Genomic DNA, 183,412 nt, shown 5'->3' with positions numbered 1-183,412 from the left:
TTCCGAACCCGGAAGCTAAGCCTCATAGCGCCGATGGTACTGCAGGGGGGACCCTGTGGGAGAGTAGGACGCCGCCGAACTCCTTTTAGTCGGGAGACCCCCGCACCTTATGGTGCGGGGGTTTTCTGCGTTCCGGGGGTGTGCGGCGACCGATTAGGGTCGGTATATGCGCTACGACCTGGTCATCTTCGACAATGACGGCGTCCTCGTGGACAGTGAGCCGATCTCCAACACCATCCTCTCGGGTTATTTGACCGAACTGGGTCATCCCACCACGTACGAGGAGTCCCTGCGCGATTACATGGGGGCCGCTGTCCACCGCGTACACGACCTCGTTCTCGAGCGGAGTGGGCGGCGGTTGCCGGCGGACTTCGACGACGTACTGCACGGGCGGGTGTTCGCCGCCTTCGAGCGGGAGCTGCAGCCCGTGCGCGGAGCCGTGGACGTGCTGGAGCGGCTGACCAAGGAAGGTGTGGCCTACTGCCTCGCCTCCTCCGGGAGCCATGAGCGGATCCGCGTCGGGCATCGGAAGGCCGGGCTCGACCCGTGGTTCGAGGAGGAGTGGATCTTCAGCTCCGAGGATGTCGGGCGGGGAAAGCCGGCGCCCGACCTCTTCCTCCACGCCGCCGCGAGCATGGGGGTCGCGCCCGAAAAGTGTGTCGTCGTGGAGGACAGCCCGCTGGGCGTGCAGGCCGCGGTCGCCGCCGGGATGGACGTCTACGGGTTCACCGGCATGACGCCCGCGGAGCGTCTCGCGGGGGCCACTGAACTCTTCGGGGACATGGGGGAGTTGGCTGACCTGCTCGTATGACGACGGCCTGGCCCAGGCCCTGACATTTGTCACCGCCAGGTGCGGACGATCGTTTCTGTCGGCCGGCGGGTGCCGGGAGCGAAGCTGAGGGTGTCGCGAAGGAACCGGACGCACGCCGCAGCCCGACGGAGGAACCTGATCATGAGCCAGCTCGCCACCGAGGTCAGCACCAAGGCCAGCACCGAGGTCCGCACCGAGATCAAGCCCTCTGCCGTCACCCCCGCCCCTGCCGTCGCCGGTGCCGGTGACGACGCGCGCACGGCCCGTATCGAGTCGCTGAAGCCGCTGGTGCTCGACGCGCTGGTGCCGACCGCCTCGTACTACCTGCTCAGCAAGGGGTTCGGGATGAGCACGCTGGCCGCGCTGGGCTGGAGCAGTGTGGTGCCGGCTGGGCGGACGGCGTGGGGGCTGGTCAAGGAGCGGCGGGTCAACGGGCTCGCGGCGCTGATCCTGACCGCCAACATCGTCGGGCTGCTGATGAGCCTGATCGCCGGTGATCCGCGGCTGATGCTCGCCAAGGACAGCGGGATCACCGCCACCGTGGGCATCGCCGTGCTGCTGTCGGTCGTGGCCGGGCGACCGCTGATGACCACCGCCCTCAAGCCCTGGGTGACCAAGGGGGATGCGGCCCGGAACGCGGCCTGGGAGCGGTTGACCGCGGTGCGGGGCCCGTTCGCACGGCTGGAGCGGACGTTCTCCGTGGTGTGGGGAGCGGCTCTCTTCGGCGAGGCGCTGCTGCGGGTCGTGGGGGCCTACACGCTGCCCGTCGACACCATGGTGTGGCTGGGCGGGGTGCTCGCGGCCGGGGTGATCACGGTGACGGCCGTCGCCGGTGGCCGCCTGGTCGTCGTGCCGATGGAGAAGCTGGTCGAGGAAGCCGTAGCCGGCCGCTGAAATTGGTTGAGTGATCCACCTACCCACGGGTAGTCCGGGGCCCTACGCTCTGCAGCCATGACCGATGAGCTGCGGCGCGGCAGGGCCTCGCTGGCGTTCGCCTTCCTGGTGCAGGGCGTGGCCTTCGCCCTGCTGGTGACGCGGATACCGGCGATCCAGGATCGCTACGGGATATCCGACGGGCTGCTGCCCGTCTTTCTCGCGGCGGTGCCGATCCTGGCCGGGGCCGGGAGCGTGGGCACCGAGCAGCTGGTGAAGCGGGTGCCGCCGAGTGCGGTGCTGCGGTGGTCCCAGCCGGTGGTGCTGCTCGCGCTCCTGGGCGTGGGCGCGGGGGACGCGCTGTGGCAGGCCGCCGTCGCGCTCGGGGCGTTCGGGCTCGCGGTGGGGGCGCTGGACGCGTCCATGAACATGCTCGGGGTGAGTCTTCAACAGGCCTACGGGCGCAGCATCATGCTCGGGTTTCACGCCGCGTACAGTCTCGGCGGGATCGTGGGCGCCTCGCTCGCCTGGGCGGGGGCGCACTGGGACCTCTCGCTCTTCGTCTCGTATCTGCCGGTCGTGGTGGTGCTCCTGCCGGCCGTGCTGGCCGGGAGCCGGTGGTACGCCGACGCGGTGGAGGAGCAGGGCGGGGCCGGGGCGCGGGGCGACGGCGGGGGTGTCGTCTTCACGGTGCTGTTGCCGCTCTGCCTGGTGATGACGTTCGCGTACATCGGTGACTCGACCGTCTCCAACTGGAGTGCCAAGTACCTTCAGGACGTGCTGGGGAGCTCCGAGGAGGTCTCGACGGTTCCGTACAACGTCTACATGGTGATGACGTTGGTGGGGCGCGGGCTCGGGGATCTGGGGGTGCGACGGTTCGGGGCCGCCGCGGTGGTGCGGGCCGGGTCGGTGGTGGCGGCGCTGGGGTTCGCGGTGGTGGCGGTGGCGCCCGGGGCCTGGGTGGGAATCGCGGGATTCACGGTGCTCGGTCTCGGATTGTGCGTGATTGTTCCGCAGACGTTCGCCGCGGCGGGAAGGCTGTTCCCCGGAGCTTCGGACGCGGCCGTCGCGCGGCTGAATGTCTTCAACTATGTGGGCTTCCTGATCGGTTCGCCGTTGGTGGGCGGGCTCGGGGACGCCTGGAACTACCGGGGTGCCATGGTCGTTCCTCTGGTGCTGGTCCTTCTGACCTTGCTGTACGCCCGTTCCTTCGCCCCGGGGGCGGACGGGTACGGTGACGGGCATGAGCGGCCGCGCACAGCTGATGTGGGACGAGGCAGTAACGGGCTATGACTTCGGCCCGGGTCACCCGATGGACCCGGTCCGGCTCGGGCTGACCCGAAGTCTGGTCGGCGCCTTCGGGCTCGACAGGGAGCTCGACGTGGTCGCGGCCAAGCGCGCCGGTGACTCGACGCTGCGCCTCGTGCACCGCGGGGACTACGTGGACGCGGTCAAGGCCGCCTCCGCCGACCCCGAGTCCGCCCGCGGGGAGTACGGGCTCGGCACGGAGGACGACCCGGCCTTCGCCGGGATGCACGACGTGTCGGCGCTGATCGCCGGGCAGTCCGTCGGCGCGGCCGAGGCGGTGTGGCGCGGGGACGCGCTGCACGCGGTGAACTTCGCGGGCGGGCTGCACCACGCCATGCCGGGGTCCGCCTCCGGGTTCTGCATCTACAACGACGCGGCGCTGGCCGTCGCGCGCCTGCTGGAGCTGGGCGCCGAGCGGGTCGCGTACGTCGACGTGGACGTGCACCACGGGGACGGGGTGCAGGCCGCCTTCTGGGAGGACCCCCGGGTCCTGACCGTCTCGCTCCACGAACATCCGCGCACGCTCTTCCCGCAGACCGGCTGGCCGGAGGAGACGGGGGCGGACGGCGCGGCCGAGGGGTCCGCCGTGAACGTCGCGCTGCCGGCCGGCACCGGAGACGCGGGGTGGGTGCGGGCCTTCCACGCCGTGGTGCCCGAGCTGCTCGCCGAGTTCCGGCCGCAGGTCCTGGTGACGCAGCACGGCGCCGACACGCACTTCGAGGACCCCCTCGCGCACCTCGCCGTCTCCCTCGACGCGCAGCGGGCCGTGCAGGTCGCCTGCCACGAGCTGGCCCACGAGCACGCGGACGGGCGGTGGGTGGCGCTGGGCGGCGGGGGATACGCGGTGGTGGACGTGGTGCCGCGGTCGTGGACGCACCTCGTGGGGATCGCCGCGGGGCGGCCCGTCGAGCCCACGGCGGCGGTGCCGGAGGCCTGGCGGCAGGAAGTCTTCGCGCGGACCCGGCAGTTGGCGCCCGGCCGCATGACGGACGGGCGGTGGCCGGTGGAGTGGCGGGGCTGGGAGTCGGGGTACGACCCCGCCGACCGGCTCGACCAGGCGGTGCGGGCCGCCCGGCGCGCGGCGTTCCCGCTGCGGGGGCTGTTGCCGTAGGGCGGCGGTGGGGCCGGTGCGCCGAACCCCCGGCCCGTGCCGCCGGATTATGGGCGCGTTAGCCCAACTGTGGGTGGTTTCCGTGCTTTTGAGGACGGGCGGCCCTCGATGCGCCAGCATCGGCTGCGTGTTGAGCACCGGCGCCCTGCGCGCGCATCTGTTGGCGGCCCGGCTGGCCGGGCCCGTGGCCACCTCCCGGGAGCAGAGCCTGCGCAGTTACCGGCTCTTCGCGGCCCGGGACCCGCGGCTCACCCTCGGGCTCGACCCCGAGCGGAGCTGGGGCGCCGGCGACCTGCTGCGCCTGATGGCGGACAAGTGCGGGGTCTGCCCCGACCCCCGGCTCACCACGGGGACCGACGTCATCGATCCGGAGCGGACGCTGGCGGCGCTCGACGCGTTCGCGGAACGGCTCGCGGCCGCGGCCCGGCGTAAGCTGCCGGTGCTCCTCGGGACCGGTCATCCGCACCGTTTGCTCGGGTTCTACGCCACGTTGGCGGACGCTTTGTCGGCGGCCGGATGCACTGTCCTCACCCCCGCGCAGGGCAGCAGTGTCGACATAACGACCCGGTTCGGCCTACGCACGTACAACCTTGACTACGTACAAGGAGTCGCGCTGGTGCGCGAACCCGGCGTGCGTCCCACCGGGTGTGAGCCCGGCGCACACACCCACTCACCCCTGCCGGTTCGGGCCGCTCTGGATGCCGCCGCGGAGGCCGGCGGACCGCTTCCCGGGTTGGTCGTCGGGGACCACGGATGGGTCTGCGGAGCAGGTCAGCTGGGGTTCGAGGCCATCGGTCTGGCGGATACGGATGATCCCGCGCTGTTCGTCGGAGAGGCCGAGGGGCAGGTGTCCGTCGTCGTTCCGCTTGATGACGCTGTGCGGTCTGATTACTACCGACCGCTTACTCGCTATGTACTCAATCGAGCGTGTCTGTCACAGTAGGCGGCCGATGGCTGCTCCTCTTCCCCACTCGCATCATCCGCCCCTAGTCTGGGGAGTGAGCGCATAGCGACGAAGAGTCACCGGAAGGGGAAGCCGGTGCCCGTCATATGCGGAAGGTTCAGGTGGGGTGTCATGGGTGCAGACCAGAGGCCGCTGAACGAGGTTCAGTTTCTGACCGTGGCGGAAGTCGCTTCGGTGATGCGAGTGTCCAAGATGACCGTGTACCGGCTGGTGCACAGCGGTCATCTGCCCGCCATCCGGGTCGGAAGGTCCTTCCGGGTCCCGGAGCAGGCGGTTCACGAGTACCTCCGCGAGTCCTACGTGGGGGTCGAAGCAGGCTGAGCGAGGGGCTCGCGGGCCCCTCGCGCAGGGGCCATGGCCCCTCGATTACGTCCCTCACGCCGGGACGGGTAGGCTAGGCCGACGTAGGTCGTGTGGGCCCAGTCTGCTGCCCCGCACCGAGTGAAGAGAAGTGAGCGAGGGTAGTCGTGGGCTCTGTTATCAAGAAGCGGCGTAAGCGGATGGCCAAGAAGAAGCACCGCAAGCTGCTGAAGCGCACTCGCGTTCAGCGTCGCAACAAGAAGTAAGCGCCGCTGTACCAGCGTGGACCGAAGCCCTCCCGTCATCCGGCGGGAGGGCTTCGGCGTTTTCGGGCCTTCTCCGGACGCACGGACATCACAGCGCAACGTCCACCCGCTAGCGTGGGCCGGGACGCAGCCGACGGTGGCGCGGCGAGGGTTGGGGAAAGGCAGGCGCTGATCTTGGGCAAGGTCGTGCTCGTGACCGGAGTGGCCCGGCAGCTGGGCGGACGGTTCGTCCGGCGCGTCCAGCGTGACCCCGACGTCGACCGGGTGATCGCCGTCGACGCGAGCCCGCCCGAACACCATCTCGGCGGCGCCTCCTTCGTCCGGGCCGACATCCGCCAGCCGACCATCGCCCGGGTGCTCGCCGAGCACGCCGTCGACACGGTCGTCCACATGGACGTCACGGCCACCGCCCTCGGCCGCGGCGGCCGGGGCAGCCGGGGCTCGGTCAAGGAGACCAACGTCATCGGCACCATGCAGCTCCTCGGCGCCTGCCAGAAGTCGCCGACGGTGCAGCGGCTCGTGGTGAAGTCGAGCACCAGCGTGTACGGCTCCGCGCCCAAGGACCCCGCGGTGTTCACCGAGACCACCCCGCCCAAGTCGCTGCCGAGCGGCGGCTTCGCCAAGGACGCCGTCGAGGTCGAGGGCTATGTGCGCGGCTTCGCGCGGCGCCGCCCCGACGTCGCGGTGTGCGTGCTGCGGTTCGCGAACATCCTCGGGCCCGCCGCGGACTCCCCGCTCGCCGAGTACTTCTCGCTGCCGGTCCTGCCGACCGTGTTCGGCTACGACCCCCGCCTGCAGTTCGTCCACGAGGACGACGCGGTCGAGGTGCTCCGCCTCGCCGCGCACGAGCCGGCGCGCGGCACCCTCAACAGCGGCACCTTCAACATCGCCGGCGACGGACAGCTGCTGCTCTCGCAGTGCTCGCGCCGGCTCGGCCGCCCCACCGTCCCCGTCCTCCTGCCGGCCGTCACCTGGGTCGGCTCGGCGCTGCGCACGGTCGGCATGACGGACTTCTCGCCCGAGCAGATCCGGCTGCTCACCCACGGCCGGGTCGTGGCGACCCGGCAGATGCGCGAGACACTGGGGTTCAGGCCGAAGTACACGACGGCGGAGGCCTTCGCGGACTTCGTACGCAGCCGGGGCCCAGGGCTGCTGCCGCCCAGTGCCCTTGCGGGGGCAGTCGACCGGATCGCCGCGCTGCCCCTCGCGGGCGGCCACCCGAGCGCCAACTGAGGAGAGCGTCAACGATGGCGGACGCCAAGGTCATTCCGTTCGACGACGACCGTTCGCGCGGGAGCGCGCAGCGCGCGGCGCGCCGCAGGTCCGCGCCCCGGCGCCCGGGCGATCCGGTAGCCGGGGTCAAGGCGCTGCCCGGTCAGCAGGACGGGCAGCAGGAGGGACCGCGGGCCGAGGAGGCGCGGCCGGCCGGCCCCGGGCCGGCCGGGGCCCCGGAGCCGCGCGGCGGCGGCTGGGACCGGCGCATCGCGGGCGGCCTGGCCTTCCTGCGGCGCCGGCTGACCGGTGAGTACGAGGTCGACGACTTCGGGTACGACGAGGAGCTCACCGACCAGGTCCTGATGTCGCTGCTCCGCCCCTTCTACGAGAAGTACTTCCGGGTGGAGGTGAAGGGCATCGAGAACATCCCCGCCGACGGCGGGGCGCTGATCGTCGCCAACCACTCCGGGACGCTGCCGCTGGACGGCCTGATGATGCAGGTCGCGGTGCACGACAACCATCCGCAGGGCCGGCATCTGCGCCTCCTCGCCGCCGACCTGGTCTTCATGCTGCCGGTGATCAACGAACTGGCCCGCAAGGCCGGGCACACCCTGGCCTGCGCCGAGGATGCCGAGCGGCTCCTGGAGCGGGGTGAGCTGGTCGGGGTGATGCCGGAGGGCTTCAAGGGCATCGGCAAGCCGTTCAGCGAGCGCTACAAGCTCCAGCGGTTCGGCCGCGGCGGCTTCGTCTCGACGGCGCTGCGGACCGGCTCCCCGATCGTGCCCTGCTCGATCGTCGGGGCGGAGGAGATCTACCCGATGATCGGCAACGCCAGGACGGTGGCGCGGGTGCTCGGCATCCCGTACTTCCCGATCACGCCGACGTTCCCGTGGCTGGGGCCGCTGGGCGCGGTGCCGCTGCCGACGAAGTGGACGATCCAGTTCGGCGAGCCCATCCCGACGGACGGCTACCCGCCGGAGGCGGCGGAGGACCCGATGCTGATGTTCAACCTGACGGACCAGGTGCGGGAGCAGATCCAGCACTCGCTGTACAAGCTGCTGGTGCAGCGGCGGTCGGTGTTCTTCTAGGTCTTCCCGGCACACGTGATCGGGGCGCCCTCCCCGCCAGGAGGGCGCCCCGATCACGTACGGACGAGGACTACGGGACGTCCTCGCTGTCCACGCCCAACTCCGGGAGCAGGTCGGGCAGGAGCGGGGGCAGGGTGACGTCCGGCTTGGCCGGGGAGTCGTCCTGACCGGGCTTGCTCTTGCCGTCCGCCGGGGCCGGGGTCGGCTTCTTCTCGGTGGGCGGGTCGAGGAGGCCGCCCGTGGTGCCGCCGAGGAGACCGTCGTCCTTGCTGTGCGAGGTGCTCGGCCGGGGCTTGCTGTCGTCGCTCGGGCCGCTGCCGTGCGAACTGCCGCCGCCCGAGGGGTGGGAGGTGCGCCCCTCGGATCTCTCGGTGCCGCTGGGGTGCTGCGGCGCCCGGCCGGTCTCGCCGCCCTTCTGCGGGGTGCGGGGCAGCAGGGAGCGCAGCGGGTCGACCTCTTCGTCTATGGCGTCGAAGACGTCGTTCACCTGCGCGCCCACGTCGCCCAGCTGGACGGGGAGGCGGCCCTGGAGGTCGCTCCACGCCTCGCGGTGCGACCGGGAGAACGCGGAGAGCGCCTGGATGGGGCCGAGGGAGCCGTCGCGTTCGTACGCCTCCAGGAGCAGGCGGTGGCCCTCCGTGGCGTCGTGCCGCATGCCGGAGAGGGCACGCCTGACCTCTCCGAGCGACTCGTGGTCCAGAGCGCCGGAGCGGCCCCGCTCCATGAGCCTGCGGGCCTCGTTCAGCCGGGTCGATGCGTGGTCGAGGTAGATCCGACCGCGGTCGGTGTCGTCGTCGGCCAGGCCCAGCTTGAAGTCCTCCATGCCGCGTTTGAGGCCGTAGAGCGAGTCGCCCGGCAGGGCGTCGCCGCTGGCCGCCGCGACCCCGCCGAAGGCGCCCGCGGCGACTCCGACGGTGAGGCCGCCCGCCGCGATGCCCTTGGACAGACGGGAGCGCGGCCGCAACTTCCGCAGGCTGCCCGCTCGGTGGGCACCCTTGCGGGATCGCTGTTCGGGGACCGACGGACTGGTGCCCTCCAGGATCATGGCTTCCATCGCGGCCACGAGCTGGGCGCGCTGGACGACCTTGACCTCGGGATCGAGGGCTGGCTTGGGCAGCGCGTCGAGACCGTCCGCCAGGGCCAGCATGCGGCCCTGTTCGGTCGGTTCACAACGGGCCGCGGTGGTTTCGGGGGACTCCACGGGTGCGGCCGCGGTCGCGGACGTGGGCGCGGAGTCCTCGGACTTCTCGGCCGCCGGGCCCTGGTCGGAATGCTCGTCCAGGGCCTGGGCGAAGGCGTTCGCCCGCCGGTGGGCCGATACGTTCGCGATCACTGGCGGCACCTCCTCTCGTCAAGACGGTCGACTCCCCAGGGGGTCCTGAGGGTTGCATGTACTGACCAATTCCACACGATCGAGTGAGCGGAGCCAGCCAGAGAGCGACCACAGGGAGCCTGCATCCCGCACAACGAGCGTCGCGGCACTTGGGTTACGGACGACAGATGATCGGACCGCGACAAGTCCGTGGCGACCATCTGGCCGCCACGGAAGGTGAGTTGGGGATCACGGAGCATGACGAGGGCTGTCTTCGGGGCTCGGGCGCCGTCGGTGCGGGCGGGGCGGGACTAACGGACGTCGTCGGGCAGGAGGCGCGCGAGGGTGCGCACCGCCCGGTACTGGAGGGTCTTGATCGCACCCTCGTTCTTGCCCATGACCCGCGCGGTCTCGGCGACGGAGAGGCCCTGCAGGAAGCGCAGGGTCACGCATTCCTGCTGCTGGGGGTTGAGGCGGCGGACGGCTTCGAGCAGTGCCGCGTTCGAGAGGGACTCCAGGACGGAGTCCTCCGGGCTGCGCTCGACCTCGTTGGCGTCGAGCATCTCGCCGGTGGTCACCTCGAGGCGGAAACGGCTCGATTTGAAGTGGTCGGCGACCAGGTTGCGGGCGATGGTGACCAGCCAGGCGCCGAAGTCGCGGCCCTGCCAGGTGAAGGTGCCGATGCGGCGCAGCGCGCGCAGAAAGGTCTCACTGGTGAGGTCCTCGGCGGTCGCCTTGCCGCCCACGCGGTAGTAGATGTAGCGGTAGACCGTGTCGCTGTACTGGTCGTAGAGGCGGCCGAAGGCGTCGGACTCGCCGGCCTGGGCGCGTTCGACGAGGTCCATCATGCGCGCGCTGTCGCTGTCCGCGGCGGGACGGCGGGGGGTGGGGGCAGAGGTGGCGGCGGCGGCGCCGGAACGGGCCCGTCTGCTGACTGCCGCACCGCCGTTCGCCAGGGCATAGCACGGCCCGGCGGGTGCGGGGACGGCGAGGGCGGGGACGGCGGGGACGGCGTACGCGGTGGGGACGAAGCCGCGCAAGCGGTCGATGACCGTTGCGCGCAGCGTAGCCAGGCCCGAGGCGTCAACCCCGACGTGTGGGTACACGGGACTCCCAGAGGCAGAGCTTCCATCACGTGCAGTGCGGGACCGTTCACCCGTCGTAGCGACGTGTGGGGTCCCTAATGCGTCTGAGGAGAATAACGCTTCGTACAGGCAGCGCTACACCCAGTTGCTCAAATCATCGATTACGTCGCTTCTGTTACCGATTGACGCCCGGTCAAGTGCCGGAGAGTGACCGAATGGTGATCGATTGGGTTCACATTCCGTGTCGGCGTGAGGCGTGTTGTGGCCGAGTGCTACCGGCGTGACTGGCGGGAGGCGGCGCGGGGTAGGACCGACGGAATGCTCGGCCCGTGGGGCGCGGGACGAGTGGGGGCGAGGGGCCTGGGGGCGCGCGGGGGGCCGGTGGGCCGGCCGGTCAGTGGCGGCGGCGGTGCAGGGCGATGGCCGCGGCGGCGCCGCCCGCGAGCGCGCCGACACCGGCGGCGGCCGGGATGCCGACCTTGGCGGCCTTGCGGCCCGTGCGGTAGTCGCGCAGCCGCCAGTCCCGCTCCCGCGCGTGCTTGCGCAGTTTGGCGTCGGGGTTGATCGCGTACGGGTGCCCGACGAGCGAGAGCATCGGGATGTCGTTGTGCGAGTCGCTGTACGCGGCGCAGCGGCCGAGGTCCAGGCCCTCGGCGGCGGCCAGCGCGCGGACGGCCTCGGCCTTCGCGGGGCCGTGCAGGGGCTCGCCGACGAGCCTGCCGGTGTAGACGCCGCCGACGGACTCGGCGACGGTGCCGAGCGCGCCGGTCAGGCCGAGGCGGCGGGCGATGACCGTGGCGATCTCCACGGGGGCGGCGGTGACCAGCCAGACCTTCTGGCCCGCGTCCAGGTGGGCCTGGGCCAGGGCGCGGGTGCCGGGCCAGATGCGCTCGGCCATGTACTCGTCGTAGATCTCCTCGCCGATGGACATCAGCTCGGCGACGCGGTGGCCCTTGACGATGGACAGCGCGCTGTCGCGGGCGTCCTGCATGTGCTCGGGGTCCTCGACGCCGGCCAGCCTGAACCACGCCTGCTGCCAGGCGAACCGGACCAGTTCCTGGCGCTCGAAGAACTTCCGCTTGTACAGGCCGCGGCCGAAGTGGAAGATCGCGGCGCCCTGCATCACGGTGTTGTCGAGGTCGAAGAAGGCGGCGGCCTTGTCGTCGCCGACGACGGGGAACTCCGGTTCCGTCGGCTCCTCGTCGGCCGCGGTCCGTGCCGCCAGGCCTTCGAGCTCCTCCAGCTCCTGGGAGGACTTGCGCGCGGCCTCGGCCGAGGCCTCGCCTGCCAACACGCTCCGCGCCGTGGCGGAGCGCCTACGGGGGGTGAGCCATCCGAGAGCGGCCATGTCGTGAGCATAGCCAGTCTGTTGGGCGGTTCCGGAGTCGGGAGGATTCGGGCCGGTGAACTCTCCGCGTCCCGCGCGTCGAAGCGCGCGACAATGGGGGCCATGAGCCCGATTTTCCGCCGTGGCGGCGGTCGTACGGAGAAGAAGAGGCCGCAGGAGCGGCTGGTCACCCTGATCGGGAAGCCGGGGTGCCATCTGTGCGATGACGCACAGTCGGTGATCGAGAAGGTCTGCGGGGAGGTGGGTGCGCCCTGGGAGAAGAAGGACATCACGCAGGACGAGGAGCTGCACCGGGCCTACTGGGAGCAGATCCCGGTGGTGCTCGTGGACGGGGAGCAGCACACCTTCTGGCGCGTGGACGAGGGCCGGCTGCGGCGCGAGCTGGCCGGGTGAGCTCGCCCCCGTCCGTCGTACGGGAGGCGTCACCCGCCGCGCGTGAGGGCCGTCACCTACTGACCGACCAGTCCAAAGTGCCCGCGAAGTCGATTACGCTTTGGGGCGGTTTTGGTCTCGGGGGCGATGATCGTGAGGAGTGTGTACGGTTTTGCCCCCCACAAAAAGGCAACGAACCCTCCCGCGCGCCGGTTCCGTGAACGTGCGCCGGGGGCGCGTGACCCCGGTCACGTTGGCCGGGCAAATCGGACACCATCTTTGTGCACGCGTTCACAAAGACATAGCCTGCATTCGACGGGGCGGTCTGGGGACGAGTGACCGCCTGCAGCCCCGCTCTACCCGCAGGAGCACCGTGGCAACTGGCCGAACTCACCGACCGGCGACCCGCAGCCGAGGAATTCCCGAGGCCACCGTCGCCAGGCTTCCGCTGTACCTCCGAGCCCTCACCGCTCTGTCGGAGCGCTCGGTGCCCACGGTCTCCTCCGAGGAGCTCGCGGCCGCCGCGGGGGTCAACTCCGCGAAGCTGCGCAAGGACTTCTCCTACCTCGGCTCCTACGGGACCCGCGGTGTCGGCTACGACGTCGAGTACCTCGTCTACCAGATCTCCCGCGAGCTCGGGCTCACCCAGGACTGGCCGGTCGTCATCGTCGGCATCGGCAACCTCGGCGCCGCGCTCGCCAATTACGGCGGCTTCGCCTCCCGCGGCTTCCGGGTCGCCGCGCTGATCGACGCCGACCCGGCGATGGCGGGCACGCCCGTCGCGGGCATGCCGGTGCAGCACACCGACGACCTCGAGAAGATCATCGAGGACAACGGCGTCTCGATCGGCGTCATCTCGACCCCGGCCGGCGCCGCCCAGCAGGTCTGCGAGCGGCTCGTCGCCGCCGGTGTGACCTCCATCCTGAACTTCGCGCCGACCGTCCTGTCCGTGCCGGACGGTGTCGACGTACGCAAGGTCGATCTCTCCATCGAGCTGCAGATCCTCGCCTTCCACGAGCAGCGCAAGGCCGGTGAGGACGCGTCCCCCGAGGGGCCCGTCCCGCCCGTGTCCGCCAAGCAGCAGCGGAAGGGACCCGACGGGGACGTCCCCGCCGTGATGCCGGCATGAGTCTCCTCGTCGTGGGGCTGAGTCACCGCAGCGCCCCGGTGAGCGTCCTGGAGCGGGCCGCGCTGTCCGCCGACGCGCAGGCCAAGCTGCTGCAGGACACCCTCGCCGCCGAGCCCGCCGCCGAGGCGGCCGTGCTCGCCACCTGCAACCGCATCGAGCTCTACGCCGACGTGGACAAGTTCCACGCGGGCGTCGCCGAGCTGTCCACGCTGCTCGCGCAGCACAGCGGCGTCGGCCTGGAGGAACTCACCCCTTATCTGTACGTCCACTACGAGGACCGCGCCGTCCACCACCTCTTCTCGGTGGCGTGCGGCCTTGACTCGATGGTGGTCGGCGAGGGGCAGATCCTCGGGCAGATCAAGGACGCCCTGGCGCGCTCGCAGGAGCTGCACACCGCGGGAAAGCTCCTCAACGACCTCTTCCAGCAGGCCCTGCGGGTCGGCAAGCGGGCGCACTCCGAGACCGGCATCGACCGGGCCGGGCAGTCGCTCGTGACCTTCGGCCTCGAACAGCTCGCCGCGCGCGAGCCGGTCGACGCCTGGGCCGCGGGCAGGCGTGCCGTGGTCATCGGCGCGGGCTCCATGTCCTCGCTGGCCGCGGCGACGCTCGCGCGCGCCGGCGTGGCCGAGATCGTGATCGCCAACCGCACGCAGGAGCGCGCGGAGCGACTCGCGGAGATCCTGGGCGAGACCGGCGTACGCGCCCGTGCCGTCCCCATGGACGACGTGGCGGACGAACTGACACGTGCCGACGTGGCCGTCTCCTGCACCGGCGCGACCGGCCTCGTGCTGACCGCGGACTCCGTCGCCGACGCCGTCGCGGGCCGGGTGCCCGCCGACGACCAGCTCGGCGAGGTGCCCGCGCAGGCCAGGAGCGGCTCGGCCGGCCAGAGCGCGCGGACCGCCACCGTCGCCGACGAGGGCTGCCCGGTCGACCTGTCCGCGCCGCGCGGCTTCTCCGTCGCCGGCGAGGAGGCCGTCGCCGGGATGGACGCGACGGCCCTGGAGCAGCACGCGGCCTGGGTGGACAACGCCCCGGCCGAGCGGCGCGAGGAGCAGGCCGCGGACCCGCGGGCCGAGGCCGAGGCGATCGCCGCGCTGGCGGCCGCCGCGCGCGTCACCGGCCGGCTCCCGGAGCGGCGCGTGCCCGCCCCGTCGCCGTCGGCGGGAGCGGCCCGCCCGGCCGTGCTCGCCCTGCTCGACCTGGCCATGCCCCGCGACATCGACGCCGCCGCGCACCGCATCCCCGGGGTGCGGCTGGTGGACATCGAGTCGCTGGCGGAGGCCTCCGCGGACGCGCCGATGGCGGGCGACGTGGAGCAGGTGCGCTCCATCGTCTCCGACGAGGTCGCCGCCTTCGGCGCCGCGCAGCGCGCCGCGCACATCACGCCGACCGTGGTCGCCCTGCGCACCATGGCCGCCGACGTGGTGGCCGGTGAGATGGCGCGCCTGGAGGGGCGGCTGCCCGGCCTGGCGGACAAGCAGCGCGCGGAGATCACACAGACCGTGCGCCGTGTCGTGGACAAGCTGCTGCACGCGCCGACGGTGCGGGTCAAGCAGCTGGCGAGCGAGCCCGGCGGCGCCGGGTACGCGGACGCACTGCGCACGCTCTTCGACCTCGACCCGCAGACGGTCGCGGCGGTCAGCAGGGCTGACCACTTGAACAACGAGAACGACGACCCGAATCGAGGCCGGGCATGACCGAGAAGGCCCTCAGGCTCGGGACCAGGCGCAGCAGGCTGGCCATGGCCCAGTCCGGGCAAGTGGCCGAGGCAGTCAGGGAGTTGACGGGGCGTCCCGTCGACCTCGTGGAGATCACCACGTACGGCGACACCTCGCGCGAGCACCTCGCGCAGATCGGTGGCACCGGCGTCTTCGTCGCCGCGCTGCGCGAGGCCCTGGTCCGCGACGAGGTGGACTTCGCGGTCCACTCGCTCAAGGACCTGCCCACCGCGCAGCCCGCCGAGCTCACCCTCGCCGCCGTGCCGCTGCGCGAGGACCCGCGGGACGCGCTGGTCGCCCGCGACGGGCTGACCTTCGCGGAGCTCGCAGCGGGCTCCCCGACGGGGGTTCCCCGCATCGGCACCGGCTCGCCGCGCCGCATGGCGCAGCTGAACGCCTACGCGCGCAGCCACGGCATGACCGTCGAGATCGTGCCGATCCGCGGGAACGTCGACACCCGCATCGGGTACGTGCACAAGGGGGAGCTCGACGCCGTCGTGCTCGCCGCCGCCGGACTCAACCGCGTCGGCAGGGCCGACGAGGTGACCGACTTCCTGTCGGTCGACACCGTTCTGCCCGCCCCCGGCCAGGGGGCACTGGCGATCGAGTGTGCCGCGCACAACGCGTCACTCGCCGCCGCGCTCGCCGAGCTCGACGACCCGTACACCCGGGCCGCCGTGACCGCCGAGCGGTCCCTGCTCGCCGCCCTGGAAGCCGGTTGCAGCGCGCCCGTGGGCGCGCTGGCCGACTTGCTGGCCGACGGGCAGATTGTCAAGGAAATGCGCCTGCGCGGCGTCGTCGGCACGACCGACGGCTCGACGCTGGTGCAGCTGTCCACCACCGGTCCCGTGCCCGAGACGGAGACCCAGGCCATGGCGCTGGGCCGCGAACTCGCTGCCGAGATGCTCGCCAAGGGCGCGGCCGGTCTGATGGGGGAGCGAGCACTTTGAGCCCCACCTCGAACCTTCCCGGCCTTCCCGCACACGGGCACGTCACCTTTCTCGGTGCCGGTCCCGGAGATCCGGGACTGCTGACCCTGCGCGCCGTCGAGGCGCTGGCCCGAGCGGATGTGCTGATCGCCGAGCCGGATGTGCTCGACGTCGTCCGCGTGCATGCCAGGGGAGGTGTGGACACACCCCAGCCGACAGCTGACGACACGTCAATGACCGCCGACGCGACGCCGTTCCGAGCTGCCGCCAATCTTGTCATGGAGGCCGCGCGGGGCGGCAGGCGGGTCGTGCGTGCGGTGAGCGGCGACCCGGGCCTCGACACGTACGCGGCCGAGGAGATGCTCGCCTGCGCCGCCCAGGGCATCCCCTTCGAGGTCGTGCCCGGCATCGCGGCCGCCGTCGGTGTGCCCGCGTACGCGGGTGTGCCGCTGCGGGACGCGCAGGGCACGGACGTCCGCTTCGTCGACGCCCGGACCGCCCCGGACCGCTGCTGGAGCGAGGTCGGCGCCTCCGACGGGACCGTCGTGGTCTCCGCGGCGCTGGACTCCGTGGCGGCGGCCGCCGGCGAGCTGGTGGCCGCGGGCCGCAAGCCGGACACCCCGATGACCGTGACGGTCGCCGGTACGACGACGCGCCAGCGCACCTGGACGGCGACGCTCGGCACCATCGCGCAGGTCCTCAAGCAGGCCAAGGTGCTGCCGTCGCCGGACGGCGGGCAGCCCGTCATAGCCGTGGTCGGCGAGCGTTCCTCCGCCGCCCAGCGCGACCAGTTGTCGTGGTTCGAGTCGAAGCCGCTCTTCGGGTGGCGGGTGCTCGTGCCGCGCACCAAGGAGCAGGCGGCCTCGCTTTCCGACCAGCTGCGGTCCTACGGCGCGGTGCCGCACGAGGTGCCGACGATCGCGGTCGAGCCGCCGCGCACGCCCCAGCAGATGGAGCGCGCGGTCAAGGGCCTGGTGACGGGCCGCTACGAGTGGATCGCGTTCACCTCCGTCAACGCCGTCAAGGCGGTGCGGGAGAAGTTCGAGGAGTACGGGCTCGACGCGCGGGCCTTCGCCGGGATCAAGGTCGCGGCCGTCGGCGAGCAGACCGCCGCCGCGCTGATCGCCTTCGGCGTGAAGCCGGACCTGGTGCCGAGCGGCGAGCAGTCGGCCGCCGGGCTCCTGGAGGACTGGCCGCCGTACGACCCGGTCTTCGACCCGATCGACCGGGTGTTCCTGCCGCGGGCCGACATCGCCACGGAGACGCTGGTCGCCGGGCTCATCGATCTCGGGTGGGAGGTCGACGACGTCACGGCCTACCGGACCGTGCGCGCCTCGCCGCCGCCGGCGGAGACGCGTGAGGCGATCAAGGGCGGTGGCTTCGACGCGGTCCTGTTCACGTCGTCGTCCACGGTGCGCAACCTCGTCGGCATCGCGGGCAAGCCGCACAACGTGACGGTCATCGCCTGCATCGGTCCGGCCACCGCGAAGACCGCGGAGGAGCACGGGCTGCGGGTGGACGTGATGGCGCCCGAGCCGTCGGTCCACAAGCTGGCCGAGGCACTGGCGCAGTTCGGTACGGCCCGTCGTGCGGCGGCGCTGGAGGCGGGCGACCCCGTCACCCGGCCCAGTGAGCGCCGGCCGGGGTCCCGTAGGCGGCGTACGGCGCCCTGACGCGCAGGCGTACCGTAAAAATCACCGGCTTCGCCGAGTTCGTCCTCAAGCGCCGGACGGGCTGAATTTCCCTGGTCCCGGCTGAGAACCTTCGGTCGGGACCAGAACCTTTCGTGAGGTGAGAGAGACAGTGACCAAGTACGGATCGTTTCCCGGCGCCCGGCCCCGGCGGCTTCGGACCACGCCCGCCATGCGGCGCATGGTGGCCGAGACGCGGCTGCACCCCGCCGACCTGATCCTGCCCGCGTTCGTGCGCGAGGGGATCGGCGCCCCGGTGGAGATCGGCGCCATGCCCGGTGTCCTCCAGCACACCCGCGACAGCCTGAAGAAGGCGGCCGTCGAGGCGATGGAGGCCGGGGTCGCCGGGATCATGCTGTTCGGTGTGCCGGAGGAGTCCAAGAAGGACGCCGTGGGCACGGCGGGCACCGACCCGGACGGCATCCTTCAGGTGGCGCTGCGCGACGTGCGGGCCGAGGTCGGCGACGACCTCATCGTCATGTCGGACCTGTGTCTGGACGAGACCACCGACCACGGGCACTGCGGCGTCCTGGACTCCGAGGGCCGGGTCGACAACGACGCGACCCTGGAGCGGTACGCGGAGATGGCGCAGGTGCAGGCCGACGCGGGCGCCCACGTGGTGGGCCCGAGCGGCATGATGGACGGTCAGATCGGCGTCATCCGGGACGCGTTGGACCAGGTCGGACACGAGGACGTGTCGATCCTCGCGTACACCGTGAAGTACTCCTCGGCCTTCTTCGGGCCGTTCCGCGAGGCCGTCGGCTCGTCCCTCAAGGGCGACCGCAAGACCTACCAGCAGGACCCGGCGAACACCCGGGAGTCCCTGCGGGAGCTGGCGCTCGACCTCGAAGAGGGCGCCGACATGGTGATGGTGAAGCCGGCGGGCCCCTACCTCGACATCCTCGCGCGGGTCTCCGACGCGGTGGACGTGCCGGTGGCCGCGTACCAGATCAGCGGCGAGTACGCGATGATCGAGGCCGCCGCCCAGCGGGGCTGGATCGACCGGGACCAGGCGATCATGGAGTCCCTGACGGGCATCAAGCGCGCGGGCGCCAACATGATCCTGACGTACTGGGCGACCGAGGTCGCGCGACAGCTCTGACCCCGGGCTCCGGACCCGTCCCGCGCGGTCCGGGGCCTCCCGCTGCCGGGAGACGGCGGGGAAGGTGGCGCTGGTGCCCTGGCCGGGCCGCGTTCCGGGGGCGGGGGCGTTCCAGGGGAGCGTTCCAGGGTGCGGGATTTCCCGTGGTCACGTGGGTGGAATCGTTCCAGCGTGTCAGATGGTCCGGGGTTCCTTGTGCCGGTCGGGGCGGCGCTGTTTCGCTCGGGGTGTGCCGCAGCGGCACGCCCTTCGCACCGCGACCTTCCCGACCACGGGGGCTCCCCATGAAGTTCACGCGCACCACGGCCCGTTCGCTCCTCGCCGGGGTCTGTGGGGTCGCCGCGCTCACCCTCGCCGCCGCGTGCAACAGCGACGACGGCATGGGCGTGCGGGACTCGACGACCTCGGCGGCGGCCTTGCCGCCGGGGGGCGGGGAGATCGACCGGTGCCGCACCGACGAGCTGGAGATCACCGCGTCCGACACCACCGTCGACGGTGACCCCGAGGGCATGGTCACGGTGCGGCTGCGGAACGGGGGCGGACGGATCTGCGCGATCTCCGGGTACGCGGGAGTCGTCCTGAAGACCGGCGCGGGAGCCCTCACCGCCGGGCGGAGCGGGGGCCCGATGCCGAAGGGGCCCCAGGGGGCCTGGGGCGTCCTCGAGGACGGGGAGGTGGCCGAGGTGCCCGTCACGTATCCGCTGCGGGGGGCCGGTGGCGGGTCCGGGGTCCGTGTGCTGCGGCTCGTCGTGACCCCGCCGGGGGAGAGCAGGTCCGTCAGCCTCGACTGGCCGGGCGCCCGGAGCCTTCCCGCCGCGGGCGGGCCGGGCCGCGGCGTGCAGGTGCACCCCGTCGAGAAGGTCGTCTGACCTCGGCTGCCTCTCTTGCTCCTCTTCTTCCTCCCGCTTGCCCTCGTCGCCCCGGCCTCGCGCGCTTTCCGCGCGAGGCCGGGGCTTTCGCGGCGTCGGTACGGTGTCCGGGCCGCGCTCTCCGGTACGGGGGCGGCCGGAGAACGCGATCCGGGCAACGTCGCGACGCGTCAGCGGGAGGCGGGCGACGCGCCCCTCACCACAGCAGCGCGGACGACGCCGACGTCTGCCAGTACGTGACGAACGCCGAGCTGTCCACGTACACGCCCTCCCGCGGCAGTTCGGCCGCCGCCGGGCCGCCCGCGTTGCCGTCCATGGCACGGTTGGAGAAGTAGACGCCCAGGTCGTGGGCCGTGTAGCCCTCCGAGCCCTCCGGCGACGACGTGCCGATGCCCGCGTACGCCGACTGGCCCGGCTTCAGCGTCACGACCGCCTGCGGCTGGCTGTCCTCGACCCACGGAGTTGCGGCCTGCCCGTTGTCGAAGCGGAGGTAGGGCGCCCCGTACGCGTAACACGTCTTCGTCCCCGTGTTCTTGGCCTTCAGGAGCAGGTGGTTGATGGGCCGGCTGACCTCCTGGACGGTGACCTCGGTGTTCGCGGAGGTGCAGGTGACGGGCGCCGCCTGGACGGAGGGGGCCGCGGCGGACGCGGCACCCCCGAGCGCCGTGAGCGAGACGGTGGCGGCGATCGAGGCGGCAGCGGCGGCGGCCTTGAGGGTGAGTCGCATGGCTGGTCTCTTTCGGTGTGATGTGGCAGACGCGAGCCGCGCCGAGGGGCTCCCGGATGCGGCGTGCTTGTATGGCCACAGCTTGTGCGGGGTTTCGTCCCGGCAGCCAGCGTGGGACGGCAGTTGGGGACGTTGGGACACCGTTACGGCCCTGATCTGCGAGAACTCCGTTCCTTGGAACGGGTGGATGGGATGGGAGAGAGCGTGGGGGCGGGCGATCTCGCGGAGCTGCTGCGGGAGCTGAAGGAGCGGTCGGGGCTCAGTTACGGGGCGCTGGCCAAGCGGTTGCATGTGTCGACGTCGACGCTGCACCGGTACGTCAACGGGTCCGCCGTGCCCACGGAGTTCGCTCCGCTGGAGCGGCTCGCCCGGGCGTGCGGGGCGACGCGGGAGGAGATGGTCGAGGTCCACCGGCGGTGGATCCTGGCCGATGCGACGAGGGGGGACCGCAGGGAGGGGGACTCGGCGGGCAACGAACCGGCCCCGAAGGACCCGGCCCCCGAGGACTCGGCCCGCAAGGACTCGGCCCGCAAGGACCCGGCATCCGGCACCCCTGCCCCCACCACCTCCGACACCCCCACCACCTCTGACACCCCCACAACCTCCAGCACCCCCCACCCCATGAACGACCCCGGCGACGGCACCCCCGGCATCGTGATCAGCCGCCCCTCCGGCCCCGCCGTGGCCCGGCGCCTGAGGGAACGGCTGCCGCGGGCACGCGTGCTTGTCGCCGCCGGTGTCGTCGCCGCCCTCGGCGCCACCGCCGTCGCCGTCCAGGCCGCCTCCGGCGGAGGTGAGCGCGACCGGGTCTCCACCAGCTCACCGACCGCGCAGGGCAGCGAGCCGGACCGCGTTCCGGACGTCAGGTCGGCGTCGCCGTCCGGCAAGGCGGACGGCAAGGGCGAGAAGGACGGGAAGGCCGAGGAGGACAAGGACTCCGGCACGGTGAAGGGCAAGGGCGGCGAGAAGGGCGTCGGAGAGCGCGGGCGCACGCCCGTCACCGGCGAGAGCGGCAGCGGCGGCGTCGCCCTCAGCGGCGTCCCGGTCACCGTCTCCACCCAGGCCCAGTACTGGGCCCAGCCCTGCGGCCACCCCTACCTCGTCGACAAGGCCCCCGGCGACCTCTCGCCGCCCCCCAACGAGCAGGACGCGGCCGGCTGGGTCTCCGCGAACGGCGCGGTCTCCGCCCGGGACCAGTCCGTGAAGCTGACCGTCCAGGGCACCGGCAAGGACACCGTCGTCCTGGAGGCCCTGCACGTCCGCGTCGCCGGCACCGACGCGCCGCTCGACTGGAACAACTTCAAGATGGGCTACCTCGGCGTCGGCTGCGGCAGCGGAATCCCCAAGCACACCTTCGCCGTCAACCTGGACGCGTCGGTGCCCCGGCCCAGCCCCGAGGACCCCAAGGACACGTTCCCGTACAAGGTGAGCGCGAGCGACCCCGAGGCGTTCTACGTCAACGCGACCGCCAACACCCGCTACGTCCGCTGGTACTTGGAGCTGGAGTGGTCGAGCGGTGACCGGCACGGCACGGTGCGCATCGACGACTCGGGCAAGCCGTTCGCCACCAGCGGCGACAAGAGCCGGCCCGTGTACGCGTTCTCGCTCAACAGCAAGAAGTGGGTGCCGACGCACCGCGACGACGACGACGTTCCGGACCCGCCCGCGTAACGGCGGGGTGTCCGTCCGCATCCCGGAATGGTGCGTGTACGGGACACGCGGCTCCTTACCCTGCCCGAAACGCAAAGGAGCCGCAGATGACCGCCACCGATCTCCCCGCCCCAGCCCCCGTCGCCCCCGCCCCGCTCCCCGCGCTCGCGGCCCGGGCCGCCGCTGTCGGGGGCTCGCCCGTACGGGACATCCTCGCGGTCACCGCGCGCCCCGAGGTCATCAACTTCGCGGGAGGGCTGCCCGCCCCCGGCCTCTTCGACGCCGAGGGCATCGCGGCCGCCTTCCGCGCCGTGCTGGAGGAGACACCCGAACGGGCCCTGCAGTACGCCACGACCGAGGGCGAGCCCGCGCTGCGCGCCGCGATAGCCGCGCGCGCCGCCGACCGCGGCCTGCCCACCGACGCCGACGACATCCTCGTCACCACCGGCTCGCAGCAGGCGCTCTCGCTGCTCGCGACCGCGCTGCTCGAACCCGGCGACACGGTCCTCGTCGAGAACCCCTGTTATCTGGCGGCACTTCAGGCCTTCTCCTTCGCGGGCGCGCGCGTGGTGCCCGTGCCCTGCGACGCCTTCGGAATCGACCCGGCCGCCCTCGACGAACTCGTCGCCCTGCACCGCCCCAAGTTCCTCTACACCGTCCCCACCTTCCAGAACCCGACCGGTCGCACCCTGCCCGCCGCCCGGCGCGCGGCCGTCGCCGAGGTCGCCGCGCGGCGCGGGGTCTGGATCGTCGAGGACGACCCGTACGGGGAGCTGCGCTTCGAGGGCGAGCGCGCGCCGTGGATCGCCGCGTTCCCCGGGGCGGCGGACCGCACGGTCCTGCTCGGCAGCTTCTCCAAGGTCATGGCGCCCGGGCTGCGCCTCGGCTGGCTGCGCGCGCCCGGTGCGCTGCTGCGCGCCTGCGCCGTCGCCAAGCAGGCCGCCGATCTGCACACGCCGACCGTCAACCAGCTCGCCGCCGCGCGCTACCTCGCCGACCAGGACCTGGACGCGCACATCGCCCGGGTCGCGGGCGTCTACCGCGAGCGCCGCGACGCGCTGCTCGCGGGGCTCGGCGCGGCGCTGCCGGCGGGGTCCACGTGGATCCGTCCCGAGGGCGGCATGTTCGTGTGGGCCAGGCTGCCCGACGGGTACGACACGGCGGAGCTGCTGCGGACGGTCATCACGCACGACGTGGCGTACGTGCCCGGTGCGCCGTTCTTCGCGGGTGAGCCGGACCGGGCCACCCTGCGCCTGTGCTTCGTGACGCAGTCACCGGCGGAGATCGCGGAGGGACTGCGCCGCCTCGGCCGGGGGCTCGGTGAAGAGTGAGTGAACTCCTTTGATGGCAGGGGTAGTTGGCACTCGCCGCGTCTAGGGTGACCACTGTTGAGCGTTCATCCGCCTGGGGAGGGCGGGTGCTTCACGGAGGGGATCCGCCATGGCCAGTTCACCCCTGCCCGCCCGGAGAATCCGGCGGGCCCGGCGCACCCTGGTGGGCCTCGCGGTGGCGGGCGGCCTGATCGCTGTCGCCGCCCCCGCGCAGGCCGCCGCCGGTGACCCGGTCGCCACCAGCTCGTACGCGTTCACGAGCGCCGCGGGCGACTACATCGGCCAGGGCCGGGCCGCCTCGTACCAGGAGCCGGACACCCCGGTGCGGATCGGCGGCACCGCGGAGTCGCTGACAGTGCGACTGCCCGACGCGGACTGGAGCATCGACATCGCGGCGCCCAAGGGCGAGAAGCTGCACCCCGGCGTCTACCGCGGCGCCGAGCGCGCGGCCTTCCGCACCGGACGCTCGCCCGGCCTGGACGTCGGCGGGCAGGGGCGCGGCTGCAACGAGGTGTACGGACAGTTCTCCGTCCACCAGATCGAGACGGACGCGGACGGCAACGTCACCGTCCTGGATGCCTCGTTCACGCAGAACTGCGAGCGCGCGACGGCGCCCGCGCTCAAGGGCACCGTCAAATACCGCGCCTACCCGCTCTCGTACCGCTTCCAGAGCGACCCCGGCGACTACATCGGTGGCGGCCGCACCGTCGCCTACACCGGCGCCACCAGCACCTTCACGGCGACCGGCTCCGCGTCCCGGGTGCACTACACGGTCTCCGGCAAGCGCGACGACTGGTCCGCCGACATCGGCGCGCCCAAGGGCCAGGCCCTGGAGGCCGGCAGGACCTACCGGGCCAACCGCTTCGGCGACGACGGCCTCGCGGAGCTCGACGTCACCGGTGACGGGCGCGGCTGCAACGCCACGTCGGGAGAGTTCACGGTCACCAGGATCGCCCTGGACGACGCAGGCGAACTGAAGGCGTTCGCCGCGACGTTCCAGCAGGTCTGCGACGGTGGTGCCGGCAGCCCCGCGCTGCACGGCACCATCCACTACTACGCCTGACCCGCCCCGTCGGGACCGCCCGGGCGTCAGAGGCGCTCGGGCGTCCGGATGCCGAGCAGGGCCATGCCCTTGTGCAGGGTCCGCGCCGTGATGTCGCACAGGAACAGGCGGTTCTCCACCACGTCCTGCGCGGGGCGCGGCTTGATCACCGGGCACTGGTCGTAGAACGTCGTGAACAGCGACGCGAGCTGGTACAGGTACGCGGCCAGCTTGTGCGGGGCGTATTCGGCCGACGCCTCCCGGACGAGATCGCCGAACGCGTCGAGGTGCAGGCCGAGCGCCCGCTCGGCCGGAGCGAGCGCCAGCTCCGGGTGCGCGGCGGCGGTGTCGCCCTCGGACTTGCGCAGGATCGACTTGATGCGCGCGTACGCGTACTGGAGGTAGACGGACGTGTCGCCGTTCAGGGACACCATCTGGTCGAGGTCGAACTTGTAGTCGCGGTTCGCCGACGTCGACAGGTCCGCGTACTTCACGGCGCCGATGCCCACGTACCGGCCGTTCTCGACGATCTCCTCCTCGGTGAGGCCGATCTTCTCGGCCTTCTCCCGCACCACGGCCGTTGCCCGCTCGACGGCCTCGTCGAGGAGGTCCTCCAGGCGCACCGTCTCGCCCTCACGCGTCTTGAACGGCTTGCCGTCCGCGCCGAGCACCGTGCCGTAACCCATGTTGTGGGCGGTGACCTCGTCGTTCAGCCAGCCCATCCGGCGGGCCGCCTCGAAGACCATCTTGAAGTGCAGCGACTGGCGCACGTCCACCACGTACAGCAGCGTCGACGCGTTCAGGTCCAGGACGCGGTTGCGGATCGCCGAGAGGTCCGACGCCGCGTACCCGAAGCCGCCGTCGGCCTTCTGCACGATCAGCGGGACCGGCTGGTCGTCCTTGCCGCGGATCTCGTCGAAGAAGACGACGAGCGCGCCATCGGAGCGGACGGCCACGCCGGACTCCTCCAGGAGGCGGGCGGTCTCCGGCATCAGGTCGTTGTACGCGGACTCGCCGACGATCTCGTCGTCGCGGACCTCCATGTCCAGCTTCTCGAAGACCGAGTAGAAGTAGACCTTCGACTCGTCGACGAAGCGCTGCCACAGGTCGAGGGTCTCCTGGTCGCCGGACTGCAGGGCGACGACCCGCTTGCGGGCCCGCTCCTTGAACTCCTCGTCCGTGTCGAAGACCGCGCGCGACGCCTTGTAGATCCGGTTCAGGTTCGACATGGCCTGCTCGCCGTCGACCTCGTCGGCCGGGGCCAGCTTGCCGGGGTTCTCGATCAGGTACTGGATGAGCATGCCGAACTGGGTGCCCCAGTCGCCGATGTGGTGGCGGCCGATCGTCTTCTCGCCGGTGAAGTCCAGCATGTGGCGCAGGGCGTCGCCGATGACGGCGGAGCGCAGGTGGCCGACGTGCATCTCCTTCGCCACGTTCGGCTGGGCGTAGTCGATCACCGTCGTGCCCGCGGCCGGGTTCAGCGGCACGCCGAGCCGGTCGCCGTCGGCGGCGCGGGCGGCGAGCGTCTCGGTGATCGCCCGGTCGGTGACCGTGACGTTCAGGAACCCGGGGCCCGACACCTCGACGTCGGCGAGCAGCTCGCCGTGGGTGATCCGCTCGACGACCTGCGCGGCCAGCTCGCGGGGGTTGGCCTTGGCCTTCTTCGCGAGCGCCAGGATGCCGTTGGCCTGGAAGTCGGCCCGGTCGCTACGTCGCAGCAGCGGGTCCGCGGAGCCGGCCTCCGGCAGGGCAGCCGAGAGGGCGTCCGCGAGGCGCTGGTGGACGGAGGCGGTGAGGGACGTGACCGAGGCCATGAAGTGGGTGCCGTTCTGCTCGGGTGCCTGGGTGTGCTTGAGCTATCAGGAACCGAGTATCCCACGCGGTGAAAAGCGGTTTTCGCGGTTACGGGACGACCTGGGAGAATGGCTCGGTCAAGCGGTACTCACGTAGAGAAGAAAGGCGTGCCGATCGTGGCTCAGAGCACCGATACCACCGACTGGGTCTCCCGCTACGCGGATGAGGTCATCGCCGAGTCGGAGCGTCGTGCCGCGGGCGCGAAACAGGACGGCACGGGCGGTACGGACGGCACGCGCGGCACCGCCGCGCCGGTGATCGTCGTCGCCTCCGGACTCTCCCCCTCCGGCCCGATCCACCTGGGCAACCTCCGCGAGGTCATGACCCCGCACCTGGTCGCCGACGAGATCCGCCGCCGTGGGTACGAGGTGCGGCACCTGATCTCCTGGGACGACTACGACCGGTACCGCAAGGTCCCGGCGGGCGTCCCCGGCGTCGACGCGTCCTGGGCCGAGCACATCGGCAAGCCGCTGACGTCCGTGCCCGCGCCGGCCGGCTCCGCGTACCCGAACTGGGCCGAGCACTTCAAGGCCGCGATGGCCGAGGCGCTCACCGAACTCGGCGTCGAGTACGACGGCATCAGCCAGACCGAGCAGTACACCGCGGGCACCTACCGCGAGCAGATCCTGCACGCGATGAAGCACCGCGGCGACATCGACGCGATCCTCGACCAGTACCGCACGAAGAAGGACCCCGCCAAGGGCGCCAAGGGCAAGCAGCAGCAGAAGCCCGTCGACGAGGCGGAGCTGGAGGCGGCCGAGGGCTCGGGCGCGGCCTCCGAGGACGACGGCAGCGGCGGCTCGGGCGGGTACTACCCGTACAAGCCGTACTGCGGGCGGTGCGAGAAGGACCTCACCACCGTCGTCTCGTACGACGACGAGACCACCGAGCTCGTCTACACCTGCACGGCCGAGGGCTGCGGCTTCGGCGAGACGGTCCGGCTGAGCGAGTTCAACCGCGGCAAGCTGGTCTGGAAGGTCGACTGGCCGATGCGCTGGGCGTACGAGGGCGTGGTCTTCGAGCCGTCCGGCGTCGACCACTCCTCGCCGGGCTCCTCCTTCGTCGTGGGCGGCCAGATCGTGCGCCAGATCTTCGGCGGCGTGCAGCCGATCGGCCCCATGTACGCCTTCGTGGGCATCTCCGGCATGGCGAAGATGTCGTCCTCCAAGGGCGGCGTGCCCACCCCGGGCGACGCCCTGAAGATCATGGAGGCGCCGCTGCTGCGCTGGCTGTACGCGCGCCGCAAGCCCAACCAGTCCTTCAAGATCGCCTTCGACCAGGAGATCCAGCGGCTCTACGACGAGTGGGACAAGCTGGAGGCGAAGGTCGCCGACGGTTCGGCGCTGCCCGCGGACGCCGCCGCGCACTCGCGGGCGGTCCGCACGGCCGCCGGTGAGCTGCCGCGCACCCCGCGTCCGCTGCCGTACCGGACGCTGGCCTCCGTCGCCGACATCACCGCGGGCGCCGAGGACCAGACCCTGCGGATCCTGCGCGACCTCGACCCGTCCGACCCGATCACGTCCCTGGACGAGACGCGCCCGCGCCTGGACCGCGCCGAGAACTGGATCACCACCCAGGTCCCGGCCGAGGCCCGCACCATCGTCCGCTCCGAGCCGGACGAGGAGCTCCTGTCCTCGCTCGACGAGGCCGGCCGCGAGTCGCTCCGCCTCCTCCTGGAGGGCCTGGACTCGCACTGGTCCCTGGACGGCCTCACCCACCTCGTCTACGGCGTGCCGAAGGTCCAGGCGGGCTTCTCGGCGGACGCCACGGCGAAGGAGCTGCCGGCCGAGATCAAGGTCGCCCAGCGTTCGTTCTTCGCCCTCCTGTACCGCCTCCTGGTCACCCGGGAGACCGGCCCGCGCCTGCCCACGCTGCTGCTCGCCGTGGGCGCGGACCGGGTGCGCAAGCTGCTCGGCTCGTAGTCCGGCCGGGGTCGCGGGCCACCCGGCCCGCGACCCGCACGGCTGCCGGGCTACGCGATGTGGTCCTCCACGAACTCGTTCTCCAGGCGGGCCGTGAAGCGGTCCATGTAGTTGTTCAGTTCGCGGGACTGCAGACGCAGGCCGAAGGCCGCATGCGCGTTCGCCGCGAACGCGCCCGGCGTCGGCATGCCCTCGCCCTCTATCGACTGCCGGAACACCTGGTACAGGTCCTCGTCGGTCGGGGCGGGCACGGGGATCTGCTCCTGCTCCGGGGCGCCCTCGCCGAGGGGGCGCGTGCCGCCCGCGCCGTTCGGCACGGGGAAGTCCGGTCCGGCCTCCGGCTGCTCGTACGACGGCTCGTGCGGCTGGTCGTGCGGCTGCTCGTGGCCCTGCTGCGGCTGGTCGTACGCCTGCTCGTGGCCCTGCTGGCGTTCCTGTTCCGCGTACCACTCGTCGTACGGGGCCACCGGCTCGTACGAGGCGCTGTGCGCCGCGAACCACGGGCTCGCGTGGCTGGCGACCGGGAGCGTCTCCTGCGCGGGCTCCGGCTCCGGCTCAGGCTCCGGCTCGGCGGACGGCTCCGGTTCCGGGGCCGGCTCGGGGGCGGGCTCGGGGGCCGGGGCGTCGGCGCTGGACGCCGCCGTCAGCTGCTGGCGCTCCTCCGCGCTCCGCTGCGCCGGCACCTGCGCCGGGGCGGGCGGCAGCAGGACCGGCTCGATGCCCGCCGCGGCGAGCCCGGCCGGCGCGGTCTCCGCGAGCGGCACGCCGAAGCGCGCCAGGCGCAGCGGCATCAGCGACTCCACCGGCGCCTTCCGGCGCCACGCGCGGCCGAACCGGGCCTGCAGGCGCGCCTGGTAGACGAGGCGCTCCTGTTCGAGCTGGATGACCTGCTCGTAACTGCGCAGCTCCCACAGCTTCATGCGGCGCCACAGCTTGAACGTCGGTACGGGGGACAGCAGCCAGCGGGTGAGGCGCACGCCCTCCATGTGCTTGTCGGCGGTGATGTCGGCGATCCGGCCCACCGCGTGCCGGGCCGCCTCCACCGCGACCACGAAGAGCACCGGGATCACCGCGTGCATCGCGACGCCGAGCGGGTCGCCCCAGCTGGACGCCGCGTTGAACGCGATCGTCGCCGCCGTGAGCAGCCACGCCGTCTGGCGCAGCAGCGGGAAGGGGATGCGGAGCCAGGTCAGCAGGAGGTCGAGGGCGAGCAGCACACAGATGCCCGCGTCGACGCCGACGGGGAAGACCGCGGAGAAGCTCCCGAAGCCCTTCTCCTCGGCCAGTTCGCGCACGGCCGCGTACGACCCCGCGAAGCCGATCCCGGCGATGACGACCGCTCCGGCGACGACCACTCCGATGAGTATCCGGTGCGTGCGTGTCAGCTGCATCGCGGCCACCCGCGAACCCCTCCCTGTTCAAGGCCTGTGTCGGCTTGTTGCGAGCGACAGCCTGGCACACGCGTGCGGACGGCCGTGCCCCGGTACGCAGGGAGCCCGGCCCACCGGGGGCCGGGCTCCGTCAACATGCCTGTTCGGGGCGGCAGTTGGCCGCCGACGCGGGTGCGACGCCGCGTCAGGACTTGTCGCTGTCCTTGTCCTTGGACTTGGAGTCCGACGTGGAGTCGCCCTTCTTCGGCTCGTCCTTCTTCGGCTCGTCCTTCTTGGCGTCGTCCTTCTTCGCGTCGTCGCCCTTCGGCTTCTCGCTCGCGCCCGAGGACGCCTTGCCGCCGCCCCCGTTGGCCGACGCGACCGCGCCGACGGTCTCCTTCGCCGCCTTCTCCGCGTCCTTCGACAGCTTCCCGGCGTCCGGGGACTTGTCGCCCGCGAGGCCCGCGCCGTTGAAGTCGACGGTGACGACCACGTTCTCCACGCGCGCCACGACCGTCTGCTGCTTGAAGGTGTCCTTGTCCTTCTTCAGGTCGTACCGCACGAGCGTCGCCTGCTCGCCGATGCCCTGCACGTCCTCCGTCTTGACGCCCTTGGCGTCCTTGGTCGCCTTGGCGTCCTCGACCTGCTTGGCGAAGTTGTTCTGGGCGCGCTCGGCGCCGCTGCCGAGCGAGGCGTCCGACTCGAAGCGCAGCTGCGAGACGCGCAGCCAGCGGAACTGGGAACCGTCGACGCCGTTGTTGTCGAGGCTGTCCCAGGAGCAGCTGCCGCGCAGCGCGGTGTCGCTGGACGTGCCCGCCTTGCCCGACTTGTCCTTCGCCTTGGGCACCAGGTCCCCGAGCGTCTTCTTCGACAGGACGTCGCAGGGCTCGGGAAGCTTCGCGTACGCGGCCTTCTCGACGCTCGCGGCCTTGTCGTCGCCCTTGGCCGGGGCCGAGGACTTCGCGCCCGAGTCCTTCTTCGCGCCGTCGGAGTCCGAGCCGGAGTCGGAGTCCGAGGAGCAGCCGGCGACGAGGATCACCGGTACGGCGGCCGCGCAGACGAGGAGGCGGCTGCGGAGCTGTCGCTTTCGCTGTGCAGGTCGGTGCATGGTTCCTTCACTCTGTTCGTCTCGTGACGTCCAGTTCGTCTCGTGACGTCGTCGGGTCCGAGGGGCCACGGTACGCGCATGGGACGACGGGCGGCTCCGCTTCGGCGGAGGCGGTCGCCCCTCCGTACCCCTGCGGGCCGGCCGCTACTCGTCGAACTCGCCGGCCAGCGAGTCCGCCAGATCCTGCGCCTTTTCCTGCATTTCCCTGCTGTCGGGGACGTCCGTGCGCCGGCCGGGCTGCTCGTCGTACTCGACGGTCACGATGACGTTCGACGTGCGGAACACCACAGTCACGGTGCGGTGACGCGAGGCGGAGGCGGCGGTGGTGAGGGCGTCGTCGAGGAAGGCCTCGTCGCCGAGGTCGGTGAGGGGGCGCGGTTCGAGGCCGGGGGGCGGGGTGGTGGGTTCGGCGGGGGCGCCGTCCGCGCCCGGCTTCGCGTCGTCGCCGTCCTCGGCGCCGCTCTTCGTGCCCTTTTTCCTGCCGTTGTCGTCGTCGGCCCGGCCCTTCTTGCCGCCCTGGGCCTTGTCGCCGCCGCTGCCGTCGCCCGCGTCGTCGCTCGCGTCCCCGCCCCCGTCCCCGCTCGGGGAGGAGGTTCCGGCGGGCGCCCGGAGGCCGGCGTCGCTCAGTTCGCCGGCGTAGACCTCCGCGGCACGGGCGTCGTCGCTGACCGTCCCGTCGTACGAGACCACGCGTTCGAAATCGACGAGGAGGTGGTGGGTGGCGTCGGACGACTCGATCTTCCAGTTGCACCCCACGCGCCGGTCGGTGTCGTACGTCGCCACGGGCGTGCCCTCGTACGCCTTCTCCCGCTGCTCGGGGTCCTCGATCTCCGTGATGCCGGGGAGCATCGCGTCGAGGGTGTCGTGGTCCACCTCGCCGCAGGGCTCGGGGAGCGTACGGTACTTGCCCGGCTGCGCCGGGGCGGTGGAGCTGCCGCCGCCGCCCGGCTTGGAGTCGTCGCTCTCGTCGCCGAGGCCGGACCCGCCGCTGCAGCCGGTCAGGATCACCGCGAGGAGTGCGGCGACACCGGGTACACAGGCCTTGGCCTTTCGCTGCACCGTGATGGCTCCTCTCGCCGGGCTCTGCCTGGATATTGGGTTGCCGCTGGTGGGCGGCCGGTGGAGACAATGTGTACCGCACGCACTGCCGTGGATGCCGGTCCGTCACCCTATTCGTTGACCTTGGCTCCGGTATTTGCGCTTCCAGGCTTGTAGTCGGTTACGGGGGATTGAGGGCTGAATGTCGTACGTGGAGGTTCCCGGGGCGAGGGTGCCGATCCGGATGTGGACGGACCCCGCGTCGGTCGAGGAGGGGGCGCTGCGCCAGCTGCAGAACGTGGCGACGCTGCCCTGGATCAAGGGCCTGGCCGTCATGCCGGACGTCCACTACGGCAAGGGCGCGACGGTCGGTTCGGTGATCGCCATGCGGGGCGCGGTGTGCCCGGCGGCGGTGGGCGTCGACATCGGCTGCGGCATGTCGGCGGTCAGGACGTCGCTGACCGCGAACGACCTTCCGGGTGACCTCGCGCGGCTGCGGTCGCGGATCGAGGCGGCGATTCCGGTGGGGCGCGCCCTGCACGAGGACCCCGTTGGGCCGGGGCGCTTCCATGGCATGGCGACGGCGGGATGGGACGACTTCTGGGGGCGGTTCGAGGGGGTCGCGGCGGCGGTCAGGTTCCGGGAGGGGCGGGCGGCGAAGCAGATGGGGACGCTGGGGGGCGGCAACCATTTCGTGGAGATATGTGTAGATATGTCCGATTCGGTGTGGCTCATGCTGCACTCCGGATCCCGGAACATCGGCAAGGAACTGGCCGAGCACCACATCGGTATCGCTCAGTCGCTTCCGCACAACCAGGGCCTGGTCGACCGGGACTTGGCGGTCTTCGTCGCGGACACCCCGCAGATGGCGGCGTACCGGAATGACTTGTTCTGGGCTCAGGAGTACGCGAAGAACAACCGCGCGATCATGATGGGGCTCCTCAAGGACGTCATCCGCAAGGAGTTCAAGAAGGCCAGGCCGACGTTCGAGCGGGAGATCTCCTGCCACCACAACTACGTCAGCGAGGAGCGATACGACGGGATGGACCTGCTGGTCACCCGCAAGGGCGCGATCCGCGCCGGCAGCGGTGAGTTCGGCATCATCCCCGGCTCCATGGGTGCCGGTTCGTACATCGTGAAGGGCCTCGGCAACGAAAAGGCCTTCAACTCCGCCTCGCACGGCGCCGGCCGCCGCATGAGCCGCAGCGCGGCCAAGCGCCGCTTCTCGGCGAAGGACCTGGCGGACCAGACGCGGGGCGTCGAGTGCCGCAAGGACGCCGGCGTCGTGGACGAGATCCCGGCGGCCTACAAGCCGATCGACCAGGTGATGGAGCACCAGCGCGACCTCGTGGAGGTCGTGGCGAAGTTGAAGCAGGTCGTCTGCGTGAAGGGCTGAGCGTCTCCCCGGCCAAGTGGCCCCCCGCGGACGCCTACTTCGCGTGTCTCACCGCGTAGATCATCACGAACGCGACGAGGTGGATGCCGAAGAGGAAGTACGCCAGGTACCACCACACCATGCGTTCGTTCTTCTTCTCCTCGGCCAGGCGGCGCGTCTCGTGTTCGTGGGTGAGGCGTTCCAGGGGGTCGGGGGAGTCGGCGGAGTACGCGGGGCGGCCGGGGTCGTCGCCCGGGAGCGTCATCGTCACGACTCCCGGTGGACCTTGGTGTTGGAGGCCTGGGCGCGCGGGCGGACCACCAGGAGGTCGATGTTGACGTGCGGCGGGCGGGTGACCGCCCAGGTGATGGTGTCCGCCACGTCGTCGGCGGTGAGCGGTTCGGCGACGCCCGCGTAGACCTTCGCCGCCTTCTCCGTGTCGCCGCCGAACCGGGTCAGGGCGAACTCGTCGGTCTTGACCATGCCGGGCGCGACCTCGATGACGCGGACCGGGGTGCCGACGATCTCCAGGCGGAGGGTCTCGGCGAGGGCGTGCTCGGCGGTCTTGGCGGCCACGTAACCGCCGCCGCCCTCGTACGTGCCGTGGCCCGCCGTGGAGGAGAGGACCACGACCGTGCCGTCGCCGCTCGCGGTGAGCGCGGGCAGCAGGGCCTGCGTGACGTTCAGGGTGCCGATGACGTTCGTCTCGTACATCCGGCGCCAGTCGGCCGGGTCGCCGGTGGCGATCGGGTCCGCGCCGAGCGCGCCGCCCGCGTTGTTCACCAGGACGGCGATCTTCTTGAAGGCCGTGGCGAAGGTGTCCACCGCGGCGCGGTCGGTGACGTCCAGCGCGTACGCGACCGCGTCGTGCCCGGCCTCCGTCAGCTCGGCGGCGAGCGCCTCGATGCGGTCCTTGCGGCGCGCGGTGAGGACGACGCGGTAACCGGCGGCGGCGAGGCCGCGGGCGGTCGCGGCGCCGATGCCGCTGCTGGCGCCGGTGACGATCGCGATGCGGGTGGCGGCGGCGGTCATGGGCGCTCCTCGGCAGGGTTCGGCGGCGGGCCCGCGGCGGGTCTCCGCCGGGCCGTCCGACCAGGATATGCGTGCCGTTCAGTCGCCCCGCGGGGCGTACATGATCACGGCCATGCCGGCGAGGCAGACCAGCGCGCCGGCCACATCCCACCGGTCGGGCCGGTAGCCGTCGGCGACCATGCCCCAGGCGAGGGAGCCGGCGACGAAGACGCCGCCGTACGCGGCGAGGATGCGGCCGAACTCCGCGTCCGGCTGCAGCGTGGCCACGAACCCGTAGACACCGAGCGCGATGACCCCCGCGCCGATCCAGGCCCACCCCCGGTGCTCGCGCACGCCCTGCCAGACGAGCCAGGCGCCGCCGATCTCGAAGAGCGCGGCGAGGACGAAGAGGGCGGCGGACCGTGCGACGAGCATGGTCGACAGGGTGGCATGTCCCGCGCGGCGCGTGGTCCAGCCGGGGCCCGCCGGGGCGTCCCCTGCGTCGTACGATTGCTGCTCGGCGCAGATATCGGTCTCCTGGAGGGGCGTTCCCGTCATGGCGAAGGACGAGAAGGGCCGCCGCGGGCTGCTGATGAGCGAGCTGTCGGTCGAGTCGCGCCGGTACATGGCCTCGTACGCCCTCTTCAACCAGGCCGTCGCCGACCATCTGAAGCTGCACCCCACCGACGTCCAGTGTCTGAACCTGCTCAGCCTGGAGAGCGGCCCGGTCACCACCGGCCGCGTCGCGGAGCTGACCGGGCTGACCACGGGGTCGGCGACGCGGCTCGTGGACCGCCTGGAGAGGGCGGGCTACGTCGTACGCGAGCGGGACGCCGGCGACCGGCGGCGGGTGCTCGTGGCGACGGTGCCGGAGAAGATCGCCGAGTTCGGGCGGATGTGGGGCAGGCTGAGCGGGGGCTGGTTCGAGCTCTTCGAGGGGCTCGACGACGACGAACTCGCGCTGTTCATCGGCCACATGAAGCGCACGGTGGAGTTCAGCGGCGCGCAGGTGGAGCGGATCCGGGGCGGCGAGCTGGACGGCTGACCGCCGGGCCGGGGCAGCCGGCCGGGCGCGTCAGTGGTGCGGGTCCTCCTGGGCCCTGCGCGGCAGCAGCCGTACGAGGGGGAGGCACACCAGCGTGCCGCCCGCGACCACGGTGAGGCTGACCGTCATGGCGTGCGCCGCGCCGCCGTCCGCCGTCGCGAAGAAGACGGTGGTGACCGTGGCCGCGCCGACCGCGTTGGCGAGCTGCTGCACCGCGCTCAGCGACCCGCTCGCGCTGCCCGCCTCCTCGGGGGCGATGTCGCCGATGGTGACGTCGTAGACGGTGCCGAAGCAGGTGCCCATGCCGACGCCGACGACGAGCAGCGGCGGGACCAGCGCCCAACCGCCGGTGTCCGTACCGCGGACGGCGGTCAGGGCGAGCAGCCAGCCGGTCCCGGCGAGCGTGATCAGCAGGCCCGCGAGGACGAGGGTGCGGCCGAGCGCGCCGATGAGCCGGTAGCAGGCGATCGAGGCGACGACGATGCCGGCGGAGAGCGGGAGCAGACCGAGCGCGGTGCCGGCGGGCGAGCGGCCGAGGCCCTGTTGCAGGAAGAGCGAGATGACGTAGAGCAGTCCGGAGACGGCGGCGAAGAAGACGACGCCGAGGGTCAGACCCGAGGTGAATCCGCGGTTGCGCAGCAGCGAGGGCTGGATCAGCGGGCTGTCGGCGGTGGTCTGGCGCCGGCAGAAGAGGGCGAGGGCGACGAGTCCGCCGCCGAGGAGGAGCAGCGGGGCGGCGCAGGACCAGCCGTTGGTGGAGCCCTCGATGAGGCCGGAGAGCAGGCCGAGCATGGTGGCGCCGAGGAGCGCGGAGCCGGGGCCGTCGACGGAGGTGCCGGGGTCGCCGCCGTCCTTCGGCAGGAGGCGGGCGGCGGCGAGCAGCGCGCCGCCGCCGAGGACGAGGTTGATCAGGAACATGGGGCGCCAGCCGAGACCGCCGAGGTCGGCGTCGACGAGGAACCCGGCGAGCTGGGGCCCGCCGACGGCGGAGAGCCCCATGACGGGACCGAAGAGGCTGTACGCCTTGCCGATGTGTTCGCGGGGCCAGGTGGCGCCGAGGATGCCGAAGCCCTGCGGGATGACGAGCGCGCCGAACGCGCCTTGGGCGAGGCGGGCGACGACGAGCGCCCCGGGGCCGGGGGCGAGGCCGCAGCCGAGCGAGGCGAGCGTGAAGCCGCCGAGGCCGAGCAGGAACAGGCGGCGCCGCCCGTACTTGTCGCCGAGCCGGCCGCCGACGACGAGGAGGACGCCGAGGGCGAGCGCGTAGGAGGCGCCGAGCCACTGCACGAGGGCGGGGCCGCCGCCGAGGTCCTCGGCGATGGAGGGGGCGGCGACGGTGGTGATGGTGGCGTCGACGAGATCGAGCACGTCGGCGGCGAGCACGACGCCCAGAATCGCCCAGCGGGCCCGGGGGCCGGGGAAGCCTCGGAGCGGGGCGCCGGGGGCGGCCTCGGGGGCTGGGGACGGAGGTGGGGGCGGGGAGTGGGTGGTGTCGGCGGGCATGGGGGTGTCCTTCGGCGTGGAGGCGATGCGGGTACGTTCCGTGATACCGCTGCGTTACGCATCATCTGCGTGACGCAGGTAAATGTGAGGGAGGGGCCGGGGAACTGTCAAGACGGTTTCCGCCGGCCTGCCGGTGCCGGCGCGCCTGGGCCGCACCCCGGCCCGGCCCAAGGCCGGGGCCCGCGCGCTCACTTCAGGGCGAGGCGCCAGTCGTTGCAGGGGTGCCAGTTGCCCTTCGGGTACTCGACCGTCGCCTCGCCCCGCAGCGTGAAGCCCGCCTTGCGGCACACCGCGTTCGACGCGCCGTGGTCCGTCGCGGGGAACGCGTGCAGGAAGGCGTGGCGGCCCGCCGCCCGCGCCTCCTCGGCGACCAGGCGGGCCGCGCCCGCCGCGACGCCCATGCCCTGGAACTCGGGGAGCACGCCCCACCCCGTCTCCCAGACCGTCTCGCCCTGCCAGGTCGTCTCCCAGAACCCGATCGAGCCGGCCGTCTCCCCGTCCAGCGTGATGCGGAACATCCGGCCCTTGTCGTCGAGTTCCAGATAACGGCGGTGGCGGTCGGCCACCTTCTCCTGGGTCTCGGGGCCACCGAGGTGCGCCGTCATCTCCGGTGTGTTCAGCCGGAGGAGCAGCGCGAGGCCGCCCTCGTCCGACCAGGGTTCGAGCCGCAACTTTGGTGCCTGTGATCGCTCCATGACGTCACCGTAGGCGCAGGGTCCGACAACGGCCCCTCGCCGAGCCCCCGTTCGGGCCTCAGTGCGTCCCGTACGCCGTCGGCGGCACACCCACCGTCGTCGTGAAGTCCCGTACGAGATGGGCCTGGTCGGCGTAGCCGAGGGTGGCGGCCAGGTCCGCCCAGTCGACGTCCTGGGCCGACTCGGCCCGCTCCAGGGCCTCGTGGATGCGGTACCGCAGGATGATCCACTTCGGTCCGACCCCCACGTACGCGGAGAAGAGCCGTTGCAGCGCCCGTACCGACAGACCGGCCGCACGCGCGAAGGCGTCCACGCGCCGGATCGTGCGGTCCGCGCGGATGCGCTCGACGAGCTCCGCGGCGAGCTCGGCGTGCGGGTCCGGCTCCGGTGCGAGGCCCAGCAGGAACGCGTCGAGCGCCGCCACGCGCGCGTGCTCGTCGTCGGGGGAGAGGACCGTCGCCGCCTCGGCCGCCGCGTCGTCCGGGGAGTACGGGAAGACCTCGTGCAGCGGGAGTCTGCGGCCCGTCAGGTCCGCCACCGCGTGCCCCGGCGCGAACGGGCGGAAGGCGCCGGGCCGGAACTGCACCCCGCACACCCGCCCGCGCCCCTCCAGCTTGGTGCTGAAGAGGCCGAGCCCGATGCCGGCGACCTCTCCGAAGCGCTGGTCCCGGCCGCCGGGGACGAGGGGGCCGTACGACTGGAAGACGACGTTCACCGAGGGGTGCGGCACCACGTGGGAGGCGTACGGCTCGGGCAGGTCCCAGTCGATCAGCCAGTAGTGCTCCAGGTACGGGCGCAGCGCCTCGGCGGGCGTGCGGCGGCGGAAGCGCACCCTGGCGAAGAGCCCGGCCGCGTCCACGATGCCCCGGGTGTCGCGTCGGGGGGAGTCCGCGGCTGCGTCCGGCATGGGGGGATCGTAGAGCCCGGTGCGCCCGCCGGCAGCTCGGCGCGGGCTGCCGCCCGCCGCCGCGTGTCGCGTTTCTTCAAGCCGTTGGCCGCCCCGCCTCCGTACGGTCGAGTCATGGACTCTTCACGCACCCCCGAACCGGCGGGCACCCCGGGCACCCCGGGCCCCCGCATCAGCGAACTGCTCGCCCTGGCCGTCGACCGGGCCGTCCCCGTCGTCCGGGCGCTGCCCGACGACCGCCTCGGCGACCCCACGCCCTGCGCCGACTACGACGTGCGCGCGCTGGTCAACCACCTCTTCCAGGTGATCGTCCAGTTCCAGGAGCTGGCGGCCAAACGGAACTCGGACTTCTCGGCCACCCCGGACCACGTGGGGGAGAGCGCCGACTGGCGGGAGGACCTCGTCACGGAGGCGGGCAGCCTCGTCCGCGCCTGGAGCGAGCCCGGCGCCGACGAGGGGACGACCGGGGCGATGGACATGCCGGCCGGGACCGTCGGCCTCATGGCGCTGCTCGACCTGACCGTGCACGCCTGGGACCTGGCGCGGGCCACCGGCCAGGAGTACCGGCAGGACGCCACCGACGCCGTGGTGGTCGCGCGGCTGCGGACGGCCGTCCATGGACTGGCGCCCACCGCCCGCAAGATGGGCGTCTTCGGCGAGCCGGTGACCGCGCCGGACGGGGCGTCCGACTTCGAGCTGCTGCTCGCGGAGACGGGCCGCGACCCGCGCTGGGGGCGCTAGAGGGGCTGCAGCCGGTGGCTCAGGGCCACACCAAGCAGTACGCCTGGTGCCCCGCGTCGTGCAGGCGGTGGCTGAAGTCCTGCCACTCGTGGAGGAGTTGGTAGACGTTGAAGGCGTCGCGCGGGCCGCCGCGGTCCGGGACCGTGGACCAGATGAACGCCGCGGCGCCCACCGACTCCTCGCCGACGCCGCGCAGCGGGTCGACGACGGTCATGGGGAGCTTCACCACGGCGTAGTCGGGGTGGAGGACGACCAGCTCCAGCGGGGGGACCTTGTGCAGGGGTATGCCCTCGATGCCGGTCAGGACCATCGCGGCCATCGTCTCCGGCTTGATCTTCGTGAACATTCCGCCCATGCCGAGCTCGTCGCCGCCGAGCTCCTCGGGGCGCATCGAGATCGGCACACGGGCGGCGGTCGCGCCGTCCGGGGCACCGAAGTACTTGTACGTCACCCCCACCCCGCCACTCCTGCTGGTCACCCGGTCCCGCCGGGACTCACCGAAACCGTCGGAGCCGCCTCGCGCCTGGTCGGGCGCCGGTTCCGCTTCCGCCTCGCGCCGGTGCTTGCCCCGCCGGGCACGCCGGGGGCCCAGGCCGTCGGTCCCCTCGCCCAGTCCGCCACCGCGATGCATATCTCCACCCGACTGCTTTGCCAGGGCGGCACGGCCCTGTCTTTTCTAGGCCTCGCGGCCCCCGCCACGCAACCCGATCATCGTGTCAGTGACCTCCCCCACGGTCACCCGCTAAAACGTGGAGTGAAACACCTGTCCGCAGGATGTCCGGACCCTCTGACACCATGGCTCGTGTGAGCTTCCCGTATAGCGCCCCAGTTTCGCAGACTCTTTTCGACCGTGCGGCGGCCGTGACGCCCGGCGGTGTGAACTCTCCCGTGCGCGCGTTCCGCGCTGTGGGTGGTACGCCCCGTTTCATGGTGTCCGGCACCGGTCCGTACCTGACTGACGCCGACGGCCGCGAGTACGTCGACCTCGTGTGTTCGTGGGGCCCGATGATCCTCGGGCACTCCCACCCCGAGGTGCTCGCCGCCGTGCAGGAGGCCGTCGCGCGCGGCACCTCCTTCGGCACGCCCGGCGAGGGCGAGGTCGCGCTCGCCGAGGAGATCGTCGGCCGGATCGACCCCGTGGAGCAGGTCCGGCTGGTCTCCAGCGGCACCGAGGCGACCATGTCCGCGATCCGTCTCGCGCGCGGCTTCACCGGTCGCGCCAAGGTCATCAAGTTCGCCGGCTGCTACCACGGCCACGTGGACGCGCTGCTCGCGGCGGCGGGTTCGGGCGTGGCGACGCTCGGCCTCCCGGACACCCCCGGTGTGACCGGCGCCCAGGCGGGCGACACCATCGTCGTGCCGTACAACGACCTCGAAGCGGTGCACGAGGCGTTCCACCGGCACCCCGGTGAGATCGCCTGCGTCATCACCGAGGCGGCGCCGGGCAACATGGGCGTCGTACCGCCGCAGCCGGGCTTCAACGCGGGCCTCAAGGCCGCCTGCGCCAAGAACGGCGCGCTGTACATCTCCGACGAGGTGATGACCGGCTTCCGTACGTCGAAGGCCGGCTGGTTCGGCGTGGACGGGGTGACGCCCGACCTGATGACCTTCGGCAAGGTCATGGGCGGCGGCTTCCCGGCTGCGGCCTTCGGCGGGCGCGCCGACGTGATGGCGCACCTCGCCCCGGCGGGCCCCGTCTACCAGGCGGGCACGCTCTCCGGTAACCCGGTCGCCACGGCCGCGGGCCTGGCCCAGCTGCGCCTCCTCGACGACGCGGCGTACGACAAGGTCGACGAGGTCTCGGCGCGGCTGCGCGCCCTGGTGACCGAGGCGCTCGCCAAGGAGGGCGTCGCCCACCGGGTGCAGAACGCCTCGAACATGTTCACCGTGTTCTTCACCGACCGCGAGGTGCGCAACTACGAGGACGCGAAGGCGCAGGAGTCCTTCCGCTTCACCGCGTTCTTCCACTCGATGCTGTCGCAGGGCGTCTATCTGCCGCCGTCGTCCTTCGAGTCCTGGTTCGTGTCCACCGCCCACGACGAGCAGGCCGTCGAGCGCGTCGCCGCCGCCCTGCCGGCCGCCGCGCGCGCGGCGGCGGAAGCGACGGAGGCCACCGCATGAGCGGCACCGGCACGGACGACGAGCTGACCGTCGTCCACGTGATGCGCCACGGCGAGGTGCACAACCCCGACGGGGTCCTGTACGGGCGGCTGCCCGACTACCACCTCTCCGAGCTCGGCCGGCAGATGGCCGACCGGGTCGCCGAGCACCTCGCCCGGCGCGACGTGACGCATGTCGTCGCCTCGCCGCTGGACCGCGCCCAGGAGACGGCCACGCCGATCGCCAAGGCGCACGGCCTGGACCTCGCCACCGACGGGCGCCTCATCGAGGCGGCCAACGTCTTCGAGGGCAAGACCTTCGGGGTGGGCGACGGCGCGCTGAAGAACCCGGAGAACTGGAAGCACCTCGTCAACCCCTTCAAGCCGTCCTGGGGCGAGCCGTACGTGGAGCAGGTCGTACGGATGATGGGCGCCCTGGACGCGGCCAAGGACGCGGCCCGCGGGCACGAGGCGGTGTGCGTCAGCCATCAGCTGCCGATCTGGATCGTGCGCAGCTTCGTGGAGAAGCGGCGGCTGTGGCACGACCCGCGCAAGCGGCAGTGCACGCTGGCGTCGCTGACGTCGTTCACCTACCGCGGCGACAAGATCGTCTCGGTCGGATACAGCGAGCCCGCCCGGGATCTGGTGCCCGCTCATCTCCTCGCCGGCGCCAAGCCGGTGAAGGGCAAGAGCAAGGCATTCGGCGCCTGATAAAGCGCTCCGGCGATCCACCGCGTGTAATCGAGCAGCAACTGTATGTCCCTTTTTCGGGAATCGCGCAAATAATTCCGTTGCGCAGGAACCCCGTTGTTCGTCGCGCCCTCTAACCGGTTGTCCCTCTTGCTCGGCACATAGAGCGGGAACGGACCCAGGGGCGCGACGAATGGGGATGGAATGCGCGACATCAGCCGCAGGGGAATGCTCGGACTCGGAGCCGGCACGGCCGCCGCTTTCGGGCTCGCGGCGTGCGGCTCGGGCGGCGACGGAGATTCGTCCGGGCCCGCCGGAAAGGCCGGGAACGGCAAGGGCGGCGCCGAGAAGCGGCCGTCGAAGCCGATCGGCGACGGCTCGACCGCGTACACCGGAAAGCAGCCCGGCCAGCCGGGCAAGCCCGTTCCGCTGCAGCCGGGCGAGACGCCCCCACAGTTCGTGATCTTCTCCTGGGACGGTGCCGGCGAGGTCGGCAACGGACTGTTCCCGCGCTTTCTGAAGCTGGCCCGCGAACACGACGCGCACATGACGTTCTTCCTCTCCGGCCTTTATCTGCTGCCGGAATCGAAGAAGCGTCTGTACCGTCCGCCGAACAACGCCGTCGGCGCCTCCGACATCGGTTATCTCACCGACGGTCACATCAAGGACACGCTGAAGTACGTGCGTCAGGCATGGCTCGACGGCCATGAAATCGGCACACACTTCAACGGGCACTTCTGCGCGGGCTCGGGTTCCGTGGCCAACTGGACGTCCGCGCAATGGCAGGACGAGATCGACCAGGCCAAGTCCTTCGTGAAGAAGTGGCGCACCAACACCGGCTGGACCGATCTGCCGTCGCTGCCCTTCGACTACGACAAGGAACTCGTCGGCGGCCGCACGCCCTGTCTGCTCGGGCAGAACAACCTGCTGCCGACGGCGAAGAAGCTCGGCTGGCGCTACGACGCGTCCTCGCCCGGCGGCCGGCAGAAGTGGCCGCAGAAGAAGATGGGCGTCTGGGACCTGCCGCTGCAGGCCATGCCCTTCCCCGGGCACAGCTTCGAGGTCCTGTCGATGGACTACAACATCCTCGCCAACCAGTCGCAGAACTCCACGAAGGCGCCGCCGGCCAACTACCCGGGCTGGCGCAAGCAGGCCACCGAGGCCTACATAGCCGGCTTCAAGCGCGCCTATGAGTCCAACCGCGCGCCGTTCTTCATCGGCAACCACTTCGAGGAGTGGAACGGCGGCATCTACATGGACGCCGTCGAGGAGGCCCTGAAGCACATCGCCGGCAAGAAGGACGTACGTCTCGTCTCCTTCCGGCAGTTCGTCGACTGGCTCGACGTGCAGGACCCCGGCGTGCTCCAGAAGCTCCAGGGCCTGGAGGTCGGCCAGCAGCCGGCCGGGGGCTGGAAGAGCCTTCGCTAGGGCGTTCCCCGCTGTGGAGGGGGCGCGGAAGATCGCGGATCCGGACATGCGAAACTTTTCACATGAGTGTTGCCTGCCGTGCCCCACACCGCATCGATAGCAGCAGTCGACGCCGCGGTCGCACCGCCCTGCTCACCGCAGGACTCGCGGTCGCCGCGCTGGCACTGTCCGCCTGCAGTTCCGGCGGCACCTCGGGCGGTTCCGGAAACACCAATTTCGTCGCCGGTTCGGACGGCATCGCGACCGTCGCGAAGGGCAACCGCAAGGCGAGCCCGGATCTCGACGGAGAGACGCTCGACGGAAAGCACCTGAACATCGCCAAGGACTACAAGGGCAAGATCGTGGTCCTCAACGTCTGGGGTTCCTGGTGCGCCCCGTGCCGGGCCGAGGCGCCGAACTTCGCGAAGGTCGCCAAGGAGACCAAGGCCAAGGGCGTCGAGTTCGTCGGCATCAACACGCGCGACCCCGAGCGGGGCCCGGCGATCCAGTTCGAGAAGCAGCACGAGATTCCCTATCCGAGCCTGCACGACCCGATGGGCAAGCTGATGCTGCGCTTCCCCAAGGGCTCGCTCAACCCGAACTTCATTCCCTCCACGCTCGTCGTCGACCGGGACGGGAAGATCGCGGCCCGCTCGCAGCAGCCGCTGAACGAAGAGAAGCTGCGGAAGATGATCGACCCGGTCCTCGCGGAGAAGTGATGCCGACCCTCGCGGCCGCGATCAGCGACCCGAACCAGACCGTCATGGGCGGCGCCCTGCTCCTCGCGATCCCGGTCGCGGTGCTCGGCGGGCTCGTCTCCTTCTTCTCGCCGTGCGTCCTGCCGCTCGTCCCCGGCTACCTCTCGTACGTCACCGGGGTCAGCGGCCAGGACCTCGGCGAGGCCCGGCGGGGCCGGATGGCCGCCGGCGCGGGGCTGTTCGTGGCCGGCTTCACCGTCATCTTCGTCTCCGCCACCGTCTTCTTCGGGGCACTGGGGCGCACGCTCAGGGAGCACCAGAGCACCGTCAACACGGTGCTGGGCGTGGTGATGATCGTGCTCGGTCTCTTCTTCATGGGGCTCATGCCCTGGCTCACCCAGCGCGAGTACCGCTTCCACAAGCGGCCCGCCGTGGGCCTCGCGGGGGCCCCGGTCGTGGGCGCCCTCTTCGCGGTCGGCTGGACGCCGTGCATCGGCCCGACCCTCGCCTCCGTCCTCACGCTCTCCGCCGACGGGGCCAATCCGCAGCGCGGCGCCATACTCGGTGTCGCCTACTCCCTCGGGCTCGGTATCCCGTTCATCCTCGCGGCCGTCGCCTTCCGCAAGGCGCTCGGCGCCTTCGGCTGGATCAAGCGGCACTATGCGTGGGTGATGCGCATCGGCGGCGTCATGATGATCGCGACCGGCCTGCTGCTCGTGACCGGCGTGTGGGACAGCGTCATCCAGCAGATGCAGGTCTGGTCCAACAGCTACACGGTGGGGATCTGAGTTCATGAGCAAGACCGAAGCTCCTGACGGCGCCTCCGTGGCCCGCGAGGAGAACGACCTGGGCGCCGCGGGCTCGCAGCTGTCCACCGCCCCCAAGGAGGACGGCCCCAGCCTCCCCTCGCTGGGCGTCATCGGCTGGCTGCGCTGGTTCTGGCGGCAGCTGACCTCCATGCGGGTCGCCCTGATCCTGCTCCTGCTGCTCTCCCTCGGCGCCATCCCGGGCTCGCTGATCCCGCAGAACAACGTCGACGAGCTCAAGGTCCAGGACTTCATGGACCGGCACACCACGCTCGGGCCGGTCTACGACAAGCTTCAGCTCTTCGACGTCTACAGCTCGGTGTGGTTCTCCGCGATCTACATCCTCCTGTTCGTCTCCCTCATCGGCTGCATCGTGCCCCGCACCTGGCAGTTCGTCGGCCAGTTGCGCGGCCGTCCGCCGGGCGCCCCCAAGAAGCTGACCCGGCTGCCCGCGTACACCACCTGGCGCACCGACGCCGAGCCCGAGCAGGTGCACGAGACCGCGCTCGCGATGCTCAAGCGGCGCCGGTTCCGCGTGCACACCGCGGGGTCCGGCGCGGGCAGCTCCGTCGCCGCGGAGAAGGGCTATCTGCGCGAGGCCGGGAACCTGATGTTCCACGTCGCGCTGATCGTGATGCTGATCGCCTTCGCCGCCGGACAGCTCCTCAAGTCCGAGGGCGGCAAGCTGGTCATGGAGGGCGACGGCTTCTCCAACACCCTCAGCCAGTACGACGACTTCAAGTCGGGCAGCCTCTTCGACACCGGCGAGCTGGCGCCCTTCAGCTTCAAGCTCGACAACTTCGTCGGCACGTACGAGAAGTCGGGCCCCAACCGCGGCACGCCCCGCACCTACCGCGCCGACGTCACCTACTCCGAGGGCCCCGACGGCGCCGAGAAGAAGAAGTCGATCGAGGTCAACAAGCCGCTGGAGGTCGACGGCTCGAAGGTCTACCTCATCGGCCACGGCTTCGCCCCCGCCGTCACCGTCCGCGACGCCAAGGGCAAGGTCGTCTACAAGGCGTCTGTGCCGGTCCTGCCCATCGACCAGAACGGCACCGCGACCGGCGCCATCAAGGTCATGGACGGCTACCGCGACAAGAACGGCAGGCCGGACCAGCTCGGCTTCAACGCCTTCTTCGTGCCGACCTTCGCGGGTGTGGGCAAGGGGCAGATGTTCTCCCAGTTCCCCGCCGCCGAGTACCCGGTGCTCGCGCTCTCCGCGTACCACGGCAGCCTCGGCGTCGACGCCGGCGTGCCGCAGAACGTGTACCAGCTGGACACCCGCAAGATGAAGCAGTTCAAGGGTGCCGACGGCCAGCTGTTCAAGCAGCGGCTGCGCCCCGGCGAGACCATGAAGCTGCCGGGCGGCGCCGGGTCGATCACCTTCGACAAGGACCTCAAGGAGTGGGCGACCTTCCAGATCTCCCAGCAGCCCGGCACCGGCTGGGCGCTGGGCGGCGCGATCGCCGCCGTCCTCGGCCTCGCCGGATCGCTGTTCATCCAGCGCCGCCGTGTGTGGGTGCGGGCGGTCAAGGGCGCCGACGGCGTCACCGTCGTCGAGATGGCGGGCCTCGGCCGCAGCGAGTCCGCGAAGGTCCCCGAGGAGCTCTCCCAGCTCGCCGCCGAACTCCACGAGAAGGCGCCGTCGGCGTCACCGCAAGACCCGGACGAGGAAGCCCTCCCCGCCTCCGACCTCGATGCCGTACCTGCCGAAGGGGCTGAGAAGTGAATCTCGCCGCCACCCTGGCCGCCGAGCCCAACGAGAACCTCGCGCACATCAGCAATGTGCTCATCTACTCCGCGATGGCCGTCTATCTGCTGGCGTTCTTCGCGCACATGGCGGAGTGGCTCTTCGGCAGCCGCAGCAAGGTCGCCCGCACCGCCGCCGCGCTCACCCCGAGCAAGACCGCCGCGGCCGCCGCGCCCGAGGTCACCGTCCAGGCCAAGGGCGGCGGCACCGCCACCCTGGAGCGGCCCAAGGTCGTCACCCGGTCCGTCGCCGGCTCCCGCGACGTGCCGGACGGGCCCGGCGCCTCCGCCGGCGACGAGAAGGGCGACCTCTACGGCCGGATCGCGGTCTCCCTCACCGTCCTCGCGTTCCTGCTCGAAGCGGGCGGTGTGCTCACCCGCGCCCTGTCGGTGCAGCGGGCGCCGTGGGGCAACATGTACGAGTTCAGCATCACCTTCTCGACCGTGGCCGTCGCGGTGTACCTGGTGCTGCTCGCGCTGAAGAAGAACATCGCCTGGCTCGGCCTCCCGCTGGTCACGACGGTCCTGCTCGACCTCGGTCTCGCCGTCACCGTCCTGTACACCTCCAGCGACCAGCTGGTCCCCGCCCTGCACTCGTACTGGCTGTGGATCCACGTCTCCACCGCGATCTTCTGCGGCGCCGTCTTCTACGTCGGCGGGGTGGGCACGCTGCTCTACCTCTTCCGGGACAGCTACGAGAACAAGCTCCTGAACGGCGGGCGGCCCGGCAAGTTCGCCACCTCCGTCCTGGAGCGGCTGCCCTCGGCGGCCTCCCTCGACAAGTTCTCCTACCGCCTGAACGCCGCGATCTTCCCGTTGTGGACGTTCACGATCATCGCGGGCGCGATCTGGGCGGGCGATGCCTGGGGCCGCTACTGGGGCTGGGACCCCAAGGAGGTCTGGTCCTTCATCACCTGGGTCGCCTACGCCTGCTACCTGCACGCCCGCGCGACGGCCGGCTGGAAGGGCCGCAAGGCCGCCTACCTGGCACTGATCGCCTTCGGCTGCTGGCTGTTCAACTACTACGGCGTGAACATCTTCGTCACCGGAAAGCACTCGTACGCCGGGGTATGACCCGGGCGGGCGCCCGTGGGCGCGCCGTGTCAGGGATGCGGAACCCGCCCCGCCGGGCCACGCTGGAGCCATGACCGCGACGATCGGGCAAGGCACCAGCCACACCGAGGGCACCACCCAGCACCTCCACTACGAGCTGCACCTTCCCCACCCTGTGGACAGCGTGTGGGCGGCGGTGGCCACCCCGGAGGGACTGCCGGGGTGGCTGGCCGCCGCCGACGTGTTCGAGCCCCGGCTCGGCGGCGCCGTCACCCTGCGCTGGCTCAACGGCGAACCGGACGCCGTCCACTCCGGGCAGGTCACCGCGTGGGACCCGGAGGTGATCGCCGAGTACACCGTCGACCTGCACGGCCGGTGCCGCTTCCACCTCGAACCCGTGGCGGGAACGGCGGTGGGGGTCGGCGAGGGCGACGCGACCACGCTGCGCTTCAGCAACGAGTTCGAGGGCGACGACGACCTGCGGCTCGACTGCCTCGCCGGGTGGCACGACCACTTCGGTTTCCTGGTGGACGCGCTCGACGGGCGGCCCATGGACTGGTCGACGTGGCGCCAGGACCGCTGGCGCCGGCTCCGGGAGGCGTACGCGGCCGCCACGGGCTGACCGGCGGCCCGTACGCGGGTACGCGGCCGGGCGCCGGCGTCCAGGCTCCTCGCGGTGGTGCCGAGGGGAGCCCCGAGGGCGTTCCATGGCCCCAGGAGGCATCCACCCCGGCTCACTCCCCGATGTCCTCGCCCCACACCTCCGGCCGTGCCGCGATGAAGTCCCGCATCATCGCCGCGCACTCGGCGTCGTCGAGCACCACCACCTCCACCCCGAACTCGGCCAGCCACGCGATGCCGCCGCGGAAGGTCCGGGCCTCGCCGGCCACCACCCGGCCGATACCGAACTGCCGCACCAGACCGCTGCAGTACCAGCAGGGCGCCAGCGTCGTCACCATCGTCGTGCCGCGATAGGTGCGCAGCCGGCCCGCCGCGCGGAACGCCGAGGTCTCCGCGTGCGCCGACGGATCGCCGTCCTGCACCCGCCTGTTGCGCCCCCGCCCGAGCAGCGTGCCGTCCGCCCCGTACAGCGCGGCGCCGATCGGGACGCCGCCCTCGGCCAGCCCCCGCCGCGCCTCCTCGGCGGCGACCACGAGCCGGCGGCGGTCCCGCTCCCCGGCCGGCTCAGCCATCGCCGTCCGCCACCGTGATCGCGTCCAGCTGCGCCCGCAGATGGACGTGCGAGTCGATGCCCCGGACGTCGGTGCCCGGGTCGCACTCGTAGAAGTAGACGAGCGACATCAGCTCCTCCGCGGGCGCCTCGGCGGGCGGCGGGAGCACCCGGTGGCGGCCCGACTGCCAGCGGCCGTCCGTCCAACGCGCCATCAGATCACCGATGTTGACCGTGAGGGCCGCCGGGTCGAACGGCGCGTCCTGCCAGCCGCCCTCGTCCGTGAACACCTGGAGCCCGCCCCGCCCCGCCTCCCGGTCGAGTACCGTCACCGTGCCGAAGTCGGTGTGCGGACCGATGCGGAACTGGCCCGGCTCGGGCGCGCCCACCCGCTCCCGCCCCGGGTACCAGTTGATGTTGAAGCCCCAGGTGGGGTGGCCGGTGTGCCGGGTGAAGAAGTCCTCGCCCGCGCCGAACGCGACACCGAGGAGCTCCAGGAGGCGGTCGGAGAGCGCGCGCATCCGCCGCAGATACTCCTCGACGGGACCCCGCAGCGCGGGCACCTCGTCCGGCCAGGTGTTGGGCGCGAACCACTCGGCGTCCACCGCCGGATCCCCCGTCAGCTCGTCCGCCGCGAACGACAGCGACTCCTTCAGGTCCGGGGGCGCGGCCGTGCCCTCCGCGTAACTGTTGGCCTCGGCGCCCGGGCCGAGCCAGCCGCGGCCGCCCACCCGCACCGCGTACCGCCGCTTCGTCTCGGCGGGCAGCCGGAAGAAGCCGCGGGCCGACTCCCTGATCGCCGCGCGCAGCGCCGGGTCGACGCCATGCCCGGTGACCAGAAGGAACCCGGCGCTCCGCAGCGCCTCGTCGACCGTGCGCGCCGTCCGCGCGCGGGCCCCGGCGTCACCGGACAGCCACGGGCGCAGGTCGACCGTCGGAATGCGGGATGCGGTGCTCGTGTCGGAGCTCATGTCGGCCATGGTGCCCCCGCACGCCGCCCGTCAGGCCTCATCGACGGCGCCGATGGAGCCATCGGGAGGACGCACCGGCAGCGCGTGGACCGGCGCGTACGCCCGCTCGTAGCGTCCTCGGCATGACAACGACCACAGCGCACAAGTCCTCGGAGCGCACGGGCACCGCCCAGCTCACCGCCGCGATGGTGCTCTCCGGCACCCTCGGGATCTTCGTCGTCGAGTCCGGCGCGTCCGCCTTCAACGTGGTGTTCTTCCGCGTCCTGTTCGGCGCCCTCGCCCTCGGCACGTACGCCGCCGCCCGCGGCTACTTCCGCGACCACGGCCTCACCCCCAAGAAGCTCGGACTCGCCGCGCTGGGCGGCGTGTTCATCGTCTTCAACTGGGTGTTCCTCTTCAAGGCGTACGAGGCCACCTCGATCTCCCTGGCCACCGTCGTCTACCACACACAGCCGTTCTTCCTGGTGCTGATCGGCGCGGTCGTGCTGCGCGAGCGGCTGTCCCGCTTCCAACTGGGCTGGCTGGCGGCCGCGTTCGCGGGGCTCGTGCTGGTCTCGGGGGTGCGCCCGGGTGACGTGGGCTCGCTCGCCGGCATCGGCATGGCGCTGCTCGCGGCCGTCCTCTACGCCCTGTCCACCCTGGTCACCAAGCGCGTCACCGGCGTCCGCCCGCACCTCGTCGCCCTCGTCCAGGTCCTCGTCGGCATCCCGCTGCTGCTGCCCTTCACCGACTTCGGCGCGATGGGCGGCACCGGCACCGGATGGGCCTGGCTCGTCGGACTCGGCGTGATCCACACCGGCCTGATGTACGTCCTGATGTACGCGGCGTACGCCAAGTTGCCCACCGCCAAGATCGCCGTGCTCGCCTTCACCTACCCGGCCGTCGCGATGGTCGCGGACTGGGCGGTCTACGGCCACCACATCGGACTCGTCCAGGCGCTCGGCGTCCCGCTGATCGTCTTCGCGAGCCTCAAGGTCACCCTGGCGCGGGCGACGAACCCTGCTCCCGCACGAGCCGCACGGCCTGCTCCACGAACAGCCGCACCTGCGGCGCGAGACGCTTCCCCGACCGCCACGCGAGCTGCGTCCACAGGGTGAACGGCGGCTCCCACGGCAGCCGTACGAGCGTGCCGTCCGCCAGCTCCCGGGCCACCGCCACGGCCGGGAGCAGCGCCACGCCGAGGCCGCCCGCCACGCCCTGCTTCGTCGCCTCGATGGTGCCGAACTCCATGAACGGCGGCGGCTCTCCGGTGCGCGCGTGCAGCTCGTCCTCGAAGAGGTCCCGGTACGGGCAGCCCGGCTCGGTGCCGACGAGCTGCACCGCCGACAGGTCGCCGGTGGCGAGCGGCCCCGCGCCGCGCGCGGCCAGCGGATGGCCCGGCGCGCAGACGAGGACCAGCGGTTCCTCGGCGAGGACCTCGGTCTCCAGGCCCGGGTGCTCGGTGGCCGGCTCCATGAGGAAGCCCACGTCGTACGTGCCCTGCCGCAGCGCCCGCCGGGTCTCGTCGCCCAGCGTGGGGCGCAGCGAGAGCCGCACCTTCGGGTAGCGGTGGTGGAAGAGTTCCAGGAGCGGCGGCAGCCGGTAGGAGGTCAGCGACTCCATGGTGCCGACCGCGATCGCGCCGGACGGCTCATCGGCGCCGGCGACCGCGGCCCGCGCCTCGTCGGCGAGTCCGATGATCTGCCGGGCGTAGGGGAGCAGCCGCTCGCCCGCCTCGGTGAGCCGGATGCGGCTGCCGAGCCGGTCGAAGAGCTCCGCGCCGAGCGAGCTCTCCAGGGCCCGGATCTGGCTGGTGACGCTGGACTGGGCGTACTTCAGCTCGGCGGCGGCGCGGGTGAAGCTGAGGACGGCGGCGACCTTCTCGAAGGTCACGAGCAGCCGCAGTTCCACGGCCCGTCAGCCCTCGCCCTTGTCGCGGTGGTCGCGCCTGTTCTCGTCCGGGTCCTCGTCGCGCAGGGACTTCAGGAACTCCGGGTTGTCGTCGGGCGCCACCCAGCGGGTGCTGCCGCCGCGCCCGCCGATGCCGCCGCCCCCGCCGGGCGCGGGGCGCACCTTGCCGGTGACGAGCCAGGCGATGGGGCCGAGCAGCACCTCGCCGAAGAGCAGCACGATGATGACCCACACCACCTTGGGCAGATGCCTGACCTCCTTCTCCGGAGTGTTCAGGACATCGATGAAGGCATAGATCCACACCGCCAGGACCAGCAGGAACGGCAGATACCTGAGCATGGTGGCGCGATCCCCCAAGCGGTGGCGGCGGGTGGCGTGCGTGCCCCCGGTGACGGGGCCAGGGTAGCCGGTGCCGGATACTGGAACGCATGGCTTACGACGATCTTCGCTCCCTGCTCCGGGCACTGGACCGCGAGGGCGATCTCAAGCGCATCAAGGCCGAGGTCGACCCGTACCTGGAGGTCGGCGAGATCACCGACCGCGTCCAGAAGGCGGGCGGGCCCGCGCTCCTCTTCGAGAACGTCAAGGGCTCCGCGATGCCCCTGGCCATGAACGTGTACGGCACGGACCGCCGGCTGCTCAAGGCGCTCGGTCTGAAGTCGTACGGCGAGATCAGCGAGAAGATCGGCGGTCTGCTCAAGCCGGAGCTGCCGCACGGCTTCGTCGGGGTGCGCGAGGCGTTCGGCAAGCTCGGCGCGATGACGCACGTACCGCCGAAGAAGGTGAAGTCCGACAACGCGCCGGTGCAGGAGGTCGTCCTCACCGGCGACGACGTGGACCTGGAGCAGCTGCCCGCGCTGTTCACCTGGCCCGAGGACGGCGGTTCCTTCTTCAACCTGGGCCTGACCCACACCAAGGACCCCGACACCGGGGTGCGCAACCTCGGCCTGTACCGGCTGCAGCGCCACGACAAGCGCACCATCGGCATGCACTGGCAGATCCACAAGGACAGCCGCAACCACTACCAGGTGGCCGCCCGCCGGGGCGAGAAGCTGCCCGTCGCCATCGCCTTCGGCTGTCCGCCGGCCGTCACGTACGCCTCCACGGCGCCGCTGCCCGGTGACATGGACGAGTACATGCTGGCCGGGTTCATCCAGGGCAAGCGGGTGGAGATGGTCGACTGCAAGACGGTCCCGCTCCAGGTCCCCGCGCACGCCGAGGTCGTCATCGAGGGCTGGCTGGAGCCGGGCGAGATGCTCCCCGAGGGCCCCTTCGGCGACCACACCGGCTTCTACACGCCGCAGGAACCGTTCCCCGCCCTGAAGATCGACTGCGTGACCATGCGGAAGCGTCCGCTGCTCCAGTCGATCGTGGTGGGCCGCCCGCCGACGGAGGACGGGCCGCTGGGCCGGGCGACCGAACGGTTCTTCCTGCCGCTGCTCAAGGTGATCGTCCCGGACATCGTGGACTACCACCTGCCGGAGTCCGGCGGCTTCCACAACTGCGCGATCGTTTCGATCGACAAGAAGTACCCCAAGCACGCGCAGAAGGTCATGCACGCCATCTGGGGCGCGCACATGATGTCCCTGACGAAGCTGATCGTCGTGGTGGACAAGGACTGCGACGTGCACGATCTGCACGAAGTGTCCTGGCGCGCGCTCGGCAACACCGACTACGCCCGCGACCTCACCGTCGTCGAGGGCCCCGTCGACCACCTCGACCACGCCTCCTACCAGCAGTTCTGGGGCGGCAAGGCGGGTATCGACGCCACGAGGAAGCTGCCCGAGGAGGGCTACACCCGGGACGGCGGCTGGCCGGAGATGGTCGAGTCCGACCCGGAGACGGCGGCGAAGGTCGACCGCCGCTGGAAGGAGTACGGACTCTCGTGAGTTCAGCATCAGCCGCGCTGCCGCAGCCCGGACGCACCAAGGCCTTCCTGCGGCTCGTCATGATCGAGCACTCGGTGTTCGCCCTGCCGTTCGCCTACATCGCCGCGCTCACCGCGATGTTCCGCCTCGACGGCAACATCCACTGGGGGCGGCTGCTCCTGGTCACCGTCTGCATGGTGGGCCTGCGCACCTTCGCGATGGCCGCCAACCGGATCATCGACCGCGAGATCGACGCCCGCAATCCGCGCACCGCCCACCGCGAACTGGTCACCGGCGCGGTGTCGGTGAGGTCCGCGTGGACCGGCGCGCTGATCGCGCTCGTGGTCTTCCTCGGCTCGGCGGCCCTGCTCAATCCGCTCTGCCTGGCGCTCGCGCCGGTCGCGGTGGTCCCGATGGTGGTCTACCCCTACGGCAAGCGGTTCACGAACTTCCCGCAGGCGATCCTCGGCATCGCCCAGGCGATGGGGCCCGTCGGCGCCTGGATCGCGGTCACCGGCGAGTGGTCGGGCCGGGCGGTGATCCTCGGTCTCGCGGTCGGCATCTGGATCGGCGGCTTCGACCTGATCTACGCCTGCCAGGACGTGGAGACGGACCGCGAGGTCGGCGTGAAGTCGGTGCCCGCGCGGTTCGGCATCCCGGCCGCCATCCGGGGCGCCCGCGGCTGTCACCTCGTGACCACGGCCCTGCTCGTCTGGTACGCCGCGGCCACCGACGCGGGCGGGTTCTTCTGGCTCGGCCTCGCGGTCGTCGCGGGCGCCTTCGTCTACGAGCACTCGATCGTGAAGCCGCACGACCTGTCCCGGCTGAACCGCGCCTTCTTCCAGGTGAACGGGTTCATCGGGATCGCCCTGTTCGCGTGCGCGCTGCTCGACCTGCTCGTACGCGGACTCACTGTCTGAAACGCCGACGGATAGGCTGCACAGCGTGAACCCAGGAGATACGCAGCGTAGGCCTTGGATCGTGGGGGTGTCGGGCGCCTCCGGCACGCCGTACGCCGCGGCCGTGCTGCGCGCGCTGCTCGCGGCGGGCGAGAGCGTGGACCTCGTCGTGTCGCGCGCCTCACGGCTGACGCTGCTGGACGAGACGGGCATCGCCTTCCGCGACGCGCACTGGCGGGACGACCTGCGGCACTGGCTGGCGCGCGGCGCCGACGGCAAGCCGGGGGTGTTCGACGCCGACGTGTCCGACGTGCGGTACTGGGCCGCCGGTGACCTGGCGGCGGGGCCGTCGTCGGGGTCGTACGCGACGAAGGGGATGCTGATCGTGCCCGCGTCCACGGCGTGTGTGGCCGGGGTGGCGCTGGGGCTCTCGAAGGACCTGCTGCAGCGGTCGGCGAGCGTGACCCTGAAGGAGGGCCGGCGGCTCGTGGTCTGCGTACGGGAGACGCCGCTGAACGGTCAGACGCTGAAGCATCTGGTGAGCCTGGACGAGGCGGGCGCGATCGTGCTGCCCGCCTCTCCGGCGTTCTACGCGGGGGCGACGCACATCCAGGATCTGGTGGACTTCGTCGCCGGGCGGGTGCTCGACGCGGCACGGGTGCCGCACGAGCTGTACCGCCGCTGGAAAGGGGAGCTGGGGGGCGCTTCCCGTGCCGACTGAGCGCCCCGCAAGGGGCGCGGGGAACTGCGCGAGCAACCAGGACGACCCCGCAGCCGGCGCTGATCCGCATCCCAGCGGCGGGCCTACCGCTTCTTGGCGCCCCGCAGCTTCTTGGTGGCCTTGCGCGGCGCCGCGACATTCGCACGCGAGCGGTTGGCCAGGTCCTGAAGCTCCCGCATCCGGGCGTAGGCCATCTCGATCGAGTACACGGGTGACTCACTCCTGAAGGATCGTCGTTGATCTGCTGAGATTGAGAAAGATTCACAGGGGCTAGACCCTGTTGCACCTTAGATTCTACACATAGACTCGCGGTATCGCTGAATAATGAAAGGCATCGCACCTATGGACGCCGTGGACAGGCAGCTCATCCAGGCCCTGCGGGAGAACGGCCGCGCCTCGTACGCCGAACTCGGGCGGCTCGTGGGCCTTTCCGGGCCCAGCGTCACGGACCGGATCAACCGCCTCGAAGCGGCCGGTGTCATCACGGGGTACCGCGCGACCGTCGACTCCGCCTCGCTCGGCCTCGGCGTGATCGCCCTCATCGGCATCTCGCTCTCCGACGCCGCCGACCACGAGGACGTGGCGCGCCGGCTCAAGGACCTGCACGAGATCGAGGACTGCTGGTTCATCGCGGGCGACGACTCCTACATGCTCAAGGTCAGGGCCACCGACGTGGACGGCCTGGAGAAGACGATCCGCCGGCTCAGCGGCACCCGCGGCGTCTCGCGCACGCGCACCACGATCGTGCTCTCCACCAAGTGGGAGAACCGGGTCGGCGAACTCCCCGAGGAGGAAGAGGCCTCGTAGCGGCGCGGGAGGTGGTCCGCGTCCGGTCCGGGCGGGGGCGTACGGTTGGCGGGAGTTTGTCGTAGGGAGAGGTGAGGACCAGGCATGGACGCAGGTCTCAAGCGCGAGCTCGAGCAGAAGGTCCGGGACGGGGAGCGGCTGTCCCGCGAGGACGGCATCGCGCTCTACGAGTCGGACGACCTGGCCTGGCTCGGCGGCCTCGCCCACGAGGTGCGCACGCGCAAGAACGGCGACGTCGTGCACTTCAACGTCAACCGCCACCTCAACATGACCAACGTGTGCACCGCCTCGTGCGCGTACTGCTCCTTCCAGCGCAAGCCGGGCGAGAAGGACGCGTACACGATGCGCATCGAGGAGGCCGTCCGCCTCGCCAAGGCGATGGAGGGCGAGAACCTCACCGAGCTGCACATCGTCAACGGCCTGCACCCGAACCTGCCGTGGCGCTACTACCCGCGCTCGCTCAGCGAGCTCAAGAAGGCGCTCCCCGACGTCTCCCTGAAGGCCTTCACCGCCACCGAGATCCACCACTTCGAGACGATCTCCGGCATGTCGGCCTCCGACATCCTGGACGAGCTGATCGAGGCGGGCCTGGAGTCGCTGACCGGCGGCGGCGCGGAGATCTTCGACTGGGAGGTGCGGCAGCACATCGTCGACCACCGCACCCACTGGGAGGACTGGTCGCGCATCCACCGGCTCGCGCACGAGAAGGGTCTCAAGACCCCCTGCACGATGCTGTACGGCCACATCGAGGAGCCCCGTCACCGGGTCGACCACGTGCTGCGGCTGCGCGAACTCCAGGACGAGACCGGCGGGTTCCAGGTCTTCATCCCGCTGCGCTACCAGCACGACTTCGTGGACATGAAGGACGGCAAGGTCAGGAACCGCCTCCAGGCGCGGACGACCATGGCCTCCGGCGCCGAGGCCCTGAAGACCTTCGCGGTCTCGCGGCTGCTCTTCGACAACGTCCCGCACGTCAAGGTCTTCTGGGTCATGCACGGCCTCCAGACGACCCAGCTCGCGCTCCAGCACGGCGCGGACGACATGGACGGCTCGGTCGTCGAGTACAAGATCACGCATGACGCGGACAACTTCGGCACGCCGAACAAGCTGACCCGCGAGGACCTGCTCGACCTGATCCGCGAGGCGGGCTTCCGCCCGGTCGAGCGGAACACGCGCTACGAGGCGATCCGTGAGTACGACGGCCCCGACCCGCTGCTGCGGGAGACGCCGCAGGCGATGCGGGTCTGAACCGCGCGCGCACCGCACCACGACGAGCCCCGGCCGCCCCGGCCGGGGCTCGTCGCGTCGCCGGACCCGCGACCAGGCGACCGGGCGACCGTGCGACCGTGCGACCAGGGGGATCCGTGGCGCCGACCGGTATGTGAAACACGGTTGAGGCACGGGAGGTGTAATGGCTAACGTCCCCCTATGACGCTTACTTTCCGCCTCGACCCCGAGATCGATGCCGACCTCCGCGACGGCGTCCTCGCCCTCTGGGCCGACGTGTCCAACGCCGGCGGAGCCGTCGGTTTCGTCCCGCCCGTGACCGTCGACGACATCCGCCCCGAGTGGATCAAGCGCCTCACCGAGCTGAGCGAGGGGCGCACCCGGCTCCTCGTGGGGTACGACGAGGAGGGCGCGGTCGCCGCGACCGCGTTCCTCACGTACAACCAGCACCGCCTGATGAAGCACTGGATCTGGCTGTACGTGGTGATGGTCCACCCGCGCCACCAGGGCAAGGGGTACGGCCGCGACCTGATGGCTGCCGCCGCGGACGCCGCCCGCGGTATGCCGGGCGTCGAGGCGATCCGGCTCACCTGCCGCGGCGGCGCGGGCGTGGACCGCTTCTACGCCTCCTGCGGTTACAAGGAGGTCGGGCGGGTGCCCGGCGCCATCCGGGTCGCGCCCGGCGACGACCGCGACGACATCACGATGCTGCTGCCACTCGGCTGACGGGCCCCGCGCGAGGGGCTCCACCCCCTTGCCGGACGCGGCTCCTCCCGTGCTTCACTGGAGGGGCTCGTCCTACTCGGGCCCCTTTCGGAACGGAAGAGTGGATTGACATGCTCCGCTACACGCTGATGCGCCTCGGGATCTTCGTGGGTTGCTTCTTGGTCGTCTGGGGCCTGGTCTACTCCGAGATCCTGCCGCGCGGCCTCGGCGACTCGAACCTCCTGTGGGTGCTGCTGCTCGCGCTGGTCATCTCCGCGCCCATCAGCTTCGTGGTGCTGCGCAAGGAGCGCGACCGCGCCTCGGCCGACGTCGTCGCCCGCGTGGACCGCGCCAAGGCGAACCTGGAGGCGAACCGCACCCAGGAGGACGAGGCGGACGACGCGGCGCGAGCCTCGTGAGCGACGGGGCGCGAGCCTCGTAACCTTCGTCACACACTTCTCGGGACCCCGGTTCCGGAGCACACCGCTCCGGGGCCGGGGTTCCGTGCGTCGGGTTCCGTGCGTCGCGGGGGAGTTGGGGACGCGCTCGTCGGCACCGCCGCGGGGCCAACCCGTTCGCCTGCCTCAAACAAGACCTTTGATGTACTCAAAGTACAAGTGTTAACGTGTTCGACATGAAGACAGCAGCAGCGCACCACCACGCCATGAGCGTCCCGCTCGTGGCGCGCCTGCATGTCGACCTCTGCCGCTGCATGTCCGCGGCCTGTCACATCTGAACGTGACCCCCGCCGCAGCGGCCCGCTGACCCTTCGCGGTCGCCGCTCCCGTACGTCCCCCTCCCCCTGACTTTCCTCACCGGAGTGTGTCCGTGTCCGCGAATTCCGCGACGCCCGCCGACCAGGCAGGCGACACCGAGAAGCCCCAGTCCGGCTTCCGGATACCCAAGTTCCTCAAGATCCCCTTCTGGGCGCAGATCCTCGGCGGTCTGGTGCTCGGCGTCCTGCTCGGCTGGATAGCCCGCGACCAGGACGTCGACTGGCTCGTCACCACCCTCTCCAAGGTCGGCGACACCTTCATCGGCCTGCTGAAGCTCGCGGTCGCCCCGCTCGTCTTCTTCGCGATCCTGGTGTCGATCACCAACCTGCGGAAGGTCAACAACGCCGCGCGGCTCGCCACCCGCACGCTGCTCTGGTTCATGATCACGTCGCTGATCGCGGTGGCCATCGGCCTTGCCATCGGCCTGCTCACCAACCCCGGCTCCGGCACCGGCCTCACCCCGAAGGACGGCAAGGCGCCCGACCACGCGGGCTCCTGGATCGACTTCCTGACCGGGATCATCCCGACGGACGTCGTCACGCCGTTCACCGAGCTGAACGTCCTGCAGATCGTCTTCATGGCCGCCGTCGCCGGCATCGCCGTCCTGAAGATCGGCGACAAGGCGAAGCCGATCCTGGAACTGAGCGAGTCCGTCCTCGCACTGCTGCAGAAGGCCCTGTGGTGGGTCATCAAGCTCTCCCCGATCGGCACCGTCGGCCTCATCGGCTTCGCCATCGCGGACTACGGCTGGAACCTCATCAGCAAGTACGCGACGTTCACCGCGGACATCTACATCGGCTGCGCCCTGGTCCTCTTCGGCGTCTACCCGCTGCTGCTCGCCACCGTCGCCAAGGTCAACCCGCTGCAGTTCTTCAAGGGCGCCTGGCCCGCGATCCAGCTGGCCTTCGTCTCCCGCTCCTCGGTCGGCACCATGCCGATCACCCAGAAGGTCACCGAGCGGCTCGGCGTCCCGAAGGAGTACACGTCCTTCGCGGTGCCCTTCGGCGCCACGACGAAGATGGACGGCTGCGCCGCCATCTACCCGGCCATCGCCGCGATCTTCGTCGCGCAGATCTTCGACGTGCACATGGGCGTCAAGGACTACCTGCTCATCGCGTTCGTGTCGGTCGTCGGATCGGCCGCGACGGCGGGCCTGACGGGCGCCACGGTCATGCTGACGCTGACCCTCTCCACGCTCGGCCTGCCGATGGAGGGCGTGGGCCTGCTCCTCGCCATCGACCCGGTCCTGGACATGATGCGCACGGCGACGAACGTCGCCGGGCAGGCGCTCGTGCCGGTGATCGTCGCTGCGCGCGAGAAGATCCTGGACCGTGAGGCGTACGAGAACGCGTCGGCCGCTTCGCTGGACGAGTTCGACGCGGTGGACGACGCGGCGCCGTCGCCGCGCGCGGTGCCCGCGGCCGCCTGACGGCTCGTCCGCCGGCTCCGCCTGTTCCGCCGGCGCCTTGTTCGCGCTGAAGCCCCGTCCCGGGGAGCTGACTTTCGGGGCGGGGCTTCGTCGTCTCCGGTCATCGTGCCCCGGCTCTCGATGACCGTACGCTGACGGGGGAAACGGACAGCGTGGAAAGGCGGGGGCCGGGGTGGGCGAGGCGGGTGTGAAGCGGCGGCAGAAGAGGATGCCGCGGGCCGTGCGGGAGCAGCAGATGCTGGACGCGGCGGTGCGGACGTTCGGGCAACGGGGGTACCGGGCCGCTTCCATGGACGAGATCGCGGAGCTCGCCGGGGTCTCCAAGCCCCTCGTGTATCTGTACCTGAACTCCAAGGAAGAGCTCTTCAGCGCCTGCATCCGGCGGGAGGCGGAGGCGCTCGTCGCGGCGGTGCGCGAGGGGGCGAGCGGGGTCGCCGCGGCGGGGGAGCCGGCGGACCGGCAGCTGTGGGACGGGCTGCGGGCGTTCTTCACGCACACCGCCGAGCGGCCCGACGGGTGGGCCGTGCTGCACAGTCAGGCGCGGACGCAGGGGGAGCCGTTCGCCGCCGAAGTCGCCGCGATGCGGGAGGAGATCGTCGCGTTCGTGACGTCGCTGATCGCGCAGGCGGCGCGGACGGCGCACGGCGATCCCTCGCTGCGGGACCGCGAGGTCGCGGGTCTCGCGCAGGCGCTGGTGGGTGCGGCGGAGTCGCTGGCGGGGTGGGCCAACACGGACGGGTCGGTGTCGGCGCGGGAGGCGGCGGCGACGCTGATGAACTTCGCGTGGGCGGGGCTGGGGGGCCTCATGGAGGGGCGCCGGTGGTCGCCGGCGTGAGCGCGGGTGGCCTTCGGCGTGCGGGGTCGGTCAGCGGGGTGCGGGCGCGATCTCGCCGGTGAGGTGGGTTTTCCCGGTGGGGGAGCGGAGTTCGAAGGTGGTGGGGGTGGGGGTGGCGTACGTGACGGTGGAGGGGAGGAGCACGGGGGTGCGGAACTCCGCCCTGACGTGGGCGGAGCCGGAGCCGGAGCCGGAGCCGGAGCCGGAGCCGGGGCTCTCGGTCCGAGAGGGGTCCTGTTCCGCCAGGCAGCGGGCGAAGGTCCACATGCCGTGGGCGATGGCGCGGGGGAAGCCGAAGGGGCGGGCGGTGAGCGGGTGCAGGTGGATGGGGTTGCGGTCACCGCTGACGGCGGCGTAGCGGCGGCCGAGGTCGGCGGGGAGGGGCCACTCGGTTCCGGGGGGTGGGGGTGCGGGAGCGGGCTGATGAGGGGTGTGGGTGTGGGTGTGGGCGTTGGGCTTCGGGGTGTTGGTTTTGTGGCGTGCGAGGTAGGTGCTGCGGGAGTGCCAGAGGAGTTCGCCGTGGAGGCTGGCCTCGGTGGTGAGGGTGGCCTCGGTGCCGCGGTGGTGGGGGGTCAAGGTCTCTGTGTGGACGGTGAGTTGGAGCTGCTCGGAGCCTGAGGTCGTACGGGGGAGGGGGCGGTGCTGGGTGATCTCGATGGAGGTGTGGACCAGGCCGAGGAGCGGGAGCGGGAAGTCGCGGGCGGCCATCAGGCGCAGGGCCAGGGGGAACGCGAGGACGTGCGGGTAGGTGAGGGGGAGCGCGTCTCCGGCTCCGAAGCCGCAGATCTCCTCGTAGGCGGCGAGGTGGTCCGGGTCGGGGGTGGTGGTGAGGGTGAGACGGGTGGAGGGCGGGACGGCGTCGGGGCGGGGTCGTTTGAGGGGGGAGAGGGCGGCGGCGCGGAGGAGGGTGAGGGGGAGGGGTGTGGGCATGAGGGGCCTTCCGTGGGTGAGTGTTCGCTGGGGGGGGGGGCGTGCGTCTGCGCCTGGGGTTCGTCTTGGGGTGCGGGGCCGTGGGGGTATGTGCGTACTCGCCATCCCTGCGGCGCTGCCTCGCGGACAATGTTGCTATTGCGTGCTCGGTGCTCCGTGCGCACATACCCCCACGTCCCCTTCCGTCTCGTACGCGGGTGCGGCCCGGCGGGGCGCCTGTGCCGACTCCCGCCAGGGTCGTACGGGATGATCGCCGTCCCGCCAAACTCCGACGGCACGTCGCGAGGCGCCCCCCTCGCGCCAACTCCCGCGGTGTGGAGCGCCGGTAGCCCGCCCGGCCGGGCGACCCGGGGATAGCCCACCCACCCGCTCCACTCCAACGCTGTGACGCGAGGCGACCCCGCCTATCCGGTCCAGCTCCTCTCGTACGTGGGAGGGGTGGCCGACCCACCCGCCCCAGCTCCGACGGTGTGACGCGAGGTGACCCGCCCACCCGGCCCAGCTCCCCTCGTACGTCGCGGGGTGAACGGGTGGGTGGGTGGGATACATCAGCCGTGGAGCGGCGGGGCCCACCCACCCAGCCCCGCAGGGCGGCGCCGGGCAACCCATGTCCGCCCGAGCCGTGCCGCTAGGCACCTAGCAGGCTCTGGCCGCAGACCCGTACCGTCTGGCCGTTCACTCCTCCCTGCGCCAGCCATGACGTCGTCTCCGCCACGTCCACGGGGCGGCCGCCCTGCGCGAGGGAGTTCATGCGGCGGCCCGCCTCGCGGATGAGCAGCGGTACCGCCGCCGTCATCTTCGTCTCGATGAAGCCGGGGGCCACCGCGTTCACCGTCACCCCGTGCTCCGCCAGCGCCCGCGGCCCCAGCGAGCGGACGAAGCCGATCACGCCCGCCTTGCTCGCGGCGTAGTTCGTCTGGCCCGCGTTGCCCGCGATCCCCGCGATCGAGGCCGTGGCGACGATCCGGCCCCCGGGCCGGAACGCGCCCGCCTTGAGCAGCGCGTCCGTCGTGGTGAGCACCGCCCCGAGGTTCACGTCGACGACCTGTTCCCAGCGGTCTTTCGCCATGTTGGCCAGCTTGCGGTCCCGGGTGATGCCCGCGTTGTGGACGAGGACGTCCACGCAGCCGTCCGGCAGCGCCGCGACGATCCGCTCGCCGGCGTCCGGCGCCGTGATGTCGAGGGGCAGCGCCGTGCCGCCGAGGCGGTCCGCGACACGGGTCAGGTCCTGCCGGGCCGAGGGGACGTCGAGGAGGACGACCGTGGCGCCGTCCCGGTGGAGGACCTCCGCGACCGCCTCGCCGATGCCGCGCGCCGCGCCCGTCACCAGGGCGGTGCGGCCCGCCAGCGGGCGGTCCCAGTCGGCGGGCGCCGCCACCGTTTCGGCGGGGCCGGTCTCGATCACCTGGCCGGTCACGTAGGCCGACTTGGGGGAGAGCAGGAAGCGCAGGGTGGACTCGGCGGTGGCTATCGGGCCGCGGACGCGGACGAGTGAGGCGGTGCGGCCCCGGCCGAGCTCCTTGGCCAGGGAGCGGGTGAATCCCTCCAACGCCTGCTGTGCGGCCGCCTGGTGGTGGTCGGACCCGTCCGGCGGGGAGCCGAGGAGCACGACACGGCCGTTGTCCGCCACGGTGCGCACCACCGGGTGCAGGGCCCGGTGGACCTCGGCCAGCGCCCGTGGGCCGCCTACCGCCGTCGCGTCGAGGACAACTGCCGCGGGAGCGACGGACGTTGTCCTCGGCGGGTGGCCCGTCGACGTCAGGAGGGTCGGGAGGTCCTTCGCGTACGGGGATGCGCCTGTCGTCAGGAGCAGCAACTCGCCGTTCAGAGAGGGGTGTTCCCGGCTCCAGCGGCGCAGGGGTGTCGGCTGGGGGAGGCCCAGGCGGCGGGTGAGGAAGCGGCCGGGTGCCGTGGCGGTGAAGGTCAGGTAGCGGTCGGCCATTGTCCAACTCCCAGCTCGGTCGTAAATTTACTTCTGAGTAAGGTTACTCAAGGGTCAGGAGCTGGTCGAGACATGAGTCTTCCCTCTGTGCGCCGGGTCGCCGTGCTGGGCGGCAGCCGCATACCGTTCGCGCGGTCCGACGGGCCGTACGCCACCGCGTCGAACCAGGAGATGCTGACCGCCGCCGTCGACGGCCTCGTGGAGCGGTACGGGCTCCACGGGCCGGGCGCCGTCGGGGAGTTCGTCGCCGGCGCCGTGCTCAAGCACAGCCGGGACTTCAACCTCACCCGCGAGGTCGTCCTCGGCTCGGCCCTCGACTCCCGCACCCCCGCCTTCGATCTGCAGCAGGCCTGCGGCACCGGGCTCCAGGCCGTCGTCACCGTCGCCAACAAGGTCATGCTCGGGCAGCTCGATTCGGGCGTCGCCGGCGGGGCGGACACGGCGAGCGACGCGCCCCTCGGGGTCAACGACGAGCTGCGGAGGATCCTGCTGGCCGCCCGCCGGGCCAGGACACCCGGGGGCCGGCTGCGGGCCCTGGGGCGGGTGCGTCCCCGCCATCTCGTGCCGGACATCCCGCGCAACGCCGAACCCCGCACCGGCCTCTCCATGGGCGAGCACGCCGCGGTGACCGCCCGCGCCTGGGGCATCTCGCGCGCGGCGCAGGACGAGCTCGCGGCGGCCAGTCACCAGCGGCTCGCGGCGGCGTACGAGCGGGGGTTCATGGACCGTCTCGTCGTGCCGTTCCGCGGGCTCGCGCGGGACCAGAACCTGCGGCCAGGGTCGACCACGGAGGCGCTCGCCCGGCTGAAGCCCGTGTTCGGCACCGGCGCGCCGGACGCGACCATGACCGCGGGCAACTCCACCCCGCTGACGGACGGCGCCGCCGTCGCCCTGCTCGGCAGCGAGGAGTGGGCCGCGGCGCGGGGACTCGAACCGCTCGCGTACCTCGTCGCCTGCGAGAGCGCGGCGGTGGACTTCGTCCACGGCGATGTCGCGGGAGGCGAGGACGGGCTGCTGATGGCGCCCGCGTACGCGGTGCCCCGGATGCTGGAGCGCGCCGGCCTCGGACTCGGCGACTTCGACTTCGTGGAGGTGCACGAGGCCTTCGCCTCGCAGGTGCTCGCCACGCTCGCCGCCTGGGGGAAGCGGGGCCTCGGCGCCGTGGACCGGGCGCGCCTGAATGTCGCCGGGTCCTCGCTCGCCACCGGTCACCCGTTCGCGGCGACCGGCGCCCGGATCGTCGCCACCCTGGCCGAGCTGCTCGCCGAGCGGGGGCGGCCGGGGCGGGGGCTCGTCTCCATCTGCGCGGCGGGCGGGCAGGGGGTCACGGCGATCCTGGAGCGGGACTGAGGGAGACGCCGCCCGGCACGGAGAGTAGCGGGTGTGCGCGTACGGTCACCCTGCGCTGAACGGGCGAGGGGCCCGGGGCGCCCTTAGGGTGAGCGAGGGGCATACCCAGGGAGGTTGCCGTGCGTGGAGCTGGTGCCATAGCCCGAGTCACCGTGCTGGCCGTCGTGGGAGCGGGAGTGCCGGGCCTGGCCTCGGCCGCTGCCGTCGCCGACGGCGGCGGCAGCGGACGGCCCGACCTGTCGCGCTACTACACGCAGAAGATCAAATGGGCCGCGTGCAAGGGCGGCACCGAGGCCATGGCGGAGGCCACCGGCGGGGCCAAGGACTTCCGGTGCGGGCACGTCTCCGTACCGATCGACTACGCCAGACCGGGCAGCGGAAGCGTCGACATCGCGATGATCCGGCTGAAGTCCAGCGCGAGCGGCACGCCCCGCGGCTCCCTGCTCCTGAACTTCGGCGGCCCCGGCGGTCCCGGCGTCTCCGCGCTCGCCGGCGCGCAGAAGGAGTTCGACTTCCTGAGCAAGGAGTACGACATCGTCTCCTTCGACCCGCGCGGCGTCGGCCTGAGCGAGCCCGTCAGCTGCGGCGACGCCGATCAGGGCACCGACCCCGCCGCGGGGGACCCGGACGACCCGGCCGCCGTCCTGAAGGAGCTGCGCAAGGTCGCCGAGGAGTGCGAGAAGCGGTCCGGGCCGGTCCTCGCACACATGGGGACCGTCAACGTCTCCCGCGACATGGACGTGATGCGACAGGCCCTCGGCGACAAGAAGCTCAACTACCTGGGGTTCTCGTACGGGACGCGGCTCGGCGCCGTCTACGCCGCCCAGTTCCCGAAGAAGGTCGGGCGGATGACGCTGGACGGCGTGGACACGCTGACCGAGCCCGTCGCCGCGCAGTCCCTCGCCACCGCCGAGGGCCGGCAGACCGCCCTCGACAACTTCCTCGCCTGGTGCACCGGGAACGCCGGGTGCGTCTTCGGCACCGACTCCCGCTCCGCGCGGGCCGGCATGGTCAAGCTCGTCGAGCAGATGGACGAGATGCCGCTCCAGTCCATGGACGGCCAGGAGTTCACCGGTCAGGACGTCGTCGGCGTGCTCAGCCAGGCCCTGTACAGCCGGCAGGCCTGGCCCGCGCTGTCCCAGGCCCTCGGCGCGCTGCTCGCCGACGGGGACCCGCGGGCGCTGATCCGGATGAGCGGCGGGCTGCCGGGCGGGGTGCTGCCCGGCGGGGCCGCGGGCGACCTGTCCGGCGACGAGGTGCCCGCGGACAACCTGACCGCCGCCCTCATGGGCGTGAACTGCGCCGACGACCCCGACCGGCCCGACGCCGCCCATATCGAGAAGGAGATCGGCAGGCTCCAGAAGGAGTTCGACGAGGCGTCGCCGGTCTTCGGCAAGTCGATGATGATGCCGGTCCTGCTGTGCTTCGGCCGGCCGGCCGGGACCCGCTACATCCGGGACGACGTACGGGACGTGAAGACGCCGAAGCTGCTGCTCGTCGGCACGCGGGGCGACCCGGCCACGCCGTACCGGTGGACCGAGGAGACCGCGCGCCGGCTCGGGCCGCAGGCCGTCGTCCTGGACAACAAGGGTGACGGGCACACCGGTTACCTCGGCTCCAAGTGCGTGCAGGAGAAGGTGGACGGGTTCCTGCTGTACGGGGAGATGCCGAAGAACGGGAGCTCGTGCGCGGCCGAGTGAGCGGGGGCCCGGGGCCGGGTCCCGGGTGCGGGGTGCGGGGTCAGGTCAGGTTCAGCATCGCCTTCTCGTCCGGGGTGCCGGGCGGGGCCTGGTAGACCACCAGGCGCTGGCCGCCCGTCCGCGCCAGCGTCATCACCTCGTACGTGAGGGTCATCGCGCCGACGTCCGGGTGCTCGAACGACTTGGTGCCGCCGCCGCGCTCGCACACGTCGTACCGCTCCCATATGCGGGCGAACTCGGGTGACTTCAGGAGGAGTTCGCCGACCAGGTTCCGCAGTTCGGGCGAGTCGGTGTCGGTGCCGCCGATCGCGCGCAGGTGCGAGACCGACTTGGCGACGGTCGCCTCCCACGGCTGGTACAGGACGCGGCCCACGGGGTGCAGGAAGAGGTACCGCAGGACGTTGCGCTGCTCGTCGGGCCAGTCCCAGAGGCCGGGGAGCAGGGCCTTGCCGGGGGCGTTGGCGGCCAGCATGTAGCTGTGCCGGCTCACCACGTACGCGGGGAGCGGGGCCACCGCGTCCAGCATGCGCAGAGTGGAGTCGCGCACCGTGTGGTCGGCCGTGGGGTGCGGCTCCGTGAGCCGGCCGGAGGCCAGTTCGGCCAGGTCGCGCAGGCGGTCGTGGGCGTCGCCGGTGAGGCGCAGGGCGCGCGCGAGGGCGTCGATGACGGGGGGCGAGGGGTTCGTCTCACGGCCGCGCTCAAGGCGCGTGTAGTAGTCGACGCTCACCCCGGCCAGGGTGGCGAGCTCCTCGCGGCGCAGGCCCGGGGTGCGGCGCAGGCCGGTGCCGGCCGGGAGGCCCGCCTCCGCGGGGGTCACGCGGGCGCGGCGGGCGCGGAGGTAGCGGCCCAGTTCCGTGCCGGTGCCGGTGCCGTTGCCGGTGCCGGCGGCTTGGGCGGGGGCGGGGGCCTGGGCGGTCGGGGCCGCCGGGGTGGCCGGGCTCGCTGTGCTTTCCGTCATGCGGCCATTGTCCCTGGCGGGGGTCCGGCGTGGGGGGCTGTGTCAGGGCCTGGAACGCGGGACCCCGGTGAGGTGCGGCCTGCCACGGCGGGCGGGATCGGCGCAGAGTAGGGGATGTCCGGACGGCACGGTGGTCCGGGGCCCAGGTGGCGTGTCTCGCCGGCCGCGGCCCCCGAGACCGATCCCGTCCGGCGGTCCTCTTCGCCGCTCCGCGGCGGGGCCGTTGCGCCGCACCCGCTGTGAGCGCACACCCCGCCGCGGAGCGGCGATCACGTAACCGTAGGAGCCCCATGTCACTCGCCCGGCACCCCGGCCCGCCCACCAAGGCCCGGTCCTCCTCGCTGGCCCTTGTCGCCTCGCTGCTCGGCTTCACCGTCATCACCATCGACGTCACCGCCGTGAACATCGCGCTGCCCGACATCCGCGCCACCCTGCACGGCGGCATGGCGGGGCTCCAGTGGGTCGTCGACGCCTACACCCTCATGTTCGCCGCGCTGATGCTGTCCGCCGGGGCGCTCGCCGACCGGGCGGGGGCGCGGCGGGCGTACGCCTGGGGCGTCGGGCTCTTCACCGCGGCTTCGCTGGCCTGCGCCCTCGCCCCCGGCATCGGCGCGCTGATCGCCGCACGCGTCGCCCAGGGCGCCGGTGCCGCCGTCGTGATGCCCGCGTCCCTCGCGCTGATCCGGCAGGCCTACGACGACCCGCGCCGGCGCGCCCGCGCCATCGCGCTGTGGACGGTGGGCGGATCCGTGGCCGTCGCGGTCGGCCCCGTGCTCGGCGGCATCCTCACCGAGAGCGCGGGATGGCGCTCGGTCTTCCTGCTCAACCTGCCCGTCGGCGCCGTGATCCTCGCCCTGCTGGCCCGCACCGCCCCCTCGCCGCGCCGGCCCGCGCCGCTCGACCTCGCCGGTCAGGTGACCGCCGTCCTCACTCTCGCGGGGCTCGCGTTCGCGGTCATCGAGGGCGGGCACCTGGGGTGGACCAGCGCGCCCGTGCTCGGCGCCTTCGCCGTGGCGCTCGCCTCCGGCATCGGCTTCCACGCCGCCGAGAAGCGGCACCGCGCGCCGATGGTCCCGCTCGCCCTGCTGCGCCGGCGTCCGGTCGCCGTCGCCCTCGCGGTCGGCTTCGCGGTCAACGCCGGGTTCTACGGCGTGACCTTCCTCCTCGGCCTCTACTACCAGCAGTTGCGCGGCATGTCGGGCGTCGGGGCGGGGCTGATGTTCGTGCCGCTCGCCGTGTTCATCACCGCCACCAACCTCGTCTCGCCGCGGGCCGCCGAGCGGTTCGGCCGGCGCCGGGTCATCGTCATCGGGCAGGCGGTCCTCGCCCTCGCCATGTTCGTGCTGGTCCCGCTGAACGCCGGTACGCCGCTGTGGCTCGTCCTCGTCCTGCTCGTACCGACCGGCCTCGGCGGCGCCTTCGCCGTCCCCGCGCTCACCGCCCAGCTGATGGACAGCGTCCCCGGCGAGCGCGCGGGCACCGCGTCCGGTCTGCTCAACTCCCTGCGCCAGACGGGCGGCGCGATGTCCGTGGCCCTCTTCGGGGCGCTGCTCGCGGGCGGTGGCGAGGGCGAAGGCGCCGCCGGGTTCTCGCTCGCCGGGATGCACACGGGGCTCGTCGTCGTGGGCGTCACCCTGTGCGTGACGACGGCGCTGGCCGCGTGGCTGCTGCCGCGTACGGAGACGGTGTCGCAGCCGGCCCCGAAGGCGTCCTCCACGACGGCCTCGGAGGCGCCCGCCTCGTCGGCCCCGGCGTCGGGATCGGAGTCGGCTTGCGCCTCGTCGGCCCCGAAGCCGGGCGCGGAGCTTGCCTCCGCCACCTCCTCGTGAAGCAGCGTGCAGCGCACCGCACCGCATCACCCCGCACTACCCGGCCCCACCCCGCGCGCCGGCGCTACCGCACCGTGAACGCCACCTCATGCACCGAGTTCCGCGAACCCGGCGGCGGCTGCACCCGCCCCCGCGCGTCCCGCGCCCGCGAGCGGACCGTGTGCGCGCCCCGCGCGAGCGTGCGCCGCAGGGAGAAGCCCTGCCAGGCCGGCTCGGAGCCCAGGGCGTCGAGGACGGCCGGCTCCCACGGGCCGCCGTCGACGGAGAGGTCGAGGCCGACGACCTCGGTCGTGGACCACGTACGCCCCCTGAACGTCACCGTGCCCGGGGGCAGTTCGGCGCCCGGCGCGGGCGAGAGGATCTTGCTGTTGACGTCGACCTCGCGCACCGGCCGCGGCGCGTCGTCGCCCGGCAGGGTCCGGGTGTAGTACGTCGTCGTGAACATGTGCCGGGGCCGCTCGTCCGTCAGGACGATCCTGGTCAGCCACTTCACCGAGTTCGTGCCGAACATGCGGGGGACCACGGCCCGCAGCGGCCGGCCGTGCGGGGCGCGCAGCGGCTCGCCGTTCATGCCGTGGGCCAGGAACACCTGGCGGTGCGCCGTCTCCAGGGGGAGGTCCTTCAGGTACGAGATGCCCTCCTCGTCCCCGAACGAGCCGGTGTCCGCGCCCTCGAGAACGACGTGCCGGGCCGTGGGCAGCGGGCGCGCGCGGTCGAGGAGCGTGGCCAGCCGCAGCCCCGTCCACTCCACGTTCGTCACCGCGCGCGTCGGCACGTCGGGACGGAACGGGCTGCCGAAGCACTCGTGCACGGCGGTGAGCCGCTCGGACGGGAGCGCGAGGAGCGCCGCCAGGTCCAGACGCAGGGGGCGCTCGACCAGGCCCTCCACCGTCAGGGACCACTCCGCGACGTCGACGTCGGGCAGCCCCAGGTGGGTGCGGACGAAGACGTGGTCCACCGGAGTGACGAAGTCGGGGCCGGGCGCGGGATCGGCCAGCGACGGGTCGCCGGGCGGAGGCGTCAGCGACGCGACGGCAGGTGTCAGTGGCGCCGCGGGAGACGTCAGCGGTCCGGACGGGGGCTGCGGGGGGCGTGCGGTCATCGGGCGGCTCCCTGGACGGGCCCCTCCGGTTCGATGTCCGGCTCCGCCGCCCCGCGCGGCGGCCCCGTGTCGGTCGCCTTCATCGCCAGGACGAACAGGGCCAGCAGAGCCAGGGCCGTGGGCATGATCAGCATGACGAGAAGTCCCCCCGGTTCTCGAAGCACGGCAGGAACCCTGAGAACGATCCCTGCGAACTCGAAGATCCTAGGGGGACGGCGGGACGCTGCCCACTTGTTTTCCGCGGCGCGGCGGACGTTCAGCAGTTGCCGCGCGCCACCCTCCCCGCGAACCGGTCCGCCAGCCACTGCGCCGCGAACGGGCTCTGCGTGATCACTCCGCTGACGTGCTCGCCGACCGGCACCGTGTGCCACTCCACGTTCGCGCCGCGCGCACACCAGTCCTCGCGCACCTGCCTGCCGACGCCGTACGGGATGAGCTCGTCGCCGAGCGCGTGGTACTGGTACACCGGCGCGTCCGGCTTGACCGTGCCGACCTTGGACTCGTTCAGCCGCCGCTGCCAGTCGGGCTGTTCGAGCGGGTTCTTCGTGGTCATCGACGCGATCGTCTTGAACGAGCCGAGCACCGCTCCGTCCGCGACGCAGGTGTTCTTCATCGCCCCGACGAGAGTGCGGCCCAACGGGTTGAGGTAGGAGTCGAGCTTCAGCTCCGGGAACGCCGCGTTCTGGCCGATCGCCGCCATGAAGATCAGGCCCGAGCCGTAACCGCCGTCGTTGAACTTCGCCACCTTCAGCAGGTCGCCCGGGACGCCGCCGGTCGCCGTCCCCTTGACGTCGAGATCGGGCGCGTACGAGCCGTGCAGTTCGGCCGCCCACGACGAGGCCTGGCCGCCCTGCGAGTACCCCATGATGCCGACCGGCGTGTCCGTGCCGAGGCCCGCCTCCGGCAGCCGGATCGCGGCGCGTGCGGCGTCCAGCATGGCCTGGCCCTCGGCGCGGCCCACCGTGTACGTGTGGTCGCCGGGGGTGCCGAGGCCCTCGTAGTCGGTGACGGCCACCGCCCAGCCGCGCAGGGTGAGCTGCTGGATGAGGTTGGCCTCCACGGCGGTGCCGTCGGGGAAGCCGGCGCTGGGGGCGCAGCGGTCGGCGACGCCGACGGTGCCGACGGCGTAGGTGATCAGCGGGCGCGGGCCCTTCCTGCCGTCCTGCGGCACGATGACCGTGCCCGTGACGGTGTTCGGCGCTCCGGTGGCCGTGGTCGAGCGGTACGCGATCTTCCAGGCCTTGGTGTTGGTCGGCTGCCCCGGCAGGGGGTGGAAGCTGCTCGGCGCGGAGCTCACGACGTCGCCGGGGGAACCGGCGGCGGCGCGGTCGTCGGCGTGCGCCGCGGTGAGCGGGGTGACGGCCGTCAGTCCGAGCGCGGCCACCACGGCCCACGCTCTGGCTCGGGCGCTGGTGCGTGTGTGCATGCGGCACTCCCAACTGTTCTCAGGGGGTGGGGCGGTACGGCAACGACCGTACTGACCTGCGAGTAAGTTCGGGGCTGACCGGGACGCTCACCTTCGTTGACCCGGGGCGCCCACCCGGTACGCGGGTGTTCAGGGCGGCGCCCCGGCGCCGCGTTCACCGAGGCGGCGCGGGCTCCGGGCGCGGCGGCGGTACGAGCGGGCCGGACGGACGCCGACGCGAGTGGACCCGAGCAGCCTCCCACCCCGCCGCTCCGGAGGCAGGACCGCCATGCCGGAACGGCGGCCCACCACCCGGCCGGCCCGGTGGGCGACGGCGAAGCGGCTCAGCTCCCGCGGCCCGGCGGCCGTTCCGTCTCGGTCCGGTACGCCCCCGGGGTCGTCCCCGTCCACCGTCGGAACGCCCGGTGGAAGGCCGTGTCCTCGGAGAACCCGAGCCGCGCGGCGAGCTCCGCGATCGGCTCGCGGCCCTCGACCAGACCGGCGATGGCGGCGTCGCGCCGCACCGCGTCCTTGAGCTGCTGGTACGAGGTGGACTCCTGGGCGAGCCTGCGGCGCAGCGTCGCCGGGCTCACCGCGAGCCGCGCCGCGATCTCGCCGAGCGAGGGCAGCCGCGGCGAGGAGCGCAGCGCGTGGGCGAGGGCACGGCGCACCTGCTCGGCGACGGTCGTGCCGTACTCGCGCCGGGTGAGCAGCTCGAAGGGCGCCCGGCGCAGCATCTCGTCCAGCGCGTCCTCGTCCCTGATCAGCGGGGCGTCCAGCCAGTGCGGGTCGAAGCCCGCGCCGGTGCGCCCGGCGCCGAACCGCACCGGGCAGCCGAAGAGCAGCTCGTACTCGTCCTTGTGCGGGGGCGGTGGATGGCCGAACGCGGCCCAGCGCAGCGGGATGCGGCGGCCGATCAGCCAGCTGCAGAGGCGGTGCCAGATGATGACGAGGCACTCGGCGAGGAAGTAGTCCTGTTCGAGGTCGTTGCGGACGCCGAACACCGCCTCGTCGGCGCGGCGTTCCAGGACGAGGTCGGGACCGCCGGGGAAGAGTCCGTAGAAGGTGGTGCCGCGGTGCACGGCGGCGCCCAGGTCCCGGCAGCCGAGCGAGGCCTGGCACATCATCGCGAACGTGCCGGGCCTGCTGACGGCGGCGCCGAGGCCGAGGAACTCGTCCTGGGTGACCCGGTACAACTCCCAGAAGAGGCGGGCGAACTGGGGCGCGGTGACCCGGGCCCGGTCGTCGCCGAGGAGCAGCGGAGGGATCTGCGCGCCCCGCAGCAGCGGCACGGTGTCCACGCCGCTGCGCTCGGCGCCGCGCAGCACGGCCCGCACATGGTGCACGGTGATCGTCCGCCTGGCCATGCCACGACGTTAGCGCCGGTGGCGCCGCGCCAGAACACCGCGTGAGCGTCCCGGTCAGCGGGGCTGACGTTTCCCGTCATCCCGGGCGCCGGGCGCGCTCCCTAGCGTCGTACCCATGCAGCAGACCCGGAAGGAACCGCCCGAGCCGCCCGAACTCCCCGCCACACTGGCCCTGTTGACGGAGTGGGCGGCCCGACGCCACGGCGCCCTGCCCGCCCTGCGGTTCCGGCGCGCGGGGGAGTGGACCGAGCTGTCGTACGACGGGCTCAGGGACGCCGCGCGCCGGGTGGGCCGGGCACTGCTGGCGCTCGGGGTCCGCGCGGGCGACCGCGTGGCGATCCTCGCCGAGACCCGCCCGGAGTGGACGTGCGCGCACTTCGGCGCCCTGGCGGCGGGCGCGGTGGTGGTGCCGGTGTATCCGACGGCGGGCGACGCGGAGGTCACCTGGGTGCTGTCGGACTCCGGCGCGTCGGTGGTGCTCTGCGAGGACGCGGCGCAGGCGGCGAAGGTCGAGCGGCTGCGGGGGGAGGGGCGGCTGCCCGGGGTGCGGCACGTGACCCTGATGACGGACGAGCCGCGAGAACTCGGTTCCCAGGAAGCCCTGTCGGAGCGCGCGCGGGCGCGCCGGGGCGGGGACCTGGCCACCATCATCTACACCTCGGGCACCACGGGCCCGCCCAAGGGCTGTCTGCTCACGCACGGCAATCTGCTGGCCGTGCAGGCGGCCACGGTCCCGCTGGTCGACGGCGGACCCGGCGACTCGACCTACCTCTATCTGCCGCTGGCCCATCTGCTCGCCCAGCTCATCGAGTTCACGACGCTCATCGGGGGCGGCACGCTCACCTTCTTCGGCGGGCGCGTCGAGGACGTCGTCGCCGAGCTCGCCGAGGCGCGGCCCACCCATCTGCCGTCCGTGCCCAGGCTGTTCGAGAAGGTGCGCTCGGTGGTGCTCTCGCTCGCCGAGGCGCAGGAGGGCGGGCGCGAGCGGTTCGAGGAGGCCGTCCGCATCGGGGTCCTCGCCGCCGACGGCGCCCTCCCGGAGGAGCTGCGGGAGGCGTACGAGGAGGCGGACAAGGCGCTCTACTCCCTGGTCCGGCAGGCGCTGGGCGGACGCGTCCGGTGGGCGCTGACCGGCGGTGCGCCGATCGCGCCGGACACCGTCGACTTCCTGCGGGCCTGCGGCGTCGAGGTCTACGAGGGGTACGGGATGACGGAGTCGGCGGGCGTCCTCACCCTCAACCACCCGGGCGCGGTGCGGTACGGCACCGTGGGCCGGGCGGTGGCCGGCGTCGAGCTGCGCATCGCCGACGACGGGGAGGTGCTGGCCCGGGGCGCCATGGTCTTCCCCGGCTACCACGGCAACCCGGAGGCGACCGGTGACGCCCTCGACGAGGACGGCTGGCTGCACACCGGCGACCTGGGCGCGCTGGACGCGGACGGATACCTCACGATCACCGGCCGCAAGAAGGACCTCATCATCACCTCCGGCGGCAAGAACCTCACGCCCTCGCTGAGCGAACTGGCCATCCAGAACGCGCGGTTCGTCTCGCGCGCCGTGCTGGTCGGCGACCGCCGCCCTTACCCGGTCGCGCTCATCACGCTCGACACGGAGGAGGTGGCCGCCTGGGCGGCCAGGGAAGGGCTGACGCTGACCTCCCCCGCCTCCCGCGACCCACGGGTCCGGGCCCTGGTCGAGGAGGCCGTGGCCACCGCCAACGCCGCCGCCTCGCGCCCCGCCCGCATCCGCGGATTCGCCGTCCTCGACGAGGACTTCACGATCGAGGACGGCCTGCTCACCCCGAGCCTGAAGGTCCGCAGAAAGGCGGTGACGGAACGGTACGCACAGGTGGTGGAGGAGCTCTACGAGCGCGGGGTGGCCCCGGACCCCACGGCCGGCGCGGGCGCTAGTGAACCCCCGCGAGGCGCAGCAGCGCCGTGACCCCCGCGGCGCCCACCACGACCACGGCGAAGGGCGCCCTGCGCCAGGCGAGCACCCCGCCGGCCAGCACCCCGGCGGGCCTGGCCCACCCGGCGAACTCCTGCCCCTCGGTGAGCGCGCCGGTGGCGAGCAGGGCGACGAGCAGCACCGTGGCGCCGACGGTCAGCAACTCCTGGACCCGGGCGGGCAGTTCGACGCGTCCGTGCAGGACGGGCCCGGCGAGCCGGAAGACGTACGTGCCGGCGGCGAGGACGAGGACGCAGGCGAGTGTGGCGTTCATGAGGCGCTCCTCGACGAGGCGGTACGGGGACGGCGGGGCCCGCGCCGCGCGGCGAGCAGCCCGAGCAGGGCGAGCAGCACCGGCACCCCGGCGGGCAGCAGCGGCGCGGCGACGACCGCGATGACGGCCCCGGCCGCCGAGGCCCGACGCGCCGCGCTGTCACCGCGCAGCGCGGGCAGCACCAGCGCGAGGAGCACCGCGGGGAACGCGGCGTCGAGCCCGAGCCGGTCGGTGTCGCCGAGCGCGGAACCGGCCAGCGCGCCCCCGAGCACGCTCAGGTTCCACGCGACGAAGAGCCCGGCCCCGGATATCCAGAAGGCGGCCTTGCGCTGCGCCCGGCCCCGCTGGGCGAGGACGAACGCCGCGGTCTCGTCCGTGACGAGGTGCGCGCCGATCAGCCGGGCCGTCCAGGACCGGCCGAGGTCGTCGGCGAGCGCCAGACTGAACGCCGCCGTGCGGGAGTTGAGCAGCAGCCCGGTGGCGGCCGCCGCCACGGGCCCGCCGCCCGCGGTGAGGATGCCGACGGCACTGAACTGGGCGGAGCCCGCGTACACGAGCAGCGACATGACCACCGGCACCCACAGCGGGAGCCCGCCGGCGACGGCGATGGCGCCGAAGGAGAGACCGACGACGGCGTCGGCGACCCAGACGAGGGCGATGTCGCGGAGCACCCCGGGCGGCAGATCGGAGAGACGGACGAGACCACCACCTTCTCGGCTCGTTCGGTGGGTCGGCCCGTCTGTTCGGTGTGGCGAACGCATACGTCGTAGGATGAACAAGGCGGGTGCTGTTCGTCAAGCCGAACGATCGGACCGCCGCACCGAACGCTACGGGGAGAGCCCGAGGAGAAGCGACTGATGACCGACAACGGGTCCCGCATGCCGCGCGAATGGGTCGCCGCGGCCCTGCGCCGCGAGCGCACCAGGGCCGGACTGTCCCTCTCGGAGCTGGCCAAACGGGCCGGCATCGCCAAGTCCACGCTGTCCCAGCTGGAGGCGGCCACCGGCAACCCCGGCATCGAGACGCTGTGGGCGCTGGCGGTGGCGCTCGGGGTGCCGTTCAGCGTGCTGGTGGAGTCACCCGCCCCCGCGGTGACGGTGATCAGGGCGGGCGAGGGCCCGACCATGCTGGCGGAGAACTCCTCGTACGCGGGCACGCTGCTCTCCGCGGGCCCGACCGGCGTACGGCGCGACATCTACCACGGCGCCCTGGAGCCGGGCGCCCCGCGCGCATCGGACCCGCACATCCCGGGCTCGGTCGAACACCTGGTCATCAGCACGGGCCGCCTCCTGGCGGGCCCGAGGGGCGAGGAGGTGGAACTGTCCCCGGGCGACTACATGTCCTACCGGGGCGACGTCCACCACTCGTACGAGGCCCTGACCCCGGAAACCACCTTCGTCATGATCATGCAACACACCTGATCGGCCCCGGAGCCGCCCTGAGGGCCCCGCAGGGGCCCAAAGGGGTGCGGGGAACTGCGCGCGCAACCCCCACAAGCGGCACCCGGCGAACCACGAGAACCCCCCGAACCAACTCCGCCCCCCACCCGAGGCCCAGGGGCCAGAAAAAGGCAGGAGCCCCGCCTCCCCCGCCGAGGCGGAGGAGCAGGGCTCCTTGGGTACTGCTATCCATCTCCGGATCTGTCACCGGAGCAACCACACGCCCCACTCACGTGAGGCGCCCGATTACATCGGGGTGACGTTCTCCGCCTGCGGGCCCTTCGGACCCTGCGTCACGTCGAAGGAAACGGCCTGGTTCTCCTCAAGGGAGCGGAAGCCGTTCGCGTTGATCGCGGAGTAGTGGACGAAGACGTCCGGGCCGCCGCCTTCCTGGGCAATGAAGCCAAAGCCCTTTTCAGCGTTGAACCACTTCACGGTTCCGGTAGCCATAAGCCCTCCTTGGGCCAAAGGGTTGCCCTGCTCCAGAACCAGCGATTGTTTAAACAACTGCATAAGTCTGAAAACGACGAGAGCCCGCGGAGTTACATGCTCCGCAGGCTCTGTACTGCAAGGGAAACCAAACTGCAACTTGCGGCGAGCTTAGCACGCAGGCACGGGAATGCAATAGGGGGCAAGATCACGTCACCCGGAGGTTTGACGAGGCATCCGACGGGGTTGACGGTGAGCGCGTCGGGGGCCCGGCGCCCGGACCGTACCGCATGGGGGCTAGCCTCCCCGATGTGGACAATTCTCCCCTGGACGCCTCCGCGGGGGCAGGCGCCGAACAGCGACACGGCTCCCGCCGCATCCCCCGGCCGCGCGTCGGTCACATCCAGTTCCTGAACTGCCTGCCCCTGTACTGGGGGCTCGCGCGGACCGGGACGCTCCTCGACTTCGAGCTGACCAAGGACACCCCGGAGAAGCTCAGCGAGCAGCTGGTCGGGGGCGAGCTCGACATCGCGCCGGTCACGCTCGTCGAGTTCCTCAAGAACGCCGACGACCTCGTCGCCTTCCCCGACCTCGCGGTCGGCTGCGACGGCCCCGTCATGTCCTGCGTGATCGTCTCGCAGGTGCCGCTGGACCGGCTGGACGGCGCCCGGGTCGCGCTCGGCTCGACCTCGCGCACCTCCGTGCGCCTCGCCCAGCTGCTGCTCACCGAGCGCTACGGCGTGCGGCCCGACTACTACACCTGCCCGCCCGACCTGGGCCTGATGATGCAGGAGGCGGACGCCGCGGTCCTCATCGGCGACGCCGCGCTGCGCGCCAACCTGATCGACGGGCCCCGGCTCGGCCTGGACGTCTACGACCTCGGGCGGATGTGGAAGGAGTGGACGGGCCTGCCGTTCGTCTTCGCCGTCTGGGCCGCCCGGCGCGACTACGCGGCGCGTGAGCCGGAGGTGGTGCGCGAGGTCCACAAGGCGTTCCTCTCGTCCCGCGACCTCTCCCTCGACGAGCTCACGAAGGTCGCCGAGCAGGCCGCGCGCTGGGAGTCCTTCGACGCCGGCGTCCTGGAGGAGTACTTCACGACGCTCGACTTCCGCTTCGGCGGCGCGCAGCTGGAGGGCGTCACCGAGTTCGCCCGCCGGGTCGGGCCGACGACGGGCTTCCCCGCGGACGTACGGGTGGAGCTCCTGGAGCCCTAGCGCGGCTCAGCCCGCCGGGATCGGCGCCTGCATGTGCTCGCTGATCCACTGGATGGGGCCGTCGGCCATGCCGGGCACGTACGAGCGCGCGTTGTGGCCGCCGCCCTGGATGACGTTGAGCCGCGTCTTCACCGGGCCCTTGCCGTAGTTCTTCATGAAGGTCCGCAGCCTCGCCCGGCCCGACTCCCGGGTGCCGATCTGGAAGGCGACGTCGACCTCGGGGCCGCCGCGCTCGGCCAGCCGCCGGGCCAGCCGCCCGGGGTCGTTGGCCTGCCGCTCCTTCTCGTGGCCCGCCCAGAGCGGGGAGTCGGGCACGGTGTCGGGACCGCTCGCGATCACGGCACGGAACTTCTCCGGGTGCTGCAGGACGGACTTGAGGCCGACGAAGCCGCCGGACGAGGAGCCCATGAAGGCCCAGCCGTCGCGCGAGCGGAAGGTGCGGAAATTCGCCTTCACAAAAGCGGGCACGTCCTCCGTCATCCACGTGCCCATTCGCGGCCGGCCCGGAATATCACTGCCGTCGTCATAGTGCTCCGCGTCCGGATTGAGTACGGGCATCACCACGACGAACGGCAGGCTCTTCCCTTGCCGGGACCACTCGGCGATGCTGCTCTCCAGCTTGAGGTCGGTCCCCATCCAGTAATTGGTGGGATAGCCGTTGCCGCCGGGCAGGGCTATCAGGACGGGGAAGCCGCTGTGCGCGTACTTCGGGTCGAAGTACTGCTTCGGCGCCCAGACCCATACCTTGCCGGTGAATCCGGACTTCTTGCCCTGCAGTGTCGTCACGCCGATCTTCGTGCCGTCCTCCAAAGTGTTCGCGGTCGTGAACTCCGAACGCGGCCCCGTGGGCAGGAGCGTCCTGTCGGCCGCGGCGCCCTTCGCCTGCCGGGTGGCGCCCGACGGGCCCGGGCCGTCGAACCGCACCGGCTCGCCCTTGTCCGAGGCGCAGGCCGACAGGAGCAGCGCCGAGGCGAGCGCCGCGACGCTCGCGGCGAGGGCGGTGGGGGACGGACGGCGGCGGTTCATGGGGACCTCGGAGCGGGGGACGTAGGCGACCAATACGGTCATTGCGCCCAGATAGAGGGGAATGCGGCCGCGGACGTTCCCGCGGCGGCGCGCGCACTACGCTGAGCCCCGGTGCCGGAGCGCGCGGGGCGTCCGGCGCCACCGGCTGGGGGAGGCCACGGTCATGCATCCGCTCGACGCCGGCGAACCCACCGTGATCGGGCCCTACCGGCTCCTCGGCCGACTGGGCTCGGGCGGCATGGGCCGGGTCTATCTGGGCCGCAGCGAGGGCGGCCGCACCGTCGCGGTCAAGATCGTGCACCCGCACTTCGCGCTCGACGAGGAGTTCCGCGCCCGCTTCCGCCGCGAGGTCGACGCCGCGCGCCGGGTGGGCGGCGACTGGACGGCGCCGGTCCTCGACGCGGATCCGGAGGCGCCCGTGCCGTGGGTCGCCACCGGGTACGCGGCGGGGCCCTCGCTCACGGAGGCGGTACGGGAAGGCGGTCCGCTGCCCGAGCACTCCGTACGGGTCCTCGGGGCGGGCCTCGCCGAGGCGTTGGCGCACGTGCACGGTCTGGGGCTCGTGCACCGCGACGTGAAGCCGTCGAACGTCCTGCTCACGCTGGACGGCCCGCGCCTCATCGACTTCGGCATCGCGCGGGCCACGGACGGCACGGCCTCGCTCACCGCGACGGGAGCCTCCATCGGCTCGCCGGGCTACATGGCGCCCGAGCAGATCCTCGGCCGCGGCGTCACGGGCGCGGCGGACGTCTTCTCGCTGGGCGCGGTCCTGGTGTACGGGGCGACGGGGGAGTCACCCTTCCCCGGTGACTCGTCGGCCGCGCTGCTCTACAAGGTCGTCCACGAGGAGCCCGAACTCGGTCCGCTGGACAGTGACTTGCGGGAGATCGCGGCCGCCTGCCTCGCCAAGGACGCGTCCGCGCGCCCCGCTCCCGAGGAGCTCGCCCGCCACCTCGCCCCGCAGGGCGCGGCCCGGCTCGTGGCGGCCGGGTGGCTGCCGGGGCCGGTGGTGGAGCGGGTGAGCCGGGGGGCGGTGCGGTTGCTGGACCTGGAGACGGGGGCGGGCGCGGGATCGGGTTCGGGCTCGGGCGGGAGGCCGGGCGGAGGAGGTGCGGGGTTCGGGGCGGGCGCCGGGGTGGCGTCGGCCGACGCGGTGTCCGGGCCGGTGGCCTTCAACACCCCGTCCGTACCGGGGACGTTCGGGCCGCCCGACCCGTCGTACGCCGCGCCGACGACGGGGTTCGCGGGCCCCACGCCGCCCGCACAGGCCCCGCCTCCGCCGCCGTCGCCCGTGCCGGGCCCCCGCTCCGACGCGCCGGCGGACGCGGGCACCCGGGCGCCGGGCAAGTTCTCCGTCTCCGTGGCCGCGACCTCCGTACCGGGCGGCGAGAACGGCCGGGGACGCAGGGTGAGTTGTACGGTCGCCCTCGCGGTCGCGGGCGCGATGGCCGCGGTCACCGTCGGCTCGGTCTTCGTCTTCGGTCTGCTGCCGGACGGCGACGACGACAACGCGGCCGGCGACCAGGGCCACGACCAGCCCCCGGCGGCCACGGCCCCGCCCAGCGCCTCCGACGAGCCCACGGCCGACGGGGTCCCCGCGGCCTACCTCGGCACGTGGCGCGGCAAGGCCGACGCGAGCGGCGGCACGATCCCGCTGGGCACGTTCACGGTCACCCTGCGCCAGGCGGAGCCGGGGCAGCGGCTCGGCACGGTCGTGCAGCACGACCCGATCGGCAACACCTGCACGGACGTGCTCACCCTGAAGTCGGCGTCGAAGCGGCTCCTCGTGGCGGCGGCCGAGGGGGCGGAGGACAACGGCAGCCAGTGCTCGCAGACGGCGCACACGGTCCGTCTGCGGCTGGACGGCAAGAGCCTCGCCTACACGTCGGACGACCCCGGTGCGGGGAACCCCGCGGCGCGACTCTCCCCGGTCGAGTGAGCTCCTACGGAGTGGGCTCCGACGCAGCAGGGGCCGACGGGGCAGGCTCCGGGACGCCGGGTTCCGGCCGGGCGAGGCGGGCGCGGCGCTTCCTGACGTATCCGAGTACGAGCCGGCCGCCGATCCCCGCGCAGAGCACGGCCGCCGCGATCCCCGGTGCCCACAGGTAGGGGTACTGCTCGTGGATCCAGCAGGGCTCGCCGTGCGCGTAGCACTCCGGTCCCCGGCGGCGGCGCTTGGGCCGGGACGCCGCGAAGTCGAGCAGGAGCAGCAGGCACGCCAGTGCCGCGCCCGGCAGCGCCGCGACGGCCCAGCCGGTGGAGCGGAGGGGCTCCTTCTTCCGGTTCGCCCGGCCGAGCGGGGCGACGATGCCCGCGACCGCGGGCGGGGTGAGCAGCCCGATGGTGATCGCGAAGCCGTATCCGCCGCCCGGCCAGGCGGGGGCCACGTCACCCCACAGCGTCGCCCCCCAGGCCATGTCCGCCAGGCCGAACAGGACCACCACGGCGAGCACGGTGAGGAACATCAGGGTGCCGAAGAGCCAGTTGCTCCCCTCACCCTCCTTCGCCGGCCGCCGCCTGCCCGGGCGCCCGCCCGACGTCCGCGCCCCCGGCACGTGCGCGTACCGCAGCGCGGGGCCCGCCGCCCGGCGCCGGGTCCTCTTCGCCGAACCGCCCATGAGGTGGCCCGCCCTACAACGGAGTGGTGACCGTGGCGAGTTCGCCGTTGCCCAGGTGCAGCATGCCCTTGCCCGGGGCGATCGGGCCGCCGATCAGGCTGCGGGAGATCCGCAGGCCGATCAGGTCGCCGCTGGAACTGTCCTGCGGCGACAGCAGGATGCCCCGGCGGCCCTTCTTCGCGTCGACCTGCCAGCCGGAGAAGCCGCTGCAGACGTCCTCCTCGTCACCGGCGAGGACCAGCGCGAGGCCCTGCTCGGCGCCGCGCTGGATGATCCGCTTGAAGTGGCTCGCCGCGTCCGCGTCCTCCAGCATCTCCGCGTCGTCGATGAGGACGACGACCGGGTCCTCGCGGGACGCGTCCGCCTCCTCGAGGAGCTCCTCGAACTCGTCCTCGTCGATGTCGTCGCCGGTGAACACCTTCAACACGCCCTCGGCGCCCTCCAGTTCGCGCAGCGGTGACAGGCGGGGGGCGGCCACGACGAGGCGTACGCCCTGCGCGCGGAACGAGCGCGCCATGTTCATCAGGACCGTCGAGCGGCCCGACTTGGCCGGACCCGCGATGACGAACGCCGGCACGCCCTGCGCCAGGTCGGGGCCGTGGCCCATGACCTCGTCGCCGCCGATGCCGACCAGCGCCCACAGCCGGGACCGCGAGGCCTCCGGGTCGCGCAGCTCCCACGCCTCCTCGAAGCCGATGCGGCTCGGCAGCGTGTCGACGCGGAACGGGCGGCGGTGGCGCGGCACGTCGGCGTCGCGCGCGGCGGCCCGCTCGCCGATCGCGGCGATCGCCGCGGCCTGCCCCTGGCCCGTGGAGTCCTCCGAGAGCAGCGCGAACTGCGTCTCGGTGCCCGACTCGTTGCGGAAGGCGCGGCCCGGCGCGATCTCCTCGGGCACCTTGCGGGCCGGGATGCCGAGCATCGAGAAGTCGGAGCGGTCCGCGAGCCGCAGGCCGTACTTGTCCTCGGTGAGGGAGGAGATGCGGCCCACCAGGAGCTGCCGGTCACCGGTGAGGATCATGTGGATGCCGACGCTCGCGCCCTCCCGCATGATCGTGGTGACCTCGTCCGTCAGTGAACCGTGGTCGATCTCGCCGAGCGTGGGCAGCCAGCCCTCCCAGCGGTCGAGGAGCACGACGAGGTGCGGCAGCCGCTCGTCCTCGGGCGCGTCGGTCCGCTGCTCGCCGATGTCCGCGTACCCCTTGTCCGCCAACAGGTCCTGGCGGCGGGTGAGTTCGGCCTTGAGGCGGTTGATGAGCCGCACGACGCGCTCGGTCTGGTTGCGGCCGACGACGGCACCGCAGTGCGGCAGCCGGGTCAGCGCGTTCAGCGCGCCGTTGCCGCAGTCGATGCCGTACATGTGGACGTCGGCGCAGGAGTGCGTGCGCGCGAGCGAGCCCGCGATGGTCCGCAGCACCTGCGAGCGGCCGGAGCGCGGGGCGCCGCCGATCATCAGGTGGCCGAAGCTCGCGAAGTCCACGACGACCGGGCGGCGCGCCTGGTCGGCGGGCAGGTCCTCGACGCCGTACGCGGCGGGCGTGAGCGCGCCGGGTGCCGTGCGCGGTGCGGGCGCCGGGATCTCGTCGAGCAGCACCGTCTCGCCGAGCGCGGGCAGCCACGGGCTGTGCTGGGCGGGGATGCCGAGCGTCCGGTTGGCCTCGATGACCTCGTCGACCAGCACCTTCAGGTCGGTGATCTCCTCCTCCTCGCGGGCCTCGGCCTTCGGCTTCACCAGCGAGGCGCGGCCGAGCGCGGACCAGTCGAGGGTGTCGACCCAGGGGGCGAGCACCGTCGGGTCGGCGGCGCCGGGCCTGCGGCCACCGACGCGCCCCGACTGGAACGGCACGAGGGAGGCGTGCCCGAGCCGCACGTACGCGCGTCCGGGGGTGTTCTTGGAGATGTGCCCGGCCTCGGGGGAGTCGATGACGTCGGTGGACTCGCCGCCGTCGGTGACGCGCAGCGCGATGCGGAGGTTGGTGTTGGCGCGGATCTCCGGGGAGACCACACCGCTCGGCCGCTGGGTGGCGAGCAGCAGGTGGATGCCGAGCGAACGGCCGCGCTGCGCGATGTTCACCAGACCGGTCACGAAGTCGGGCAGGTCGCGCACCATGGAGGCGAACTCGTCGATGACGATGAGGAGTCGGGGCACCGGCGCGTGCGACGGATCGCGCCGCACCAGGTCCTGGTAGTCCTCGATGTCCTTGGCGTCGGCGTCGGCGAGGATGTGCTCGCGCCGCTTGAGCTCGGCGCCGAGCGACTCCAGGGCGCGCTCGACGAGGTGCGCGTCGAGGTCGGTGACCATGCCGACGGTGTGCGGCAGCTTCACACAGTCCTTGAACGCGGACCCGCCCTTGTAGTCGACGAGGACGAACGTCATGTTCTCCGGCGTATTGGCCACGGCGAGCGCGGCCACGATCGTCTGCAGCAGCTCCGACTTACCGGAACCGGTCGTACCCGCGATCAGACCGTGCGGCCCGTCCTTGCGCATGTCGATGCCGAACGGCCCGTCGTACGACTCACCGATGACGGCCATCGTCGACTGCCCGCCCGCCTGCCAGCGCGCGGTGATCGCGCCGGCCGTCGGTGGCTCCAGCTGCAGCACGTCCAGGAGCCGGCTCGACCCGGGCAGCGCGGAGTCCTCGGTCTCCCCGCTGATGTCGCGCAGCGGCGAGACGGCGCGGGCCAGCCGCAGACACCAGGCGGGGGTCACGAAGTCGGGCCGCACGTCGCTCAGCCGCTCCGCCCCCGACATCTCCACGCGCAGCCGCAACTCCGGTGCGGCGGCGGTCTGCCGGGCCTCGGGCGCGGTGGTGTGCCAGGCCTGGAAGGAGGGGAAGCCGCCGGGGGCCTGCTGGGGCGGCACGGGCGCGTGCGGGGCGCCCTGGTGGGCCGGGCCGCCGGCGGGGCCGACGGCGTGGGCCAGTGGGTCGGGCTTCGGCTCGGCGACCACGAACGCCAGGCACTCGCCGGGCAGGAACCGCTCCTCGGTGTCCAGGCAGAGCGCGTACATGTGCACGGCCGGGCCCTCGCGCAGCAGCCGTACGACACCCGGCAGGGACCGCAGCCGCCGCGAACCGTCCCACACCACGACGATGTCGGGGTCGGAGAAGGTGGCGCCCTGGCTCTTGTTCTGCTCGGCGGCCTTCACGCGCGCGTCGAGGATCTGCGTCAGCTCACCGATGCGGGCGCCGACGGTCTCGGCGTCGGTGCCGATCAGCAGGTTGATGTCCTGGCCGCCGGAGGGCTTGGCGTGCGGCAGCCACCGCATCCAGTCCCAGCTCTCCCGCGAGGTGTTCTCGGTCAGCACGTAGAACTGCACGTCCATCGGGCTGTGCAGCGTCGCGGTCTGGGCCACGGCCCAACGCCCCAGCGCCGTCGCCGAGTCGCCGGGCCCGGCTATGCCGATCACCCCGAGGCCCTTCAGCGGCAGCGCGACCGGCGCGTCCTCGATCTGCCAGGTCACCTGGCGCCGGTGCTCGTCCTTCTCCGGGTCGTCGAGGACGACCTCGGAGGGCAGCCGCCCGGTGCCGAACCGGATCAGCAGATGGTCGGCGTCGGTGCGCCGCCGCTCCCACAGCCGTGTACGGGGGCCGGTGCCGAGGGCGAGGACGGCCGCCGGGTCGGGGACGGCGCCGCGCCGGTCGAGCCGCTCGGCGACCAGCGCGTCCTGCGCGTCCTTCTCGATCCGCGCCTTGTGCTCCTTGTACTCCTTGACCTGCTTCGCATGGGACTTGCGCCCGTGCTTCTTGTCCATGAAGTAGTTGCCGAACAGCATGATGGGGCTGAGCCCCGCCATGATCAGGTAGTACCAGCGATTGAAGATCATCGCCGCGACGACCGCGCCGACCAGCGGGAAGAGCGCCATCAGCCACGGCAGCGGACGTGCCTCGTACTCCCGGGGCGGGCTGGGCAGCTTGAAGTGGGTCTGCCGCTCGGGCGGGCGCAGCCTGGGGGGCCGGTTGTAGTCGAGGCCCGCCCCGTCCTCGGACCACTTCAGGGCGGCGTTCGGCGGCGTGTAGCGGACGAGTTCGAGCAGGGTGTTGCCGAGGGCGATCTGCGCGCCGAGCGGCCACGGCACGGTGTCGCGCCGGCCCTGGGCGGCCCGGGCCCTGGCCCGTGCCTCCTTCCACTCCCGCTTCTCCTGCTTCTCGCGCTTCTCCCGCGCCTTCCGGTCCTTCTTGGACTCGCCCTCGGGCGGCACCGCACCGGCCGGCTCGGGCTCCTCCTTCTCCACGCCGAAGGGCTCCCCGTCGAGGGTGACGCCCTCCTTGTCCTTCTCCTCGCCGTGCAGGGTGGCCTGGCAGGTGCCGTCGGTCGCGACGGACAGCGTCAGGGCGCGGGCGGGCATCTCCGGATCGTCGACGCGGAGGTACGCGGCGGGCCCGCTGCCGATGTCGTACCGTCCGATGCCGAGCCGGTGCACGGCGCCCGCGGCGGCACCGCTCGCCACGCGCAGCTCGACGAGGCCGGAGGGCTCACCGGGCAGACAGCCGGCCGGATCGTCGAGACTGACGACGGCGCCGTCGCGCAGCGGCGAGGTGACGACGGTGGCGGCGGGGTCGACGGCGTACCCGTCGACGTAGATCATGGGCGCCCCGCCGCCCGGCACCTGGTGCGGCTGCGCCTGCTGGCGGTGGCCGATGGGAATGATCTGCGCCCCGCTGTGGCCGACCTGCCGGGCCAGTTCCACCGCGATGTCCCGCACGGTGGACTCGGGATCGGCGTCGAGAACCACGTCGGCGGAGCCCCCGCCGAACGGATCGACGACGGTCAGAGTCAGGCGCACGATCGTCCTCCCCGGAGCTGAACAATGGGCCTGACGATATCTGCTCCCCCCTTCCCACAGGCAACGCCCCGGGCCCGCCCCTCATCGCCCGACCGCCCCCGTCCGCGTCACGGAACCGCCCGCACCCGGACAGGTCCGGCTTCGCACTCGCTCATAGCAGAGCTGTGACTGAACCCGACTGGGATCCCACCGGTCCCACCCGTAAGCTGCTGGCGCAAGAGCGGAAGATCACACCATCCGCGTTACGGGTGCCACGGGGGTTGGCCCTGCGGCGAGTTGATTGGGAGAAAGCCTCATGGCTGGCAACAAGGACCTTGATGTCACATATCAGGAGATGCGTGACGCGGCCAAGCACGTGGTCAAGGAGAAGGACAAGCTCAACGAGAAGCTGGACGGCCTGAAGAAGTACATCAAGAACCTGGTCGAGACCGGCTTCGTCACGAAGAGCGCGTCGAAGGCGTTCGACGAGAACTTCGACGAGTTCGTCGAGGGTGCGAAGAAGACGCTCGAGGGCCTGGACGGCATGGGCGACTACCTGACCAACGCCGCGGACAAGTTCGAGCAGATCGACGACGAGCTGGGGAAGGCTGCGCGGAAGTAGGCGCAGCGGCCGTTCCCGGGGGCGGGGCAACGAGAGGCGCCAGCCCTCCTGTCTCCCGCCCCCTGCGGGCCGTCGCCGACCTGCCCCACATCGGGGCGAGGATCGCAACGGCCGCGTAGGGCACGTCAGTTGCCGGCCGGAGGCTGTCCGGGCGAGCGGATCGCGTGCATGTGGAGCTCGCTGCGGAACTCCTCCGTCGTCAGCCGGAGCCAGCTTCCGTCGCGGAAGGTCAGCAGCAGCAGCTGGGTCCTGAACTCGCCCTGGAACGGGTCGACGAGGGCGGCTTCCGCGGCGGACCCGTCGGCTCCGGCGGCCAGTCGGGCCACGATCCGCATGTGCTTCTCGCGTCCCACCGAGACCCTCTTGGGCGGGGCCGCCAGGACGATCTCGCTCTCGGTCGCGACGACGAAACGCTGATGGTGGGTGGAATGTCCGTACCAGCGCAGCAGGAACTGTCCCGCTTCACCGGTCCAGTCGCCGTCGAAGACGCGGTCGAGCCCCTGCTCGGCGACGAGGGCCTGCCGGCGCGCTTCGTCGTCGCGCGCCCGGCGCTTGTCTTCCCGCGTGTTGCCGGACACCTGCTCGGTCGCCTCTCGGGCCTTGTCCAGCAGGGTCAGCAGCATGACGAACGGGATCCCCAGCACGCCGAAGGCCGTGCCGAGCATGCCCAGCGGCGGCATGGTCGCCGGGCGCAGTCGCGGGTCGCCCGCCGCGTGGAGTACTTCTGCCGGTGGTTCGGGGATCTTGTCGATCGTGCACCATCCGGCCGCCTCGGCCCGGATGCCGAGGCGATCGGCGATCATGCGTTGGTTGGCCCTGGACGTCACGTCGGCAATCTCCTTTTCGGGACGGGACGGGCTGTGATCGAGAGGGTATCGGGTGGCAGGCGGCGCCCGGCAGGAAGCATTCAGTCGGTACGGGCGCCTTTGTCGGGGGCTTGACCGGATATGTCAGAACGGGGGAGTTGCCCGTGGGAGACCACACCAAGGCGGATCTGGCCGCCATCAAGAAGTGTTCGCGCGATCTCGGCAGGATCCACGGCGAGTTCGAGCGGCACGCGAATCCGGCCGACGAGTACGGGGACGCCGTGGGGCACGGCGGCCTCAAAGACGCGTTCTCGGAATTCGACGACACCTGGAAGAAAACCAGGAAGAAGCTCATGAAGGAGCTGGAGAAGCTCGCCGAGTTCACCTCGACCGCCGCCAAGACGTACGACAAGATCGATCATGAGTTGGCCGAGGCGATACGCGGCGCCAAGGCGAAGGGCAAGGGGAAGAAATGAGCAGGACGGACAGTGATTGGCCACCACTGTGGCATGACGACCCCACTCCGGGCGATCCGGAGGAGGTGGCCGAACTCGGCCGGAAGCTGCGCAAGATGGCCGACATGATCGACGAGCAGTCGCGCGTCATCAAGGCCCTGGCCTCGGTGGATGGCTGGGACAGCGAGGCGGGCCGGGGCTTCCACGAGATGGCGGGCGGTACCGCGGACAAGCTCAAGAAGTCGTACGAGCGGTACGACGAGGCCGCCAAGGCCATCGGCGAGCACGTCCGCGAGGGCAGCTCGGACGAGTTCGCCGGCGAGATGCGCAGGGCGCAGCGGAAGGCGGACAAGGCGCTCAGCGATTACCGCGAGGCCAAGGCCGATCATGACATCGCCGAACGCGAGGTCAAGAAGTTCACCGACAAATACCCCATGAACAACATTCCCGCGAAGGACAGGGAAGAGTACGACCGCTGGGTCAAGAAGGAAGCCGAGTCCCTGCGTCGCATCGGCGGCGCGCGGAAGATGGTGAGCGACGCCCGGGAGATCTACGACGACGCGGGGGACAAGGCCGCCAAGCACATCAAGAACGTCGTGCATCACGACGATGTGCGCGACCCCGGCGGGTTCATGAATTTCCTCGCGGACTGGGCGGACGCGCTGTCGAACATATCGGCTGTTCTGTCCGTTCTCGCCGTCATCTGCGCCTTTGTTCCGCCCTTGCAGTTCCTTGTGCCGATCTTCGCGACGCTCGCGGTGCTCGCGAGTGCCGCGGCGCTGGCGGGACACGCGTACGACATGATCGCGCGCGGTGGAAAGCTCGACTTCATGAAGCTCGGGGCCGACCTGCTGGGCGTGCTGCCCGGACTCGGCGCCCTGAAGGGCTTCAAGCTGGTCAAGGGCCTCAAGGGGCTCTCCAAGCTCAAGGCCGTCCGGTTCAGCGGCCTGCGCGCGCTGGACGGCGTCGGCCACAACTTCCTGAACGGTGTCGCGGTCAAGACGGCCAACAAGATCCTGGGGCGCACCGCGCGCAAGGAACTCCTCGACGGCAAGAAGATCACGGCGGCCATCAAGGGCGGCGGGCTCGCGAGCGCTCTGAACAGGATGATCCACGGCGAGAACGGAGAGCGGACCGGATACCAGGAGCCGCCCAAGAAGCCGGCGGTCACGCCCACGCCGTCTCCCTCGCCCCGCCCCTCACCGAAGCCGTTCAACGCGGCACTGGCTGCCTGATGGTGGAGGAAACGACCGTGGCCGAGCAGCGGACAACGGTGGCGGAACAGGTGACGGAGGCCGAGCAGGCGACGGTGGCCGCGCAGACGACGGTGGCCGAGCGGCGGCCGGACGATGAGGGTGGGGCGGACCACCGGAGCCTGACCGGGGACGACGGCCTCGAGGTCCGCTGGGTCATGCCCGAAGGTTTCCTCGAGCTGCCCTTCGAGGCCGAGGACTTGGACGAACTGGCCGACCAACTCCTCGAGTTCGCCCGGACCTCGCTGCCCGGCGCGGACGAGGAAGTACACGTCCAGTGGGCTGTCATGTGCGCGCTGAACTACGACGAGTTCATCGAGGCGGGGGTGCAGTACGCGGGCTTCGTCACGACCGAGGTCGACGGGGTCCGCTGCACCGCCACGGTCAACGTCAGCATGACCGACCTGGACGAGAGGGCGGGCCGCAACCCCGCCGGGTTCATCGCCACCACGCTGCGCCACCTCGACGTCGGTGAGGTCGACGAGGTGGCGCTGCCCTGCGGCCCGGCGGTGACGTGCGTCGGCAGCCGCACGGCGATGGTGGACGGTGGCCTCACGCAGTCCGGGCAGCCCGAGCCCATCACCACGTCGTTCATCCAGGTCCGGATTCCCGTGCGCAACGGGACCGCCCTGGTACTGGAGATGGGGACCCCGACCCCCGAGGGCTGGGACACCTTCTCCGCCATGTTCGCGGGCGTCGTGAAGAGCGTGCGGTTCTTCGACGATCAGCAGGCTCCTGTGGTGATGCCGGGGTGACGAAGACGCCCGAGCCCGACGTGTCGCCCCCGCCCCCGCCCGGGCCCGCGTCCCGGTCAGCCGCTCCCAGCGACTACCGGCTGCTGGTCCCGCGGGACTGGTTCCGTGTCGATCTCACCCAGGACCGGTGGCGGAGCCAGCTCAAGACCTTCGTGGACCTGCAGGCGGAGGGGAGGCCGGTCTCCGCGGACCTCACGCGGAAGGTCTGGTCCACGCTGCGCAACACGGCGGAGACGGCCTTGGCGCGCGGAGCCATGGAGTTCTACCTGCTGTCGACATCACGGGACGGCGGCATGCCCGCGTCCCTGCTCGTGTCGCTGATGCCGCTGGGGGAGACGCCCGCGGATCCGCACAAGTACGCGGCGTGGCTGGAGCTGCGGGAGCCGGAGGAGGGAGACCGCCGCCGGGAGGTCACGGTGGCGGACCTCCCGGCGGGCCCCGCCGTCCGCGTCCTCGGGCCCACGAGCCTGGACTTCCACGTCCATATGCCGGGAGGCGTCGGCTACCTGGTGCTCTCCTTCGCGGCACCGCTCATCGGGATGGCGGGCCCGATGGAACGGCTCTGCGACGCGATGGCGGGCTCCTTGGGGTGGGTGGAGTAGGACACGCCCTGCCGCCGTCCGCCCGGTCGGAACCTTCTCTTTCCGGGCAGGTCGAGTCCCGGGCAGGTCGAGTTCGTCGGCGTCCGGAGGGAAGGTGGCCGCGAGGGGGGGGGGACAGTGGGGTGGCCGACGCTACCTCGCGGGACCCGAGGCGCTCCGGGACGGGACGCGCTCCAGACCCTGGAGGGCATACCGCTTCGACGCTTCTGACGGACGGCCCGGCCCTCGTGCCGAGGGCTTCGCAGCAACGTCGTTTCGGTCGTAAGCAGGTTCCCGGCTGTCGGGAACGGTCATCGGTTGACGGCTTGCACTTCCTTGACGGTGACATCCTGTTGGAACGTCGACAGGCCGTCAGGGAGCTTCGGCTGCCGGGGAGGGCCCGCGGGATCGGCCGAGTCGGTCCACGTCACCTTCCAGGTGATCTGCGCCTGCAGAGGGTAAGTGCCGTCACCGGACGACTTCTGGTAAGCGATGTTGCAGCCGGACTCGGAAGTGTCCACCCGGTAGCCACCCTTGGCCTTGGCCAGGTCGTAGTCGCAGGTCTGCGGATCGGCGAATCCTGTGCCGGCGTCCACGCGAAGGCCCACGGGGGTCGCGACGGTCGTCGCGGCGATGTCGATGCCGAAGTGGTGGAAGCGCGCCGTCACCCAGACCGGTTCCAGGGGCGCTTCGAACTTCACGTGGGTACCGAGGTTCACGAGCTGGCTGTCGGCGCCGGGACGAAGGGTGACCGGAGGGGCGGGGAGCTTCGTCTCCGCGAAGGCGAGGCCGGCCAAGTCCTCGGGCGATATGGCGTCCGGAGGCTTGGGCTTGCCCTTCTCCACCCACTGCACCCCCGGAATCGCATTGCAGTGATCGAGGTCGCCGGGCCGCAGTTTGCCCGACTTCAACTGGCTTACGGCGTACGTGCGATACCACCACGCGCCGTCGTCCTCCTCGTGGAAGTCCTTCCCCTTGTCCCAGTTCTCGAGTTTCTTACCCGTCGACGGGTCTACCGGAGCCGTCTTCTTCAGGTACTCCTTGTACTGTTCCGGGGTGAATTTCGGCTGGGTCCAGCACACCGGAGGCTGCCAAGAGGAGTCGGTCGGCTGGATGTAGTCCGCCCCCTTCTTCTCCACGAAGTTCGTTTCGAACTGGACCTGGGCCGACACTGAACCATCACCGGAGCCGCCCCCTTGTTCCGTGCTCCCCGTCGGTGCCTTGTCGAGCCCGTCTCCCGCCGCCGCGGGCTGGACGGCCAGCAAGGACAGGAGGGCCGCGCCGCAGGAGGCGGCGACCAGACGGTTCCGCGCGTCCGTCACTGGCACTCCTTGGCATCGGACCGGCCGCTGAGCTCCTGGAGCTGCCATACGCCGCCGGGCGCCTTCCGGAGGATCGTGTCGTAGCGCGTGTAGTCGTTCGGTGTCGGCGTCGTGGGCTCGACCTTCTTGGTCTTGATGTCCTTGGGAAAGGCCTTCGTCTGGTCCTCGCAGTAGGAGACGTATGCCAGATCCGAAGTGTGCTGGGTGACCTTGCGGTCGTAGTAGCGGTACGTCCCGGAAATGGTCTTCCCCCGCTTCTTCGCCTTCTGCAGCTGCTGCGTGTAGAACGCCTTGGCCTTGCCGCTGAAGTACGTCGTGAGGAAGGTGGACTTGGGGTCGAGGTCCACCAGGACGCGCTGCCGCGCCATCAGTACTTCCGACTGGGCCCGCAGGATCGCGTCCTTGGCCTTGTCGCCGGTCTTGTCGAGCGAGATGTCGACCTTGATGTCGCTGGGCAGGCCGAAGTCGGCGACCTCGGCCGATGAGCCGGCCGATGTCTTCGGCTCGGGGGTGCTGTCGGCGTGGCCCTGCTCAGCTCCCTCGATCTTCTCGCCCCCGTCGGAGCCGTCGGAGCACGACGTCAGGGACAGCGCCGCGACCACGGCGAGTGCGGCAGCAACGGGCAAAGGGCGACGGTTCACGACGGGCTCCCAGAGGCGACGGACATGCAAAGCGTTCCGACGCTATCGGTGGCCTTCCAGGTATATCCAGGCAGATCCGGCTCCCGAAACGGGAGAAAGGGCCCGGATCAGGGAGAGGCGGACGGAAAAAGTCCTGAACTCGCCCGGGCAGGCGTGGGCCAACGGTTCCGCGATCCGGACTTTCGGGGCAGCGCCGGTCCACGGCAGCATGACCGGAAGCTGCGGACGCTCCCGCAGGACTTCGCTGATGCAGCGTTGCGCGGGGCCGGCAGAGCCCCCCGGGCCGGGCGCCGCAGAGCGGTGATCGGCCCCGCCCGCCTCAGTCCGCCCCGGAGCCGTGGTCGCCCGCCCTCGTCAGTCCGCCGCCGGGCCCCACCCTCGATCCACGTCTCACCGTTCCACGTTGATGAACAGACTCCGGGCGAAGTCGTCGAACTCGTCGATGTTCGACGTGACCCATCCGATGTCCTCGCCGAGCGTCCGTACGATGACGTCGATGCCGAGGGACTCCAGACGCCACGCGTAATTCACCGAGCAGCACATCGCCTCGGCCTTCGCCGCCACGAAGTAGCGGATCGATCGCTTGCCGCGGCCCAGGCGTTCGGTGTCGAAGTCGATGACCTCGGGGTCCTGTACGGCGCCCGGCTCGTTCTTCTGGACGAGCTCGTCCAAGGTCGCGTCGACGTCGCCCTCGCTCGGCCCCGCGTGCACCAGGAAGGTCAGGAACTCGCGTCGCGGGTCGGGGACGTAGAGGAAGATCTGGTGCGCCGGAACGGTCTTGGGGATCAGCTCGGCGGCCGAGTCGAGCTCGAAGGCGAGCATCTTGACCTGCTTGTCGTCGACCTCCTCGTCATCGACGAGCGCCCAGAGCAGCTCCGCGGTGCGCCGCGCCCACTTCTTGCGCTCGCGGGCCGCACGCCACCCGTCGCCGAGGATCGGCATGGCGGGCCAGACCGTGGCGTCGCTGTCCGTGTCGAGGGAGAAGGCGACGTTCACTCGGTCCTCCAGCGGAACGTGGTCATGACGGCGTCGAAGAGTTCGACGAGGAGCTCGGTGAAGTCGCTCTCGGGGTTGCCGTCACCGAGTGCGGTGAAGCTGACGACGATCCAGCCGGCGTCGCCGGCGGCCGACGGCACCGGCACGACGTAGTCGACGTGCCTCGACGCAGTGTCGGCGCCCCTCTCCGGATCGGCCGGCATCGTGCGCTCCTTGCGCGCCCCGGCCGAACCGTCGAGCTCCACGGGTTCGGAGTCCTCCGAGCCGGCGAGCAGTTGCGTCAGCACCTCCTGCCGCCTCACCCCCTCGCGCAGTTCGCCCTCGGGCTTGGCGACGACGATGGACGCGGCGACGAGCAGCCCGTGCATGGGCTCCACCGGCAGATACAGATCCACACCGTCGCGGCGCTGGGCCTCCTTCACCGAGGAGTTCAGCCGCCGGTACAGATCCAGGCGGGCGTCCGCCACCTTGTCCCTGGGCAGCTCCCGGGCGACCCGGTCGGCGGCGTCGTCGACGATCTCCTTGACCGCCTCCGCCGTGCCCTCCCGCAACGGGATCCTGGCCCACCCGGGAGGGATGACGAGGGTGTAGCCGAACGCGTTCCTGGTGTCAGCCGGCGGCATCGCGGCGGCTCCTTCGGTCGAGCATGCCGTGCGCGAGGGCGACGGCTCCGGGCAGAAGAGGGCAGAGCAGGACCACCGGGTGGTGGTGCATCAGCAGGAGCAGCGGAGCGAGCTGGGCGAGGCCGCCGCCCGCGAAGTAGAGAACGAACTCCCTGCGCCAGCGGCCCCGCCGACGCAGTACGACGACGCCGGCGGTCAGCAGCGCGACCGCGAGGAGCGGCAGCGTCTGCCCCGGTACGCGGAAGACTCCGGCCAGGGATTTCGGCAGCGCCCCGGAATCGATGAGGACCCCGCCGATGATGGCCACGACCAGAAAGGCGATCGGGGTCACGATCGTGATCCGCGCGTTCCTGATCACCGCGTCGTCCTCGGGGGAGAGGCCGGCGGCTGCTGCGGCTGTTCCGTTGTCCACCATGTGCGCGGCTCCTGGATCTGTACGTCGTCACGCCGGACGGGCGGCCTCGGCTCTACCAGGCGGACTGTGCCTGCGTGACGCCGTGGCCGGCCTTGAAGTCGTTGTAGGCGTCCCAGCTGGGCTTGTGCGGGAGGCCGAGCCCGTCGCTCGCCGCGTTCAGCGTGTCATTGTCCCCCAGGAGCTTGTCGCCCCAGTCGACGGCCGTACCGGCGTAGGCGGACCCCATGGCGACGCCGTAGGCGGCGTTCCCGCCCGCCTTGGCGCCGTGCGAGATGCCCTCTCCGAAGAGCCGCTTGTTCGTGGAGATGCCCTTGCGCAGGGCGGCGAGCTCGCTGTCCCCGAGGTGTGCCACGGTCGACCACTTGCCGGGCGGCGGCATCTCCTCGGCGACCCGTCCCGCACGTCCGGCGATGCCCTTGCGCAGGGCGGTCATCTCCCGGCGGACGGCGGCCTTCGTCGCGTCGTCGGTCGCGGTGGCCAGCCGGTTGGCCAGCTGGTTGCGCAGCGACTTGGTGCCGGCCAGACCCTGCTTGAGCTTGGTGACGCGCTGCACGGTGGACGCGGCGCGCGTCGTCTTGCTCGCCGCCTTGAGCCCGGCCATGGCGCCCCGGCCCATGCCCATGGTGAGCAGCCCGAAGGCGTCGAAGGCGACGTCCATCCAGGTGGCCTTGCCTGCCGCCACCAGGAGCATGCGGCCCAGCACGACGGCCACGCCCAGCCCGATCACCAGAAGATTGAGCCCCGGTACGAAGATCGCGACGATGGCCAGGGCCGTCCCGACCCAGCTGAGGACGTCGAGAAACAGTTTGAAGCCGTCCGCGTGTTCCTTGGCCCACCCGACCAGATCGTCCCAGGGGCTGTCCTCGACGGCGTCGTCGATCGCGTCCAGGATGTTGCGGCGGGCCGTCAACGCGTGGGTGCGGTAGTGCGAGGTGGCCTTGAAGAGGTCCTCCTTCGCCTCCTTGACGGCGTCCTCGTCCTTCTCGTCGGCCTGTGCCTTGTCCCTGGCCTTCTTGGCGAGACCCTGGGCGTGTTCCAGTTCCCTGGCCCAGGTGCGCAGATGGCCGGAGACTTTTTCGTACCGGCCCTTGGTCTTGTCGAAGCGCCCGGCGAGCTCGTCGGACTCCTCCTTCAGACTCTCCGCGTACTTCCCCTTGATGTTGTCGTCGTCGCCGAGCTGACGGAGCTTCTTGACCTGGCGGGACAGCGTTTCCGCGATGTCGGCGAGACGCTTCGCCTCCCCGCGTATCTGCTCCGGGTCGCCCGGGGTCGGGTCTGACTCGGCGATGGGGGACCAGTCGACCGGACGGCCAGCCACGCGCGTTCTCCCTTGCTTTCAGGCCTGCACAGACGGATTCCGTTCCGCTGCTTCGCGTTCCGCTAGTTCTTCTTGCGCTTCTTGGCCTCGGCCAGTTCCTTGTCGAGCTTCTCGAAGTTCTCGATCGACTGCTCGACCAGCTTGCCGACCTTCTCGATGCTGGTCAGGAGTTCCTTGCGGTGGTCGTCCCAGTTCGAGGTGAATTCGTCCATGGCGCCCGCGACGAACGGCGACCCGTATTCGTCCCGCAGGTCCTCCTGGTGACCGGAGCAGTCCTTGAACTCCTTGCGGACCGTGCCGAGGTCCTTCTTGATCGTGTAGAGGTAGGCGTAGTCCACCCCGAGGTCGGTCACCCTGATTTCCCCTGTCCGTGAATGTCTTCCGTCCGGTCCGTCCGGTCCGTCCGGCCCGCCCGGTCATCGGTTGATCGACTGCACTTCTTCGACGGTGATGTCCTGCACCACTTCGATCGTGCCGTCCGGCATGCCGACCGCATCGGCCTGGCCGGTGCCTGTCCAGCTGATCTCCCAGGTGAGGGCGGCCTTGAGCGGGAGGGTCCGGCCTCCGCTCGAACGTCGGTAGACGATTCCGCAGGCAGGGGTCTCCTTCGACTTCCCCTTCGCGTAGGGCTCGCCGATCCTGCCGTCGACGATGGGGCATTCCCCGCCGGCGGGCAGCATGGTGGCGTCCTCGGTGCCGGGGTCGAGCGTGAGCGACTTGGGCCTGGCGGTCGTCGTCGCCTCGATGTGGAAGCCGGGGACGTCGACGGCGGCCGTCGCCCGCACGTCGTCGAAGACGGCCTTGTCGAGCCAGGCCCAGGTGGGCAGATTCACCTTGGTGGTGCCGTCGGGGGCGAGGGAGACCTTGGTCTTCGGCAGTTCCATGTGCTGGTAGGCGAGGGCGGCGAGCATCTCCGGCTTGATGGCTTCCTCGTACCGGGCCGGCGGGGGTTCGCCGTTGTCGACCCAGAAGGGGATGTCGCTGCACGAGCTGCGCTTGAGGATGTCCGGCTCGTCGGGGTTCTCGACGGTGGCCCAGAACATTCCCTCGCCGTCCTTGTCGACGTTGTAGTCCTTGTAGCCGGGGGTGTCGGTCCAGCCGTAGTCATCCTCATAGTGCCGCTGCATCTCATTGATGGCCGCCCCCGCGTGTCCCGCCATCCCAGGTGCGCCCGCGGCTTCCTTGAGCTCCTTGGACATCTTCTTCTTGAATTCCTTGGCGCCGTACATCGGGGCGTACCAGCAGGGAGGGGGCGTCCAATTGACGTCTGCGGAAGCCACGTTGCCGCTGCCGCCGCTCTTGGCGACGGATCCGGAGTACCGGATCTTGGCGGCCGCGTAGATGCCCGTACCGGTGTCCTTGCCGCCGTCCGCCTTGGCGGAACCCTTGCCGTTGCCGATGTCCTCGTCGGCGTGCGCTGTACCGCCCGTCATGAGGGTGCCGACAGCGACCGCGAGGGTGAGGCAGGCGGCCGTGAACCGCGGGGTCACGCGCACTGCTTCGCCTTTTCCGTCACGAACACGAACGATGCCCGCCACAGGTCGTCCTTCCCCGGGAACTTGTTCATCACGATTTTGAAGTGGTCGTACGAGGACGCTCCGGAGGAATTCCCCTTGTGGGTCTTCTCCGTCTTCACTTCCTTCGAGAAGAATTTGCTGGAGTCCACACAGAACGCGACCTCGACCGCGTTGCCGTTGGGTGCCTTGCGTGTCTGCGCGCGGTAATGGCGGCGGGTGCCCGTCGAGGTGAGCCCGGCGTCGACCCGGCTCTGGATCTGGGTACGTGCGTAACTGAGACCCTTGTCGGTCGCGAACGCGGCCACGGCCGGGGTCTTCGCCGACTGCTCGGCGACTCCCTTGTAGATGGACTGCACGTAGTGCCGCGCGTCGTCCATCGCCGCGGCCTCGTCCTTGTCCTTCGGCCTGTCCCAGTCGAAGACCAGCTTCATGTCCGACGGCAGGGAGAGGTCCACACCGTCCGGCCTCTCGTCGTCCGAGGCCTCGGACGGGCCTGCGGACTTCTCCGGCTTCTCCGCCCCCTGGTCGGAGCCGGCGATCTTGTCGTCGTCCTTGGACGACTCCCCGTCTCCGCCACAAGCCGTCAGGAGCAGGGCAGCGGTCATCGTCAGCGCGGCGGTGACGGGCATGGTGCGGCGGTTCACGGTCGGCTCCCGGCGGATCGAGGGGTGGCTCCAACGGAGCGACGTTATCCAGGGGGCTGCTGGTTCTCCAGAGCCGATATCGGGGCAAGCCGTCGCATCCCGGTGGACCGTCATCGTGTTGTGACGAGGGAGATGGGGCGGGGTTCTGCGGGTGAGGAGGCGGAGGGGCGCGTCGCGGGACGCGCCAGGTCACCGCCGCCTCCGCGAGAACTCCCCCCGCCCCACCCGCCGCGCGAGCCCGGTTTCCGGGTCGGTGGTGCCCGTCAGGGAGCCGTAGCCCGTGGCGGCCCAGAGGCTCTTCTCCGCGTCGGCCTCGAAGTAGGGGATCAGCCGCTCGCCGGAGCCGTCCGCTGAGGTGGCGGCCTCGGTGAGTACCTCGGGTGCGCGGTGTTCGCGCAGTGCGTGGGCGCAGTCGGTGCAGGCGGCGATCCGGAGCTGGTCGCGGCGGCCCAGGGGGCGCCAGGTGACGCGGCGGGCCGCGCGGCCGTGCAGGGGGTTGAAGAAGCAGAGGGGGAGCGGGTCCGGGGTGCCGGTCAGGGCGTCGCGGCCCTCCGTGACCAGGGCCAGGACCCCGGCGAGGTCGGGCAGTCCGTGCGCGGCGTCGAGGACGGTGCCCGCGGCGGCGTACGCGTCCAGGGCCCCTGCAGTCCGGGCGTCGTCTCCGCGTCCGCGGCCCGCACGGCCTCGCCGAGGGCGAGCACCTCCGCCTCCGCGCGGCGGCGCAACTCGCTCTCGTCCGCCGTGCGCGCCGCGGCGAAGACCGCGTGGGGAAAGGTGAAGGGGGCCGTGGCGTGCGCGCCTCGCGGGGCGCGTCGACCGCGACGCCGGCGTACGGAACGTACGGAACGTACGAGCAGAGCCGCGCACGTCAGACCTGCGGCAGTCGCCGCCACCGGCACGAGCCACCCGGTCCACCCGGGCCGCTCGGGCCCGCCGGAGGCGTGGGACCCGGCGCCGGCGTCGGACCCGGCACCCACGTGGTCGGCCAGGCTCTCGTCCAGTTCCTCCGACGCCTTCGCGTACGCCTTCGTGCCCTCGCCCCGCGCGATCAGGTCGATGGCGCCCGCGGTCCGTTCGGCGAGGCCGGCGTCGTCGAACTCCTCCATGATGCCGACCGCGGCCGCCGCGTCGTCGGCCTGGTGCTCGTCGGCGGGCCATTCGAAGCCGTGGACGTCGTCGTTCCGGTCCTGCTCGGAGGTGAGGAGGATGAGGTCGCTGCCCGCGCCCCGGCCCGTCGGGTCCGCGCCCCGCCCCACCTGCTCCTCGTCCGCCAGGCGGTCGCGTACGACCGTCGCCAGCGTGCCGGGGTCGCCGTCGAAGGAGTCGCCCTTGGCGAGCGGGACGAGGACGACCTTGATGGGCAGGCCGGTTCTCCGGATCTGGGCGACGAGTTCCTTCTGGCGGGCGGGCGGCACGGCGGACGCCGCGTACGAGGGGTCGACGTAGACCGGTGAGGCGCGCAGGGCTTCGGCGATCTTCTCGCCGGGGCTGGGTGCGGGGACCGCTGCGGGGGTGGCGGAAGCGGGGACAGGCCCCCCGCCCGCCAGGCCCAGGGTGAGGGCGATGAGGGCGATGAGGGCGAGGATCGCGTACGGGCGGGCCGCAGCGCGGCGCTTCAGGTCACTGGACACCGACGTACTCCCGTACCTGGCGGATGAGTTGGGGTACTCCCTTGCGCGCGGCGCGCAGCGGTCCCGGCGCTTCGTCGTACGGGACGCGGGCCCCGCCCCTGCCGTCCGCCGGGCCCGGCAGGGTGAGGCGGAGGGAGTACGCGCGGCCGGGTTCCTCCGTCACGAAGAGGCGGCAGGCGGCGCAGACGGGGAGGGTGCGGCGCCGGCGGTCCTCGGGTGCGTACTGAATCTCGCGCCAGCCGGTGGCGAGGCCGTGCAGGGGGTTGAGCGCGCAGCAGGGCTTGCTGGTGTCGCCGCTGGCGAGTGCGGCGCGGCCGACGCGGGCGAGGGTGATGGCCGCGGCGAGGTCGGCCGGTGGCACGTCGTCGTCCACGCGCCCGTCGGGTCCGCCTGCGTGGGGCCCGCCTCCGTCCCGGTCAGCGGTGGGCCCGCCTCCGTCCCGGTCGGCGAGGAGCGTGGCGGTGTCGAGGCAGTCCCACACGCGGGTGCGGAGGGCGGAGGGCAGCGCGGCGTTCGGGTCGAACTCGCGCGCGAGGGCGGTTAGTTCCGCGCGAGCGGCGTCGCGCAGGTACCGGAGGGAGGGCGCGACCGGGGCCTCGAAGGGGGACGTCGGCCGGGCCGGTGCCCAGTCCGATCCCATGCCCTGCCCCGCCCCCGACGAGCCACCCGCCCCCGACAAGCCGCCCGCCAACCGCACCGGCCGACCGGAGCGCCGGACTATACCCGTAACGCCGAGAGCTCCGGCGACGAGCGCGAACACCACACCGGCACCGATCGCGCCGAGCATCAGCCCCGGCCAGAAGTCCCCGCTGAACAGCCGCGGCAGCGTGCTCTCCTCGACGGGGTCGGGGGCGGGCTCGCCGTAGGAGGAGGTCTCGGGCGCGTCCGTGCGGGGCGCCTTGTCGAGGAACGTCAGCAGCTTGTCGAGCCGCTCGCCGAGTCGATGGTCCTCGGAACGATCGTCGGAGTCGGCGTAACCGATCGCGTCCGGCACGTCCAAGGCGGCCAGGTTCGCGTCGATGCGTACGTCGTACGTGACGACGTCGATGCCTCCGGCGTACGGATCGGCGACTACGTAGACGCCGGGCTTGCCGAGCCGCGCGTGGAGAGCGTCGGCGAAGGTCTGCGGCACACCGGCGGACTCGTCCTCGCTGAGCTGCGGTACGAGGGCGACGTACACGGGCCCGCGCCGGAACTCGCCCATACGCGACCGGAGTTCGGATGCCCGCCGGGCGGAGAGCAGCCGCGGGCTGTCGGGTTCGGTGTAGACGGGGTCGCGCCGCAGTCCGTCGGCGACGCGTTCGACGCGGGCGCTCATGTCGGCGGAGGTGGGCAGGGGAGCGGCGTTCGACGTGGACTGGTGGAAGAGGGCGGAGGCGGTGACGGCGACGAGGACCGCGAGGGCGGCGGCGACGGTGGCTTCGATCCAGTGCAGACGGAACCAACGGGGCCCGAACCAGCGGGACTTGAGGTCGCCGCCACCGCCACCGCCACCGGTACCGAGCGACCGCCGCCGCGCCCCCCACCGCCACCGCCAGCGTCGTACGTACGGGACGAGCAGCAGCACGAGCAGCGGCAGGGCCGCGAGGGCGATGCCGGTCAGGAAGGACTGGTTGCGCCGGTCGGTGGGACCGACGTGCATCTTTTCGGGCTCCTTGTAGCCCTCGCCGTACGGCCCGTGCCCGCCGTACTCCTCACGCGCGGCCTCGGCACGCTTCGCCGCTTCGGCGCGCCCATGGGCGATGACGTCGACGAACCGCTCGAAGCTGAGCAAGGGCCCTGCGTCGTACGGGAGTTCGTACTGCTGCACCGTCTGCGCGTCGTCGGCGGGCACCCGCACCCCGAAACCGCCGGCCGCCACGACGGAACGCTCGTCCACGAGCACGAACAGCCCGTCCCGCCCGAGCCGATCGTGCACGGCCCCGAGCAGGGCCTGACTGTCACTGCTGCTCCCGCCCTCCGGCAGCACGAGAACGTAGGTAGGCACCCCGGTCCGCTTGGCGAGCCGGGCGAACTCGGGGGCGGTGGAGCGGGGAACGGCACGGGGGAGCTGGTCGGTGACGTAGACGGGGTCGGCGCGGAGATGGGCGGCGAGGGTGGCGGCCTGGGTGCGTGCGGTTGTGGGGGAGGGGGGTGCGCCGGGGATGCCTGGGGCGGCGGTGGCGGCTGGGGCGTTGACGGTGACGGTGATGGCGACGGTGGCCAGGAGGGGGAGGAAGGGGAGCCGGGGGAGGAGAGCGCAGGCCGACAGGAGCCTGCGGAGGAGCGCCGACCGGGCGGATCCGGTGCTGCGGCGGCGCGGGGGGCGGGGGGTCTTGTGGTGCGGGGGGCGCGCGGCCCAGCGGCGCGGGGGGCGTGCGGTCCTGTCGTGCCGGCGGCGTGCGGCCCAGTTGCCCTGGCGAATCCCGCCACCACGGACGCGTGCCACGCCCTCCGCCGCCATGCGCGCTTCTTCGGCCCCCTGTTTCATGGGCGCACTTTACTGACGCGACGTATTCGGGGGCCATGGGGAATGGGTGTGCGGAACGGCGGGCGCGGGTAACGGCGTTGGCGTCAGGAGTCCCCGTTCCGGAGGACTCCGCCGCGTCGCCCTCGTCGACGCGTGGGTTCACGGGCCCATGAGTCGGTGTGCTGCCCTGATCCCGTGCTCGGCCGCGGAGACGGGCGGGCCGCCGGTTCATCAGCTCGCCTCAGCTCGCCGTTTCGACGAACTCGATCTCGGGTTCCTCGAACGACACGCTCTGAAGCACGGCCGTCATGATGTTGCAGAATTCGACCCAGTAATCCGTGGACGCGGTGTGCAGCGTGAAGACTGCGGTAAATGGGCCCGTGGGAAACGGGACATGGACCTGTATCTGTCCCGTGAGGAGCTCTGTCGCCTCGCCGGTCGCCGTGATCTCCGGGTTCAGCTTGTACTCGGTCAGCGTGACGCACGAGACGGCCGGGCCGCACGGCAGGTCGAGCCAGCGCGCGTCGTTGTGAGCGTCGTCGGAGAGGACGGCGAGGATTCCCTGGGCGACTGTCTCCGTGTCGCCCGCAGCCTGGTCGGTGGGGACGGCGGCCAAGGTGAACGCGCACTGGGCGACTCCGGCGGAGGGCTCGTGCCCGGCGGCCGTCTCGTCTCCCGCCTCAGTTACGTCCGCCGTGGAGAAAAGCCCCATCGCCGAGTACGAGACGCCGGCCGCCGCCATGAGCTGGGCGAGACCTGCGTAGTACGGGACGGCCGGCTCCCAAATGTGCTCGTCTCCACGGGAGTAGAGCCCGCGTACGAATTCCTCGGCGCGTTCGGTCCGCCCTTCCGGTGTGGCGGCGAGGGGGAGGGCGTGGAACCCGTCGGGAACGTGGAACCAGATGGGTGGGGGATCGAGTTGGTCGGCGGGGGCGGGCGGGAGCGTGTTCGTGGGATTGAGGGGGAAGGTCATGGGGTGTGAGGCGTCCCGGTCTGATGCGGAGGCGGAGTCACGGGTCAGAGGTCTTCGGGGTGATGGTCGCCGGGCTGCAACTCACTGCCGTCCGCGTTCATGCTCAGGTCGAGGGATCCGGCACCGAAGAATGAGTCGAGCTTGCTGGATACCACGGCCTCAGCGCGGTAGTGCCCACATGGCAGGCGCCTGACGAAGGGCTCCAAGGGGCCTGGAGCACGGGCGGTGGCGAAGAAGTTGTCGACGGAATCCCGCTGCGCCTGCGTCAGGGATTCCGGGGGGATCAGATCGAGAGGGGAATACAGGTGTCGAATCAGAGGGGACCGGGACATTGCCCGCAGCCTGCACCATGAGCCGTCGCTGAAGAGGACCTTGAAGTCCCGCCCGTCCTTGAAGTCGCGTGGCTCGACCTTGCTGATGTTCGACCGGGGGATCTCCCAGAGGACTTCGTCCTCGATACGGGCGAGGTCCTTCTTGTAGAACGGAAGGCCGACGATGACCAAGCGTCGATCGGTGACGATCGCATGTGTGCGGTAGCGCTTGTCGTTCGAACGCCCGGGGTCCAATTGCCAGGGCAGGGTGCGGGCGATGGTGCCCGGCGCGGCCCACATGACGGGGAAGTCTTCGACTTCATCAGCGCGGTCGTCAGGGGTGTCGGAACCGGAATCGCCGAAGGCGCCACCGCTGAGATTGCCTCCGGCCGAGCTGAGAACGGCCATGATGGCGCCGCCCACGGCCATCAGACCGCCCTTGCCGGCCTTTCGTGCGATCGAGGCACCACTTGAATGATGGGTGTATACGGGACCTTCGGGCCAGCCGGGCAATTCTTTCTGGATGTCGTTGCGCTCGGTGTCACGGAACCAGCGCATGCCCTTGACGCGCATGGCCTCGCCCGTGGCGAAGGTGACGTTCTTGCGGGCCAGGACCGTCTCGCCCGGTTGAGGCTGCCAAATTTCCATGGATGTGTGACTCTCCCTCTTCGACGCAGTCGGCTACGTCATCCGGCGCATCGGCCCGGTCCTACCGCGTCGCATGCTCTCAGTTCCCCGATGCCGACTGCGCGAATCGATCACCGGGAAAGAGGGCCTCGCTCGTATGCTGGTGAATGCTCGTGATCTTGGGGAAGATCTTGAGTCCCGCGTCCATGGCGATACCCGCCCCCACGGGGTCGATGTTCACCTTGGGAATCATGTTGAGCCCCTTGGAGCCGAGCCATTGGCCCTCGTGATAGCCCGCGGCGGCCAGCCCGCCCATGCGGGATTTCAGCCCACTGGTGGCGTGTGCCACCTCGTAGATGTCATCGGATTTTCCGCCGATCTTTACGAGGCCACCCACGCCGAATCCGCCGGTGAGCTCCCGTGAGGTTTTCCCGAAGGCCATGAGCATTTTGCCGTTGCCGACCGAGGTGTATTTGAATCCCTCGCCAAGATTGGTAGCCGCCTTGACTGCCCTGGCTTTCCCGACGACCTTGGTGGCCTTGCTGAACATCCCGATCCCTGGCATGAGCCCCACCGCGTCGAGCCCCATGGTCGCCCAACTCACGTCGGCCCCGCCCATTTTGGCGAGCCCGTGCGCGCCCAGCGCGAGCCCGCTGGTGATGAGGGCGGCCGTACCGAAGACGGCAGCGAGGGGTGGGAACGGCAGCGTGACGATGGCCAGGAGGCCCAGGACGGCGGTCAGGTCGCTCAACAGGTCACCGATCAGTTTGATCAGGTCCGCGTGGTCCTGGAGCCACTTGCCGGCCGCGTCCCACGCGTCGGCGACGCCCTTGGTGAGCTTGTCCCAGAACCCCGGCTCGTCCGGTGCGATGTCACCCGCCTTGTCGAGCTCCTTGCTGATCGCCCCGGCGGCCTTGCTGTAGCGGTCCTCCAGGTCGTGGACGTCGGCGATGACCGTGGTGACCTCACCCGACGCCTTGCCCATCTCCTTGGTGCCGAGCTTCGCCTCCGACCGGGCCTCCAGCTTCTCCCCGGCCCGCTTCTCCAGTCGGTTCGCCTCCTCCTGGAACTCGTGAAGCTCCCGCGCCCACCGGTGCAGCGCGCGCGAAGCCTTGTCGAAGGACTCGTGGCTCTTGCGGATGAGCGGAGTGACGTCCTCGCCTATGTACTCGGTGAAAGCGAGGGCCGCCTTGCCCTTCCAGGCGCCGCACTCTATTCGTTCCAGGTCGCGGACCGCGGTGCCCAGCTCGGACGCGAGGCCGCCGAGTTTCTTGGCGAGGTCGCGGGTGTCCTCCACGCTGCCCGGCGTCGGGTCCCAGCCGATGTGGGGAAAAGCGGGACGCTTGCCCGTCACGTCACTTCCCCTTCACACGGGCCGACTTGTGGGTCGACTTGAGCGACTCGGCGAGGGCCTGGTCCAGCTTGCTGAACTCCGTGTCGATCTTGTTGATCATCTTGACGGCGCCCTGCGTGTGCTTCCCCAGCTGCTTGATGCCGTAGCCCCACTCGTCGGCGAACTCGTGCACGTCCTCGATGAGTTCCTTGGCACCGACCACCGAGCCGTCCGTGCCCTTGAGGGTGCGGCGCGCGGCGTCCATACGGTCACTGACCCCGGAGAACGTTCTCTTGAGGTCCTCGAAGACCGTGCCGTCGAGCCGAAGGTCGCTCATGAGTCGTGCTTCCGTTCTTCGTCGGGTGGGGGGATGGGGCGGCGCGCCGTCCGGACGGTGGCGGTGGCGGTCACGATGCGTGCCGTAGCCAACGATATTCACGATATGCGTGAGGCCTGTGGGGCGGAGGGGCAGGGGGCTCCTTCCGGCCCTCACCGGTTGACGGACTGGATCTCCTCGACCTTGACCGGCTGGTCGTTCCCGTATTCGCCGTTGGGGAGCGTTCCTCCGGGGCTGTTCGTGCCCTTCCAGGTGATCTCCCAGGTGGCCGTGGCCTGGAGGTCGTACGTGCCCTGTCCGGAGGAGCGCTGGTAGACGACGCCGCACGGCGGGGTCTGCTCCGCCTTGCCCTTCGCGTACGGTTCGCCGATCGAACCGTCGTCGTTGAGCTCGCACGCCCCCGAACCGGGCAGCACCTTCGCGTCGTCCGTACCCGGCTTCAGGGTCAGCGCGACGGGCTTCGCGGTGGTGGTTGCCTCGATGTGCAGTCCGGGTGCGTCGAGTGACGCGGTCACGGACACGGGCTTGAACTCACCCTTGTCGAGCCAGGCCCACGTGGGCAGGTTGACCTTGGACGCGTTGCCGGGGGCGAGGGAGACCTTGGTGCCGGGCACCTTGATCTGGTCGTAGGCGAGGCCCGCGAGGATCTCGGGGCTGATGACGTTCGGGACGTCGGGGGTTTCGCCGTTCTTGACCCAGAAGGGCGGCTTGTTGCATTTCTGCTGTTCTTCGAGTGTGGCGTCCGGGCTGAATTGCGCGCCCCACCACATCCCCTCCTTCTCCTTGTCGATGTTGTAGTTGTCCTCGGCGTATGCCTGGTTCTCGTCGGACATGTCGTTCAGGGCGTCACGCGGGGCTTCGGGGTCGTGCCGGGCCCCGAAGTACAGCCGGTCACGGAACTCGCGGAACTCGCTCGCCTTCCACTCCGGTGCATACCAGCAAGGAGGTGGCGCCCAGTTGGGGTCCACCGAGGTGATCGGGCCGGAGCCGGAGCCGGACCCGCCGCCCCCGGCCTTGGTGTAGCTGATGCGTGCGACGGCACCGACGGTGTCGTCCTTCTTGGTGGCCGACGTGCTGCCGTTGCTGATACCGGGGTCCTCGCCGGCGACGGCCGGCGCACCGGCGATCAGCACCAGTACCAGTGCCGCGCCCGTGGCTGTGGCCGAGAGGAGCGATATCCGCGCGGTGGTCACCTGCATTCACCAGCCTTGTCCTTGACCTGCACCTTCTGCGCCCGCCACAGTCCCTCGGAGTTCTTGGAGGGCTTCATGAGGACCTGCCACGAGTTGTAGTCGCTGATGCTCGGCTCCGTGTGGTGCACCTTCTTGGTCCTCACTTCTTTGCTGAAGAGCTTGCTGCTGTCGCTGCAGAAAGTGACGACGGAGGATTCCTTGTTCTCGGCGGGGGACACCTTTGTCCGGGTGAAGCGCATCTCACCGCTGATGCTGAGTCCCCTGTCGACGCGCTGCTTGATCTGGTCTTTGGCGTAGGCCTGCGCGGGGCTCTGCGCCTCGGAGTAGAACTTGTAGGCCGCGTTGTTCACGTCCTGCTTGACGATTCCGTACCGGATGGCGCGGACGAACGCGCGGGCGTCGTTCATGGCCGCGGTCCGGTCGGGGTCGGTGACGCCGGCCCGGTCGAAGGTGAGGCGTACGTCCGACGGGAAGGTCATCTCGGGGCGGTCGATCTTCGGGGTCGCACTTTTCTCCGCGCTCGGCGCCCCGCTCTTCTTCGTCCCTCCATCATCCGCCCCGGCGATCTTGTCCTTCCCTGAGTCGTCGTCACCGTCACCCCCGCATCCGCTCAGCAGCAGGGCAGCGGCGGCCGCCAGGGAAACGGCGGTGACGGGGAAGGTGCGACTGCGGTTCACGTGTGACTCCCGGTGGGGCGACAGTTCGGCGAGCGATCCGACCGTACTGAAGCGGTCAATGGCTTCGCTAGAGCGATTTCGCACACACGCCGACGGCGTACGAGCTCCTGTGCAAGCTCCGTGTGCGAGCCCCGCCGACCCGGTTGATTGCCCCTCGCGCGGGGCGAAATCCCGTGCGCCGTCACGCCGCTGCGGCCAAGATGGCCGGATGCCCATAGAACCGCCCGCCTTCCCGTCCCGCCGGACCGAACCCCCGTCCTCCGGCGCCGGTGAGCGTGCCTCGCTCACCGCGTTTTTGCAGTACCAGCGCGAGACCCTCGCGATGAAGTGCGCCGGGCTCACGGCCGATCAGCTCAAGGAGCGGGCCGTACCGCCCTCCGACATGTCGCTGCTCGGGCTCGTCCGGCATCTCGCCGAGGTGGAGCGCAGCTGGTTCCGCAACGTCCTGAACCGCGAAGCCGCCAGAGCGAACTGGCAGGGGCGCGTGCCGGGCGAGTACGCCGACTTCGACGTGGCGGACGCCGACCCCGACGAGGCGTTCGAGGTCTGGCACACGGAGTGCGGGCGGTCCCGCGCCATCGTGGACGCGGTGGACTCCCTGGACGCCACCGTCGACTTCCGCGACGAGACGTACTCGCTGCGCTACATCCTCACGCACATGATCGAGGAGTACGCGCGCCACAACGGCCACGCCGACCTGCTCAGGGAGCGGATCGACGGAGCCACGGGGGAGTAGGGCGGGCCCGTAGGGGAGCGGATCCCGGCGGAAGGGGGGGCGGATCCCGGAAGGGGGCGGATCCGGTAGGGGGCGGGGCCCGCGGCCCGGGGCCCGTAGGCTGGCGGTCGAACTGACAGTCGTACCGGCGGACCGGAAGCCCGGGAGGACGGGAGGCCGACGCGACGGGAGACCGGCGCACCGGGAGGCCGGAGTGCCGGCGTCCGGAGGGTCGGAGCCCGGTCCGCCGGGGGACCGGAGGCCGGAGACCGGCGAAGCACCGGGGACGGGGAGAGTGCCTGCATGGCCCGCTACACACCACCGCAGACCATCGCGCGCGGCGGATTCAGCATCAAGGTGCCGGAGACGTGGTGGGAGTTCGACGTGCGGCCCGAGTCGCGCGACGCCGCCATCCGGCAGATGATCAACGACCGGGTCCGCGCGCGCCCGGAACTGGCCCCGCACCGGGAGACCTTCGAGGCGTTCCTGCGCAAGGCGGCGAAGGACGCCTGGCAGTCCGGCGCGCTGTACTGCGGCTGCATGGCGGAGAGCTTCGGCGGCGACACCCCGGTCACCGGCTCTGTCACCGTCTCCCTGGTCGGCGCGCGCACCCCGAACGGTGACGTCCTGCCCACCGACCCCGAGCGCATCGTCGCTCAGCTCGGCGTGCGCGAGGCGAAGCGCGAGGGCGACGCGTGGCGGAAGGTGACGACCGTCGACATCCCGGGCGTCGGCCTCGCGGCCCGCACGCACGGCATCGAGGACATCTCCGTGGACGGCGACGAGCGCACGATGCGGGTCGTCCTGATGCAGACGTTCATCCCGGTGCCGGGCCAGGAGGGCAAGGTCGCCCTCGTCTCGGGCAGCAGCCAGATCCTCGACCTCGCGGACTCGTTCTTCGACATCTTCGACGCGGTGACCTCTACGTTCCGCTTCGCGGAGTAACGGAGTAACGGATTAGCGGAGTGGTGGGGTAGCGGAGTGGTGGGGTGCCACCGGCCCGTAGCCCGTAGCCCGTAGCCCGTCGCGCCACCCCGGGGAGGCCAGGAAGACGACGGCCCGGGGCCGCGATGACGCCCCGGGCCGTCGATCACTCGTGGAACAGCCGCGGATCAACCGCAAATCAACCGCGGTTCAACCCCGGTTCAACCCCGGTTCAGCGCCCGCCTCACCTTCTTGCCCGCCGCCGACTCCTCCAGCGTCTTCCACAGCTTCGCCGAGCTCAGCGACGTGTAGACGCCGGGTGCGCCCTGCGCTCCGCAGCCGTCGCCGTACGAGACGACGCCGATCAGGATCGGGGTCTCGCGGCCGGGGACCTTGCGGAAGACCGGGCCGCCGCTGTCGCCCTGGCAGGAGTCCTTCGTCTCCACTCCGGCGCAGAAGTTGACCTTCGCGTCGTACTCCTTGTAGCTCGTGCGGCACTCCGCGTGCGAGAGGATCGGGACCTTGACCTGGCGCAGGCGGTCGGGGCTGTGGGTCAGGTCCGTGTCCGTGTTGCCCCAGCCCGTGACCGTCGCCTTCTGGCCCGGGCGGATCAGCGCGTCGGTGCCCTGGGTGGGCAGCGGCACCGCGGAGATGCCGCGCACCGGCTTCGCCAGCTTCAGGAAGGCGACGTCGTAGGCCTCCTTGCCCTTGAGATAGCGCGGGTGCACGACCACGCCGCCCTTGGCGATGTCACGTATCCGGCCCTGCCGGGCGGAGAGGACCGTGCGGCCCACCGCGACCTGGAGGGACTTCGGCTTCACCGGCTTGCCCGCGTCGTCGACCATGCAGTGCGCCGCCGTCACGACGGTGTCCGGCGTGACGAGGCTTGCGCCGCAGAACTGACGGTCGCGCACACTGCCCGGGCCCTTCTCCAGGACCGCGGTCATGAAGGGGTAGGCGTCGTTCGGGACCTCGGTGCCGCCGATGATCGCGTGCGCCGAGGGTGCGGAGGTGGCGACCAGCGCGAGGGCGGCGGTCGTCGCGGCGAGGGCGGCGGCCGCGGGGGTCTTCCGCACGCGCGCGGGGCGCGCGGGCGTGGAGGTGGGGGTTCTCTTGACGTTCATGGGGGGTTGTTTCTCTTTCTTACGACAGAAAGTGACTCGCTCCGCGCGTGAAAGGTCTGGACCACAATGCGTCAACGGCGTTTACCGACACGTCATTTGGTAGGCCGTCGAACCATTCCGGTCAGCGGAATTCCGCGCTGAAAAGAGAGAGTCGAATCGCCCCATCCGGGTTCACTCCGCCGCGCGCTCGGTTTCCGCCGCCAGCAACTTCCGCAGGGGCAGGGACAGTTCCGGAATGCGCACGCCCGCGGCCTGCGCCGCAGCCAGCGCCCGCACATAGGTCACCGCCTCCTCGCGCAGCGCCTCCCTCTCCCTGCCCCGGCGCGCACCCGCCACCCAGGTCATGATCGCCGCGGGGATGAGGACCCCCGCGAGCAAGGCGCCCGGTACGTCCTCCGTCGCGCCGTAGCTCACGCCGATCACCCCCGCGATGAACAGCAGGCAGCCGCCCTCGCCGTGCCGGCCTCCGTCCTCCGCTGTCGCCTCGTAGGTGGAGACCGCGAACGGCTTGGCGGGGAGGGAGGGGGTGTGCGGGGCGCGTGCCGCATCGCGCACCCGGGCGTCGGGCTCGGGCTCCGACGGCTGCGGTGTCCCCCCGGACGGCGTCCCCCCGGACGGCGTTCCCCCGGACGGTGTCCCCCCGGATGGCGATCCCCCGGACGGCGTCCGCTTCACCTCGTCGTACACGGGGATCGGCGCCGACCCCTTCCCGCTCGTGTTCTCCGACCGCCCCACCAGCCAGTCCGGTATGTGCGTCACCGGCACTCCGTACGCCCGCGCGAGACCGATCACCTCGCGGTAGCCGGCGAGCTGCGGGTGCAGCAACTCCCGCCTCCAGCAGCGCCGTACGAGGACCCAGAGCCAGCCGCCCACCAGCAGCAGCGGAAGAGCGGGGCCGTAGAGCACGGCGGGCGGCTTTCCGGCGAGGGCGGGGACCCCGGGCGAGACCACCGGCCAGACGACGGCCGCGACCACGGCCAGGCATCCCAGCCAGACCGGTGCGCTGGTGCTCACCCGGGCCACAGCCTTCCGGCGCTCCTTGAGCAAGGTGGCCGTCGCCGCGTCGTCCGTGTAGTCGAAGCCGCGCCGGACGCCGATCTCCCGTACCGCCGGGAGGAGTCCGGGCGCCGAGGCCAACGCCGCCCGGGTCACGGGGAGGAGCTGAGGTCGGTCGGTGGGGGTGCTCATCGCGGAGCCAAGTCCCTTCGTGAACGGCGGGGATGGTGGGGATGGTGGGGGTGGTAGGGACGGTGCGGGCACTGCAGGAGGTACGGGCACTGCAGGAGATACGGACAGTGCAGGAGGTACGAGTGGTACGGGCGGTACGGGCGGCAGGATCGCTGCGCCGGGCAACGGTGCCGAGCCACGGGAACCACCCCGCCCCCCACCCGCGTCACCCATGAGGCTGACGGATCATGGCATGGCCGGTTCGGGACCCGGGGCCGGGGTCCGGGCCAGGGGGAGGAGCATGTGGGAACCGTGTGAAGGCGCCATCGGGCCTCCCCCCGAAGGGCGTTGTGCAAAGGGTGTGGATTCGCGTACGCACACGATTCGGCGCGCGCGGGACGCAAGGATGGCATCGGAACCAAAGGGTGTGGATTGCACGTGGATAACGATGCCCGGTGTGAGGTTCGCGATCTTTAACGCGCCTTGAGGGGCTTATGTGCTGCTGATACGGTGCGATGACTTGACACTGAGTCTGAGGCTGAATAGTTCGCCTGAGACAGGCAGATGAGCCGAGAGTGTCGCGAATGAACGAAATTGACCGAATCTTCTTGGGTGTGCGGGGAGCAGTTGCGTGAAGATCCAGGAGCGTATGGGGGCGGGCAACAACCGTTCCGCCGCGCCGGCTCAGCAGGCGGTCGGTGAGCGCCTTCCCGCGCCGCCTCGCGAGCGCAAACCGGCACTCGCCGCACTGGCCGTCCTCCTCATCCTCGTCGGCGCCCTCGGCGCCACCGTGCTGGTGCTGCGCGCGGGCGACCGGATCGAGGTCGTGAAGGTGCAGAAGGAGATTCCGGCCGGCGAGGCCATCACCGAGGGCAGCTACACCACGGTGATGGTCAACGACGACAGCTCGGCGCACTTCATCAAGAAGTCCCAGCTCGGCCAGCTCAAGAAGCTGAAGGCCAAGGCCACCATCTACCCCGGCACCGTCGTCGTCGGCGAGATGTTCGGCGCCAAGGCCACCCTGCCCGCGGGCAAGGCCTCCGTCGGCCTCTCCCTGAAGGAGGGCCAGTACCCCGCCGACCTGAAGGGCGGAGACACGGTCGCCGCCTACCCGGTCGTCGCCGGCACCTCCACCGGCAAGGGCTCCGCCGGCGGTTCCACGAGCGGCACCCCGCTGGTCGCCGCCGCCAAGGTGAGCTCCGTCATCGTCAAGAGCGACGCCACCGTCAGCACCGGCAACCAGAACGTCACGCTGCTCGTCCCGCAGGACGAGGTCGGGCCGCTCGCCAGTGCCGCATCCGAGGGCCAGGTCGTCCTCGTCCGCATCCCGTCCGACGCCAACTAGAGGCGAGTACAAGAGACATGGCGCTCATCGCTCTCGCCGCCGACAAGGGATCCCCCGGCGTCACCACCGCCGCCGTCGCGCTCGCCGCCGTCTGGCCGCGCCGCGTCCTGGTGGCGGAGACCGACCCCGCCGGCGGCGACCTGGTCTACCGCAGCGCCGCCGCGCACGGCGGACCGCTCAACCCCAACACCGGCATGCTGTCCATCGCGGCCACCGCCCGCCGCGGCCTCGTGCCCGACCAACTCTGGGACCACACCCAGCCGTTGAGCGGCGGGCTCGAGGTCCTCGTCGGGCTCGGGATCGCCGAGCAGGCCGCCGGTCTCGCCGGGATCTGGCCCACCCTCGGCCGCGCGTTCGCCCAGCTCGCCGACTCCCCGCACGCGCCCGCCGACGTCATAGCGGACTGCGGCCGGATCAGCGGCGACGGCCCGGCCGTCGAACTCTTCCCGCACGCGGCGCTCGTGCTCCTCGTCTCCCGCACCGAGCCGGAGGCCATCGCGCGCGTACGCGACCGTGCCGCGGCCCTCGCCACCAAGCTGCACGGCGGCTCGCGCGGCGCGGCCTCGCTGGCCCAGCCCCTCATCGGCGTCCTGCTGATCGCGGACCCCTCGACCTCCGCCAAGCTGGTCCACCAGGTCAACGACATGCTGATGGCGGCGCAGACCGGCGCCCGCGTCGTGGGCACCCTCGCCGACGACCCGGCGGGCTCCGACCAGTTGGCGGGCCGCCGCCGCGGACGGCTCGACAAGTCGCTGCTCATCCGCTCCGCGCGCAAGGTGACCGTCGACCTCTACCAGCAGTACGGCGCCGCCTGGACCAACCCCGTCGCGCACCACCCGGGGCAGGCCCGATGACCACAGCCGTCGATCACCAGCTCGTCAAGCGGTTCCGGCAGGACGCCGGTGACCGCATCGCCGAGCAGCGCCGTCTCGACCAGGTCTCCGGCGTCACCCCGATGTCGGGCGAGGACGAGCGGCACTACGCCCGCGCCGTCATCGCGCAGATCCTGGAGGAGTACGCGCGCACGGAGATCAACGCCGGGCGCACCCCTCTCGACGCGGAGACCGAGGAGCAGTACGCCGCCGCCGTGCACGCCGCGCTCTTCGGCGTCGGACGGCTGCAGCCGCTGCTCGACGACCCCGAGGTCGAGAACATCGACATCAACGGCTGCGACCAGGTCTTCGTCGGTTACGCCGACGGCCGCGAGGCCAAGGCCGACCCGGTCGCCGAGACCGACGAGGAGCTCGTCGAACTCATCCAGGTCCTCGGCGCGTACTCGGGTCTGTCGTCGCGTCCCTTCGACTCCGCCAACCCGCAGCTCGACCTGCGGCTGCCGGACGGCTCGCGGCTGTCGGCCGTCATGGACGTCACGCGCCGCCCCGCGCTCTCCATCCGCCGCGCCCGCATGGGCAAGGTCTTCATGTCGGACCTGGTGGGGAACGGCACGCTGACGCCCGAGATCGGCCACTTCCTCGCCTGCGCCGTCCGCGCCCGCAAGAACATCATGATCGCGGGCGCGACCAACGCCGGAAAGACCACGCTCCTGCGCGCCCTCGCCAACGAGATCCCGCCGCACGAGCGCCTGGTGACCGTCGAGCGCGCCCTCGAACTCGGCCTCGACCAGTTCGCCGACCTGCACCCGAACGTCGTCGCGTTCGAGGAGCGGCTGCCCAACTCCGAGGGCCAGGGCGAGATCTCGATGGCGGAGCTCGTCCGCCGTTCGCTGCGCATGAACCCCTCCCGCGTCATTGTCGGCGAGGTCCTCGGCGACGAGATCGTGACGATGCTGAACGCGATGTCGCAGGGCAACGACGGCTCGCTCTCCACGATCCACGCCAACAGCTCCAGCGAGGTCTTCAACCGTATTTCCACGTACGCGCTGCAGGCCTCCGAACGCCTCCCCATCGAGGCGAGCCAGATGCTCGTCGCGGGAGCCGTCAACTTCGTCGTCTTCATCCAGCGGCGCAACAACTACCAGTCCGGCGGCAAGCTGCAGCGCATGGTGACCTCGGTCCGCGAGGTCAACGGCGTCGACGGCCGCGTCCTGTCCAGCGAGGTCTTCGCCGAGGCGCCGGACGGCCGTGTCGTCGCACACGCGCCGATCGCGTGCATGGAAGAGCTGGCCGCGTACGGCTACCGCCCCGCCGGGCAGTGGGGGTGAGCACGACATGAACACACCGGAATCCCTGGAATCCCTGAACGCCACCGGCACGGGCGCGAGTTCGCTCGCCGCGGGCGGTCCGCTCGACTCCATGGGCGGCCTCTTCTCGCTGACCGTCCTGTACGCACTCGGCTGCGGCATAGCCGCCGGCGGCGGCCTCGCGCTGCTCGCCGTGGCCATCCGCGGTCTGCCGGTCAAGCCCGCCCACGAGAAGCACCGGGCGAGCGAGCGCGCGAGCGAACTGGTCCGCTTCATCGGCCGGCGCGGCTCGGCGGCCATCGGCGTCGGCCTGGTCGTGCTGCTCCTCACCCGCTGGGCGGTGGCGGGCCTGGCCTCGGGCATCCTCGTCTTCTTCTGGGACAAGCTGTTCGGCGGCGCCGCCGAGGAGCGCGCGCAGATGAAGCGCGTCGAGGCGCTCGCCGCCTGGACGGAGTCCCTGCGCGACACGATCGCGGGCGCGGTCGGCCTGGAACAGGCGATCCCCGCCTCGGCCCGCGCCTCGGCGCCGGTGCTCCGCCCGCACCTGGACGCCCTGGTGGACCGGCTGAGGGCCCGTACGCCGCTCCCCGAGGCCCTGCAGATACTGGCCGACGAGATCGACGACGCCTCGGCGGACATCATCGTCGCGGCCCTCATCCTCAACGCCAAGCTGCGCGGCCCCGGTCTGCGCCAGGTCCTCGGCGCGCTCGCCAAGTCGGCGCGCGAGGAGGTCGACATGCGTCAGCGCGTCATGGCGCAGCGCGCCTCGACCCGCCGCTCGGTGCAGATCGTGGTGGCCGTCTCGATCGCCTTCGTGCTCGGCCTGTCCATCTTCAACCGCGAGTTCGTCGAGCCGTACGGCACGCCGCTCGGCCAGGCCATGCTCGCCCTCGTCTGCGCCCTGTTCGCGCTGGGCTTCTGGTGGCTGCGGAAGCTGTCGACGGTGGAGACGCCGGACCGCTTCCTGGTCAAGGACGAGCCGGGCGTGCAGTTCGTACGCCCCCGGGGACCCGGCCCTGGTGCCGGTACCGGTTCCGGTGACCCGGCGCAGGCGCCGCAGCTCGGCAGACCGGGAGCGGTCCAGCAGGGCCTGCCGGGCTACGCCAATCCGTCCGAGGGAGCACGCCGATGAGCCTGACGATGCCGGTACTGATCGGCGCCATCCTCGGACTCGGCGTCTTCGCCCTCGTCCGCGCCCTGATGCCGTCCAAGCGCAGCGCCGTCGCGACGGTCGCGCGCATCGACGCGATGCGGGCGCGCGGCGCGGCGTACGAGTCGCACCGCGCCACCTCGGACGTGGAGAAGCCGGGACGTTTCGGCTCGCTGCGGACCCGGGTGGGCGCGCGGGTCTCGGAGTTCTATCTGCAACAGGGCTGGGAACAGCGGTCGTTGCGGGCGGACCTCGCCGTGCTCGACCGCAGCTGGGAGAAGTTCCTGGCGACGAAGGTGCTGCTGGCCGCGGCCGGCGTGTTCTTCGGGCCGTTCCTCTTCGTGATCGTCGCCACGATCGGGTTCGCCCGCAGTCCCGTCATCCCGGTGTGGCTCGCGCTGATGTTCGGCGCGCTCTTCTTCTTCCTGCCCGACCTGGAGGTCCGCAGGGACGCGGCCGACAAGCGGCGCGACCTGCGCCGCGTCATCGGCGCCTATCTGGACCTGGTGTCGATGAGCCTGGCGGGCGGCCGCGGTCTGCCCGAGGCGCTCATGGCGGCGGCCGAGGTCTCCGACGGATGGGCGACGCAACGCATCCGCAGCGCGCTGGCCGACGCCCGTATCACCGGCGTCAGCCAGTGGCAGGCGCTCGGCTCGCTCGGCGAGGAACTGGGCGTGGAGGAGCTGAAGGACCTGTCGGCGTCGCTGGCGCTGGTGGCGGACGACGGCGCGAAGGTGCGCGAGTCGCTCGCCTCCCGCGCGGAGACGATGCGCCACCGCGAGCTGGCCGAGATCGAGGGCAGCGCGGGCGAGAAGTCCCAGTCGATGCTGGTCGCGCAGCTGCTGCTGTGCGCGGGCTTCCTGGTCTTCCTCATCTTTCCGGCGGCGATGCGCGTGTTCCAGGTCTGATGCGGGTGTCCGGGCCGATGCGGGTGTCGTGTGCGCCGGGTGCGCCGTGCGTGCCGAGGCGGGCGCCCAGGTCCGGAAACCCTCTGACGAAGGTGCCGACGACAACGGGGCTCGGCGCCTCTTCCCCCCACCACTTCTGAGAGGACAACTCACCATGAACGGACGGAACTTCAGTCACCCGGCTGTCGACTTTCTCGTGACCTTCCTGAAGGGCCGCGTCCAGCGCGCCCGCTCCGGCGAGCTCGACCGCGGCGCGTCCGCGGTGGAGTGGGTCATCATCTCGGCGGTCGTCGTGGCGATCGTCGGCGTGGTCGCCGCGATCATCAACGCGGCGCTGAAGGGCGGCGCGTCCAAGGTCGGGGACTGCATCGAGGGCGCCGACGCGGGCAAGACCTGCTGAGCCGGCCGCCCCTCACCATCACCGACACCGGTATCTGACGCCATGAGGAATCACGAGGCTCGGCCCGAGGGCCGGCCCGAGGACCGGGCGCCAAGCGCGCGCGGCTTCAGCGGATTCGTACGCCGCCGGGTGGAGGCCGCCTCCGCCCGCGGTGAGTCCGGCATGACCGCGATCGAGTTCGTGCTGCTCACCCCGGTGCTGTTCTTCATGATCTTCGCGACGGTGCAGTTCGCGCTGTACTTCTTCGCGGACCACGTCGCCCAGGCGGCCGCGCAGGCGGGCGCGCGCAAGGCCCGCGCCACGGCCGACGAGAACCCCGGCGGCTGGCGCGGCGAGGCGAACGACGTGGCGGACGCCTACATCCGCCAGCTCGGCCCCCAGCTGGTGATCGACCCGGACGTGAAGACCGTCCAGCCCGAGCAGAACACGGTCGGCGTGGAGATCACGGCGAAGGTGCCCATGGTCTTCCCCGGCCTCGACTTCACGGTGCACGCGCAGTCGTTCGGGCCGGTGGAGCGGTTCGTCGAGGAGGACGGGTGATGCGTGCGGTACGGGCCGGCGCGGCGGGGCCGGCCGGCGTCGGGTACGTGGCTCGCGCGGGGCGCCGGCTGCGGTCGCTTGGCGGGCGGGACGGCCGCTCCGCGCGAGCGCGAGAGGGCGACCGCGTGCGCGGGGGCGACCGCGTACGCGAGGGCGACCGAGGGCTCTCCACCGTCGAGGTGGTGATCCTCGCCCCGGTGATGATCCTCCTGGTCCTGGTCCTGGTGGCCTTCGGGCAGCTCGTCGACGGCCGGGGCGCGATCGACGGCGCGGCCCGCGACGCCGCGCGCGCCGGGTCGATCCAGAAGGACTACGGGACGGCGATGGCGGAGGCGAGGAAGGCGGCCTCGGCCGACCTCTCGGACGTCTGCTCGGGCCCGGTGAACGTCGTCCAGAAGAGCCGGGGCTTCGACTCCGACGTGGACCCTTTCTTCACGGTGGAGGTCAGCTGCGAGGTGCGGGGCCTCGCCATGCTGGGCCTGGACATCAAAACGACCCTGGACGCCACCTTCAGCTCACCGCTGGACCCGCTCCGGAGGACGGCGTGACCTTGTCAGCGATGCGGTATTCGGTACGGACCTGGGCCGGGGCACGCCGCGCGGCCCTCGACGACCGGGGCTCGGGCGCGGGCGCGGTGATCATCTTCGCGATCGTGTTCCTCTCGCTGTCCGCGTTCGTGATCGACGGCGGCCTGTCCATCTCCAAGCGGGAACGCGCCGCGGACATCGCGGAGCAGGCGGCGCGCTACGCGGCGCAGGACATCGACAGGGAAGGCATATACGAGGGCGTCAAGGGCGCCCCCATCAACTACGAGAACTGCGGCGCCCGAGTCCAGGCCTTCGCCGCCGAGGCGGGCCTCGACGCCCGTGACACAGCGGCGACCCACTGTGTGAACGCGAACGCGCAACGGGTGGAGGTCGAGGTCCAGCTCACCTACAGCCCGGTGTTCACGGGCATGTTCTACGGCGGCGACGTCACGGTGAGGGGCAGCGCGGTGGCGGAGAACGAGGTGGGCTGAGCGGGGCGGGAGCGGCGGGGACCGGCGGCCTTCTGCGGCCGTATCCCCCGAGGGGGACGGCCGCTGACCGCTCCGCTCATCACACGTATTGATGATGCGTTCCGGCGTATGCCAGGGGCGGTTGCGGCCGGGGAGGCCGCGCGCGGCGCCCTCGGCCGGGCGGCCGGAACCCGGCCTGCGCCAGGCACGTCCCGCCCACGGCCGCAGCCCCGGCACCGACGGGGCCGCCCCGCCCCCACGGCCGAGCGCCCACCTCTCACCCCCGCCGGCTCCTGGGCGGCCCCACTAGCGTGACCGTCGCTTCAGCGACCCCACGCCTCCGGGAGCCCCAAGTGCCCTGCCGCAGCCCCCTCGTGACCGCCGCGCTCACCATGTCCGCGGCCCTGATACTGACCGCCTGCGGAGCCTCGGCCGACGGGGGAGGGGACGACGACAGGATCGCGGGGGCGGAGAGCGGCGGGCCCGGTACGGACACCGACCCGTCCCTGTCGGGGCCCACGCCCCGCACGGGGCGTCCGAGGGTGGAGCTGCCGTCGTCCTTCCGAGTGAAGTTCGAGAACTGGACGAACAGCGACCCGGAGCTGCAGGCCATCTTGAACGACGGGAAGGAAGAACTCCGGGCCGAGTACGCCGCCATCATCGAGGCCGACCCGCGCTCCGAGGAGCTCGCTTTCTACAACACGGGCCCGTCTCTGACGTCCGCGCGCAAGTGGGTGCGGGGATTCGTGGAGGACGATCACACTCTGGTCGGCGAAGGCCGGGTCTTCGACCCTCAGGTGCATCTGAGCAATGAGGGCTTCGGAGTTCTCTTCTACTGCGTCGACGAGAGTAAGGGGTACACGAAGAATCGGAAGACCGGGGAGAAGAAGGGCACTCCAAAAGGTACTGACCCACGACTCCAGTACCGGACGCGTCTCGACAAGTCCGAACAGGGCGTATGGCGGACGACGACGGTGGAGACCGAAAGGGGCGCGTGCTGATGGGGGAGCGCAGCATCCGCAGAGCCCCGCGCCTGCTGGTCGCGCCGTTCCTCGTACTGGCTTTCGTGCCGGGCAGGGCCCATGCGTGGGGTGAGGATATGGACAGGCAGTCGCGTGCGCCCTCGCGGATCGTCAGCGGCAATGCCTCGGGCAGGAACCTGATGGCGTCGGTCTCCCACTCCAGGATCCGACTCACGCGGTCCGGCGGCCGGACGGCCAAGGCATCCATGGGCGAGCTCAGATCTGTGGACCCCAACTGGCGGCCGCCGGCGTGCTGGTACGAGCCGGTCTTCTCCCCGGAGCGGCTCAAGGCCGCCGTCGCGACCGGCGAAGGCGGCCTGGTCACCGCCCATACGTGGTGGAGCAACGGCCGCTGGGTGGATCACTACGAGAAGCGGAAGCCGGCCCACACCGTCGGCCTGAACCTCCCCCGGAGCCCCGACGCCGAGGGTTACAAGAACTACAACCTCGGAAAGAAGGGCATGTTCTGGCGCAGCACGGTCCGCAAGGGGATGTACCAGGACTCGAAGGCGTGGGACTGCGGCCGTGTGATGTTCTGGCAGCCCGCCGGCCACGTCCCTGGGGACGCGAACGCCCCGACCCCCGAGACCCTCGCGGCTTTCGCGTACGACAAGATCCGGGTCCCTGACACCAAGGTCGAGCTGAAACCGGCGCGTGGCTCGACGGTGAACCTGCCCACCTGGATGTGGCTCGACAAGGGAACGTTCAAGGACATCAGAGTCCGTGCCGATCTGCCCGGCACCGGGTTGTACGCGGTCACCACGGCCAGACCCGTCGCCCTCCACCTTCAGCCGGGCACGGACGACGCGAGGACGTACCCCGCTTCCGGGGACTGTGAGATCGCCGACGACGGCAGCATCGGCGTTCCCTACAGCAGGGAGGCGGCCGCCACCGGTGCCCCGCCCTGCGGTGTCGAGTACCTCCGCGCGACGGACGGCCGCCCCTACCGGCTGACGGCTTCCCTCACCTGGGCCATTTCCTGGGAGGGGACGGGCGGGGCGACGGGCGACCTGCCGGACGGCACTTTCGAGAGCACACAGGACGTACACGTCCAAGAGATCCAGTCCGTCAACAGGTGATGGCGGCATGACCGTCTCGAGCTACGGGGAGGCCCCGCCGCATGGCCCGGAGACTGAGAGTCGACGGCACGGAACTCGACAATTTTTGCCGACAGTTGAAGGGATCGACCGACGCGCTCAAGGGCCTGCGCAAGGCGCTCGCCGGCGCCACCGTCTCGGGGCTGGGTACGGACGATCTGGACAGTGCCTGCGAGGAGTTCCAGCAGGACTGGAAATACGGCACGGAACAGATCGGCGAGCAGGCCGAGGACCTGGCGAAAATCATCGGCGACAACAAGGAGAGCTACTTCGAGGTGGACAGGGCTCTGGAAGAGGCCATGCGGAAATCCCAGGGGAAGGCGGATCGGAAGAGCGGCGGTGGCATGGCATGACGATTACGCCAGGCATGGAAGCCGACCCGTACGCGCACTCGCCCGCGGCGAGGAACGCCGATCTGCCGGAGGGGCTGAAGTCCCCTTTGGCGGTGCCCGACCCGGGCAGGGTGATCAAGAACCCTCATTACCCGGACCTCGGCTTCAATCCGGTTCCCGGCAACTGCGACACGGTCGCGTCACTGCACAGGAAACTGGTCGGCTGCGCGAAGGTCCTGGGTGACACGCACGAGACCGTGACCAAGCTGATGGACGGCAGCTACTGGGCGGGTGACGCGGCGGTCGCCTGGCGCGAGCAATTGCGGGACGGCCCGTTGGCGAAGAATCTCCGGAACGCCGCGCACTCGATCGGCAAGGCAGCCCGACAGCTCGATCGCTGGCACGGTGAACTGGAGGATTTCCAGGCTCGCGCGAGGCGTTTGAACGACGATGCGAAGGACGCGCGTGACGCTCTGTGCAGAGCGAGAGGTGCCGCCGAGACGGCGGCCGATGCCCCGGCCCTGAAGAACGGGAAAGACGGAAAGGGGACGGGCCGCGACGACGCGCAGAAGGCACTCGGCCGAGCCGACGCCCGCGTGGAGGAAGCCGAAGCGGAACTCGAACGCGTCCTCGGCAGGGCCCGAAGGCTGGCCTACGAGCACGAAGAGAAGGCCGGCCGACGGGCTTCGAAGATCCGCGCCGCCACGGCGAAACTCGCTCCGCACGAACCGGGTTGGTTCGAGGACACGATGGAGTGGATCAAAGAGAACCTCCCGGACATCCTCAGCACGATCGCTGCTGTTGTCGGACTGGTGGCGCTGTTCGTGGTGTCGGGCGGGACGGCGGCTGCGGTGCTTTTGTTGGTGGGGGCGGCGTTGAGTGCGGGGTCGCTCGCGCTGCGGGTGTTCGCTGACCCAGAGCTACGGGCATCGCTGTGGGATGGCGTCACCAAGGGCGAGTTGGACCAGGATTTCTGGAGCAACCTGGTGACGGTGGGAGGCGACATGCTGGGAGCGGCGCCGGGAGTGGGGGCGGTGTGGAAGGGGACCCGAACGGCGATGCAGGCCGCCGGGGCCGCTGGAGAAGTGCTGCCGTTGGGGCAGCGGATTGCCCGGCTCGGATCCTGCACGGTGGACGAGGCGAAGACGCTTACAGGGCTGGGTAACTCGCTCCTGACCGCGACCGTTCGAGGCGCGAGGGCCGAATCGGTCGTCAAGGCGGTCCAGATGACCTCAACGTCGTTGGGCGTGGGCACTGCGGCATTCGGACTGGCCATGAAAGTGGTGGACGCGGATGACGATGGAATCAAGGGTGGAGCCGTGGCCGGAATCGATGGAACGCGCCTCGGGATCGACGGCAGTGGAATTGTCGATGTAGCCCGACATGTCTTCAGGTGAGCTGTTCGTAGTGAGGGGTCGACTTCGATGAAGGCATATGAACACCGGGTGGCATGGGATCACAAGCCGAGTCGACGGTCTTGGACGCGGAGCAGGATCGGCAGCTTTCTCAGGGTTCTGGGCTGGCTGTGCCTGGCACTCGGAAGCCTGTTTGCGATTACTGGCCTCCCAGTGTCCATCGGATGGGTCCTTTTTCCGTTTCTGCTCTACGCGCCGTTTCGTGCTCTGGTGGAGGCTTCCTTCGTGGTCAGTCTCAACCGTATGCGGCGAGTGATGAGTGAATATCGATGGCAGGTCATCGACGATGTCCCGAAGGGTATTTCCCCGCACCCTGCGGCTTTGGACAAGCGTATGTGGTTCGAATTCCCCAATCCGGAGAACCCCGCTGAGCGGGTACCGTTGACCTTCGTTGCGGCTTGTCGGAGCCATTGGTGGTTCAGGCGGATCGGCGCTCCTGGTACGAAACCGGAGCGGAGGGCTCAGATCGAGCCGCTGTGGTTCGCCGGCGACCCACGGTTTCTGGCTGTGGTCGCCGTCTCGAGTCGTGATGGATCGGCGCCCCGTCGGCTGCATTTTCTGTATCAGGCAGAGGCCTTGGACGGGCGGGTCGTCGTGGCGGGACAGCAGGCCGGTTCTGCGGCCGTGGAACGGGCCCGTCGGGCTGGCGCACGGGTCCATGAAGCGGCAGGTCCGCCCGCGTGACCGCACTGCAGTGAGTCCCACTGCGAGTGTGGGCGCGCTCCATCCTGCGGGCAACATCTGCTCGCCCGTCGTCCTCTTCCTTGCCCAGGTGGTGCTGCATCCGATGCCAACCGACTCGCCATTTTTCGTCATCGACGACTCTGCCCGCGATCCCGGCGCCGACATTTGGTTCACGGTGCCCGCGGGGTTCATCACGATTCCGCACGACATTCCGCTGGACGCTGTGGAGCCGTCAAAGAGTCTTGCCTTCAGAGGTGTTTTGAGGTCGGTGCTGGACGCAGCCCCTGACGAGTCGGCCCGCCGGAGCTTGCGGGGACAGCTCGGATTCCTGGGGCAGTTATGTGCGGCTCTCTGTGAAGTCGGCACGGTCTACTGTGCCATCGGTCTGCACCACGACGACGTTGGAACCGAAGGTGACGCCTCACTGGACGACGGCAGTAAGAGCTCCAGCGAATGTGCCGCCGCCGCACCGGAAGGCACGGGTCAACCTCTGCTGTCCTTCCTTACGCTTTCGTTGCGGGCCATTGCTGTGGCTCCGTGTTCCGTCACAGCAGCGCGCGCTGTGACGGCGGATCGGGGCGATTTTCACACCGGTATCGAGTACGTCGAGGACGCGGCCTGTGGACCGGCCAGTCTCAGCGAGTCGCTGCAGACCCCTGCCGCGGTCGGCGGGCTGGGTACCCAGCCGCTGCTTCAGATGCACGCCAACTTGCCGCACCCGGACGGAAAGCGCCTCGCTGTGATGACCTTGAGCACACGGGCGCTGCACCGTCGAGAGGACTATCGCCGCATCCTCCGCGGCTGTGTCGACCTGGTCAGCTTCGCCGATCCGCTCGGCTGAGAAGCCTGCGAGGCCTGCCTGCTACCAGGGTCGATCGGGGCAGTGGAACTCGGCTTCGTAGAGGACCGCGCCTACTTCCCGTCCCCCTTCCCGCCGCCCCCGTCCTTCCCCTTGCCACCCTTCCCGTCCGCCTTCACCGCGTCGTTGATCTTCTTGGTGAGGTCGTCGTCCAGCTTCTTGAACTCGCGTACGACCGCGTCGGACAGGTCCGCGAGCTGGTCCAGTTGCTGGCCTATGTCCTCGCGGCCGTCCTCCCAGTTGGACTCGAAGTCCTCCAGGGAGTCGTAGACGCCGCCGTCGCCGATGTCGTCCTTGTAGGACTCGAAGGTCTTCTTCGTGCGGTTCATGCGGGTCTTGATGGAACGCAGGCGGCTGCCGTAGTCCTCCAGGTCGGTGAGCGGGATGGAGAGGTCGCTCTTGCCCTTGCTGCCCACGTTCGTGTCCCTCCTGTGCCTTCGGACGTTCCGGCGTTCGGACGTTCCGAGGTGCCGACCTTTCGACGTGCCGACCTTTCGACGTGCCGACGTGCCGACCTTTCGGCGACCGTCGTCTCGACGTGCCGACTCTTCTGTTTCTGCGGCGCCCGGTGTCGAGGTCATGCCTTGGGTGAGCGCCTCGCCCCGTGGTTCGCCGCGGAGCACCGCCACGAAGAGAGGGAAGTGTTCCACTTCGAGCGGGGGCCCCGCACCGTGAATGACGTCCGCGGTGCCGATCCGGTTCGCCGCCGCCCCCTCGCCGCCCCCCCGGCCCCGGACCCGCCCCGGCCCTGCCCCGGACCCGCCCCTGATCCGTACCGGAACTGTGACCGGAGCAGGTCGGCGCGCCCCGTACACCCCAACCTCCGCGCTCAGAGGCCCCGACCCCGCGCGGAATCACACCACACCGCCACCCCGCCAACAGGGCCCGCCAATCGGGCCTATCGGGCACCCCAACAGCAACCGGACCAGCCACCCCCCGTCCGCCCCTGTCTGACCTCCGGCCCCTTACGTACCATCACCCAGTACGCTCACCCGACCCGTTTCCCGGCCACTTCCACCCACCTCGGCCGACCTCCGACCAACCACCCACCCACACACCCACTCCTCCCCACAGGACACCAGGACACCCGCCATGGCGCGCACCACCTCACGCTCGACGAGCCCGCCGAATCAGCCGAACCGGCGGAACCAGCCGAATCCGCAGTCTCCGGCGAGCCCGCGGAACCGTACGCCGCAGCCGTTGCCGCGGCGTCGGCGCAGTTTCGGGGACTTCGTCAAGGCCTTCCTCGCGTTCGTCGCGCTGGCCGTGCTGCTCGTCGCCGTGCCCGCCGCGCTCGTCGTCTTCGTGGGGTGGCCGCTGCCGGGCGGCGCGCCCTCGCTGGACTGGCTGCAGCAGGAGATCACGGTCGGCACGTTCATCAACGTGCTGACCGTCGTCGTGTGGTTCGCCTGGGCGCAGTTCACCGCCTGTGTGCTCGTGGAGATAAAGGCCGCGCTCTCCGGGGTCGGGATCCCGAACCGGGTGCCGGGGGCCGGCGGCAGCCAGCTGCTCGCGCGGCAGCTCGTCGCCGCCGTGCTGCTCCTCGGCGCCACCGCCGCCAGCTTCGCGCCGGGGCTCTCGCAGTTCGGGCAGTCGCTGGAGGGGAACCAGAAGCCCGCGTCCGCCGCCTCCGCGCAGCAGACCCCCGGCCTCTTCGGGCAGCAGCAGGAGCAGGCCGCCCTGGCCGCCGACGCGCTCGCCGCCCAGGCCGACCAGGCCGCCGCGCACGCCGACGGCGGTGCGGGGCACAAGGACGGGGACACGAAGTACTACCGGATCCAGCCCCCCGAGGGACGCCACCACGACTCCCTGTGGGAGGTCGCGGAGCGGCACCTGGGCGACGGCCGCCGGTACAAGGAGATCTACCAGCTCAACAAGGACCGTGAGCAGCCCGACGGTTCGAAGCTCTCCGAGGCCAGCCTCATCCGGCCCGGCTGGATCATGGAGATGCCCGCGGACGCGCACGGCGGCGAGCTCGTCGAGATGCCCGACGAGGCGCCCAAGGTCTCCGAGGACGTCAAGGAGCAGATCTCCGACTACTCCAGGACCGGGGACCAGCGGCACGAGCAGGGCGGCGGCGGACAGCAGGGCGGCGACCGGGGCGCGGGCGGGGGCGGCAGTTCCGTCGACCGCGACACCGCGCACATCGTCCTGCCCGAGCAGCGCCCCGGCGCACCCGAGACCCCCGCCATGCCGCAGGCCCCGGCCACCCCGGACGCCCCCGCCGCGCAGACCCCCGCCGTCGAGACCCCCGCCGCCACCGACGGCGGCGTGCTGGACGGGATCACCGGCTCCGACTTCGGGCTGCCGCAGGCACTCCTCGGCGCGCCCCTCCTCGCCGCGGGACTGCTCGGCGCGCTCGGCCGCCGGCGCCGGCACGCCCTGTGGCAGTCGGCCATGGGCGCGGTCGGCGGGCGCGGCGGCATGCAGCCGCCGACGCCCACCGGGGCCGCCGCCGACGTCCAGGACGCGCTGCTCGTGGGCGCCGACCCCGAGGGCGTACGCCTGCTCGACCTGTCGCTGCGCGGGCTCGCCGCCTCGCTCGCCGAGGAGAGCCGGGCCCTGCCGACCGTGTACGCGGCCTGGCTGAGCAACGGCGATCTGCACCTTCAGCTCGCCCAGCCCGCCGGACGGCCGCCCGCGCCCTGGCAGTTGGGCCAGGACCAGACGTTCTGGATGCTGTCGCGCACGGACGCCGAGGGGTACGAGGACGTGGACACCGCCGCGCCCTACCCGGGCCTGGTCAGCCTCGGCACCATGGACGACTCGCGGCTGCTCCTCAACCTGGAGTCCGTGCCCGGCATCGTCTCGCTGAGCGGCGGCGCGGACGACCGTGCCGCGGTCTTCGCCTCGGTCGCCGCCGAACTCGCCACCAACGGCTGGTCGGACCGCATGACCATCACGGTCGTCGGCTTCGGACAGGACCTCACCCCGCTCGCGCCCAACCGGCTGCGGCACCTGGAGGACGTCGAGGCGCTCATCGAGACCATGGAGGCCGAGACGCGGCAGCGGCGCGGCGCACTCGGCGCCGCCGGACACGACTCCGTGCTCACCGGCCGCACCGGACCCGCCCAGCACACGCGTTGGGCCCCGCACCTGGTGCTGCTCGCCGCCGAGCCGAGCGCCGAGGACGCCGTCAAGCTCGCCGAACTCGCCTCCGACGCGAGCCGGCTGGGCATCGGCTACCTCGTCGGCACGGACTCCGGCGACCTGCCCGGCGCCGCCTGGCAGATGGAGGTCACCCGGGAGGGCAAGCTGCTCGCGCCGCTGCTCGGCCTGGAACTCGCCGCCCAGACCCTGCCGGAGGCCCAGCAGCGGGCCGTCGTCCAGCTGTTCACGGACGCCGACCCGGACGGCTCCGGCACACCGTCCGGCCCCGGCGACGGACCCACCGGCGCGGCCCCGCCGTTCCTCGTCGACGTCACCGAGCAGGGGCGGCCCGCCGTCTACGCCCGCCTCGTCGGCACGTACGAGATCATCGGCCTGGAGACGCCGGACGGTGAGCGCAGCCCGCTGATGCACGAGGCGCTCGCCCTGCTGCTCCTGCACCGCGAAGGGGTGCACCCCCGGGTGCTCGCCTCCGCGCTGTGGCCGCGCGGCGTCACCGAGGACGTGCGCGACGCGCTCGTCGACCGGCTCCGCGACTGGCTCGGCACCGACCCCGACGGCTCGCCCCGGCTGCGCGCCGACGCGACCGGGCGGCTCACGCTCGCCAAGTCGGTCGTGTCCGACCTGGACGTGCTGCGCTCGCTCTACCACGAGGCCACCCAGGGGCGCGGCGCGGGCAACCGCGCGGTGCGCGGGCGGATGCTCACCGACGCGCTGGTGCTCGTACGGGGGCCGCTGCTCGCCGACCGGCCGCAGGGCCGGTACGGCTGGCTCACCCACGAGATCATCGACGCGCAGCTGCCGCTGCTCGTGGCCGACATCGGCCTGGCGCTCTCCGAGTTCCACCTGGAGAAGGGGCGCGCGGAGAAGGCGATCGAGGCGCTCAACGCGGCACTCGGCTCCGCGCCCACCGACGAGCGCCTCTGGAACGAGCTGCTCCGCGCCACCCACGCCACGGCGGACCCGGCCCGGCTGCGGCAGGTCGCGGCGGACCTGGTCGCCCGCAGCGGCGCCCGCGGACTGCCGCCGCGCACGGAGGCCCTCCTGGACGAGCTGCTCCCGACGTGGCGCGGCGGCGCGGGCGCCGGCGCGACGGGCTGACCACGCACCCGGCCGACCGGCCCGTGACACGGCCGGCCGGGGCCACCCCCTGGTACCCACCCATGCCCTCGTCCTCACGCACCCACTACCGCCAGTCGCCCCTCCGCTACCGCTGCTCGCCCACCCACTAAGGGAAGCCCTGCCCCTTGTTGCCGCTCCTCGTTCTCGGTGCCGCCCTCTGGGGCGGCCTCACCGGACTCCTCGTGCCGCGCGCGGCCTACCGGCTCTCCGTGGCGCCCGGTGAGAAGTGGCGTGCCGAGAGCCCCGAGGGGCAGCCCATCGGCTCGTGGACCGGGCTCGCGCACTGTCCGCGGGGCGGCTGGTACGGGCCGCGGACCTCGGGCGTCGCGACCGTCACCGCCCTCGTCTGCGCCGCCCTCGCCGCCACCACCGGGACCCGGCCCGAGCTCGGCGTCTGGCTGCTGCTCGCGCCCTTCGGCGTGCTGCTCGCCCTCGTGGACTTCACCGTGCACCGGCTGCCGGACGTGCTCACGCTGCCGCTCGCCGGCGCCGCGCTCGCGCTGCTCGCGGCGGTCACGCTCGCCCCCGAGCAGGGCGGCTCGTGGGCAGGGGCGCTCTACGGGGCGCTCGCGCTGGCGGGCGCGTACTTCGTGCTCTTCCTCATCAACCCGGGCGGCATGGGCTTCGGCGACGTGAAGCTGGCCCTCGCCCTCGGCGCCGTGCTCGGCTGGTACGGATGGGGCGTGCTGCTGCTGGGGACCTTCGCCGGTTTCCTGCTGGCCTCGGTGTACGGGACGGCGCTCGTGATCGCCCGTCGCGCGGGCCGGAAGACGGCGATCCCGTTCGGGCCGTTCCTGATCGCGGGCGCGTTCGTCGGGCTGCTGCTCGGCGGCTACGGGGCTTGAGCCCACGTCGGACGGCCGATGGCGCTGGCGTACGCTGGCTGGGAGTTCCGTCCACAACCCTTACGAAAGGGACGCCCCGGTGACCGAGAAGGCCGACCTCACGTCGTTTGATGTCACAGCCGTCCTCGACCGTGCCGCCGCAGGCGGACGGATCACTCCCGAAGAGGCGCTCGGCCTCTACCGCGACGCCCCGCTGCACGCGCTCGGCGCGGCTGCCGACGCCATCCGCCGCCGTCGCTACGCCGGTACGGAGCACATCGCGACGTACATCATCGAGCGCAACATCAACTACACGAACGTCTGCGTGACGGCCTGCAAGTTCTGCGCCTTCTACGCCGCCCCGAAGGACACCAAGAAGGGCTGGAGCCGCGACCTCGACGACATCCTGCGCCGCTGCGCGGAGACCGTCGAGCTGGGCGGCACCCAGGTGATGTTCCAGGGCGGCCACCACCCGGACTACGGCGTCGAGTACTACGAGAAGCACTTCGCCGCGATCAAGAAGGACTTCCCGCAGCTGGTCATCCACTCCCTCGGCGCCTCCGAGGTCGAGCACATGGCCCGCATCTCCAAGGTCTCCGTCGAGGAGGCGATCCAGCGCATCCACGCCGCGGGCCTGGACTCCTTCGCGGGCGCCGGCGCCGAGCTGCTCCCGGAGCGGCCGCGCAAGGCCATCGCCCCGCTCAAGGAGAGCGGCGAGCGCTGGCTGGAGATCATGGAGATCGCCCACACCATGGGCGTCGAGTCCACCTCCACGATGCTGATGGGCACCGGCGAGACCAACGCCGAGCGCATCGAGCACCTGCGCATGATCCGTGACGTGCAGGACCGGACGGGAGGCTTCCGGGCCTTCATCCCGTACACGTACCAGCCCGAGAACAACCACCTCAAGGGCCGCACCCAGGCGACGATCTTCGAGTACATCCGCATGATCGCCATCGCCCGGATCTTCCTCGACAACGTCGCGCACATCCAGGGCTCCTGGCTGACCACCGGCAAGGAGGCCGGCCAGCTGACCCTGCACTACGGCGCGGACGACCTCGGCTCGGTGATGCTGGAGGAGAACGTCGTCTCGTCGGCCGGCGCCAAGCACCGCAACAACCTCCGCGAGATGATCGAGATGATCCGCACCGCGGACCGCGTCCCGGCCCAGCGCGCCACCACGTACGAGCACCTCGTCGTGCACGACGACCCGGCGAACGACCCCGTCGACGACCGCGTCGCCTCGCACATCTCCTCCACGGCGATCGAGGGCGGCACGGCCCACCCGGAGCTGAAGCTCCTCGCCGCCAACTGAGGCCGTCTTGCTGACACTTCACGTCGCCGAGCACACGCCGGAGGCGGCGGTCCTGGTCGAGGGGGCGCGCGTCGCCGCGGTCGGCCCGTACGACGAGCTGGCCGCGGCTCACCCCGCGGCCCGCGCCCGTCACTGGCCCGGCATCCTGACCCCCGGACTCCTCAACCCGTACGGGCCCGAGCTCCTGGAGGCCACGTACCACCCCGACCCGCGCGAGGCGGACCGCCTCGGCACGGAACCCGTCGGAGGGGAACGGGCCGCGGCGCTCTTCCGCGCGGACCCGTCCCTGCTGGGCGCGAGCGCCCGCCGCGGCGTCCAGCGCCTGTTCGCGCACGGCACGGTGGCGATCGCGGGCGAACTCCGCGCCCGCCCCGTGGTCGACAGGGTCCGCAGGGCGGGCCTGGCGATCGGCGCCCGCCCGCCCCGCCTGCCGGGCCCGCCGTCCCTGTCGCCGACCCCGCTGATCCTCCTCCCGCCCCTGACGAAGGACGCCCCGGCCCGCTTCGCGGTCTTCGACGTACCGAACCGAGCCGAGCTGGTGCGACAGGGCGCGACGACGTGCGTGGCGACGGTGATCGCGGGCCGCCTGGTGTACCGCGCCCGCTGAGGGGCGCCGGGGGCGCCCCGTAAGGGGCGCGGGGAACTGCGCGAGCGATGAGGACGGACCCGCACCCGCCGAAGCACCGCACACAGCAGACGCAGCGCGCAAGAGCCCGCCGCAGGCGAGCCGGTCCGATGTCACGGTAGAGACCCCGCCTGACACAATGGGCCGGGTGACCCGAGCCACCCTGGACAAGCAGCCGCACGAAGTCGCCACCATGTTCGACGACGTGGCGGAACGCTACGACCTCACCAACGACGTGCTCTCCCTCGGCCAGGCCCGCCTCTGGCGCAAGGAGGTCGCGAAGGCGGTGGACGCGCGCCCCGCGCAGAAGGTCCTCGACCTCGCCGCAGGCACCGCCACGTCCTCGCAGCCCTTCGCGCGGGCCGGCGCCTACGTCGTGCCCTGCGACTTCTCCCTCGGCATGCTCCGCGTCGGCAAGCAGCGCCACCCCTGGATGCCGTTCACGGCCGGCGACGGCACGAAGCTGCCGTTCAAGGACGACACCTTCGACGCCGTCACCATCTCCTTCGGGCTGCGCAACATCCAGGACACGGACGCCGCGCTGCGCGAGCTGTACCGCGTGACGAAGCCCGGCGGCCGCGTCGTGATCTGCGAGTTCTCGCACGCGACGTGGGGCCCCTTCCGCACGGTCTACGAGGAGTACCTGATGCGCGCGCTGCCGCCGGTCGCGCGCGCGGTCTCCTCCAACCCCGACGCGTACGTCTATCTCGCCGAGTCGATCCGCAGCTGGCCCGACCAGCCCGCGCTCGCCGCGCGGCTGACGGACGCGGGCTGGTCCAAGGTGGCCTGGCGCAACCTCACGGGCGGCGTCGTGGCCCTGCACCGAGGGTTCAAGCAGGCCTGACCGGACGGCGCCGCGCGACCCCGTCACGTAACGCTTCAGTTGAGAACAGGGATCCCGCTCCGACGGGAACCAGCAGGCGGGCAAGATATGTCCGTTGTCACGACCCGAGTACATCCTTATGTGGCTCTTACGGGTCGGTCCTGTTGCTGGTGAACTGTGAACTCCTGGACTGACGGAGCGATTCGATGGCGTCGTACTGCCCACACTGCGGGGCTTCCGCTCCCGATGAGGCCCGCTTCTGCATGAAGTGCGGCAAGGAACGCCCGCCGGAGCCCGCGGCGGAGCCGACGGCACCGCCGCAGGCGCCGCCCGCCCCGACGGGGGCGCCCGCGGCGGTGGTTCCCGCGGCGCCGCCCGCCGCACCGCCGGCGCCCGTGCTCCCGCCGCCCCCGGCCGCCCCGGCGGGCCCCTCACCTGTCGGTGCCTTCTTCGGGCGTACGTTCCGCTCCGGCTGGGCCGGCTCCGCGCAGGCCGCGCTGTGGCCGGTGGCGCTGCTGCTGGTCGGGGCCGTCGCGCTGGCGATCCCGGGGTACGGGCAGGGTGACGACGCGGTCGTCGGCTTCGGCGAGCGGATGCGGATCGCCCTCGCGCTGCTGCTCCAATCGGTCGGCGGCGGCTTCGAGTTGTCCGGCCGCGAGGAGCAGCCCGGCTTCGGCGGGTCCGACGGTCTAGGCCTCGGTTCGGACAGCTCGGACACCTCAGGCATCCCGGATACCTCGGGCCTCCCGGGGTCCTCGGACCTCCCGGACACCTCAGGCATCCCGGGGGCCTCGGACTCCTCGCTCGAAGGCTCGTTCGCGCTGCACTTCGCCCCGCTCACGGTGACCTTGCTGTGGATCCTCGCGCTCTACATCGGCGTCCGCGTACAGCGTGCCCGCCTGGTGGCGCGGGGCGCCGGACAGGGCGGACCGGGTGGCCGCACCGCCGGACTCGAAGCGGCCGTCCGCACCACGCTCCTGGTGACCGCGGGCGTGCTCGCCCTCGCGCTCTTCGCGCAGCCCGAGATCGAGGGCATCGAGCTCTCCTCGTCCCCGGCGCTCGCCGCGCTCGGCGCGCTGCTGCTCGGACTCGCCGTCTCCTGCGGGGTGTTGCACCGGGCCGACCTGGCGCACTGGGTGGCGGCGCGCTCCGGCGCGCAGTCCCTCCTGCGGGCCTCCGGCGCCGCGGTGCGCGCCCTCGCCGTCGTCCTCGCGCTCTGCTCGCTCGTCGCCTTCATCAGCCTCACCCAGATCGACGACCTGGCCGACATCACCGGCCTCGACGACTCCGACATCTCACCGTTCCTCGTCGCGCTGCTCATCCTGCCCAACCTCGCCGTCACGGCGCTCGGCATCGGCTGGGGCGCCGGCGCGGAGGCCTCGGTGAGCGGCAGCAGCTCGCTGTACGGGAGCGGACACGAGAGCCGGTCCTTCGGCCTCTCCGAGCTGGGTGACGTCACCAACGACTGGGCGGTCGTGGGGGCGTTGGCCCTCGGTCTGGTCTGCGCGCTGACCCTCGGCGTGTACGCGGCCCGGCGCTGCGCGGGCCGGGGCGAGGCACTGCTCGCGGCCGGTGTCTTCTTCGCCTTGGTGCTGCTGCTCGCCGGATTCAGCGGGATCGGGGTCGACCTGTCCGGCCAGGCGCTGGGCGGGGGTTCGCCGTTCGGCGAGTCGGGCGCCGGCGGCAAGGGCGGCATGGACCTGGGGATCAGCGTCCCCGAGATGCTGCTGTTCGGGCTGCTGTGGATCTTCCCGGCGGCGCTGGTGGGGCCGTTCCTGCTCCAGATGACGGGACAGCGGGGCGCCGCCCCGGCCTTCCCCGCGGCACCCGCAACGCCGCTGTACGCGCCGCCTGTTACGGGTACGGGTACGGGGACGGGAGCGGGTACGAGTTCAGGTACGGGTACGGAGTCGGCTCCGGGGACGGGTACGGGTACCGACGCCGGAACCGACGGCGCGGCGGAAGCCGAGGGCGCCGACGCTACCCCGGCCGATGCCACTCCGGCCGACGCCACCCCCGTCGCGTACGCCCCCACGCAGACGGCCCACAGCCTCCCCCACACGCCTCCCGGTACGCCCAGCACGCCCCCCAGCACCCCGAGCGCCCCCAACCCCCCTGGCCCGCCCGGTACGCCCGGCGTGCCCGGCACCCCGGCCTCGCCCACCCCGGCGTACGCCTATCCCCACCCGCACTCGCAGGGCGCCGTCCCCGTGTACGGCCCCCAGGGCCCCGGGACCCCGCACACCGTCCAGATCGGACAGCAGTCGGCGGGCGCGTCCCGTGGGCGGGCGAGCGTCTGGGTGGCCACGATCGCCGTGGCGGTCGTCGTCGGCGGCGGCGCGACCGCCGGGATCCTGCTCTGGCAGAACGCGGAGGGCGATTCGTCGGACAACGCGGGCAAGGACGACCGGCCCACGGTCAGCCGGTCCGAGGGGCCGAGCGGCGCGCCGAGCGCGACCCCGAGCCCGTCCTCGCAGGGGCCGAGCTCGAGCCCGAGCGCGAGTACGGACACCGACACGGGTGACGGCGCGACGGTCCCCGCCGGAACCGAACGGGTGACCGACCCCGAGGGGTTCTCCTTCGCCGCACCGGAGGGATGGAGCCGTCAGCCCGTCAACCCCGAGCGACCCGGACAGATCACCTATGCGGGGTCGACCGGGCGGGAGGAGTTCCTCGTCGGCGTCGTCACGGACGCCCCGTACACCTCGTACGAGAACTTCACGAAAATCGAGAAGCACACCAAAACCGCCCCGGACAAGTCCGACTACCAGCGGATCAGCCTGGAGAAGAACACCTTCAAGGGGCGGAACGGGGCGTTCTGGGAGTACACGTACACCGACGCGTCGGGCCGTACGATCCACGCCCGCAACCAGAGCTACATCGCGGAGGACGGCACGGAGTACGCGATCCAGCTGTCCTGGCGCGAGGACTTCTGGCCCGCGGGCGAGGGGGCGAAGACGCACACCACCGCGCTCGACACCTGGCGGCTCACGGACTGAGCGCGAGGGGCGGCCCGCGGGCGAACGAACCACGGGCCCCCGCGCGGGCGAACCGCAGCGGTGCGGCGCGCGCGGGGGCCCGCCACAGCCCCGGCGCGCCCGCGCGGGGCCCTGGCTACGGCCTCACCGCAGCATCAGCCGGAAACAGTGGGCGACCCGTCGCGACCCCTCGTCCCCGGGGATCCGCGGCGGAGTGGTGAATGTCTCGGCGCGCTCCATGCCGAGCCGCCGGGTCACCGCGATGGAGCGTTCGTTGCCGGCGTCGACCATCGCCACCACGCTCGGCACGCCCGCCGCCCGCAGCCGCTCGACGGTGGCCCGCGCGGCCGCCGACGCGTACCCCTTGCCCCAGGCCGCGCGGGCGAGCCGCCAGCCGATCTCGATCTCGCCGGTCGGGCCCCAGTCCCGGGGCCAGGGCTGGGCGCCCGCGAAACCGATGGGGGCGCCGCCCTCGTCGAGCACGGTCCACAGGCAGTAGCCCCGTTCGGCGTCGTGTCTGCGCTGGCGGGCGGTCAGCTCCTCGTACATCGAGAGCTCCGCGGAGGAGCCGCCGAAGAACTCCATGACCTCGGGGTCGTCGAAGAGCCGGTGCCAGACGAAGGCGTCCTCGTGGGTGGGGACGCGCAGCTGTACGGCGGGGAGGTGGAGCGCGGGCAGGGTATCGGTCTGCTCGGTCACGTGTGGCCCTTCGGCTGGCTGATCAGTACCGCCTCATAGACTGCCCATATCCCGTGCCGGTCGGCACACAGATTTCGAGCCTTGGGGAGAACCCGCCGTGACCGAGCCCCTCTCCGAACATTCCGCGGACGTGATCGTCGTCGGCGCCGGCCCCGCCGGTTCGACGACGGCGTACTACCTGGCGAAGGCCGGACTCGACGTACTCCTTCTTGAGAAGACCGCGTTCCCACGGGAAAAGGTCTGCGGTGACGGGCTCACCCCTCGCGCCACCAAGCAGCTGGTGTCCATGGGCATCGACATCTCCGAGGAGGCGGGCTGGCTGCGGAACAAGGGCCTGCGCATCATCGGCGGCGGCGTGCGGCTCCAGCTGGACTGGCCGGAACTCGCCTCGTTCCCCGACTACGGCCTCGTGCGCAAGCGCGACGACTTCGACGAGCAGCTGGCCCGTCAGGCGCAGAAGGCGGGCGCCCGCCTGTACGAGCGCTGCAACGTCGGTGAGCCCGTCATCGACGACCGCACCGGCCGCATCGCCGGCGTGCACGCCAAGATGGGCGAGGAGAAGACCCCGGTCACCTTCCACGCCCCGCTCGTCGTCGCGGCCGACGGCAACTCCTCGCGGATCTCGCTGGCCATGGGCCTGCACCGCCGCGAGGACCGCCCGATGGGGGTGGCGGTCCGCACGTACTTCACCTCGCCCCGCCACGACGACGACTACCTGGAGTCGTGGCTGGAGCTGTGGGACCGCCGCGGCCCCGGCGAGGACCGGCTGCTGCCCGGCTACGGCTGGATCTTCGGCATGGGCGACGGCACGTCCAACGTCGGCCTCGGCATCCTCAACTCCTCGAAGGCCTTCCGCGAGCTCGACTGGCGCGAGGTCCTCAAGGCGTGGTGCGCCTCGATGCCGGAGGACTGGGGCTACACCCCGGAGAACATGACGATGCCGATCCGCGGGGCCGCCCTGCCGATGGCGTTCAACCGTCAGCCGCACTACACCAAGGGCCTGATGCTCGTCGGTGACGCGGGCGGCCTGGTGAACCCCTTCAACGGCGAGGGCATCGCGTACGCCATGGAGTCCGGCCAGATCGCCGCGGACGTCATCGTGCAGGCACACGCGCGTGCCACCCCGGCCCAGCGCGAACTGGTCCTGCACAACTACCCGAAGACCCTCAAGGAGGTCTACGGCGGCTACTACACGCTGGGCCGCGCCTTCGTGAAGCTCATCGGCAACCCGAAGGTCATGAAGATCGCCACCCAGCGCGGCCTGACCCACCCGATCCTGATGAAGTTCACCCTGAAGATGCTGGCCAACCTGACGGACCCGACCGGCGGCGACGCGATGGACCGCATCATCAACGGCTTGAGCAAGGTGGCACCGAAGGCGTGAGTGCGCCGCACTCGGTGGACCGGGCGCTCGACCTCCTGGAGGCCGTCGCCCGGTCGGCGCGTCCCGTCCCCGCCAAGTCCCTCGCGCGGGAGGCGGGCTGCGCGCTGTCGACCGTGTACCACCTGATGGGCCCGCTCGTCGCGCGCGGCCACGTCGACCGCACCCCGACGGGCTATGTGCTCGGTCCGCGGGTCCCGGCCCTGTACCGCTCCTTCCGCCGGCACACGGGCCTGGACGATCAGACGTACGGAATGCTGCACGCGGTACGCCGGCTCGCGGGCGCCCACGCGTATCTCAGCGCCCGTCAGGGCGGGCGGATCGCGGTCGTCGACTCCACGGCGTCGGTGGCCGAGGGCGACCCCTTCGAGGTCGGCGTCGACCACGGCGCGCACGCCACGGCCCACGGCAAGGTCCTGCTGGCCTCCCTGGAGCGGGCCGCGCGGCGCCGCTATCTGGACGAGCACGGCCTGCCGCGGCTCACCGAGCACACCATCACGAGCCCCGACCGCTTCGAGGCCGAGCTGCGCCGGGTGCGCGCCGCGGGCGTGGCGGTGTCGGTGGGGGAAACGGACCCGGCGTACACCTGCGTGGCCGTACCGCTCGCGGACGGTGCACGGGCGCTGTCGGTCTCGCTGCCCACCGAGCGGTTCCGGGGCCGGCGGCGGGAGTTGACGCGGGTGCTGTCGCGGGCCGCACGGCACGGTTTTCCGGCAGGGCCGGAATAGCGGCGGGTCCACTTGCCGGGCGCGGCGGCCGGGCGGACGCTGGCCGCATGATTTTCATCGCCGTCAAGTTCACCGTCCGCCCCGAGCACAGCGAGAGCTGGATCGAGCGGACCGCCGCATTCACCGCCGCCACGCGCGCGGAGCCGGGCAACGTCTTCTTCGAGTGGTCCCGCTCCGTGGAGGACCCGAACCAGTTCGTGCTCCTGGAGGCCTTCGCCGACGGGGACGCGGGTGCCGCGCACGTCAGTTCCGACCATTTCAAGGCCGGCCTGGAGACGATGGGCGAGCTGATCGCCTCCGTGCCGCAGATCGTGAACACCGAGATCGAGGGCGACGGTTGGTCCGCGATGGCGGAGCTGTCGCCGAAGAACGCCTGAGCGGCGTTCTCAGGACATGCCGAGGGCCGGAACCCCCCGTGGGGAGTTCCGGCCCTCGGTCGTGGCTCTAAGGGGCCGTCAGAGGACGCGCACGGCGCCCGAGGCCGGGTAGCCCGACAGGTCCTGGATGACAACGCCCTTGCCGGGGTTGGCGGCGTCCAGGTACTGGCCGCCACCGATGTAGACGCCCACGTGGTACGCGGAACCCTTGCCGCCCCAGTAGAGGATGTCGCCGACCTGCAGGTTCGAGGTGCCGACCTCGGTACCCATCGTCGACTGGTCCTGCGAGACGCGCGGCAGGTCCACGCCCGCCTGCTTGAACGCGGCCTGCACGAGGCTGGAGCAGTCCCAGGCGTTCGGGCCCGAGGCACCCATCACGTAGGCGTCGCCGAGCTGCGCCTTGAGGAAGCTGATGACCGTGCCGACGCTGCCGCTGGCCGGAGCGGGCGCGTCCGAGGTGTCCGAGGAGGCGGACGTGGACTGCGTCGCGAGCGTCGTGCGCTCGGAGGAACGCGAGGCGCGCTCCTCCTCGGCCTTCTTCGCCGCGGCGGCCTTGGCCTTGCGCTCGGCCTCGGCCTTCTTCTCGGCCTTGGCCTGGTCTTCCTTGGCCTGCTTGGCGGCCTTGGCGGCGGCCGCGTCCTGCTCGGCGCGCGACTCGTAGGAGTCGGCGGCCTGCTGGGTGGCGTCGGCGGACTGCGCGATCTGGGCGGACAGATCGGCGGTCAGGGTGGGCATTTCGATGGTCTCGGACACCGGCTCGGCCGCGTTCGCCGTACCGGCCGCCGCGGCCACTGCCAGGGTGCTGAGGACGCCACCGGCAACTCCGGCGCGCAGGGCGATCTTGGACGCGCTGCGACGGGGCTTCCGGTGGCTGGGTATGTGAGCGGTGTGGGACATGAGAACAACCGCTATCAGGGACCCACGGTTCCCTTCAAGAAACGTGTGCTGCGCCACAGTTGTGAAATCCGGGCGTGAATCCCGGGCGTGTCGCTCTTTATTGACGCCGTAACGGGCAATGCGGACAGTGGTGATCACGCCTGTGATCATGGGTTTTCTGCGATACGTCCGAATTGCCCATGGTCTACCACCCGTTGAGCCGGTTGGCCAAGCCCGGCATATTCGAGGAAGTTGCTCGTGTGGCACAGGTCACATAAGGGTGCTCTTGGGGATCTCCCTGAGATCTCGCTGAGACATCCCTGAGATCTCCCGTGGTTTTCGGCGCCCTTCGGGGGAGGTCGGGTGCCCGGGGTGCGGCGGTCGAGTGCCGGAGATGTGCGCGTCGTGGCGGTCGCGTGCGTCGACGGTCACGGCGAGAGGTGAGCGGCCGTCAGGGGTGAGCGGCAGGCGTGGGTGAGCGGCCGTCAGGGGCGAGTGGCCGTCGGGGGTGAGTCGTCGCCGGGGATGAGCGGCTGCGAGAGGTGGGTCGCGCTCGTGAATCGGTGCACGCGTCCACATCCGTCCCCACCCGTGCCGCCAAAGTGTGAACGCGGCTCCTCTATCAAGCGAGTGAGTCCAGCGCCAATTTGCCTGTAGCCGCCACCCCTTGATAGTGCAACACGCCTTTCACCAGCGATGACGCGCTGAGATGTCACCACTGGTGATCACTCAGGCGCTTCGCGTACGAAGATCACCGCTCATCCGACTTCATGATCCTTCGTCAGGTGGTGGAGATCACAAAGCCGTTGTCGTACCCCGTGTCGCAGATCACAGACCGGCGGGCATAAGATGCGGGGCAGTTGGGCTTGTGACCTGCTTCACATGTAAGCGATCTTCGATGGGGCGCAGGGCTCGGTCCGACGCAACCGCCAACAGTCAGTGCCGACTGAGAGGAGCGAGGAGCGTGAACGCCTATGCGCCCATCCTCGTGCTGGGAGCCCTCGGGGCAGGCTTTGCGATCTTCTCCGTGGTCATGGCCACGCTTATCGGTCCAAAGCGGTACAACCGCGCGAAGCTAGAGGCCTATGAGTGCGGCATCGAGCCGACGCCGACGCCGGCAGGCGGCGGGCGATTCCCCATCAAGTACTACCTGACGGCGATGCTCTTCATCGTCTTCGACATCGAGATCGTCTTCCTCTATCCCTGGGCCGTCACTTTCGACGCCCTCGGGATGTTCGGGCTCGTGGAGATGCTGCTCTTCGTGCTCACCGTCTTCGTTGCCTACGCGTACGTATGGCGGCGCGGCGGCCTGGAATGGGACTAAGGGTCTGAGGGGTCAAAGAGCATGGGACTCGAAGAGAAACTGCCGAGCGGATTTCTGCTGACCACCGTCGAGCAGGCCGCGGGCTGGATGCGGAAGTCCTCCGTCTTTCCCGCCACGTTCGGCCTCGCCTGCTGCGCCATCGAGATGATGACGACCGGCGCGGGACGGTACGACATGGCGCGCTTCGGCATGGAGGTCTTCCGCGGCTCACCGCGCCAGGCCGACCTGATGATCGTGGCGGGCCGGGTGAGCCAGAAGATGGCGCCGGTGCTGCGGCAGGTCTACGACCAGATGCCCAATCCCAAGTGGGTGATTTCCATGGGGGTTTGCGCATCATCGGGCGGAATGTTCAACAATTACGCAATTGTGCAGGGTGTGGACCACGTTGTCCCGGTTGACATCTATTTGCCGGGCTGTCCGCCGCGCCCCGAGATGTTGTTGGACGCGATTCTCAAGCTCCACGAGAAGATCCAGAACACCAAGCTCGGCGTGAACGCGGAAGAAGCGGCCCGTGAGGCGGAGGAGGCGGCCCTCAAGGCGCTCCCCACCATCGAGATGAAGGGGCTGCTGCGGTGAGCGACGCGCACGACGAGCACCGAGAAGGCAACGGCAACGGCGTACCGGCCCCGCGCGACGAGGCCGGCGAGGTCATCGGCGTCCGCAGGGGCATGTTCGGCGCCTCGGGCGGCGGGGACACCTCCGGCTACGGCGGGCTCGTACGGACCATCACGCTGCCCGGCGCGACCTCGCGCCCCTACGGCGGCTGGTTCGACGAGACCGCGGACGAACTGGAGGGCGCCCTGGAGGAGCAGGGCCTCGTCCCGGAGAACGCGATCGAGAAGACCGTCGTCGACCGCGGCGAGATCACCTTCCACATCGCGCGCGAGCACCTCGTCCGCGTCGCCCAGACCCTGCGCGACGACCCGGCCCTGCGCTTCGAGCTCTGCACCGGCGTCAGCGGCGTGCACCTCCCCGGCGACAAGGGCCGCGAGCTGCACGCCGTCTACCACCTGCGCTCGATCACCCACAACCGGCTGATCCGGCTCGAGGTCACCGCCCCCGAGGCCGATCCGCACGTGCCCTCGCTGGTGAAGGTCTATCCGACCAACGACTGGCACGAGCGCGAGGCGTACGACTTCTTCGGCCTGGTCTTCGACGGCCACCCGGCGCTCACGCGGATCATGATGCCGGACGACTGGCAGGGGTTCCCGCAGCGCAAGGACTACCCCCTCGGCGGCATCCCCGTCGAATACAAGGGCGCCCAGATCCCGGCTCCGGACCAGCGGAGGTCGTACACCTGATGTCCACTCCACAGGGGACTTCCCCCGCTTCGCCTCGCGAGACGACCGAGGGGACCGTCTACACGGTCACCGGCGGCGACTGGGACGAGGTCGTCCGCTCCGCCGCCAAGGCCGACGACGAGCGCATCATCGTCAACATGGGCCCGCAGCACCCGTCCACGCACGGCGTGCTCCGGCTCATCCTGGAGATCGAGGGCGAGACCGTCTCCGAGGCCCGCTGCGGCATCGGCTACCTGCACACCGGCATCGAGAAGAACCTCGAGTACCGCACGTGGACGCAGGGCACGACGTTCGTCACGCGCATGGACTACCTGACGCCGTTCTTCAACGAGACGGCGTACTGCCTCGGGGTCGAGAAGCTCCTCGGCATCGAGGACCAGATCCCGGACCGCGCCTCGGTGATCCGCGTGCTCCTCATGGAGCTCAACCGCCTCTCCTCGCACCTGGTGTGCATCGCCACCGGCGGCATGGAGCTCGGCGCGACGACGATCATGATCTACGGCTTCCGCGATCGTGAACTCGTTCTCGACCTCTTCGAACTCATCACCGGCCTGCGCATGAACCACGCGTACGTCCGCCCCGGCGGGCTCGCCCAGGACCTGCCGCCCGGCACGGTGGACCAGCTGCGCGAGTTCGTGAAGAAGATGAAGAAGAACATCCCCGAGTACGACAAGCTCGCCACCGGGAACCCCATCTTCAAGGCCCGCATGCAGGACGTCGGCTATCTCGACCTCGCCGGATGCATGGCGCTCGGCGCCACCGGGCCGGTCCTGCGCTCCGCGGGACTCCCGCACGACCTGCGCAAGACACAGCCCTACTGCGGTTACGAGAACTACGAGTTCGACGTCCCGACCGCCGACACCTGCGACTCCTACGGGCGCTTCCTGATCCGCGTCGAGGAGATGCGGCAGTCGCTGCGCATCGTCGAGCAGTGCATCGACCGGCTCGCCCCCGGGCCCGTCATGGTCGAGGACAAGAAGATCGCCTGGCCCGCCCAACTGGCCCTCGGGCCGGACGGACTCGGCAATTCGCTCGACCACATCAAGAAGATCATGGGCACCTCCATGGAGTCCCTTATCCACCACTTCAAGCTGGTGACCGAGGGGTTCCGGGTCCCGCCGGGCCAGACGTACACCGCGGTCGAGTCGCCCAAGGGCGAGCTCGGCGTGCACGTCGTCTCCGACGGCGGCACCCGCCCCTACCGGGTCCACTTCCGCGACCCGTCCTTCACCAACCTGCAGGCGATGGCGGCGATGTGCGAGGGCGGCCAGGTCGCCGACGTCATCGTCGCCGTCGCATCCATCGACCCCGTGATGGGAGGCGTCGACCGGTGACCAGCACCCCCTCTTCCGAGCAGGGCACGGGCGTCAGCCTGGGCATGCCCCAACTGCCCGCCCCCGACTACCCGGCCGATGTACGGGCCAGGCTGGAGACGGACGCCAAGGAGGTCATCGCCCGCTACCCCGACTCCCGCTCCGCGCTCCTCCCGCTGCTGCACCTCGTGCAGTCCGAGGAGGGCCACGTCACGCGCACGGGCATGCAGTTCTGCGCCGACGTGCTGGGCCTGACCACCGCGGAGGTCACGGCCGTCGCGACGTTCTACACCATGTACCGGCGCAAGCCCTCCGGCGACTACCAGGTCGGCGTCTGCACCAACACGCTCTGCGCCGTCATGGGCGGCGACGCGATCTTCGACGAGCTCAAGCAGCACCTCGGCGTCGGCAACGACGAGACGACCGAGGACGGCAAGATCACCCTTGAGCACATCGAGTGTAACGCCGCCTGCGACTTCGCCCCCGTGGTGATGGTCAACTGGGAGTTCTTCGACAACCAGACCCCCGAGTCCGCCAAGCGGCTCGTGGACGACCTGCGCGCGGGCACCCCGGTCGCCCCCACGCGCGGGGCGCCGCTCTGCACGTACAAGGAGACCGCCCGGATCCTCGCGGGCTTCCCCGACGAGCGGCCCGGGGCCGTCGAGGCGACCGGCGGCGCGGGCCCGGCCTCGCTGATCGGTCTGCGCCTGGCCAAGGGCGAGGCCGCCCAGCCGCGCGTGGTCCACCCGCGCACCGGAGGGCCGCAGGACGAGACGCCCCCCGAGCACCTCAGCTCGCACGACGCACCGCAGCAGACCTCGGCATCCGACCCGGCGCACCCGGCAGGACCCACCGCCGAGGAGGGGGAGTGATGACCTTGGCAGCCGAGATCGACAACGAGACCAGCCCGGAGAAGCTGCTCGCACCGGTCCTTTCGGCCTTCTGGGACGAGGAGAAGTCCTGGACGCTGGAGACCTACCGGCGGCACGAGGGGTACGAGGGCCTGCGCAAGGCGCTCGCCATGGACCCCGACGACCTCATCGCGTACGTGAAGGACGCCGGCCTGCGCGGCCGCGGCGGCGCGGGGTTCCCCACCGGGATGAAGTGGCAGTTCATCCCGCAGGGAGACGGCAAGCCGCACTATCTAGTTGTCAACGCCGACGAGTCGGAGCCCGGGACCTGCAAGGACATCCCGCTCCTCTTCGCGAACCCGCATTCCCTCATCGAGGGGATCGTGATCGCGTGCTACGCGATCCGTTCGTCGCATGCCTTCATCTATCTGCGGGGTGAAGTCGTCCCCGTACTGCGGCGGTTGCACGAGGCCGTCCGCGAGGCCTACGCGGCGGGATACCTCGGCAAGAACGTGCTGGGCAGCGGGCTCGATCTGGAACTCACCGTGCACGCGGGCGCGGGCGCGTACATCTGCGGTGAGGAGACCGCGCTGCTCGACTCGCTCGAAGGCCGCCGTGGTCAGCCGCGACTGCGTCCCCCCTTCCCTGCGGTCGCGGGCCTCTACGCGTGCCCCACTGTGGTGAACAACGTCGAGTCCATCGCATCCGTTCCCGCGATCCTCCAGCGCGGCAAGGACTGGTTCAAGTCGATGGGCAGCGAGAAGTCGCCCGGCTTCACGCTCTACTCGCTCAGCGGCCACGTCACCAGCCCCGGCCAGTACGAGGCGCCGCTCGGCATCACGCTGCGCCAGCTGCTCGACATGAGCGGCGGGATGCGCGCCGGACACCGGCTCAAGTTCTGGACGCCGGGCGGCTCCTCGACCCCGATGTTCACCGACGAGCACCTCGACGTCCCCCTCGACTACGAGGGAGTCGGCGCCGCCGGATCGATGCTCGGCACCAAGGCGCTCCAGTGCTTCGACGAGACCACGTGCGTCGTGCGGGCGGTGACCCGCTGGACGGAGTTCTACGCCCACGAGTCCTGCGGCAAGTGCACGCCCTGCCGCGAAGGCACGTACTGGCTGGTGCAGTTGCTCCGGGACATCGAGGCCGGCAAGGGCGTCATGGCCGACCTCGACAAGCTGAACGACATCGCCGACAACATCAACGGCAAGTCCTTCTGCGCCCTCGGCGACGGCGCGGCCTCGCCGATCTTCTCCTCACTGAAGTACTTCCGCGAGGAGTACGAGCAGCACATCACCGGCAAGGGCTGTCCCTTCGACCCGGCCAAGTCGACTCTCTGGGCCGACAGGCCCTCGGAAAGCGCGCAGGTGAACGCATGACAGTGACCACGAACAGCGCTCCCTCCGGGGGCGGGGAGGCGGCGGTCCCGCCGGAGGACCTGGTCTCGCTGACCATCGACGGCATCGAGATCAGCGTCCCCAAGGGGACGCTCGTGATCCGGGCCGCCGAACTGCTCGGCATCGAGATCCCGCGCTTCTGCGACCACCCGCTGCTCGACCCGGCCGGCGCCTGCCGCCAGTGCATCGTGGAGGTGGAGGGCCAGCGCAAGCCGATGGCGTCCTGCACCATCACGTGCACCGACGGCATGGTGGTGAAGTCGCAGCTGACCTCGCCCGTCGCGGAGAAGTCGCAGCGCGGCGTGATGGAGCTGCTGCTCATCAACCACCCGCTGGACTGCCCGGTCTGCGACAAGGGCGGCGAGTGCCCGCTGCAGAACCAGGCGATGCAGGTCGGCGACGTGGACACCCGCTTCGAGGGCAAGAAGCGGACGTACGAGAAGCCGGTGCCGATCTCCACCCAGGTGCTGCTCGACCGCGAGCGGTGCGTCCTCTGCGCGCGCTGCACCCGGTTCTCCAACCAGATCGCCGGCGACCCGATGATCGAGCTCATCGAGCGCGGCGCCCTCCAGCAGGTCGGCACCGGCGAGGGCGATCCCTTCGAGTCGTACTTCTCCGGGAACACCATCCAGATCTGCCCGGTCGGCGCGCTGACCTCGGCGGCGTACCGCTTCCGCTCCCGCCCCTTCGACCTGGTGTCGTCGCCCTCGGTGTGCGAGCACTGCGCGGGCGGCTGCGCGACCCGCACCGACCACCGGCGCGGCAAGGTCATGCGGCGGCTCGCGGCGGACGACCCCGAGGTCAACGAGGAGTGGCTGTGCGACAAGGGCCGGTTCGGCTTCCGGTACGCGCAGCGTCCCGACCGGCTGACCACCCCGCTGGTGCGCAACGCCGCGACGGGTGAACTGGAGCCCGCCAGCTGGCCCGAGGCCCTCGACGTCGCCGCCCGCGGTCTCGCGGCGGCGCGCGGCCGGGCCGGTGTCCTCACCGGTGGCCGGCTCACCCTGGAGGACGCCTACGCGTACAGCAAGTACGCGCGCGTGGCGCTCGACACCAACGACATCGACTTCCGCGCGCGCGTGCACAGCAGCGAGGAGGCCGACTTCCTGGCGGCGAAGGTGGCCGGACGGGGCCGGGACCTCGACGGCCGCGGCGTCACATACGCCCTCCTGGAGAAGGCGCCCGCGGTCCTGCTCGCCGGGTTCGAGTCCGAGGAGGAGGCGCCCGGCGTCTTCCTGCGGCTGCGCAAGGCCTGGCGCAAGCACGGCCAGCGCACCTTCTCCCTCGCGCCGTTCATGACCCGCGGCCTGGCGAAGGCGGGCGGCACGCTGCTGCCGGCGGCGCCGGGCACCGAGACCGAGTGGCTGGACGCGCTCGCCGCGGGCGTGGGCCTTCAGGCGCCGGGCACCGAGGCCTCCGAGGCGCTCCGCGCCGAGGGCTCGGTCATCGTCGTCGGCGAGCGGCTCGCGGCCGTGCCCGGCGGGCTCACCGCCGCCGTACGGGCCGCCGCGGCGACCGGCGCGCGGCTGGTGTGGATCCCGCGCCGGGCGGGCGAGCGCGCCGCCGTCGAGGCGGGCGCCCTGCCGTCGCTGCTGCCCGGCGGGCGCCCGGCCACCGACCCGCGCGCGCGGGACGAGGTCGCGGCCGCCTGGGGCGTCGCCGAACTGCCGCACCGCTACGGCCGCGACACCGGCCAGATCGTCGAGGCCGCCGCGACCGGTGAGCTCGGCGCGCTCCTGGTGGCGGGTGTGGAACTCGCCGACCTGCCGGACCCCACGCGCGCGCGTGCGGCGCTCGACGAGGTCGGGTTCCTGGTCTCCCTGGAGCTGCGGCCCAGCGAGGTGACGGAGCGGGCGGACGTGGTCCTGCCCGTCGCCGCGGTCGCCGAGAAGCCCGGCACCTTCCTCAACTGGGAGGGCCGGGTGCGGATGTTCGACGCCGCGCTCAAGCCGGACCAGATGACGCGCCGACTGGCGCCCACCGACGCGCGGGTGCTTCACATGCTGGCCGACGCGGGCGACATCCACCTCGGCCTGCCCGACCTGCTCACCCTGCGCCGCGAGGTGGAGCGGCTCGGCGGCTGGGACGGCCCGCACGCGAGCGAGCCCCTGGAGACGGCGGTCCAGCCGCCGCGGCCCGCCGCCGGCGAGGCCGTCCTCGCGGGGCACCGCATGCTGCTCGACCAGGGCCGCCTCCAGGACGGCGACGAGGCGCTGGCCGGCACGCGGCACGCGGCCCTCGCGCGCGTGTCGGCGGCCACCGCGGCCGAGGCGGGCGTGAAGGACGGCGACCTGCTGGCCGTCACCGGCCCGGTGGGGACGACCGAACTCCCGCTCAGCATCACCGAGATGCCCGACCGCGTGGTCTGGCTGCCGCTGAACTCGACCGGGGGAGGCGTCACGTCGGACACCGGCGCGCGCCCCGGCGATCTCGTCCGCATCGGCCCGGCGGTCCTGCCGGAGCCCATCGAGGCCCCGGAGGTGACGTCGTGACGCACACGCTGGTACCGCTTGCGGCGGAGGACCTGTCCATGTTCGGCCGCGACCCCTGGTGGCTGGTCGTCGTCAAGGCGGTCTTCTGCTTCGCCTTCCTGATGGTGACGGTGCTGCTCGCCATCGTCTGGGAGCGCAAGGTCGTGGCCTGGATGCAGCTGCGCATCGGCCCCAACAGGAACGGCCCCTGGGGTCTGCTGCAGTCCCTCGCGGACGGCGTCAAGCTGATGCTCAAGGAAGACGTGATCGTCAAGCGCGCGGACAAGGTGGTCTACGTCCTCGCGCCGGTCGTCGCCGCCATCCCGGCCTTCATGGCGATCGCCGTGATCCCCTTCGGGCCCGCGGGCAACGAGGTGTCGATCTTCGGTCACCGCACCACGATGCAGCTCACCGACCTGCCGATCGCGATGCTCTACATCCTCGCGGTCGCCTCCGTCGGCATCTACGGCATCGTGCTCGCCGGCTGGAGCTCGGGGTCGACGTACCCGCTCCTGGGCGGCCTGCGCTCCTGCGCGCAGATGATCTCGTACGAGATCGCGATGGGCGCGGCCTTCGCCTCGGTCTTCCTCTACTCCGGGTCGATGTCGACGTCGGCGATCGTGGAGGCGCAGGCGGACCGCTGGTACGTGCTGCTGCTGCCCGTCTCGTTCATCATCTACATCATCACGATGGTCGGCGAGACCAACCGCGCGCCGTTCGACATGCCGGAGTCCGAGGGCGACCTCGTCGGTGGCTTCAACACCGAGTACTCCTCCATCAAGTTCGCGATGTTCATGCTCGCCGAGTACGTCAACATGGTCACCGTCTCGGCGGTCTCGGCCACGCTCTTCCTCGGCGGCTGGCGGGCCCCGTACCCGATCAGCACCTTCTGGGAGGGCGCGAACCACGGCTGGTGGCCGATGCTCTGGTTCATCGTCAAGGTCCAGCTGCTGCTGTTCTTCTTCATCTGGCTCCGCGGCTCGCTGCCCCGCGTCCGCTACGACCAGCTGATGAAGCTCGGCTGGAAGGTCCTGATCCCGGTCTCGGTCGTCTGGCTGATGCTCGTGGCCACCGTCAGGGCGATGCGGAACGAGGACTACGAATTCACCTCGATCGCCCTCTACGTGGGCGGCGGCGTCATCGCACTCCTGCTGCTCTCCGTGGTCGTGGACATCTTCCGCGACAAGCGCGAGAAGGAAGCCGCCGCCGAAGAGGAGCAGCCGGCCGCCTTCGACCCGATGGCGGGCGGATTCCCCGTCCCGCCGATGCCCGGCCAGAGCCTGCCACCCGTGCCGCGCCGACGCTCGCGCCAGGAGCGGGAGTTGATTGTCAGTGGTGGGCCGGATACTCAAAGTGACGGAACCCGAAGTGACGGAAAGGAGGCGTCCGATGGCTGAGTCGAACCAGGAGTCCCACGAGTCGAACCAATCGAAGCAGGGGTTCCAGAACCCTGTCGCGGGCTTCGGCGTGACCTTCAAGGCCATGTTCAAGAAGCGGCTGACCGAGCAGTATCCGGAGCAGCAGAAGACCACCGCTCCCCGCTTCCACGGCAGGCACCAGCTGAACCGCCATCCGGACGGCCTGGAGAAGTGCGTCGGCTGTGAGCTCTGCGCCTGGGCCTGTCCCGCGGACGCCATCTACGTGGAGGGCGCGGACAACACCGACGAGGAGAGGTACTCGCCCGGCGAGCGGTACGGCCGCGTCTACCAGATCAACTACGCCCGCTGCATCCTGTGCGGCCTGTGCATCGAGGCGTGCCCCACGCGCGCGCTGACGATGACGAACGAGTTCGAGCTGGCCGACACCAGCCGCGAGAACCTCATCTACACGAAGGAGCAGCTGCTCGCCGGTCTCGAGGAGGGCATGGTCGACAGCCCGCACTCGATCTTCCCCGGCGCGGACGAGCAGGACTACTACCGCGGTCTGGTGACCGAGGCCGCTCCGGGGACGGTGCCCCAGGTCGCCCTCTCCAAGGGGGAGACGCCGCAGGAGGCCGCCTCGGACTTCGGTGACGGCGAGCCGGCGTCGGAGCAGGTGATCGGCCGATGACGCAGCTCGCCGCCTACTCCACCTCCACCGGCGAGGCCTTCCAGTTCTGGGTGCTCGGCACGGTCGCGGTGATCGGCGCCCTGTGCACCATCCTCATGAAGAAGGCCGTGCACAGCGCCCTCTGCCTGGCCGGGACCATGATCATCCTTGCGGTGTTCTACCTGGCCAACGGCGCGTACTTCCTGGGCATCGTGCAGATCGTCGTCTACACCGGCGCGATCATGATGCTCTTCCTCTTCGTGGTCATGCTCGTCGGCGTCACCGCGGCCGACTCGCTCACCGAGACCATCAAGGGGCAGCGCTGGCTGGCCCTGCTCTGCGGCCTCGGCTTCGCGGTGCTGCTCTTCGCGGGCATCGGCAACGCCTCGATGAAGGAGTTCAACGGCCTCGGCAAGGCGAACTCCGGCGGCAACGTGGAGGGCCTCGCCCAGCTCATCTTCACCAAGTACGTCTTCGCCTTCGAGATCACCGGTGCCCTGCTCATCACGGCGACGGTCGGCGCGATGGTGCTCACCCACCGCGAGCGCACGGAGCGCGCCAAGACCCAGCGCGAGCGGTCCGAGGAGCGCGTGCGCGCGGGCAAGCACCTGCCGCCGCTGCCCGCCCCGGGTGTGTACGCGCGGCACAACGCCGTGGACATCGCGGGCCTGCTCCCCGACGGCACCCCGTCGGAGCTCACCGTCAACAGGACGCTGCGCGAGCGCGGCCAGATCCGCGACGTGTCGAACGAGGCGCTGGACGACCTGCGGGCGCTCGAACAGCGCTCCACCGACCGGCTTGAGCGGCCCGACCTCCGGCGGTCCGACGCCGGGCGACCCGAGGCCGGGCGGACCGAGGAGGCGTCGAAGTGAACCCCGTCAACTATCTGTATCTCGCCGCCCTGTTGTTCACGATCGGTGCGACCGGCGTGCTCATCAGGCGGAACGCGATCGTGGTGTTCATGTGCATCGAGCTCATGCTCAACGCCTGCAACCTCGCGTTCGTCGCCTTCTCCCGGATGCACGGCAACCTCGACGGCCAGATCATCGCGTTCTTCACGATGGTCGTCGCCGCCGCGGAGGTCGTGGTCGGGCTGGCGATCATCGTGTCGCTGTTCCGTTCCCGCCACTCGGCCTCGGTCGACGACGCCAGCCTGATGAAGCTGTAAGGGGTCGCAGGAACCGTGAAAATGGAGAACCTGATCGCGCTGCTCGTCGCGGCGCCACTGCTCGGAGCGGCCGTACTGCTGTGCGGCGGGCGGGCGTTGGACCGCGTGGGCCACTGGCTCGGCACGCTCCTCGCCGCCGCCTCCTTCGTCGTCGCCGTCGTACTGTTCACCGACATGCTGGGCAAGGGTGCCGAGGAGCGCTCGCTGTCCCAGCACCTCTTCAGCTGGATCCCCGTCGAGGGGTTCCAGGCGGACGTCGCCCTCCAGCTCGACCAGCTGTCGATGACGTTCGTCCTGCTGATCTCCGGAGTGGGCACCCTGATCCACGTCTACTCCATCGGGTACATGGAGCACGACGAGCGGCGCCGCCGCTTCTTCGGCTATCTGAACCTGTTCCTCGCGGCGATGCTCCTGCTGGTCCTCGCCGACAACTACCTGCTCCTCTACGTCGGCTGGGAGGGCGTCGGCCTCGCCTCGTACCTCCTGATCGGCTTCTGGCAGCACAAGCCCAGCGCGGCCACCGCCGCGAAGAAGGCCTTCCTGGTCAACCGGGTCGGCGACATGGGCCTGTCCATCGCCATCATGCTGATGTTCACCACCTTCGGGACCTTCGCCTTCGGGCCGGTCCTTCAGGCCACCGGTGACACGAGCGAGGGCAAGCTCACCGCCATCGGCCTGATGCTGCTGCTCGCCGCGTGCGGCAAGTCCGCGCAGGTGCCGCTGCAGTCCTGGCTCGGGGACGCGATGGAGGGCCCGACCCCGGTCTCGGCCCTGATCCACGCCGCCACGATGGTGACCGCCGGTGTCTACCTGATCGTCCGCTCCGGCGCGATCTTCAACGCGGCGCCGGACGCCCAGCTCGTCGTCACCGTCGTCGGAGCGGTCACGCTGCTCTTCGGTGCGATCGTCGGTTGCGCGAAGGACGACATCAAGAAGGCCCTCGCCGGGTCGACGATGTCGCAGATCGGCTACATGATCCTGGCCGCGGGCCTCGGCCCCGTCGGCTACGTGTTCGCGATCATGCACCTGGTGACGCACGGCTTCTTCAAGGCCGGGCTCTTCCTCGGCGCCGGCTCGGTCATGCACGGCATGAACGACGAGGTCGACATGAGGAAGTACGGCGGCCTCCGGACGTACATGCCGGTCACCTTCGTGACCTTCGGCCTCGGCTACCTCGCGATCATCGGCTTCCCCGGTCTGTCCGGCTTCTTCTCCAAGGACAAGATCATCGAGGCGGCGTTCGCCAAGGGCGGCACGGAGGGCTGGATCCTCGGCTCGGCGGCGCTCCTGGGCGCGGCCGTCACCGCTTACTACATGACCCGCGTGATGATCATGACCTTCTTCGGCGAGAAGCGCTGGCAGCCGGACGCGGAGGGCAATGACCCGCACCCGCACGAGTCCCCGAAGTCCATGACCATCCCGATGATCGTGCTCGCCTTCGGCTCGGTGTTCGCGGGCGGGTTCTTCAGCTTCGGCGACCGCTTCCTGCACTGGCTGGAGCCGGTCACCGGGCACGACCACGGCGACTCGCCGCTGAGCGCGGCCACGGTCACGGGCGCCACCATGGTGGTCCTCGTCATCGGCGTCGCCCTCGCCTACGTCCAGTACGGACGCCGGCCCGTCCCGGTCACCGCCCCGCGCGGCTCGCTGCTCACCCGTGCCGCCCGCCGCGACCTGCTCCAGGACGACTTCAACCACGTCGTCCTGGTCCGCGGCGGCGAGCACCTGACGCGGTCCCTGGTCTACGTCGACCACACCCTGGTCGACGGGGTCGTCAACGGCACGGCGGCCTCGGTCGGCGGCCTCTCCGGCCGGCTGCGCAAACTGCAGAACGGCTACGCCCGCTCCTACGCGGTCTCGATGTTCGGCGGCGCTGCGGTACTCATCGCCGCGACCCTGCTGATGAGGGCGGTCTGATACCGATGTCCTTTCCCCTCCTGACAGCGACGGCGGTCCTGCCGGCGGTCGGCGCGATCGCCACGGCCGCCGTCCCGGCCGCCCGGCGGACGGCCGCCAAGTGGCTCGCCCTGCTCGTCTCGCTCGCCACGCTCGGCCTCGCGGCCACCGTGCTCGTACGGTTCGACCCGGACGGCGGCCGCTATCAACTGACCGAGTCGCACGCCTGGATCGCGGACTTCGGGGTGCGCTACGAGCTCGGCGTGGACGGCATCGGCGTCGCCCTCGTCGCGCTCACCGCGCTCCTGATGCCCTTCATCATCCTGGCGGGCTGGCACGACGCCGATCCCCTGGAGACCAAGTCGTCGCGCTGGCGCCCGACCCAGGGCTTCTTCGCCCTGATCCTGGGCGTCGAGGCGATGGTGATCATCTCCTTCGAGGCCACCGACGTCTTCCTCTTCTACATCTTCTTCGAAGCCATGCTCATCCCGATGTACTTCCTCATCGGCGGCTTCGGGGACCGCGCCCACGCGGGCAGCGACGAGAACGCCTCGGCCCAACGCTCGTACGCGGCCGTGAAGTTCCTCCTCTACAACCTCGTCGGCGGCCTCATCATGCTGGCCGCGGTGATCGGTCTCTACGTAGTGGCCGGAACGTTCTCACTGCAGGACATCATCGAGGCCCGCGCCAACGGCACGCTCTCCATGGAGACCAGCACCGAGCGGTGGCTGTTCCTCGGCTTCTTCTTCGCCTTCGCGGTGAAGGCGCCGCTGTGGCCGCTGCACACCTGGCTGCCGAACGCGATGGGCGAGTCCACCGCGCCGGTCGCCGTGCTGATCACGGCCGTCGTCGACAAGGTCGGCACGTTCGCGATGCTGCGGTTCTGCCTCGGGCTCTTCCCCGAGGCGAGCGAATGGGCGACGCCGGTCATCCTCGTCCTCGCCCTGATCAGCATCATCTACGGGGCGCTGCTCGCCGTCGGCCAGCGCGACATCAAGCGCCTGGTGGCGTACGCGTCGATCTCGCACTTCGGCTTCATCGTCCTCGGCATCTTCGCGATGACCTCGCAGGGCCAGTCCGGCGCGACGCTCTACATGGTCAACCACGGCATCTCGACCGCCGCGCTGATGCTGGTGGCCGGCTTCCTGATCTCGCGGCGCGGCTCGCGGCTCATCGCCGACTACGGCGGTGTGCAGAAGGTCGCCCCGGTGCTCGCCGGCACCTTCCTGATCGGCGGCCTCGCCACCCTGTCGCTCCCCGGGCTCGCGCCCTTCGTGAGTGAATTCCTCGTCCTGGTCGGCGCGTTCGCGCGCTACCCGGTGGTGGGGATCATCGCGACCATCGGCATCGTGCTCGCCGCGCTGTACACGCTCGTCCTCTACCAGCGGACGATGACCGGCCCCGTGAAGGCGGAGGTCTCGGCCATGCCCGACCTGCGGGTGCGTGAGCTGGTCGTGGTGGCCCCGCTGATCGCCCTCCTGATCGGCCTCGGGGTCTACCCGAAGCCGCTCACCGACCTGGTGAACCCGGCGGTCAAGCACACCATGTCCGACGTCCAGAAGAAGGACCCCAAGCCCGATGTGGAGGCGGCCAAGTGAGCGCATCAGCCGTCCACAGCCTGTGGACAACCGCGGCCGATCCCATCGACAAGATCGACGCACCCAACATCGAGTACGGACAGCTGTCGCCGACGTTGATCGTCATCGGCGCGGCCGTCATCGGAGTGCTCATCGAAGCCTTCGTCCCGCGCAAGTCCCGCTACTACGCCCAGTTGTTCGTTTCTGTGGTCGCCCTGGCCGCCGCGTTCGCCGCGGTCGTCGGGCTCGCGGCCCGCGGCTTCGGCACCACCAAGGCGCAGGTCGCCGCGATGGGTGCCATCGCGGTCGACGGTCCCGCGCTCTTCCTGCAGGGCACCATTCTGCTCACCGGCATCGTCGCGATCTTCACCTTCGCCGAGCGCCGCCTCGACCCGGTGGCGCACGGCAACCGCGTCGACTCCTTCGTCGCGCAGGCCGGCTCCGTGCCGGGCAGCGAGAGCGAACAGGCCGCCACCAAGGCCGGGTTCGCCACCACCGAGGTGTTCCCGCTGGCGCTCTTCGCCATCGGCGGCATGCTCGTCTTCCCGGCGGCCAACGACCTCCTGACGCTCTTCATTGCGCTGGAGGTCTTCTCCCTGCCGCTGTACCTGCTCTGCGCGCTCGCCCGCCGCAAGCGCCTGATGTCGCAGGAAGCCGCCGTCAAGTACTTCCTGCTCGGCGCCTTCGCCTCGGCGTTCACGCTCTTCGGCATCGCGCTCCTGTACGGGTACGCGGGCTCGGTGTCGTACGCGACGGTCGCGGACGTCGTCGAGGGCAACGTGAAGACCGTGGACCCGGCGCTCGCCGACACCATGGGCAACGACGCGCTGCTCCTGATCGGCGTGGCGATGGTGGTGATGGGGCTGCTCTTCAAGGTGGGCGCGGTGCCCTTCCACATGTGGACCCCGGACGTGTACCAGGGCGCCCCGACGCCCGTCACCGGCTTCATGGCGGCGGCGACGAAGGTGGCCGCGTTCGGCGCGCTCCTCCGTCTCCTCTACGTGGTCCTGCCGGGCCTGCGCTGGGACTGGCGGCCGGTGATGTGGGCTGTCGCGATCATCACGATGCTGGGCGGCGCGATCATCGCGATCACCCAGACCGACATCAAGCGGCTCCTGGCGTACTCGTCCATCGCGCACGCCGGCTTCATCCTCGCCGGTGTGATCGCGACCACTCCGGACGGCATCTCCTCGGTCCTCTTCTACCTGGGCGCCTACTCCTTCGTGACCATCGGCGCCTTCGCCGTCGTCACACTGGTGCGGGACGCGGGCGGCGAGGCCACGCACCTGTCCAAGTGGGCCGGGCTCGGCCGGCGGTCCCCGCTGGTCGCCGCGGTCTTCGCGGTCTTCCTGCTCGCCTTCGCCGGCATCCCGCTGACCTCCGGCTTCGCCGGGAAGTTCGCGGTCTTCAAGGCGGCGGCGGAGGGCGGCGCCGGCGGGCTCGTCGTGGTCGGTGTGCTGTCGTCGGCGGTCGCCGCGTTCTTCTACATCCGCGTGATCGTCCTGATGTTCTTCAGCGAGCCGAAGGCGGACGGCCCCACGGTCGCCGTGCCGTCGCCGCTGACGATGACGGCGATCGGCGTGGGTGTCGCGGTGACGCTGGTCCTGGGTGTGGCCCCGCAGTACTTCCTGGACCTCGCGAACCAGGCGGGGGTCTTCGTCCGGTAGCCCGGTTCCTTTTCGTACGTGTGTTGCCGCCCGGCATCCCCAGCAGGGGTGCCGGGCGGCGGCCTGTGGATAACTGTCCGAGGTGTCGGTGCGGAGCCCTATCGTGGAGGCAGTGGTCGAGGCAGTGGCTGAGGCGGCGTGTACGGCGGGGGACAGGGCGATGGATGGGACCAGAGGCATGAGTGAGGTGACGGCGCCGGTATCGGCGTCGGACGTGGCGGCCGACGGCACGACCGGTGGCGCGAGCGGCGGGACGGCCGGCGGTGTGACGCAGAGCGACGCGCTGCGCACGCTCCACCGCGTCTTCGGATACGACGCGTTCCGCGGTGAGCAGGAAGCCGTCATCGACCACGTGGTGGGCGGTGGGGACGCCGTCGTCCTGATGCCGACCGGCGGCGGCAAGTCCCTCTGCTACCAGATCCCCGCCCTGGTCAGGCCGGGCACGGGCGTCGTGGTCTCGCCGCTCATCGCGCTCATGCAGGACCAGGTGGACGCGCTGCGGGCGCTCGGTGTGCGGGCCGGGTTCATCAACTCCACGCAGGACTTCGACGAGCGGCGCGTGATGGAGGCGGAGTTCCTCGCGGGCGAGCTCGACGTGCTCTATCTCGCGCCGGAGCGGCTGCGCCTCGACGCCACGCTGGACCTGCTGTCGCGGGCCAAGATCTCCGTCTTCGCCATCGACGAGGCGCACTGCGTCGCCCAGTGGGGCCACGACTTCCGCCCCGACTACCTGGCCCTCTCCCTCCTCGGCGAGCGCTGGCCCGACGTGCCGCGGATCGCCCTCACGGCCACGGCCACCCACGCCACGCACCGGGAGATCACCCAGCGGCTCGGCATGCCGGACGCCAAGCACTTCGTGGCGAGCTTCGACCGGCCCAACATCCAGTACCGCATCGTGCCGAAGGCCGAGCCGAAGAAGCAGCTCCTCGCCTTCCTGAAGGAGGAGCACGCGGGCGACGCGGGCATCGTCTACTGCCTGTCGCGCAATTCGGTGGAGAAGACCGCCGAGTTCCTCTGCAAGAACGGCATCGAGGCGGTCCCGTACCACGCGGGCCTGGACGCCGGCACCCGCGCGGCCCACCAGTCCCGCTTCCTGCGCGAGGAAGGCCTCGTGGTCTGCGCGACGATCGCCTTCGGCATGGGCATCGACAAGCCGGACGTCCGCTTCGTCGCCCACCTCGACCTGCCCAAGTCCGTCGAGGGGTACTACCAGGAGACGGGCCGCGCGGGCCGCGACGGCCTGCCCTCGACGGCCTGGATGGCGTACGGCCTGCAGGACGTCGTCCAGCAGCGCAAGCTGATCCAGGGCGGCGAGGGGGACGAGGCGTTCCGCCGCCGCGCCGCCGCCCACCTGGACTCGATGCTCGCGCTGTGCGAGACCGCGCGGTGCCGCCGCGCCCAGCTCCTGACCTACTTCGGCCAGGAGGCGACGGCCGAGGCGTGCGGCAACTGCGACACCTGCCTCACCCCGCCCGAGACCTGGGACGGCACGGTGGCGGCGCAGAAGGTGCTGTCCGCGGTCGTGCGCCTGCAGCGCGAGCGCGGCCAGAAGTTCGGCACGGGCCAGATCATCGACATCCTGCTCGGCAAGAAGACCGCGAAGGTCATCCAGTTCGACCACGACCAGCTCTCGGTCTTCGGCATCGGCGAGGAGCTGGCGGAGGGCGAATGGCGGGGCGTGGTACGACAGTTGCTGGCCCAGGGCCTGATCGCGGTCGAGGGGGAGTACGGCACGCTGGTGCTCACCGAGGAGAGCGGTTCCGTGCTGGCGCGCGAGCGTGAGGTGCGGCTGCGCAAGGAGCCGAAGCGGGCTCCGGCGGCGCGTGCCGCGAAGGGGGAGCGCAAGGCGAAGTCGGCGGCGGCGGTCGCCGAGCTGCCCCAGGAGGCGGTGCCGCTCTTCGAGGCGCTGCGGGCCTGGCGCGCGGCGCAGGCGAAGGAGCAGGGCGTCCCGGCGTACGTGATCTTCCACGACGCGACGCTGCGCGAGATCGCGACGCTGCGGCCGACGTCGGTGGCGGACCTGGCCGGCATCAGCGGCGTGGGCGAGAAGAAGCGGGCGACGTACGGCGAGGGCGTGGTCGAGGTCGTCGCGGAGCTCGCCGGCGCGGGGGCCGAACAGGACGGGGCGTCCGGAGCCGCCGCGACGACTCCGGCACCCGCTGCCAAGCCGACCCCGGCCCCGGCACCCGCCGCCAAGCCGACCCCAGCCCCATCCCCGGCCCCATCCCCAGCCCCTGCCCACGACGACGGCGGACTGGACTGGGACATGGAGGAGCCGGACTGGTGAGCGCCGGAGGGGCAGTGGCTCGGGCACCCGCCGCGCCGCCGCCCCCTCCCGCTAGCGGGCCGCCACGATCCGTCCCGTCACTTCGCCGAGGCCCACCTTCGTGCCGTGCGGGCCGGGGGCCCAGGCCGAGAGGGTGACCTCGTCGCCGTCCTCGAGGAAGGTCCGCTTGCCGTCGGGGAGTTCGAGGGGGTCGCGGCCGTTCCAGGTGATCTCGATCAGTGAGCCGTACTGGCCGGCCTCGGGACCGCTGACCGTGCCCGAGCCGTAGAGGTCGCCCGTGCGCAGGGAGGCGCCGTTGACCGTCATATGGGCGAGCTGCTGCGCGCCGGTCCAGTAGGTGGAGGAGAACGGCGGCTCGGAGATGACCTTGCCGTTGAGGGTGACCGTGATGCGCAGGTCGTAGCCGCCGGGCTCGTCGGCCGCGGACTCCGCGGAGTCGTCCAGGTAGGGCAGGAGCTGGTGGGTGCGCTCCGGAGGGGCGACCCGCGCCGCGTCCAGCGCCTCGAGGGGCGTGATCCACGCGGAGACCGAGGTGGCGAAGGACTTGCCGAGGAACGGGCCGAGAGGCACGTACTCCCAGGCCTGGATGTCGCGCGCCGACCAGTCGTTGAGGAGGGTGAGCCCGAAGACGTGCTCGCGGAAGTCCGCGAGGGGCACGGGGGTTCCGTGCGTCGAGGAGGCGCCGACCACGAAGCCCACCTCCGCCTCGATGTCGAGCCGGACCGAGGGGCCGAAGACGGGGGCGGTGTCGGAGGGCGCCTTGCGCTGGCCGGACGGGCGGACGACGTCCGTCCCGGAGACCACGACGGTGCCGGAGCGCCCGTGGTAACCGATGGGCAGATGCTTCCAGTTGGGCGTCAGCGGGGTCGGCGCGTCCGGCCGGAAGATCTGGCCCAGGTTGGTGGCGTGGTGCTCGGAGGCGTAGAAGTCGACGTAGTCCGCGACCTCGAAGGGCAGGTGCAGGGTCACGTCGGAGAGGTGGTGCAGCAGGGGGCGGACGGCCTCCCGGTGGGAGGGCACCGTCACCCACGCGGTGAGCGCGCGGCGTACGTCGGACCAGGCGCGGCGGCCCGCGGCGAGCAGCGGGTTCAGCGTGGGCCGGGCGAGCAGCGAGACGTAGGGGGAGCCGAGCGCGGCGGCCGCGGCGCCGGCGTCCAGGACGTGACTGCCGAGCCGTACCCCGACCCTGCGCCGGTTGTCCGCCTCGCCGGCCAGGGAGAACACGCCGTAGGGAAGGTTGTGCGGTCCGAAGGGGTCGCCCTCGGGCAGGCCGAAGGGGTCGCCCTCGGGATGACCGGTGGAACCGCCTCGGGGGAGGTCGGTGGAGTCACCGGCGGCCGGGTCGAGCGGGGTCTGCTCGGACATGCGTACCTGCCTCGCTTTCCATAGGGGTGTGCCACACGTTACGTGGGCGGGCCCCTGTTGCGGCAGTGTCCAAAGGGCGCGCAATGTCCGGATGGGCCTTGCTGGGCGGCCGATGGGGCCGCCGGATTCTCTCGGCGCCGGGGCGCGGGGTGGGGCGTAAAACCGACCCGGCCCCGACCCGGCCCCGGCCCGGCATCGACCCGCCACACCGACCCGCCGCCGCTCCGGCCCGGCACCCGGCCACCCCGGCCCCGCATCCGGTCGCCCCGGCCCGGCGCTCGGCGCCCTCCCGCGAGCCACCGCGGCGGCGCGCTCCGCATAGTCGGAATGAGGCATGCCGGAATCTAATCTTCCACTTTCCGGTGAACCGGCGGGCCCGCTGTCCCGTCCGGTCTCACCCGCCCGTATACGCACCTTGCCAAGCAGCTTCCCGCCGGGCCCAGGATCCGTATTCTCTGGATCATGTCCGCTCCCCTCGCATATGCACTCATCGCCACTGACCTGGACGGGACGCTGCTGCGCGGCGACGACACGGTCTCGGACCGGTCGCGGCGGGCGCTGGCCGCCGTGGGGGAGCAGGGCGCCCGGCACCTCGTGGTGACCGGCCGGCCCGCGCCGCGGGTGCGGCCCCTCTTCGACGCGCTCGGCTACGACGGCCTGGCCGTGTGCGGGCAGGGGGCGCAGCTCTACGACGCCGGGGCGGACCGGATGGTGTGGTCGGTGACGCTCGACCGCGAGCTCGCCGAGACGGCGCTGGGGAAGATCGAGGCCGAGGTCGGGGAGGTCTACGCGGCCGTCGACCAGGACGGCGTGGACGGCCTCACGCTCATCGAGCCGGGGTACGAGATGCCGCACCCCACGCTCCCGGCGGTGCGGGTGCCCCGTCGCGAGGTGCTGTGGGAGGAGCCCATCAGCAAGGTGCTGGTGCGTCATCCGCGGCTGCCGGACGACGAGTTGGCGGCCGTGGCGCGGGACGCGGTCGGCCCGCTCGCCACGGTGACGATGTCGGGGCCCGGCACGGTGGAGCTCCAGCCGTGCGGGGTGACCAAGGCGACCGGGCTCGCGCTGGCCGCGGAGCGGCTCGGCCTGACCGCCGCGGACACGGTCGCCTTCGGGGACATGCCCAACGACATCCCGATGTTCCTGTGGGCGGCGCACGGCGTGGCCATGGCCAACGCGCACGGCGAACTCAAGGCGGTGGCCGACGAGTTGGCGCTCTCGAACGAGGACGACGGCGTCGCCGTCGTCCTCGAACGCCTTCTCCAGGGCCGGGCCAGGCCCGCGCTGCCGGTCTGTGGCCGCTGGAACTAGGCCCCGCCCGGCACGAAGAGCCGGGAAACTGCCCGCCCGAAACGAAGGGCCGGGAGACTATCCGGCCGTCCGCCGGATCCGCTTCTCCCAGGTGCGGTGGAAGACGACCTCGCCGCCGTCCTTGCACACCACCTCGTTCGCGGTGATGAAGTCCGCCGCGTCGCAGCTGATCTCCGAGCGGGTCTCCACCGTGACGTCCCAGCCGAGTTCGGGCCGGTGCAGCCGGATCCGCCAGTCCGAGCGGGTGCGGGCGCTGAGCGGATCGTCCTCCTGGATCGTGTATGTCTCCAGGGCGTCCTCGGCGAATTCGAGGCCGTCGGGGTACACGCGCGTGCCGCCGTAGCGCGGGTCGACCTCCAGGCGCCACTCGCCCTTGGCGACGTCCCGTACCACCAGGCGTTCGGGCCGCTGTTCGTCCAGGGTGGCCGGGTACACCACGCCCAGTGGCGGCGACTGCTCGGCCGGCTCGAAGGTGATCGCCGGATCGAGGCCGCCCTCGCGCACCGGCAGTTCCAGCGTGCTGCCCACCGGGTCGAGCGTGAAGCCCACCGAGTCGGCCTGCGGCCAGATCCACGGCCAGTACGCGGAGGAGACCGCGAGCCGGATGCGGTGGCCCGGCGGGAAGGTGTGGCCGATGCCGTTGAGCTCGAAGGTCACGTCCTCGGTGGCGCCGAGCGGCCAGGCGTCCGCGCGGTCCCGGCCGTTGCGGGCCGAGAGGTTGAGCACGCCCCGGGTGACCAGGGTGGAGGAGCCGTCCGGCGCGACGTCGCAGACGCGGGCGACGGCCTGCCCGTACGGCACGTCCATGCGCAGCCGCAGCGTCACCTTGGGGCGGCCGAGGATCCGGACCTCGGCGGGCACCTCGAACTCGAAGCACGCCGACTTCGCGTCCTCGTCCCGCTGGTCGGGCGGCAGGTCGGCGTCGTTGCCGAACGGGAAGTACCGCCCCGCGTCCAGGCCGGTGTGCTGCGGGGAGTCGACGACGACGGGGGTGCCCTGGAGGGCGTACGCGACGGGGGTGACGTTCGGGGAGGGCCAGGACGGGTCGCCCACCCAGCCGCCGCTCAGCTCCGGGTAGACCGTGGCCGGCGGGTGCGAGTCGCTGATCCACGAGCGCAGCTTCGGCTCGGCCATGATCCCGGTGTCGACGCCCTTGAGGTGCTGGTCCCACCAGCGCAGGGTCTCCTGGAGGAAGCCGATCGCGGGACCCGGCGGCAGGCCGCGGTCCGGGTACTGGTGCGACCAGGGGCCGATCAACCCCCGTACGTCGCCCGGGAGGTGCTCCACCAGTCGGAGCACCGTGTCGCGGTACGGGTCGTGCCAGCCGCCCACCGCGAGCACCGCGGCGCCGATCGCGGAGTAGTCCTCGCAGACGCTGCCGTGCCGCCAGTAGGCGTCGCGGGTCTGGTGGTCCAGCCAGGTGTGGATGAAGGGCTCGACGGCCTCCAGACGGGTCAGCCACATGTCGCGCCACGCGTCGCCGACGAAGGACGGGTCCGGCGGCCGGGAGACGAACGCGAGCATGGTCGCCGCCCACGCGTGCATGTCGACGGCGAGGACGGAGCCGCCCATGTAGTGCACGTCGTTGTCGTAGCGGTCGTCGGCCGAGCAGACCGTGACGACCGCCTTGAGCGGCTCGGGGGCGAGCGCGGCGAGCTGCAGGGAGTTGAAGCCGCCCCAGGAGATGCCGAACATGCCGACCTTGCCGCTCGACCACTCCTGCGCGGCCAGCCAGTTCACCACCTCGACGCCGTCGGCGAGCTCCTGCGCGGAGTACTCGTCGGTGGGCAGGCCCTCGCTGTTGCCGTGCCCGCGCACGTCGACGCGCACGGAGGCGTAGCCGTGGCCCGCGTACCAGGGGTGGCGCTGCCAGTCGCGCGGCGCCGTCCAGTCACTGAGGCGGTAGGGCAGGTACTCCAGGAGCACGGGGACGGGTTCGTCGGTGACCGGGCGCCACACGCGCGCGTAGAGCCGGGTCCCGTCGGCGAGGGGCACGCGGATGTCCTCGCGGGTCGTCTCGTACGGGAAGGAGTCTCGGATCTGCATGAGTGGAACCTCGGTGGACGGGGGTGTCCCGGTGGTCGGCCGGGTGGTCTCAGTGGACGGGGTGCATGGTGCGGCGCAGCCAGGGCGCCAGGGTGATCACGGCGATGCCGGCGAGCACGGCGATCGTGCCGTTCACGCCGAAGTACGCCGGGTTGGAGACCTCGCCGTACACCTTCACGACCTGCGCCTGGATGCCGTTGGCCAGCGCGAGGGAGAGGAACCAGAGGGCCATGGTCTGGCTGGCGAAGGCCTTCGGGGCGAGCTTGGTCGTCGCCGACATGCCCGAGGTCTCCACGAGGATGTCGCCGAGGCCGAGCAGCAGGTACGAGCCGACGATCCACCAGACCGCCATCTTGTACGTGTCGTCGCCGTGCCCCGAGGTGGGCAGGACCATCAGCAGGAACGACAGGCCGCCCAGGACCACACCGAACGCGATCTTGTTGGAGGCGTGCGGCTGGCGGTGGCCCATCCGGGCCCAGACCGCGGCGACGACGGGCGCGAGGGCGACCTCGAAGGCGCCGAGCGCGGAGGCGTACCAGCTGGCCGGGAAGTGGTAGCCGAAGATCGAGGTCTCGGCGTTGGTCGAGGCCAGCAGGATCATCGTCGAGTAGGCCTGGAAGAGGATGAAGTTGAAGACGACCGAGGCGAGGAAGAGGACCACGTAGGGCCTGAGCCGGCCGCGTTCCTCGGCGCTCACGCGCGGGCTGCGGAACATCACCGCGAAGTAGACGACGGGGGCGATCACCGAGACGAGGGTGAGCAGGTCGACGAAGCGGTCCATGGTCAGCCAGCCGACCCCGGCGAGCAGCCCCGCGAGGGCGGCGAACACGACGAGCCCGGCGACGATCAGGAGGACCGCGCGGCGCATCGCTTCCCTCGGCAGCGCGAACTCGGCGGAGGCCTTGCGCCCGGCGAGGTGCCGGCGGCCGAGCACGTACTGGACCAGGCCGAACGTCATGCCGATCGCGGCGGCCGAGAAGCCCCAGTGCCAGCCCTTGTGGTCGCCGAGCCAGCCGGTGATCAGCGGGCCCGCGAAGGCGCCGATGTTGATGCCCATGTAGTAGAGCGCGAAGCCGGCGTCGCGCCGGTCGTCGTCGGTGCGGTAGAGCTTGCCCACCATCGAGGCGACGTTCGGCTTGAGCAGGCCGGTGCCGGCGCTGATCAGGCCGAGGCCCACCCAGGTCATCGTCGCCGTCGGCACGGCCATCGAGTAGTGGCCGCAGGCGATGAGGATGCCGCCCCACAGGACCGCCCGGTAGGAGCCGAGGATACGGTCGGCGAGCCAGCCGCCGGCCACGGAGACCAGGTAGACCAGCGTGCCGTAGGCCGCCGAGACCGACGCGGCCGTCCCGGCGTCCATCCCCATCCCGTCGTGGGCGACGGAGTCGGCGAAGTAGAGGACCAGGATGGCCTGCATGCCGAGGAACGAGAAACGCTCCCAGACCTCCAGGCCCGACAGGGTGAGCAGGCCCCGGGGCTGCCCGAGGAAGGCATGGTCGTCGCCCGGCGGTGGCTCGCCTTCCGGCTCGGCGGGCGGCTCGTACGCGGCCGTGGTGCGGGACAAAGAGCCTTCTCCCGGTCGTTACGGTTCTTGTGGGTGCGGGACGGTCTTCTCGGTCTTATGGGCTGATCAAGAACATACCGGTGACCCCCGTCCGCCGCGCGGCCTGGTCCGCCCGGGCGGCCGGGAGGGCTCGCGCGCCGCGCCGACCGGAGCGGTGGTGTGCGACGGGCGGGCAGGTGCTCGCCGTGATCGAAAGTCGACCGGATACGCTGACTTGAGTGATGGCAGCGACACATCGACAAACCCGTGTCATCGACCGAGATCCAATGATCGACCGAGTTGGCCATGTGATCGTCAGCAGACAGGAGAACCTCTCGTGACCGTCGTCGGGCCTTTCGGGCTGAGCGTGCGGGACCAGGCTCTCGAAGCCGATGTCCAGGTCGGGTTGGCGGCTGTCGAGGAGGGACTGCTCGAGGCCACCAAGAGCGAGGTCCCCTTCATCACGGAGGCCGCCCAGCACCTCGTCCGTGCCGGGGGCAAGCGTTTCCGTCCGCTGCTCGTGATGCTCGCCGCCCAGTTCGGCGACCCCGACGCGCCGGGCATCGTCCCCTCCGCCGTGGTCGTCGAGCTGACGCACCTCGCGACGCTGTACCACGACGACGTGATGGACGACGCCGAGGTGCGCCGCGGGGTCGAGAGCGCCAACCAGCGCTGGGGCAACTCCGTCGCCGTGCTGACCGGTGACTTCCTCTTCGCCCGCGCCTCGTACATCCTGGCCGACCTCGGCCCGGAGGCCGTCCGGATCCAGGCCGAGGCCTTCGAACGGCTGGTCACCGGCCAGATCCTGGAGACCGCGGGGCCCGCAGAGGGGCGCGACCCGGTCGACCACTACCTCGACGTGCTGCGCGGCAAGACCGGCTCGCTGGTCGCCGTGGCCTGCCGGTTCGGCGCGATGATGTCGGGCGCCGACGAGTCGGTGGTGAACGTCCTGACGCAGTACGGCGAGCGGCTCGGTGTCGCCTTCCAGCTCGCCGACGACGTCCTGGACATCGCGTCCGACTCGCACGAGTCGGGCAAGACGCCGGGCACCGACCTGCGCGAGGGCATCCCCACGCTGCCCGTGCTGCGGCTGCGCGAGCGGGCGGCGCGGCTCGGCCTCGCCGAGGACATCGCCCTGTGCGAGCTGCTCGACTCCGACCTCACGGACGACGCCCGGCACGCCGAGGCGCTCTCCCGGCTGCGCGAACACCCCGCCCTGGAGCACGCCCGCCGGGACACCGTCTCCTACGCGGAGAGCGCGCGGGCCGCGCTGGGACCGCTGCCGGAGGGCGACGCGAAGGCGTCCCTGATCGAGCTCTGCGACCTGGTGGTGCACCGGGCGGGCTGATCCCGGTCCCGCAGTGCGGACGCGGCCATGTGACTCGTGTCACATGGCCGCGTTCTTTTTGCGTCTCCCCCCTCCCTTCCCCGGACCCCTACGGGACGGGGGAGGGAAGCCCGCCCCGTGTCATCCCAGAGCAGTACGCGGAGTTGCGCCCGGGGGCTGACGCTTCTCGGCGGCCGATTTGGTCGGATGGAGTCCACAGAGAACCCCCACTCCTGACCTGTTCGGGTGAGAATGGCGGCACGGGGTGGACGTAGGCACGTACAGGGAAGGCCGCCGCCGACCACGGAGGTAAGGCAGACAATGGCACCGTACGAACCGGAGAAGGACACCAGCGAGGCCGCGGACCTGCGCGTCGGCCGCCGCAAGGCGGCCCGTTACGCGGTCCCGATCGCGGTGGCGGGGGTGGCCGCGGCGACGATCGGGCTCGTACCGGCCCTGGCCACCTCGGGCGACCCGGACCTGCCGAAGGTCACCGCACAGGAACTCATCGAGAAGATCGCCGCGTCGGACACGCAGCAGCTCTCCGGCAACGTCAAGATCAGCACCGACCTCGGCCTGCCGTCGATCGGCGGCATGGCGGGCGGCTTCGGCGGCGGTGGCGGAGCGGACCGGGGTGGGGACGGCGGGGGCAAGGGCTCCGCGGCCGACCCCAAGGGCAAGCTCATGGAGCTGGCGTCCGGCACCCACACGCTGCGCGTGGCGGCCGACGGCCCCGACCGGCAGAAGGTGTCCGTCCTGGAGGACGCCGCCGAGTACAGCGTGATCCACAACGGCGACGACATGTGGGCGTACGACAGCGCCTCGAACGAGGCGTACCACGCGAAGGGCGAGGGCCGTGGTGCCGCCGAGCGGCACGGCAAGGGCGGCCGGGACGTCCCCGAGGGGATGCCGGCCACACCGAAGGAGTTCGCCGAGCAGGCCCTCAAGGCGGTCGACGGCACCACGTCCGTGACGGCCGACGGCACCGCGCAGGTCGCGGGCCGCGACGCGTACCGCCTGGTGATCAAGCCGAAGCAGTCCGGTTCGACGGTCGGCCGGATCACCGTCGCGGTGGACGCGGAGACCGGCACGCCGCTCAAGTTCACCCTCACCCCGGCCTCCGGCGGCGCGGCCGTCGTCGACGCGGGCTTCACGAAGGTCGACTTCGGCAAGCCGTCCGCGGCCACGTTCGACTTCACGCCGCCCAAGGGCGCGAAGGTCACCGAGGCCGACGAACACGCCGCGAAGGGCCGCGACTTCAAGGAGAAGGGCGGCAAGGGCGGCAAGGAGTTCGGCGAGGGCGACCTCGACGGCATCAACGTCATCGGCAAGGGCTGGGGCTCCATCGCGGAGCTGAAGCTGCCGGGCGGCCAGGGCCTGCCGAAGGCCGGTTCGGGCGACGTCCCGCAGGACGCGCAGAAGCTGCTCGACTCGCTGGGCGACCAGGTCGACGGGAAGTTCGGCTCCGGCACGGTCTTCTCGACGCGCCTGGTCAACGCCCTGATCACCGACGACGGCACGGTCTACGTCGGCGCGGTCACCAAGGACGCGCTGGTGAAGGCGGCCGACGCGGCGCACTAGCGGGCGCCGGACGACTCAGGGGTACGGCGGATGGAAGGTGCCGGCGCGGCACCTTCCATCCGTTTCGTGGGGCGGAACGACGGAGGGCGGGCAACGTGCCGGGCACCAGCGGCGGTTCGAGGGCGGCGCACGTCATCGAGACGCAGGCGCTCACCAAGCGCTACGGAAAGCACCTCGCCGTCGACCGGCTCGACCTCGCCGTCCCGGAGGGCAGCGTCTTCGGCTTCCTCGGGCCGAACGGCTCGGGCAAGACGACCACGATCCGCATGCTGATGGGCCTCATCGCGCCGACCTCCGGCCACGCGCGGGTCCTCGGCCACCCCATGCCGCGCGCCACCCGCACCGTGCTCCCGCACGTGGGCGCGCTGATCGAGGGCCCCGCCCTCTACGGCTTCCTCTCCGGCCGCGACAACCTGCTGCGGTACGACTCCGCCGACCCGGACGCCGACCCGCGCACCCGGCGGGCCCGGGCCGAGGCGGCCCTGGACCGGGTCGGGCTCACCGCGGCGGCCGGCAAGAAGGCGAAGGCGTACTCCCTCGGCATGAAGCAGCGGCTCGGCCTCGCCGCGGCGCTCCTCCAGCCGCGCAGGCTCCTCGTCCTGGACGAGCCGACGAACGGCCTCGACCCACAGGGCATGCGCGAGATCCGCACCCTGGTACGGGAGCTGGCGGCGGAGGGCACGACCGTCTTCCTCTCCTCGCACCTCCTCGACGAGATCGAGCAGGTCTGCACGCACGCGGCCGTGATGACCCGGGGCCGGCTGATCACCCAGGGCCCGGTCGCCGAACTCGCGGCGGGCGCGCGCGGCCGGCTCGTCGTGACGACACCGGACACGGGCGACGCCGCCCGCGTCCTCAAGGAGCAGGGCGTGACGGATCTCGTGGTGACGGAGGACCGGGTGACGGGTGAACCGCCGGGCCGGGACGCGGGTGGCCGGGACGTGGCGGACGGAGGCGGCCCCGACGGAGGTGGTCCGGACGTGGACCTGGCCGACCTGAACGCCGCGCTGGTCCGGGCGGGTGTCCGCGTCCGCGGCTTCGGCCTCGAACGGGCCTCGCTGGAGGACGCGTTCGTGGCGCTGACGGGGGAGGGCTTCGATGTCGCGGGCTGACGTGGCGGGAGTGGCCGGGCAGGGGGGCGTGCGGGGGCCGCGGCGGATCTGGACCCTCGGCCTCTTCCGCAGCGAGCTCACGATCACCTTCCGCCGCTGGCGCACGCTCGCGCTGCTCGCGGTGCTCGCCGCCGTGCCGGTCCTCGTCGGCATCGCCGTCAGGATCGAGACCAGCGACGGCTCCACGATCGGCGGGGGCGGTGACGGGGGCGGGCCCGCCTTCATCGCGCAGATCACCAACAACGGCCTGTTCCTGGTCTTCACCGCGCTCGCCGCGACGCTGCCGTTCTTCCTGCCGATGGCGATCGGCGTCGTCGCGGGTGACGCGGTCGCGGGCGAGGCGAACGCGGGCACCCTGCGCTATCTCCTCGTCGCGCCCGCGGGACGGACCCGGCTGCTCCTCGTCAAGTACGCGACCACGCTGACCTTCTGCCTGGCCGCGACCCTGGTCGTGGCCGTCTCCGCGCTGGCGACCGGCGCGCTGCTCTTCCCGCTGGGCGAGGTCACCACGATCTCCGGCACCCGGATGAGCTTCGGCGAGGGGCTGCTGCGGGCGCTGCTGATCGCGCTCGTCGTCGCCGTGTCACTGATCGGTGTGGCGGCGCTCGGCCTGTTCGTCTCGACGCTCACCAGCAGCGGCATCGCGGCGATGGCGACGACGGTCGGCCTGCTGATCACGGTGCAGATCCTCGACCAGATCCCGCAACTGCACGGCCTGCACCCGTACTTCTTCTCGCACTACTGGCTGTCCTTCGCCGACCTGATGCGCGAACCGGTCTACTGGGACGACATCCTCAAGAACCTGCGGATGCAGGGGTTGTACGCGGCGGTCTTCGGCTCGGCGGCGTGGGCGCGGTTCGGGGCGAAGGACATCATGGCGTAGCCGCCGGGCCCCCGTTGGTGCGTCGTCGTACGGAACTGCGCCCCCTCGTACGGGAACTACGCCTCGTCGTACGGGAAGCGGGCGAGCGGCGCCTCCCGCGCGAAGAACGTCTTGGCGCGCGCCAGGGCCTCGGTGTCCTCCAGGACCTGGCCCGGCCGGGTGCCGTTGCCGAGCAGGACGCCGCCGAAGCGCATCGGGAAGAACGCGGCGGTGTTGCGCAGCGTGCCGATGAGCGGCTCCGCCACCTCCTCCTCGCGGTGCGCGAGCGCGGTGACGCCCCACAGGGTGCGGCCCGCGAGCGTCTCCTTGAAGGAGATCTCCGGCGTCTCCAGCCAGGCGTCCCAGTAGTCGAGGTAGCGCTTGACGGTGGCCGAGAGGGAGTACCAGTACAGCGGCGACGCGATGACGATGTCCGTCGCGCCGAGCGTGGCGTCCAGGAGGACCGCCTCGTCGGTGTCGACGGGGCGCGGCCGCTCCCGCGGGCCCTCGCCGCCGTGCCGCCGGTCCTCGAAGTCGGGCAGCGGCAGGTCGGCCAGGTTCAGCCAGCGCTGCTCGACGTCCGGGGGCAGCTGCTCGGCGGCCTTGCGGGTCAGGATCTCGGTGTTGCCCTCGGGGCGGGCGCTGCCGAGGACGAAGAGGAACGAGCGGGTCATGGGATCCCCCCTGGGAACGCGGACGTGCGTGGACGTGCCGGCACCCGCAGGGGTGCGCATACGGCAAGTGCTTGCACGCGCACTATATGCACGCGCAAGCACTTGCGTCCAGGGTGGCCCGAAGGGGCTCGGGGTGAGCAGGACACTCATGCTGTCGTGGCTCCCGGGGCCTTGAAGCACAACCAGACGATCTTCCTGATCGGAGTGCGGTCCTCGACTCCCCAGTCATCGGCGAGCGCCGTCACCAGGATCAGCCCGCGCCCGGCGGTGTCCGTGCCGGTGGTCTGCCGGGCTTCGGGGCGCCGGCGGCGGCTGTCGTGCACTTCCAGGCGGACGACTCCCTCGTCGGCGTCGAGCTTGACGAGGAAGCCACGACCGGGGGCGGTGCCGTGAACCAGAGCGTTGGTGGTGAGCTCGGAGACGCAGAGCAGTACGTCCTCCGCGCGGTCCGGCAGGCCCCAGTCGGCCAAGGCCTCGGAGGCGAAGGACCGTGCCTGGCCGACCGATTCGGGCCGCGCGTCGAAGAACTGCTGGGTCGTCTTGGTCATCGCTCAGGACCGTCCAAAGGGCTCGACGAGTGGTGACGCTCCGAGCGTGGTCGCATCCCAACTCCTGGCCAATCACCGGCTGTTCCACTTCAGTTCCACTTACGTCCCGCCGGCCGCACGGATCTGCTTCGATGACCGATGGAAGGGAGCGACGCGTGGCGACCGTGCACCACTGGACCGGCCTGGAGGCCAAGGCCCTGCGGCTCGCCCTGCGACTGAGCGTGCGGGCCTTCGCCCAGCAGCTCGGTCTGGCGATCGCGACCGTGTCCAAGTGGGAGAGCAAGCTCGCGGGCACCGAGCCGAGACCCGACACTCAGGCCATCCTCGACACCGCTCTGGGGCGCGCGGACGCCGCAGTCCACCTGCGGTTCGAAACGTTCTTGTCCGAGATGACCAGCCCGGTGCGGAATGCCGGCCGACACCGCGTCACCGCCGTTGGTCCCCTGGCCTGGGAGTACGAGTCCTGGGCCGATGATCTCGATCGCGTCGTGATCGCCTTGTCCGGGCAGCACTTCGCCTTCGCCGACAGCCTCCTGACCCGGTGGCTGGGCCGGTTCAAGGCCCCCGAGCTGGACGAGAAGGGCCTGTATCTCTTCGCCCGCTCGACCGCCCTGCTCGGCGACCTCAAGCGTGACCAGGGCGTCGTCCTCGGCCCGCTGTCCGCCCAGCACTCCTACGCCGGTGCCCGCGCCGTCTTCACCCGGCTCGACATCCCCCGTCGCGTCGCCCAGCTCGACCTTTCCCTCGCGGTGGTCACAGAGATGTCCGGAAAGCTGGAGATCGCCGCCCGCAACTATGAGGTCCTCGCCGTCGATGACCGTCTCTCCCGCCGCGACCGGGCCCGCGCGAGACTGTGGGTGGGGACCGCGCTGAGCAAGGACGGCCGACACGACTACGCGACCCGCGTCATGACCGCGGCGACCCGCGACTTCGAAGACCTCACCGAACCCGAGGACTGGTCGGTGGCCCACCAGAAACTCGCCCTCGCCCGCCGCGGCGCCGGGGACCTCGATCAGGCCCTGCACTTCATCGACATCGCCCGAAGCAGCGGGACGACCGACTCACCGATGCAACGCGTGCGACTGGCCACCGCTCATGGCCACGTCCTGCTCTCCGACGCGGCGACCCGGGATGATGGCCACCTCGTCCTCGACCATGCCGTCAAAGTGGCTGCGCAGTACGGACTCGTGCACCAACTGCCCAGTATCGAGGGCATCAAGGCCATGAGCGAGGGGCAGACGGGCCCCCGGCAACGGTGACCAGGGAGAAACGCGTGAGCAACGACCGACAGGGCATCACCGAGGACCAGTGGCGCCAGGCCAAGCTGATCTGGGACCACCACCGGATGCAGCATGAACTGCGCCCCGTCGACGTGGCGATCGGACTGGGCAGCCACGACCTCGGCGTCGCCGCCCACGCCGCCGAGCTGTACCGCTCCGGGCTCTTCTCGACCCTGGTGTTCACCGGCGGCAACAGTCCCACCACCGCCGAGGTCTTCCCGCGCGGCGAGGCGGTCCACTTCCGCGAACACGCCATCGAACTCGGCGTCCCCGCCGCGGCGATCCTGCTGGAGCCCGACGCGACGAACACCGGGCAGAACATCACGCTCTCACGCGAGGTCCTCGCCACCGCCGGAATCCATCCCGCAACGGTGCTGCTGGTCGCCAAGCCCTATATGGAAAGGCGGTCGTTCGCGACCGCCCGCAAGGTGTGGCCCGACGTCGAGATCCTCTGCGCGTCAGAGCCGCTGGAGTTGGACGACTATCTGAAGTCCATTGGAGACGAGAAGCTCGTTCTGGACATGCTCGTCGGAGACCTCCAGCGGGTCATCGAGTATCCGAAGCTCGGGTTCGCCATCGAGCAGGAGGTCCCGGAGGACGTGCATGCCGCGTACGAATCCCTCATCCGCGACGGCTTCACCGGCCGCCTCATCCATCCGTGAACTGCCCGCTCCCGGCGGGCTGTGCGCGATCCACCAGCCGAACTTCCTGCCCCGGCTGACCACGCTGGCCAAGCTGTTCGCGGCGGACTACTGGATCGTCCTCGACGATGTGCAGTTCACCCGCCGCGACTACCAACACCGAGCCCGCCTCGCCGCCCTCGACGACCCGGCCCGCCACCAGTGGCTCACCATCCCGACTCACCTACCGAACGGGCGGCCCACCCTCATCCGGGACGCGCTGATCGACGACGCGAAACTGGCCCGCCGCAGGACAGCGGGGGTGTTGCGGCAGCACTTCGCGCCCAGTCCCCACTGGCCCGCCCTCGCCCGGGCCTTGGACCCGGTGCTGGACACCTTCACCACCGGACGCACCGCGAAGGTCGCCGAGATGTCCACCCGCGTCTTGCTGGACATCCTCGGCTGGCGGGGCCAGATCCTCACCACCAGCAGCCTGCCTGCCCGACCGGGCCGCTCGGTCCGGCTCGCCGACCTGGCCGCCGCGACCGGAGCCCGCGCGTATCTGTGCGGGACCGGCGGCATGACCTATCTCGACCCCGCCCCGTTCACGGCCCAGAACATCGCCGTGGCGTCGTTCCGGCCGCCGACGACCGGCATCTGGTCCTCCGGACGGCGGCTCAGTGCCCTGTGGGCATTGGCGACACTCGGGCCGCAAGACATGGCGGGCGACTTGCAGTTCCTCGCCGTCCACGGCATGCGTGGGTACACCTCGGGCCGGACGGAGTGGTGCGCTCGCACAGCGACGGAACACGCCCCGCCCCCCGACCTCTGAAGCCGACCCGCGCCCACGGCTCAGTGGACGCAGAACTCGTTCCCCTCCGGGTCCGTCATGATCACCCACTCGCCGCCGGGCTCCTTGACGTGCCGCTGCACCGCCGCGCCCAGCGCGCCGAGGCGGACCACCTCGTCCGCGCGCCGGCCCGGTTCGCTGTGCACGTCCAGGTGCAGCCGGTTCTTGCCGGTCTTGGGCTCCGGCACCCGCTGGAAGAGGATCCGGCGGCCGAGGCCCGTGCCGCTCTGCTCGTCGTAGGGGTCGTCGGGGTGCCGGACCGCGACGAGGTCGCGCCAGGCGCGCCGCCCGCGGAACTCGACGGTCGCGGCCTCCGGCGCCGCGCCGACGTCCAGGAGGCGCTCGATCAGCATGCTGTTGTCCTCGACCTCGTACCCCAACGTCTCGGCCCAGAAGGCGGCTTGGGCGTGCGGATCGGCGGCGTCGACGACGAGCTTCCAGTGCAGGGTGGTCATGGTGACCAGGTATAGCGGTTACCTGGTGCGGAGTCGGGGATTCGGGCGGATTGGCAGCGATTGGCAGCGATTGGCAGCGCGACGGCTCAGACCGCCGGTTCCGGCGCCTCTCCGGCCGTCGTCGCCGCGGGCGCGGGCGCCGCGGCGGCCGCCTCCCGGGCCGCGGCGAGCCGCGCCGCGTTCCGCCGTGCCGTGCGCAGCGCGTCCCACGTCAGCAGCGTGAGCGCCAGCCACACCAGGCCGAAGCCCGCCCACCGCTCGGGCGGCATCGCCTCGTGGAAGTAGAGGACCCCGAGCCCGAACTGGAAGACCGGCGCGAGGTACTGCAGCAGCCCCAGCGTGGAGAGCGGCACCCGGATCGCGGCGGCCCCGAAGCAGACCAGCGGGGCGGCGGTCACCACACCCGTGGCCGCGAGCAGCGCCGCGTGGCCGGCGCCGCGGGTGCCGAAGACGATGTCGCCCTGCGTGGCGAGCCACACCAGATAGCCGAGGGCGGGCAGGAACTGCACGGCTGTCTCCGCGGCGAGCGACTCCAGACCGCCGAGGTTGACCTTCTTCTTGACCAGGCCGTACGTGGCGAAGCTGAAGGCGAGGGTGAGCGAGATCCACGGCGGCCTGCCGTACCCGAAGGCGAGCACGAGGACCGCCGCGGCCCCGATGCCGACCGCCGCCCACTGCACGGGGCGCAGCCGCTCGCCGAGGAGCAGGACGCCCATGGCGATGGTGACCAGCGGGTTGATGAAGTAGCCGAGCGAGGCCTCGACGACGTGCCCGGAGTTCACGGACCAGATGTAGATGCCCCAGTTGACCGTGATGACCGCCGCGGCGACCGCGACCAGAGCGAGCCGGCGCGGCTGCCGCAGCAGCTCGCGGGCCCAGTCCCAGCGCCGTACGAACAGCAGCGCGACGCCGACCACGACGAGGGACCAGACCATCCGGTGCGCGAGGATCTCGACGGCGCCGGCCGGCTTGAGGAGCGGCCAGAAGAGGGGGACGAGGCCCCACAGCCCGTAGGCGGCGAAGCCGTTCAGCAGCCCTACGCGCTGTTCGTTCCCCGACTTCTCGGCTGCTGAGCTCTCCACGGCCCCTCCAAGGTGCACGGCAGCCCCATGCTGCTCCCCAGAAGGTAGCGCCGGAAACCGTCACCTGTCATGCCTGTTCCACGAGGACGCTCATGACCTCCGGCGCCCGCCCCGAGGTCACCCCTTGAGCGCCGCCGACACCGCCTCCGCGATCCCCGTCGTGGGCCGCCCGATCAGCCGCGCCAGGTCCCCGCTCGTCCCCGCGAGGCGCCCCCGCGCGATGCCCGCGTCGACGTCGACGAGTGCCGCCGCCAGCGGCTCCGGCAGCCCCGCACCGGTCAGCACCGCCAGGTGCCGCTCCGCCGGGACGTTCGCGTACGAGATGTCCTTGCCGCTGAGTGCCGCCACCACGGCGGCGTACTCGTCGAAGCTCCACGCGACGTCGCCGCTCAGCTCGTAGACCTTGCCCTCGTGGCCCTCGCCGGTCAGCACGGCGACGGCGGCCGCGGCGTAGTCGGCGCGCGCGGCGGAGGCGACCCGGCCCTCGCCCGCGGAGCCGACGACGGCGCCGTGCTCCAGGACCGGGGCGAGGTGCTCGGTGTAGTTCTCGTGGTACCAGCCGTTGCGCAGGAAGGTGTACGGCAGGCCGGAGTCGAGGATCAGCTGCTCGGTCACCTTGTGCTCGGCCGCGAGGTCGAAGTCGGCGTCCGGCCCGCCGAGGATGCCGGTGTACGCGAGGAGTGCGACGCCCGCCTCGCGTGCCGCGTCGACGACCGCGCGGTGCTGCGGCACGCGCCGCCCCACCTCGCTGCCGGAGATCAGCAGGACGCGGTCGCCGGCGGCGAAGGCGCCGCGCAGCGTGCCGGGCGCGTCGTAGTCGGCGATCCGCAGCTCGACGCCGCGCTCGGCGAGGTCCGCGGCCTTCTCCTTGTCGCGGACGACGGCCGCGATCTCCCCGGCCGGGACGCGGGCCGCGAGCAGCCCCTCGATGACGAGACGGCCGAGGTGTCCGGTGGCTCCGGTGACGACGATGCTCATGGCTGGGGTGCTCCTGCTGGTGTGGGCGGAATGCGGTACGTCCACCACCCTAGGAACAGCGCTAACTTTTCGTAAGTACCCACTTTCAAGTAAGGTACTTGCATGGCCGTAAGTACCCACCGCACCCGCGTCGAGGCGATGTGCCCCTACCGCCTCGTCCTCGAACACGTCACCAGCCGGTGGGGCGTCCTCGTCCTGATCGCGCTGGAGGAGCGCTCGTACCGCTTCAGCGAGCTGCGGCGCGCGATCGACGAGACCAGCCGGGTCAGCGAGAAGTCGCTCACCCAGACCCTGCAGACCCTGGAGCGCGACGGCCTGGTGCACCGCGACGCCAAGCCGGTCATCCCGCCCCGCGTCGACTACTCCCTCACGGAGCTCGGACGCGAGGCCGCCGAGCAGGTCAGGACCCTCGCGACCTGGACGCAGCGGCGCATGGCCGATGTGGAGCGGGCGCGCTCGGCATACGACGGGGCCCGGTCCTGAAGGATCAGGACCGGGCCCGGTCGGGCGGTGGCGGGACGAGCTAGCCGACGACCGTCCAGGTGTCCTTGCCCGCGAGCAGCGAGGCGAGGTCACCCTTGCCGTCGCGCTCGATGGCGCTGTCGAGCTGGTCGGCCATGAGCGTGTCGTACACCGGGCGCTCGACGTCGCGCAGGACGCCGATCGGGGTGTGGTGCAGGGTGTCGGCGTCGGCGAGCCGGGAGAGCGCGAAGGCCGTGGTCGGCGACGTGGAGTGCGCGTCGTGGACCAGGACGTCCGCCTCGTTCGCCGGCGTGACGTCGACGACCTTCAGGTCGCCGGTCGCCGTGTCGCGCACGACGCCCCGGGACCGCTCGGCGCCGAAGCGGATCGGCTCGCCGTGCTCCAGGCGGATCACCGCCTCCTCGGCCTGCTGCTTGTCCTTGAGGACCTCGAAGGCGCCGTCGTTGAAGATGTTGCAGTTCTGGTAGATCTCCACCAGCGCGGTGCCGGGGTGGTCGGCCGCCGCGCGCAGCACCGAGGTGAGGTGCTTGCGGTCGGAGTCCACGGTCCGCGCCACGAACGACGCCTCCGCGCCGATGGCCAGCGACACCGGGTTGAAGGGCGCGTCCAGGGAGCCCATCGGCGTCGACTTGGTGATCTTGCCGACTTCCGAGGTGGGGCTGTACTGGCCCTTGGTGAGGCCGTAGATCCGGTTGTTGAACAGCAGGATCTTCAGGTTCACGTTGCGGCGCAGGGCGTGGATGAGGTGGTTGCCGCCGATGGACAGCGCGTCGCCGTCGCCGGTCACCACCCACACGCTCAGGTCGCGGCGCGAGGAGGCGAGGCCGGTGGCGATGGCCGGGGCGCGGCCGTGGATGGAGTGCATCCCGTAGGTGTTCATGTAGTACGGGAAGCGGGAGGAGCACCCGATGCCCGAGACGAAGACGATGTTCTCCTTCGCCAGGCCCAGTTCGGGCATGAAGCCCTGCACGGCGGCCAGCACGGCGTAGTCACCGCAACCGGGGCACCAGCGCACCTCCTGGTCGGACTTGAAGTCCTTCATGGACTGCTGGGCCTCGGCCTTGGGCACCAGGGAGAGCGCCTCGATCGCGCCCCCGGCCCCTTCGGGCCCGGCCGTTTTCGTGTCAGCCATCGATGGTCTCCTTGAGAGCCGTGGCGAGCTGCTCGGCCTTGAACGGCATGCCGTTGACCTGGTTGTACGAGACGGCGTCCACCAGGTACTTCGCACGGATCAGGGTGGCGAGCTGACCGAGGTTCATCTCGGGGATCACCACCTTGTCGTACCGCGCGAGGACCTCGCCCAGATTCCGCGGGAACGGGTTGAGGTGGCGCAGATGGGCCTGCGCGATGGACTCGCCCGCGGTGCGCAGCCGGCGCACCGCCGCGGTGATCGGCCCGTACGTCGAACCCCAGCCGAGGACCAGGGTGTCGGCGTCCCCGCCCGCGTCGTCGACCTCCAGGTCGGGCACCTCGATGCCGTCGACCTTGGCCTGCCGGGTGCGGACCATGAAGTCGTGGTTGGCCGGGTCGTAGGAGATGTTGCCCGTGCCGTCCTGCTTCTCGATGCCGCCGATGCGGTGCTCCAGGCCCGGCGTGCCCGGGATCGCCCACGGGCGGGCGAGGGTCTGCGGATCGCGCTTGTAGGGCCAGAACGTCTCGGAGCCGTCGGCCTCGGTGTGGTTGGGGCCGGAGGCGAACTGCACCCGCAGGTCCGGCAGTTCGTCCACCTCCGGGATGCGCCAGGGCTCCGAGCCGTTGGCCAGGTAGCCGTCGGAGAGCAGGAACACCGGCGTCCGGTAGGTCACCGCGATGCGGGCCGCCTCCAGCGCCGCGTCGAAGCAGTCCGCGGGCGTCCGCGGCGCCACGATCGGCACCGGCGCCTCGCCGTTGCGCCCGAACATCGCCTGGAGCAGGTCGGCCTGCTCGGTCTTGGTCGGCAGTCCGGTGCTCGGGCCGCCGCGCTGGATGTCCACGACCAGCAGCGGCAGTTCGAGGCTGACGGCCAGGCCGATGGTCTCCGACTTGAGCGCCACCCCGGGACCGGAGGTCGTCGTCACCGCGAGGGACCCGCCGAACGCGGCGCCGAGCGCCGCGCCGATGCCCGCGATCTCGTCCTCGGCCTGGAAGGTGCGCACGCCGAAGTTCTTGTGCTTCGACAGCTCGTGCAGGATGTCCGAGGCCGGCGTGATCGGGTAACTGCCCAGGTACAGCGGCAGATCCGCCTGTCGGCCCGCCGCGATCAGGCCGTACGACAGGGCGAGGTTGCCGGAGATGTTGCGGTAGGTGCCGGTCGCGAACGCCTCGGCGGCCGGGGCCACTTCGTAGGAGACCGCGAAGTCCTCGGTGGTCTCGCCGAAGTTCCACCCCGCGTGGAACGCCGCGATGTTCGCCTCGGCGATCTCCGGGCGCTTGGCGAACTTGGTCCGCAGGAACTTCTCGGTGCCCTCGGTCGGCCGGTGGTACATCCAGGAGAGCAGGCCGAGCGCGAACATGTTCTTCGAGCGGCCGGCGTCCTTGCGCGAGAGGTCGAAGTCCTTCAGCGCCTCCACCGTCAGCGTGGTCAGCGGCACCGGGTGCACGCTGTAGCCGTCCAGGGAGCCGTCCTCCAGCGGCGAGGTCGTGTAACCGACCTTCTGCATCGCGCGCTTGGAGAACTCGTCGGTGTTGACGATGACCTCGGCGCCGCGCGGCACGTCGCCGATGTTCGCCTTCAGCGCCGCCGGGTTCATCGCCACCAGGACGCTCGGCGCGTCGCCCGGCGTCAGGATGTCGTGGTCGGCGAAGTGCAGCTGAAAGGAGGACACGCCCGGGAGCGTCCCTGCGGGCGCGCGGATCTCGGCGGGGAAGTTCGGCAACGTCGACAGGTCGTTGCCGAAGGACGCCGTCTCCGAGGTGAAGCGGTCACCCGTGAGCTGCATCCCGTCACCGGAGTCACCCGCGAAACGGATGATCACCCGGTCCAGGCGGCGCACGTCTTTGTCACCCGCAGGCTTGCGCTGCTCCCCGACGACTGCTCCATCGGCCTGCTCGGCTTGGCTACTGACCTGGCTGGTCACTGAACTGGACCTCCCTCGAGGCGACTGAGCGGAATCGCCGGGACGGCCGGCGCTCCCAAGGTCCACCCTACGTCCGTGAGGGGTGCCTTCCTGGGCTTGATCACATGGTGGATGCACTTCTGAGACACCGTGTCGCACCGGTTTGTCATGGTTCGCCTCGCCCCCCGACCCTCCCTGGATGACGCTCCCCGCTCATCCTTTGGTTGTAGGACCCGCTCCGACCGACCACGGAAGCCCGTGACGCTCCGTGGTCATGCCTGCTCATGTTGTGGTGCGCTGTGGCCCGCAGGTCACCTGACAGAGTGTCAGTCGATTACGAGTTGAGGTAGGTGAGGACCGCGAGCACACGACGGTGATCCCCGTCACTCTGGGACAGGCCGAGCTTCAGGAAGATGTTGCTCACGTGCTTCTCGACGGCGCCGTCGCTCACCACGAGTTGCCGGGCGACCGCCGAGTTCGTCCGCCCCTCCGCCATCAGGCCGAGCACCTCGCGCTCGCGCGGGGTGAGCCCCGCCAGCACGTCCTGTTTGCGGCTGCGGCCGAGCAGCTGCGCCACGACCTCCGGGTCGAGCGCCGTGCCCCCCTCGGCGACCCGCACCACCGCGTCGACGAACTCCCGTACCTCCGCGACCCGGTCCTTGAGCAGATAGCCCACACCCCGGCTCGACCCGGCGAGCAACTCGGTGGCGTACTGCTCCTCGACGTACTGCGAAAGGACCAGGACCCCGAGGTCCGGGTGCTGCTGACGCAGGAACACCGCGGCGCGCACCCCCTCGTCGGTGTGGGTCGGCGGCATCCGCACGTCGGCGACGACCACGTCCGGCAGGGCGTCCTGCCCGGCGAGGTCGGTGATCGTCTTGATCAGCGCGTCGGCATCCCCCACGCCGGCCACCACGTCGTGCCCGCGGTCGGTCAGCAGCCGGGTCAGGCCCTCCCTGAGCAGCACTGAATCCTCGGCGATGACGACCCGCACTTTGTCCTCCACTTTTTGGCCCCCCGGCACTTTCTTCTCCCCCGACGCGCCGGCCCGCCCGGTCGGGCGGCGGCCGTGTCGGCCGCGCGTCCGGCACCTCAGTATCGCGCGATCCGCGCCGGCCCACCGGCCCGCTCACCGGAATCAGCCGCCCCCACCCGCCGCGACCCCCCGGGCGGCACACGGCGCGCCGCCCCGGCTCGGCGTACGAACCAGGGGCGGCGTGACGGCGACGGCGCAGGTCAGCCCGGGCCGGGCCGGCCGGGACCGGTCAGCCCTTGCGCCACGGCAGCTCCGCGGTGACCGTCGTCGGACCGCCCGCGGGCGAGTCGAGCACCAGGATCCCGTCGACCGCGTCGAGCCGCTCGGCGAGGCCCGCGAGGCCGGAGCCCGCCGAGAGGTCGGCGCCGCCGACGCCGTCGTCGGTGACCTGGAGCATCAGCCGGTCCTCGGCCCGCCAGACGTCGACGCCCGCGGCCTTCGCGCCGCTGTGCTTGCTGATGTTCTGCAGGAGTTCGGAGACGGTGAAGTACGCGATGCCCTCGATGGCCGCCGCCGGACGGCTGCCGAGGTCCACCTCCACCTGGACCGGCACCGTGCAGCGGGCGGCCAGCGCGGAGAGCGCCGCGTCCAGGCCGCGGTCGGTCAGGACGGCCGGGTGGATGCCGCGGGCCAGGTCACGCAGCTCCTGCAGGGCCACCTTCACCTCGCCGTGCGCCTCGTCCACCATCCGCGCCGCGGCCTGCGGGTCCTCGGTGAGCTTCTCCTTGGCCAGGCCCAGATCCATGGCGAGGGCGACCAGGCGGGCCTGCGCGCCGTCGTGCAGATCGCGCTCGATGCGGCGCAGGTCGGCGGCGGCGGTGTCCACGACGACCCCGCGGTCCGACTCCAGCTCGACGACGCGGGTCGCGAGCCGCGACGGGCCGAGCAGCCCGGCCACCAGCACGCGGTCCACCGTCGTCAGGGCCCGCAGGATCCACGGCGTCGCCAGCGTCACCAGGAGGCCGGTGGCGGCGACGACCCCGATCTCGAAGGGGTTGTCGAGATAGATCTGATGGTGGTCGTCGCCGTAGAGCTGGATGCCGCCCTGCCCGCCGTACATGGGGAAGAGCCAGAACCACAGCGGGTACGTGAGCATCATCCAGCCGTACGTCCAGAAGACGATCGACACCGTGAACGAGAAGATCGCCCACGGCATCATCAGCAGCGAGTACAGCAGGTGCCGCCAGGACGCGCCGCTCTTGAGGACGGCCCCCATGAGCGCCATCACGCCGCCGTTCTCGGGGCGCAGCGGCTCCGGCGGCGCGACGTCGAGGCCGAGCAGGCCGCGCGCCCGGGTCCGCTCCAGGGAGCCGATGCCGCGGCAGCCCGCCAGGCCCGCCGCGAGCACCGGGACGCCGATGAAAGTGATCAGCAGGCCCACGCCGAGCGAGAGCGAGACGACGGCGAAGACGAAGGCCGCGATGCCGATGGGCAGACTCAGCATGGTGTAGCCGAACTCCCGCCAGGTGCGGCCCTCCAGGGGCGCGCGCAGCCCCGCGGGCAGCCGGTGCCGCCGCTCCTCGGCGTCCGGTCCCGCTCCCGGGCCCGCTCCCCGGACATCCGGCCGGTCCATGTGCGCGTACCCCTGTCCGTACTCCGTGGCCATCGCTGCCGTCCGTTTCTGCGTCTGCGTCTGTGTCTGCGCCTGCGTCTGCGTCTGCGCTGGGCTGCGCCTGCGTTGCGTCCGTGTCGGTGGCCGGGTGCCGCCGCCGAAGCTGCTCTCCTGCCGTGTGCTCCCAGCTTCGCCGTCGCGGCGGCGGCGGACCATGGAGCGCGTCGGCCTCTTCGACCGGGGGTTTTCCCTACCTGCGGGAGTTTTCCCGCCGACGGGAGCTGCCCTGCCCGTGCCGGCGGGAGTCGCCCTACCTGCCGGCCGCGGGCCG

The 183,412-nt window shown here is 71.3% G+C and carries 170 protein-coding genes, 1 rRNA gene and 1 pseudogene (1 of these 172 running past the window's edge); 103 read left to right on the top strand and 69 right to left on the bottom strand.

Annotated elements, in window-relative coordinates; translation table 11 throughout:
• The 10 genes from rrf to ACZ6B8_RS06405 form a co-directional block, all read left to right on the top strand.
• Positions 1 to 80, top strand: a 5S ribosomal RNA gene (rrf, locus tag ACZ6B8_RS06450); the annotation flags it as partial.
• Between the two features lie 86 nt (positions 81 to 166).
• Complete coding sequence (locus tag ACZ6B8_RS06445) at positions 167 to 811, top strand: HAD family hydrolase (protein ID WP_471083985.1); 645 nt, start codon at positions 167 to 169, stop codon at positions 809 to 811.
• A 141-nt stretch (positions 812 to 952) separates the two neighbouring features.
• Positions 953 to 1,705 carry a VC0807 family protein gene (locus ACZ6B8_RS06440; protein WP_471083988.1) on the top strand — a complete coding sequence of 251 codons (753 nt, stop codon included), beginning with the start codon at positions 953 to 955 and terminating at the stop codon, positions 1,703 to 1,705.
• 57 nt (positions 1,706 to 1,762) lie between these two features.
• Positions 1,763 to 2,977: an MFS transporter gene (locus ACZ6B8_RS06435; RefSeq protein ID WP_471606431.1), complete on the top strand. Its 1,215-nt coding sequence runs from the start codon at positions 1,763 to 1,765 to the stop codon at positions 2,975 to 2,977.
• Entirely contained in the window at positions 2,928 to 4,103 is a 1,176-nt protein-coding gene (locus ACZ6B8_RS06430; RefSeq protein ID WP_471606430.1) for an acetoin utilization protein AcuC, read from the top strand. Before ACZ6B8_RS06435 ends, ACZ6B8_RS06430 begins: the two co-directional genes overlap by 50 nt.
• 127 nt (positions 4,104 to 4,230) lie before the next feature.
• Positions 4,231 to 5,046 carry a phosphatase gene (locus tag ACZ6B8_RS06425; RefSeq protein ID WP_471083994.1) on the top strand — a complete coding sequence of 272 codons (816 nt, stop codon included), beginning with the start codon at positions 4,231 to 4,233 and terminating at the stop codon, positions 5,044 to 5,046.
• 132 nt (positions 5,047 to 5,178) lie between these two features.
• Positions 5,179 to 5,388 (top strand): helix-turn-helix domain-containing protein, encoded by a 210-nt coding sequence (locus ACZ6B8_RS06420; RefSeq protein ID WP_471083996.1) that lies wholly within the window; start codon positions 5,179 to 5,181, stop codon positions 5,386 to 5,388.
• Between the two features lie 146 nt (positions 5,389 to 5,534).
• Entirely contained in the window at positions 5,535 to 5,633 is a 99-nt protein-coding gene (locus ACZ6B8_RS06415; protein WP_003948845.1) for a 30S ribosomal protein bS22, read from the top strand.
• A gap of 174 nt (positions 5,634 to 5,807) precedes the next feature.
• Complete coding sequence (locus tag ACZ6B8_RS06410; protein WP_471083998.1) at positions 5,808 to 6,866, top strand: NAD-dependent epimerase/dehydratase family protein; 1,059 nt, start codon at positions 5,808 to 5,810, stop codon at positions 6,864 to 6,866.
• 14 nt (positions 6,867 to 6,880) lie between these two features.
• Positions 6,881 to 7,936 (top strand): lysophospholipid acyltransferase family protein, encoded by a 1,056-nt coding sequence (locus ACZ6B8_RS06405; RefSeq protein ID WP_471084000.1) that lies wholly within the window; start codon positions 6,881 to 6,883, stop codon positions 7,934 to 7,936.
• Positions 7,937 to 8,006: 70 nt separating this feature from the next.
• Here ACZ6B8_RS06405 and ACZ6B8_RS06400 read toward each other — a convergent pair whose 3' ends face one another.
• The 3 genes from ACZ6B8_RS06400 to ACZ6B8_RS06390 form a co-directional block, all read right to left on the bottom strand.
• Positions 8,007 to 9,269, bottom strand: a complete 1,263-nt coding sequence (locus ACZ6B8_RS06400; protein ID WP_471084003.1) for a DUF5667 domain-containing protein — start codon at positions 9,267 to 9,269, stop codon at positions 8,007 to 8,009.
• A 290-nt stretch (positions 9,270 to 9,559) separates the two neighbouring features.
• Positions 9,560 to 10,354: an ECF subfamily RNA polymerase sigma factor, BldN family gene (locus ACZ6B8_RS06395; RefSeq protein WP_355820073.1), complete on the bottom strand. Its 795-nt coding sequence runs from the start codon at positions 10,352 to 10,354 to the stop codon at positions 9,560 to 9,562.
• Positions 10,355 to 10,727: 373 nt separating this feature from the next.
• On the bottom strand, positions 10,728 to 11,681 hold the full coding sequence (locus ACZ6B8_RS06390; protein WP_471084008.1) for an HAD family hydrolase: 954 nt from the start codon (positions 11,679 to 11,681) through the stop codon (positions 10,728 to 10,730).
• A gap of 93 nt (positions 11,682 to 11,774) precedes the next feature.
• On the opposite strand from ACZ6B8_RS06390, the gene ACZ6B8_RS06385 reads away from it, so the two are divergent.
• The 7 genes from ACZ6B8_RS06385 to ACZ6B8_RS06355 all read left to right on the top strand — a co-directional run bounded on the left by ACZ6B8_RS06385 (position 11,775) and on the right by ACZ6B8_RS06355 (position 19,494).
• Positions 11,775 to 12,074, top strand: coding sequence for a glutaredoxin family protein (locus ACZ6B8_RS06385; RefSeq protein ID WP_471084011.1), 300 nt, complete (start codon positions 11,775 to 11,777; stop codon positions 12,072 to 12,074).
• Positions 12,075 to 12,426: 352 nt separating this feature from the next.
• Complete coding sequence (locus tag ACZ6B8_RS06380) at positions 12,427 to 13,182, top strand: redox-sensing transcriptional repressor Rex (protein ID WP_471084014.1); 756 nt, start codon at positions 12,427 to 12,429, stop codon at positions 13,180 to 13,182.
• Positions 13,179 to 14,882, top strand: coding sequence for a glutamyl-tRNA reductase (locus tag ACZ6B8_RS06375; protein ID WP_471606429.1), 1,704 nt, complete (start codon positions 13,179 to 13,181; stop codon positions 14,880 to 14,882). Before ACZ6B8_RS06380 ends, ACZ6B8_RS06375 begins: the two co-directional genes overlap by 4 nt.
• On the top strand, positions 14,879 to 15,853 hold the full coding sequence (gene hemC, locus ACZ6B8_RS06370; RefSeq protein WP_471084020.1) for a hydroxymethylbilane synthase: 975 nt from the start codon (positions 14,879 to 14,881) through the stop codon (positions 15,851 to 15,853). Before ACZ6B8_RS06375 ends, hemC begins: the two co-directional genes overlap by 4 nt.
• Positions 15,850 to 17,505 (top strand): bifunctional uroporphyrinogen-III C-methyltransferase/uroporphyrinogen-III synthase, encoded by a 1,656-nt coding sequence (locus ACZ6B8_RS06365; protein WP_471084023.1) that lies wholly within the window; start codon positions 15,850 to 15,852, stop codon positions 17,503 to 17,505. The genes hemC and ACZ6B8_RS06365 overlap by 4 nt, the downstream gene beginning before the upstream one ends.
• A gap of 130 nt (positions 17,506 to 17,635) precedes the next feature.
• Positions 17,636 to 18,625, top strand: a complete 990-nt coding sequence (hemB, locus tag ACZ6B8_RS06360; RefSeq protein ID WP_471606482.1) for a porphobilinogen synthase — start codon at positions 17,636 to 17,638, stop codon at positions 18,623 to 18,625.
• Between the two features lie 284 nt (positions 18,626 to 18,909).
• Positions 18,910 to 19,494, top strand: coding sequence for a DUF4232 domain-containing protein (locus tag ACZ6B8_RS06355; protein WP_471084026.1), 585 nt, complete (start codon positions 18,910 to 18,912; stop codon positions 19,492 to 19,494).
• 196 nt (positions 19,495 to 19,690) lie between these two features.
• On the opposite strand, the gene ACZ6B8_RS06350 is transcribed toward ACZ6B8_RS06355, so the two are convergent.
• On the bottom strand, positions 19,691 to 20,221 hold the full coding sequence (locus tag ACZ6B8_RS06350; protein WP_471606428.1) for a DUF4232 domain-containing protein: 531 nt from the start codon (positions 20,219 to 20,221) through the stop codon (positions 19,691 to 19,693).
• Positions 20,222 to 20,413: 192 nt separating this feature from the next.
• Here ACZ6B8_RS06350 and ACZ6B8_RS06345 point away from each other — a divergent pair, with 192 nt between their 5' ends.
• The 3 genes from ACZ6B8_RS06345 to ACZ6B8_RS06335 all read left to right on the top strand — a co-directional run bounded on the left by ACZ6B8_RS06345 (position 20,414) and on the right by ACZ6B8_RS06335 (position 24,265).
• The gene (locus tag ACZ6B8_RS06345; protein ID WP_471606427.1) at positions 20,414 to 21,892 is read left to right on the top strand and encodes a helix-turn-helix domain-containing protein; all 1,479 of its coding nucleotides are present in this window, start codon (positions 20,414 to 20,416) and stop codon (positions 21,890 to 21,892) included.
• A gap of 86 nt (positions 21,893 to 21,978) precedes the next feature.
• Positions 21,979 to 23,202, top strand: coding sequence for an aminotransferase-like domain-containing protein (locus ACZ6B8_RS06340; RefSeq protein WP_471606426.1), 1,224 nt, complete (start codon positions 21,979 to 21,981; stop codon positions 23,200 to 23,202).
• A 109-nt stretch (positions 23,203 to 23,311) separates the two neighbouring features.
• On the top strand, positions 23,312 to 24,265 hold the full coding sequence (locus tag ACZ6B8_RS06335; RefSeq protein WP_471606425.1) for a hypothetical protein: 954 nt from the start codon (positions 23,312 to 23,314) through the stop codon (positions 24,263 to 24,265).
• 26 nt (positions 24,266 to 24,291) lie between these two features.
• Here the strand turns inward: ACZ6B8_RS06335 and argS are convergent, their stop codons facing one another.
• Complete coding sequence (gene argS, locus ACZ6B8_RS06330) at positions 24,292 to 26,058, bottom strand: arginine--tRNA ligase (RefSeq protein WP_471084041.1); 1,767 nt, start codon at positions 26,056 to 26,058, stop codon at positions 24,292 to 24,294.
• 108 nt (positions 26,059 to 26,166) lie between these two features.
• Between argS and lysS the strand changes: the two genes are divergently transcribed.
• Complete coding sequence (gene lysS / locus ACZ6B8_RS06325; RefSeq protein ID WP_471606424.1) at positions 26,167 to 28,020, top strand: lysine--tRNA ligase; 1,854 nt, start codon at positions 26,167 to 26,169, stop codon at positions 28,018 to 28,020.
• 50 nt (positions 28,021 to 28,070) lie between these two features.
• Here the strand turns inward: lysS and ACZ6B8_RS06320 are convergent, their stop codons facing one another.
• The 3 genes from ACZ6B8_RS06320 to ACZ6B8_RS06310 form a co-directional block, all read right to left on the bottom strand.
• Positions 28,071 to 29,411, bottom strand: a complete 1,341-nt coding sequence (locus ACZ6B8_RS06320; RefSeq protein WP_471606423.1) for a DUF2637 domain-containing protein — start codon at positions 29,409 to 29,411, stop codon at positions 28,071 to 28,073.
• 184 nt (positions 29,412 to 29,595) lie between these two features.
• Positions 29,596 to 30,498, bottom strand: a complete 903-nt coding sequence (locus ACZ6B8_RS06315) for a DUF3558 domain-containing protein (protein WP_471606422.1) — start codon at positions 30,496 to 30,498, stop codon at positions 29,596 to 29,598.
• Positions 30,499 to 30,642: 144 nt separating this feature from the next.
• Positions 30,643 to 31,557: a DUF3558 domain-containing protein gene (locus tag ACZ6B8_RS06310; RefSeq protein WP_471606421.1), complete on the bottom strand. Its 915-nt coding sequence runs from the start codon at positions 31,555 to 31,557 to the stop codon at positions 30,643 to 30,645.
• 181 nt (positions 31,558 to 31,738) lie between these two features.
• Here ACZ6B8_RS06310 and ACZ6B8_RS06305 point away from each other — a divergent pair, with 181 nt between their 5' ends.
• Entirely contained in the window at positions 31,739 to 32,932 is a 1,194-nt protein-coding gene (locus ACZ6B8_RS06305; RefSeq protein WP_471606420.1) for an RtcB family protein, read from the top strand.
• A 34-nt stretch (positions 32,933 to 32,966) separates the two neighbouring features.
• Here ACZ6B8_RS06305 and ACZ6B8_RS06300 read toward each other — a convergent pair whose 3' ends face one another.
• From ACZ6B8_RS06300 to ACZ6B8_RS06290, 3 genes are all read right to left on the bottom strand, one after another.
• Positions 32,967 to 33,176, bottom strand: a complete 210-nt coding sequence (locus tag ACZ6B8_RS06300) for a hypothetical protein (RefSeq protein WP_471606481.1) — start codon at positions 33,174 to 33,176, stop codon at positions 32,967 to 32,969.
• A 2-nt stretch (positions 33,177 to 33,178) separates the two neighbouring features.
• Positions 33,179 to 33,943 carry an SDR family NAD(P)-dependent oxidoreductase gene (locus ACZ6B8_RS06295; RefSeq protein ID WP_471606419.1) on the bottom strand — a complete coding sequence of 255 codons (765 nt, stop codon included), beginning with the start codon at positions 33,941 to 33,943 and terminating at the stop codon, positions 33,179 to 33,181.
• Positions 33,944 to 34,021: 78 nt separating this feature from the next.
• Positions 34,022 to 34,357: a YnfA family protein gene (locus ACZ6B8_RS06290; protein WP_362363043.1), complete on the bottom strand. Its 336-nt coding sequence runs from the start codon at positions 34,355 to 34,357 to the stop codon at positions 34,022 to 34,024.
• A 121-nt stretch (positions 34,358 to 34,478) separates the two neighbouring features.
• Here ACZ6B8_RS06290 and ACZ6B8_RS06285 point away from each other — a divergent pair, with 121 nt between their 5' ends.
• Positions 34,479 to 34,967, top strand: a complete 489-nt coding sequence (locus tag ACZ6B8_RS06285) for a MarR family winged helix-turn-helix transcriptional regulator (protein ID WP_471084086.1) — start codon at positions 34,479 to 34,481, stop codon at positions 34,965 to 34,967.
• 30 nt (positions 34,968 to 34,997) lie between these two features.
• Here the strand turns inward: ACZ6B8_RS06285 and ACZ6B8_RS06280 are convergent, their stop codons facing one another.
• The 3 genes from ACZ6B8_RS06280 to ACZ6B8_RS06270 all read right to left on the bottom strand — a co-directional run bounded on the left by ACZ6B8_RS06280 (position 34,998) and on the right by ACZ6B8_RS06270 (position 38,072).
• The gene (locus ACZ6B8_RS06280) at positions 34,998 to 36,470 is read right to left on the bottom strand and encodes an MFS transporter (protein ID WP_471606418.1); all 1,473 of its coding nucleotides are present in this window, start codon (positions 36,468 to 36,470) and stop codon (positions 34,998 to 35,000) included.
• Positions 36,471 to 36,658: 188 nt separating this feature from the next.
• Positions 36,659 to 37,165: a GNAT family N-acetyltransferase gene (locus tag ACZ6B8_RS06275; protein ID WP_471084092.1), complete on the bottom strand. Its 507-nt coding sequence runs from the start codon at positions 37,163 to 37,165 to the stop codon at positions 36,659 to 36,661.
• Positions 37,166 to 37,223: 58 nt separating this feature from the next.
• A complete protein-coding gene (locus ACZ6B8_RS06270) occupies positions 37,224 to 38,072 on the bottom strand; it encodes a DUF6597 domain-containing transcriptional factor (RefSeq protein ID WP_471606417.1) in 849 nt (282 codons plus the stop codon).
• Between the two features lie 114 nt (positions 38,073 to 38,186).
• On the opposite strand from ACZ6B8_RS06270, the gene ACZ6B8_RS06265 reads away from it, so the two are divergent.
• The gene (locus ACZ6B8_RS06265; protein ID WP_471606416.1) at positions 38,187 to 38,813 is read left to right on the top strand and encodes a TIGR03086 family metal-binding protein; all 627 of its coding nucleotides are present in this window, start codon (positions 38,187 to 38,189) and stop codon (positions 38,811 to 38,813) included.
• A 19-nt stretch (positions 38,814 to 38,832) separates the two neighbouring features.
• Here ACZ6B8_RS06265 and ACZ6B8_RS06260 read toward each other — a convergent pair whose 3' ends face one another.
• Positions 38,833 to 39,444, bottom strand: a complete 612-nt coding sequence (locus ACZ6B8_RS06260) for a hypothetical protein (RefSeq protein WP_471084101.1) — start codon at positions 39,442 to 39,444, stop codon at positions 38,833 to 38,835.
• Between the two features lie 164 nt (positions 39,445 to 39,608).
• Between ACZ6B8_RS06260 and hemL the strand changes: the two genes are divergently transcribed.
• The 8 genes from hemL to ACZ6B8_RS06220 all read left to right on the top strand — a co-directional run bounded on the left by hemL (position 39,609) and on the right by ACZ6B8_RS06220 (position 47,937).
• Positions 39,609 to 40,934 carry a glutamate-1-semialdehyde 2,1-aminomutase gene (gene hemL, locus ACZ6B8_RS06255; protein ID WP_471084104.1) on the top strand — a complete coding sequence of 442 codons (1,326 nt, stop codon included), beginning with the start codon at positions 39,609 to 39,611 and terminating at the stop codon, positions 40,932 to 40,934.
• On the top strand, positions 40,931 to 41,623 hold the full coding sequence (locus tag ACZ6B8_RS06250) for a histidine phosphatase family protein (protein WP_471606415.1): 693 nt from the start codon (positions 40,931 to 40,933) through the stop codon (positions 41,621 to 41,623). Before hemL ends, ACZ6B8_RS06250 begins: the two co-directional genes overlap by 4 nt.
• Before the next feature lie 183 nt (positions 41,624 to 41,806).
• Positions 41,807 to 43,030, top strand: coding sequence for a polysaccharide deacetylase family protein (locus ACZ6B8_RS06245; RefSeq protein ID WP_471606414.1), 1,224 nt, complete (start codon positions 41,807 to 41,809; stop codon positions 43,028 to 43,030).
• 62 nt (positions 43,031 to 43,092) lie between these two features.
• On the top strand, positions 43,093 to 43,728 hold the full coding sequence (locus ACZ6B8_RS06240; RefSeq protein ID WP_471084113.1) for a TlpA family protein disulfide reductase: 636 nt from the start codon (positions 43,093 to 43,095) through the stop codon (positions 43,726 to 43,728).
• Complete coding sequence (locus tag ACZ6B8_RS06235; protein ID WP_471084116.1) at positions 43,728 to 44,495, top strand: cytochrome c biogenesis CcdA family protein; 768 nt, start codon at positions 43,728 to 43,730, stop codon at positions 44,493 to 44,495. The genes ACZ6B8_RS06240 and ACZ6B8_RS06235 overlap by 1 nt, the downstream gene beginning before the upstream one ends.
• A gap of 4 nt (positions 44,496 to 44,499) precedes the next feature.
• A complete protein-coding gene (gene resB / locus ACZ6B8_RS06230; RefSeq protein WP_471606413.1) occupies positions 44,500 to 46,242 on the top strand; it encodes a cytochrome c biogenesis protein ResB in 1,743 nt (580 codons plus the stop codon).
• Positions 46,239 to 47,336: a c-type cytochrome biogenesis protein CcsB gene (ccsB, locus tag ACZ6B8_RS06225; protein ID WP_471606412.1), complete on the top strand. Its 1,098-nt coding sequence runs from the start codon at positions 46,239 to 46,241 to the stop codon at positions 47,334 to 47,336. The genes resB and ccsB overlap by 4 nt, the downstream gene beginning before the upstream one ends.
• Positions 47,337 to 47,406: 70 nt before the next feature.
• Positions 47,407 to 47,937 carry an SRPBCC domain-containing protein gene (locus tag ACZ6B8_RS06220; RefSeq protein ID WP_471084125.1) on the top strand — a complete coding sequence of 177 codons (531 nt, stop codon included), beginning with the start codon at positions 47,407 to 47,409 and terminating at the stop codon, positions 47,935 to 47,937.
• A gap of 112 nt (positions 47,938 to 48,049) precedes the next feature.
• Here ACZ6B8_RS06220 and ACZ6B8_RS06215 read toward each other — a convergent pair whose 3' ends face one another.
• On the bottom strand, positions 48,050 to 48,508 hold the full coding sequence (locus tag ACZ6B8_RS06215; protein WP_471606411.1) for a nucleoside deaminase: 459 nt from the start codon (positions 48,506 to 48,508) through the stop codon (positions 48,050 to 48,052).
• Complete coding sequence (locus ACZ6B8_RS06210) at positions 48,501 to 49,457, bottom strand: isopenicillin N synthase family dioxygenase (RefSeq protein WP_471606410.1); 957 nt, start codon at positions 49,455 to 49,457, stop codon at positions 48,501 to 48,503. Before ACZ6B8_RS06210 ends, ACZ6B8_RS06215 begins: the two co-directional genes overlap by 8 nt.
• 122 nt (positions 49,458 to 49,579) lie before the next feature.
• Here ACZ6B8_RS06210 and ACZ6B8_RS06205 point away from each other — a divergent pair, with 122 nt between their 5' ends.
• Positions 49,580 to 50,554, top strand: a complete 975-nt coding sequence (locus ACZ6B8_RS06205; RefSeq protein ID WP_471606409.1) for a DMT family transporter — start codon at positions 49,580 to 49,582, stop codon at positions 50,552 to 50,554.
• Here ACZ6B8_RS06205 and ACZ6B8_RS06200 read toward each other — a convergent pair.
• Together ACZ6B8_RS06200 and ACZ6B8_RS06195 are read right to left on the bottom strand one after the other, a co-directional pair.
• Positions 50,457 to 51,347 (bottom strand): annotated as a pseudogene (locus ACZ6B8_RS06200) (LysR family transcriptional regulator); the annotation flags it as partial. The gene ACZ6B8_RS06205 and the pseudogene ACZ6B8_RS06200 sit on opposite strands and share 98 nt — an antisense overlap.
• Before the next feature lie 6 nt (positions 51,348 to 51,353).
• Entirely contained in the window at positions 51,354 to 51,686 is a 333-nt protein-coding gene (locus tag ACZ6B8_RS06195) for a PLD nuclease N-terminal domain-containing protein (RefSeq protein WP_471084137.1), read from the bottom strand.
• Between the two features lie 89 nt (positions 51,687 to 51,775).
• Between ACZ6B8_RS06195 and ACZ6B8_RS06190 the strand changes: the two genes are divergently transcribed.
• From ACZ6B8_RS06190 to ACZ6B8_RS06180, 3 genes are read left to right on the top strand one after another with little or no spacing between them, the layout of a single operon-like run.
• Positions 51,776 to 53,236 (top strand): menaquinone biosynthesis decarboxylase, encoded by a 1,461-nt coding sequence (locus ACZ6B8_RS06190; RefSeq protein WP_471084140.1) that lies wholly within the window; start codon positions 51,776 to 51,778, stop codon positions 53,234 to 53,236.
• Positions 53,233 to 54,135 (top strand): menaquinone biosynthesis prenyltransferase MqnP, encoded by a 903-nt coding sequence (mqnP, locus tag ACZ6B8_RS06185; protein ID WP_471084143.1) that lies wholly within the window; start codon positions 53,233 to 53,235, stop codon positions 54,133 to 54,135. Before ACZ6B8_RS06190 ends, mqnP begins: the two co-directional genes overlap by 4 nt.
• Before the next feature lie 25 nt (positions 54,136 to 54,160).
• Positions 54,161 to 54,835: a UbiX family flavin prenyltransferase gene (locus tag ACZ6B8_RS06180; protein ID WP_469250225.1), complete on the top strand. Its 675-nt coding sequence runs from the start codon at positions 54,161 to 54,163 to the stop codon at positions 54,833 to 54,835.
• Positions 54,836 to 54,918: 83 nt separating this feature from the next.
• On the opposite strand, the gene ACZ6B8_RS06175 is transcribed toward ACZ6B8_RS06180, so the two are convergent.
• The gene (locus ACZ6B8_RS06175; RefSeq protein ID WP_471085097.1) at positions 54,919 to 55,044 is read right to left on the bottom strand and encodes a hypothetical protein; all 126 of its coding nucleotides are present in this window, start codon (positions 55,042 to 55,044) and stop codon (positions 54,919 to 54,921) included.
• A gap of 133 nt (positions 55,045 to 55,177) precedes the next feature.
• Here ACZ6B8_RS06175 and ACZ6B8_RS06170 point away from each other — a divergent pair, with 133 nt between their 5' ends.
• The 6 genes from ACZ6B8_RS06170 (at position 55,178) to ACZ6B8_RS06145 (ending at position 60,614) form a co-directional block, all read left to right on the top strand.
• Complete coding sequence (locus ACZ6B8_RS06170) at positions 55,178 to 55,642, top strand: Lrp/AsnC family transcriptional regulator (RefSeq protein WP_355820152.1); 465 nt, start codon at positions 55,178 to 55,180, stop codon at positions 55,640 to 55,642.
• A gap of 84 nt (positions 55,643 to 55,726) precedes the next feature.
• On the top strand, positions 55,727 to 56,890 hold the full coding sequence (mqnE, locus tag ACZ6B8_RS06165) for an aminofutalosine synthase MqnE (protein ID WP_471084147.1): 1,164 nt from the start codon (positions 55,727 to 55,729) through the stop codon (positions 56,888 to 56,890).
• A gap of 180 nt (positions 56,891 to 57,070) precedes the next feature.
• Positions 57,071 to 57,595 carry a GNAT family N-acetyltransferase gene (locus tag ACZ6B8_RS06160; RefSeq protein ID WP_471606408.1) on the top strand — a complete coding sequence of 175 codons (525 nt, stop codon included), beginning with the start codon at positions 57,071 to 57,073 and terminating at the stop codon, positions 57,593 to 57,595.
• Positions 57,596 to 57,705: 110 nt separating this feature from the next.
• Positions 57,706 to 57,993, top strand: a complete 288-nt coding sequence (locus ACZ6B8_RS06155) for a DUF4229 domain-containing protein (protein WP_471084155.1) — start codon at positions 57,706 to 57,708, stop codon at positions 57,991 to 57,993.
• 409 nt (positions 57,994 to 58,402) lie between these two features.
• Positions 58,403 to 59,779 (top strand): dicarboxylate/amino acid:cation symporter, encoded by a 1,377-nt coding sequence (locus ACZ6B8_RS06150; protein ID WP_471606407.1) that lies wholly within the window; start codon positions 58,403 to 58,405, stop codon positions 59,777 to 59,779.
• Positions 59,780 to 59,987: 208 nt separating this feature from the next.
• A complete protein-coding gene (locus ACZ6B8_RS06145; protein ID WP_471085025.1) occupies positions 59,988 to 60,614 on the top strand; it encodes a TetR/AcrR family transcriptional regulator in 627 nt (208 codons plus the stop codon).
• 30 nt (positions 60,615 to 60,644) lie between these two features.
• On the opposite strand, the gene ACZ6B8_RS06140 is transcribed toward ACZ6B8_RS06145, so the two are convergent.
• A complete protein-coding gene (locus tag ACZ6B8_RS06140; protein ID WP_471606406.1) occupies positions 60,645 to 61,544 on the bottom strand; it encodes a MaoC family dehydratase in 900 nt (299 codons plus the stop codon).
• A 628-nt stretch (positions 61,545 to 62,172) separates the two neighbouring features.
• Entirely contained in the window at positions 62,173 to 63,486 is a 1,314-nt protein-coding gene (locus ACZ6B8_RS06135; protein WP_471606405.1) for a 3-oxoacyl-ACP reductase, read from the bottom strand.
• A gap of 72 nt (positions 63,487 to 63,558) precedes the next feature.
• Here ACZ6B8_RS06135 and ACZ6B8_RS06130 point away from each other — a divergent pair, with 72 nt between their 5' ends.
• Positions 63,559 to 64,836, top strand: a complete 1,278-nt coding sequence (locus ACZ6B8_RS06130) for an acetyl-CoA C-acetyltransferase (protein ID WP_471606404.1) — start codon at positions 63,559 to 63,561, stop codon at positions 64,834 to 64,836.
• 119 nt (positions 64,837 to 64,955) lie between these two features.
• Positions 64,956 to 66,536 (top strand): alpha/beta hydrolase, encoded by a 1,581-nt coding sequence (locus ACZ6B8_RS06125; protein ID WP_471606403.1) that lies wholly within the window; start codon positions 64,956 to 64,958, stop codon positions 66,534 to 66,536.
• A gap of 40 nt (positions 66,537 to 66,576) precedes the next feature.
• Here ACZ6B8_RS06125 and ACZ6B8_RS06120 read toward each other — a convergent pair whose 3' ends face one another.
• Complete coding sequence (locus ACZ6B8_RS06120; protein WP_471606402.1) at positions 66,577 to 67,494, bottom strand: helix-turn-helix transcriptional regulator; 918 nt, start codon at positions 67,492 to 67,494, stop codon at positions 66,577 to 66,579.
• A gap of 290 nt (positions 67,495 to 67,784) precedes the next feature.
• Here ACZ6B8_RS06120 and ACZ6B8_RS06115 point away from each other — a divergent pair, with 290 nt between their 5' ends.
• Positions 67,785 to 69,323 carry an MFS transporter gene (locus tag ACZ6B8_RS06115; protein WP_471606401.1) on the top strand — a complete coding sequence of 513 codons (1,539 nt, stop codon included), beginning with the start codon at positions 67,785 to 67,787 and terminating at the stop codon, positions 69,321 to 69,323.
• A gap of 64 nt (positions 69,324 to 69,387) precedes the next feature.
• Here ACZ6B8_RS06115 and ACZ6B8_RS06110 read toward each other — a convergent pair whose 3' ends face one another.
• The 4 genes from ACZ6B8_RS06110 to ACZ6B8_RS06095 form a co-directional block, all read right to left on the bottom strand.
• Positions 69,388 to 70,425, bottom strand: coding sequence for a molybdopterin-dependent oxidoreductase (locus tag ACZ6B8_RS06110; protein WP_471606400.1), 1,038 nt, complete (start codon positions 70,423 to 70,425; stop codon positions 69,388 to 69,390).
• Positions 70,422 to 70,559: a hypothetical protein gene (locus tag ACZ6B8_RS06105; RefSeq protein ID WP_471084182.1), complete on the bottom strand. Its 138-nt coding sequence runs from the start codon at positions 70,557 to 70,559 to the stop codon at positions 70,422 to 70,424. The genes ACZ6B8_RS06110 and ACZ6B8_RS06105 overlap by 4 nt, the downstream gene beginning before the upstream one ends.
• 122 nt (positions 70,560 to 70,681) lie before the next feature.
• Positions 70,682 to 71,851 carry a lipase family protein gene (locus tag ACZ6B8_RS06100; RefSeq protein WP_471606399.1) on the bottom strand — a complete coding sequence of 390 codons (1,170 nt, stop codon included), beginning with the start codon at positions 71,849 to 71,851 and terminating at the stop codon, positions 70,682 to 70,684.
• A 323-nt stretch (positions 71,852 to 72,174) separates the two neighbouring features.
• Entirely contained in the window at positions 72,175 to 73,197 is a 1,023-nt protein-coding gene (locus tag ACZ6B8_RS06095; protein ID WP_471084188.1) for an AraC family transcriptional regulator, read from the bottom strand.
• A 115-nt stretch (positions 73,198 to 73,312) separates the two neighbouring features.
• On the opposite strand from ACZ6B8_RS06095, the gene ACZ6B8_RS06090 reads away from it, so the two are divergent.
• Positions 73,313 to 75,136, top strand: a complete 1,824-nt coding sequence (locus ACZ6B8_RS06090; protein ID WP_471606398.1) for an AMP-dependent synthetase/ligase — start codon at positions 73,313 to 73,315, stop codon at positions 75,134 to 75,136.
• Here the strand turns inward: ACZ6B8_RS06090 and ACZ6B8_RS06085 are convergent.
• Entirely contained in the window at positions 75,102 to 75,416 is a 315-nt protein-coding gene (locus tag ACZ6B8_RS06085) for an AzlD domain-containing protein (protein ID WP_471084194.1), read from the bottom strand. The two genes, ACZ6B8_RS06090 and ACZ6B8_RS06085, sit on opposite strands and share 35 nt — an antisense overlap.
• A complete protein-coding gene (locus ACZ6B8_RS06080; protein ID WP_471084197.1) occupies positions 75,413 to 76,177 on the bottom strand; it encodes an AzlC family ABC transporter permease in 765 nt (254 codons plus the stop codon). The genes ACZ6B8_RS06085 and ACZ6B8_RS06080 overlap by 4 nt, the downstream gene beginning before the upstream one ends.
• A 96-nt stretch (positions 76,178 to 76,273) precedes the next feature.
• Between ACZ6B8_RS06080 and ACZ6B8_RS06075 the strand changes: the two genes are divergently transcribed.
• Positions 76,274 to 76,837 carry a helix-turn-helix domain-containing protein gene (locus tag ACZ6B8_RS06075; RefSeq protein ID WP_471606397.1) on the top strand — a complete coding sequence of 188 codons (564 nt, stop codon included), beginning with the start codon at positions 76,274 to 76,276 and terminating at the stop codon, positions 76,835 to 76,837.
• A 264-nt stretch (positions 76,838 to 77,101) separates the two neighbouring features.
• Here ACZ6B8_RS06075 and ACZ6B8_RS06070 read toward each other — a convergent pair whose 3' ends face one another.
• Positions 77,102 to 77,305 carry a cold-shock protein gene (locus ACZ6B8_RS06070; protein ID WP_006138897.1) on the bottom strand — a complete coding sequence of 68 codons (204 nt, stop codon included), beginning with the start codon at positions 77,303 to 77,305 and terminating at the stop codon, positions 77,102 to 77,104.
• Between the two features lie 305 nt (positions 77,306 to 77,610).
• On the opposite strand from ACZ6B8_RS06070, the gene ACZ6B8_RS06065 reads away from it, so the two are divergent.
• The gene (locus tag ACZ6B8_RS06065) at positions 77,611 to 78,498 is read left to right on the top strand and encodes a menaquinone biosynthetic enzyme MqnA/MqnD family protein (RefSeq protein ID WP_471606480.1); all 888 of its coding nucleotides are present in this window, start codon (positions 77,611 to 77,613) and stop codon (positions 78,496 to 78,498) included.
• A gap of 6 nt (positions 78,499 to 78,504) precedes the next feature.
• On the opposite strand, the gene ACZ6B8_RS06060 is transcribed toward ACZ6B8_RS06065, so the two are convergent.
• On the bottom strand, positions 78,505 to 79,524 hold the full coding sequence (locus ACZ6B8_RS06060) for an alpha/beta hydrolase (RefSeq protein WP_471606479.1): 1,020 nt from the start codon (positions 79,522 to 79,524) through the stop codon (positions 78,505 to 78,507).
• A 163-nt stretch (positions 79,525 to 79,687) separates the two neighbouring features.
• Between ACZ6B8_RS06060 and ACZ6B8_RS06055 the strand changes: the two genes are divergently transcribed.
• Positions 79,688 to 81,463: a serine/threonine-protein kinase gene (locus ACZ6B8_RS06055; protein ID WP_471606396.1), complete on the top strand. Its 1,776-nt coding sequence runs from the start codon at positions 79,688 to 79,690 to the stop codon at positions 81,461 to 81,463.
• A gap of 4 nt (positions 81,464 to 81,467) precedes the next feature.
• Here the strand turns inward: ACZ6B8_RS06055 and ACZ6B8_RS06050 are convergent, their stop codons facing one another.
• On the bottom strand, positions 81,468 to 82,142 hold the full coding sequence (locus ACZ6B8_RS06050; protein ID WP_471606395.1) for a hypothetical protein: 675 nt from the start codon (positions 82,140 to 82,142) through the stop codon (positions 81,468 to 81,470).
• A 13-nt stretch (positions 82,143 to 82,155) separates the two neighbouring features.
• The gene (locus ACZ6B8_RS06045; protein WP_471606394.1) at positions 82,156 to 86,925 is read right to left on the bottom strand and encodes an FtsK/SpoIIIE domain-containing protein; all 4,770 of its coding nucleotides are present in this window, start codon (positions 86,923 to 86,925) and stop codon (positions 82,156 to 82,158) included.
• Between the two features lie 295 nt (positions 86,926 to 87,220).
• Between ACZ6B8_RS06045 and ACZ6B8_RS06040 the strand changes: the two genes are divergently transcribed.
• Positions 87,221 to 87,526: a WXG100 family type VII secretion target gene (locus ACZ6B8_RS06040; protein WP_355804085.1), complete on the top strand. Its 306-nt coding sequence runs from the start codon at positions 87,221 to 87,223 to the stop codon at positions 87,524 to 87,526.
• Between the two features lie 125 nt (positions 87,527 to 87,651).
• Here ACZ6B8_RS06040 and ACZ6B8_RS06035 read toward each other — a convergent pair whose 3' ends face one another.
• Entirely contained in the window at positions 87,652 to 88,353 is a 702-nt protein-coding gene (locus tag ACZ6B8_RS06035) for a hypothetical protein (protein ID WP_471606393.1), read from the bottom strand.
• Between the two features lie 143 nt (positions 88,354 to 88,496).
• On the opposite strand from ACZ6B8_RS06035, the gene ACZ6B8_RS06030 reads away from it, so the two are divergent.
• The 4 genes from ACZ6B8_RS06030 to ACZ6B8_RS06015 are packed head-to-tail and all read left to right on the top strand — an operon-like array spanning position 88,497 to position 91,397.
• Complete coding sequence (locus ACZ6B8_RS06030) at positions 88,497 to 88,808, top strand: type VII secretion target (protein WP_471606392.1); 312 nt, start codon at positions 88,497 to 88,499, stop codon at positions 88,806 to 88,808.
• Positions 88,805 to 90,022, top strand: a complete 1,218-nt coding sequence (locus ACZ6B8_RS06025) for a putative T7SS-secreted protein (protein ID WP_471084226.1) — start codon at positions 88,805 to 88,807, stop codon at positions 90,020 to 90,022. Before ACZ6B8_RS06030 ends, ACZ6B8_RS06025 begins: the two co-directional genes overlap by 4 nt.
• A 17-nt stretch (positions 90,023 to 90,039) precedes the next feature.
• Positions 90,040 to 90,795 (top strand): hypothetical protein, encoded by a 756-nt coding sequence (locus tag ACZ6B8_RS06020; protein ID WP_471606391.1) that lies wholly within the window; start codon positions 90,040 to 90,042, stop codon positions 90,793 to 90,795.
• A complete protein-coding gene (locus ACZ6B8_RS06015) occupies positions 90,792 to 91,397 on the top strand; it encodes a hypothetical protein (protein WP_471606390.1) in 606 nt (201 codons plus the stop codon). Before ACZ6B8_RS06020 ends, ACZ6B8_RS06015 begins: the two co-directional genes overlap by 4 nt.
• 290 nt (positions 91,398 to 91,687) lie before the next feature.
• Here ACZ6B8_RS06015 and ACZ6B8_RS06010 read toward each other — a convergent pair whose 3' ends face one another.
• From ACZ6B8_RS06010 to ACZ6B8_RS05930, 17 genes are all read right to left on the bottom strand, one after another.
• Positions 91,688 to 92,698 (bottom strand): hypothetical protein, encoded by a 1,011-nt coding sequence (locus tag ACZ6B8_RS06010; RefSeq protein WP_471606389.1) that lies wholly within the window; start codon positions 92,696 to 92,698, stop codon positions 91,688 to 91,690.
• Positions 92,695 to 93,339: a hypothetical protein gene (locus ACZ6B8_RS06005; RefSeq protein ID WP_471084238.1), complete on the bottom strand. Its 645-nt coding sequence runs from the start codon at positions 93,337 to 93,339 to the stop codon at positions 92,695 to 92,697. The genes ACZ6B8_RS06010 and ACZ6B8_RS06005 overlap by 4 nt, the downstream gene beginning before the upstream one ends.
• A 390-nt stretch (positions 93,340 to 93,729) precedes the next feature.
• Positions 93,730 to 94,335, bottom strand: coding sequence for a hypothetical protein (locus ACZ6B8_RS06000; protein ID WP_471606388.1), 606 nt, complete (start codon positions 94,333 to 94,335; stop codon positions 93,730 to 93,732).
• Positions 94,332 to 94,958 carry a hypothetical protein gene (locus tag ACZ6B8_RS05995; RefSeq protein ID WP_471084244.1) on the bottom strand — a complete coding sequence of 209 codons (627 nt, stop codon included), beginning with the start codon at positions 94,956 to 94,958 and terminating at the stop codon, positions 94,332 to 94,334. The genes ACZ6B8_RS06000 and ACZ6B8_RS05995 overlap by 4 nt, the downstream gene beginning before the upstream one ends.
• Positions 94,945 to 95,373 carry a hypothetical protein gene (locus ACZ6B8_RS05990; protein ID WP_471084247.1) on the bottom strand — a complete coding sequence of 143 codons (429 nt, stop codon included), beginning with the start codon at positions 95,371 to 95,373 and terminating at the stop codon, positions 94,945 to 94,947. Before ACZ6B8_RS05990 ends, ACZ6B8_RS05995 begins: the two co-directional genes overlap by 14 nt.
• Positions 95,374 to 95,425: 52 nt before the next feature.
• Complete coding sequence (locus tag ACZ6B8_RS05985; protein WP_471084250.1) at positions 95,426 to 96,691, bottom strand: putative T7SS-secreted protein; 1,266 nt, start codon at positions 96,689 to 96,691, stop codon at positions 95,426 to 95,428.
• 62 nt (positions 96,692 to 96,753) lie between these two features.
• Entirely contained in the window at positions 96,754 to 97,044 is a 291-nt protein-coding gene (locus ACZ6B8_RS05980) for a hypothetical protein (RefSeq protein WP_471084253.1), read from the bottom strand.
• A 63-nt stretch (positions 97,045 to 97,107) separates the two neighbouring features.
• Positions 97,108 to 98,124, bottom strand: coding sequence for a hypothetical protein (locus ACZ6B8_RS05975; RefSeq protein WP_471606478.1), 1,017 nt, complete (start codon positions 98,122 to 98,124; stop codon positions 97,108 to 97,110).
• 53 nt (positions 98,125 to 98,177) lie between these two features.
• Positions 98,178 to 98,852: a hypothetical protein gene (locus tag ACZ6B8_RS05970; protein WP_471084256.1), complete on the bottom strand. Its 675-nt coding sequence runs from the start codon at positions 98,850 to 98,852 to the stop codon at positions 98,178 to 98,180.
• Between the two features lie 533 nt (positions 98,853 to 99,385).
• The gene (locus ACZ6B8_RS05965; protein ID WP_471606387.1) at positions 99,386 to 100,483 is read right to left on the bottom strand and encodes a hypothetical protein; all 1,098 of its coding nucleotides are present in this window, start codon (positions 100,481 to 100,483) and stop codon (positions 99,386 to 99,388) included.
• Entirely contained in the window at positions 100,473 to 102,953 is a 2,481-nt protein-coding gene (locus tag ACZ6B8_RS05960; protein WP_471606386.1) for a hypothetical protein, read from the bottom strand. Before ACZ6B8_RS05960 ends, ACZ6B8_RS05965 begins: the two co-directional genes overlap by 11 nt.
• A 220-nt stretch (positions 102,954 to 103,173) precedes the next feature.
• Positions 103,174 to 103,905 carry a hypothetical protein gene (locus ACZ6B8_RS05955; protein WP_471606385.1) on the bottom strand — a complete coding sequence of 244 codons (732 nt, stop codon included), beginning with the start codon at positions 103,903 to 103,905 and terminating at the stop codon, positions 103,174 to 103,176.
• Between the two features lie 44 nt (positions 103,906 to 103,949).
• Positions 103,950 to 104,864, bottom strand: coding sequence for a hypothetical protein (locus ACZ6B8_RS05950; RefSeq protein ID WP_471606384.1), 915 nt, complete (start codon positions 104,862 to 104,864; stop codon positions 103,950 to 103,952).
• A gap of 79 nt (positions 104,865 to 104,943) precedes the next feature.
• Positions 104,944 to 106,197 (bottom strand): enoyl-CoA hydratase/isomerase family protein, encoded by a 1,254-nt coding sequence (locus ACZ6B8_RS05945; protein ID WP_471606383.1) that lies wholly within the window; start codon positions 106,195 to 106,197, stop codon positions 104,944 to 104,946.
• 1 nt (position 106,198) lies between these two features.
• Positions 106,199 to 106,513, bottom strand: coding sequence for a hypothetical protein (locus tag ACZ6B8_RS05940; RefSeq protein WP_471606382.1), 315 nt, complete (start codon positions 106,511 to 106,513; stop codon positions 106,199 to 106,201).
• 152 nt (positions 106,514 to 106,665) lie between these two features.
• Entirely contained in the window at positions 106,666 to 107,712 is a 1,047-nt protein-coding gene (locus ACZ6B8_RS05935) for a hypothetical protein (protein ID WP_471606381.1), read from the bottom strand.
• On the bottom strand, positions 107,703 to 108,383 hold the full coding sequence (locus tag ACZ6B8_RS05930) for a hypothetical protein (protein ID WP_471606380.1): 681 nt from the start codon (positions 108,381 to 108,383) through the stop codon (positions 107,703 to 107,705). The genes ACZ6B8_RS05935 and ACZ6B8_RS05930 overlap by 10 nt, the downstream gene beginning before the upstream one ends.
• Before the next feature lie 208 nt (positions 108,384 to 108,591).
• Between ACZ6B8_RS05930 and ACZ6B8_RS05925 the strand changes: the two genes are divergently transcribed.
• Both ACZ6B8_RS05925 and ACZ6B8_RS05920 read left to right on the top strand, forming a co-directional pair.
• A complete protein-coding gene (locus ACZ6B8_RS05925; RefSeq protein ID WP_471606379.1) occupies positions 108,592 to 109,119 on the top strand; it encodes a DinB family protein in 528 nt (175 codons plus the stop codon).
• A 282-nt stretch (positions 109,120 to 109,401) separates the two neighbouring features.
• The gene (locus ACZ6B8_RS05920; RefSeq protein WP_471084280.1) at positions 109,402 to 110,043 is read left to right on the top strand and encodes a hypothetical protein; all 642 of its coding nucleotides are present in this window, start codon (positions 109,402 to 109,404) and stop codon (positions 110,041 to 110,043) included.
• Between the two features lie 200 nt (positions 110,044 to 110,243).
• Here the strand turns inward: ACZ6B8_RS05920 and ACZ6B8_RS05915 are convergent, their stop codons facing one another.
• Positions 110,244 to 111,146, bottom strand: coding sequence for a S1 family peptidase (locus ACZ6B8_RS05915; RefSeq protein ID WP_471606378.1), 903 nt, complete (start codon positions 111,144 to 111,146; stop codon positions 110,244 to 110,246).
• 171 nt (positions 111,147 to 111,317) lie between these two features.
• Positions 111,318 to 112,334, bottom strand: a complete 1,017-nt coding sequence (locus ACZ6B8_RS05910) for a hypothetical protein (protein ID WP_471606377.1) — start codon at positions 112,332 to 112,334, stop codon at positions 111,318 to 111,320.
• A 610-nt stretch (positions 112,335 to 112,944) separates the two neighbouring features.
• On the opposite strand from ACZ6B8_RS05910, the gene ACZ6B8_RS05905 reads away from it, so the two are divergent.
• From ACZ6B8_RS05905 to ACZ6B8_RS05840, 14 genes are all read left to right on the top strand, one after another.
• Positions 112,945 to 113,658, top strand: a complete 714-nt coding sequence (locus ACZ6B8_RS05905) for a CpaB family protein (protein ID WP_471606376.1) — start codon at positions 112,945 to 112,947, stop codon at positions 113,656 to 113,658.
• 17 nt (positions 113,659 to 113,675) lie between these two features.
• The gene (locus tag ACZ6B8_RS05900) at positions 113,676 to 114,512 is read left to right on the top strand and encodes a hypothetical protein (RefSeq protein WP_471084292.1); all 837 of its coding nucleotides are present in this window, start codon (positions 113,676 to 113,678) and stop codon (positions 114,510 to 114,512) included.
• On the top strand, positions 114,509 to 115,819 hold the full coding sequence (locus ACZ6B8_RS05895; protein WP_471084295.1) for a CpaF family protein: 1,311 nt from the start codon (positions 114,509 to 114,511) through the stop codon (positions 115,817 to 115,819). The genes ACZ6B8_RS05900 and ACZ6B8_RS05895 overlap by 4 nt, the downstream gene beginning before the upstream one ends.
• A gap of 91 nt (positions 115,820 to 115,910) precedes the next feature.
• Positions 115,911 to 116,930 (top strand): type II secretion system F family protein, encoded by a 1,020-nt coding sequence (locus ACZ6B8_RS05890; protein WP_471606477.1) that lies wholly within the window; start codon positions 115,911 to 115,913, stop codon positions 116,928 to 116,930.
• Positions 116,927 to 117,856: a type II secretion system F family protein gene (locus ACZ6B8_RS05885; protein ID WP_471084298.1), complete on the top strand. Its 930-nt coding sequence runs from the start codon at positions 116,927 to 116,929 to the stop codon at positions 117,854 to 117,856. The genes ACZ6B8_RS05890 and ACZ6B8_RS05885 overlap by 4 nt, the downstream gene beginning before the upstream one ends.
• Positions 117,857 to 118,010: 154 nt before the next feature.
• A complete protein-coding gene (locus ACZ6B8_RS05880; protein ID WP_355804039.1) occupies positions 118,011 to 118,256 on the top strand; it encodes a hypothetical protein in 246 nt (81 codons plus the stop codon).
• Positions 118,257 to 118,418: 162 nt separating this feature from the next.
• Positions 118,419 to 118,796, top strand: coding sequence for a TadE family protein (locus ACZ6B8_RS05875; RefSeq protein WP_471085034.1), 378 nt, complete (start codon positions 118,419 to 118,421; stop codon positions 118,794 to 118,796).
• 125 nt (positions 118,797 to 118,921) lie between these two features.
• Positions 118,922 to 119,344 carry a TadE/TadG family type IV pilus assembly protein gene (locus tag ACZ6B8_RS05870; protein WP_471606476.1) on the top strand — a complete coding sequence of 141 codons (423 nt, stop codon included), beginning with the start codon at positions 118,922 to 118,924 and terminating at the stop codon, positions 119,342 to 119,344.
• 11 nt (positions 119,345 to 119,355) lie between these two features.
• Positions 119,356 to 119,814, top strand: coding sequence for a pilus assembly protein TadG-related protein (locus ACZ6B8_RS05865; protein WP_471084304.1), 459 nt, complete (start codon positions 119,356 to 119,358; stop codon positions 119,812 to 119,814).
• Between the two features lie 332 nt (positions 119,815 to 120,146).
• Complete coding sequence (locus ACZ6B8_RS05860) at positions 120,147 to 120,794, top strand: hypothetical protein (protein WP_471606375.1); 648 nt, start codon at positions 120,147 to 120,149, stop codon at positions 120,792 to 120,794.
• Positions 120,795 to 120,892: 98 nt separating this feature from the next.
• Positions 120,893 to 121,894 (top strand): hypothetical protein, encoded by a 1,002-nt coding sequence (locus ACZ6B8_RS05855; protein ID WP_471084310.1) that lies wholly within the window; start codon positions 120,893 to 120,895, stop codon positions 121,892 to 121,894.
• 41 nt (positions 121,895 to 121,935) lie between these two features.
• Complete coding sequence (locus tag ACZ6B8_RS05850; protein ID WP_471084313.1) at positions 121,936 to 122,265, top strand: hypothetical protein; 330 nt, start codon at positions 121,936 to 121,938, stop codon at positions 122,263 to 122,265.
• On the top strand, positions 122,262 to 123,641 hold the full coding sequence (locus ACZ6B8_RS05845; RefSeq protein ID WP_471606374.1) for a zinc ribbon domain-containing protein: 1,380 nt from the start codon (positions 122,262 to 122,264) through the stop codon (positions 123,639 to 123,641). Before ACZ6B8_RS05850 ends, ACZ6B8_RS05845 begins: the two co-directional genes overlap by 4 nt.
• Before the next feature lie 730 nt (positions 123,642 to 124,371).
• Complete coding sequence (locus ACZ6B8_RS05840; RefSeq protein WP_471606373.1) at positions 124,372 to 125,184, top strand: hypothetical protein; 813 nt, start codon at positions 124,372 to 124,374, stop codon at positions 125,182 to 125,184.
• 71 nt (positions 125,185 to 125,255) lie between these two features.
• On the opposite strand, the gene ACZ6B8_RS05835 is transcribed toward ACZ6B8_RS05840, so the two are convergent.
• The gene (locus ACZ6B8_RS05835) at positions 125,256 to 125,618 is read right to left on the bottom strand and encodes a hypothetical protein (RefSeq protein WP_471606372.1); all 363 of its coding nucleotides are present in this window, start codon (positions 125,616 to 125,618) and stop codon (positions 125,256 to 125,258) included.
• Positions 125,619 to 126,294: 676 nt separating this feature from the next.
• On the opposite strand from ACZ6B8_RS05835, the gene ACZ6B8_RS05830 reads away from it, so the two are divergent.
• From ACZ6B8_RS05830 to ACZ6B8_RS05805, 6 genes are all read left to right on the top strand, one after another.
• A complete protein-coding gene (locus ACZ6B8_RS05830; protein WP_471606371.1) occupies positions 126,295 to 129,411 on the top strand; it encodes a BTAD domain-containing putative transcriptional regulator in 3,117 nt (1,038 codons plus the stop codon).
• Positions 129,412 to 129,557: 146 nt separating this feature from the next.
• Positions 129,558 to 130,277, top strand: a complete 720-nt coding sequence (locus ACZ6B8_RS05825; protein WP_471606370.1) for a prepilin peptidase — start codon at positions 129,558 to 129,560, stop codon at positions 130,275 to 130,277.
• Between the two features lie 79 nt (positions 130,278 to 130,356).
• Positions 130,357 to 131,571, top strand: a complete 1,215-nt coding sequence (gene mqnC, locus ACZ6B8_RS05820; protein ID WP_471606369.1) for a cyclic dehypoxanthinyl futalosine synthase — start codon at positions 130,357 to 130,359, stop codon at positions 131,569 to 131,571.
• A gap of 7 nt (positions 131,572 to 131,578) precedes the next feature.
• Complete coding sequence (locus ACZ6B8_RS05815) at positions 131,579 to 132,178, top strand: imidazolonepropionase-like domain-containing protein (protein ID WP_471606368.1); 600 nt, start codon at positions 131,579 to 131,581, stop codon at positions 132,176 to 132,178.
• Positions 132,179 to 132,344: 166 nt separating this feature from the next.
• Positions 132,345 to 133,040 (top strand): demethylmenaquinone methyltransferase, encoded by a 696-nt coding sequence (locus ACZ6B8_RS05810; RefSeq protein ID WP_362363241.1) that lies wholly within the window; start codon positions 132,345 to 132,347, stop codon positions 133,038 to 133,040.
• A gap of 185 nt (positions 133,041 to 133,225) precedes the next feature.
• Complete coding sequence (locus ACZ6B8_RS05805) at positions 133,226 to 136,018, top strand: zinc ribbon domain-containing protein (protein WP_471606367.1); 2,793 nt, start codon at positions 133,226 to 133,228, stop codon at positions 136,016 to 136,018.
• A 123-nt stretch (positions 136,019 to 136,141) separates the two neighbouring features.
• Here the strand turns inward: ACZ6B8_RS05805 and ACZ6B8_RS05800 are convergent, their stop codons facing one another.
• Complete coding sequence (locus ACZ6B8_RS05800) at positions 136,142 to 136,696, bottom strand: GNAT family N-acetyltransferase (protein WP_471084343.1); 555 nt, start codon at positions 136,694 to 136,696, stop codon at positions 136,142 to 136,144.
• A gap of 97 nt (positions 136,697 to 136,793) precedes the next feature.
• On the opposite strand from ACZ6B8_RS05800, the gene ACZ6B8_RS05795 reads away from it, so the two are divergent.
• The 3 genes from ACZ6B8_RS05795 to ACZ6B8_RS05785 are packed head-to-tail and all read left to right on the top strand — an operon-like array spanning position 136,794 to position 139,182.
• Positions 136,794 to 138,080 (top strand): geranylgeranyl reductase family protein, encoded by a 1,287-nt coding sequence (locus ACZ6B8_RS05795; protein ID WP_471606366.1) that lies wholly within the window; start codon positions 136,794 to 136,796, stop codon positions 138,078 to 138,080.
• Positions 138,077 to 138,805 (top strand): IclR family transcriptional regulator, encoded by a 729-nt coding sequence (locus tag ACZ6B8_RS05790; RefSeq protein ID WP_471084349.1) that lies wholly within the window; start codon positions 138,077 to 138,079, stop codon positions 138,803 to 138,805. Before ACZ6B8_RS05795 ends, ACZ6B8_RS05790 begins: the two co-directional genes overlap by 4 nt.
• Before the next feature lie 47 nt (positions 138,806 to 138,852).
• Positions 138,853 to 139,182, top strand: a complete 330-nt coding sequence (locus ACZ6B8_RS05785) for a putative quinol monooxygenase (RefSeq protein WP_471084352.1) — start codon at positions 138,853 to 138,855, stop codon at positions 139,180 to 139,182.
• 78 nt (positions 139,183 to 139,260) lie between these two features.
• Here ACZ6B8_RS05785 and ACZ6B8_RS05780 read toward each other — a convergent pair whose 3' ends face one another.
• On the bottom strand, positions 139,261 to 140,079 hold the full coding sequence (locus ACZ6B8_RS05780) for a C40 family peptidase (RefSeq protein ID WP_471084355.1): 819 nt from the start codon (positions 140,077 to 140,079) through the stop codon (positions 139,261 to 139,263).
• A gap of 943 nt (positions 140,080 to 141,022) precedes the next feature.
• Between ACZ6B8_RS05780 and ACZ6B8_RS05775 the strand changes: the two genes are divergently transcribed.
• The 15 genes from ACZ6B8_RS05775 to recQ all read left to right on the top strand — a co-directional run bounded on the left by ACZ6B8_RS05775 (position 141,023) and on the right by recQ (position 159,341).
• Positions 141,023 to 141,382: an NADH-quinone oxidoreductase subunit A gene (locus ACZ6B8_RS05775; protein WP_266705409.1), complete on the top strand. Its 360-nt coding sequence runs from the start codon at positions 141,023 to 141,025 to the stop codon at positions 141,380 to 141,382.
• A 21-nt stretch (positions 141,383 to 141,403) separates the two neighbouring features.
• On the top strand, positions 141,404 to 141,958 hold the full coding sequence (locus ACZ6B8_RS05770; RefSeq protein WP_355803993.1) for a NuoB/complex I 20 kDa subunit family protein: 555 nt from the start codon (positions 141,404 to 141,406) through the stop codon (positions 141,956 to 141,958).
• Positions 141,955 to 142,683 carry an NADH-quinone oxidoreductase subunit C gene (locus ACZ6B8_RS05765; RefSeq protein ID WP_471606365.1) on the top strand — a complete coding sequence of 243 codons (729 nt, stop codon included), beginning with the start codon at positions 141,955 to 141,957 and terminating at the stop codon, positions 142,681 to 142,683. The genes ACZ6B8_RS05770 and ACZ6B8_RS05765 overlap by 4 nt, the downstream gene beginning before the upstream one ends.
• Positions 142,683 to 144,017, top strand: coding sequence for an NADH-quinone oxidoreductase subunit D (locus tag ACZ6B8_RS05760; RefSeq protein WP_355803989.1), 1,335 nt, complete (start codon positions 142,683 to 142,685; stop codon positions 144,015 to 144,017). Before ACZ6B8_RS05765 ends, ACZ6B8_RS05760 begins: the two co-directional genes overlap by 1 nt.
• A 44-nt stretch (positions 144,018 to 144,061) precedes the next feature.
• The gene (gene nuoE, locus ACZ6B8_RS05755) at positions 144,062 to 144,868 is read left to right on the top strand and encodes an NADH-quinone oxidoreductase subunit NuoE (protein WP_471085037.1); all 807 of its coding nucleotides are present in this window, start codon (positions 144,062 to 144,064) and stop codon (positions 144,866 to 144,868) included.
• Complete coding sequence (gene nuoF, locus ACZ6B8_RS05750) at positions 144,868 to 146,229, top strand: NADH-quinone oxidoreductase subunit NuoF (RefSeq protein ID WP_471084362.1); 1,362 nt, start codon at positions 144,868 to 144,870, stop codon at positions 146,227 to 146,229. Before nuoE ends, nuoF begins: the two co-directional genes overlap by 1 nt.
• Entirely contained in the window at positions 146,226 to 148,739 is a 2,514-nt protein-coding gene (locus ACZ6B8_RS05745; RefSeq protein WP_471606364.1) for an NADH-quinone oxidoreductase subunit G, read from the top strand. The genes nuoF and ACZ6B8_RS05745 overlap by 4 nt, the downstream gene beginning before the upstream one ends.
• A 38-nt stretch (positions 148,740 to 148,777) precedes the next feature.
• Positions 148,778 to 150,115, top strand: a complete 1,338-nt coding sequence (gene nuoH, locus ACZ6B8_RS05740; RefSeq protein ID WP_471606475.1) for an NADH-quinone oxidoreductase subunit NuoH — start codon at positions 148,778 to 148,780, stop codon at positions 150,113 to 150,115.
• Positions 150,108 to 150,767 carry an NADH-quinone oxidoreductase subunit NuoI gene (gene nuoI / locus ACZ6B8_RS05735; protein ID WP_471606363.1) on the top strand — a complete coding sequence of 220 codons (660 nt, stop codon included), beginning with the start codon at positions 150,108 to 150,110 and terminating at the stop codon, positions 150,765 to 150,767. Before nuoH ends, nuoI begins: the two co-directional genes overlap by 8 nt.
• Positions 150,764 to 151,618: an NADH-quinone oxidoreductase subunit J gene (locus ACZ6B8_RS05730; RefSeq protein ID WP_471084371.1), complete on the top strand. Its 855-nt coding sequence runs from the start codon at positions 150,764 to 150,766 to the stop codon at positions 151,616 to 151,618. The genes nuoI and ACZ6B8_RS05730 overlap by 4 nt, the downstream gene beginning before the upstream one ends.
• On the top strand, positions 151,615 to 151,914 hold the full coding sequence (nuoK, locus tag ACZ6B8_RS05725) for an NADH-quinone oxidoreductase subunit NuoK (RefSeq protein ID WP_003974374.1): 300 nt from the start codon (positions 151,615 to 151,617) through the stop codon (positions 151,912 to 151,914). Before ACZ6B8_RS05730 ends, nuoK begins: the two co-directional genes overlap by 4 nt.
• Positions 151,915 to 151,935: 21 nt before the next feature.
• Positions 151,936 to 153,831, top strand: a complete 1,896-nt coding sequence (gene nuoL / locus ACZ6B8_RS05720; protein WP_471606362.1) for an NADH-quinone oxidoreductase subunit L — start codon at positions 151,936 to 151,938, stop codon at positions 153,829 to 153,831.
• Between the two features lie 5 nt (positions 153,832 to 153,836).
• Positions 153,837 to 155,408 (top strand): NADH-quinone oxidoreductase subunit M, encoded by a 1,572-nt coding sequence (locus ACZ6B8_RS05715; RefSeq protein ID WP_471084377.1) that lies wholly within the window; start codon positions 153,837 to 153,839, stop codon positions 155,406 to 155,408.
• Positions 155,405 to 157,054 carry an NADH-quinone oxidoreductase subunit NuoN gene (nuoN, locus tag ACZ6B8_RS05710; RefSeq protein WP_471084380.1) on the top strand — a complete coding sequence of 550 codons (1,650 nt, stop codon included), beginning with the start codon at positions 155,405 to 155,407 and terminating at the stop codon, positions 157,052 to 157,054. Before ACZ6B8_RS05715 ends, nuoN begins: the two co-directional genes overlap by 4 nt.
• Positions 157,055 to 157,232: 178 nt before the next feature.
• Positions 157,233 to 159,341: a DNA helicase RecQ gene (gene recQ, locus ACZ6B8_RS05705; protein WP_471606361.1), complete on the top strand. Its 2,109-nt coding sequence runs from the start codon at positions 157,233 to 157,235 to the stop codon at positions 159,339 to 159,341.
• A gap of 51 nt (positions 159,342 to 159,392) precedes the next feature.
• On the opposite strand, the gene fahA is transcribed toward recQ, so the two are convergent.
• A complete protein-coding gene (gene fahA, locus ACZ6B8_RS05700; RefSeq protein WP_471606360.1) occupies positions 159,393 to 160,706 on the bottom strand; it encodes a fumarylacetoacetase in 1,314 nt (437 codons plus the stop codon).
• 462 nt (positions 160,707 to 161,168) lie between these two features.
• Here fahA and ACZ6B8_RS05695 point away from each other — a divergent pair, with 462 nt between their 5' ends.
• Positions 161,169 to 162,017 carry an HAD family hydrolase gene (locus ACZ6B8_RS05695; RefSeq protein WP_471084389.1) on the top strand — a complete coding sequence of 283 codons (849 nt, stop codon included), beginning with the start codon at positions 161,169 to 161,171 and terminating at the stop codon, positions 162,015 to 162,017.
• Positions 162,018 to 162,074: 57 nt separating this feature from the next.
• Here ACZ6B8_RS05695 and ACZ6B8_RS05690 read toward each other — a convergent pair whose 3' ends face one another.
• Entirely contained in the window at positions 162,075 to 164,063 is a 1,989-nt protein-coding gene (locus tag ACZ6B8_RS05690) for a CocE/NonD family hydrolase (protein ID WP_471606359.1), read from the bottom strand.
• A 49-nt stretch (positions 164,064 to 164,112) separates the two neighbouring features.
• On the bottom strand, positions 164,113 to 165,627 hold the full coding sequence (locus ACZ6B8_RS05685) for a peptide MFS transporter (protein WP_471084395.1): 1,515 nt from the start codon (positions 165,625 to 165,627) through the stop codon (positions 164,113 to 164,115).
• Positions 165,628 to 165,943: 316 nt separating this feature from the next.
• Here ACZ6B8_RS05685 and ACZ6B8_RS05680 point away from each other — a divergent pair, with 316 nt between their 5' ends.
• The 4 genes from ACZ6B8_RS05680 to ACZ6B8_RS05665 all read left to right on the top strand — a co-directional run bounded on the left by ACZ6B8_RS05680 (position 165,944) and on the right by ACZ6B8_RS05665 (position 170,509).
• Positions 165,944 to 166,954 carry a polyprenyl synthetase family protein gene (locus tag ACZ6B8_RS05680; protein WP_471084398.1) on the top strand — a complete coding sequence of 337 codons (1,011 nt, stop codon included), beginning with the start codon at positions 165,944 to 165,946 and terminating at the stop codon, positions 166,952 to 166,954.
• Positions 166,955 to 167,254: 300 nt separating this feature from the next.
• Positions 167,255 to 168,514 (top strand): LolA family protein, encoded by a 1,260-nt coding sequence (locus tag ACZ6B8_RS05675; protein WP_471606358.1) that lies wholly within the window; start codon positions 167,255 to 167,257, stop codon positions 168,512 to 168,514.
• A gap of 95 nt (positions 168,515 to 168,609) precedes the next feature.
• Positions 168,610 to 169,626, top strand: coding sequence for an ABC transporter ATP-binding protein (locus ACZ6B8_RS05670; RefSeq protein WP_471606357.1), 1,017 nt, complete (start codon positions 168,610 to 168,612; stop codon positions 169,624 to 169,626).
• Entirely contained in the window at positions 169,613 to 170,509 is an 897-nt protein-coding gene (locus ACZ6B8_RS05665; protein WP_471084407.1) for an ABC transporter permease, read from the top strand. Before ACZ6B8_RS05670 ends, ACZ6B8_RS05665 begins: the two co-directional genes overlap by 14 nt.
• Positions 170,510 to 170,565: 56 nt before the next feature.
• On the opposite strand, the gene ACZ6B8_RS05660 is transcribed toward ACZ6B8_RS05665, so the two are convergent.
• Positions 170,566 to 171,162 carry a flavodoxin family protein gene (locus tag ACZ6B8_RS05660; RefSeq protein ID WP_471084410.1) on the bottom strand — a complete coding sequence of 199 codons (597 nt, stop codon included), beginning with the start codon at positions 171,160 to 171,162 and terminating at the stop codon, positions 170,566 to 170,568.
• Positions 171,163 to 171,308: 146 nt separating this feature from the next.
• Positions 171,309 to 171,710, bottom strand: coding sequence for an ATP-binding protein (locus ACZ6B8_RS05655; protein ID WP_471606356.1), 402 nt, complete (start codon positions 171,708 to 171,710; stop codon positions 171,309 to 171,311).
• Positions 171,711 to 171,865: 155 nt separating this feature from the next.
• On the opposite strand from ACZ6B8_RS05655, the gene ACZ6B8_RS05650 reads away from it, so the two are divergent.
• The 3 genes from ACZ6B8_RS05650 to ACZ6B8_RS05640 are packed head-to-tail and all read left to right on the top strand — an operon-like array spanning position 171,866 to position 174,442.
• Complete coding sequence (locus ACZ6B8_RS05650; protein WP_471606355.1) at positions 171,866 to 172,969, top strand: helix-turn-helix domain-containing protein; 1,104 nt, start codon at positions 171,866 to 171,868, stop codon at positions 172,967 to 172,969.
• Between the two features lie 14 nt (positions 172,970 to 172,983).
• Entirely contained in the window at positions 172,984 to 173,652 is a 669-nt protein-coding gene (locus ACZ6B8_RS05645; RefSeq protein WP_471606354.1) for a YdcF family protein, read from the top strand.
• Positions 173,594 to 174,442, top strand: coding sequence for a WbqC family protein (locus ACZ6B8_RS05640; protein WP_471606353.1), 849 nt, complete (start codon positions 173,594 to 173,596; stop codon positions 174,440 to 174,442). Before ACZ6B8_RS05645 ends, ACZ6B8_RS05640 begins: the two co-directional genes overlap by 59 nt.
• 20 nt (positions 174,443 to 174,462) lie before the next feature.
• Here the strand turns inward: ACZ6B8_RS05640 and ACZ6B8_RS05635 are convergent, their stop codons facing one another.
• The 3 genes from ACZ6B8_RS05635 to ACZ6B8_RS05625 form a co-directional block, all read right to left on the bottom strand.
• Positions 174,463 to 174,915: a VOC family protein gene (locus tag ACZ6B8_RS05635; protein WP_471606352.1), complete on the bottom strand. Its 453-nt coding sequence runs from the start codon at positions 174,913 to 174,915 to the stop codon at positions 174,463 to 174,465.
• A gap of 86 nt (positions 174,916 to 175,001) precedes the next feature.
• Entirely contained in the window at positions 175,002 to 175,997 is a 996-nt protein-coding gene (gene rarD, locus ACZ6B8_RS05630; protein ID WP_471084431.1) for an EamA family transporter RarD, read from the bottom strand.
• A 117-nt stretch (positions 175,998 to 176,114) separates the two neighbouring features.
• Positions 176,115 to 176,975 (bottom strand): SDR family oxidoreductase, encoded by an 861-nt coding sequence (locus tag ACZ6B8_RS05625; RefSeq protein ID WP_471084434.1) that lies wholly within the window; start codon positions 176,973 to 176,975, stop codon positions 176,115 to 176,117.
• A gap of 102 nt (positions 176,976 to 177,077) precedes the next feature.
• On the opposite strand from ACZ6B8_RS05625, the gene ACZ6B8_RS05620 reads away from it, so the two are divergent.
• On the top strand, positions 177,078 to 177,458 hold the full coding sequence (locus tag ACZ6B8_RS05620; RefSeq protein ID WP_471606351.1) for a winged helix-turn-helix transcriptional regulator: 381 nt from the start codon (positions 177,078 to 177,080) through the stop codon (positions 177,456 to 177,458).
• Positions 177,459 to 177,498: 40 nt separating this feature from the next.
• Here the strand turns inward: ACZ6B8_RS05620 and ACZ6B8_RS05615 are convergent, their stop codons facing one another.
• The 5 genes from ACZ6B8_RS05615 to ACZ6B8_RS05595 all read right to left on the bottom strand — a co-directional run.
• Positions 177,499 to 178,590: a 2-oxoacid:ferredoxin oxidoreductase subunit beta gene (locus ACZ6B8_RS05615; RefSeq protein ID WP_471606350.1), complete on the bottom strand. Its 1,092-nt coding sequence runs from the start codon at positions 178,588 to 178,590 to the stop codon at positions 177,499 to 177,501.
• On the bottom strand, positions 178,583 to 180,514 hold the full coding sequence (locus ACZ6B8_RS05610) for a 2-oxoacid:acceptor oxidoreductase subunit alpha (protein WP_471084443.1): 1,932 nt from the start codon (positions 180,512 to 180,514) through the stop codon (positions 178,583 to 178,585). Before ACZ6B8_RS05610 ends, ACZ6B8_RS05615 begins: the two co-directional genes overlap by 8 nt.
• A gap of 313 nt (positions 180,515 to 180,827) precedes the next feature.
• Positions 180,828 to 181,487 (bottom strand): LuxR C-terminal-related transcriptional regulator, encoded by a 660-nt coding sequence (locus tag ACZ6B8_RS05605; RefSeq protein ID WP_471085043.1) that lies wholly within the window; start codon positions 181,485 to 181,487, stop codon positions 180,828 to 180,830.
• Between the two features lie 271 nt (positions 181,488 to 181,758).
• Positions 181,759 to 183,135 (bottom strand): sensor histidine kinase, encoded by a 1,377-nt coding sequence (locus tag ACZ6B8_RS05600; protein ID WP_471606349.1) that lies wholly within the window; start codon positions 183,133 to 183,135, stop codon positions 181,759 to 181,761.
• Positions 183,136 to 183,391: 256 nt separating this feature from the next.
• A protein-coding gene (locus ACZ6B8_RS05595) for a sensor histidine kinase (protein WP_471606348.1) crosses the window boundary here: on the bottom strand, positions 183,392 to 183,412 show its 3' end. The gene runs 1,233 nt beyond the window's last position; the window shows 21 of its 1,254 coding nt (coding positions 1,234-1,254); the start codon falls outside the window, past its right edge — the gene reads right to left on this strand; it ends in the stop codon at positions 183,392 to 183,394.

It is taken from the genome of Streptomyces sp. NPDC041122 (assembly GCF_055592445.1).
Note: the sequence above shows the minus strand (reverse complement) of the source record. Positions and strands in the feature narration are given on the sequence as shown.

Coding starts and splice junctions, on each gene's coding strand:
- ACZ6B8_RS06285 (WP_471084086.1), top strand. CDS start 34,479: ATGGCGAAGGACGAGAAGGGCCGCCGCGGGCTGCTGATGAGCGAGCTG.
- ACZ6B8_RS06135 (WP_471606405.1), bottom strand. CDS start 63,486: ATGGCCGACCGCTACCTGACCTTCACCGCCACGGCACCCGGCCGCTTC.
- hemL (WP_471084104.1), top strand. CDS start 39,609: ATGGCTCGTGTGAGCTTCCCGTATAGCGCCCCAGTTTCGCAGACTCTT.
- ACZ6B8_RS06260 (WP_471084101.1), bottom strand. CDS start 39,444: ATGCATCGCGGTGGCGGACTGGGCGAGGGGACCGACGGCCTGGGCCCC.
- ACZ6B8_RS06280 (WP_471606418.1), bottom strand. CDS start 36,470: ATGCCCGCCGACACCACCCACTCCCCGCCCCCACCTCCGTCCCCAGCC.
- ACZ6B8_RS06205 (WP_471606409.1), top strand. CDS start 49,580: ATGACAACGACCACAGCGCACAAGTCCTCGGAGCGCACGGGCACCGCC.
- ACZ6B8_RS05660 (WP_471084410.1), bottom strand. CDS start 171,162: ATGACCCGCTCGTTCCTCTTCGTCCTCGGCAGCGCCCGCCCCGAGGGC.
- ACZ6B8_RS06220 (WP_471084125.1), top strand. CDS start 47,407: ATGACCGCGACGATCGGGCAAGGCACCAGCCACACCGAGGGCACCACC.
- ACZ6B8_RS06290 (WP_362363043.1), bottom strand. CDS start 34,357: ATGCTCGTCGCACGGTCCGCCGCCCTCTTCGTCCTCGCCGCGCTCTTC.
- ACZ6B8_RS05830 (WP_471606371.1), top strand. CDS start 126,295: ATGGCGCGCACCACCTCACGCTCGACGAGCCCGCCGAATCAGCCGAAC.
- ACZ6B8_RS05770 (WP_355803993.1), top strand. CDS start 141,404: ATGGGACTCGAAGAGAAACTGCCGAGCGGATTTCTGCTGACCACCGTC.
- ACZ6B8_RS05665 (WP_471084407.1), top strand. CDS start 169,613: ATGTCGCGGGCTGACGTGGCGGGAGTGGCCGGGCAGGGGGGCGTGCGG.
- ACZ6B8_RS06320 (WP_471606423.1), bottom strand. CDS start 29,411: ATGCAGCTGACACGCACGCACCGGATACTCATCGGAGTGGTCGTCGCC.
- ACZ6B8_RS06350 (WP_471606428.1), bottom strand. CDS start 20,221: ATGCGACTCACCCTCAAGGCCGCCGCCGCTGCCGCCTCGATCGCCGCC.
- ACZ6B8_RS06440 (WP_471083988.1), top strand. CDS start 953: ATGAGCCAGCTCGCCACCGAGGTCAGCACCAAGGCCAGCACCGAGGTC.
- ACZ6B8_RS06235 (WP_471084116.1), top strand. CDS start 43,728: ATGCCGACCCTCGCGGCCGCGATCAGCGACCCGAACCAGACCGTCATG.
- ACZ6B8_RS05960 (WP_471606386.1), bottom strand. CDS start 102,953: ATGAAACAGGGGGCCGAAGAAGCGCGCATGGCGGCGGAGGGCGTGGCA.
- ACZ6B8_RS05855 (WP_471084310.1), top strand. CDS start 120,893: ATGGACAGGCAGTCGCGTGCGCCCTCGCGGATCGTCAGCGGCAATGCC.
- nuoI (WP_471606363.1), top strand. CDS start 150,108: ATGGCTGAGTCGAACCAGGAGTCCCACGAGTCGAACCAATCGAAGCAG.
- ACZ6B8_RS05950 (WP_471606384.1), bottom strand. CDS start 104,864: ATGGAAATTTGGCAGCCTCAACCGGGCGAGACGGTCCTGGCCCGCAAG.
- ACZ6B8_RS05690 (WP_471606359.1), bottom strand. CDS start 164,063: ATGCAGATCCGAGACTCCTTCCCGTACGAGACGACCCGCGAGGACATC.
- ACZ6B8_RS06435 (WP_471606431.1), top strand. CDS start 1,763: ATGACCGATGAGCTGCGGCGCGGCAGGGCCTCGCTGGCGTTCGCCTTC.
- ACZ6B8_RS05920 (WP_471084280.1), top strand. CDS start 109,402: ATGGCCCGCTACACACCACCGCAGACCATCGCGCGCGGCGGATTCAGC.
- ACZ6B8_RS05620 (WP_471606351.1), top strand. CDS start 177,078: ATGGCCGTAAGTACCCACCGCACCCGCGTCGAGGCGATGTGCCCCTAC.
- lysS (WP_471606424.1), top strand. CDS start 26,167: ATGGCTCGGTCAAGCGGTACTCACGTAGAGAAGAAAGGCGTGCCGATC.
- ACZ6B8_RS05730 (WP_471084371.1), top strand. CDS start 150,764: ATGACGCAGCTCGCCGCCTACTCCACCTCCACCGGCGAGGCCTTCCAG.
- ACZ6B8_RS06075 (WP_471606397.1), top strand. CDS start 76,274: ATGACCGACAACGGGTCCCGCATGCCGCGCGAATGGGTCGCCGCGGCC.
- ACZ6B8_RS06345 (WP_471606427.1), top strand. CDS start 20,414: ATGGGAGAGAGCGTGGGGGCGGGCGATCTCGCGGAGCTGCTGCGGGAG.
- ACZ6B8_RS06315 (WP_471606422.1), bottom strand. CDS start 30,498: ATGCACCGACCTGCACAGCGAAAGCGACAGCTCCGCAGCCGCCTCCTC.
- ACZ6B8_RS06090 (WP_471606398.1), top strand. CDS start 73,313: ATGCAGCAGACCCGGAAGGAACCGCCCGAGCCGCCCGAACTCCCCGCC.
- ACZ6B8_RS06300 (WP_471606481.1), bottom strand. CDS start 33,176: ATGACGCTCCCGGGCGACGACCCCGGCCGCCCCGCGTACTCCGCCGAC.
- ACZ6B8_RS05805 (WP_471606367.1), top strand. CDS start 133,226: ATGGCGTCGTACTGCCCACACTGCGGGGCTTCCGCTCCCGATGAGGCC.
- ACZ6B8_RS05760 (WP_355803989.1), top strand. CDS start 142,683: ATGTCCACTCCACAGGGGACTTCCCCCGCTTCGCCTCGCGAGACGACC.
- ACZ6B8_RS06105 (WP_471084182.1), bottom strand. CDS start 70,559: ATGCTGATCATGCCCACGGCCCTGGCTCTGCTGGCCCTGTTCGTCCTG.
- ACZ6B8_RS06420 (WP_471083996.1), top strand. CDS start 5,179: ATGGGTGCAGACCAGAGGCCGCTGAACGAGGTTCAGTTTCTGACCGTG.
- ACZ6B8_RS05655 (WP_471606356.1), bottom strand. CDS start 171,710: ATGACCAAGACGACCCAGCAGTTCTTCGACGCGCGGCCCGAATCGGTC.
- ACZ6B8_RS05600 (WP_471606349.1), bottom strand. CDS start 183,135: ATGGCCACGGAGTACGGACAGGGGTACGCGCACATGGACCGGCCGGAT.
- ACZ6B8_RS06070 (WP_006138897.1), bottom strand. CDS start 77,305: ATGGCTACCGGAACCGTGAAGTGGTTCAACGCTGAAAAGGGCTTTGGC.
- ACZ6B8_RS05715 (WP_471084377.1), top strand. CDS start 153,837: ATGTCCTTTCCCCTCCTGACAGCGACGGCGGTCCTGCCGGCGGTCGGC.
- argS (WP_471084041.1), bottom strand. CDS start 26,058: ATGGCCTCGGTCACGTCCCTCACCGCCTCCGTCCACCAGCGCCTCGCG.
- ACZ6B8_RS06080 (WP_471084197.1), bottom strand. CDS start 76,177: ATGCGTTCGCCACACCGAACAGACGGGCCGACCCACCGAACGAGCCGA.
- ACZ6B8_RS06355 (WP_471084026.1), top strand. CDS start 18,910: ATGAAGTTCACGCGCACCACGGCCCGTTCGCTCCTCGCCGGGGTCTGT.
- ACZ6B8_RS06190 (WP_471084140.1), top strand. CDS start 51,776: ATGGCTTACGACGATCTTCGCTCCCTGCTCCGGGCACTGGACCGCGAG.
- ACZ6B8_RS06385 (WP_471084011.1), top strand. CDS start 11,775: ATGGGGGCCATGAGCCCGATTTTCCGCCGTGGCGGCGGTCGTACGGAG.
- ACZ6B8_RS06110 (WP_471606400.1), bottom strand. CDS start 70,425: ATGACCGCACGCCCCCCGCAGCCCCCGTCCGGACCGCTGACGTCTCCC.
- ACZ6B8_RS05675 (WP_471606358.1), top strand. CDS start 167,255: ATGGCACCGTACGAACCGGAGAAGGACACCAGCGAGGCCGCGGACCTG.
- ACZ6B8_RS05625 (WP_471084434.1), bottom strand. CDS start 176,975: ATGAGCATCGTCGTCACCGGAGCCACCGGACACCTCGGCCGTCTCGTC.
- resB (WP_471606413.1), top strand. CDS start 44,500: ATGAGCAAGACCGAAGCTCCTGACGGCGCCTCCGTGGCCCGCGAGGAG.
- ACZ6B8_RS06095 (WP_471084188.1), bottom strand. CDS start 73,197: ATGGCCAGGCGGACGATCACCGTGCACCATGTGCGGGCCGTGCTGCGC.
- ACZ6B8_RS05640 (WP_471606353.1), top strand. CDS start 173,594: ATGCCGCGTACGAATCCCTCATCCGCGACGGCTTCACCGGCCGCCTCA.
- ACZ6B8_RS06340 (WP_471606426.1), top strand. CDS start 21,979: ATGACCGCCACCGATCTCCCCGCCCCAGCCCCCGTCGCCCCCGCCCCG.
- ACZ6B8_RS06375 (WP_471606429.1), top strand. CDS start 13,179: ATGAGTCTCCTCGTCGTGGGGCTGAGTCACCGCAGCGCCCCGGTGAGC.
- ACZ6B8_RS05885 (WP_471084298.1), top strand. CDS start 116,927: ATGAGCCTGACGATGCCGGTACTGATCGGCGCCATCCTCGGACTCGGC.
- ACZ6B8_RS06430 (WP_471606430.1), top strand. CDS start 2,928: ATGAGCGGCCGCGCACAGCTGATGTGGGACGAGGCAGTAACGGGCTAT.
- ACZ6B8_RS06130 (WP_471606404.1), top strand. CDS start 63,559: ATGAGTCTTCCCTCTGTGCGCCGGGTCGCCGTGCTGGGCGGCAGCCGC.
- ACZ6B8_RS05785 (WP_471084352.1), top strand. CDS start 138,853: ATGATTTTCATCGCCGTCAAGTTCACCGTCCGCCCCGAGCACAGCGAG.
- nuoL (WP_471606362.1), top strand. CDS start 151,936: ATGGAGAACCTGATCGCGCTGCTCGTCGCGGCGCCACTGCTCGGAGCG.
- nuoE (WP_471085037.1), top strand. CDS start 144,062: ATGCCCCAACTGCCCGCCCCCGACTACCCGGCCGATGTACGGGCCAGG.
- ACZ6B8_RS05915 (WP_471606378.1), bottom strand. CDS start 111,146: ATGAACGTCAAGAGAACCCCCACCTCCACGCCCGCGCGCCCCGCGCGC.
- ACZ6B8_RS06445 (WP_471083985.1), top strand. CDS start 167: ATGCGCTACGACCTGGTCATCTTCGACAATGACGGCGTCCTCGTGGAC.
- ACZ6B8_RS05900 (WP_471084292.1), top strand. CDS start 113,676: ATGGCGCTCATCGCTCTCGCCGCCGACAAGGGATCCCCCGGCGTCACC.
- nuoF (WP_471084362.1), top strand. CDS start 144,868: ATGACCTTGGCAGCCGAGATCGACAACGAGACCAGCCCGGAGAAGCTG.
- ACZ6B8_RS06060 (WP_471606479.1), bottom strand. CDS start 79,524: ATGAACCGCCGCCGTCCGTCCCCCACCGCCCTCGCCGCGAGCGTCGCG.
- nuoH (WP_471606475.1), top strand. CDS start 148,778: ATGTTCGGCCGCGACCCCTGGTGGCTGGTCGTCGTCAAGGCGGTCTTC.
- ACZ6B8_RS06145 (WP_471085025.1), top strand. CDS start 59,988: ATGCCGCGGGCCGTGCGGGAGCAGCAGATGCTGGACGCGGCGGTGCGG.
- ACZ6B8_RS05955 (WP_471606385.1), bottom strand. CDS start 103,905: ATGACCTTCCCCCTCAATCCCACGAACACGCTCCCGCCCGCCCCCGCC.
- ACZ6B8_RS06170 (WP_355820152.1), top strand. CDS start 55,178: ATGGACGCCGTGGACAGGCAGCTCATCCAGGCCCTGCGGGAGAACGGC.
- ACZ6B8_RS06050 (WP_471606395.1), bottom strand. CDS start 82,142: ATGGGCGGTTCGGCGAAGAGGACCCGGCGCCGGGCGGCGGGCCCCGCG.
- ACZ6B8_RS05845 (WP_471606374.1), top strand. CDS start 122,262: ATGACGATTACGCCAGGCATGGAAGCCGACCCGTACGCGCACTCGCCC.
- ACZ6B8_RS05890 (WP_471606477.1), top strand. CDS start 115,911: ATGGGCGGCCTCTTCTCGCTGACCGTCCTGTACGCACTCGGCTGCGGC.
- ACZ6B8_RS06115 (WP_471606401.1), top strand. CDS start 67,785: ATGTCACTCGCCCGGCACCCCGGCCCGCCCACCAAGGCCCGGTCCTCC.
- ACZ6B8_RS05850 (WP_471084313.1), top strand. CDS start 121,936: ATGGCCCGGAGACTGAGAGTCGACGGCACGGAACTCGACAATTTTTGC.
- ACZ6B8_RS05975 (WP_471606478.1), bottom strand. CDS start 98,124: ATGACGGGCGGTACAGCGCACGCCGACGAGGACATCGGCAACGGCAAG.
- ACZ6B8_RS05745 (WP_471606364.1), top strand. CDS start 146,226: ATGACAGTGACCACGAACAGCGCTCCCTCCGGGGGCGGGGAGGCGGCG.
- ACZ6B8_RS06265 (WP_471606416.1), top strand. CDS start 38,187: ATGGACTCTTCACGCACCCCCGAACCGGCGGGCACCCCGGGCACCCCG.
- ACZ6B8_RS06215 (WP_471606411.1), bottom strand. CDS start 48,508: ATGGCTGAGCCGGCCGGGGAGCGGGACCGCCGCCGGCTCGTGGTCGCC.
- ACZ6B8_RS05995 (WP_471084244.1), bottom strand. CDS start 94,958: ATGCCGCCGGCTGACACCAGGAACGCGTTCGGCTACACCCTCGTCATC.
- ACZ6B8_RS05635 (WP_471606352.1), bottom strand. CDS start 174,915: ATGACCACCCTGCACTGGAAGCTCGTCGTCGACGCCGCCGATCCGCAC.
- ACZ6B8_RS06055 (WP_471606396.1), top strand. CDS start 79,688: ATGCATCCGCTCGACGCCGGCGAACCCACCGTGATCGGGCCCTACCGG.
- ACZ6B8_RS05615 (WP_471606350.1), bottom strand. CDS start 178,590: ATGGCTGACACGAAAACGGCCGGGCCCGAAGGGGCCGGGGGCGCGATC.
- ACZ6B8_RS05925 (WP_471606379.1), top strand. CDS start 108,592: ATGCCCATAGAACCGCCCGCCTTCCCGTCCCGCCGGACCGAACCCCCG.
- ACZ6B8_RS06270 (WP_471606417.1), bottom strand. CDS start 38,072: ATGCCGGACGCAGCCGCGGACTCCCCCCGACGCGACACCCGGGGCATC.
- ACZ6B8_RS06240 (WP_471084113.1), top strand. CDS start 43,093: ATGAGTGTTGCCTGCCGTGCCCCACACCGCATCGATAGCAGCAGTCGA.
- ACZ6B8_RS06250 (WP_471606415.1), top strand. CDS start 40,931: ATGAGCGGCACCGGCACGGACGACGAGCTGACCGTCGTCCACGTGATG.
- ACZ6B8_RS05780 (WP_471084355.1), bottom strand. CDS start 140,079: ATGTCCCACACCGCTCACATACCCAGCCACCGGAAGCCCCGTCGCAGC.
- ACZ6B8_RS06390 (WP_471084008.1), bottom strand. CDS start 11,681: ATGGCCGCTCTCGGATGGCTCACCCCCCGTAGGCGCTCCGCCACGGCG.
- mqnE (WP_471084147.1), top strand. CDS start 55,727: ATGGACGCAGGTCTCAAGCGCGAGCTCGAGCAGAAGGTCCGGGACGGG.
- ACZ6B8_RS05940 (WP_471606382.1), bottom strand. CDS start 106,513: ATGAGCGACCTTCGGCTCGACGGCACGGTCTTCGAGGACCTCAAGAGA.
- ACZ6B8_RS06140 (WP_471606406.1), bottom strand. CDS start 61,544: ATGCCCACACCCCTCCCCCTCACCCTCCTCCGCGCCGCCGCCCTCTCC.
- ACZ6B8_RS06295 (WP_471606419.1), bottom strand. CDS start 33,943: ATGACCGCCGCCGCCACCCGCATCGCGATCGTCACCGGCGCCAGCAGC.
- fahA (WP_471606360.1), bottom strand. CDS start 160,706: ATGTCCGAGCAGACCCCGCTCGACCCGGCCGCCGGTGACTCCACCGAC.
- ACZ6B8_RS06335 (WP_471606425.1), top strand. CDS start 23,312: ATGGCCAGTTCACCCCTGCCCGCCCGGAGAATCCGGCGGGCCCGGCGC.
- ACZ6B8_RS05895 (WP_471084295.1), top strand. CDS start 114,509: ATGACCACAGCCGTCGATCACCAGCTCGTCAAGCGGTTCCGGCAGGAC.
- recQ (WP_471606361.1), top strand. CDS start 157,233: ATGAGTGAGGTGACGGCGCCGGTATCGGCGTCGGACGTGGCGGCCGAC.
- ACZ6B8_RS06085 (WP_471084194.1), bottom strand. CDS start 75,416: ATGAACGCCACACTCGCCTGCGTCCTCGTCCTCGCCGCCGGCACGTAC.
- ACZ6B8_RS05865 (WP_471084304.1), top strand. CDS start 119,356: ATGCGGTATTCGGTACGGACCTGGGCCGGGGCACGCCGCGCGGCCCTC.
- ACZ6B8_RS06405 (WP_471084000.1), top strand. CDS start 6,881: ATGGCGGACGCCAAGGTCATTCCGTTCGACGACGACCGTTCGCGCGGG.
- ACZ6B8_RS06305 (WP_471606420.1), top strand. CDS start 31,739: ATGTCGTACGTGGAGGTTCCCGGGGCGAGGGTGCCGATCCGGATGTGG.
- ACZ6B8_RS06210 (WP_471606410.1), bottom strand. CDS start 49,457: ATGAGCTCCGACACGAGCACCGCATCCCGCATTCCGACGGTCGACCTG.
- ACZ6B8_RS05880 (WP_355804039.1), top strand. CDS start 118,011: ATGAACGGACGGAACTTCAGTCACCCGGCTGTCGACTTTCTCGTGACC.
- ACZ6B8_RS06155 (WP_471084155.1), top strand. CDS start 57,706: ATGCTCCGCTACACGCTGATGCGCCTCGGGATCTTCGTGGGTTGCTTC.
- hemC (WP_471084020.1), top strand. CDS start 14,879: ATGACCGAGAAGGCCCTCAGGCTCGGGACCAGGCGCAGCAGGCTGGCC.
- ACZ6B8_RS06275 (WP_471084092.1), bottom strand. CDS start 37,165: ATGGAGCGATCACAGGCACCAAAGTTGCGGCTCGAACCCTGGTCGGAC.
- ACZ6B8_RS05875 (WP_471085034.1), top strand. CDS start 118,419: ATGACCGCGATCGAGTTCGTGCTGCTCACCCCGGTGCTGTTCTTCATG.
- ACZ6B8_RS06195 (WP_471084137.1), bottom strand. CDS start 51,686: ATGCTCAGGTATCTGCCGTTCCTGCTGGTCCTGGCGGTGTGGATCTAT.
- ACZ6B8_RS06160 (WP_471606408.1), top strand. CDS start 57,071: ATGACGCTTACTTTCCGCCTCGACCCCGAGATCGATGCCGACCTCCGC.
- ACZ6B8_RS05935 (WP_471606381.1), bottom strand. CDS start 107,712: ATGCAGGTGACCACCGCGCGGATATCGCTCCTCTCGGCCACAGCCACG.
- ACZ6B8_RS06120 (WP_471606402.1), bottom strand. CDS start 67,494: ATGACGGAAAGCACAGCGAGCCCGGCCACCCCGGCGGCCCCGACCGCC.
- ACZ6B8_RS05910 (WP_471606377.1), bottom strand. CDS start 112,334: ATGAGCACCCCCACCGACCGACCTCAGCTCCTCCCCGTGACCCGGGCG.
- ACZ6B8_RS06100 (WP_471606399.1), bottom strand. CDS start 71,851: ATGCACACACGCACCAGCGCCCGAGCCAGAGCGTGGGCCGTGGTGGCC.
- ACZ6B8_RS05695 (WP_471084389.1), top strand. CDS start 161,169: ATGTCCGCTCCCCTCGCATATGCACTCATCGCCACTGACCTGGACGGG.
- ACZ6B8_RS06025 (WP_471084226.1), top strand. CDS start 88,805: ATGAGCAGGACGGACAGTGATTGGCCACCACTGTGGCATGACGACCCC.
- ACZ6B8_RS05990 (WP_471084247.1), bottom strand. CDS start 95,373: ATGGTGGACAACGGAACAGCCGCAGCAGCCGCCGGCCTCTCCCCCGAG.
- ACZ6B8_RS06040 (WP_355804085.1), top strand. CDS start 87,221: ATGGCTGGCAACAAGGACCTTGATGTCACATATCAGGAGATGCGTGAC.
- ACZ6B8_RS06245 (WP_471606414.1), top strand. CDS start 41,807: ATGCGCGACATCAGCCGCAGGGGAATGCTCGGACTCGGAGCCGGCACG.